Origin of the sequence: Streptomyces cyaneus, from assembly GCF_004028635.1 — a bacterium.
GTDB lineage: Bacteria > Actinomycetota > Actinomycetes > Streptomycetales > Streptomycetaceae > Streptomyces > Streptomyces cyaneus.
In genome coordinates this window covers 576716-807401 of record NZ_RQJW01000003.1, presented here as the reverse complement: position 1 = coordinate 807401, position 230686 = coordinate 576716, and the positions used below count along the sequence as shown (strand labels likewise).

General features: G+C 70.5%; 159 protein-coding genes and 8 pseudogenes (2 of these 167 cut by a window edge). 93 read left to right on the top strand and 74 right to left on the bottom strand.

The window, feature by feature from the left end; genetic code table 11:
• The 4 genes from lnt to EHO50_RS12520 form a co-directional block, all read left to right on the top strand.
• On the top strand, window positions 1–1272 hold the 3' portion of the coding sequence (gene lnt / locus EHO50_RS12535) for an apolipoprotein N-acyltransferase (protein ID WP_128429962.1). The gene continues 339 nt to the left of window position 1, outside the view; only the last 1272 of its 1611 coding nucleotides appear in the window; its start codon lies beyond the left edge, outside the window; it ends in the stop codon at window positions 1270–1272.
• Between the two features lie 67 nt (window positions 1273–1339).
• Window positions 1340–1819, top strand: coding sequence for an NUDIX hydrolase (locus tag EHO50_RS12530; protein WP_128429961.1), 480 nt, complete (start codon window positions 1340–1342; stop codon window positions 1817–1819).
• A gap of 54 nt (window positions 1820–1873) precedes the next feature.
• Window positions 1874–2683, top strand: coding sequence for a 3-hydroxybutyrate dehydrogenase (locus EHO50_RS12525; RefSeq protein ID WP_128429960.1), 810 nt, complete (start codon window positions 1874–1876; stop codon window positions 2681–2683).
• Window positions 2684–2758: 75 nt separating this feature from the next.
• On the top strand, window positions 2759–4702 hold the full coding sequence (locus EHO50_RS12520) for a helix-turn-helix domain-containing protein (protein ID WP_128429959.1): 1944 nt from the start codon (window positions 2759–2761) through the stop codon (window positions 4700–4702).
• Between the two features lie 58 nt (window positions 4703–4760).
• On the opposite strand, the gene EHO50_RS12515 is transcribed toward EHO50_RS12520, so the two are convergent.
• Window positions 4761–6164: an MFS transporter gene (locus EHO50_RS12515; RefSeq protein WP_128429958.1), complete on the bottom strand. Its 1404-nt coding sequence runs from the start codon at window positions 6162–6164 to the stop codon at window positions 4761–4763.
• 549 nt (window positions 6165–6713) lie between these two features.
• Here EHO50_RS12515 and EHO50_RS12510 point away from each other — a divergent pair.
• Window positions 6714–7385 (top strand): SMI1/KNR4 family protein, encoded by a 672-nt coding sequence (locus tag EHO50_RS12510; protein WP_246101124.1) that lies wholly within the window; start codon window positions 6714–6716, stop codon window positions 7383–7385.
• 60 nt (window positions 7386–7445) lie between these two features.
• Here the strand turns inward: EHO50_RS12510 and EHO50_RS12505 are convergent, their stop codons facing one another.
• Window positions 7446–7754 carry a hypothetical protein gene (locus EHO50_RS12505; RefSeq protein ID WP_246101123.1) on the bottom strand — a complete coding sequence of 103 codons (309 nt, stop codon included), beginning with the start codon at window positions 7752–7754 and terminating at the stop codon, window positions 7446–7448.
• A gap of 550 nt (window positions 7755–8304) precedes the next feature.
• Between EHO50_RS12505 and EHO50_RS12500 the strand changes: the two genes are divergently transcribed.
• The 11 genes from EHO50_RS12500 (at window position 8305) to EHO50_RS12450 (ending at window position 22117) form a co-directional block, all read left to right on the top strand.
• The gene (locus EHO50_RS12500) at window positions 8305–9417 is read left to right on the top strand and encodes a catalase family protein (protein ID WP_128429957.1); all 1113 of its coding nucleotides are present in this window, start codon (window positions 8305–8307) and stop codon (window positions 9415–9417) included.
• Window positions 9418–9553: 136 nt separating this feature from the next.
• Window positions 9554–10474: a LysR family transcriptional regulator gene (locus EHO50_RS12495; protein WP_246101122.1), complete on the top strand. Its 921-nt coding sequence runs from the start codon at window positions 9554–9556 to the stop codon at window positions 10472–10474.
• Between the two features lie 118 nt (window positions 10475–10592).
• Window positions 10593–11762 carry a CaiB/BaiF CoA transferase family protein gene (locus EHO50_RS12490; RefSeq protein ID WP_220096438.1) on the top strand — a complete coding sequence of 390 codons (1170 nt, stop codon included), beginning with the start codon at window positions 10593–10595 and terminating at the stop codon, window positions 11760–11762.
• A gap of 26 nt (window positions 11763–11788) precedes the next feature.
• Window positions 11789–12559: a crotonase/enoyl-CoA hydratase family protein gene (locus tag EHO50_RS12485; RefSeq protein WP_128429956.1), complete on the top strand. Its 771-nt coding sequence runs from the start codon at window positions 11789–11791 to the stop codon at window positions 12557–12559.
• A 45-nt stretch (window positions 12560–12604) separates the two neighbouring features.
• The gene (locus EHO50_RS12480) at window positions 12605–13369 is read left to right on the top strand and encodes an acetoacetate decarboxylase (protein WP_128429955.1); all 765 of its coding nucleotides are present in this window, start codon (window positions 12605–12607) and stop codon (window positions 13367–13369) included.
• 49 nt (window positions 13370–13418) lie between these two features.
• Window positions 13419–14375: a 3-hydroxyacyl-CoA dehydrogenase NAD-binding domain-containing protein gene (locus EHO50_RS12475; protein ID WP_128429954.1), complete on the top strand. Its 957-nt coding sequence runs from the start codon at window positions 13419–13421 to the stop codon at window positions 14373–14375.
• Complete coding sequence (locus EHO50_RS12470) at window positions 14372–15595, top strand: acyl-CoA dehydrogenase family protein (RefSeq protein WP_128429953.1); 1224 nt, start codon at window positions 14372–14374, stop codon at window positions 15593–15595. The genes EHO50_RS12475 and EHO50_RS12470 overlap by 4 nt, the downstream gene beginning before the upstream one ends.
• Before the next feature lie 620 nt (window positions 15596–16215).
• Window positions 16216–17682 (top strand): class I adenylate-forming enzyme family protein, encoded by a 1467-nt coding sequence (locus EHO50_RS12465; protein ID WP_128429952.1) that lies wholly within the window; start codon window positions 16216–16218, stop codon window positions 17680–17682.
• A gap of 19 nt (window positions 17683–17701) precedes the next feature.
• Window positions 17702–19441: a DUF3556 domain-containing protein gene (locus EHO50_RS12460; RefSeq protein WP_128429951.1), complete on the top strand. Its 1740-nt coding sequence runs from the start codon at window positions 17702–17704 to the stop codon at window positions 19439–19441.
• Window positions 19434–20849 (top strand): phytoene desaturase family protein, encoded by a 1416-nt coding sequence (locus tag EHO50_RS12455; protein ID WP_128429950.1) that lies wholly within the window; start codon window positions 19434–19436, stop codon window positions 20847–20849. The genes EHO50_RS12460 and EHO50_RS12455 overlap by 8 nt, the downstream gene beginning before the upstream one ends.
• Complete coding sequence (locus EHO50_RS12450; RefSeq protein ID WP_128429949.1) at window positions 20846–22117, top strand: RsbRD N-terminal domain-containing protein; 1272 nt, start codon at window positions 20846–20848, stop codon at window positions 22115–22117. The genes EHO50_RS12455 and EHO50_RS12450 overlap by 4 nt, the downstream gene beginning before the upstream one ends.
• Window positions 22118–22334: 217 nt before the next feature.
• Here EHO50_RS12450 and EHO50_RS44965 read toward each other — a convergent pair whose 3' ends face one another.
• Entirely contained in the window at window positions 22335–22523 is a 189-nt protein-coding gene (locus EHO50_RS44965; protein ID WP_246101121.1) for a peptidoglycan-binding domain-containing protein, read from the bottom strand.
• 1182 nt (window positions 22524–23705) lie between these two features.
• Here EHO50_RS44965 and EHO50_RS44960 point away from each other — a divergent pair.
• Together EHO50_RS44960 and EHO50_RS45820 are read left to right on the top strand one after the other, a co-directional pair.
• Window positions 23706–23948: an RICIN domain-containing protein gene (locus EHO50_RS44960; protein WP_246101170.1), complete on the top strand. Its 243-nt coding sequence runs from the start codon at window positions 23706–23708 to the stop codon at window positions 23946–23948.
• On the top strand, window positions 23942–24223 hold the full coding sequence (locus EHO50_RS45820) for an RICIN domain-containing protein (protein ID WP_342786918.1): 282 nt from the start codon (window positions 23942–23944) through the stop codon (window positions 24221–24223). Before EHO50_RS44960 ends, EHO50_RS45820 begins: the two co-directional genes overlap by 7 nt.
• 231 nt (window positions 24224–24454) lie before the next feature.
• Here the strand turns inward: EHO50_RS45820 and EHO50_RS12435 are convergent, their stop codons facing one another.
• Window positions 24455–24793 carry a thioredoxin family protein gene (locus EHO50_RS12435; RefSeq protein ID WP_128429948.1) on the bottom strand — a complete coding sequence of 113 codons (339 nt, stop codon included), beginning with the start codon at window positions 24791–24793 and terminating at the stop codon, window positions 24455–24457.
• 561 nt (window positions 24794–25354) lie between these two features.
• Window positions 25355–26494, bottom strand: a complete 1140-nt coding sequence (locus tag EHO50_RS12430; protein ID WP_128429947.1) for a PucR family transcriptional regulator — start codon at window positions 26492–26494, stop codon at window positions 25355–25357.
• Window positions 26495–26581: 87 nt separating this feature from the next.
• On the opposite strand from EHO50_RS12430, the gene EHO50_RS12425 reads away from it, so the two are divergent.
• Together EHO50_RS12425 and EHO50_RS12420 are read left to right on the top strand one after the other, a co-directional pair.
• Entirely contained in the window at window positions 26582–27637 is a 1056-nt protein-coding gene (locus tag EHO50_RS12425; RefSeq protein WP_128429946.1) for a ferredoxin reductase, read from the top strand.
• Window positions 27638–27644: 7 nt separating this feature from the next.
• On the top strand, window positions 27645–28763 hold the full coding sequence (locus EHO50_RS12420; RefSeq protein ID WP_128429945.1) for a fatty acid desaturase family protein: 1119 nt from the start codon (window positions 27645–27647) through the stop codon (window positions 28761–28763).
• 406 nt (window positions 28764–29169) lie between these two features.
• On the opposite strand, the gene EHO50_RS12415 is transcribed toward EHO50_RS12420, so the two are convergent.
• Window positions 29170–29364, bottom strand: coding sequence for a hypothetical protein (locus EHO50_RS12415; RefSeq protein ID WP_128429944.1), 195 nt, complete (start codon window positions 29362–29364; stop codon window positions 29170–29172).
• A gap of 984 nt (window positions 29365–30348) precedes the next feature.
• Between EHO50_RS12415 and EHO50_RS12410 the strand changes: the two genes are divergently transcribed.
• Entirely contained in the window at window positions 30349–33849 is a 3501-nt protein-coding gene (locus tag EHO50_RS12410; protein ID WP_128429943.1) for a SpoIIE family protein phosphatase, read from the top strand.
• Between the two features lie 264 nt (window positions 33850–34113).
• Here EHO50_RS12410 and EHO50_RS12405 read toward each other — a convergent pair whose 3' ends face one another.
• The 7 genes and pseudogenes from EHO50_RS12405 to EHO50_RS12375 all read right to left on the bottom strand — a co-directional run bounded on the left by EHO50_RS12405 (window position 34114) and on the right by EHO50_RS12375 (window position 41058).
• Entirely contained in the window at window positions 34114–35235 is a 1122-nt protein-coding gene (locus tag EHO50_RS12405) for a PP2C family protein-serine/threonine phosphatase (protein WP_128429942.1), read from the bottom strand.
• A 487-nt stretch (window positions 35236–35722) separates the two neighbouring features.
• Window positions 35723–36538: a YhjD/YihY/BrkB family envelope integrity protein gene (locus tag EHO50_RS12400; protein WP_246101120.1), complete on the bottom strand. Its 816-nt coding sequence runs from the start codon at window positions 36536–36538 to the stop codon at window positions 35723–35725.
• 857 nt (window positions 36539–37395) lie between these two features.
• Window positions 37396–37781, bottom strand: a pseudogene (locus tag EHO50_RS12395) (chloride channel protein); the annotation flags it as partial.
• Between the two features lie 45 nt (window positions 37782–37826).
• The gene (locus tag EHO50_RS12390) at window positions 37827–38147 is read right to left on the bottom strand and encodes an SHOCT domain-containing protein (protein WP_128429940.1); all 321 of its coding nucleotides are present in this window, start codon (window positions 38145–38147) and stop codon (window positions 37827–37829) included.
• A gap of 237 nt (window positions 38148–38384) precedes the next feature.
• Window positions 38385–38828, bottom strand: a complete 444-nt coding sequence (locus EHO50_RS12385; protein WP_181449607.1) for a DUF6325 family protein — start codon at window positions 38826–38828, stop codon at window positions 38385–38387.
• A 614-nt stretch (window positions 38829–39442) separates the two neighbouring features.
• Window positions 39443–40219 (bottom strand): calcium-binding protein, encoded by a 777-nt coding sequence (locus EHO50_RS12380; RefSeq protein ID WP_164904824.1) that lies wholly within the window; start codon window positions 40217–40219, stop codon window positions 39443–39445.
• Between the two features lie 65 nt (window positions 40220–40284).
• Window positions 40285–41058, bottom strand: a complete 774-nt coding sequence (locus EHO50_RS12375; RefSeq protein ID WP_128429938.1) for a calcium-binding protein — start codon at window positions 41056–41058, stop codon at window positions 40285–40287.
• A gap of 953 nt (window positions 41059–42011) precedes the next feature.
• Between EHO50_RS12375 and EHO50_RS12370 the strand changes: the two genes are divergently transcribed.
• The 3 genes from EHO50_RS12370 to EHO50_RS44520 all read left to right on the top strand — a co-directional run bounded on the left by EHO50_RS12370 (window position 42012) and on the right by EHO50_RS44520 (window position 47477).
• Complete coding sequence (locus EHO50_RS12370; RefSeq protein WP_220096437.1) at window positions 42012–43775, top strand: AMP-binding protein; 1764 nt, start codon at window positions 42012–42014, stop codon at window positions 43773–43775.
• A gap of 2 nt (window positions 43776–43777) precedes the next feature.
• Window positions 43778–47059, top strand: a complete 3282-nt coding sequence (locus tag EHO50_RS12365; protein WP_164904823.1) for an acetyl-CoA carboxylase family protein — start codon at window positions 43778–43780, stop codon at window positions 47057–47059.
• Window positions 47060–47222: 163 nt separating this feature from the next.
• Window positions 47223–47477: a hypothetical protein gene (locus tag EHO50_RS44520; RefSeq protein ID WP_181449606.1), complete on the top strand. Its 255-nt coding sequence runs from the start codon at window positions 47223–47225 to the stop codon at window positions 47475–47477.
• Here the strand turns inward: EHO50_RS44520 and EHO50_RS12355 are convergent.
• Window positions 47471–47935, bottom strand: a complete 465-nt coding sequence (locus tag EHO50_RS12355; protein ID WP_128429935.1) for a hypothetical protein — start codon at window positions 47933–47935, stop codon at window positions 47471–47473. The two genes, EHO50_RS44520 and EHO50_RS12355, sit on opposite strands and share 7 nt — an antisense overlap.
• 307 nt (window positions 47936–48242) lie before the next feature.
• Between EHO50_RS12355 and EHO50_RS44515 the strand changes: the two are divergent.
• Window positions 48243–48983: pseudogene (locus tag EHO50_RS44515) on the top strand (LuxR family transcriptional regulator); the annotation flags it as partial.
• A 63-nt stretch (window positions 48984–49046) separates the two neighbouring features.
• Here the strand turns inward: EHO50_RS44515 and EHO50_RS44955 are convergent.
• Window positions 49047–49208: pseudogene (locus EHO50_RS44955) on the bottom strand (VOC family protein); the annotation flags it as partial.
• 235 nt (window positions 49209–49443) lie between these two features.
• Here EHO50_RS44955 and EHO50_RS12345 point away from each other — a divergent pair.
• Window positions 49444–50592, top strand: a complete 1149-nt coding sequence (locus EHO50_RS12345) for a glutathione-independent formaldehyde dehydrogenase (RefSeq protein WP_128429933.1) — start codon at window positions 49444–49446, stop codon at window positions 50590–50592.
• 107 nt (window positions 50593–50699) lie between these two features.
• Window positions 50700–53021 (top strand): FdhF/YdeP family oxidoreductase, encoded by a 2322-nt coding sequence (locus tag EHO50_RS12340; RefSeq protein WP_128429932.1) that lies wholly within the window; start codon window positions 50700–50702, stop codon window positions 53019–53021.
• Window positions 53022–53042: 21 nt separating this feature from the next.
• Here EHO50_RS12340 and EHO50_RS12335 read toward each other — a convergent pair whose 3' ends face one another.
• Window positions 53043–53999 (bottom strand): AraC-like ligand-binding domain-containing protein, encoded by a 957-nt coding sequence (locus tag EHO50_RS12335; RefSeq protein WP_342786917.1) that lies wholly within the window; start codon window positions 53997–53999, stop codon window positions 53043–53045.
• Between the two features lie 284 nt (window positions 54000–54283).
• Here EHO50_RS12335 and EHO50_RS12330 point away from each other — a divergent pair, with 284 nt between their 5' ends.
• From EHO50_RS12330 to EHO50_RS12310, 5 genes are all read left to right on the top strand, one after another.
• Entirely contained in the window at window positions 54284–55669 is a 1386-nt protein-coding gene (locus EHO50_RS12330) for an ATP-binding protein (protein ID WP_128429931.1), read from the top strand.
• On the top strand, window positions 55666–56079 hold the full coding sequence (locus EHO50_RS12325; protein WP_128429930.1) for a roadblock/LC7 domain-containing protein: 414 nt from the start codon (window positions 55666–55668) through the stop codon (window positions 56077–56079). Before EHO50_RS12330 ends, EHO50_RS12325 begins: the two co-directional genes overlap by 4 nt.
• Window positions 56076–56435 carry a DUF742 domain-containing protein gene (locus EHO50_RS12320; RefSeq protein ID WP_128429929.1) on the top strand — a complete coding sequence of 120 codons (360 nt, stop codon included), beginning with the start codon at window positions 56076–56078 and terminating at the stop codon, window positions 56433–56435. The genes EHO50_RS12325 and EHO50_RS12320 overlap by 4 nt, the downstream gene beginning before the upstream one ends.
• Window positions 56413–57015, top strand: a complete 603-nt coding sequence (locus EHO50_RS12315) for a GTP-binding protein (RefSeq protein WP_128429928.1) — start codon at window positions 56413–56415, stop codon at window positions 57013–57015. The genes EHO50_RS12320 and EHO50_RS12315 overlap by 23 nt, the downstream gene beginning before the upstream one ends.
• A 65-nt stretch (window positions 57016–57080) precedes the next feature.
• Window positions 57081–58388 carry a cytochrome P450 family protein gene (locus EHO50_RS12310; RefSeq protein ID WP_128430674.1) on the top strand — a complete coding sequence of 436 codons (1308 nt, stop codon included), beginning with the start codon at window positions 57081–57083 and terminating at the stop codon, window positions 58386–58388.
• On the opposite strand, the gene EHO50_RS12305 is transcribed toward EHO50_RS12310, so the two are convergent.
• Window positions 58389–59654, bottom strand: a complete 1266-nt coding sequence (locus tag EHO50_RS12305) for a cytochrome P450 family protein (protein WP_181449605.1) — start codon at window positions 59652–59654, stop codon at window positions 58389–58391.
• Window positions 59655–59811: 157 nt separating this feature from the next.
• Between EHO50_RS12305 and EHO50_RS12300 the strand changes: the two genes are divergently transcribed.
• Complete coding sequence (locus tag EHO50_RS12300; RefSeq protein ID WP_128429926.1) at window positions 59812–60210, top strand: hypothetical protein; 399 nt, start codon at window positions 59812–59814, stop codon at window positions 60208–60210.
• Window positions 60211–60289: 79 nt separating this feature from the next.
• Here EHO50_RS12300 and EHO50_RS12295 read toward each other — a convergent pair.
• Window positions 60290–60454: pseudogene (locus EHO50_RS12295) on the bottom strand (IS5/IS1182 family transposase); the annotation flags it as partial.
• Window positions 60455–60708: 254 nt separating this feature from the next.
• On the opposite strand from EHO50_RS12295, the gene EHO50_RS12290 reads away from it, so the two are divergent.
• Window positions 60709–61977: an MFS transporter gene (locus EHO50_RS12290; protein ID WP_181449604.1), complete on the top strand. Its 1269-nt coding sequence runs from the start codon at window positions 60709–60711 to the stop codon at window positions 61975–61977.
• Window positions 61978–62313: 336 nt separating this feature from the next.
• Here EHO50_RS12290 and EHO50_RS44950 read toward each other — a convergent pair.
• Window positions 62314–62507: pseudogene (locus tag EHO50_RS44950) on the bottom strand (transcriptional regulator); the annotation flags it as partial.
• A gap of 466 nt (window positions 62508–62973) precedes the next feature.
• Here EHO50_RS44950 and EHO50_RS12280 point away from each other — a divergent pair.
• From EHO50_RS12280 to EHO50_RS12265, 4 genes are all read left to right on the top strand, one after another.
• Entirely contained in the window at window positions 62974–63723 is a 750-nt protein-coding gene (locus EHO50_RS12280; RefSeq protein ID WP_128429925.1) for an SDR family oxidoreductase, read from the top strand.
• Window positions 63724–64238: 515 nt separating this feature from the next.
• A complete protein-coding gene (locus EHO50_RS12275) occupies window positions 64239–65078 on the top strand; it encodes a helix-turn-helix transcriptional regulator (RefSeq protein ID WP_128429924.1) in 840 nt (279 codons plus the stop codon).
• Window positions 65079–65326: 248 nt separating this feature from the next.
• On the top strand, window positions 65327–65920 hold the full coding sequence (locus tag EHO50_RS12270) for a TetR/AcrR family transcriptional regulator (RefSeq protein WP_128429923.1): 594 nt from the start codon (window positions 65327–65329) through the stop codon (window positions 65918–65920).
• Between the two features lie 105 nt (window positions 65921–66025).
• The gene (locus EHO50_RS12265) at window positions 66026–66763 is read left to right on the top strand and encodes an NADPH-dependent F420 reductase (protein ID WP_128429922.1); all 738 of its coding nucleotides are present in this window, start codon (window positions 66026–66028) and stop codon (window positions 66761–66763) included.
• A gap of 119 nt (window positions 66764–66882) precedes the next feature.
• Here the strand turns inward: EHO50_RS12265 and EHO50_RS46015 are convergent, their stop codons facing one another.
• The 3 genes from EHO50_RS46015 to EHO50_RS12250 all read right to left on the bottom strand — a co-directional run bounded on the left by EHO50_RS46015 (window position 66883) and on the right by EHO50_RS12250 (window position 69082).
• Window positions 66883–67137 carry a transposase family protein gene (locus tag EHO50_RS46015; protein WP_164904822.1) on the bottom strand — a complete coding sequence of 85 codons (255 nt, stop codon included), beginning with the start codon at window positions 67135–67137 and terminating at the stop codon, window positions 66883–66885.
• Window positions 67138–67617: 480 nt separating this feature from the next.
• Window positions 67618–68460: an alpha/beta fold hydrolase gene (locus EHO50_RS12255; RefSeq protein ID WP_128429920.1), complete on the bottom strand. Its 843-nt coding sequence runs from the start codon at window positions 68458–68460 to the stop codon at window positions 67618–67620.
• 4 nt (window positions 68461–68464) lie between these two features.
• The gene (locus EHO50_RS12250) at window positions 68465–69082 is read right to left on the bottom strand and encodes a dihydrofolate reductase family protein (protein ID WP_128429919.1); all 618 of its coding nucleotides are present in this window, start codon (window positions 69080–69082) and stop codon (window positions 68465–68467) included.
• A gap of 223 nt (window positions 69083–69305) precedes the next feature.
• Between EHO50_RS12250 and EHO50_RS12245 the strand changes: the two genes are divergently transcribed.
• The gene (locus tag EHO50_RS12245; RefSeq protein ID WP_128429918.1) at window positions 69306–69908 is read left to right on the top strand and encodes a DUF6000 family protein; all 603 of its coding nucleotides are present in this window, start codon (window positions 69306–69308) and stop codon (window positions 69906–69908) included.
• A gap of 336 nt (window positions 69909–70244) precedes the next feature.
• Here EHO50_RS12245 and EHO50_RS12240 read toward each other — a convergent pair whose 3' ends face one another.
• Complete coding sequence (locus EHO50_RS12240) at window positions 70245–71045, bottom strand: aminoglycoside phosphotransferase family protein (protein WP_128430672.1); 801 nt, start codon at window positions 71043–71045, stop codon at window positions 70245–70247.
• A 310-nt stretch (window positions 71046–71355) separates the two neighbouring features.
• Window positions 71356–71533, bottom strand: a pseudogene (locus tag EHO50_RS12235) (transposase); the annotation flags it as partial.
• Window positions 71534–71713: 180 nt separating this feature from the next.
• Between EHO50_RS12235 and EHO50_RS12230 the strand changes: the two are divergent.
• The 8 genes from EHO50_RS12230 to EHO50_RS12185 all read left to right on the top strand — a co-directional run bounded on the left by EHO50_RS12230 (window position 71714) and on the right by EHO50_RS12185 (window position 87940).
• Entirely contained in the window at window positions 71714–72772 is a 1059-nt protein-coding gene (locus EHO50_RS12230) for a vWA domain-containing protein (protein ID WP_031479720.1), read from the top strand.
• Window positions 72773–73495: 723 nt separating this feature from the next.
• Window positions 73496–74098, top strand: a complete 603-nt coding sequence (locus tag EHO50_RS12220; RefSeq protein ID WP_128429917.1) for an iron transporter — start codon at window positions 73496–73498, stop codon at window positions 74096–74098.
• A gap of 2 nt (window positions 74099–74100) precedes the next feature.
• Entirely contained in the window at window positions 74101–74727 is a 627-nt protein-coding gene (locus EHO50_RS12215) for a hypothetical protein (protein ID WP_128429916.1), read from the top strand.
• A 23-nt stretch (window positions 74728–74750) separates the two neighbouring features.
• Window positions 74751–75578 carry an iron uptake transporter permease EfeU gene (efeU, locus tag EHO50_RS12210; RefSeq protein WP_128429915.1) on the top strand — a complete coding sequence of 276 codons (828 nt, stop codon included), beginning with the start codon at window positions 74751–74753 and terminating at the stop codon, window positions 75576–75578.
• A 233-nt stretch (window positions 75579–75811) separates the two neighbouring features.
• On the top strand, window positions 75812–76489 hold the full coding sequence (locus EHO50_RS12200) for an LLM class flavin-dependent oxidoreductase (protein WP_281288189.1): 678 nt from the start codon (window positions 75812–75814) through the stop codon (window positions 76487–76489).
• A 423-nt stretch (window positions 76490–76912) separates the two neighbouring features.
• Window positions 76913–78124 carry a S8 family peptidase gene (locus EHO50_RS12195; RefSeq protein WP_128429914.1) on the top strand — a complete coding sequence of 404 codons (1212 nt, stop codon included), beginning with the start codon at window positions 76913–76915 and terminating at the stop codon, window positions 78122–78124.
• Between the two features lie 211 nt (window positions 78125–78335).
• Window positions 78336–86408, top strand: coding sequence for a type I polyketide synthase (locus tag EHO50_RS12190; protein ID WP_128429913.1), 8073 nt, complete (start codon window positions 78336–78338; stop codon window positions 86406–86408).
• 14 nt (window positions 86409–86422) lie between these two features.
• A complete protein-coding gene (locus EHO50_RS12185) occupies window positions 86423–87940 on the top strand; it encodes a tryptophan 7-halogenase (protein WP_128429912.1) in 1518 nt (505 codons plus the stop codon).
• Window positions 87941–87960: 20 nt separating this feature from the next.
• Here EHO50_RS12185 and EHO50_RS12180 read toward each other — a convergent pair whose 3' ends face one another.
• Window positions 87961–90714, bottom strand: a complete 2754-nt coding sequence (locus EHO50_RS12180; protein ID WP_181449603.1) for a SpoIIE family protein phosphatase — start codon at window positions 90712–90714, stop codon at window positions 87961–87963.
• Between the two features lie 202 nt (window positions 90715–90916).
• Here EHO50_RS12180 and EHO50_RS12175 point away from each other — a divergent pair, with 202 nt between their 5' ends.
• Window positions 90917–92041 carry a PP2C family protein-serine/threonine phosphatase gene (locus EHO50_RS12175; RefSeq protein WP_164904821.1) on the top strand — a complete coding sequence of 375 codons (1125 nt, stop codon included), beginning with the start codon at window positions 90917–90919 and terminating at the stop codon, window positions 92039–92041.
• Window positions 92042–92267: 226 nt separating this feature from the next.
• Window positions 92268–93989, top strand: a complete 1722-nt coding sequence (locus EHO50_RS12170) for a hypothetical protein (RefSeq protein ID WP_181449602.1) — start codon at window positions 92268–92270, stop codon at window positions 93987–93989.
• Between the two features lie 64 nt (window positions 93990–94053).
• Here the strand turns inward: EHO50_RS12170 and EHO50_RS12165 are convergent, their stop codons facing one another.
• The 6 genes from EHO50_RS12165 to EHO50_RS12140 form a co-directional block, all read right to left on the bottom strand.
• The gene (locus EHO50_RS12165) at window positions 94054–94695 is read right to left on the bottom strand and encodes a cutinase family protein (RefSeq protein ID WP_128429911.1); all 642 of its coding nucleotides are present in this window, start codon (window positions 94693–94695) and stop codon (window positions 94054–94056) included.
• A gap of 136 nt (window positions 94696–94831) precedes the next feature.
• Window positions 94832–96052: a PucR family transcriptional regulator gene (locus EHO50_RS12160; protein ID WP_128429910.1), complete on the bottom strand. Its 1221-nt coding sequence runs from the start codon at window positions 96050–96052 to the stop codon at window positions 94832–94834.
• A gap of 122 nt (window positions 96053–96174) precedes the next feature.
• On the bottom strand, window positions 96175–97119 hold the full coding sequence (locus EHO50_RS12155) for an alpha/beta hydrolase (protein WP_128429909.1): 945 nt from the start codon (window positions 97117–97119) through the stop codon (window positions 96175–96177).
• Between the two features lie 21 nt (window positions 97120–97140).
• Window positions 97141–101235 carry a type I polyketide synthase gene (locus tag EHO50_RS12150; protein ID WP_128429908.1) on the bottom strand — a complete coding sequence of 1365 codons (4095 nt, stop codon included), beginning with the start codon at window positions 101233–101235 and terminating at the stop codon, window positions 97141–97143.
• A complete protein-coding gene (locus EHO50_RS12145) occupies window positions 101232–103061 on the bottom strand; it encodes a fatty acyl-AMP ligase (protein ID WP_128429907.1) in 1830 nt (609 codons plus the stop codon). The genes EHO50_RS12150 and EHO50_RS12145 overlap by 4 nt, the downstream gene beginning before the upstream one ends.
• A gap of 62 nt (window positions 103062–103123) precedes the next feature.
• Window positions 103124–104698, bottom strand: a complete 1575-nt coding sequence (locus EHO50_RS12140; protein ID WP_425472157.1) for an acyl-CoA carboxylase subunit beta — start codon at window positions 104696–104698, stop codon at window positions 103124–103126.
• A 229-nt stretch (window positions 104699–104927) separates the two neighbouring features.
• On the opposite strand from EHO50_RS12140, the gene EHO50_RS12135 reads away from it, so the two are divergent.
• The gene (locus EHO50_RS12135) at window positions 104928–106127 is read left to right on the top strand and encodes an NACHT domain-containing protein (protein ID WP_246101116.1); all 1200 of its coding nucleotides are present in this window, start codon (window positions 104928–104930) and stop codon (window positions 106125–106127) included.
• 581 nt (window positions 106128–106708) lie between these two features.
• On the opposite strand, the gene EHO50_RS12130 is transcribed toward EHO50_RS12135, so the two are convergent.
• Window positions 106709–108196: a long-chain-fatty-acid--CoA ligase gene (locus EHO50_RS12130; RefSeq protein ID WP_128429906.1), complete on the bottom strand. Its 1488-nt coding sequence runs from the start codon at window positions 108194–108196 to the stop codon at window positions 106709–106711.
• Window positions 108197–108360: 164 nt separating this feature from the next.
• Here EHO50_RS12130 and EHO50_RS12125 point away from each other — a divergent pair, with 164 nt between their 5' ends.
• Window positions 108361–109527: a PucR family transcriptional regulator gene (locus tag EHO50_RS12125; RefSeq protein ID WP_128430667.1), complete on the top strand. Its 1167-nt coding sequence runs from the start codon at window positions 108361–108363 to the stop codon at window positions 109525–109527.
• A gap of 54 nt (window positions 109528–109581) precedes the next feature.
• Here the strand turns inward: EHO50_RS12125 and EHO50_RS12120 are convergent, their stop codons facing one another.
• Complete coding sequence (locus tag EHO50_RS12120) at window positions 109582–110811, bottom strand: GNAT family N-acetyltransferase (RefSeq protein ID WP_128429905.1); 1230 nt, start codon at window positions 110809–110811, stop codon at window positions 109582–109584.
• A gap of 408 nt (window positions 110812–111219) precedes the next feature.
• On the opposite strand from EHO50_RS12120, the gene EHO50_RS12115 reads away from it, so the two are divergent.
• Window positions 111220–111786, top strand: coding sequence for a PadR family transcriptional regulator (locus tag EHO50_RS12115; RefSeq protein ID WP_128429904.1), 567 nt, complete (start codon window positions 111220–111222; stop codon window positions 111784–111786).
• 114 nt (window positions 111787–111900) lie between these two features.
• Window positions 111901–113619, top strand: a complete 1719-nt coding sequence (locus tag EHO50_RS12110) for an acyl-CoA dehydrogenase family protein (RefSeq protein WP_128429903.1) — start codon at window positions 111901–111903, stop codon at window positions 113617–113619.
• A gap of 132 nt (window positions 113620–113751) precedes the next feature.
• On the opposite strand, the gene EHO50_RS12105 is transcribed toward EHO50_RS12110, so the two are convergent.
• From EHO50_RS12105 to EHO50_RS12040, 13 genes and pseudogenes are all read right to left on the bottom strand, one after another.
• Complete coding sequence (locus EHO50_RS12105; protein WP_128429902.1) at window positions 113752–114423, bottom strand: pyridoxamine 5'-phosphate oxidase family protein; 672 nt, start codon at window positions 114421–114423, stop codon at window positions 113752–113754.
• Between the two features lie 265 nt (window positions 114424–114688).
• Complete coding sequence (locus EHO50_RS12100) at window positions 114689–116107, bottom strand: hypothetical protein (protein WP_128429901.1); 1419 nt, start codon at window positions 116105–116107, stop codon at window positions 114689–114691.
• 310 nt (window positions 116108–116417) lie between these two features.
• On the bottom strand, window positions 116418–116942 hold the full coding sequence (locus EHO50_RS12095; RefSeq protein ID WP_128429900.1) for a hypothetical protein: 525 nt from the start codon (window positions 116940–116942) through the stop codon (window positions 116418–116420).
• A 54-nt stretch (window positions 116943–116996) separates the two neighbouring features.
• A pseudogene (locus EHO50_RS12090) lies at window positions 116997–117230 on the bottom strand (ATP-binding protein); the annotation flags it as partial.
• Window positions 117231–117255: 25 nt separating this feature from the next.
• Complete coding sequence (locus tag EHO50_RS12085) at window positions 117256–118095, bottom strand: endonuclease/exonuclease/phosphatase family protein (protein ID WP_128429899.1); 840 nt, start codon at window positions 118093–118095, stop codon at window positions 117256–117258.
• Window positions 118096–118366: 271 nt separating this feature from the next.
• Complete coding sequence (locus EHO50_RS12080; RefSeq protein ID WP_128429898.1) at window positions 118367–119356, bottom strand: zinc-dependent alcohol dehydrogenase family protein; 990 nt, start codon at window positions 119354–119356, stop codon at window positions 118367–118369.
• On the bottom strand, window positions 119353–120240 hold the full coding sequence (locus EHO50_RS12075) for a carbohydrate ABC transporter permease (RefSeq protein ID WP_128429897.1): 888 nt from the start codon (window positions 120238–120240) through the stop codon (window positions 119353–119355). Before EHO50_RS12075 ends, EHO50_RS12080 begins: the two co-directional genes overlap by 4 nt.
• Entirely contained in the window at window positions 120237–121196 is a 960-nt protein-coding gene (locus tag EHO50_RS12070; protein WP_128429896.1) for a carbohydrate ABC transporter permease, read from the bottom strand. The genes EHO50_RS12075 and EHO50_RS12070 overlap by 4 nt, the downstream gene beginning before the upstream one ends.
• A gap of 80 nt (window positions 121197–121276) precedes the next feature.
• Entirely contained in the window at window positions 121277–122632 is a 1356-nt protein-coding gene (locus EHO50_RS12065) for an ABC transporter substrate-binding protein (RefSeq protein ID WP_128429895.1), read from the bottom strand.
• 86 nt (window positions 122633–122718) lie between these two features.
• On the bottom strand, window positions 122719–123480 hold the full coding sequence (locus EHO50_RS12060) for a DeoR/GlpR family DNA-binding transcription regulator (protein ID WP_128429894.1): 762 nt from the start codon (window positions 123478–123480) through the stop codon (window positions 122719–122721).
• Window positions 123481–124236: 756 nt separating this feature from the next.
• A complete protein-coding gene (locus tag EHO50_RS12050; RefSeq protein ID WP_246101115.1) occupies window positions 124237–124929 on the bottom strand; it encodes a DUF4328 domain-containing protein in 693 nt (230 codons plus the stop codon).
• Window positions 124930–125080: 151 nt separating this feature from the next.
• Entirely contained in the window at window positions 125081–125902 is an 822-nt protein-coding gene (locus EHO50_RS12045; RefSeq protein ID WP_128429893.1) for an SCO6745 family protein, read from the bottom strand.
• Window positions 125903–125948: 46 nt separating this feature from the next.
• A complete protein-coding gene (locus EHO50_RS12040) occupies window positions 125949–126785 on the bottom strand; it encodes an alpha/beta fold hydrolase (RefSeq protein ID WP_342786915.1) in 837 nt (278 codons plus the stop codon).
• Between the two features lie 166 nt (window positions 126786–126951).
• On the opposite strand from EHO50_RS12040, the gene EHO50_RS12035 reads away from it, so the two are divergent.
• From EHO50_RS12035 to EHO50_RS12005, 7 genes are all read left to right on the top strand, one after another.
• Window positions 126952–128151, top strand: coding sequence for an acetyl-CoA C-acyltransferase (locus EHO50_RS12035; protein WP_128429891.1), 1200 nt, complete (start codon window positions 126952–126954; stop codon window positions 128149–128151).
• The gene (locus tag EHO50_RS12030; RefSeq protein WP_128429890.1) at window positions 128151–128777 is read left to right on the top strand and encodes an HAD family hydrolase; all 627 of its coding nucleotides are present in this window, start codon (window positions 128151–128153) and stop codon (window positions 128775–128777) included. Before EHO50_RS12035 ends, EHO50_RS12030 begins: the two co-directional genes overlap by 1 nt.
• 75 nt (window positions 128778–128852) lie before the next feature.
• Complete coding sequence (locus EHO50_RS12025; RefSeq protein WP_128429889.1) at window positions 128853–129545, top strand: TetR/AcrR family transcriptional regulator; 693 nt, start codon at window positions 128853–128855, stop codon at window positions 129543–129545.
• Between the two features lie 198 nt (window positions 129546–129743).
• Window positions 129744–130562, top strand: a complete 819-nt coding sequence (locus tag EHO50_RS12020) for an SDR family oxidoreductase (protein WP_128429888.1) — start codon at window positions 129744–129746, stop codon at window positions 130560–130562.
• The gene (locus EHO50_RS12015; RefSeq protein WP_128429887.1) at window positions 130559–131383 is read left to right on the top strand and encodes an enoyl-CoA hydratase-related protein; all 825 of its coding nucleotides are present in this window, start codon (window positions 130559–130561) and stop codon (window positions 131381–131383) included. The genes EHO50_RS12020 and EHO50_RS12015 overlap by 4 nt, the downstream gene beginning before the upstream one ends.
• Window positions 131370–132593, top strand: coding sequence for an acyl-CoA dehydrogenase family protein (locus EHO50_RS12010; protein WP_128429886.1), 1224 nt, complete (start codon window positions 131370–131372; stop codon window positions 132591–132593). Before EHO50_RS12015 ends, EHO50_RS12010 begins: the two co-directional genes overlap by 14 nt.
• Window position 132594: 1 nt before the next feature.
• Entirely contained in the window at window positions 132595–133368 is a 774-nt protein-coding gene (locus tag EHO50_RS12005; protein ID WP_128429885.1) for an SDR family oxidoreductase, read from the top strand.
• Here EHO50_RS12005 and EHO50_RS12000 read toward each other — a convergent pair.
• The 4 genes and pseudogenes from EHO50_RS12000 to EHO50_RS46010 form a co-directional block, all read right to left on the bottom strand.
• Entirely contained in the window at window positions 133349–133996 is a 648-nt protein-coding gene (locus EHO50_RS12000; protein ID WP_128429884.1) for a dihydrofolate reductase family protein, read from the bottom strand. The genes EHO50_RS12005 and EHO50_RS12000 overlap by 20 nt on opposite strands.
• Before the next feature lie 27 nt (window positions 133997–134023).
• The gene (locus EHO50_RS11995) at window positions 134024–134692 is read right to left on the bottom strand and encodes a TetR/AcrR family transcriptional regulator (RefSeq protein WP_220096435.1); all 669 of its coding nucleotides are present in this window, start codon (window positions 134690–134692) and stop codon (window positions 134024–134026) included.
• A complete protein-coding gene (locus EHO50_RS11990; protein ID WP_164904819.1) occupies window positions 134689–135021 on the bottom strand; it encodes a helix-turn-helix domain-containing protein in 333 nt (110 codons plus the stop codon). The genes EHO50_RS11995 and EHO50_RS11990 overlap by 4 nt, the downstream gene beginning before the upstream one ends.
• An 80-nt stretch (window positions 135022–135101) precedes the next feature.
• Window positions 135102–135365 (bottom strand): annotated as a pseudogene (locus EHO50_RS46010) (PucR family transcriptional regulator); the annotation flags it as partial.
• Between EHO50_RS46010 and EHO50_RS11985 the strand changes: the two are divergent.
• From EHO50_RS11985 to EHO50_RS11975, 3 genes are all read left to right on the top strand, one after another.
• Window positions 135303–135896, top strand: coding sequence for an ABC transporter ATP-binding protein (locus EHO50_RS11985; RefSeq protein WP_220096433.1), 594 nt, complete (start codon window positions 135303–135305; stop codon window positions 135894–135896). The pseudogene EHO50_RS46010 and the gene EHO50_RS11985 sit on opposite strands and share 63 nt — an antisense overlap.
• Entirely contained in the window at window positions 135893–136066 is a 174-nt protein-coding gene (locus EHO50_RS11980; RefSeq protein WP_220096432.1) for a hypothetical protein, read from the top strand. The genes EHO50_RS11985 and EHO50_RS11980 overlap by 4 nt, the downstream gene beginning before the upstream one ends.
• A 173-nt stretch (window positions 136067–136239) precedes the next feature.
• Complete coding sequence (locus EHO50_RS11975; protein WP_181449601.1) at window positions 136240–138660, top strand: SpoIIE family protein phosphatase; 2421 nt, start codon at window positions 136240–136242, stop codon at window positions 138658–138660.
• Window positions 138661–138717: 57 nt separating this feature from the next.
• Here EHO50_RS11975 and EHO50_RS11970 read toward each other — a convergent pair whose 3' ends face one another.
• Both EHO50_RS11970 and EHO50_RS11965 read right to left on the bottom strand, forming a co-directional pair.
• On the bottom strand, window positions 138718–140334 hold the full coding sequence (locus EHO50_RS11970; protein WP_128429881.1) for a sodium/solute symporter: 1617 nt from the start codon (window positions 140332–140334) through the stop codon (window positions 138718–138720).
• Window positions 140331–140897, bottom strand: coding sequence for a DUF485 domain-containing protein (locus tag EHO50_RS11965; protein WP_128429880.1), 567 nt, complete (start codon window positions 140895–140897; stop codon window positions 140331–140333). The genes EHO50_RS11970 and EHO50_RS11965 overlap by 4 nt, the downstream gene beginning before the upstream one ends.
• A gap of 234 nt (window positions 140898–141131) precedes the next feature.
• Between EHO50_RS11965 and EHO50_RS11960 the strand changes: the two genes are divergently transcribed.
• Both EHO50_RS11960 and EHO50_RS11955 read left to right on the top strand, forming a co-directional pair.
• Window positions 141132–142139, top strand: a complete 1008-nt coding sequence (locus EHO50_RS11960; RefSeq protein ID WP_181449600.1) for an NADP-dependent oxidoreductase — start codon at window positions 141132–141134, stop codon at window positions 142137–142139.
• The gene (locus tag EHO50_RS11955; protein ID WP_128429879.1) at window positions 142136–142939 is read left to right on the top strand and encodes an SDR family NAD(P)-dependent oxidoreductase; all 804 of its coding nucleotides are present in this window, start codon (window positions 142136–142138) and stop codon (window positions 142937–142939) included. Before EHO50_RS11960 ends, EHO50_RS11955 begins: the two co-directional genes overlap by 4 nt.
• A 113-nt stretch (window positions 142940–143052) precedes the next feature.
• Here EHO50_RS11955 and EHO50_RS11950 read toward each other — a convergent pair whose 3' ends face one another.
• Window positions 143053–143490, bottom strand: a complete 438-nt coding sequence (locus EHO50_RS11950; RefSeq protein ID WP_128429878.1) for a MarR family winged helix-turn-helix transcriptional regulator — start codon at window positions 143488–143490, stop codon at window positions 143053–143055.
• Window positions 143491–143620: 130 nt separating this feature from the next.
• Here EHO50_RS11950 and EHO50_RS11945 point away from each other — a divergent pair, with 130 nt between their 5' ends.
• From EHO50_RS11945 to EHO50_RS11920, 6 genes are all read left to right on the top strand, one after another.
• Complete coding sequence (locus EHO50_RS11945) at window positions 143621–145129, top strand: MFS transporter (protein WP_246101114.1); 1509 nt, start codon at window positions 143621–143623, stop codon at window positions 145127–145129.
• Between the two features lie 95 nt (window positions 145130–145224).
• Complete coding sequence (locus EHO50_RS11940; RefSeq protein WP_128429876.1) at window positions 145225–146004, top strand: maleylpyruvate isomerase family mycothiol-dependent enzyme; 780 nt, start codon at window positions 145225–145227, stop codon at window positions 146002–146004.
• Between the two features lie 83 nt (window positions 146005–146087).
• On the top strand, window positions 146088–146717 hold the full coding sequence (locus EHO50_RS11935) for a hypothetical protein (RefSeq protein ID WP_128429875.1): 630 nt from the start codon (window positions 146088–146090) through the stop codon (window positions 146715–146717).
• Window positions 146718–146954: 237 nt separating this feature from the next.
• A complete protein-coding gene (locus tag EHO50_RS11930) occupies window positions 146955–147752 on the top strand; it encodes a hypothetical protein (RefSeq protein ID WP_128429874.1) in 798 nt (265 codons plus the stop codon).
• A gap of 105 nt (window positions 147753–147857) precedes the next feature.
• Entirely contained in the window at window positions 147858–151094 is a 3237-nt protein-coding gene (locus EHO50_RS11925) for a M36 family metallopeptidase (RefSeq protein WP_128429873.1), read from the top strand.
• Window positions 151095–151099: 5 nt separating this feature from the next.
• Window positions 151100–151534, top strand: a complete 435-nt coding sequence (locus EHO50_RS11920; protein WP_128429872.1) for a hypothetical protein — start codon at window positions 151100–151102, stop codon at window positions 151532–151534.
• Here the strand turns inward: EHO50_RS11920 and EHO50_RS11915 are convergent.
• The 5 genes from EHO50_RS11915 to EHO50_RS11895 form a co-directional block, all read right to left on the bottom strand.
• A complete protein-coding gene (locus EHO50_RS11915; RefSeq protein ID WP_128429871.1) occupies window positions 151515–152693 on the bottom strand; it encodes a hypothetical protein in 1179 nt (392 codons plus the stop codon). The genes EHO50_RS11920 and EHO50_RS11915 overlap by 20 nt on opposite strands.
• 441 nt (window positions 152694–153134) lie before the next feature.
• Window positions 153135–153443: a hypothetical protein gene (locus EHO50_RS11910; RefSeq protein ID WP_128429870.1), complete on the bottom strand. Its 309-nt coding sequence runs from the start codon at window positions 153441–153443 to the stop codon at window positions 153135–153137.
• Window positions 153444–153690: 247 nt separating this feature from the next.
• Window positions 153691–154551, bottom strand: coding sequence for an alpha/beta fold hydrolase (locus EHO50_RS11905; protein ID WP_128429869.1), 861 nt, complete (start codon window positions 154549–154551; stop codon window positions 153691–153693).
• Between the two features lie 121 nt (window positions 154552–154672).
• Entirely contained in the window at window positions 154673–156112 is a 1440-nt protein-coding gene (locus EHO50_RS11900) for a cysteine desulfurase (protein WP_128429868.1), read from the bottom strand.
• A complete protein-coding gene (locus EHO50_RS11895; RefSeq protein WP_246101113.1) occupies window positions 156099–157490 on the bottom strand; it encodes a family 2B encapsulin nanocompartment shell protein in 1392 nt (463 codons plus the stop codon). Before EHO50_RS11895 ends, EHO50_RS11900 begins: the two co-directional genes overlap by 14 nt.
• 559 nt (window positions 157491–158049) lie before the next feature.
• Between EHO50_RS11895 and EHO50_RS11890 the strand changes: the two genes are divergently transcribed.
• Both EHO50_RS11890 and EHO50_RS11885 read left to right on the top strand, forming a co-directional pair.
• Window positions 158050–160320 (top strand): FUSC family protein, encoded by a 2271-nt coding sequence (locus EHO50_RS11890; protein WP_128429867.1) that lies wholly within the window; start codon window positions 158050–158052, stop codon window positions 160318–160320.
• Window positions 160317–161450 carry a PP2C family protein-serine/threonine phosphatase gene (locus tag EHO50_RS11885; RefSeq protein ID WP_128429866.1) on the top strand — a complete coding sequence of 378 codons (1134 nt, stop codon included), beginning with the start codon at window positions 160317–160319 and terminating at the stop codon, window positions 161448–161450. The genes EHO50_RS11890 and EHO50_RS11885 overlap by 4 nt, the downstream gene beginning before the upstream one ends.
• 32 nt (window positions 161451–161482) lie before the next feature.
• On the opposite strand, the gene EHO50_RS11880 is transcribed toward EHO50_RS11885, so the two are convergent.
• A complete protein-coding gene (locus tag EHO50_RS11880) occupies window positions 161483–163930 on the bottom strand; it encodes a SpoIIE family protein phosphatase (protein ID WP_128429865.1) in 2448 nt (815 codons plus the stop codon).
• Window positions 163931–164111: 181 nt separating this feature from the next.
• Window positions 164112–166187 (bottom strand): SpoIIE family protein phosphatase, encoded by a 2076-nt coding sequence (locus EHO50_RS11875; RefSeq protein ID WP_164904818.1) that lies wholly within the window; start codon window positions 166185–166187, stop codon window positions 164112–164114.
• 141 nt (window positions 166188–166328) lie between these two features.
• On the opposite strand from EHO50_RS11875, the gene EHO50_RS11870 reads away from it, so the two are divergent.
• The 5 genes from EHO50_RS11870 to EHO50_RS11850 all read left to right on the top strand — a co-directional run bounded on the left by EHO50_RS11870 (window position 166329) and on the right by EHO50_RS11850 (window position 173621).
• Complete coding sequence (locus EHO50_RS11870; RefSeq protein WP_128429864.1) at window positions 166329–169703, top strand: pyruvate carboxylase; 3375 nt, start codon at window positions 166329–166331, stop codon at window positions 169701–169703.
• Between the two features lie 127 nt (window positions 169704–169830).
• On the top strand, window positions 169831–170637 hold the full coding sequence (locus EHO50_RS11865) for an aminoglycoside adenylyltransferase domain-containing protein (RefSeq protein ID WP_128429863.1): 807 nt from the start codon (window positions 169831–169833) through the stop codon (window positions 170635–170637).
• A 130-nt stretch (window positions 170638–170767) separates the two neighbouring features.
• Window positions 170768–171157 carry a BlaI/MecI/CopY family transcriptional regulator gene (locus EHO50_RS11860; protein ID WP_128429862.1) on the top strand — a complete coding sequence of 130 codons (390 nt, stop codon included), beginning with the start codon at window positions 170768–170770 and terminating at the stop codon, window positions 171155–171157.
• A gap of 6 nt (window positions 171158–171163) precedes the next feature.
• Entirely contained in the window at window positions 171164–172096 is a 933-nt protein-coding gene (locus EHO50_RS11855; protein WP_128429861.1) for a M56 family metallopeptidase, read from the top strand.
• Between the two features lie 139 nt (window positions 172097–172235).
• Entirely contained in the window at window positions 172236–173621 is a 1386-nt protein-coding gene (locus EHO50_RS11850; protein WP_181449599.1) for an LCP family protein, read from the top strand.
• A gap of 57 nt (window positions 173622–173678) precedes the next feature.
• On the opposite strand, the gene EHO50_RS11845 is transcribed toward EHO50_RS11850, so the two are convergent.
• Complete coding sequence (locus tag EHO50_RS11845; RefSeq protein ID WP_128429860.1) at window positions 173679–174134, bottom strand: tellurite resistance TerB family protein; 456 nt, start codon at window positions 174132–174134, stop codon at window positions 173679–173681.
• A 183-nt stretch (window positions 174135–174317) separates the two neighbouring features.
• On the opposite strand from EHO50_RS11845, the gene EHO50_RS11840 reads away from it, so the two are divergent.
• Window positions 174318–175442 carry an acyltransferase family protein gene (locus EHO50_RS11840; protein ID WP_128429859.1) on the top strand — a complete coding sequence of 375 codons (1125 nt, stop codon included), beginning with the start codon at window positions 174318–174320 and terminating at the stop codon, window positions 175440–175442.
• Here EHO50_RS11840 and EHO50_RS11835 read toward each other — a convergent pair.
• Window positions 175411–178035: a serine/threonine-protein kinase gene (locus EHO50_RS11835; protein ID WP_128429858.1), complete on the bottom strand. Its 2625-nt coding sequence runs from the start codon at window positions 178033–178035 to the stop codon at window positions 175411–175413. The genes EHO50_RS11840 and EHO50_RS11835 overlap by 32 nt on opposite strands.
• A 342-nt stretch (window positions 178036–178377) precedes the next feature.
• On the opposite strand from EHO50_RS11835, the gene EHO50_RS11830 reads away from it, so the two are divergent.
• The 3 genes from EHO50_RS11830 (at window position 178378) to EHO50_RS11820 (ending at window position 180722) form a co-directional block, all read left to right on the top strand.
• Complete coding sequence (locus EHO50_RS11830) at window positions 178378–179169, top strand: hypothetical protein (RefSeq protein ID WP_128429857.1); 792 nt, start codon at window positions 178378–178380, stop codon at window positions 179167–179169.
• A gap of 108 nt (window positions 179170–179277) precedes the next feature.
• Entirely contained in the window at window positions 179278–179670 is a 393-nt protein-coding gene (locus EHO50_RS11825; protein ID WP_128429856.1) for a VOC family protein, read from the top strand.
• Window positions 179671–179822: 152 nt separating this feature from the next.
• The gene (locus tag EHO50_RS11820) at window positions 179823–180722 is read left to right on the top strand and encodes a PhzF family phenazine biosynthesis protein (RefSeq protein WP_128429855.1); all 900 of its coding nucleotides are present in this window, start codon (window positions 179823–179825) and stop codon (window positions 180720–180722) included.
• Between the two features lie 124 nt (window positions 180723–180846).
• Here EHO50_RS11820 and EHO50_RS11815 read toward each other — a convergent pair whose 3' ends face one another.
• Both EHO50_RS11815 and EHO50_RS11810 read right to left on the bottom strand, forming a co-directional pair.
• Window positions 180847–181479, bottom strand: a complete 633-nt coding sequence (locus EHO50_RS11815; protein WP_128430659.1) for a hypothetical protein — start codon at window positions 181477–181479, stop codon at window positions 180847–180849.
• Window positions 181480–181562: 83 nt separating this feature from the next.
• The gene (locus tag EHO50_RS11810) at window positions 181563–182570 is read right to left on the bottom strand and encodes a pectate lyase family protein (protein WP_128429854.1); all 1008 of its coding nucleotides are present in this window, start codon (window positions 182568–182570) and stop codon (window positions 181563–181565) included.
• Between the two features lie 270 nt (window positions 182571–182840).
• Between EHO50_RS11810 and EHO50_RS11805 the strand changes: the two genes are divergently transcribed.
• From EHO50_RS11805 to EHO50_RS11785, 6 genes are all read left to right on the top strand, one after another.
• Window positions 182841–186032 (top strand): glycoside hydrolase, encoded by a 3192-nt coding sequence (locus tag EHO50_RS11805; RefSeq protein WP_181449598.1) that lies wholly within the window; start codon window positions 182841–182843, stop codon window positions 186030–186032.
• 68 nt (window positions 186033–186100) lie between these two features.
• Window positions 186101–186550: a DUF1152 domain-containing protein gene (locus EHO50_RS45610; protein ID WP_128429853.1), complete on the top strand. Its 450-nt coding sequence runs from the start codon at window positions 186101–186103 to the stop codon at window positions 186548–186550.
• 128 nt (window positions 186551–186678) lie between these two features.
• Complete coding sequence (locus tag EHO50_RS45815) at window positions 186679–186939, top strand: hypothetical protein (protein ID WP_167517972.1); 261 nt, start codon at window positions 186679–186681, stop codon at window positions 186937–186939.
• Window positions 186940–187278: 339 nt separating this feature from the next.
• Window positions 187279–188925 carry a sigma-70 family RNA polymerase sigma factor gene (locus EHO50_RS11790; RefSeq protein ID WP_128429851.1) on the top strand — a complete coding sequence of 549 codons (1647 nt, stop codon included), beginning with the start codon at window positions 187279–187281 and terminating at the stop codon, window positions 188923–188925.
• Window positions 188926–188967: 42 nt separating this feature from the next.
• Complete coding sequence (locus EHO50_RS45600; protein ID WP_281288186.1) at window positions 188968–189096, top strand: hypothetical protein; 129 nt, start codon at window positions 188968–188970, stop codon at window positions 189094–189096.
• Window positions 189097–189224: 128 nt separating this feature from the next.
• The gene (locus EHO50_RS11785) at window positions 189225–189899 is read left to right on the top strand and encodes a glycoside hydrolase family 88 protein (protein WP_246101112.1); all 675 of its coding nucleotides are present in this window, start codon (window positions 189225–189227) and stop codon (window positions 189897–189899) included.
• Window positions 189900–189925: 26 nt separating this feature from the next.
• Here the strand turns inward: EHO50_RS11785 and meaB are convergent, their stop codons facing one another.
• From meaB to EHO50_RS11760, 5 genes are all read right to left on the bottom strand, one after another.
• Entirely contained in the window at window positions 189926–190921 is a 996-nt protein-coding gene (meaB, locus tag EHO50_RS11780) for a methylmalonyl Co-A mutase-associated GTPase MeaB (RefSeq protein WP_128429850.1), read from the bottom strand.
• Window positions 190918–193092 carry a methylmalonyl-CoA mutase gene (gene scpA / locus EHO50_RS11775; protein WP_128429849.1) on the bottom strand — a complete coding sequence of 725 codons (2175 nt, stop codon included), beginning with the start codon at window positions 193090–193092 and terminating at the stop codon, window positions 190918–190920. Before scpA ends, meaB begins: the two co-directional genes overlap by 4 nt.
• Window positions 193092–194894: a methylmalonyl-CoA mutase subunit beta gene (locus tag EHO50_RS11770; protein WP_128429848.1), complete on the bottom strand. Its 1803-nt coding sequence runs from the start codon at window positions 194892–194894 to the stop codon at window positions 193092–193094. The genes scpA and EHO50_RS11770 overlap by 1 nt, the downstream gene beginning before the upstream one ends.
• 357 nt (window positions 194895–195251) lie before the next feature.
• Complete coding sequence (locus EHO50_RS11765; RefSeq protein WP_128429847.1) at window positions 195252–195506, bottom strand: EF-hand domain-containing protein; 255 nt, start codon at window positions 195504–195506, stop codon at window positions 195252–195254.
• Between the two features lie 159 nt (window positions 195507–195665).
• Window positions 195666–196418, bottom strand: coding sequence for a TetR/AcrR family transcriptional regulator (locus EHO50_RS11760; RefSeq protein ID WP_128429846.1), 753 nt, complete (start codon window positions 196416–196418; stop codon window positions 195666–195668).
• 123 nt (window positions 196419–196541) lie between these two features.
• On the opposite strand from EHO50_RS11760, the gene EHO50_RS11755 reads away from it, so the two are divergent.
• The gene (locus EHO50_RS11755) at window positions 196542–197285 is read left to right on the top strand and encodes an SDR family oxidoreductase (protein WP_128429845.1); all 744 of its coding nucleotides are present in this window, start codon (window positions 196542–196544) and stop codon (window positions 197283–197285) included.
• 81 nt (window positions 197286–197366) lie between these two features.
• Here the strand turns inward: EHO50_RS11755 and EHO50_RS11750 are convergent, their stop codons facing one another.
• Entirely contained in the window at window positions 197367–198998 is a 1632-nt protein-coding gene (locus EHO50_RS11750) for a cellulase family glycosylhydrolase (RefSeq protein ID WP_128429844.1), read from the bottom strand.
• 36 nt (window positions 198999–199034) lie between these two features.
• Window positions 199035–200159, bottom strand: a complete 1125-nt coding sequence (locus EHO50_RS11745; RefSeq protein WP_128429843.1) for a GDSL-type esterase/lipase family protein — start codon at window positions 200157–200159, stop codon at window positions 199035–199037.
• 132 nt (window positions 200160–200291) lie between these two features.
• Here EHO50_RS11745 and EHO50_RS11740 point away from each other — a divergent pair, with 132 nt between their 5' ends.
• Together EHO50_RS11740 and EHO50_RS11735 are read left to right on the top strand one after the other, a co-directional pair.
• Window positions 200292–201077 (top strand): cyclase family protein, encoded by a 786-nt coding sequence (locus EHO50_RS11740; RefSeq protein ID WP_128429842.1) that lies wholly within the window; start codon window positions 200292–200294, stop codon window positions 201075–201077.
• Window positions 201074–202717, top strand: a complete 1644-nt coding sequence (locus tag EHO50_RS11735) for a thiamine pyrophosphate-binding protein (RefSeq protein WP_128429841.1) — start codon at window positions 201074–201076, stop codon at window positions 202715–202717. Before EHO50_RS11740 ends, EHO50_RS11735 begins: the two co-directional genes overlap by 4 nt.
• Window positions 202718–202795: 78 nt before the next feature.
• Here EHO50_RS11735 and EHO50_RS11730 read toward each other — a convergent pair whose 3' ends face one another.
• On the bottom strand, window positions 202796–204241 hold the full coding sequence (locus EHO50_RS11730; protein ID WP_128429840.1) for a glyceraldehyde-3-phosphate dehydrogenase: 1446 nt from the start codon (window positions 204239–204241) through the stop codon (window positions 202796–202798).
• A 162-nt stretch (window positions 204242–204403) separates the two neighbouring features.
• Between EHO50_RS11730 and EHO50_RS11725 the strand changes: the two genes are divergently transcribed.
• Together EHO50_RS11725 and EHO50_RS11720 are read left to right on the top strand one after the other, a co-directional pair.
• On the top strand, window positions 204404–205363 hold the full coding sequence (locus EHO50_RS11725) for a LysR family transcriptional regulator (RefSeq protein WP_128429839.1): 960 nt from the start codon (window positions 204404–204406) through the stop codon (window positions 205361–205363).
• 184 nt (window positions 205364–205547) lie between these two features.
• On the top strand, window positions 205548–207521 hold the full coding sequence (locus EHO50_RS11720; RefSeq protein ID WP_128429838.1) for a collagenase: 1974 nt from the start codon (window positions 205548–205550) through the stop codon (window positions 207519–207521).
• Window positions 207522–207577: 56 nt separating this feature from the next.
• On the opposite strand, the gene EHO50_RS11715 is transcribed toward EHO50_RS11720, so the two are convergent.
• Together EHO50_RS11715 and EHO50_RS11710 are read right to left on the bottom strand one after the other, a co-directional pair.
• Window positions 207578–208768, bottom strand: a complete 1191-nt coding sequence (locus EHO50_RS11715; protein WP_128429837.1) for a hypothetical protein — start codon at window positions 208766–208768, stop codon at window positions 207578–207580.
• 19 nt (window positions 208769–208787) lie between these two features.
• Window positions 208788–230686 carry the 3' portion of a scabin-related ADP-ribosyltransferase gene (locus EHO50_RS11710; RefSeq protein WP_128429836.1) on the bottom strand. 10258 nt of this gene lie beyond the right edge of the window, so 21899 of the gene's 32157 nt are visible here — the last part of the coding sequence; its start codon lies beyond the right edge, outside the window; its stop codon occupies window positions 208788–208790.

The following is a 230686-nucleotide window of genomic DNA, read 5'->3' as shown; positions in this document are numbered from 1 at the left end:
GTCGCGCTGGTGGGTGCGGGAGTGGCCGCGGTGTCGAAGCTGCCGGGCTGGCCGGTGTGGGCGGCGGCGCTGTGGATCGCCGGAGAAGCGGCACGCGCGCGTGCGCCGTTCAACGGCTTCCCCTGGGGCAAGATCGCGTTCGGCCAGGCCGACGGCGTCTTCCTGCCGCTCGCCGCGGTGGGCGGCACCCCGGTGCTCGGCTTTGCGGTCGTTCTCTGCGGCTTCGGTCTGTACGAGGTGGTACGCCTGGCAGTCGAGGCGCGCCGCACGCGGGCCGTTCAGCGATCCGCTGCGGCGGTCGCTCTGCTGAGCGTGGCCGTACCGGTGGTGGGCGCCGTGGCCGCACGACCGCTGGTCAGCGACAAGGCCGAGAAGGGCACCGCGACCGTGGCGGTCATCCAGGGCAATGTGCCGCGCGCCGGACTGGACTTCAACTCCCAGCGACGAGCCGTACTGGACTACCACGCGCGCGAGACGGAGCGTCTGGCCGCGGAGGTCAAGGCGGGCAAGGTCCCACAGCCCGACTTCGTGCTGTGGCCGGAGAACTCCTCCGACATCGACCCCTTCGCCAACGCCGACGCGCGCGCCGTCATCGACACGGCCGCCAAGACGATCGGCGTGCCCATCTCCGTCGGCGGCGTCGTCGAACGGGACGGCAAGCTGCTCAACGAGCAGATTCTGTGGGACCCGGTCAAGGGCCCCGTCGACACCTACGACAAGCGGCAGATCCAGCCGTTCGGCGAGTACCTGCCGTTGCGCTCGCTCGTCGGCGCGATCAACGAGAACTGGACGTCGATGGTCCGCCAGGACTTCAGCCGGGGCAGCGAGCCGGGTGTGTTCACCATGGACGGCGCCAAGGTCGGCCTCGTCACCTGCTACGAAGCTGCCTTCGACTGGACCGTGCGCTCCGAGGTCACCGACGGCGCGCAGATGATCTCCGTGCCGAGCAACAACGCGACCTTCGACCGCAGCGAGATGACCTACCAGCAGCTCGCCATGTCCCGCGTCCGCGCCGTCGAGCACAGCCGAACCGTCACCGTCCCGGTGACCAGCGGCGTCAGCGCGATCATCATGCCGGACGGGACGATCACGCAGAAGACGGGCATGTTCGTGGCCGACTCGCTGGTCCAGAAGGTTCCGCTGCGCTCCAGCGAGACGCCCGCCACCCGGCTCGGCATCCTGCCGGAGATCGCCCTGGTGCTCGTCGCCGCGGGCGGCCTCGGCTGGGCGATCGGCGCCGGGACGCGCGCGCGACGTACCCGCGACGTGTAGCCGTACGCCCCTCGCACGCCCCCGGAACTCGCCGGGGGCGCCGCCCATGGCCCGCTAGGGTCGGGCCATGGCTACTCCTGACTTCATTCGTACGATCCGGGCCTCGGCCGGTCATCAACTGCTGTGGCTTCCCGGGGTCAGCGCCGTCGTCTTCGACGACGAGGGGCGGATCCTGCTGGGGCAGCGCGCGGACAACGGCAAGTGGACGGTGATCAACGGCATCCCGGAGCCGGGCGAGCAGCCCGCGGTCGCCGCCGTGCGGGAGGTGTACGAGGAGACGGGCGTCCGATGCGTCGCCGAGCGGGTGGTCCTCGTCCGAGCCGGGAACGAGGTCACCTATCCCAACGGCGACACCTGCCAGTTCATGGACATCACCTTCCGCTGCCGGGCCGTCGGCGGCGAGGCACGGGTGAACGACGACGAATCGCTGCAGGTCGGCTGGTTCGAGGTGGACGCGCTGCCCGTGATGGACGAACGTCAGCTGTTCCGGATCAAGCAGGCACTGTCCAATGAACCCACGTGGTTCGAACCTATGAGTTCGCACTGAAGTATGGGTCGTGACCATATGTGGGCTGGCGAGGGTGCTGCCTAGGGTCGAGCCATGACCCCGCCCAACACCCACCCGGCTCACGGCTCGTCCCTGGCCTCCCCGCTCGACCTCGGTGGCCGCACCGCTCTCGTCACCGGTGCGGCCGGTGGTATCGGCCGTGCCTGTGCGCTGCGGCTGGCGGCCGCAGGGGCCAAGGTGAGAGCGGTCGACCGGGACGCCGCGGGCTTGGAAGCGCTTGCCGAGCGGGCACGGGGCCTCGCCGGCGCCGTCGAACCGCACGTCCTCGACCTCACCGATCTGGACGCCGCCGAACTCGCCGCCGCAGGCACCGACATCCTCGTCAACAACGCCGGGCTGCAACTGGTGCGCCCCATCGAGGAGTTTCCGGCCGATGTCTTCCACACCGTGCTCACCGTGATGCTGGAGGCGCCGTTCCGGCTCATCCGTGGTGCCCTGCCCCATATGTATGGGCAGGGCTGGGGCCGGATCGTCAATGTGTCCTCGGTCCATGGGCTGCGCGCCTCGGCCTTCAAGTCTGCCTATGTGGCCGCCAAACATGGTCTGGAGGGACTCTCCAAGACTGCCGCCCTGGAGGGCGCACCCCATGGAGTCACCTCGAACTGTGTGAACCCTGCCTATGTGCGCACCCCACTGGTCGAGAAGCAGATCGCCGACCAGGCCCGGGCGCACGGTATCCCCGAGGAGCGGGTGCTGTCCGAGGTGCTGCTGCAGGACAGCGCGGTCAAGCGGCTCATCGAACCGGAGGAGGTCGCGGAGGCCGTGGCGTACCTGTGCAGCTCGCAGGCGTCCTTCGTGACCGGCACGTCGCTGGTGCTCGATGGTGGCTGGACCGCGCACTGAGCGGGGCGCGCGGACGGAATTCCGAGTTATCCACAGGGCTGACGGGGCGGCGGTGCGATGAGCAATCCTGTGGGCATGTCCCGCGATCACGTGAAGTCCGCCTCGCGTTCCGCCGCTGCCGGAGCGCCCCTGAGCAGCGCCGAGACGCCGTTTCTCGAGCTGCTGGCCAGGGGTGCGTCCGCCGATGCCTACGAGCAGCCGGTGCTGCTCGCCCGTGCCGAGGGCAGACCGACGGAGCGGATCGTCGCCCTCGAACAGGCCAAGCTGCTCGCGCTGCGCGTGCGCTCCGAGCTGGAGGGGCGGCGCAGGCGGGAGGCCGAGCTGTCGGCTCTCTTCGAGACCGCCCATGACCTGGCCGGTCTCCGGGACCTGGACGCGGTACTGCAGGCGATCGTGCAGCGCGCCCGGTCGCTGCTCGGCACGGACGTCGCCTATCTCAGCCTGAACGACCCGGCCAGGGGCGACACCTATATGAGGGTGACCGAAGGCTCGGTCGCCGCCCGGTTCCAGCAGCTGCGGCTCGGCATGGGCGAGGGCCTCGGCGGACTCGTCGCGCAGACCGCCCGCCCCTATGTCACCGACGACTACTTCAAGGACGACCGCTTCCAGCACACCCTCACCATCGACGCCGGCGTGCGCGACGAGGGGCTGGTGGCCATCCTCGGGGTGCCCCTGATGCTGGGGCACCACGTGATCGGCGTCCTCTTCGCGGCGGACCGGCGCGCCCGGGTCTTCGAGCGGGAGCAGATCGCGCTGCTCGGCTCCTTCGCCGCCCTCGCCGCGGCCGCCATCGACACCGCGAACCTGCTCACCGAGACCCGCTCGGCCCTCGCCGACCTGGAGCTGGCCAACGAGATCATCCGGGACCGCAGCGGAGTCATCGAACGGGCCTCGGACGTCCACGACCGGCTCGCCGAACTCGTGCTGCGCGGCGGCGGGGTGCACGACGTGGCCGCCGCGGTCTCCGAAGTCCTCGACGGCACGGTCGAGTTCGCAGAGGCCGCCGCCGCACCTGCCAGAGCGCTGGAGACATCCCGCGCCGAAGGCCACGCGGTACGGCACGACGCCGACTGGATCGCCGCGGTGACCGCAGGCGGCGAACTGCTCGGCGCACTCGTGCTGCACGGCCACCCCGGCCTCGACCCCGTCGACCAACGCACTCTGGAGCGGGCCGCGATGGTCACCTCCCTGCTGCTCCTCGCCCGGCGCTCCGCCGCCGAGGCCGAACAGCGCGTCCGGGGCGAGCTGTTGGACGACCTGCTCGACGCCCGCGACCGCGACCCGCGTCTGCTGCGCGAGCGCGCGGCGCGGTTGGACGCCGACCTCGACGCCGGGCATGTCGTGCTCGCCGCCCGCCTCGACGTCGTTGCCGCCGACGCCGACCAGGAGGCGGCCGCCCGCAGACGCCTGTGGTCCGCCGCGTCCCACCTCGCCGCGACCCGGCACGGCCTGGCCGCCGCCCGCGACGGCGGCACGGTGCTGCTCCTGCCCCTCGAAGCGGGGGACACCGCCAGCGCCCTGGCCCGCCGCACCGCCCGACAGCTCGGCACGGCCGTCCATGAGGCGGTCACTGTCGGCGCCTCCGCCCCGGTGGGGGAGTTGGCCGCCCACCCGGACGCCGTCGCCGCCGCCTATGAGGAGGGCCGGCGTTGCCTCGAAGCCCTGCGGCTGCTCGGGCGCTCCGGAGACGGTGCCGCCGCCGAGGACTTCGGGTTCCTGGGGCTGCTGCTGGCCGGGGACCGGGACATCGCGGGCTTCGTCGACCGTACGATCGGCCGGGTCGTCGCGTACGACGAACGGCGCGGCACCGACCTGCTGCGCACCCTCGACGCGTACTTTGCCTGCGGGATGAGCCCGGCGCGTACCAAGGACGAACTGCACGTCCATGTGAACACGGTCGCCCAGCGCCTGGAGCGTGTCGGCCGCCTCCTCGGCGACGACTGGCAGAGCCCGGCCCGCGCGCTGGAGATCCAACTGGCCCTGCGGCTGCACCGGTTGTCGTCGCCGGGACAGCACTGACCCCCGCACGCACGGCGTACGGGGGCTGGTTCCAGGGGTTTGGTCGTTCGGCCAGATGTCAGACAGTGCGCGCGTCCGCCGCCCGGGTCGTCGCGGGGTCCGCGTCCGCGGGGGACTCGACCTCGGCAAGGTCCCGGTGGCGGGTCTCCTTGGCGGCGCCCACCGCGATCACCGTCACAACGGCCGCGGCGATGACGTACAGGGCGATCGGGGTGGAGCTGCCGTAGTCGGACAGCAGCGCGGTGGCGATGAGCGGCGCGGGCGCGCCGGCCGCGACCGAGGCGAACTGGGCGCCGATGGAGGCACCGGAGTAGCGCATCCGGGTCGCGAACATCTCGGAGAAGAAGGCGGCCTGGGGCGCGTACATGGCGCCGTGCAGTACAAGGCCCACGGTCACGGCGAGGATCAGGTTGCCGAACCCACCGGTGTCGATGAGCGAGAAGAACGGGAACATCCACAGCCCGACACCGACAGCGCCGAGCAGGTAGACGGGACGGCGGCCGACGCGGTCGGACAACGCCCCCCAGCCCGGAATGACGGCGAAGTGCACGGCGGAGGCGATCAGTACGGCATTGAGGGCGGTCTGCTTGGAGACGCCGGCCGAGGTGGTGGCGTAGACGAGGATGAAGGCGGTGATCACGTAGTAGCTGATGTTCTCCGCCATGCGCGCGCCCATCGCGACCAGCACGTCCCGCCAGTGGTGCTGCAGCACGGAGACCAGCGGCAGCTTCTCGGCCGCGCCTGAGCTCGCAGTCGTGCCCGCCTGCGCGACCTTGCGTGCCTCCGCCTGTGCCAACGCCTGCTTGAAGACGGGTGATTCATCGACGGACAGACGAATCCACAAACCGACGATCACCAGTACGCCCGAGAGCAGGAACGGTATGCGCCAGCCCCATGTGTTGAAGGCGCTGTCCGACAGGACGGCCGTCAGCAGGGACAGCACGCCGGTCGCCAGGAGTTGCCCTGCAGGCGCGCCGGTCTGCGGCCACGAGGCCCAGAAGCCGCGCCGCCGCGCGTCCCCGTGCTCGGACACCAGCAGCACGGCCCCGCCCCACTCACCACCCAGCGCGAAGCCCTGCACCAGGCGCAGCATGGTCAGCAGCGCAGGTGCGGCGGACCCGATGGTCGCGTACGTCGGCAACAGCCCGATCGCGAAGGTCGCCCCACCCATCAGCAGCAGACTCAACACCAGCAGCTTCTTGCGGCCGAGCCGGTCGCCGTAATGCCCGAAGACGAGAGCACCCAGCGGCCGGGCCGCGAATCCGACGGCGTACGTCAGGAAGGACAGGAGTGTGCCGACGAGCGGGTCGGATTCCGGGAAGAACAGCCTGTTGAAGACGAGGGCGGCGGCGGAGCCGTAGAGGAAGAAGTCGTACCACTCGATGGTGGTGCCGATGAGGCTGGCGGCGACGATGCGACGGAGGTTCGCGGGTGGTGGGGGAGCGGTGGTTCCGGAGGCCATGTGCGCCACTTCCTCGTGTGCGGTGGGGACGGGTTCGTGTCGGAACACCGTAGGAATCCGCAGGCCAGGCGCACATGTGGTGGGACAACATAGTTCGCGGTCGGAGTGTGAGCGTGGCCTCTAGGTCAGGGGGGTCTCTATGCCCGAACGAGGAGCTCGATTGGCGGCGAACGAGGTCGGTCGGGTGTGCGTATTTTGGCGTAGTTTGACGGCAGGGTGCTGGCTCCGGTGCTGGTTTGGTGCTGACTAAAAGGCCACGTCATCACCAGCCTTCACCCCTCCCGTGATGACTTGGTGGTGACAACGCAGCGTTGAACTCCGGCCTTTGGGCTCGTCGGGCGAGGCTTCGTAGGCGACGGCCTTGTCCGGCGATCCCGAAGCCCACCGCTGACTAGCTCGCCAATGAGATCTCGCAGTGCCCGTATCTGTGGCGTCCTGGAGGGACTTCGCGGGACGCGAGTTCGTGCCAGCAGGTTCTTCGTCTGCTGGTGGTACATCGCTGACATGCCTGTGGCCGGAGAGCGGCATGAGACCCGTAGGGTCGCGGGTATGACGGGCGATCAGCAGCAGGAGCAGGCCGTGGCGGGCGCCTGGGCGAGGATCGAGGAGTGGCTGGAGCAGCACGCTCCGCGCTCCTACCGGATGCTTCCTCCGCCCGCCCCGGAGGCCGACATCCGTGAGGTCGAGCAGGAACTCGACCTCACCGTCCCGCCGGGCCTCAAGGCCTTCTACCGCCTCCGCAACGGCACGGGTCACCCCGGTGACTGCGGCTGGACACCCGAACCCGAGACCGGGCTCCCCCTGCAAGGACAGGAAACAGCCTGGCTGTTGCCGAGGAAGCATGGGATCCCTCCGGTGCAGCATCTGCCTTACTGGGATGAAGGCCCTCACACGATCGGCTTGCCGGACGACCCCATGGTGCGGTACCTGGCCTTCGCCGCGACCGACCGCAGCGGTCTGTACGGGCTGTTCACGGACTGCACCCCAGGCCCCGGCTACGGACGGATCGGAACCTTCGAAGAGGCCGGCATCCCCAAGCTGGGCGTGTGGCCGTCGTTTGCCGACTACCTCATCGAAGTCGCCGATGCCCTGTACGAGAACCGCGGCGTGGAGTACGCGGACGGACGCCAGGACACGAAGGTGCCCGGTCTCGTCGATCAGGCCCTGGTGTGGGAGGGTCCGGCACATCCGCGGGACCCGGCCTGGACACGCTTCGCATAGCACTGTGGCCGGAACACCACAGGGTGCTCCGGCCACAGGCTTGGTCAGTTAAGGGTCAGGTCAGCCGACCTTCTTCCATGCGCAGACCGTGTCGGCGTTCTTGCAGTGCTCGAAGCCGGGATCGCTGATGAGGAACCCCTCCTTGTCGAGCAGCCGCATCTGGGGAACGAACTCGATGCCGAGGTCGAGGAAGGCGCCGGTGTTCTGATCCGTGGGGACGGAGGCACGACCACACTTTTCGTTCCACTTCGGGCCGGTGTAGCCGTCGCGGTTTTCTGCAAGCAGTCCCCACGTTCCGCCTGTCATGGGTTTGGTGTAGAGCTGTGCGCATTCCTTCCCGGAGGCGACCTGGTTCGGACCGTTCGGCATGCCGCCACTCTGGTACGTGCTTGCGGGCGCGTACTCGTCGCACGATCCGTCGGGCGTAGCAGGGTTGGGCCTGAAACCGGTTACCGGAGGTGAAGAGCTGGGGCCATGCGCTGTTTCCCTGGTAGACGGCGATGGCCACTTCACTCGACGACGAGCGGACGCGACCCGATCGGCGACTATGCGGCCTTCCAGAAACGGGACCCCACAGCGGGGCCGTGGTGCTGGTCGGGTAGGCGTCGCTCAGCTGGTACACCCGATTCCGCGATACGCCTCGACGTGTCCCTTGACCAGCAGGTCGCACACTTCCCTTGGCTACCCCGGAGAACGCCTCGACACGGATCCGGTTGAGGTGGAACACCTGATCGGTTCCGACGCACACGGTCCGGCCCATCTTGTGCCGCGTGTCCCGGACGCTGGACGAACCGGCGAAGGCCAGCTGCCCTGTGGCTCCAGCGCGCGCGTGTGATTCATCACAGCAGGTTATGTTGTGCACAATTTAATTGCTGGCTAGCGTTTGGAGTCGACAGCACCATCACAGGGAGGCAGCACCATGGATCCCGTCCGCTACGCGGATTACCGCTCCGTTGAACGTCCGACCTATCAAGAGGAGTTGGACGCAGTGGTCGCGCAGGTGGCGCAGCGCACCGGCGCCTCGGTCGAGCGCGAGGCCGTCGGCCGCGCCGTCCGGACCGCCCACGGAAAGACGTACGGCCTCCTCAAGGCCACTGTTACTGTCGGTGACAACCGGGGCTTCCACGGGCAGGGCATCTTCGCCCGGCCCACCGTGTACGACGCCGTCGTCCGCTACTCCAACGGCCTGGGCCACCAGCGTCCCGACCACCAACTGGGCGCGGCGTGCGGGATGGGCATCAAGCTGTTCGGGGTCCCCGGCTCCACACTGCTGGCCGACGAACCGGACACCGGTACCTTCGACCTCAACCTGATCAACAACGAGGTCTTCTTCGCCAACACCGCCTACGACTACATGGTCATCGAGGAGCTCTTCGCGGAGCTGCCCGAGGCCCTGGTGAACCCCGCCCGCCGCAAGACCTGGATGGCGGAGTTCCTGACCCGCCGGGGCACGCTCACCGATCCCGACGGCTGGCTGTGGGACGAACTGTTCGCCATGCTCTCGTTCACCACCGTCCCTCGACGGAACCTGCTGTCGTACACCTACAACAGCATGGGCGCCTTCCGGTACGGCGACCACATCGCCAAGATCCGCACCGTGCCGACGGCCGAGTCCCTGGCCGCTCTCACGCACCAGATCGTGGACGTGCGCGCGGACAACGAGGCGTTCCGCCGCACTCTGGTTGCCGAGGTGGCGGAGCGCGACCACTCCTTCGAGCTCCAGGTGCAGCTCAACACCGATCTGGCCCGGATGCCGGTGGACAACACCTCCGTGAAGTGGCCCGAGGAGCTGTCCCCCTGGGTGACGGTCGCCCGGGTTGACCTGCCGCGCCAGGACATCGGCGGGGACGACAACCTCGTGGCCGCCGACGCCACGTCGGTCACACCGTGGCGCTCGCGAGAGGAGCACCGGCCCCTCGGCGAGATTCAGCGGGTGCGGCAGGAGGTCTACCGGCGCTCTTCCATCGAACGGCACCGCATCAACGGACAAGAGCGGCGCGAACCGGCCGGCAGCGCGGAACTGCTCGGCTGAGCCGCCTCGGCCGGAGCTCGCAAGCCGCGGCAAACGGGCAGTGGCGGAACGGCACGCGTTTCCGGAGTGGCTTTCCGGAGTGGCGCGGGCCACCCTCTTGACGCTCCGGCCGCCCGGCCCAGTTGACGTCGGTAGTGTGGCCGTCGTGGACATGCTGCACCTGCGTTACTTCGTCGCCGTCGCCGAGGAACTCAACTTCTCGCAGGCGGCACGCAGATTGCACATGGCAGCTTCTCCGCTGAGCCAGCGGATCAAGGATCTGGAACGCGAGCTCGGTCACGAGCTGTTCGAACGCACCACCCACCGGGTCGATCTGACGTCGGCGGGCGCCGCCCTGCTGCCGATGGCGCGCGACATCCTCGAGCGGGTCAACTCGATCCCGTGGCGGCTGAGCGAGGCGGTGCGGCCGCGGCTGGACCGGCTGTTCATCGGGATGCCCGCCGGGGTGCACCCGCTGCTGCGGGAACGGGTCCGGATGCTGGAGGAGGCATGCCAGGAGGTGTGCGAGCTCAAGCGCTGGCCCGGCACCTCGGCGGACCTGGCGGACGCGGTGCACGACGGGAAGCTGGCGATGGCGCTGGCCCGGCTGCCGGTCTCCGACCCGGCGCTGGAGATCATCGAGGTGATGAGGGAGCGGCTGGGAGCCGCGGTGCCGGCCGACCGGTTCGCGGGGCGGGAGTCGGTCACCCTCGAAGAGCTGGCCGATCTTTCCTATGTGGCGGTGCCGTACGACGCCACCCCGGCCTATTTCGAGGAAATCGACGCCCGACTGAATTCGGGGGGCGTGAAGAAAAGAATCCGCATCAACATGGCGGATTACTCGGGTACCTCGGAATTGATTTCCTCGGGTATCGCCTTCTCGATGACCATGCTCTCGCCGGAGAGCCCGATGCACCTGTACCGGCTGGACAACGTGGCCGTGCTGCCGGTCGACGGCTTCCAACCCGCCCTGCCCACAGGGCTGTTGTTTCGCAAGGACCGGGCGGGCGAGGGCGGCGACCTGAGCGGTGTCGCCGCCCTGGCGCGGCAGATATTCACTGAGGTCATGTCCGTCTGACCGCTGTGGTCACACCCGCGTTCGTCAATTGATCATTCCTTCTTAACTCGTTCACGCATAACGTCGTCGGTGGAAACATTCGCCATGAAATTACTGCGTGAACACGTGAACAGGAGTGATGATGGACATCACGGCCGTCGGCACCACAGGTCCACTGGACGGCGTACGGGTGATCGATCTGTCAACGGTGGTGATGGGGCCCTACGCGACGCAGATCCTCGGCGACCTCGGCGCCGACGTCATCAAGATCGAGTCGCCGTCCGACACGGTACGGGTGGGCCCCTACCGCACCACACCCGGCATGACCCCGCTCAACCTCAACGTCAACCGCAACAAGCGCAGCGTGGCGTTGAACCTGAAGGACGACACCGACCGGGCACGGGCCCTGGAACTGATCGACAGCGCCGACATACTGGTCACCAACATGCGCCCGGGCGCCCTCGCCCGCCTCGGCCTCGACCACGCCGCCATCGCCGCCCGCAACCCCGGCCTGGTCTACGCCCACGCCCAAGGCTTCCGCAGCGACTCCGACCGGGCCGGCAACGCCGCCTACGACGAGACGGTCCAGGCCGCTTCCGGCCTGGTCGACGTGGCCAACCGAGCCCTGGGGACCCCGGCGTACCTCCCGACGATCATCGGCGACAAGGTCTGCGCGCTGACCATCGTCTACACGGTGCTCGCCGCGCTCGTCCACCGCGCCCGCACCGGCACCGGCCAGTACATCGAGATCCCGATGACCGACACGCTCATCGCCTTCAACCTCGTCGAGCACCTGGCCGGCCATGTCTTCGAACCCGCGCAGGGCCCCACCGGGTTCCCGCTGTCGATGAAGCGGGGCCACCGAGCGGTACCCACCAAGGACGGCCTCGCCTGCGTCATCCCGTACAACCCGCAGAACTTCCGGGACTTCTTTATCGCAGCCGACCGCGCCGACCTTGCTGCTGACCCACGTGTCAACGGCGAGTCCATCGCCGATGACGACGTCGACGCGCTGATGGAGCTGGTGGGGGAGTGCTCGCCGAGCCTGACCACCGAGGAGTGGGCCTCGGTCTGCGCCAAGCACAGCATCCCGATGGCTCCCGTGCTCGAACTCGACCGGGCGGCCGAGGACCCCTATGTGCGGGGCGGCGGGCTGCTCGACGTGGTCGACCACCCCAGCGAAGGCACCATCCGCTCGATCGGCATCCCGGTGCGGTTCTCCGCCACGCCGGGATCGGTCCGCCGGCCCGCCCCGCTGCCCGGCCAGCACACCGACGAGGTCTTCCGGGAACTCGCCGTCGGCCGCTGACCCACCGTCAACCAAGGACACACACCATGCACAGCACCACCGAGGTGCGGACCGAGGCCAACGGTTCCACCCTGCTCATCACCATCGACCGGCCCAAGGCGCGCAACGCGGTCGATGCGGCCGTCGCCGCCGGACTGTCCGCGGCACTGGACCACCTGGAAACGGACCCCGCCCTGCGGGTCGGCGTACTCACCGGAGCCCAGGGCACGTTCAGCGCCGGGATGGACCTCAAGGCCGCGCTGGCCGGCGAATCGCCCGAGATACCGGGGCGCGGTTTCGGCGGTCTCACCCAGGCCCGCACGACCAAGCCACTCATCGCCGCCGTCGAGGGCTGGGCCATGGGAGGCGGATTCGAACTGGCCCTCGGCTGCGACCTGATCGTGGCCGCCGACGACGCCCGCTTCGGCCTCCCGGAAGTCAGCCGCGGACTGATCGCGGCGGGCGGCGGAGTGATCCGGCTGCCCAAGCGCATCCCCTACCACCTGGCGATGGAGCTGCTGCTGACCGGCGAGCCGATCTCCGGCGAACGCGCCGGACAACTGGGCATCGCCAACCATGTGGTCCCGGCCGGAGAGACGGTCGCCGCCGCACTGCGCCTGGCCGAGCGCATTGCGCAGAACGCCCCACTGGCCCTCGCCGCCGTCAAGGAACTCGTCCGCACCGCCGACGGAGCCCCGGAGGAGGCGGCGTTCGCCGCGCAGACGCAGGTGATGGCCTCGCTCGCGGCCTCCGCCGACGTACGCGAGGGCATGACCGCCTTCACCGAACGCCGTTCCCCGGTCTGGCAGGGCCGGTAGGGCCGGTAGGACCCCAGGACCCCAGGACCCGAGGGAGAACACACCATGAACCAGCAGGACGTGCCCCGGCACATCGCGACGCCGCTGGCCAACCCGGCCTATCCACCGGTCGTGCCGCGCTTCACCAACCGCGAGTACCTCAACATCGTCTACCGCACCGACCCCGAGGCGCTGCGCGCGGTGGTACCCGAACCACTGGAGATCGACGAGCCGCTGGTGCGCTTCGAGGTCATGCGCATGGGCGACGTCAGCGGGTACGGCCCGTACACCGAGTCCGGCCAGGCGATCCCCGTCCGCCACGAGGGGGAGCGCGGCGAGTATCTGCACGCCATGTACCTGGACAACCTCCCGGCCATCACGTCCGGCCGCGAGGCCAGTGCCTATCCCAAGACGGCAGGCTCGCCCGCCCTGTACGTCGACCACGGCGCGCTGGTCGGGGTCCTCGACGTCGGCACTCTCCGGGTGGCGACCGCGACGATGGGCTACAAGCACTACGAGTTGTCGGTCGAGGAGGCCGTGGCCCAGGTCGGTGTGCCGACGTACATGCTGAAGCTGGTCCCGGGATTCGACGGGGCGCCGCAGGTCGCCCAGCTGGTGCGCACCGAGATCACCGACATCACGGTGAAGGGTGCCTGGACCGGCCCCGCCCGGCTGGAGCTGTTCGCGCACGCGCTGGCACCGCTGGCCGACCTGCCGGTCCGCGAGATCGTCTCCGCCAGCCACATCCTGACCGATCTGACCCTGGCGCCGGTCAAGCCCGTCCACGACTACCTGGCCCACCCCGCCGCCCCCGCCCACTTCGCTCGGTGAGCACGGCCAGGCCACGGACGCAGAGAGAAGAGCAGAGAGAAGACATGTGATGACCAAGCCCTTCACCGCCGCCGCGGTCGTCGGCGCCGGGACGATCGGCCTGTCCTGGGCCGCGCTGTTCGCCGGCCACGGCATGCGGGTACGGATCACCGACCCGCGGCCGGACCTGGCCGAGGCCGTCGACCAGACACTCGACCAGGCCACCGGCCATCTGGCCGCGCAAGGCCTGGACGTGAGCGGCCTCACCGAGCGGGTGCACATCGCCGACGACCTCGCCGACGCGGTACGCGACGCCGACGTCGTGCAGGAGAACGGCCCGGAGAACGTCGCCTTCAAGCGGAAGCTGTTCAGCGACCTGGTCGCCGCCGCCCCCGCGCACGCGCTGCTGCTCAGCTCCTCCTCGGCGATTCCGTCGACGGCGTTCACCGACACCATCGAGGACGCCGGCCGCATCCTGATCGGCCACCCATTCAACCCACCGCACCTGGTACCGCTGGTGGAGGTGGTGCCCGGAGAGCGCACCTCGCCGGAGAGCGTGGCCCGGGCCGTGGAGTTCTACCGCTTCGTCGGCCGGGTCCCGGTCGTCGAACGCAAGGAGATCCCCGGCTTCGTCGGCAACCGCCTGCAGAACGCCCTCAGCCGGGAGGCCATCTACCTCGTCGAGCAGGGCGTCGTCAGCCCGGCGGAGCTGGACACCGTGATGGTGAACTCGCTCGGCCTGCGCTGGGCGACGGTGGGGCCGTTCCTCGGCGCGCACCTCGGCGGCGGCCCCGGTGGCTACCGGCACATGGCCGAGCACATCGGCGTGTCCATGCAGCAGATGTGGGACTCGCTCGGCCGCCCCGAGCAGAGCCCCGAACAGACCGAACGGCTCGTTGCAGCCGTCGAGGACGCCTACGGCTCCCGTTCCTACGCCGACCTCAGCCACGAACGCGACGCCAAGCAGATCGCCGTGCTGTCCGCCCGCGACAGCGCCACCAGCCCGGAGAAGGAGACCCGTTCATGACCGCCGTACTGCCCGAGAAGGCATCCGAGATCGCTTCCGTCGACGAGCGCCTGGCCGCGGACTTCTACGACGTCGAGTCGCTGCTGCCGCCGCACGAGCGCGAACTGCTGCTGCGCGCCCGGTCGTTCATGCGCTCCGAGGTCAAGCCGCTGGTCAACGAGTACTGGGCCAAGGGGGAGTTCCCCCGCGAACTCATCGGCAGGTTCCGCGAACTCGGACTCGCCGGTGTCCCCTACGAGGGCTACGGCGATCCCTCACCGGCCGGGAGCAATCTGCTGGTCGGCATGCTGTCGATGGAGTACACCCGCACCGACGCCTCCAGCGCCACCTTCTTCGGCGTGCACAACGGTCTGGCGATGTACAGCATCTACCGCGGTGGCGACCAGGAACAGCGGGACCGCTGGCTGCCCTCGATGGCCGCGCTGGACACCATCGGCGCCTTCGCGATGACCGAACCGCTCGGCGGCTCCGACGTGGCCGGCGGCATGCGCACCACCGCCCGCCGGGACGGCGAGAACTGGGTGCTCAACGGTGCCAAGCGGTGGATCGGCAACGCGACGTTCGCCGACCTGGTGGTGGTCTGGGCCCGCGACGAGGCCGACGACAAGGTCAAGGGCTTCGTGGTGGAGAAGGACACCCCGGGCTTCTCCCCGGTCAAGATCGAGAACAAGATCGCGTTCAGGATCGTGGAGAACGCCGAGATCACCCTGACCGACGTCAAGGTGCCTGAGGCCAACCGGCTGCAGCGGATCGACTCCTTCCGCGATGTGGCCGAGATCCTCCGCGCCACCCGCAGCGGTGTCGCCTGGCAGGCCCTCGGCGTGATGATCGGCGCCTACGAGCTGGCGCTGGACTACGCCAAGCAGCGCCGCCAGTTCGGCCGCCCGATCGCGCGGTTCCAGTTGGTGCAGGACCTGCTGGTCAAGAGCCTCGGCAACATCACCGCCTGTTGGGGCATGCTGGTCCAGCTCGCGCGACTGCAGGACGCCGGCGTCTTCCGGGACGAGCACTCCTCGCTGGCGAAGGCGTTCGTCACCTCGCGGATGCGCGAGGTGGTGGGATGGTGCCGGGAGATCTTCGGCGGCAACGGCATCGTCCTCGACTACGACATCGCCCGGTTCTTCGCCGACGCCGAGGCGATCTACTCCTTCGAAGGCACCCGCGAGATGAACACCCTCATCGTCGGCAAGGCGGTCACCGGCGAGAGCGCCTTCATCTGACCGTCAGCTCCCACAGGCCCCGCGCCGGCTCCGAGTGCAGTGTCCTCGGGGTCGGCGCGGACCAGTGCTCAGGCGCTGCCGTGGCTGTGAGGTGCGCTTGTGCCAGGCCACCGGGGGGTGCATGTGCCCCCGGTCGCGGGCTGTGCTGTGGTGCTTCGGCCAGGAGCCGCGCATGTGCGTATCCGGCCACGATCCCCTGCCCGCGCGGCCGGAAGTCGCGCTCGGGGCCATCCGGCCGGGAGGTGCTCTCTTGCCGTTCCAGCCGTGAAGTCGCGCCTTGCCGTTCCAGCCGTGAAGTCGCCGCTCGCGTTGCCGCGCCCCGGAGTGCGCTTGTGCTGCCGCGCCCAGGAGTTGCGCTTGTGCTGCGCGTCCCGGAGTCCCGCTCATGCTGCCGCATCCGGAGCAATGCGGCCCTCGGCGCGGTGCGCGACCGGCGCCGCCCGGCACCCGCCCTGTGCGCTGCGCACAAGTGCCGCCCCGAGCATCGTCGTCCGCGCCCATGGGCCGGGAGCACCGCCGATTCGTACCGTCTCTCCTCACGTACCGGACATCCGTCCCGCCTTCCCAGGGACGCGAACCCCGTCCGGCCGACGTCCGTCGACGTACTTCGAGGAGCCGACATGCACATCGCGGAACTGCCAGATCTGCGAGCCCGGCGGGAAGCGGACGGTCCCTGTATCGCTGACGATGTGTCAACTCTCGACAATGCAGCGTTCATTCGCCGCGTCCGGCGAGCCGCAGCGGCTCTGCGGGCGCGGGGCGCCGGACGCGGGGACGTGGTGGCGCTGCTGTTGCCCAACACAGCCGACTTCGTCGTCGCGCTGTTCGCCGCCTGGCGGCTCGGCGCGACGGTGACCCCGGTCAACCCGGAGCTGACCGAGACCGAGAGGCGCCACCAGCTCGATGACGCGGATGCCGTCGTGATCGTCACCGCCGAGCCGTCGCCGCTCACCGGGGCGGTCACGGTGGCCGAGCTGGCCACCGGGCCCGAGGACAGGGCCGCGCCGGAGACGGACGCGGATGCGCTCGCGCTGCTGATCTACACCAGCGGCAGCACCGGGCGCCCCAAGGGCGTGATGCTCGACCACGCCAACCTCGCCGCCATGGCGGGGATGATGATCGGCGCCGCCCGGCTGTCCGAGACCGACCACAGCCTGCTGATCCTGCCGCTGTTCCACGTCAACGGGATCGTGGTCGGCGTGCTGTCCCCGCTGCTGGCCGGCGGCCAGGTCACGGTGGCCGGACGGTTCCGGGCGGAGACCTTCTTCGATCTGGTCGCCTCGGTCCGCCCGACCTGCTTCTCCGCGGTTCCGGCGATCTACTCGATGCTCGCCGAACTGCCGGACCAGGCCGCGCCCGACACGTCCTCGGTGCGCTTCGCCGCCTGTGGTGCGGCCCCGATGCCGCCCGCGCTCATCGAGCGGTTCGAGCGGCGCTACGGCATCCCGATCCTGGAGGGCTACGGCCTGTCCGAGGGCACCTGCGCCTCCACCACCAACCCGCTGGACGGTCCGCGCAAGCCCGGCACGGTCGGATTGCCGTTGCCCGGCCAGCAGGTCGCCGTGATGGATGCGCAGGGCCGGATCATGCCGCCCGGAGCGACCGGCGAGGTGGTGGTGCGCGGGCCCAACGTGATGCGTGGCTACCTGGGCCGCCCGCTGGCGACCGCCCGTGCCGTGGTCGACGGCTGGCTGCACACGGGTGATGTCGGCCGCTTCGACGAGGACGGCTATCTGGTGCTGGTCGACCGCATCAAAGACATGATCATCCGGGGTGGGGAGAACATCTACCCCAAGGAGATCGAGACCGTCCTCGGCGACCACCCCGACGTGCTCGAAGCCGCCGTGGTGGGCGCCGCCGACGAGCGGCTCGGCGAAGTGCCGGTGGCCTTCGTGGCCCTGCGCCCGGGCGCGGCGGCAGACACCAGCGACCTGCTCGAACACTGCCGCGCCCGGCTGGCCAGGTTCAAGGTGCCCACCGAGATCACCCTCGTCGACCGCCTGCCGAGAAACCCCGTCGGCAAGACGGACAAACCCGCACTGCGGGCCAGGACCGCCGCCACCAGCGCCCTCACCACGGCCGGCTGAACGGGAACGGGAGGCAGTCATGGGATTCCTCGCACCGAACACGGCGGACATCGACGTACGGCAGTGGCGCACCCGCCCCTACCACCAGCGCATCAGGCCGCTGGCCCAGCACTGGGCCCTGCACGGCTTCGGCACTCCCGGCGTCGTCCACCTGCTGTACCTGGTGAAGATCACCGCGTACGCGCTCGGCGGCATCGCGGTCGTCTCCGCGACGCCCGGTATCGGCGGCATCGCGGACTTCGGTTCCTGGTGGGCGGAGCCGATCGTCTATCAGAAACTCGTCGTCTGGACGCTGTTGTACGAGATCCTGGGCCTCGGCTGCGGCTCGGGCCCGCTGAGCTCGCACTTCCTGCCGCCGGTCGGCGCCTTCCTGCACTGGCTGCGCCCGGGCACCGTACGGCTGCCTTCGTGGCCGGGCAGGATCCCGTTCACCTCCGGGACGCGGCGTACGGCCGCCGATGTGACGCTGTACGCCGCGGTGTTGGGCGCGGCGGTGTGGCTGCTGTTCACGCCGGGCGACGCCGGCGGTGGTGGCGTGTTGGCGCCGTGGCGCGTCGCCGTCCTCGCGACGCTGCTCGCGCTGCTCGGGCTGCGCGACAAGACCGTCTTCCTGGCCGCCCGCGCGGAGCACTACGGGCTGACGCTGCTGGTCTTCCTCTTCCCGGTGACCGACCAGACCGCCGCGCTGAAACTGGTCATGCTCGCCCTGTGGTGGGGCGCCGCCTCCTCCAAGCTCAACCGCCACTTCCCGTTCGTGGTGGCGGTGATGATCAGCAACAGTCCGCTGCGCCCGGCCTGGTTCAAGCGCCGGCTGTACCGGCACTACCCCGACGATCTCCGGCCGTCCGCTCTCGCCGCCGCGGCCGCGCACGGCGGCACGGTCATCGAGTACGTGGTGCCCCTGGTCCTGGTGCTGTCGCACGGAGGGCCCGTCACTACGATCGCCCTGACCGTGATGGTCGTCTTCCACCTCCACATCATGTCGACCTTCCCGATGGGCGTGCCGCTGGAGTGGAACGTCTTCTTCATCTACTCCGCGCTCGTCCTCTTCGGCCACGACGCCGCGGTCGGCGCCTTCGCCCTGCACTCCCCGCTGCTTGCCGCGGTGCTGGTGCTGAGCCTGGTGGCGGTCCCGGTGCTCGGCCATGTCCGCCCCGACCTGGTGTCGTTCCTGCCCTCGATGCGCTACTACGCCGGCAACTGGGCCACCAGCCTCTGGTGTTTCCGCAAGGGCACCGAGCACCGGCTCAACGAGCACATCGTCAAGGCGTCCGGTCTGCCCGTCGACCAGCTCACCCGCCTGTACGGCGCCGAGGCCGCCGAGCTGGTGCTGCACCAGGGGCTGGCCTGGCGGGCGATGCACAGCCACGGCCGGGCGCTGGTCGGACTGCTGCCGCGGGCCCTGGACGACGTGGAGGCCTACGATGTGCGGGACGGCGAGACGGTGGCGGGAGCGGTCCTCGGCTGGAACTTCGGCGACGGCCATCTGCACGACGAGCAGCTGATCGCCGCCGTACAGCAGCGGTGCGGCTTCGCGCCGGGCGACCTGCGCGTCGTCCTGCTCGAGTCACAGCCGACGCACCGCCAGAGCCAGCACTACCGCATCGTGGACGCGGCGACCGGCCTGATCGAGGAGGGCCATGTGAAGGTAGGGGAGATGGTGACCCGGCAACCCTGGCTCGACGAGACGTCGGCGTTTCCCGTCGAGCCCCTCGTCACACCGCGACCGGCGACCGAGGTGGCGGCCGCGCATGAGTGACGCGATCGTGGTGGGGGCCGGCCCGAACGGGCTGGCCGCCGCCGTAGCCCTGGCCCAGCGAGGCCTGAAGGTGACCGTCCTGGAGGCCGCCGACGAGATCGGCGGCGGCACCCGCAGCAGCGAGCTGACCCTGCCCGGACTGCTGCACGACCACTGCTCCGCGGTCCACCCGCTGGGCGTCGGCTCGCCCTTCCTGCGGACACTCGGCCTGGAGCGGTACGGCGTCGACTGGGCGTGGCCCGAGGTCGATCTGGCCCACCCGCTGGACGGCGGGCGGGCCGGGGTGCTGGTCCGCTCCCTGGAGGCGACCGTGCGCGGGCTCGGCGCGGACGGCCCTGCCTGGCAGCGGCTGTTCGCCCCGCTGGCCGCCGACTTCGACGCGCTCACCGAAGATGTGCTGCGCCCGGTGCCTCATCTGCCCGCCCACCCGGTGGCGCTGGCCCGCTTCGGGCTGCGGGCGCTCCAGCCGGCCACGGCGGTGGCCCGGCGCTGGCGCACCGAGGAAGCCAGGGCGCTGTTCGCGGGAGCGGCGGCGCACCTGATGTATCCGCTGACCGGGCCGGCCAGTTCCGCAGTCGGGCTGATGCTCGTCGGCGCCGCCCACCGCTTCGGCTGGCCGGTCGCCCGCGGCGGGTCACGGACCATCACCGATGCCCTGGCCGCACTCCTCGCCCAGCTCGGCGGGACCATCCAGACGAGCGTGCGGGTCGAGTCCCTGGCCGAACTCGCCCCGGCCCGGATCGTCATGCTCGACACCGCGCCCGGCGCCGCGGCCCGCATCTGCGGCGACCGGCTGCCCGGACGGGTGCGCCAGGCCTACCGCGGGTGGCGGCACGGCCCTGCGGCCTTCAAGGTGGACCTCGCCGTCCAGGACGGCATCCCCTGGACCCATGAGGCATGCCGCCGCGCCGGCACCGTGCACCTGGGCGGCACCCTGGAGGAGGTCGTCCGCACGGAGGCGCAGACCGCCGGCGGGCGGATGCCCGAGCGCCCGTTCGTCCTGGTCGGCCAGCAGTACCTGGCCGACCCCGGCCGCTCCCGCGACGACGTCCACCCCGTCTGGGCGTACGCCCATGTCCCGCATGGTTACTCCGGTGACGCCACCGAGGCCGTGCTGCGCCAGATCGAGCGGTTCGCGCCGGGCTTCAGAGAACGGGTCGTGGGGCTGGCGGTGCGCTCGACCGCCGAACTGGCCCAATACAACACGAACTTCGTCGGCGGTGACATCGTCGCCGGTGCCAACAGCGCACGGCAGGTAGTGCTGCGCCCCCGCCTGGCCGCCGACCCCTACAGCACCGGCATCCCCGGTGTCTACCTGTGCTCGGCGGCCACCCCGCCCGGCGCCGGAGTGCACGGCATGTGCGGTGCGAACGCCGCCCGCTCCGCGCTGCGGTACCTGGCCCGGTGAACGGCCCCGTGCAGCGGCCGGCGGACGGGGCACCCGATCCGGTCGTCCTCGCGGCCCAGGTGGTGCAGGCGCACCGGGACGAGTTCATCGCCAAGCTGGTCGCCACCACCGAGGCGGAGATATCCCAGCTGGAACACGACGAGCCGCTGCACGGACTCCTGGAAGCCAGCATCACCGAGAACATCGTCACCGCCCTGCACGTGATCATCAACCGGATCGATCCGCTGACCGTGGACGCCCCCGCCTCGGCCGTCTCGTACGCCCGCCGGCTCGCCCAGCGCGACGTTCCGCTCTCGGCCCTGCTGCGCGCCTACCGCCTGGGCCATGCGCAGAGCCTGGACCTGGTCCTCGGGGAGGCGGTCCGGCTCGGGCTGCCGGACCCGGCCGGCACCGTCATCGCCCTGGTCCACCTCACCTCCGCCTATCTGGACCGGGTCTGCGACCAGATCGGCCGCGCCTACGAGGAGGAGCGCGAACGCTGGGTGGACACCCGCGGTGTGCTGCGTCAGTACTGGGTGGGTCAGCTTCTGGACAACCCGCGGGTCGATCCGCGGCAGGCCGAGACCGCCCTCGACTACCCGCTGTCCGGCAGCCACCTGGCCATCGAGGTCTGGCGCCACGACACTGATGCAACCACCGACAACGCCGCCGTCTTCGACCGGCTGACCTCCCTGCTGCACACCGTGCTGCGCGCCCAGGGCCGCCCCCTGCTCGTTCACACCGACGAGGCCCACGCACGGATATGGCTGGCCGTCAGACCCGACTGCCGCGTGGACCCCGACACGGTCGCCGCCGAACTCGCCGCCGCCGCGCTCCCGGTGCGGGCCGCTCTCGGCATCGTCCGACCGGGACTCGACGGTTTCCGCCGCAGCACACGCGCCGCCGCCCGCGCCAAGACCCTCGCCCTCTCAGCGGGGCCCGGCGCCCCGCGGGTGGTCGCCTTCGCCCGCGTCGCCCCCGTCGCCCTGCTGGTCGACGAGCCTCGCGAACTGGCCGACTTCGTCTCCGACACCCTCGGCGACCTCGCCGTGGACGACGCCCGCTGCGAACTCATCCGCGAGACGCTGCGCGTCTTCCTCGCCACCAATCGCAGCTACGCCGCCACCGCGGACCAGCTGATGGTCCACCGCAACACCGTCCACTACCGTGTCCAGCGGGCCGTCGACCACCACCACCTCAACCTGGACGCCGACGCTTTCGACCTCCACTTCGCTCTCAACGTGTGCCACTGGCACGGGGCGAAGGTCCTGCGCCGCAAGCGGCGATGACGGGGCGCGGGCGGCAACACTCGCGGCCTGACCGGCCCGCACCTTCGGTCCCTGGTCGCGGGTCCGCTCGACGAACTCGCCGACGGCCGGGTGACCACGCGTCGGGGCGTATGCAGCCGGAGGGGGCGTCGGGCAGAAGCGCCCGGGCGTGTGTCCCGCAGTCGCGCGGCGGGTCCGCCCAGGACTTGCCTGGCGTGCGACGCAGGGCTGTCGGCGACTACTTCGTGCGCAGCATGAGAGCGTGCCGGGTGTTGTCGCCGTAGACGCCGGTCTCGTCCCCGCGAATGCCGTACCGCTCCTGGAACCGGGCCACAGCCTGTTGCACCTCGGTGTCGAAGCGGCCGTCGATGGCACCGCCCGGGTAGGCGTGCGGGATCTGGAGCAGACGTACCTGCAACTCGTACACCCCATGGCCACTGTCGCCGATGCGCAGTACCCCGGTGCCCGGGATCTCGGGGAGAGAGGTGTTGCCAGGCGTAGGCCGGCCCGGTTGCCCGGAAGGCGGGGACGGGACCGCGGGTGCGGGCGTCTCAGGCAGGGGCAGGTCCGGCTGTCCCAGTGAGGCGGGGGGCACTGCCGGTGCGGAATGCCCGTTGCCGAGCAGCGAAGAGGCAACGATCAATCCGCTCACGGCACCCAGTCCGAAGACTCCGGCCACGCGGGTGTGCCGCCGGTCGGTGATGCGCCGATGCCCTCGCCTTCCTTTCTGCTCATGCGTGCGAACGGGTTCGGGTCGCTGTGGCGCCAGGGAGGGCGGGGCGACGAGGCGGTCCGCTGACGAAGCCGAGCCTTGGCGGGCGGCCGAGTGGGGGGTGTCCGCAGGCGGGTGGGTCGTGCGGTGCGCGCCGTCCGGGGAAGTGGCCCAGGGCGGGAAGGCGGCCGGCGGCTCGGGGCGCGTCGGGCCTCCGTCGCTCGTGGCGGGAGGCCTTGCCGCCTCTGGTGGCGGGACTGCCTCCGGTCGCCTACCGCGTGACCACAGCGGCTCGACCGCGGCATCCTGCGGGGCCCGGTGCAGGCGACCGGGGTGCGGCGGGTCCGCGACCGACGGTAAGAGGCCTTGCGGGCCGACCGGAACCAGCTCAGGTCGAGGCCCCACCCCCTGTGTCCGTCGGTACGGGGGCGGCGACGGGGACGGGGTGGGATGAGCGGGGCCGCCGTTCCCGCCTGCTTCGCTTTGGTCATCGAAGGACGGCGGCCGGTTTGGCGGGTTTGCGGTCCGCCTGTACTCCTCCTCCATCGCGTACAGGTCGGCGCGTGCGGCATCCAGCGCGTCCAGGACCGTCTGAAAGGAGTCCTGGACTTCTTGCGCGGGGTCACGCCCCGACGTGCGGGCTCGGAGCGGTTCGGCCTCGTTGAATCCCATCGGCAGTCCTCCTCGACCAACCTCCGAGGATTCCGGGCCCGATCACACCAGCGATCTGTGAACTGGCCTGCGTGGCAGGAGCGTTGGGTCGTTGTCGCGTGTTGGGGGAGCCGTGCCGCCAGGGTGCTCACGGTTTCCTTGTGAAGCGATACGCAGTCCGTATGGCGTTGTCTCAATCCGCCGCCGGCTGACGGCCGCATCTCTGCGCTCGGAGTGGGCTTGGCGATGTGCTGTCAGGGCAGCGGCAAGGCGCTGGACGTCGCCAACGCCTCAACAGCGGACGGCGCCACGCTCATCCAGTGGCCCTACGGCGGCGGGACCAACCAGCAGTGGAGCCTCCTGCCGAGCATTGACGGATCGTTCCGGCTGGTCAACGGCAAGAGCGGCAAGCTCATGCAGAGCCCCAACAGCACCCAGGGCGCCCCCCTGACCCAGTTGCCCGACAACGGCGCCGACAACCAGTGGTGAAGCTGGCCCCCTCGGCCACCAGCGGCTACTACCGGCTCGTCGACGTCCGCACCGGCTGGTGCGCCGACGTCGCCAACGCCTCCGCCGCCGGCGGAGCCAACGTCATCCAGTGGCCCTCCACCGGCGGGTCCAAACAGGACTGCTGCCGTCAGGGGCAATGGAGCGCGCTGCGACGCAGGTCGGCCAGCACCGAGTCAGCACGCCGCCAACCCCGTGCTGGTTCCGTGCTGACTTCGGCGGCCGGGATGGGGAGGGTATGTGTTGGCACACCGTAGGAAGGTGCAGCTCAGGGGCACATGTGGTGGGGCGACATAGTTCGGGGCGCGGCTATGCCTCGCGCCACCATGCTCCCTCGTGGAGGGGCGGCTGCGAGGCTCGGGTAGGGGTGAAATGAGTGCTGTCCGGGAAGCGTAGTTGGGGGTGATTTGGTGGTGGCATGCTGACTCCCGGCGCAGCTCCCATAGACGAGACGTGACGGGCGTCGCGGCACGTTCCGCAGCGGCCGCTCAGAGGTGGCCGTCCAGGAACTTACGTACCTCGGTGATGGTCATAGGCCCCGTGCCGTGCGCCACCGCCTCTCCCTCCTTCAGCAGGACGTAGGACGGGGCTCCGGTGATCCCGTATCGCGCGGTTGCGGCCGGACAACGCGTGATGTCAGCGCGAACGGCCGTCAGGCGGCCCGTGTAGTCGTCGGCGATGCCACCCACGACGAGGTCCATCACCCGGCAGGGCTCGATTGCCTTGGGCCATGTCCCGGTGAAGTATGCGAGGACCGGAACTCCGCTCATCCCGAGGATGAAATTGAACTCCGCGTCCTCACGGGGTCGGTGAACCCGCTTCGTCATGGAAGCTCCTGACCTCACGTTCCGTCATTCCATCCCCATCATCCCTCGCGCGGTGTGCCAGGCCGGCCCGGTCGGTCGTCCGGTTGACCTGTCGGAAGGGAGGCACGGGGCCGTCGCAGAACCACGGTGGTCCCCGGCGCGAGCGGCCCGGCCCCCCGCCCCTGGTGACCCGGCCTGGCCGCCCCGCCGGACACCCAGCTGCAGCCCGCCGCGCGCCCATGGGTCAGCTCGTGCCAGGACAGCGCCCTCCACGACGACATGAAAGCCGATTTCCGGGGTGCAGCGGCCCAGCTCATCGACCAGATGCCCGATGAGCGCGTCGACGAGCGGGCCGGGGCGCATCGTCCACCGGATCCAGTCGAGCTGTATCAGTCGCCGCGCTTCTCAGAGACAGCGCCCCCGACGGGCTTCCCGAGGCCTTGTCCGGTCTTCACATCAACTCCCGGTCTCAGCTGGCCAATACCGCTCTTCCCCGGGCCGCATGAGCCAGCTGATGGCACCGAGAACGAGGCACGATTCCCGGACCGCTCGCGGACGCGGTCGTGGCGGTCGAAGTGCGCGTCAGCCGGCCCGAAGACCGACCGCCAGCGTCAGTTCAAGGACCCGGTGTGGCGATGCGAGATCCGGAAACAGCTCCCGCAGCTGCGACATCCGGTACCGGACGGTCTGGGGATGGACGAACAACGCCGCCGCCACCTCGTCCCGCCTGCCCTGGTGCAGCAGCCACTCCCGCAACGTCTCCTCCAGCCGCCGTGCGGTCGCGACAGGCAAGGTCCGCAACGGTGCGAGGGCTCGGGCACGCAGGTCTGCGAAGGCGTCCGCGTCGGCGCTCAGCACCAGCTCGGGCAGGTGGTCCTCGGTGTCGCGAATATCAGAGGAGAGGGAGCGCGCGTGTACGGCTCGTGCGTACGAGGCGGACGCACGAGTCCATGGCCGGGCCGGGCCGACCACGGCGCTGCGGTCGGTCAGCTGCCGCAAGAGATGTGATCGGTCGGCATCGGGGACGAGCAGCACACCGGTGGCGTCCGGCAGATCGTCCAGGACGAGGGTGCTCGGGTCGAGCGCGCGGTAGGCGGGCCGGGCCTGGGCGGCGGGCAGCAGGACCGCGGTCAGCGAAACCGGTGGCTGCCACCCGGCCCGTTGAGCAGAGGCCAGCAGCACGTCCGGGCTCGCACCGGCGAGGAGGTCGCGGGCCAGGTGCTCCAGGTGACGCTCCTGGTCCCTGCCCCGGGCGGCCAGTTCGTCGGCGTGGCCCGCGGCGCTCGCGGCGGAGAGCTCGTCGATGTAGGCGAAGGTCAGCTCAGCGAACTTGGCGACCTCGGCGGCGGGCAGACCCGCGGGTACGGCACCCGCTGCCAGGCATCGCCAGGCCACGCGGGCGCCGACACGGTAGGCGCTGAGCAGGGCGTCCATCGAACGGCCGTCGCGCACCTCGCCGCGGCCCAGCTCGTAGGCTGCGTCACCGCCGTCGCCGCCCGTGGCGTTCCCGCTCGCGAGGTCCAGGTAGTGCCCCAGGGCGGTGCGGACGGCTCGGCGGATGGTGGCGCCCATGTGGCCCGAGAGGGCGTTGGCGTAGGGAGGGACCTCGTCGATGATCGCCTGGACGACCTCGTCGGCGGTGCTCTTCAGTGCGGCCCGAAGTGCGGTGACCGTCGTCTCATCCAGGGTCAGTTCGCTGGCCCTCAGGATTGCATGGTTCACGTTTCTATTCCCTGCGAACAATTCAGCCGACCAGATTTACGTCCTCCGGTCAGGACTTTACGCCTTGAGGCGCAGCAAGCTGGAGTCATGACGAGTACAGCCCTCCGCGGCAGGGCGTGGAAACTGCTGGAGATGGTCACGACGCCGCTGCTGCCGTCGGACTACCTCGACCTGGTCAGCCCGCTGCGTGCGGGCGCTGACCTGCGTGGGCGCATCGAGGCCGTGCACCCCGAGACGAGTGACGCCGCGACTGTCGTGATCAGGCCGGGACGGGGCTGGCGCGGCCACACAGCCGGTCAGTACGTGCGGATCGGGGTCGACGTCGACGGGGTGCGCCTGTGGCGTGCCTACTCCATCACCTCGCCGACGAACCGCCAGGACGGCCGCGTCACGATCACCGTGAAGGCGATCCCGGACGGCAAGGTCAGCAACCACCTGGTCCGCAGGGCGAAACCGGGCACGCTGATCCAGCTCGACCAGCCGACCGGTGACTTCGTGCTGCCGCAGGCCAAGCCCGCCAAGGTGCTCTACCTGACGGCCGGCAGCGGCATCACGCCCGTGATGGGCATGCTGCGCGACACCGAGTTCGACGACGTCGTCATGGTCCACTGCGCGCCACAGCCGCAAGACGTGATCTTCCGCAACGAACTGCACGACCTGGTCGCGGACAAGAAGCTGCGGCTCACCGAGGTGCACACCGACACAGACGGCATGCTCGACATCGCCCGTCTCGACGAACTCGTGCCCGACTGGGCCGAGCGCGAGACCTGGGCCTGCGGGCCCGCGGGCCTGCTCGACGCCGCCGAAAAGCACTGGAGCGAGCACGGCGTCCCAGAGCGCCTGCACACCGAACGCTTCCGCCCCAGCATCGTCGTCGCCGGCGACGGCGGCGAGGTCACGTTCAGCGCCACCGGCAAGACCGTCGACGCGGACGGCGCCACGCCGTTGCTGGACATCGGCGAGGAGGCCGGCGTGCTCATGCCCTCCGGGTGCCGCATGGGCATCTGCTTCGGCTGCATCACGCCGCTCAAGGCCGGCGCCGTCCGCGACCTGCGCACCGGCGAGATCACCGAGGCCGAGGCGGGCGTCCTCATCCAGACCTGCGTGTCCGCCGCGGCGGGCCCCTGCGACATCGACCGGTAGGAGCACCTTGACCGCCATCGACCCCACCGCCCACCTGACCGCCGAACAGATCGAGGAGCTCGGCCGAGAGCTGGACGCGATCCGCGACGAGGTGATCGCCGGCCGCGGCGAGAAAGACGCCGCCTACATCCGTAAGGTCATCTCGGCGCAGCGCAAGCTCGAGCTGGTCAGCAGGGGCGTGCTGCTGTTCTCGATCTTCCCGCCCGCGTGGCTGCTCGGCACCGCCGGGCTGTCCGTGGCGAAGATCATGGACAACATGGAGATCGGCCACAACATCCTGCACGGCCAGTGGGACTGGATGCGAGACCCGAAGATCCACTCCACCACCTGGGAATGGGATCACGTCTCGCCCGCCGACCAGTGGAAGCACTCGCACAACGAGCTGCACCACACGTACACCAACGTGATCGGCAAGGACAACGACCTCGGCTACGGCATCATGCGCGTCGACGAGGACCAGAAGTGGCACCCCTTCCACCTCGGCCAGCCGCTGTGGAACTTCATCAACGCCTGCTTCTTCGAGTACGGCATCGCAGCGTACGACCTGGAGCTCGGCAAGAACCTGCACAAGCGCCGCCGCAACAACCCGGAGTTCCGCGCGCGCGCCAAGGCCGTAGGCCGCAAGATCCGCAAGCAGGTGCTCAAGGACTACGTGATCCACCCGTTGCTGTCGGGCCCCTCGTTCCTCCCCACGCTCGCCGCCACATTCACCGCGAACCTGGTCCGCAACCTCTGGTCCCACTCGGTGATCATGTGCGGGCACTTCCCCGAAGGCGTGCAGGTCTTCGAGCGCCGGTCGATCAAGGGCGAGACGCGCGGCCAGTGGTACCTGCGCCAGATGATGGGCTCGGCGAACATCAGCGGTAGCAAGGCCATGCACTTCATGACGGGCAACCTGTCGCACCAGATCGAGCACCACCTGTTCCCGGACCTGCCGAGCAACCGGTACGCCGAGGTCGCGGTGAAGGTGCGCGCACTGTTCGAGAAGTACGAGCTGGAGTACGTCACCGGCCCGCTGCCCAAGCAGGTGTTCTCCGCGTGGCACAAGGTCTTCCGGCTCTCGCTGCCGAACAAGAAGCCCAAGGTCAAAACGCCGGACCGCGAGCAGGAGCTCGTCGCGGCCTGATTCCCGGTATTGGTTCAGATCTTTCGGCCGTACCTGCGGCACCGCCGGGTTCGGTGAGATCCGTTGCGGACGGTGGGCGGCCGAGACATCAGACCGTACGACACGGGATCCGGGCAGCCCGGCGTCCGGCTGCGCTGCCTGGACGTGGGCCAGGAGCTCAGCACACAGTCCCCGGCGAGGTGTTGTAGTGCGCTGACCTGCCGTGGTCGGGCCGGTAGTCGGGTGCGTACGCGCACTCGGTTTGCCGACGGGCGGGCTGGGTGGAAGGCGTGGGCTGTGACGATGACACTGCCGGAACCGATGCTCGCCGCCCCTGTGCCCGACCCTGCGCTGCTGCCGGGGTGGGCGGGTGAGCCGAAGTAGGACAGGTGGCAGGCCCTGGTTGCGGCAGTCCTTCCTGCAGCATTCAACGCGTCACAGGGAGGGAGGCCACGGTGCCGCCCTGGCCTAGAGCTTCGCGCAGGGTGGCGTTCTCCGCTTCGAGTTCGGCGTTCCGCAGGCTCAGCGTCTGGATGTGGTTCGCGTAGGCGGCGATGGTGGCGCGTGCCTCCCGCTGGTCTGCGGTCGGCGCGTTCCGGGGAAAGACACAGGTCAGACGCACATGTGGTGGGGCAACATAGTTCTGGTTCTGGCTATGCGTGTGGGCTCCATGCCTCGTCGTGCAGCGGTGGTTCAGAGGTCGGCGGAAGGCAGAATCGCCCGCTGTCTGAGAGGCGTAGTCAGTGATGATTTGACGGAGCAGTGCTGACTCCCGTGCTGACTTGGTGCTGGCTACGCAGCGTTGAACTCCGGCCTTGGGACTGATGGGGCGAGGCTCAGTAGGTCACTGCCCCCTCATGCTGCTCCGTGCTGCTCGGCCACATTGCCTCGCTCTGTTGGGTCGCTTTGCTGCCTTCTTCTCCAAGTGGCGTGTGCTGTGGTCACGGTGCGTTGTAGCCAGGGGCAGTGCGGATGCAGTGGCCCGGCCCACCGGCGGGTTGAGCGCGTCTGGATCGACGAGGCCGAAGACCGTGCTCTCGTCAGAGGTTCGTCTTCTTCGTTGCTTCGTCCCGCGGATGTTGTTTGGTCCCACGGGATCGGGTCGCGCCAGGTTGGGGTGGCTTCGCCGGTGCGGCGGCGAGGCACGATGACGAACCCCATGGCGGCATCGGTGCGTTTGACGATGGTGAGCGCGAGGCGGGGCCTGGTGTGGGCCCAGTCGACGAGTCGGCGTATCCGCCGTCGGCCCACACCAGGGTGACCCTGCGGTGGAGTTCACGCAGTCGCTGCAGCAGCGGTATCCCGGTCCTGGACGCTCGCGGCGGTGACCAGCGGCACCACCGCCAGCAGCAAGCCCGGCCCAGGCAGTCCAACGGCCTGCCCTTGCGGCCCGCCACCTTCCTCCCGCCGTTGGCGTGAGCCTGAAAGCGTACACTGCTGGGCAAATCACAGTATTTGATAATTTGATTCTTGTAATCCTGTCAGAGCGTAGCCGGAACCGTCGGATCTGGTGTCCGATCCGCCCGGAAGGTGCGCAGCGAGTGGCCGTCGGCAGCCTTGGGAGGGCGCGGGCGGATCACATAGGCGCCAGGAGGAAGATTTCTCGATGCCCCGGCCCGATGACCCGCGTACCGCGGCGGCCCGGATGTTCGCCGAGGCCGGTCCGTTCGGCGAGCTTCTGGCTGGGATCGAGTGGGCGGCGACGCCGCTCGGGCCCCCTGAGTCCTGGCCGGGGCCTCTGGTGGACACCCTGCGCCTCATGCTCACCTCTGAGCACGGGATGGCTCTGTACTGGGGCGCCGAATTCGCCACGCTGTACAACCTGGGTTCCACACCCATTGTCGGCGCCAAACACCCCTGGGCGCTCGGCAGGCCCTATAAGGAGATCTTCCCCGAGGTCTGGGCCCACCCCGTGAGCTCCCACTTCCACTACGTGACCGACACCCGCAAGTCTCTGCTGATCCCCGATGAGCCGCTCATCATGGAGCGCCACGGCTTTCCGGAGCAGTGCTACTTCGACTCCTCTTTCCAGCCTGTGCTGCTGGACGACGGCACCGCCGGCGGCGTGCTGCAGATCATCACGGAGACCACCGGCCGGGTACTGGGCGAGCGCCGGCTGCGCCTGCTGAGTGAGACCGGCGCCCGCACCGCCGGGCTGCCCACCCCGGACGAGGTCGCCCGTGTCGTCGCGGAGGTGCTGGGCTCCTATCCCGAGGAGATCCCGTTCCTGGGCCTGTACCTGGCCTCCGAGCCGGGGATGCTGCGGTCGGCGGCCTCCGCCGGGCTCCAGCCGTCGCCCGAGCCCGTCTCGCAGAGTGCGGCCGACGGATCGGAGGTCGCGGCACGGCTGGCGCAGGTGGTAGCCGACGGTGCCCCTGCCACGCTGCCGGCCGCCGCGCTCACCGGCGGCAACACGGCCGGGCAGCACGCTGCGGCCTCCTGGCTCCCAGTCGAGCAGGCGCTGGCTCTGCCGCTGGACTGTGCGGGCCAGGTGGCGGGCGTCCTGGTGGTGGGTGTCAATCCCTGCTTCCCGCCGGCCGGGGCCTACCGGGACTTTCTGGAGGTGCTCGCCGCCGCCGTGGCCGGGGCGCTGACGGCTGCGCTCGCCCACGACGAGCAGCGCCGGCGGGCGGAGGCGCTGGCCGAGCTGGACCGGGCCAAGACCACCTTCTTCGCCAACGTAAGCCATGAGTTGCGCACCCCGCTCACCCTTCTCCTGGGCCCTCTCCAGCAGGCCCTGGCCGACGAGGACCGGCCCGAGCGGCGCGAGCAGCTGGAGCTGGCCGAGCGCGGCGCCCTGCGCCTGCTGAAGCAGGTCAACACCCTCCTGGAGGTCGCCAAAGCCGAGGCCGGGCAGATACGCCCGGCCCTCGAGCCGGTCGACCTCGCCGGTGCCACGGCCGAGCTGGCCGGGGTGTTCCGCTCCGCCTTCGAGGCGGCCGGGCTGACGCTGGAGGTGGACTGTCCGCCGCTGCCCAAGCCGGTGTCCCTGGACCGGGAGATGTGGGAGAAGATAATCCTCAACCTGCTCAGCAACGCCCTGAAGTTCACCTTCACCGGCGGCGCCCGGGTGCAGGTGGCCGCGGCCGGCGACCGCGCCCGGCTGACCGTTACCGACACCGGCACCGGCATCCCCGCGGACGAGCTGCCGCGCCTGTTCGAGCGCTTCCACCGGGTCCGCGGCGCCCGCTCCCGCTCCCACGAGGGCAGCGGCCTCGGTCTGGTGCTGGTGAAGGACCTGGTGGAAGCGCACGGCGGCACCGTAGGTGTGGACAGCCGGCTCGGCCAGGGCACCAACGTCACCGTGGACCTCCCCTTCGCCACCGCCCACCGACCGCGCCCGGCCCCGCCCGCGGCCGGCGACGGAGCCCCCGGGGAAACCCCCAGGGAAGGCGGAGGCGGCCGGCCCGGCGGTGCTGCGGCCTATGTGGACGAGGCGCTGGGCTGGCTGGCGGCTGACCCCGTCCCCGCCGCAGCCACCCCCGCGGCACGCACGCCGCACGCTCCCGCGGCCCACGATGCCCCCCACGGCCCCGGCCCGCACGAAACCGACCACCCACACCGGGCCCGCCTGCTGGTCGTCGACGACAACGCCGACATGCGCGCCTATCTCACCCAGCTCCTGCAGCCCGACTACGACGTGCTGCTCGCCGCCGACGGCCGGGCCGCCCTGGAGATGGCCCTGGCGCAGCCGGTGCAGCTGGTGCTCAGCGACGTGATGATGCCCGGCATGGACGGCTTCGAGCTGGTCCGGGCGCTGCGCGCCGACTCGCGCACCGCCCGCCTGCCCATCGTCCTGCTCACCGCCCGCGCCGGCGAGGAGGAATCCGTGCAGGGCCGGCAGGCCGGCGCCGACGACTACCTCGCCAAACCCTTCTCCGCGCGCCAGCTGCTGGCGCGCGTCCGCACCGCGTTGGAGCTGTCCCGGCTGCGCGAACAGGCCCTGACCGAGACCCGCAACCAACTGGCCGTGCTGGCCTCCCTGGCCGACGCGGGCCTGCGGCTGTCCGCCACCCTCGACCCGGACCAGATACTGCAGACTGCCGGCCAGATCCTGCTGCCCGACTTCGCCGACCAGATCAGCATCCACCTCACCGCAGCAAAACCCGCCCCGGCCCAGTCACCCCCGGCATACATCGCCGGCACCCCCCTTCTTGCCCCCGAGGCCCTGGCCACCGCCGCCACCCACGCGATCAACGGCACCGTCCCGGCCCCAGCCGGCCCGCAGCCGCCGCCCGTCGCCGTGCTGGCCCTGCCGCTGCACACCCACGACCAGACACTGGGGGCCCTGGTGCTGGTCCGGCACACCAGCTACTCCGCGGTCGAACACAAGTATCTGGAGAACCTCGCCCACCGCCTGGCCCTGGCCTACGACAACGCCACCAGGTACCACAACGAGCGCCGCCTCGCCCTGACCCTGCAGCGCGCCCTGCTGCCCCACCGCCTGCCCCAGGTGCCCGGGGTGCGCCTGGCAACCCACTACCGGGCCAGCAACCGCGGCGCCGAGGTCGGCGGCGACTGGTACGACGTGCTCGCGCTGCCCGACGGTGCCGTGGGGCTGGCCATCGGCGATGTCATGGGCCACGACGTGGAAGCCGCCATCGTGATGGGCCAACTCCGCTCCGCCCTGCACAGCCTCGCGATGGAGGGCGCCGACCCGGCCCAGGTGCTGGCCAGGCTGGACGCCTACCTGCAGTCGCTCGCCACCGAACGCTTCGCCACGTGCCTGTACGCGGTCTACGACCCACAACGCCACAGCCTGCGCTACGCCGGCAGCGGGCACCTGCCGCCCCTGCTGGTAGCCACCGACACCGCCTATCTGGAGCTGCCCCCGGCGCTGCCGCTGGGACTGGGCAGCACCCCGGTCGACCGCGAGGTGGCGTTCCCGCCCGGCACCAGCCTGCTGCTGTACACCGACGGCCTGGTGGAAAACCGGTCACTGTCCCTGGACAGCTGCCTGGCGGCCCTGTGCCAGGCCTGCGGCGCGCTGCCCGCCGCCGCCCGCACCGATCCCCAGCAGATCACCGAACGGGCCCTGGAGCTGCTGAACACCCCCCACCGGGTCGACGACGACACCGCCCTGCTCGCCGCCACCGCCGAACCGTAGTGTCGAACCGGCGACCCGCACGCTGACGGAAGAGCCACACGACCGACCGCTACTGCTTTGCTAGCAGAGTCGCGGACCCTGGACGGATCCTGGAGGGCGAGAACCGTGCGCAGGCTGCGTCCGTATTTCCTCGCATGCTGTCGAGTGTGGAGCGGCGGAGCCGCATCGAACCGCGCAGGATTGCGGTTCACCGACTGCCTACTCGTCCTGACCACATGCGACGCGGACGCCGACATCACCGCCGCGATCGAGGCGGGGCGTTGCTCAGTGGAAGGGAGTGCGGCGGACGGTCAGGACGGCGACGTCGTCGTGCTGGTTGCCGCTGCCGGCGAAGGCGCGGGCGTCTGCGTACAGGGCCTGGGGCAGTTTGGTGGTGGAGAGGTCGAGGTGTTTCGTCAGCCGCTCGTCGACCGGGTAGAACGTGCCGTCGGCAGCGCGGGTCTCGGTGAGGCCGTCGGTGGTCAGCAGCAGTGTCGAACCGGCAGGGAACTCGAACCAGCCCACGGTGGTCGGTTCGGAGGCCAGTTCGGCGAGACCGAGCGGGACCCCCGACTCCAGCGGCGGTGTGGTGACGATGCCGTCGTGCACCAACCGCGGTGGGATGTGCCCGCAGTTGACGACCTGCGCCTCGGCACCGACGTCGATGGAGATGACGAGCGCGGTCACGAACCGCTCGTCGTCGCTGTTCTGTTCGGCGTATGCGTTGTGCCGGACGACCGAGGCGTCCAGGGCGTCGACGAGTGCGGTGAGCGTGGGCTCCCGGTGGGCCGCCTCGCGGAAGGCACCGATGACGGCGAACGCGGCCCCCACGGCGGCGAGTCCCTTGCCCTGGACGTCACCGATCAGCACCCGTGTCCCCCAGGGCGAGGCGACAACCTCGTAGATGTCACCGCCGACGAGCCGGTCCTCCTGTACGGGTTCGTAGACGCCGTTGACCATGACGTCGTCGGTGACCAGGGGCAGGGGGTGCAGGATGTGCCGCTGCATGGCGGCGGCGGTGGAGCGCAGGCGGAGCATCGCGTGCTCGCGCTTGACACGCCGGTGGCAGGCGTAGACGGAGGTCACTGCCAGGGCGAGGGTGAGCAGCACGAGCAGGGCCCGGTCGAGCCACCGGCCCACGTCGCCGCCCCGCAGCAGCACGGTGAGTGTGACGACGACCGTGGTCCAGGCGGCGACGAACTTCGTCTGCCGGACGGTGCACAGCGCCGACGCCGTACCCGGCAGGAAGACCAGGAGGCCGAGGAGCCACACCTTGGATCCGGACAGGACACCGAGGGCCTCCACCAAGGCCGTCACCGACACCACGCCGACGGCCAGCTCGGCGTTGCCCGGAGGCTCGATCGCATCGAGGGCGTCGGAGGGCCTCACTCGGCGGGGACCGATCATGGGTACTCCCGGGCAGGTGGTGATCTCTCTGTACGTTATGCAGGCTCCGCCGCCTGGGTGGGGCGCCCCGCCGAGCCCGTGTCAGTCCGATGGTTGGGCCGAGGCCGGCAGGCCGAGCGCGACGGCGAGAGAAGCGGGTTGGGAGGGCTTGCTTCGGGGTCCGTGAAGAGTGGATGCCGCGCAGGTGCGTAGAGAGGCGCCCCGAGGCGCGGCCGCCCGACGGGAGGAGGCAGAGGCGACGGGCAAAAGGATCACCGAAGAAGCTACGACCAGAGTGACGAAGATCCGGCCTTCGATGGTGCGGAGGTCCGCCGCTCTGCGCCGGTTACGGGACGCAGCGGTGGGCACCGCCGAACAGCGTCCGCCGACGCTGATCGACCAGCTCTCGCGCACCGACCCCGGACGCGTGGACACTCGCGTCGCGCCCATGGCGGGGGAGTCGGTTCCGGTCTCACGGCAGCCCCGCACCGGTAGCACGCGGGGGCAGTCACGCGTGTTCGGTCTCACCAGGTGGCGACGTAGGGGTTCCGAGGCGGCGCTTCAGATAGGGCTCCTGGGACAGTACTGCCCCCGCACTGAGGCCGATGGCGACGGCCACACACACGATGATCAGCCAGGACAGCAGGATGAAGACCGACCCCGCGGAACCGTAGTCGGCCAAGGCCCGGTTGAGTGCCCGTGGCATGTAGAAGTGCGCGGTCACGGACAGACCGCTGACCGCGATCGCCGTGATGACGGCCCCAGGCAGGAGGGGCGCCCAGCGGACGACGCCGGCCAGCAGAAGGTGCTGGGTCCACCACCACATGGCCGCGTGCATGACCAGGATGACCGGAAATCCCAGCACCACCCCTTGACCGAACCCGTTGTGCAGCAGCCCTTGCACGACCAGCGCGCCGAGCCACAGGACGATCCACGCCAGCCACCTCCACGGAGCGACTTTCGCCCCCGTCCGGGGCAGTAGCCAGGCCCGTCTGCACAGTCGCTGCACCGCGCGACTCACCGCGGTGGCCGACAGCAGCACCATGAGCAGGCCTACCAGGCCGGTCGCCTGGCGCAGATCGTCGGCAGGGGGCTGGAACGCCTGCTTCACCTCGTCCTTCGCCTGCCCGGTCAGACCGAAGACGGCACTGACTGATGCGGAGACCTGGTCCCGCACCGCCGCCGGCGCGTACGCACCCACCACGAACAGCAACGGAACGGCGGTCAGGAAGCACTGCGCCGCGATGCGAGTGGCGGAGTCGAAGATGTTCACCGACACCATGCGGTCCACGAGCCCTGTGACCACCGGGAAGCGGGTCTCCACCCGCGCATGGAAGCCTTTCTGCCAGGCAGTCAGTTCCCTGATACGGGCACGCCACCATGACACGCGCAGCAGGGAGCGGATCCGCCGCCGGTCGCCGCTTTCGCGCCGCATCCCGTCGGGCCGACCCGGCCGCTTGCCGGCGCCCCTGCGCCTACCCCCGCGCCGCATCAGTCGTCGACGCACATGGTGCCCGGCATGGTGTCCGGATCCCTGCTGCCGACGGCGCCCCTGCGCAAGTCTCCATCGACGCTCCTTTCCACCTCCAGAGTGCGCGACGAAGCGGGCTACGGCACTCCGCCGCACGAGGGGCTCACACGGGGGCGAACGGGTCACCCGTCAAGAGATGCGGCGGATCACGGCCGTGCACGGGCTCGACCCCTACGGTGCCTGATGGGATCGCCCATGGTCTTGGACCTGCTCAGCTCCCCGGCGACGAGTCCCTCGGCTGGAGAAGGACGGCCCACCGCGCGATGGCGAGGAGACGGGGCCGGACGGATCGGTTGGGGGTCGAGATGAAGGCGAGCGCTGTCCTTACGCCTCTGGCGGATGCCACCACCAGGACGCACTGTACGTGCTGCTCCATCCGGCGTCGGCCCAGCGCCGCTGCTGGGACTGCGCGGCGCACCTGGACGGGAGATCACGCGCAACAGGCGATGGTGCTCGGTGTGCTGATCGGCCGCCGGCTGACGGGACAGAGCGTCTGCGAGCCGGCAGGTGAGGTCCCGGCCCGCGCGTCGAGGGGCCTCAGAGGCGGTCGCGATGCTCCTCGGCGCTGTCCGTAGCGGGCCGTGGCTGGGCCGTTGTCCCGGCACCAGCATCCGACATGGTCGTCGCGGGTGCCTGGCGGTGTTCCGTACCGCAGCGGCATCGTCCGCTCCGAGGAGAGCGGTGCTCTGCTGGGTCACAGGGGCTCGGGCCAGCCATGCGAAGAGCAGGGCCGGACCGCCGCCGAGCGCGATCAACGGGGCTTCGGGGCCGAGGGTGGCGCCCAGCGGCAGGCCGGCCACGGCCGCAAGGACGACTCCGGCAGGGCGGCCAGGGACAGCCCCGGGGCGTGCAGACCGGCGGCGGGAACGTGGCCGCCGGCTCCCGGCAGGTGCCGGACCACGAGACCGACGGCGATGCCGGCGAGCGCCAGCAGCGGCAGCGGCCACCACCACGCAGGGGTGTCCCAACCCAGCTCCGCGGGCAGTTCGGCCCACAGCAGGTGCTCGAGTTCGTGCAAGACGAGCAGCGGGGGCAGTCGGAGGCCTCGGCCCGTGCACCCCCCGTTCCCGTTCCCTGCATGTCAGCCGAGGATCCGCCGCTTCTGGGTCTCGAATTCCTCGTCGGTGAGCACTCCCTGAGCCTTGAGGTCGCCAAGTTGCTTCAACTGGTCGATCTTGCTGGACATGTCGTCGGCGCCCGGCTGGGGCGCGGCGGGCGCAGGCGCGGCGGGCGCAGGCGCGGCGGGTGCGGGCGGCGGGACGTACTGCTGGTGAGCGAGCTGCTGTTCGCGGTCCTGCTCGGCCCACCGGCCCGCCTGCCGCCGTGAGACGCGGTTGGACACCGCTGTGGCCGTCCCCGAGATGACGGCCGTGCGGGCGACACCGCGAAGGAGTCCTGGCATGTCATTCATCTCCCCTGTGATCCGTGGGTGGTGCGGCGATGGGGGGCGTACGCCGCTCTCAGCGGGCTGCGGCCCCGCCGGCCGCCGTCGACGGAGATGCGCCCACTGGCACCGCCTCGGCCCCGCCGCGTCGCAGCGCACGGGCCACGGGCGCTGCCCAGAGGCCGACCTTGTCCCCACGTACGAGACCTTGCACGGCCTGCTTCCCAGCTGCCCTTGAACCGCCACGGTTGCTGTTCAGTGGGCGGCCTCGGTCGCGTCGAGGGCGGCGACGAGGTCGGGCACCGGGATCCGCCCGGACGCGACCATCCTTGCGCCTCCACGGCGCAGGGCCGCGGCGAAGGGCGCGGCCCAAAGGTTCTCGTAGATCAGGATGCCGGCGGAACTGCCGGGTTCCAGTGCGGTACCGGCCTCGTCGATGTCGTCCTGGTCCAGGAGACCGGATGACGCGCCCTCGAAGACGGCCAGGTCGAGGGCCCCGTCGCCGGTGAGATCGGCGATCTCCATGCCGGTCACGGATCCGTCTTCGTCCTTTCTGACGAACACCAGGTCCATGATCCGAATGAGGCCGCGGTCCACGAGATCGACCAGGAGGGGGAAGCCCTCGCCTGTCATCCGGTTGCCGGGGAACTCCACGACCAGGTAGTCGATCGGGCCCACTTCGTCGAATTCGTCGCTCACGGTGTCGCCTCTGGTGCTCGTGCTCGTGCTCGTGCTCGCGGCAGCCCCCTGTGACACACCCGCCTCAGCATCGGGGCGCGCACCTCAATTGCAGCATCGGGGCGTGGCCTTCGCACTTCCAAAAAACGCGGTTCACTCGCCTCGTCCGCCTACGTGACGCGTTGTGCGCCACTCACATCTGCTGGTGACCGAGCGACAGCGGTGACGGAGGTCTCTCGGGCCGGGAGCGCGGCGAGTTGGAGGAACTGCGGCGCCGGGTGGCTGCCCTGGAGGTCGCCGGGCCGCCGTGGCACCACCCGTTTCGGTCGCCAGGGCGGCGGTCTGCTGGTGTGTCTCTGGCCTGCATAGATTTGGCTGCGCGGTAGCGGTGCCTCTCGGGGCGACTCGGCCCCGAGAGGCACCGGATGGGGCGGTTTAGGAGATGTACGAGTAGGTGGTGCAGGCGCTCGCGCTCACCCAGTCGTGGGATGAGATCTTGTTGTGCATTTTCGTGGTGCGGGCGTTCTCGAACGTGTTGCGGGCGAGGCTGTCGACGTACAGCTCACAGCGCTTCCCGACGACAGAGTGCGGTGCAGTACCGGGGAACTGTCGCGGGCCGTACGAAGGGTCGTTGATCAGGGGCAGTTGAGGGCCGTGTCGCCGGTGTCGCGGTTGCAGGTGTCGAAGCCGAGGCCGCCGTCGAGGCTGTCGTTGGCGCTCACGTTGTCCACGGCGTTGAGGGTGTCGTTGCCCTCGCTGCCGATGTGCGTGTCGTTGCCGCTGCCCCCGGCGAGGGTGTCGTTGCCCTGGTCACCCCCGAGGGTGTCGTTGCCGCTGTCGCCGTTGAGGGTGTCGTTGCCGGCATTGCCATTGATGGTGTCGTTGCCGGCCAGCCCGGAGATCGTGTCGTGGCCGGGGCCGCCGTTGATGGTGTCGTTGCCCGGCGTCGCCCGCAGTCCGGTGGCAGCCGGATCGTCGCCGACGAGCCGGTCCGCCCGGGGGCCGCCGATGAGGCGGTCGTCACCCGCACCGCCGATCACCGTTCCGGCGGCCTCCAGGTTCGGCGAGATGGTGATGCTGTCATCGGCGTCGTCGGCGTTGACCCGTATCGACGTGACGGGCAGCGGACACTCTGCCGTGTGCGTCCCCGTCGACCGACACGGGGCGACGGCGGCCACGGTGTCCCCGGCGTCCGTCACTACGACAACGTTGCCCTGACGCCGGATGGTGATGTCGTTCGCCACCCCCTGGTCAGCTGTGACGACCAGGGTGTCACCCACCTCCTGCACGACCGTGGTGCCTGCCAGGCCCCCGCCGGGGGCCGCACCGGGCGCGGCGGAGGCGGCGGTCAGTGGGGCGCAGGTGAGTGCGCCGATCGCCACCACCGCGGTGCAGATACTCCGTGTTCTCATCGGTGCCCGCCTTTCGTGTTGTCTCGCTGTTGTACGGGTACTGGCGTGCTGCTCACTCGCGCTGGTCAGGGGCATCCGCTGACGTTGTCGCCCAAATCGGCGCGGCAGTCGTCCACGTCGGCGCCGCCTTCGATGTAGTCGTTGCCGCTGACGTTGTCCACGGCGTCGATGGTGTCCCGGCCGTTGCCGCCCTCGGCGTAGTCGTTGCCGGTGCCGGCGACGATCTGCTCGTTGCCGTTGCCGCCGTAGATCACGTCGTTGCCGGCGCCGCCGTCCACGATGTCCGAGCCGCCGCGTCCCTCGACGGAGTCATTGCCGGAGCCGCCGAAGATCCTGTCCGCCTCGGCTCCTCCGGTCAGCGTGTCGTTGCCTGCGCCGCCGGAGAGGAAGTCGGATCCCTCGTCGCCTTCGAGGGTGTCGTTGGCGGATCCGCCGTAGAGGCTGTCGTTGCCGGCCCCGCCGATGAGGGTGACGCCGAGGGCCGCCAGCGAGGAGGTGACGTTGTCGTCCTGGTCGCCGGCGTTGACCACGAGTTCGGTGGTGTCGGCGGCCCTGCACGCGACTTCGGTCGTGCTGATGGCGTAGCAGTCGCCGGACGGTGCGACCGTGTCTCCGGTGTCTCTGATTCTGATGCTGCTGCCTGACTGCCAGACACTGATCGTGTTGCCCCGTCCGACTCCGGCGGTGACCGTGATGGTGGTGGCGGTCTTGTTCACCAGCGTCGTGGCGAGAATGTGTGGCGTCGGTGTGCCGGCCGCGCGGGCCACGCCCGTGAGGCACAGAGTGAAACCGCACACCGTGGCCAGAAGTGCCACGGTGTGATGACGCGTTCTCTTCATGACCTGCTCCTGACGATAGGGCGCTGAATTTCGATGTCGCAGCCGTGCGCATTTCCTTTTGCTTCGATCACCGGGCCAATCGGAGGAGACAGGTATTGACGGCTCCGGCGCATGGTCTGCCGACCGCAGCCGGGACCCAATAGCCGGCCTTCACGGAGTGCGAGGAAAACGGGGGAAATGGTGTGGCCGCAAGCGCTGAACGTGCGGCTGCGGCCCATCCCGGCGCGACACCCGGATGTCCTTGCCGCTTTCAACAGTCCTCGGTCCTCGCAGACCCCTCCCATCGCGCCATGGCCGACGCCTGCTCAACCGGTGATCGGCCCTGGCGCCTGGGCACCCAGAGCATGCCGGGATGCGAAGCCGTGCTGAAGCCGAATTAGCGCCATTGCCGAATACACGGTCTCCGCGCGTGGATCGTCGCCCTGACCGGCGATGGATGAACTGCGCGCATGCCTGGGCTTGATTCGTATCGGCCCCTGCTGCGTCAATTCACGATTCACCCGTATCGAATTCAATTAGTCGCGGGGCGAGTCGATTCGGCCCGCACGGTCGATCCAAAAGGGTTCGTGAACAGGGCTTTCCGCCGGCATGTCCAAGCGGCTTCGGGCTCTGCGCCGGCGGCCCTGGGTGTCCCGGCCTGCCTCGGTGTGAAAGGTGGACGTCAAGGGGCGTCCAGTGGCGGCCGGGCCGCCACTGCGCCAGTGCACTTCGGGCGCGTGCACGAGCCTCCTGGCGCGGCTCTGGCTTGTTCGTAACCTGCCGGTGTGGGGATCATCGTCGGCGGGTCGGCAGTCACCGGCCCGGCCTCGCGCAGTTCAAGGAGACGGAAGCCCCCGGCTTGCTCCCGCTGCGTCCGGACCCTTGTCCCGGCTCGCGGGCTCCCTTTACGGTGATGCGGCACATGCCGACCAGTTGGTATGCAGTTGGTATGCCAGAGCCGGGTGGAGGCCGTCGTGGCGGACAACGCGCGCGTGGAGGAGTACTTGGCCGACGTACGGGCCCGCCAGCAGCGCGTATGGCCGGCCTCGATGCCGAGGGAGGTGGTGTACCCGCTCGGGCAGCGGCCGCTCACCGACCACCTGCGGCACTGGGCCCGGAGCCATCCCGACCGCGTCGCGATCACCTTCTACGGCGAGCAGATCACCTACGAGGCGCTGGAGGACCTGACCGCGCGGCTGTGCGGCTGGCTGCAGCGCAGCGGCGTACGCCCCGGAGACCGCGTCGGGGTGTTCCTGCCCAACTGCCCGCAGTTCATCGTCGCCATGCTCGGCATCCTGCGCGCCGGAGCCGTGCACGTCCCGGTGAACCCGATGTTCCGGGAGTACGAGCTGCGGCACGAGCTGGCCGACGCCGGGGTGGAGATCCTGATCACTCTCGACACCCTGCGGCCGCTGGTCGAGGCGGTGCGGTCCGACACAGCCGTACGGAGCGTGCTCGTCACCAGCCTCGCCGACATGCTCCCCTCTGATCCGGTGTTGCCGCTGCCGTCCGGCCTGGCGGGTGCCGGCCCGACCGGCACTGGGTGGGGACAGGCCGTCGGCGGCGCCCGCGGCCAGGACGAGCCGGCCGACCTGGATGCGCTCGCCGCCCTGAACTACACCGGAGGGACCACCGGCCTGCCCAAGGGGTGCGAACACTCCCAGCGGCACATGCTCTACACCGCGGCGACGGCGGCGGCCGCCAGCGGCATGGACCTCTCCGGCGACAAGCCCGACGTGCTGCTGATCTACGTGCCGGTCTTCTGGATCGCCGGCGAGGACTTCGGCATCCTGCTGCCGCTGCTCACCGGCAGCGGCATCGTGCTGCTCACCCGGTGGGACCCCGAGGCCGTGCTGCAGGCGATCGAGCGGTACCACGTGACGTTGATGCTGGGCACGGTCGACAACTACGTCGAGCTGATGGAGCACCCCGGTCTGCCCGGCACCGACCTGTCCAGCCTGGCGCAGCCGCGGGCCATGTCGTTCGTGCGCAAGCTGACGCCGGCGATCCGGGCCCGGTGGAGCTCCCTGGTCGGCGAGCACAGCGTGCTGCAGGAGGCGGCGTACGGCATGACCGAGACGCACACCGCGGACTCCTTCACCACCGGGTTCCAGCACGGGGATCACGACCTGCTGACCGAGCCGGTCTTCTGCGGACTGCCCGTGCCGGGAACCGAGTTCATGGTGGCCGACGAGGAGAGCGCCGAACCGCTGCCGCTGGGCGAACGCGGCGAGATCCTCGTACGCTCTCCCTCCCTGCTCACCGGATACTGGCAGCAGCCGGAGGCCACCAGCCGGGTGCTGCGCGACGGTTGGCTGCACACCGGCGACATCGGAATGATCGACCAGGACGGGTGCCTGCACTACCTCGGCCGCAACAAGGAGATGATCAAGGTCTCGGGTATGAGCGTGTTCCCGTCCGAGCTGGAGGCGCTGCTGGCCCGGCACCCGGATGTGCTGACCGCGGCGGTGGTACCGATGGACGATCCCCAACGGGGCCAGGTGCCGCTGGCGTTCGTCCAACCCCGCCCCGGCGCCGCGCTGGACGCCGAGGGCGTGCGAGCGTGGGCGCGGGCGAACATGGCCCCGTACAAGGTGCCCGTGGTGCGGTGCGTCGACGCCCTGCCCATGACCACCACCGGCAAGGTGAAGAAGGGCGAGCTGCTGGAGCGGGCCGGGCGCATCGCCGTCTCTCCGGCGTCCCCGGCCGCTGCCGATGCTGACGAAAAGGACCGGTGACGATGGGTCTGGCCAAGCTGCTGGTCGCCAACCGCGGCGAGATCGCGGTCCGGGTGATGCGCACCGCCCGCGAGCTGGACCTGCTGACGGTGGCACTGCACTCCCGCGACGAGGCGGACGCGCTGCACACCCGCATGGCGGACGAGGTCGTGGTGCTCGACGGCGAGGGGCCGGGGGCCTTCCTGGACGCGGCGGCCCTGGTCGGTGCGGCGGTGCGCACGGGCTGCGACGCGGTCCACCCCGGCTACGGACTGCTGGCCGAGAACGCCGACTTCGCACAGCGGTGCACCGACGCCGGACTCACCTGGGTCGGGCCACGCCCCGAGGTGCTGCGGACGCTCGGCGACAAGACCGCGGCCCGTGAACTCGCCGCGCGCCTCGGCGTGCCGGTGCTGCCGGCGACGTACGGCGACACCGGTATCGAGGAGGCGCGTGCGTTCATGGCCGGCCTCGGCGACGGTGCCGCGGTGATGGTCAAGGCGGTCGCCGGCGGCGGCGGTCGCGGCATGCGGGCGGTGTACGAGGCAGGGCAGTTGGAGGAGGCCGTCCGGCGCTGCCGTTCGGAGGCCTCGCACGCCTTCGGCGACGGCGCGGTCTACGTCGAGCAGTTGCTGCGGCGTGCCCGCCATGTCGAGGTGCAGGTGCTCGGCGACGGCACGGGCGCCGTCGTCGGCTACGGCGACCGCGACTGCAGCCTGCAGCGGCACCGGCAGAAGATCGTGGAGATCGCGCCGGCGCCCGGCCTCGACGAGGCGGTGCGGGCCGGGCTGCACGATGCGGCGCTCCGCATGGCCCGGGAGGTCGCCTATTCCGGTCTCGGCACGTTCGAGTTCCTCGTGGAAACCGGCGACGGCTCCCCGGGCTTCTACTTCCTAGAGGCCAACCCGCGCATCCAGGTCGAGCACACGGTCACCGAGGAGGTCACCGGCATCGACCTGGTCAAGGCCCAGCTGCGGGTGGCCTCCGGCGAGAGCCTCGACCGCATCGGGGCGGGGCAGGCTCCCGTTCCCCGCGGCTGCGCGGTGCAGGTGCGGGTCAACGCCGAAACGGTCCGCCCCGACGGGACGGTGCTGCCCTCCGCCGGCACGCTGGACGTCTTCTGGCCGCCGGCCGGGCCGGGTGTGCGCGTCGACACCGCCGCGTTTCCCGGCGGTCGGGTCAGCCCGCGCTTCGACTCGCTGCTGGCCAAGCTCGTCGCCCACGACGGTTCCGGCAGCCTGCCCGATGCGCTCGCCCGCGCCCGCCGCGCCCTGGCGGAGCTGAGGGTCGAGGGAGTCGCCACCAACACCGAGGTGCTGCGGCGGCTGTTGGAGGCACCCGAGGTCGTCGCCGGGCGGCTGTACACGGCGCTCTTCGACGAACTCCTGCCCGCACTGCTCCCGCAGGAGACAGACCCTGACAAGGACCCGGACAAGGACGCGGAGAAGGACGCGGGGGTCGCCGACGCGTTCGAGCCGCAGGGCACGCTCACCGTCACCGCCCCCATGACGGCCACCGTCGTCGACGTCGCCGTCGCCGAAGGAGAGCGCGTACGGGCCGGAAGCACCCTGGTGGTCCTGGAGTCCATGAAGATGGAGCATTTGCTCCAAGCGCCGGGCGACGGCGTGATCGTCGCCGTACGGGCGGAGCTGGGTGAACTGGCCGAGCACGGTCGGCCGCTGGTGGTGATGGAGGCCACCGGCGCCGCGGACGGTGAGCCGCGCCCCGAGGAGCGGCCGGATCCGGACGCCCCCCGCGCCGATCTGGAGGAGGTGCGGGCGCGCAAGCGGTTCGGCGACGACGCCGACCGCCCCGAGATGGTCGCCCGGCGGCACGCCGAGGGGCGGCGCACCGCCCGTGAGAACATCGCCGACCTGTGTGACCCGGGCAGTTTCGTCGAGTACGGCGGCCTGGCCATCGCCGCCCAGCGCAGCCGCCGGTCCCTGGACGACCTCATCCGCCGCACCCCCGCCGACGGCCTGGTCGGCGGGGTGGGCACGGTGGGGGCCGACCGGTTCGGCCCCCGGTCCGCCCGCGTGGTGGCGATGTCGTACGACTACAGCGTGATGGCCGGCACCCAGGGCATCATGGGCCACCGCAAGAAGGATCGGCTCTTCGCGTTGGCCGAACAGGCGCACCTGCCCGTCGTCCTGTTCGCCGAAGGGGGCGGCGGCCGGCCGGGCGATGTGGACGGCACGGTGGTCTCCGGCCTGGACTGCATGGCCTTCGCGCTGTTCGCGTCCCTGAGCGGGAAGGTGCCGCTGGTCGGCATCGGCTCGGGGCGCTGCTTCGCCGGCAACGCCGCGCTGCTCGGCTGCTGCGACGTCATCATCGCCACGCCCGAGGCCACCATCGGCATGGGCGGCCCGGCGATGATCGAGGGCGGGGGACTGGGCAGCTTCGCCCCGGAGGACGTCGGGCCGGTCGAGGTCCAGCGGGCGAACGGCGTCATCGACCTCGAGGCCGAGGACGACGCGGATGCCGTCCGGCTGGCGCGCACGTATCTGTCGTACTTCCAGGGCCCGGTGACGGAATGGGAGTGCCCCGACCAGCGCCGACTGCGCCACCTCATTCCGGAGAACCGGCGGCGGGCGTACGACGTGCGAGCCGTCATCGCCACCCTCGCCGACGCCGACTCCGTCCTGGAGCTGCGACGGCACTTCGGACGCGGCGTCGTCACCGCTCTGGCCCGGGTGGAGGGCCGCCCGTGCGGCATCCTCGCCAACGACCCGCGGCATCTGGGCGGCGCCATCGACTCCGACGCGGCCGACAAGGCGAGCCGCTTCCTGCAACTGTGTGACGCGTTCGGACTGCCGGTGGTCTCCCTGTGCGACACACCCGGGTTCATGGTCGGCCCCGAGGCGGAGAAGACCGCGACCGTCCGGCATGTCAGCCGCATGTTCGTACACGCCTCGGCGCTCACGGTGCCCTTCGGGGTGATCGTGCTGCGCAAGGGCTACGGGCTGGGCGCCCAGGCCATGGCCGGCGGCGGCTTCCGCATCCCCCGGTTCACGGTGGCGTGGCCCACGGGCGAGTTCGGGCCGATGGGCATCGAGGGTGCGGTGCGGCTGGGCTACCGCCGGGAGCTGGCGGCCATCGAGGACGTGGACGAGCGCGAGCGGGAGTTCGCCCGCAGGGTCGCGGCCGCCTACGAGCACGGCAAGGCCCTCAACGTCGCATCGGTCTTCGAGATCGACGACGTCATCGACCCGGCCGAGTCCCGACGCTGGATCACCGCACTGCTGCATGACCCTGACCCTGAGCCCGGGCAGCGCGGCTCGCGCCGCTGCGTCGACACCTGGTGAAGGCCCGCCGACGCCCGGGCACACGGCCCGTTCTTCCGTGGTCGCCACGTGTCTTCCGGCCGGCCGTGCGCGGGGACGCCAGGGCACCGCCACCCGTGCGGCGGGCCGGGCGTGGGCGGCGTGGCCCGGACGCCGGTGACCCGCCGCGCACGGTCTCGTCGGAGTGCGCCAGGAAGTAGGCGCCCTGCGGACGGAGTTCACCGGCTCGAACGACCTCACCGAGGCCGACCGCCGCCTCTACACCCACATACGCCGCACTCTGCGCTCCGCGACCCCCGCCGGCTGCGTCCCACCCCGCAACTCCTGGCTGACCGGCCACCGCGACACCCCGTCCCCTCACTGCCCCCGCTGCGTCGGGCCGCTACGCCGCTCCCGGCTGGGCGGCCGGACGGCGGTGTGGTGCGCGAAGTGTCAGTAGTAGAAGCAGAGGCCGTCCTCCGGGCAGAAGGTGACGTAAACAGGGTTGTAGCCGGGGTTCACGGTCAGGCGGCTCGGGTCGGGACCGGTGTTGAGGCGGGAACCCGGATCGGCCGTGGCGGTGAAGGTGACAGTCGTACCGACCGGGAAGCTCGCGGAGCACGTGCCGGTCTGGTCCGGTCGCGGTTCCTCGCTCTCGTACGGGTTCAAGAAAGCCACCACGTGACAGTTGATCCCGGCCGGCCGGCTGGTGACGGTTCCACCGCCAAAGCTGTCGCTGATCCACACGGCCACCTGGCCCTGCTGGGTCTGGGAACCGACCGGGGCGGCGGTGCCGAGCACGCCCACGGCGGCGAGCGCGGTCGCGACGATGCCCGCACGCCAGGCGGTGGCGGCTCCGCGCCGGCGCCGTGTTGTCACGTCAGGGTGGGCCGTCGGGGGGTTCGGGTTGTTGCTCATCGATGGCTCCTGGGTTCGATCCCACCATCCTCGACGGCGTTCTGGTCCGAGGCCCATCCCAGAAATGTGGGGAATTGCGACGTACGCTCGGAACATGGCGGTTCCCATCGCCTAAGAGCGGTCGTACGAGCGTGTCGTCCGCCTCTGCGAGGCCGGTGGCGACTCCCGGGACCTGCGTACCCGGCTCCTGGAGGAACTGCGCGCGACCACGGGTTTCGACGCATACGGGTTCCTGCTCACCGACCCCGAGACCGCGGTGGGCTACTCACCGGCCGCCGACGTCCCGTGCCTGCCGGAACTGCCCAAGATGATCCGCCTCAAATACCTGACCGACGTCGATCGCTGGACGGCGCTCGACGGCATCGCCCTGCTGAGCGAGCTCCCCGACCCTTCCCGCAGCCTGCTGTGGCGCGAGCTGCTGCAGGAATACGGCGTCCGGGACATCGCCTCCCTGGTGTTCAAGGACCGCTTCGGCTGCTGGGGCTTCCTCGACCTGTACCGCTACGACCGGAGCTTCAGCGCCGTGGAAGCCTCGTACCTGGCCCGCCTCACCGCACCGGTGACCACAGCGCTGCGCCGCAGGCAGGCGGCAACTTTCGTCGTGCGACCGTCCCACGCGCCGCGCCCGGGCCCCCTGGTGCTGCTGCTCTCTCCCGACCTGCGTGTCCTCGCCCAGACCCCGGAGACCTACGCCTGTCTGAGCCTGCTGGTGCCGCCCGACCACGGCCGCCCCGTGGTGCCCGCGAGCGCCTACAACGTCGCCGCCCAGCTGCTGGCCGTCAAGGCCGGAGTCGATGCCAACGCGCCACGTTCCCGGGTCCACCTCGCCGACGGCCTGTGGCTCACCCTGAGCGCCGCCCGGATCGGCGACGCGGCTTCACCGGCCCGGCGCCGGGCCATCGCCGTCACCATCGAGGAGACCTCACCGACCGAGCGGCTCGCGGTGTTCGCCAGGGCTTTCGCCCTGAGCCCTCGCGAGGGCGACCTGCTCGGTCACCTGGCGAGGGGCGGCGACAACCACACGGTGGCCTGCCGGATGTCCCTGTCCGAGCTCACCGTGCAGGACCACCTCAAATCGATCTTCGCCAAGACCTCGACCAACAACCGGGGACTGCTCTTCGCCCACGAGCCCGGTGCCGACCCGCACATCAAGATGCAGCCGGTTCTTGGCGGCCTTCCCTTCAGGGACGCGCTGAAAGTACAGTCGCGGGCCGACACCTGAGGGATCTATGCAGGCGAACCACGAACCCTGATCCTCGGGAGCCTGAGAGCGGTCCCCTCCGTGACGCGATGTTCGCAGTGTGTTACTCAACGCCGGGATTCCCGGCCGGCGGGGGTTGCAGCGCGTGCGTGACGGGCGTTTTCTGGAAGTGTCCAGAGGGGGAGCAAGGGCGCCTGGGGCTACGACACGGACCGAAGGCTCGGTCTCGTTACCTGTTCTCCGGGCCAGGGCCTCGATCAGGGCGGCCCGCCGTCGTCACCCGGCGCTCGACGCGGAGGTGATCCAGGTGAAAGCCGTTGTCTACGAGAAGCCCTTCAGCGTGGCCGTCAGAGATGTCGACGATCCTCAGATCCAGCACCCGAACGACGTGCTGGTACGGGTCACATCGACCGCCATCTGCGGATCCGACCTGCACATGTACGAGGGCCGCACGGCGGCCGAGTCGGGCATCGTCTTCGGACACGAGAACATGGGCATCGTCGAGGAAGCCGGCGCGGGTGTGACCTCTCTGTCCAAGGGTGACCGCGTCGTCATGCCATTCAACGTCGCCTGCGGATTCTGCAAGAACTGCCTTGCCGGGAAGACCGGCTTCTGCCTGACGGTAAATCCGGGCTTCGCTGGTGGGGCCTATGGCTACGTGGCCATGGGGCCGTACACGGGCGGGCAGGCAGAGCTGCTGCGGGTGCCCTTCGCCGATTTCAACTGCCTGAAGCTGCCGACGAACAACTTCGAGACCGACTTCGTGTTGCTCGCCGACATCTTCCCGACCGGCTACCACGGATGCGAGCTCGCCCAGGTGTCCCCCGGCGAGAGCGTGGCCGTCTTCGGTGCCGGTCCGGTCGGGCTGATGGCCGCGTATTCCGCGCTGTTGCGCGGTGCGTCGAAGGTGTTCTCCGTGGACCGGGTGCCCGAGCGGCTCGCCAAGGCAGAGGAGATCGGAGCCATACCGATCGACTTCACCAAGGGCGACCCGGCCACGCAGATCAAGGAACAGACCGGCGGCGAGGGAACCGACAAGGGCGTCGACGCCGTCGGCTACCAGGCCCAGGCGCACGACGCGAGCCACGAGGAACCCGCAGTCGTCCTCAACACCCTCGTCGAGACGGTGCGGCCGACAGGCTTGCTGGGCGTACCGGGCCTGTACGTGCCGTCCGACCCGGGCGGACCCGACGAGAACGCCAAGCACGGTCAACTGTTGGTCTCCATCGGCAGGATGTTCGAGAAGGGCCAGCGGATGGGCACCGGTCAGTGCAACGTCAAGCAGTACAACCGCCAGCTGCGTGACCTCATCATCGCGGGGCGCGCCAAGCCCAGCTTCGTGGTCTCCCACGAACTTCCGCTGGAGGAGGCGCCGAACGCGTACAAGAAGTTCGACCAGCGGATCGAGGGCTACACCAAGGTCGTCCTGCATCCCGGTCACGCGCTCGCGGCGTAGAGGGCCGGACGGGACGCCACACCGTCCGTCCAGGGCGGCGGGTCGGCTGCGGGAAGCCAAGCCCGGCAGCCGACCCGCCGTGAGCGGCCTTGGTAGAAGAGGCAGTCATGGCTGAGCAACCGATCGACCCGACGGGTACACACGCGTCGGCGGGCGGGTCTCCGTCCGCATCGGATCCGTCATCGTCCGGCCCCAGGAAGTCCAGCGTCGGAGTTCACGGCATCACCGAATCCGCGCGGTATTCCCTGGCCGAAATGGGGCCGAAGCGGAGTCTGCAGACGCTCTTGGCGCTGAACCAGGTCGACGGTTTCGACTGTCCGAGCTGCGCATGGGGCGACCCCGATCCCGACCACCGGAAGATCGCGGAGTTCTGCGAGAACGGCGCGAAGGCCGTCGCCTGGGAGGCCACGCGCAAACGCGTCGACGCGGCGTTCTTCGCCCGGTACTCCGTCGCCGCCCTGCGGGAGCGGGACGGTCACTGGCTGGAGTCGCAGGGCCGGCTGGCCCGGCCGATGCATCTCGCCCCCGGCGCGACGCACTACGAGCCCATCTCGTGGGAGGACGCGCTCGCGCTCACCGCCGACCGCCTGCGCGGCCTCGCCGATCCGAACCGTGCCGTCTTCTACACCAGCGGCCGTACGAGCAACGAGGCCGCCTTCCTCTACCAGCTGCTGGCGCGCAGACTCGGCACGAACAACCTGCCGGACTGCTCGAACATGTGCCACGAGTCGAGTGGCGCGGCCCTGACCGAGACCATCGGTGTCGGAAAGGGCCTCATCACCTATTCCGACATCACCGATCACGCGGACTTGATCATCGTCGTGGGGCAGAACCCCGGCACCTGCCACCCCCGTATGCTCACCGCGCTCGAACAAGCCAAGCGGCGCGGCGCCCGTATCATCGCCGTCAACCCGCTCCCCGAGGCCGGCTTCGGCCGCTTCCGCAACCCGCAGACCGCGCACGGCCTGATCGGTTCGGGTACGCAGCTCACCGACCGCTGGCTCCCGGTCCGCGTCAACGGTGATCTGGCCCTGTTCGCGGGCCTGAACCGGGCGCTGATCGACCGGGAGGACGCCCAGCCGGGCTCCGTCCTGGACCACGACTTCATCGACCGCTACTGCGACGGCTTCGAGGCGGCGGCAGCCGCATGGCGTGCCCTGGACCGCTCGCGGATCGAGGCGACGGCCGGTCTGTCCCGCCGCCTGATCGAGGACCTCGCGGCCGACGTGCTCGCCGCGGACAGTGTCGTCGTCTGCTGGGCGATGGGGCTCACCCAGCACCGCAACGCGGTGGCCACCATCCGAGAGATCGTCAACTTCCTTCTGCTGCGCGGAAACATCGGACGCCCCGGTGCCGGGCCCGCCCCGATCCGCGGGCACAGCAACGTCCAGGGCGACCGCACCATGGGCATCTGGGAGAAGATGCCCGACACGTTCCTGGACAAGCTCCGCGACGAGTTCGGGTTCGAACCGTCCCGTGCCCACGGTCTGGACACCGTCGACTCGATCAAGGCCATGCGCGACGGCAAGGTCGACGTGTTCATCGGCCTCGGCGGCAACTTCGCCTCGGCCACGCCCGACACGGAGGTCACCGAGGCCGCACTGGCCAACTGCGCCCTCACCGTCCATGTCGCGACCAAACTGAACCGGACCCATCTGTGCCACGGAACCGAGGCACTCGTCCTGCCCTGTCTCGGCCGCACCGAACGCGACCTGCAGGCCTCCGGCGAGCAGCTCGTCACCGTCGAGGACACGATGGCCATGGTGCACGTGTCACGCGGACGGCTGCTTCCCGGATCACCGCACCTGCGCAGCGAGGTCGCGATCATCGCCGACCTCGCGCACGCGCTCTTCGGCGCCGACCTCGGCTGGCGCGAGATGCGTGACGACTACGCCGCGATCCGCCGCCACATCGAGCACGTCGTCCCCGGATTCCACGCCTTCGAGCAGCGCCTGAGGCAGCCCGGCGGCTTCATGCTCCCCCGGGCACCGCGCGACTCCCGCACCTTCCCCACACCGGCCGGCAAGGCACGCTTCACCGTCAACCCACCGACCGCGCCTGAAGTCCCGCCGGGACACCTGCTGCTGACGACGGTACGGTCGCACGACCAGTTCAACACCACCGTCTACGGCCTCGACGACCGCTACCGCGGCATCAAGGGCGGACGGCGGGTCGTCCTCCTCAACCGGGACGACCTCCGCGACCTCCACCTGAACGATGGCGATCTGGTGGATCTGATCAGCGTCAACCCGGACGGCGAACGCCGCGCCCCCGGCTTCCGCGCCGTCCGCTATCCGACACCACGTGGCTGCGCCGCCGCCTACTACCCGGAGACGAACGTGCTGGTCGCACTGGACTCCACGGCCGAGACCAGCAACACCCCCGCGACCAAATCCATCGTGATCCGCATCGAACCTTCCAACGGCTGAGCCGACATTTGGTGCAACGGATCAGCGGGCCTTGGAACGCATCTCCCGGGGGCTCACCCCGAAGCGCCGACGGAAGGCCGTGCTCATCGCACTCGCCGAGGAGAAGCCCGAGGCGTACGTCAGGTCCGTGATCGTCATGTGCGCGCAGTCGGCGCGCAGGAGACGCTCGCGGACCAGACGCAGGCGCTCCTCGCGGATCAGGTCGCGAGGCGTGGTGCCCACCTGTTGGAGCGCGAGCTGGATCTGGCGGAGGGACCAGCCGAGGGCACGGGCCATGGAGGCGCCGGACAGGCCGGGGTCGGCCGCGTGCTCGCGCACATGGCGACGGACCACCGCCTCCACCTCGGTCAGCTGCCCCGGGACGTCGGGACGGTCGTCCCCGCAGGCGAGCATGCACAGCAGCTCGACGACGCGGTCGCAGACGGCGTCGAACTGCGGGGTGGTGAGATGGCCACGCTCGTCGTTCAGGCCGCGCACCATGGAGTGCACCACACGGCCCAGCCCCTTGGTCAGATCGAGCCCGGTGGCCAGCGGCGCATTCCGGTTCAGCGGGCCGTCGATCTCCTGGGCCGGGATCGACATGATGACACCGCGCAGGGACGCGCCGTGCAGGATCTCGAAGGGCGCATCAAGTGTGATCAGGCTGCCCGTGCCCGGCGTCAGCCGCACCTCCTGGTCGTCCTGTCGCAGGAGCAGTTCGCCTGCGAGGGGGAAGAGGAGCCGGTAGTCGGGTTCGGGCATCTGACGGATCAGGCCCGGTGTGCGGGCGTACTCGATCTGGTCGCTGTACCAGGTGACGAGCTGGTAGCTGTCGCTGCCCTGCCGGATCATCTCGCCGCGGAAACCCTCGGCGCGGGCGTACTTGTAGTCCATCCTGGTCTGGTACGCCGCGACGCGCTCACTCCACAGATCGGTCTGCTCGCGGGCTCCGACCTCGGCGGTCCTCGTCGTCTCCACGACGTAGCTTCCCGTGGGCAACGCATCCCCTTTGCTGCGCCGTCTCCCGACGGCCTCGAGAGCGGCCCCGAACGCCCCTGTGTTCGAGGACAGTTGTTCGGGGCGCAGCCTAGGGACCAGCAATCGGTTTCCGGAACTCGTATCGGCCTGATTGGCCTACGCCGGAGCCGAGCCGGTCGCGATCGGCACGTCCCACGAACGCTCGTGCGTCCCGCGGCAACTTCCATGCGCGCACGGACAAGTGCGGATGCGGACGCGCAACTACCGTCGTGCGCTCGTCGACCGCCACCCGCTGTGAGGACTTGATGACGGAACAGATACCGGAGGCGGTGTTCTGGTGCCTGACCGTGGGCCTGTTCGCCGTCGCCGTGCTGCTGGTGCGCGAACGCGGCATCACCGCACGGCAGCGCAGACGGAACGCCGAACTGGGGGACGGCCTTCGGGCACGGGACGAGGAACTGCGCCACCTCGTCTCGGCCCGGCTGCCGGCCCTGGAGGACGCGCCCCACCAGCAGGTACCGGCCGTCGGTCTGCTCGACACCCGGCTCGCCGACACGGAGTTCGCGAAATACCTCGACGGTGTCGTGGAGCGATTCGCCGGTGCGGTCGAGCACGCCCGGACGAGCGCCGACCAGTCGGCGAAGGCCGCCTTGAAGGCGTCGATGCGCTCCCTCCAGGCCTTGGCCAACGAACAACAGGTGTCCATCTCCGAGATGCAGGATCGGCACGACAACCCCGGCGTGCTGAGCGATCTGCTCGAAATCGACCACGCCAACGCCCAGTTCGGCCGCCGTGCCCAGGTCATCGCCGTGCTGTGCGGCTCGTGGCCGGGCCGTCAGCGTGCCACCTCCGCGCTCGTGGAGGTCGTACGCGGCGCCACCTCCCGTATCCGCGACTACCGGCGCATCCGTATCAACGGCGAGGTCGACATCGCCGTGCGCAGCCGAGCCGTCGAACCGGTGGTACTGGCGGTCGCCGAACTGCTCGACAACGCGGCGCGCCACTCGCAGCCGGGCACGACCGTCGAGGTCACCGTCCAGACGGTGCACAACGGCGCCTGCGTGGTGATCGACGACGCCGGGGTCGGCATGGACGGCCAGGCGGCCGAGCACGCCGCCGAACTGCTCGCCCGCACACACGACGTGGACATCGTCCGGCTCGGCGACCCGCCCCGCTTCGGCTTCGCCGTCATCGGGGCGCTCACCGAGCGCTACGGATTCAGCGTCTCCGTGGACACGCTCTCCCCGTACGGCGGTGTACGCGCGGTGGTGTTCCTGCCGGCCGCCCTGCTCACGCACCTGGACGCCGACGTCCAGGCGCCCGTGCCACCTGCCGAACGGCCCGCGCCCACGCCCGCCGTCGCGCCCGCGCACCCCCCTGCGCATACGCACTCGACCGACACGGCCCCCACCGCCGATCCGGCCGCCCCCGCCCCCGATCCCCATGCCTCACCCGCCCCCGATCCCGCACCCGCACCCGAACCCGCGGAGGCGACGACGCCGGGCGGCCTGCCCAGGCGCCGTCGCCGCTCCCCACGGCAACCGGCCCCGCAGCCCGCACCGGCCGAAGAGGTCGGGGGCCGCTCGGCCGAGGAGAACGCCCGGCGCATGGGCGCCTTCGCACGCGGCACCCGCTCCGGCAGGGACGCCCGGCACACGCTCCACGACGACGAAGGGAACAGCCACGAATGACCGGGCCCACCAACAACACCTTGGGCTGGATGCTGGACGAGGTGCTGAAGGTTCCGCATGCGCGGCACGCGATCCTGCTCTCCGCCGACGGCATGCTCCGCGCCTTCTCCAAGGACATCGACCGCGACGACGCCGAACGGCTGGCCGCGGGTCTGTCCGGCGTCCAGTCGATCAGCCGCAGCACGGCCGAGTTCTGCGGCTCCGCGCACACCCCGTGGCGGCAGACCATGATCGAGTTTGCGCACGGCTACGTCTTTCTGGTCGCCGCCGGCGAGGGCGCCTACCTCGCCGTCTCCACCGGCGGGGACATCGACATGGAGGCGGTCACCTACCGCATGCACAAACTCGTCGACCGGCTCGGCAAGGAGCTGACCAGCCCCGCCCGGCAGGACACCGGCAGCCCGGCATGACACCCCGGCGCCGCCCCGCAGACAGGCTGGTGCGGTCGTACGTCGTCACGGACGGCCGCGCCCACCCGACCCGCAACACCCTGGACCTGGTCACGCTGCTGATCGCCACCGACGATCTGCCGCTGACCGGACTCAATCCGGAAAAGCGCAGGCTCATGGAGCTGTGCCGGCCCGGAGCCCTGTCGGTCGCCGAGGTGGCCGGCCACCTGTCGCTGCCGGTCGGCGTGGCCAAAGTGCTGATCGCCGATCTCATGGACAGCGGCCACATCGTCACCCGCGCCCCGATCCCCGCCGCCCGGCCGACCGACGCCAAAATCCTCCAGGAGGTGCTCGATGGACTCCGCGCCCGCCTCTGACGACGTCTACCTGCGGCCCAGCGTGCAGACGGCGGTCAAGCTGCTGATCGTGGGCCACTTCGCGGTCGGCAAGACCACGTTCGTCGGCACGCTCTCCGAGATCCGGCCCCTGTGCACAGAGGAGGTCATGACCGAGGCCGGCGCCCTCGTCGACGACCTGGCGGGCATGCGGGACAAGACGACCACCACGGTCGCCCTCGACTTCGGCCGGCTCACCCTCAACGACCGCCTGGTGCTCTACCTCTTCGGCACCCCGGGTCAGCAGCGCTTCACCCGGCTGTGGCAGGACATGACCCGGGGCGCGCTCGGCGCGCTCGTCCTCGCCGACAGCCGCCGCCTCAGCCAGTCGTTCGAGGTCATGGGCGTACTGGAGGAGCACGGACTGCCGTACGCGGTCGCCCTGAACCAGTTCCACGACGCCCCCGCGTACGAGCTCGACGAGGTGCGCGAGGCCCTCGACCTGCTGCCTGAAACTCCCCTCGTCCGCTGCGACGCCCGCGACCGTGTCTCGGCCACGCGGGCACTCATCCGTCTCGTCGAGTACCTCCTCACCCGCACCGGCCACCTGGAGCATGCGTGACCTCCGTACCGCCCTACCCGCCGCCGGGCTGCCCTGCGCACACCGCGCACCCTGCGCACGAGTCCCTGCACGGGCCCGAGTTCGCCACCGACCCGGCAGCCGTCTATCGGCGGCTGCGCGAGGTCGGCCCGATCGCACCGGTCGAACTGGCGCCCGGCGTGCGCGCCTCGCTCGTCGTCGGATACGACGCCGCCCTGCATGTGCTGCGCAGCACCGAGACGTTCTCCAAGGACGCCCGCCGCTGGAAGGACCTCGCGGACGGCACCGTCCCCCCGGACAGCCCGGTCGTGCCGATGATGATGTACCGGCCGAACGCGCTGTGGGCCGACGGCGCGGGACACCGCAGGCTGCGCGGCGCGATCACCGACAGCGTGGCCAGGGTGGCCCCTGCCACCCTGCGCTCCTACGTCGAGGCGAGCGCGGACACACTCATCGACCGCATCGCCCCGGCCGGGCGGGCCGATCTGCTCGACGAGTACGCCCAGGTGCTTCCCCTGCTGGTGTTCAACCGCCTGTTCGGCTGCCCGGCCGACTCCGGAGAGCGGCTGGTGCAGGGGATGTCCGGGATCTTCGACGGAGTGGACGCCGAGAAGGCGAACGAACTGCTCGCGACGACGCTGCTGGACCTCGTCACGCTGAAGCGCCGGCGGCCCGGGCCGGATGTGACGTCCTGGCTCATGGCCCATCCCGCCGAGCTCACGGACGAGGAGATGGTGCACACCCTCGTCCTGCTCATGGGCGCGGGTACCGAGCCCCAGCAGAACCTGATCGCCAACGGCCTGCGGCTGCTGCTGTCCGACGACCGGTTCGCGGGCAGTCTCTCGGGCGGCAGCCTGCCGGTGGAGGACGCCCTCGACGAGGTGTTGTGGACCGACCCGCCCATCGCCAACTACGCCGTGCACTACCCGATCCATGACGTCGTGTACGAAGGGGTGCTGCTGCGGGCGGGGCATCCGCTCGTGGTCAGTCTCGCCGCGGCGAACACCGACCCGTCCCTGACGTCGGATCAGCGCGCGGGCAACCGCGCCCACCTGGCGTGGAGCGCGGGTCCGCACAACTGCCCGGCGCAGGGTCCGGCCCGGCTGATCGCGGCGGTCGCGGTGGAGAAGCTGCTCGACCGCCTTCCGGACGTCGAACTCGCCGTACCCGTGGAGGAATTGGCCTGGCGGCCGGGCCCCTTCCACCGCGCGCTGGCCGCGCTGCCGGTGACGTTCCCGCCGACCGCCGTCACATCCTCTACCCCCTCCACCGTCGGCGACGAGTCGCCGGTGCAGCGCACCGAGCCGACGCCCCGGCCGTCCGCGGTGCCCGAGGCCGGCCGCGGGCGGCGAGGATGGGGCGCCCGGCTGCTGGCGTGGTGGCGGGGCGAGTGATCAGGACAGGCGCACCGGAAGGGAGCGGTGGCCGTTGGAGATGAACGAGTCGACCGGCTCCAACTCGTCCTGAGGAACGGCGAGTCGGAGTCCGGGGAAGCGGTCGAAGAGCGCTTGGAGCGCGATGCGGGCCTCCAGCCGTCCCAGCGGGGCGCCCAGGCAGAAGTGCACGCCGTGGCCGAAGGCGAGGTGCTCCTTGTCGGCGCGGGCGACGTCGAAGCGGTCGGCGTCCTCGCCGTACTTTCCGGGGTGACGTCCGGCGGCCGCGTAGGCGGCGAGGATGGCCTCACCCTTGCCGATCACCACCCCGTCCGGGCCGCCGAACTCGCTCATCACGAGGTCCTCGACGGCATACCGCAGCGGCAGGCTGGCCACGGGCGCCTCCACGCGTAGCGCCTCCTCGACGACGTCCTCCCAGGAGACGCGGCCGGAGCGGACGTGGGCGAGCTGGTCCGGATGGGTCAGCAGGAGGTGGATGGCGTTGTCGATCAGGTTGACCGTGGTCTCGTGGCCGGCGCTGACCATGAGCACCAGGGTGTCGAGCAGCTCCTGCTCGCTCAGCCCGGTGTCGCCGTCGTCGCGGGCCGCGATGAGCGCCGAGGTCAGGTCGTCGCCCGGCGACCGCCGCTTGAGGGCGACGAGTTCGCCCATCGCCGCGTAGAACCGTACGTAGATGTCGGTGACTTCCTCCGGGGTGGCGGAGGTGTGGAAGACGCCGTCCACGACGGCTCGAAGCTCCGCGCCCTGTTCCTCGGGCAGGCCGAAGAGTTCGCTGATCACCTGGATCGGCAGCGGATAGCAGAACGCCTCGCGCAGGTCGACGACTTGGCGGTTACGTCCGGCCATCTCGACCCGCTCCAGCAGGGCGGTGGTGATCTCCTCGACACGGGGTCGGAGCGCCATGGTGCGGCGTGCGGTGAACGCCTTGGAGACCAGGGCACGCAGCCGTTTGTGCTCGCCTCCGTAGGCGGTGAACATGTTCTGCACCGCGACCCAGGTGAACAGCGGCCATTCCGGGGAGATCTCGCCGTTGATCCACCGGGGCCAGTGCCGGCGAGGGTCCTTGGAGACGCGTGGGTCGGTGAGCAGGCGCTTGAGGAGGTCGGGACTGCTGACGGCCCAGGCCCGCACACCGTCGGGCAGTTCGACGAGGGTCACCGGTCCGCGTTCGCGTAACCGGGCGGCCTCGCCGTGGATGTCGCGGCCGGTCGGGTCGATCACTAAGGGGTGGGGGTGTCCCACGGCAGCCTCCTGACGCTCGCACATCAATACGACCCGTAAAGCTACTTGAACGTAGCGTGCCCGGGTGAGAGCGGTCCCCGCGTACTGCGCACCGGGACAACTTCCTTGCGCGTGGACGCAAGTGGGCGGTCTGTCTTCGCCCTACGGTCCGGGGTGTCGGATGGGAGAGCCGGGGAGTGCGATGACAGTCTTCAGGACCCCGTGGTGGCTGCAACCGGGCAGTGTCGAGGTGCGGATCGTGGCCGCGGGTGGCTGGTGGGACGCCGTACGCGTACCGCACGATCTGGGGATCGACGCACTCCGCAACCTTGGGGACGAGACGGGAGCCGTGATCGGGGACGGTTTCGGCGGACGCCTGTACTGGCTGATCCCTCCTGGCTCCGCCGCCGACTGGGAGCTCCCGCAGGTGCGTGTTCTGGGCCGGGGCTGCCACGTGGCGATCCCCCCGCTCCACCGCGTCACGCGCCCCGGTCTGTACTGGCGGGTCTCCCCGTCGCGCGACCACGAGTGGACGAACACACCCCGCCTGCACTCCGCCCTCCGCACGGCCCTCCTCCGCGGGAAGTCGCCCACCATCTGACACCCGCCCCGGCCGAACCTGAGCCCGGCCGGGGTGGGATCCGCGAGGGGGGCATGCCGTCGCTCGACGATGCCTCCTCGCGGCAGCGGTCCAACTCCTCGTGCAGATCGGGTGCTTGGGCGGCAAGGACGTCGATGCCCTCGTGCAGATAGTGATAGCTGGTGGCCTGGGAGATGCCGGCGTCCCTGGCCAGGCAGTGCACGCAGCCCCGCCCACGGAACCAGCGCAGCACGAGGACCGCCTGGCAGCATAGGTGACCAACCTGAAGCCTCTGGTTCAGCGGACGATCTTGTGCCACCCGTCCCGAATCGAGCGGTTCACATCGCTTCACGAAGATCATTTCTCGGTGACGAGGTCTGGGATTTCCCTGACCTCACGCCGACGCTGGCTCCAAGATGTACGCAACCGTTTTCAGGAGATGCACGCTACTGGAGGTTCCGGTCGGCGGCGGAGACCCAACACTAATGATCACCGGAGTCACCAGGGGGAGACCGCAGCATGACCGGCACCACGGAGGCCTTTGGCGGGTCGGCTGCGGTCGACGATGCAGCACGAAGTGTCACGCGCCCGTTCTACGTATACGCCGTGCTCGCCAACACGCTGTTCCAGCGCGGCGTATTCGTCCTCTTCCTTTATCAGCGCGGCTTCTCCGCCGGGCAAGTGGCCCTACTGCAGACACTGCTCTACCTGGTCAGTGGACTTGCGGAGTTGCCGACGGGAGTCATCGCCGACCGAATCGGCAGGCGTGCCAGCATCGTGATCGGCCAGGTGCTGATAGCTGGATGTCTGCTCGGTCAGGTGGCGTTCTCCAACTACTGGGTGTTCCTGGCGCTGTTCATCGGGCAGGGCGTGGGCATGGCATGTGTGTCCGGTTCGGACACCGCCCTGCTGTACGACCTGCTCGTGCGTCGTGGTGCAACGGCCGGCTACGTCAAGATCAAGTCCCGGTTCACCATGCTCGGGACGGTCACCTCGGGAGCCGCCATCGTCCTCGGCGGCCAACTGCAGCAGATTTCCTGGGGAGTTGTCTACGTCGGTTCGGCGGCGTGCCTCGTCCTGGCCATGGTGGTGCTGATGTCAGGGGTGCCCGAGATCCGCGGCGCGGACGCGGTGGACGAGCAGGACGGAGCCGAGGAGCACGGCGACGCCACAGCATGGCGGGCGATGCTTCGGGTCGCCACGCCGGCGCTCGTGACGCTTGTCGTGGTGTCCGGATTGATGCATGCGACTTTGACGCCGTACATCATTTTTACGCAGAAGACCCTCTCCGATCAGGGAGCGGGCACCGCATTGGTCAGCGTGGTAATAGCGGCGGGATTCTTCGTCGGCGGGCTCACTCCCTTGCTGTCGGACCGCGCGGACCGGCGCATCGGGTATCGGGTCATCGTCCCGGTGTCTCTCCTGACGCTCGCCGTGGCGCTTAGCCTGAGCGGCCTCGGCGATGTCTGGGTCACCATCGCCGCGTTCCTGGTCCTGGCCGGGATTCCCGAGATCGCCGCCGTGATCGTGGACAACGTGTTCAACGAGGCAGTGCCGTCGCGCCACCGGGCGAGCCTGTTGTCGATGATCGCATTCGTGGAGTCGGCGCTCATCGGCATCGGCTATCTCGTCCTCGGCGCGCTCATGGACGGGTTGGGCTCCGGTGTGGGCATGGCCACCTACGCCGCGGTCCCCCTGCTGGCATGTCTCCTGTGGCTCCCGGTGCTCTTCCGAGGGGCACGGGTGACCACCGAGATCGAGAAGCCCGCCGACCAAAAGGCATCCTGAAACAGACCATCTCGCGCAACGTCCTGCCCGATGGCAGGGGCGCTGCTCGTTGACATGTCGCTCCCAGTCAGCGACGGAGCTGTCATCGCGACGATCAGCGCCAAACGGGATGGGAAGAATCTCGCCACTGAGAAAGCCTCAGTGTCCACCGCATGGCTCTCATGAAGCGGCACGCCGACCTGAAGAACGAGTTCTACGAAAGTGTCCGCGAAGAGACGCAGCGATCCCTGAGACCGCGAAGGACACGATCCTCTGAACCAGAAAGGAGCCGCGGACCGATAGGTGAGGCTGCTGGGGCCGGCGGTCGGGGGATGCGTGCGGCTGTGGCGCGGTCCGTCAGCGCGCGGCAGGCCCAGCTGTGACCGGCTCCGGGGCGGGGGCGGCCGCCGGGGTGTCCCGGCTGCCCAGCCGCAGGTGTTCGACGTGGTCAAGGGCCTGGTCGAGTCGGCGACGTGGTTGTCGTAGAGGGCGTAGACGATTGAGTGTCCGCGGCGTTCCCCCGTGACCAGTCCGAGGTTGCGCAGCAGGCGCCGTCGCCTCGCTGATTCCCACCGTGATGGCCGAGGCGGGTACGTCTGGCCCCCGCAGGCGTCGTTGCCGCGACCTCGGCGGCCCGATGAGACCACCGCGATGCCAGGTACCTATCGCGCTCTGGCCGAGCAGACCGGCAACGGATGGCCATCGACCAATTCTTCCAGTGCTGAAGGTGACATGCGGCACATCAGTCCCCCTTGCATCAGGGATGCGCCGGGCGGCTCGGTCACTGCCCTCGACGTCGCCTCATCCGACGCCGCCCGCCTCGGCATCGACGTCACCATCGCCGCCACCTCCACCTCCACCCCCCCCACGACACCGGATCCGCTGCGCATGGCCGCTTCCCGAGGCAGAGACCGCCGATCCATGGACAAACCTTCCCCTCCCGCCCCTGCGCGGGCGCCCCTACGTTCGAGGCCGCGGGCGCTCACCGCCCCACCGCTACGAAGGAGCGAGACCCCCATGAAGATGACCGGCAACACGATCCTGATCACCGGCGGCACCTCAGGCATCGGCCTCGGTCTGGCCCTGCGCCTGCACGAGGCCGGCAACAAGGTGATCGTCGCCGGCCGGCGCAAGGAACTCCTCGACGAGATCACGGCCGAGCACCCGGGCATCGACGCGCTCGTCCTCGATGTCGCGGACCCCGACTCGATCGCCCGGGCCCGTGAGACCGTGGCGGCGAGCCACCCGGGGCTGAACGTCCTGGTCAACAACGCGGGCATCATGCTGCTGGAGAATCTCCTCGACCCGGCCGGACTCCCGGTCGCCGAGGATCACGTCGCGACCAATCTGCTCGGCACGATCCGGATGACGTATGCCTTCCTGCCGCTGCTGGTGGGCAAGGACGACGCGGTCGTCATGAATGTCACCTCCGCGCTGGCGTTCGTACCGTTCCCGATCACGCCGACCTACAGCGCGACGAAGGCCGCGCTGCACTCCTTCTCCGAGAGCCTGCGCATCCAGCTCGCCGGTGCCGGCGCCGGGGTCCAGGTGATCGAGGTGGTCCCGCCGGGCGTGCGCACGACGCTGCTGGGTCAGCAGGACAGCGACCAGTCCATGCCGTTGGACGACTTCCTCACCGAGACCCTCGACCTGCTGCGCGAGAAGCCCGATGGGAAGGAGCTTGTCGTCGAGCGCGCCAGGTTCATCCGCGACGCGGTGGCCAACGGCTCCTACGACGACGTCCTCGCCATGATCAGCGGCAGCTGACCGACCTGAAATGCCCGACGCGGAACAACAGCACGCAGGCGGGTCCCGTTGGGCCACATCATGGACGAACGCGAGCTCGACCCGCCTCGGGGAGGTCCTGGCCAAAGACGCGGAACGGTCAGGAAGCGCCTTCGGCTTCGCCCCGGTCGTCGCACTGGGGGCGACTGGCTCCGTCCTGAGCGCCAACGGGCACGCGAGCGCCCATCACACGACGAACATCGCTGTGTCCGCCGGGCCGGGAGACGAGGCCCGGGGCCGGTCCGAGGCGTCGGGCGTCCTCGACGGAGGACCGTCGCCGCAGGCCGTCTTCCAGACCGGCGGCCTGCGGCGCATCGTCGGCAGCCGGCCAATTTCCCAGCGATCATGCAGGTCAAGTGACCATGGGGTCGTCTCGCTGCGAGGGCCCGGGCCCTCGGCGTCGGACGTGCGGGCGGCTTCGCGCGTGTGAGGGAGGGGGCTCAGCCATGGATCGGCGGTCTCTGGATAGCCGGGCGGGATGCGGCGAGGATGAGGCCATGGACAAGAAGGAACTGGCGGAATTTCTGCGTCACCGGCGTGAGATGTTGCGCCCCCGCGACGTCGGGCTGGTTGAGGGGCCGCGCAGGCGTACGCAGGGGTTGCGCCGCGAGGAGGTCGCGCAGCTCGCCGGCATGTCCACCGACTACTACGCCCGGCTGGAGCAGCAGCGTGCTCCGCAGCCCTCCGTCCAGATCACCGAAGCTCTCTCCCGGGCGCTGCGGCTGACCCTGGACGAACGCGACCATCTCTTCGTCCTCATCGGCCACAACGCCCCGGCCCGCTTCCAGCGCTCCGAACATGTCAGCCCGACGCTGCTGCGGGTCCTGGACCGCCTGGACGACTCGCCGGCCCTGGTGCAGACCGATCTGGTCGACACCCTCGCGATGAACCCCTTGGCCGTCGCGCTGCTCGGCGACCAGACCCGCCACACCGGCCTGGCCCGCAGCGCCTACTACCGCTGGTTCATGGACCCGGCCGAACGTCTGATGGTTCCCGAGGAGAGCCGCGAGCGCCACGGCCGCGCCCAGGCAGCACGTCTGCGTGCCGCGCTGACAGCCGGCAGCGACACCCCACGAGCGGCCCGGATCCTCGCCGAACTCCAAGAGCACAGCCCTGAGTTCGTCCGCATGTGGGAACTTCAGGAGGTCGCCCGACGCTACGACGACTGCAAGACCATCCTCCATCCCGAACTCGGCCGCATCGACGTCGACGCCCAGCTCCTGTACACCGAGAACCGCGCCCAGACCCTGGTGGTCCTGACCACTCGCCCCGGCACGGAGAGCCACAGCAAGCTGGAACTGCTCTCCGTCATCGGGCACCAGCAGCTCACCCCCTGACGTCCTGGACCGGGGACCGGGCCGGGCTCGGCGCGGGAAGGGCCGGACAAGGGCACCCTGCAACGGTGCGGCCCGCACGGCTCCTGCCCTGCGCTCTACGGCCAAAATATGTCGGCCCCTCTGCTCTGTCCTGGCTCCGCGCTCGGGCCGCCCATTTGACCGGATGCAGCCTCCGTTTTACTCTCGAATACATACGGAGGCAGCATCCGTTTGATGCGGCCGCACGATCACGGCAGGCAGGAGGGCGCATGAGCGCCGGCGAACAGCGCGAACGCAAGCCCCGCGCGGACGTCCAGCGCAACCGCGCGGCCCTCCTGGAGACCGCGCAGCGTCACTTCCTGCAGCACGGGGTCGGCACCTCCCTCGAGGCGGTGGCCAAGGAGGCAGGAGTCGGGCCCGCCACCCTGTACCGGCACTTCCCCACCCGTGAAGCGCTGCTGGCGGCCGTGCTGCAGACGCGCTCCGAAGAACTGGTGGCCCGCCAGGCGGACATCGATCAGCTCGGCGACCCGGCCGAGGCGCTGGAACAGTGGCTGCGGGCGATGGAGGAGTACTTCAGCGCCTTCAGCGGGCTGCCGGACCCGCTCATGGCCGCGGCCCGGGCGCAGGAGCCGGACAACCCGCTCACGATTCCCTGCGACATCCTCATCTCCGCCACCGATCAGTACGTGCGCGCCGCACAGCTCGCGGGGCGCGTGCGCGCGTCGGTGCGCGGGCACGACCTGTTCCTCGCGGCCTGTTCCGTCGCCTGGATCAAGGGCACCGGTACCGAGGAGGAGTCGCTCGACCGGCTCCGCACGCTCATCGCGAGCGGCTACCGCCAGCGGGACACCCAGGCGTAACACGCCAGACACCGCGGCTCGCCCCAGCAACGCCAGGCGGCACCACCACACGGCCATCACATCGCGCTGCCCTCAGGAGCGGCACAACCTCTCAAGGAACAAATCATGGAAATTACTGTCATAGGCGCCGGTGCCATCGGCGGCAACCTCGCTGCCAAGCTCAGCGCGGCCGGTCACGACGTCCAGGTGGCCGACGCCCGCGGCCCCGAGGCTGTCCGGGCGGAGGTGCTGGAGTCCGGGGCCCGCGCGGCGGACCTCGCCGACGCCGTCCAGGGCCGGGACGTCATCGTCCTGTCGATCCCGTTCGGGGTGGCGGGCCAGCTGGCGGACCTGTTCGCGTCGGTGCCCGACGAGACGGTGGTCATCGACACCTCGAACTACTACCCCGGCATGCTCAGCGAGCCGATCGAGGCGGTGGACAACGGCCAGGTGGAGAGCGTGTACACCGCCGAGCTGCTCGGCCGCCCCGTGGTCAAGGCGTGGAACGCCGCGCTGGCCGAAACCCAGCGGACCAAGGGCGTCCCGGCCGGAACGCCTGGGCGCCTCGCCATCCCCGTCGCCGGCGACTCCGAGGAGGCCCGGAAGGTGGCCATGAGCCTGGTGGACGACACCGGCTTCGACCCCTACGACGCCGGCACCCTGGCCGACTCCTGGCGCCAGCAGCCGAACAGCCCCGCCTACTGCACCGAACTGACCCTCGACGAGCTGCCGGCGGCCCTGGCCGCGGCCGACCGCGCCAAGGACGTGGCCATCCGCGACAGCCTCCCGGAACGTTTCGCCGCCCTCGGTGCCAATCCCACCGTCGACGACGTCGTCGAGATGAACCGCGCCGCCCACCGCTGAGACACCAGACGCGGCTCTCGTGCACGCAACGACACGAGAGCGGCAGCGTCGGCACGCCGCGAACACACACCACGAACACGAAGAACGGCGCTCACTTCGGCAAGGCCGCCCTCACCCACCTACACCACCGCGTCCGCGGTCCCCGCAGCCCCGGTCGCGCCGCAGGGACCAAGCCCCGGAAGCCCGGTCACCGAACCCGGGGCTCCGTTCCGGACAAGGATGCGGACGATCAACCTCCGCCCGCCGACGGGTAACTCGGATATCTGACGCCAATACCGGCTGTGCACCCGCGTGGCAGAATGCTCGCACTGCGGACACCTGCCCGGCGGCCCGCATCCCGCCGCATCGACCACCAGGTTGCCATCGGCGGTCATGAGCTGCCGCACCATGAGGTTCAGGCCCGGCAAGAAAACGTCTCAAGCGTTTCCACTCGCATGACAGAGGGATCCCCTGGCGGAACGGGCCTGCAGTCCGGGCGCTGCTGGCCCGGGCCCCCTGTGGTCAGTGCGACACCTAGGGTCTGAGCGATCAGTTCGACTGCACGGCGCCACTCGTCTTCATCCGTTGAGCCAGAACGTCGCTTGCGAGCCAGGTCACACCGTCACAGCGCCGGCTGAGCAGCCGCAGAGGGACGATCTCGAAGCCCAGGTCTGACAGCGTGGCCTCGATCCGCTGACGATCCCGGACCACTGCCCGGTCTGACGGCCTCATCCAGGTCGGCGTGGCGTCAGGCCGGGGCGTGGGAACCGCGGCTGTCGGAACCGCCTTCGAGAGTTCCGCGGGCGCGCGGGCGGGTCGAGCCTCCGACGCCCGCTGCTGCGCGGATGCCATACCCGCGCGGCACGCGCGGTCCTCTATCCGAGCGTGAGCATCGCCTCGGTGACCTCGCCGACCGCCGCATCGGGGATCGCGGTGGCGGCCGTCTTGAGGACGAGCAGCCGTGCCCCGGGGATCTCGCGCGCGATCGCCTCGCCGTTGCCGACGGGGAAGAACGGGTCGCGGCGGCCGTGGACGACGAGCGTGGGAACCTCGATCTCGGGCAGGCGCTCGCGCCAGCGGGGTTTGCAGTCGAGCCTGGAGAACACCATGCCCATCTGGTTGGCCATCTGGACCGGGGGTGCGGTGCCGGGCGTGCGGTCCCAGATGCGCGCAGCGATTGCGCGCGCGGCGACGGGGTCGTCGCCGCGGATCTCCGCACCGGCGGCGGCGAACTCCGCAACCGCCTCGCGGTCGGTCCAGTCGGGCATCGGACGCGCGAAGAGCCGGCTCATCGTCGCCTGGTCATGGTCGGGGAGGTCATCGTCGGGCGGGCCGGGTGCAACCGCGCGGGTGCCCACCAGGGTGAGCGCCGAGAACGCGCCCGGATGGTCGAGCACGGCCACCTGGGCGACCATTCCACCGACGCCGATCCCCGCGAGGTGCGCGGGCCCGCCGCCGAGTGCGTCGGCAAGGGCCGCCGCGTCGGCGGCGAGGTCGCGCAGGGTGTAGGCGGGCGCTTCCGGATCCGTGGTCGTCGACTCCCCGCTGTCGCGCAGGTCGTAGCGCACCACGCGGCGTCCGCCGGCGGCGAGGCGCTCGCACAGCGCGTCGGGCCAGGAGAGCATCGTCGTCCCGCCCGCGAGCAGGACGAGTGGTGCGTCGTCGTCACCGAACGACTCGATGCCCAAGGCGATCTCATTGGCGTTGACAGTGGTCATCGGATCACCGGAGGACGTCGTAGGTCAGGTGCGTCGCGGTCGATGTCGAGATCACGCTCCGCTGCACCAGCGTGCGCGGTGCTCCGCCGGTGAACAGTGGTGTCCCGGCGCCCAGCACGATGGGCGCGAGGTGCAGCGTCAGCGCGTCGACCAGTCCGGCGTCGAGCGCCGAGCCGACCGTGGCGCCGCCGCCCATGAGGATGACGTCGAGGTCCTTGCCGCTGTCCGACGACGCCGCCTCTGCTCGCTCGCGCGCCGCGGTGACGGCGTCGGGCAGACCGGTGGTGACGAACGTCCAGTCGAGGTTGGCCAGCCGCACCGACTCCGGCGGCGAGCTCGTCACGACGACGAACGCGGGCTTGCCGACCTCGCCGGCGCCGTAGCCGGTCGTGTCGTCCCACCCTTTCGGCCCGTCGACAACGTCGAAGAGGTGGCGGCCGAGGACGACGGCGCCCGAGCGGGCGGTCGCCTCGCGCAGGACCCGGCGGTCGTCGGGGTCGTCGGAGAACGCCCACGTGTGCAGGGCCTCGCCGCCGGTACCCAGACCGTTGTCCGGGCTGGGGTCGGGCCCGGTGACGAAGCCGTCGAGAGAGACCGAGATGTCAGCGATGGTTCGAGTCATGCCAGGGCAGACTCGATCCGCCGTCCAAACTCATCGCTCACGCATGAAGCGTGTGGCGGAAGCGAACCCGATGGCACGACGCCCGAAAGCGGCACGTCGGACGTACAGCGGACGATCGCCCCTGGGTACCTCAGAGGCGCATATGTACAGGTCCAAGGGTATGGCCACTTGGTGCTTTGGTGCTCGGAATGGCCAGGTGTGCTTGATACGAGAGGATGGGGTGGTGATTCGCCACGACCCTGAGATACAGGATCTGTTCCGCCGCTATTGCGCCCCCGCGCGGCGCTATCTGAAGCTCGGCGGAGCGGTACTTCGTATGCCACGCGAGGAGTACGAGCCGTTCGTTCAGGCCCTGGCCGCTGATGCGAAGGCTGTTTCCGACGCCGAGCTCACAACTCTCTTCGAAGGCAGCTGGCGAGAGCGGCGCACTGCGGCATGGCTCGCCGCCGTCTCGCGCCGTGACCACTTCCGCGAGCGTCTGGGAGCGCTGCTGCTGGAGAGCGAGGTCTGCTGCGCGGGTGGGGCCTACTGCGTGGCGCTGGCGAGTTTCGGCACCGCACGGGACGCCGACCTGCTCGCCGCTTACCTGGATCGCTACCTGCGTCGGCCCGACCTCGCCTACGACCAGCCGACGGCCATGGGCGCCCTGGCGTACACCGACTCCGTCCTGCACGGTGACCGGGCCAGCCGCCTCCTCCAGGAGGGCGGCTTGTGGCGGCAGTGGTTCCAGGACGCGCCCCACATGCACGGCGATGACGGCATCTCCAACTACCTGGGCGGCATCCGCCTCGCCTGCGCCGTCATCGACGAATGCGCCGACACCTGACCCCATTGGCTTTGTCCACTCCAAAGGCTCTGGCTCAACGTCTGTGACGCGGCCGCTCTCCGTCACGCCAGGCGCGGACCCGCAGCTTCACCCAGCACGACTGGAGCGAGGGCTGATGCCCTTGCCCCAGTCCAAGATGCGTTCCCGGAAACACCGCCCTGCGCAGTCTGTTCGGATCCTGCCCGAAGGACGCAGCAGGCCACAGCGCCGGACGTGCTCCCAGCGTTGTCGCACGCTGATCCAGACCGGAACCGACTCGTACCGGTTCCAGGCCACCGAGGACGAACGCGGCACCAAGAACGCCCGGTGAGTTTGTCCCTCGAACCTCCGGGCCGGTCAGTTCAGCAGGGCAGCCGTGAACGTCTTGCGGTGGTCCACCAGCCAGGTCTGCATTCGGTCCCAGCGTTCCCATCCACCACGCTCGGCCAACGCCTGGAGATAGACGGGGTTTCCGCCGGCCACGCGGCGGGCGACGAAGGCCCGGCAGACCTCCGTGGCCTGCTCGATGACGCCGGGCAACTCGGCGCGGTCCCCCGCTGAGAGGCCGTAGCTGTCGGCAAGGATCCGCAGCCGTGCGGCCGCATCCAGCCCGGGGGGATGGAGAGCGGCCGCGGACCCGGGATCGAGCATGGGCACCCAATAGCGGGCGGTCATGGCGATGTCCCAGAGGGCACGGCCCGGGGCCGCCAAGTCGAAATCGATCAGGGCCGCGGCACGACCGTCGCGGAAGACGACATTTTCCGGGCACACATCGTTGTGGCACAACATCGTTCCCCCCTCCGGGTCGGCAAGGTCCGGGGGCCACTCGGCACGGGTGTCGACCGCGACGGCCGCGCTGGTCTCATGCAGACGCCGCAGCAGGCTCCCCACCGATTCGAGGGCAGAGCTCGTCATCGCCCAGTCCGGGAACGGCGGCAGAGCCACGTCGCCAGGGATGAATGTCAACTGCTCACGGCCATCCGCGGTGAGACCGACAGGGGCCGGCGCCGCGTCGAAGCCGTGCTCCTTCAGCGCAAGGAGATAGGCGTGCAGGGCGCGCGCGTTGCGCGGTGCCGGTCGCTCCACCAACTCCCCCCGGCGGAAGACGGCCCCCGCGTTCACCATCCCGCCGACCAGGGCCTCGTCTTCAGCCGTCATGAGGATCACGCTATCGCCAGATCGACCCGGCGCGGGCCGGGCCGCAAACGTCGGCGGACGGTGAACCCGTTCTGCGGTGTACGCGTAGACCACCTGGGCTGGGTCGGTGAGCAGTTCCATGGGCGCGTGGTGCAGTTCCAGCTCGCCGACCAATGGATTGCGGATCAGTTTGCGGCATGCCCTGGGTGACCGCCGCCGAGCAGAGCGACCACGCCACCGGACTGCGGTGCCCCGGCGGGACCGGACCGTCGATATGCCCTTCACGAGCGGGATCAGGGCCTGGCTGTCATGGAGGACCGAACGATGCAGCAGGCAGCTGCTGCCAGGTACAGCCGGACGTCGCAACGAACACGATCGCAGCCAGAACCTCACGGTCACCGTGCCTGCGCCGGCGACCGCCCCGAGGGCCGCGTGGGCGCCTCCGGCGCCACACGCTGGAACAGCTCCCACAACTCCTCCGGCACCAGCCGCTCAACGATCCCGCAGATTGCTTGGAAGCAGCACGACGGTCCGCTTCCAGTGCGCTGCGATGGGCGATCGCCGAGCGTCTCCTGGGTGCCGGACACAGCGCTGGCTGCAGGCAGGTGATTGAGCGTCAAAGGCCGTTGTCAGTGCCTCCCCATAGAGTGGAGACATCACTCGGGGAGCCTCGAAGGGGGAGCACAAACATGCCCGCAAACAAGATCCAGCACAAGGTGAATCACGTCGCGCTGGTGGTGGACTGTTCGGGTTCAATGCGTCCGCACCAGAGCCAACTCATTCGAGTTGTGGACGAGTTCGTGGCAGGGTTGAAGGCCGAGTCGGACAGCCTCGGCCACGAGACGCGGATCAGCCTCTATTCCTTTGACCACAGGGTGGAGAATCTGGTCTGGGACATGGATGTGAAGCATCTGCCGTCCATGCGCGGGCTGTACCAGGTCAACAATGGCGCCACGGCCCTCATCGAGGCTTCTCTGAAGTCCCTGGACGACCTGGGCCATATCTGGGAGGAATACGGCGAGCACAGCTTCCTCCAGATCGTTGTGACGGACGGCGAGGAGAACGCCTCCGGCGGCGACAGGCGGCACGACGGCGACATGGCCATCCTCGGCCCCTGGCTCGACAGGATCACGGCGAAGATGGGCGGGCTGCCGGGTCATTGGACTTCCGCGATCCTCGTTCCGAACTCCCTGGCCAAGCGGACCGCCCAGAACTACGGCTTCCCGGCCGGGAACATCGCCATCTGGGATGCCGATTCCCAGAAGGGTGTCGAGGAGGCGATCGGCACCGTGCGCGCTGCCGCCACCAGCTTCCTGCGCGGGCGCGAGCAGGGGGTGCGCGGCACGAAGAACCTGTTCGCCGTCGGTCAGGACATATCGGTTGACGAGGTGCGGGCGAATCTCGAACCGATTCCGGCCGACAAGTACCGGCTCCTGAAAGTCGACAAGGAGGTCGAGATTCGTCCCTTCGTCAACTCGCATCCTGGCGTGACGTACGAACGTGGTTCGTGTTACTACCAGCTGGGCGCCCGGGCTCAGGTTCAGCAGAACAAGGAAGTTATCGTGGTCGAAAAGGACACCGACCGAGCCTATACGGGCGACGCGGCACGCAGCCTTCTTTTCGGTACGGACGTCCAGGGGACCGTCTCCGTGAAAGCGGGGAACAACCCCAAGCTGGAGGTATACGTACAGAGTCGTTCGGTGAACAGGAAGCTCAAGCCGAATACACGTCTGCTCATCATGCTCTGAAATCAATCTCTGAAATCAATGAGTGAGCCCTTTCCAACCTCGCACTGAGGCGTGATCAAGGAATACGGCGGCCTGCGTGCCGCCCCTGACCGGTGAGCTCGCCTTGACCGCCTATGGGCTTGCCCGGCATACGTGGCCGCGGTGTGACCGAGGAGGTTCGCCTGGGTGGCGCTCGCGGTCCTTGCGGTCATCCCTTCTTGTCCGTCACGGTGAACTCGCCGCGGATGCCGTCGCCGACCATGCCCGGCTTGCAGGCTGTGGTGTATGCGCCAGCCTGGGTGACCTTCACCGTCATGGCTCTGGGAGAACTTGCAGGCGTCGTCGGCCGCCCGGACCGTGATTGACCCCGACGGTCCGGTGCCGCCGCCGCTTTGGGTGCAGGCGGTCAGGAAGGCGAGGGGGGCGACGGCGAGCAGGGTCAGGTGGGCGGGGCGGGGCGGGGCAGGGCAGAGGTCACGACAGGCTTCTGGGGGAGATGCGGGGAGGGGGCGGCGCGCAGTTTAGGTGAGGCGTCTCATCGACTGTCCAGATGTTGAACCTCACACCGCCGCACGCCCGGATCGAACCGCGAGTGACACCCCCCTCAACTGCCCTGCGCCGTAAGAAAATCCCCCACGGCGCGCCCGGTATGGCCACAGATGCCTGCATTGCGAGATGGCTTGACGGGCACACAGCCAATACTTAGGTTCGCCTCACCTTACCTACGACCGAAGGAATTCGGCCATGTCCAAGTCCCCGCTGCCCTCGCTCCTTCTGGCCGCCCCGCTCGCTCTGGCTCTGACGGCCTGCGGTGGCGCCGATGCCGACAAGGCGCCCGCCAAGGCTCAGGCGAAGGAGACCGCTCCGGCCGGTGTGGCGCACCAGCACACCGTGCTCGAAGCGGAGATCGCTGCCCGGGGCGGGGAGACCAAGGCCGGGGAGTACCGCATCGGCTACATCGTCGAAGCTGCCGAGCCGTGGTTCCAGGCCGAGCACGGCGCCCACGGGACGCTGGTCAACCGTGAGCCCGCCAGGAACGAGACCCACCACATCGAGATCATTCCGATGGAGGCCGAAACCGGCCGCATCGTGCCGAACGTTCCGATCAAGCTCGAAGTCGTCGACGCCAAGGGCAAGGTCGTCCAGGCCCAGGACCTGAACTTCTACCACGCCGAGTTCTTCCACTACGCCAACAACTTCTCCATCCCCACGGCCGGCACGTACACCCTGCGCGCCACGCTGCAGCCGCCGACCTTCCTGCGGCACGGCGCCAGCGGCGAGAAGCCCGCGCTGAGCGAGACCGTCACCGCCACGTTCGCAGGCGTCGAACTGAAGCCCGAGAGCTGACCGTGACCGTGATCTCCGACAGACCCATGGCCGCTGCGATCTCCCCGCAGACCGGGGAGCCGGAGCCATCGGCGGCCGCCGGCAAGCAAGCCCCGGAGCGCGCCGAGGCCGCACACACGCCACTGGGGGTTCTCGTCGCGGCGGGGCTACTGAGCTGCGCCGCCCTGGCCGCCGTCTGCTGGATGTCCGGTCACGTCCACGCCGATCCGATGTTGCAGACCGTAGCCCGCTTTCTGCATGTCGCGGCCCTCGTCGTCGGACTGGGCGCCGTACTCGCCGTGGACTGGTTTGCGCTCCTGTGGCTGCTGAGATGCCGCCGCCTGGCAGACATCCTGAACACGGCCTGCACGCTCCAGGTCCCGATCTGGCTCGGGCTGGCCGGCCTGGTGGCCACCGGTTTGTTCCTCCACCCGGACCTGTCCTCGACGCTGACCCGGATAAAGCTCGGACTCGTCCTGGCCATCACCCTCAACGGCCTGTACGCACACCGACTCGGCCAGTGCCTCGACCGGTACCGGGACCAGCCGGTGCCTCGCAGCCTCCTCCTCCAAGCGGGTGCCGCCGCCACTGTCAGCCAGCTCGGCTGGTGGGGCGCCAGCCTCATCGGATTCATCAACAGCCATTCCTGAGCCCGCCGCAACAAGGAGACCGTGTGTTCGCCAACTACCTCATCGGCCTGCGTGAGGGCCTTGAGGCCAGCCTCGTCGTCTGCATCCTCGTCGCCTACCTGGTCAAGACCGGCAACCGGAGCAAGCTGCCGCCGATCTGGCTCGGCGTGGGCATCGCGGTCGCCCTCAGCCTGAGCGTGGGTGCGGTGCTGCAGTTCGGCTCCACCCAACTGACCTTCGAGGCTCAGGAGATGCTGGGCGGCACTCTGTCCATCGTTGCCGTCGCCCTGGTGACCTGGATGGTCTTCTGGATGCGCAGCACCGCCCGGCACCTGAAGGCCGAATTGCACGGAAAGCTGGACCAGGCCCTGGCCATCGGCACCGGCGCCCTGGTAGCGACCGCCTTCCTCGCCGTCGGCCGCGAAGGCTTGGAGACCGCCCTCTTCGTCTGGTCCGCCGTCCAGGCCACCAACGACGGAGCCCGCCCACTCGTCGGCGCCCTCCTCGGACTGCTCACCGCCGTCATCCTCGGCTGGCTGTTCTACCGCGGCGCCCTGCGGATCAACCTCGCGAAGTTCTTCACCTGGACCGGCGCCCTCCTCGTCGTGGTCGCGGCAGGAGTACTCGCCTACGGCATCCACGACCTGCAGGAGGCGAGCATCCTGCCCGGCCTGGACAACCGCCTGTTCGACATCAGCGCGACGATCCCCCCGGACAGCTGGTACGGGACCCTCCTCAAGGGCATCTTCAACTTCCAGCCGAACCCCAGCGTTCTACAAGCCGCGTTCTGGGCGCTCTACCTCGCACCGGTCCTCACACTCTTCCTCCGCCCAACCCGCACCGCCGCGCCGGCGACGACACAACCCAGCTGAACCTTCCCGGCCAGGCACTGCATGGCGAGACGAGGCGCCCGGCGACGACCGGATGCGGGGCCGCCCGCGCCATGCATGGCTGCGGAGATTCGCACACTCTCCCGCTTGCCGCCCTCCGGGCCGACCTCGACGCGCGAGTCGGCACAGGATGTCCGTTACGGGCGGCGGGCCAGGCCAGCTGAGCACTGATCCTGTTCAACTTGGTTGTGTGCAAGTCGTTTTAGGGTGCGGGGTTGTGTGCGCAGGTCGACCGGATGAGCGGGGGGCGGGTCGAGCTGGGCCTCGGCGCGGGATGGTACGAACGGGAACACACCTCGTACGGCATCCCGTTCCCGCCCGCCCCGGAGCGCTTCGATCGGCTGGAGGAACAGCTGGCGGTGATCACCGGCCTGTGGCGGACACCGGTCGGCGAGAGCTTCAGCTATCGCGGCGACCACTACCAACTGGTCGACGCCCCTGCCCTGCCGAAGCCCGTGCAGCTGCCGGCGCCGCCGATCATCGTCGGGGGCCGCGGCCCCAAGCGCACCCCGGAGCTGGCCGCTCGGTACGCCGACGAATTCAACATGCCGTTCAAGTCGGTGGCGGAGACTGCCCGGGCGTACCAGCGGGTTGCCGAGGCGTGCGACCGGACCGGGCGGGTCGGCGCCGGTGAGCCACCGCTGCTGCTCTCGGCCGGGGTCGTGGTCGCCCTCGGCCGTACCGACGCGGAGGCGCAACGGCGGGCCGCCCCGCTGCATGTCAAGAGCGCGCTGCCGCCGGAGGATCCGGTGGTCGGATCACCGGCCCAGCTCGTGGAGCGGCTCGGCGAGTTCGCCGCGATCGGCGCAAGCCGTATCCATCTGCGACTGATCGACTTTCACGACCTCGACCACCTGGAACTCATCGCCGGTGAAGTGCTTCCGCAGCTGTAGGGCGTGCTGTTGTGGATCCGCGTCCACGCGGCTGCTGAATACCCGCAGGTCAGGCGCACATGTTGGGGGGCAACATAGTTCGGCGACCGTCTGTGCGTGCGACAACCATGCCGCCTCTGCTCTTGCCCGCGACACTGCGCGCACCGTGCAAGGTGACGCTCAACCCCACCGAACGTGCGCAGACGGTGAAGAAATCGGCACAGATAATCCTGGACTGTTCCTTGGTGATTCAACCAGCGTTCAGTGCTGCACATTTGCGCTCGGGTTGCTTCGAATGTGCGTGAATCCCGTGGAGGTCGGCCACTCGCCGGGCGTCGGGGTCGCATCGAGAGATTGATCTGCTCGCGACAAGTCGGCACTCTCCTCAGCACGCGCAGCGCTGCGTTCGAACGTAAATCCCCCCACTTCACGAGGAGACCCCTCTTGACGGCGCATCACAAACGCTCAGGCAAGGCCAAGATCGTCACCGCGATCGCGGCCGTCGCAACCGTCGTCGGCACCGGCCTTTACGTGTCCCCCATCGCTCAGGCGGGACAGCCCGCGGAGGGCACGGTCTACGGTCTGAATGCCGAAGGAACCGTGGCCGGCAGCTACATCGTCCTTCTGGACCAGAAGGCGTCCAAGGCCGAGAAGCGGGATCTGGCCGCCGAGTACGGTGGCAAGATCAGCCGGACCTACGGCTCGGCGGTCAACGGCTTCTCCGCCGGCAGTCTGACCGAGACGGAGGCCAAGCGCCTCGCGGCCGACCCCGCGGTGTCCAAGGTGGTCCAGAACAAGAAGTTCCACATCAGTGCCACCCAGGACAACCCACCGTCCTGGGGCCTGGACCGCATAGACCAGAAGGACACGGCCGCCGACGGCAAGTACACCTACCCGGACAAGGCCGGGGAAGGAGTGACCGCGTACGTCATCGACACCGGCGTACGCATCAGCCACAAGGACTTCGAGGGCCGCGCCGCCTCCGGCTTCGACGCCGTCGACAACGACGACACGGCCGACGACGGCAACGGCCACGGCACCCATGTGGCGGGAACCATCGCCGGTGCCTCCCATGGTGTGGCCAAGAAGGCCAAGATCGTCGCGGTTCGCGTGCTCGACGACAACGGCTCGGGCACCACCGAGCAGGTCGTTGCCGGCATCGACTGGGTGACCCAGAACCACCAGGGCCCCTCGGTTGCCAACATGAGCCTCGGCGGCGGCGCGGACCCCGCACTCGACGAGGCGGTCAAGAAGGCCATCGCCTCCGGCGTCACCTTCGCGGTCGCCGCCGGCAACGAGTCGGCGGACGCGGGGCAGAATTCACCGGCCCGGGTCCCCGAGGCCATCACGGTCGCGTCCAGCACCAAGGACGACGCCCAGTCGGACTTCTCCAACTTCGGCTCGATCGTGGACCTGTACGCGCCGGGCTCGGACATCACCTCCGACTGGAACGACAGCGACCAGGGGACCAAGACGATCTCCGGCACCTCCATGGCCGCCCCCCACGTCACGGGAGCCGCCGCCGTCTACCTGGCCGGTCACCCGGACGCCGCTCCCGCCGACGTCGCCACCGCGCTCACCGGCGGGGCAACCGGCGACAAGATCACCAACCCGAGCAGCGGAACGCCCAACAAGCTGCTGAAGGTGACCGAGTAGATCCACAGTAGATCTACACAGGACACCGGGCCCGGCGGTGCCGCCAGCGCGTGCGCAGCGGCATCGCCGGGCCGCGTCGTGGCAAGGGGCGGTCGGCCGAGGGCATCCGGCGTTGTGGCCTTGTGAGGCCCGGCGTCGTCCGGAGCATCGTTGCTGCCGGTCCACGTAGGCTCAACATCGTTGAACCGCGAGGGACTTGGAAGGCAGGACCATGTGGCGTGAGGAGCTGATCCGGCCGCTGCCGGAGCTGTTGAAGGAGCACGCCGAGCTGGCGGCGCAGCGGGTCGCCTACGCCGACTCCTCGCGCAGCGTCACGTACGCCGAGCTGGAGCGTCGCACCCGCGCACTGGGGGCGTATCTCACCCGGACGGGACTGCGCCGCGGGGACCGCATTGCGATCTGTCTCGGCAACTGCGTGGAGATGGTGGAGAGTTGCCTCGCCGTCCTGCGGGCCGGCATGGTCGGCGTCCCGCTCAATCCGCGGTCCTCCGACGCCGAGCTGGCCCACTTCCTCCAGGACAGTGGCGCCGGCTTCGTCATCACCGACGCCGCGCACCTCGCACAACTGCGGCGCCTTGGACAGCCGTACGACGGCTTGGGCGTCCTGGTCACCGGCACCGGCACCGGTCCGATACCGGACGGGGCCCAGTCGTTCCAGAGCGCGGCCGAGAGTGACGGGTCCGCGGAGATCGACATGCTCGGGCTCGACGATCCGGCCTGGATGCTGTACACGTCCGGCACCACCCACCGGCCCAAAGGAGTGCTGTCCACGCAGCGGGCCGCGCTGTGGTCCGTGGCCGCCTGCTACGCCCCGATCTTCGGCCTCTCGCCCGACGACCGCCTGCTCTGGCCGCTTCCGCTGTTCCACAGCTTCAGCCACTCACTGGCGATCCTGGGCGTGACGGCCGTGGGCGCCAGCGCCCGGATCGCCGGTGAGCTGCTGCCGCCGGGCGGCCTGCGGCAGGAACTGCTCACCGCCTACGAGGGGTTCGGCGGCCCCTTCACCATGCTGGCCGGCGTGCCCGCGACGTATCACCGGCTGGTCGACTCGGCCGGCGAGGCCCCGAGGGCGCTGCGGATGTGCGTCGTGGCCGGTGCGCCGAGTGGTCCCGCTCTGCGCGCGGCCGTGGAGGACACCCTCGGGGCGCCCCTGCTCGACGCGTACGGCAGCACCGAGACCTGCGGCATGATCGCGGTGAACCGTCCGGAAGGGCCCCGGGTCGACGGTTCCTGCGGGCCTCCCGTGCCGGGCGTCGACGTACGAGTCGTCGACCCGGGCAGCGGCGAGGACGTCCGGGACGGGGCCGAGGGCGAGGTCTGGGTGCGTGGGCCGGGCCTGATGACCGGATACCACGAGCAGCCCGAGGCGACGGCCGCCGCGCTGCGGGACGGCTGGTACCGCACCGGCGATCTCGGCCGCCGTGTCGAGTACGGCCATCTCAGGCTCACCGGCCGGGTCAGCGAGCTGATCATCCGCGGCGGCGAGAACATTCACCCGACGGAGATCGAACAGGTCCTGTCGCAGTGTCCCGGCGTGTCCGACGCCGTGGTCGTGGGTGTGCCGCACGACGTGCTGGGCGAGGTGCCGGTCGGCTTCGTCGTACCGGGTCCGGACGTGATCGACGCGCGGCGGGTGCTCGCCGAGTGCCGGGCCCGACTGGCCGACTACAAGGTGCCGGCCGAGATCCGCGAGATCGCCGCCGTCCCCCGTACCGCGTCCGGCAAGATCGCCCGACACGAGCTGGTCGTCCCCGCTCCGGCCGCCCCGGCCGCGGTCGAGGCCGGCCTGAGCGAACGGCTGCGCGCGCTCTCGCTCGACGAGCGGGAACGCGCGCTGCGCGAGACGGTCCTCATCGAGACGGCCGAGGTCTGCCGGCGAGCGCCGGGCGAGCTGCCTGACGCGGACAGTCCGTTCGCCGATCTCGGCATGACGTCCGTCGGTGCGGTCGAGCTGGTGGACCGGCTCGGTGCCCTGACCCGCCTGAACCTGCCGTCGACGCTGGTCTTCGACCATCCGACACCGGCCGAGGTGGCCCGGTACCTGCGCGCCGCGCTCTTCGAGGCCGAGCCCGTGCGGAACCCGCAGTCGTACGGCGGACAGGACCGGTCCCTTCAGGACGACCCCATCGCGATCGTCGCCATGGGCTGCCGGTATCCCGGTGACGTCAACTCACCCGAGGACCTGTGGGAGTTGGTGTCGCAGGGCCGGGACGCCATCTCGGAGTTCCCGACCGACCGCGGCTGGGACCTGGACGCCCTGTACGACCCCGATCCCGACCGGATTGGCACCTCGTACACGCGACACGGCGGATTCCTGCACCGGGCCGCGGAGTTCGACGCCGGGCTGTTCGGGATCTCGCCGCGCGAGGCACTCGCGATGGATCCGCAGCAGCGGCTGCTCCTGGAGACGTCCTGGGAGGTGTGGGAGCGGGCCGGGATCGACCCGGCGTCGCTGCGCGAGAGCGACACCGGCGTGTTCGTCGGCGTGATGCACGGCGACTACTCCGCCCGCTTCACCCGCTACCACGAGTTGGAGGCGCACCTGGGCCTGGGCTCGGCGGGCAGCGTGGCTTCCGGACGGATCTCCTATATGTACGGCCTGCGCGGTCCCGCGATCACGGTCGACACCGCGTGCTCGTCCTCGCTCGTGGCGCTGCACTGGGCCGCGCGGGCGCTGCGCTCGGGCGAGTGCTCGCTGGCGCTGGCCGGAGGGGTCACGGTGATGGCGACGCCCAAACCGTTCCTCGCCTTCAGCCGGCAGCGCGGGCTGTCGCCGGACGGGCGCTGCAAGTCGTTCTCGGCGGCGGCCGACGGTACGGCCTGGGGCGAGGGCGTGGGGCTCGTCCTGCTGGAGCGGCTGTCCGACGCGCGGCGGGCCGGCCATCCGGTCCTGGCCCTGCTCTGCGGCTCAGCCGTCAACTCCGACGGCGCGTCCAACGGACTCACCGCGCCCCACGGGCCGGCTCAGCAGCAGCTGATCACACAGGCGCTGGCGGACGCGGGGCTGCGCGGCGGTGACGTGGACGTGGCGGAGGCCCACGGCACGGGCACCCGGCTGGGCGACCCCATCGAGGCGCAGGCCCTCCTGGCCACGTACGGACAGGGCCGCGAGCAGCCGCTGTGGCTCGGGTCGGTCAAGTCCAACCTGGGGCACACGCAGGCAGCGGCCGGAGTCGCCGGAGTCATCAAAATGGTGCAGGCCATGCGGCACGGCGAACTGCCCCGGACCTTGTACGCCGACTCGCCCACACCGCACGTCGACTGGTCCTCGGGCCGGGTGGAACTGCTGACCGAGTCCCGGCCCTGGCCGGCCTCGGACCGCCCGCGGCGTGCGGGGGTCTCGGCCTTCGGGATCGGCGGGACCAACGCACATGTGATCCTGCAGGAGGCACCGGAGGCAGAGGGACCGGAGGCAGCGTCAGGGCCCCGGGCCGGGCTTTCGGAGGTCTCCCAGGAGACAGGCGCGTCGCCGCCCGTTCCGTGGCTGCTCTCCGCCGCCGACGAAACAGCCCTGCGCGCCCAGGCCCGACGGCTCGCGGCCGAAGCGGCGAACCGGCCGAGCCTGTCGCCCGCCGACATCGCCCACACCCTCGCGGTGTCACGCTCCGCCCTCACCCATCGTGCGTTCGTGCCGGCCGGTGACCGGACCCGGATGCTGGACGCGCTGAACGCGTTCGCGCAGGGCCGGGACGCACCCGGAGTCGTACGAGGACTGGCGGCCCCGGAGATCCGTACGGCCTTCCTGTTCACCGGGCAAGGTGCCCAGCGCCCTCGGATGGGCGCCGAACTGCGCGCCGCCTTCCCCGTCTTCGCCGAAGCCTTCGACGAGGTGTGCCGGTGCCTGGACGACGGTCTCCCACAGCCACTGAGCGAGGTACTGTCCGCCGAGCCGGGCACACCGGAAGCTGCTCTTGTCGACCGTACGGACTTCACGCAGGCCGCACTGTTCGCCTTCGAGGTGGCGCTGTTCCGGCTGCTGGAGTCCTGGGGCGTTCGAGCCGACCGGCTTGCGGGCCACTCCGTCGGCGAGTTGGCGGCCGCGCATGTCGCCGGTGTACTCGATCTGCCCGACGCGGCAACGCTTGTCGCCGCGCGCGGCCGGCTGATGCAGGCGTTGCCCGACGGGGGCGCGATGGTGGCGCTGGACGCGACCGAGGAGGAAGTACTCCCAGCGCTGGCGGAGTTGGGGGCGCGGGTGGCGATCGCATCCGTCAACGGGCCCCGTTCGGTGGTGATCTCGGGCGCGCAGGACGCCGTGCTCGCGGTCGCGGCCGGCTTCGAGGCCCGCGGTCGCAGGGCCGTACGGCTGCGGGTGAGTCATGCCTTCCACTCGCCCCTGGTGGAGCCGATGCTCGACGAATTCCTGGGTGTGGCCCGGGAGTTGACCTTCCGGCCGCCGTGCATCCCGATCGTCTCCACCGTGACGGGCAGACTCGCCGAGCCTGCGGAACTGTGCTCGCCCGAGTACTGGGCGCGGCACGCCCGGCAGCCCGTGCGCTTCGCCGACGCCGTGCGCCGGCTCGCGGACGACGGGGTCTCGGCCTACCTGGAACTCGGCCCCGGGCCCGTACTCACCGCGGCGGCCACCGACTGTCTGACCGACGCGTCCACGAGCGGCGCCGTTCTCGCCGTGGCCACGCGAGGCGGTGCGCACGAACCGGAGACGCTCCTGTCGGCCGTGGCCCGGCTGCATGTGGCGGGGGCCGCTGTCGACTGGACTGCGGTGTACGAGGGTTCCGGCGCGCGGCGCGTGGGTCTGCCGACGTACGCCTTCCAGCGGCAGCGGTACTGGCTGGACGCACCGCGCCCGGCGGCGGCCGGGGCAGGGGCGCTGCTGAGCCCGGCCTTCCCGGTGCCGGACACCGAGCGGACGGTGCTGACCGGGCTGTTGTCCCTGGCGGCCCACCCGTGGCTCGCGGACCATGTCGTCGCCGGGAGGGTGATCGTGCCGGCGACGGTGTTCGTGGAGATGGCCGTGCGGGCGGCCGACGAGACGGGCTGCGGAGCGGTCGACGACCTCGTGATGCTGTCGCCGCTCGCTCTGCCCGGTTCCGCGCGGGTGCGCGTGCAGGTCGTGGTGGGTGCGCAGGACGACTCGGGCCGGCGGCCGGTCGACATCTACTCCCGGCCGGAGGACTCGGCCGAGGATTCCGCCGAGGACGCCCCGTGGACCCGGAACGTCTCCGGTCAACTGGGCCGCGAGCGTGCGGCGGAGGGCGAGCCGACTCCGTGGCCGCCCCAGGACGCCGAGGCGGTGGATCTCACCGACGCCTACGCTGCCCTCGCCGATGCCGGGCTCGCGTACGGGCCTGCCTTCCAGGGCGTCGGCGCGGTCTGGCGGCGCGGCGACGACGTCTTCGCGGAGGTCCGGCTGCCCGCGTCACACACCTCGGAAGCGGGCCGCTTCGGAATCCACCCGGCGCTGTTCGACGCCGCGTTGCACGCGCCGCTGCTGGCCGCGCCCGGCGACGCGGGCACGGTGCGGGTGCCGTTCGCGTGGAGCGGAGTGAGCCTGCACGCCTCGGGAGCCACAGAGTTGCGGGTCAGGGTGACGTCGAAGGGCCCGGACACGGTCTCGCTGACCCTGGCCGACCCGTCCGGCCGGCTCGTGGCGCGCGTGGACTCGCTGGCCATCCGGGAACTCCCGGCCGACGGGGCTGACCGGGCCGACCGGGCCGACGTGACGGGCGACATTGCGGACGACATCGTACGAAGGTCTCTGCTGCGCCCTGAATGGGTCACCCTCGAACTCCCCGGCGACGCCGATACGCGTGCCTGGGCGGTGCGCGGGCCGGACGAGCTGAACCTCGCCGAGTTCCTGCCCGACGCCGTGCACCCCGAGTTCGTCGCCGTCACGGCTGTCGCCGCCGGTGGGTCCGGTTCCGATCCGCTGCCCGCCGTGCACGAGTTGACCGGCAGGGTGCTCAGGGCGCTCCAGGACTGGCAGGACGATCCGGGCGCGGCCGCCTCACGACTGGTCGTGGTGACGCGGGACGCCACCGGGCCGATGCCGGACCTGGCGGGTGCGGCGGTCTGGGGACTGGTGCGTACGGCGCAGTCGGAGCTGCCCGGTCGTGTCGTCCTGGTGGATGTGGACGGACGGCCCGAGTCGCTGCGGATGCTGCGGTCGGCTGTCGCCACCGGTGAGCCGCAACTCCGTGTGCGGGACGGGCAGCTGACGGTTCCACGACTGGCGGCGGTCGGTGATGGTGACGCCTCAGGCACGGGGTCCGCGTTCGGCGCGGGCGGCACGGTGCTCATCACCGGAGGCACCGGCGCGCTGGGCGCGGAACTGGCACGTCACCTGGTCGCCGAACACGGCGTACGGCATCTGCTGCTGACCGGACGCCGCGGGCCGCAGGCACCCGGAGCCAAGGAACTGCGCGACGACCTGGAGGAGTTGGGGGCGGAGCAGGTCGGCGTCGTCGCCTGTGACGCGGCCGACCGAGCCGCGCTGGCCGAGGTGATCAAGCGCTGCGAGCCGCCGCTGACCGCCGTGGTGCATGCCGCCGGGGTCGTCGACGACGGCGTGCTGGACTCCCTGACCCCCGAGCGGATGGCGACCGTACTGCGGCCGAAGGCCGACGCGGCCTGGAATCTGCACGAGCTGACCCGGGACATGGGTCTTTCGGCGTTCGTCGTGTTCTCGTCCGTCTCCGGTCTGCTGGGCCGGGCGGGCCAGGGCAACTACGCGGCCGCGAACTCCTTCCTCGACGCCCTCGCCCAGCGCCGCGCCGCCGAAGGACTGCCGACGCTCTCGCTGGCGTGGGGCCCGTGGGAGCACGCCGGCGGCATGGCGGGGGAGCAGCCCCGACAGCGCCCACAGCGCCCGGATCCACGTGACGTGCTCGTGCCGCTGTCCACACACCAGGGCCTGGCCCTGTTCGACGCCGCGCTGCGCTCGACGGAGCCGGTGCTGGCGCCGATCCTGCTGGACCGGGCGGCGCTGCGGTCCGGTGCGGGGCACCTGCCACCGCCGCTGCGCGGACTCGTCCGTCAGCACCGGCCGACCGCCGCGGCGTCGGCCTCCGGCTCCGCCGGCTCTCCTGGGCAGATGCTGGAGCCGGGAGCCTGGCGGAAGCGGCTGTCCCGCATATCCCCGGGAGAGCGGGAAGCGGCGCTCGTGGAGCTGCTGCGGGCCGACGTGGCCGCGGTGCTCGGATACTCGAACGCCGACGCGCTACCGGTCGGCAAGAGCCTCGCCGACCTGGGGTTCGACTCCCTCACTGCCGTGCAGGTCCGCAACCGGTTGAGCATGGCGCTGGTTCTCCGGCTGTCGGCGGCCGTGGTGTTCGAGCACCGCACGGCCGAGGAGCTGGCACGCCACCTGCTCGGCCTGCTGGACGAAGAACCGGCGCCCGCCGCAGCCGCCCCCGAGGCCACGGGGGCGCCGAAGGCCCCTGGGGCTGAGCGGCCCGCCTACACCCTCTCCTCGCTGTTCCGCACGGTCAGCGCCGGCGGACAACCGGTGGCGGCGGTGCACCTGCTCGTCACCGCGTCCTGGGCGCTGCCCACCTTCACGGCCGCCCGAGGCCGCGAGCACGCTCTGCCCCCGATCCGCCGCTCCCACGGCCGCCCCGGCTCCGGAAGGCCGACGGTCCTCTACTTCCCGGCCTACCATCCCTCGCTCGTATCGGGCGGAGGAGACTTCCCTCGCTTCCACCGCGCTTTCCAGGACGACCTGGACGTCCTGGAGTTCCCGCACCCCGGTATCGGCGCCGGTGCCGCCGTGCCCGAGGACCGCGCAGCGCTGGCGCGTACGCAGGCCGAGAGCGTGCTGCGGCACGTCGGGGACGGACCCTTCGTGGTCGTAGGACGGTCGGCGGGCGGCAACGTGGCGCAACTGGTGGCCCACGAGCTGGAGAACAAGGGCCGGGCACCGACCGGCCTGGTGCTGCTGGACACCTACCACATCACGCCGGACAACAGCGGCAAGGACTGGCTGCTGTCCCTGGCCGCCCCGCCGCCGCAGGACACCGGAGAGCCCGTCCTCACCGGGGACGACGACAGCGCCCTGGCCGCGATGGGGGCCTACAACCGGATCTTTCTCGACTGGGATCCCGAGCCGGTCGCCACACCCACGCTCCTGGTGCGCGCCCTGCGGCCCACGCCCGCCATGGCGGCCTCCGCGGACGCGGACGACTGGCGGACCTCCTGGCCCACGGCGCACGACGTCGTGGAGGTCCCCGGCGACCATCTGACGATGATGCAGGAACACGCGGAGACAACCGTGTCGGCGATCCGCACCTGGATCGACGCACGAACGGCGAAGGGGGACCAGTGAGTTCCGTGAATCCCGTGGGTTCTGAGAGTTCTGCGAGTTCTGCCAAGCCCACGCAGGACTTCGACGTCATCGTGGTCGGCGGCGGTCCGGCCGGGGCCACCGTCTCGGCGGCCGTCGCCCTGCACGGCCATCGTGTCCTCCTCGTCGAGAAGGAGACCTTCCCCCGGTACCAGATCGGCGAGTCCCTGCTCCCGTCCACCGTGCACGGTGTGTGCCGGATCCTCGGCGTCGAGGGCGAGATGGCCGCCGCGGGCTTCAAGCCGAAGCGCGGCGGCACCTTCCGCTGGGGCCGCAACCGCGACCCCTGGCAGTTCTCCTTCGCACTGTCGCCCCGGCTGGCCGACCCGACCTCCTTCGCCTACCAGGTCGAGCGGTCCCGGTTCGACGCGATCCTCCTCGACAACGCCCGCCGGGTCGGCGTCGACGTCCGGGAGGGCTGTCGCGTGACCGGAGTGCTCGCCGACGAGGGCGAGCAGGGGCGGGTCCGCGGGGTGCGCTGGACCGGCCCCGACGGCGAGATCCGCGAGGCCGCCGCCCGGTACGTCGTGGACGCCTCCGGCAACGGCAGCAGGATCCACCCGCACGTCGGCGGCAAACGGACCTACTCCGACTTCTTCCGCAACATCGCGGTGTTCGGCTACTTCGCCGGCGGCGCGCGACTCCCGGCACCGAACGACGGCAACATCTTCTGCGCCGCCTTCGACGAGGGCTGGATCTGGTACATCCCGCTGCGGGACGACCTGACCAGCGTCGGAGCCGTGGTCGCCCGCGAGAACGCCGAGGCGATCCAGCGGGACCCGGCGACCGCCTGGCGCCGTCTGATCGACGCCTGCCCGGAGGTACGCGGCTTCCTCGACGGCGTCCCCCAGGCCATCGAGCCGCCTTACGACCAGGTCCGCGTCCGCAAGGACTGGTCGTACTGGAAGTCACGGCTGTGGCGGCCCGGCATGGTGCTCGTCGGAGACGCGGCGTGCTTCGTCGATCCGGTGCTGTCGAGCGGGGTCCATCTCGCGACGTACGGCGGGCTGCTCGCCGCCCGGTCCATCAACGGCTACCTCTCCGCAGCCCTGGACGAGGACCGGCTGTTCGCCGAGTTCGAGGCCCGCTACCGGCACGAGTACGGCCTGTTCCACGACTTCCTGATCTCCTTCTACGACATGCACCAGGACGAACGGTCGTACTTCTGGAAGGCGCGCAAGGTCACCAACGGCTCGACGGAACTCGAGGCGTTCGTCGAGCTGGTGGGCGGTCTGGCGTCCGGCGACGCGTCGCTCACCGGGGCCGGGCCGGTGGGCGCACGGCTGACGACCGTCGCCGACGACTTCGAGCGGGCCGTGCGCCGCCTTCCCGACGCCGACGACCTGCGCAATCCGCTTTACGAGTCCAAGAGCTTCCGACAGGTGTTCCAGGAGGGGACCGCCCTCCAGGAACGCGGGCTGTTCGGCGGGCCGCTGGAGGAGGAGGCGCCGCTGCGGCCCGGCGGTCTGGTGGCGTCGGCGGACGGGCTGGCCTGGGTCGAACCTGAGGCGTAGTTGTCGTACCACTCGATGCCTCACGTCGGGGTTGTCGGGCCGGCTGCCCCGTCGTCCGGGGGCGTGTCCACGTCGGCCGGTGTCGGGGCGGGCTGCTGGATGGCCTCGGGCAGGGTCTGTTCGGCCCAGATCACCTTGCCCTGTGGGGTGTACCGGGTGCCCCAGCGCTCGGCCATCTGCGACACCAGGAACAGGCCCCGGCCTCCCTCGTCCGTCGTCGCGGCGTACCGCAGATGCGGTGAGGTGCTGCTGCCGTCGGCGACCTCGCAGATCAGCGTACGGTCGCGGATCAGCCGCACGTGGATCGGCCCGGCGCCGTAGCGGATGGCGTTGGTGATGAGCTCGCTCAGGATGAGCTCCATGGTGAAGCCGAGCTCTGACAGGCCCCACGCCTCGAGCTTTTCGGACACGGCGTCGCGCATACCCGCGACGGCGGCCGGGTCCGGTGGTACGTCCCAGTCGGCGATCCGGTCGGGCGGCAGTTCCCGCGTGCGGGCGACGAGCAGGGCGACGTCGTCCTTGGGGCGCTCGGGGAGCAGACTGTCCAGCACGTCCCGACAGGTCTCCTCGGGCGGTCGTCCGGGGTGGCCGCTCAGCGCGTCGCGCAGCAGCTCCATGCCCACATCCAGGTCGCGCCTGCGGTCCTCGATCAGGCCGTCGGTGTAGAGGACGAGCTGGGTTCCCTCCGCGAGGCACAGATCCGCGGTCTTGAACGGCATGCCACCGAGGCCCAGGGGCGGACCGGCCGGCACGTCCGGGAAGGTGACGGTTCCGTCAGGCTGGACCAGTGCGGGCGCCAGATGCCCCGCACGCGCCATGACGCAGCGGCGCGTCACGGGGTCGTAGATCCCGTACAGGCAGGTGGCGCCCACTACGCCCGCGGCGCTCTCGGCGGTCTCGTTCTGGTCGATGCGGCCGACCAGTTCGTCCAGATGGCTCAGCAGCTCGTCCGGCGGCAGATCGAGGGTCGAGAAGTTGTGCACCGCGGTCCGCAGCCGTCCCATCGTGGCCGCGGCGTGCAGGCCGTGGCCGACCACATCGCCGACGGCCAGTGCCACCCGGCTCCCCGGCAGGGGAATCACGTCGAACCAGTCTCCGCCCACGCCCGACTGGGCGGGGAGGTAGCGGTAGGCGATGTCGAGGGCGTTCTGCTCCGGCATGGCCTGGGGCAGCAGGCTGCGCTGGAGGGTGACTGCCAGGGCGTGCTCGCGGGTGTAGCGGCGGGCGTTGTCGATGCTGATCGCGGCACGGGCCACCAGCTCCTCCGCCAGCGAAAGGTCCTCCTCGTCGAAGCGCTCATGCGGCTGCGCGCGCCAGAAGTTGGCCATGCCCATCACGACGCCACGGGCCTGGATGGGGGCGGTGATGAGGGTGTGGATGCCGTAGTCGATGATCGCCTGGGCGCGCTCCGGGTCCTGCACGCGCCAGCCCGTGGCGGCCGGCAGGTCGCTCACCAACTGGGAGCGGCCGCTGCCGTAGCCGCGCGCCTGGGGTGTGGAGGGAAGATAGTCGAAGAGCCGGCCCAGTTCGGAGAGCGGATGGTCGTCGCGGACGCCGCACACGGCCGCGCGTCGCATGTCGGTCGCCGTGAGGGCCGGCTCCTCGCCGTGCAGGACGGCGTCGGCCAGGTCCACGGTGACGAAGTCCGCGAAGCGAGGAACGGGGACCCGCGCCAGCTCGTCGGCGGTGCGCAGCACGTCCAGGGTGGTACCGATGCGCAGTCCGGCGTCGTACAGCAGCCTGAGCCGCTCCCGTGCCACCTCCGCCCTGCCGGTCACCGCCTGCAGCTCGGTGGAGTCGCGCAGTGTCACCACCGTTCCCTTGGGGCCTCCCTTGCGATCCGTGGGACGCTTGTTGACGGCGAGCAGCCGTTCTCCGGCGAGGTGCACCTCGTCAGTGGCCTCGTGCCCGGAGGCGAGCAGCGCCTTCGTCTCGGGATCGAGGCCCGGCAGCTCCGAGACGAGCCGTCCCTCGACGTCCGGGGGCAGCCCCAGCAGTCGTCTGGCCTCGTCGTTCGCCAGCATCAGCCGCCCGTCGGCGGCCACGATCAGTACGCCTTCCCGAACGGAGTGGAGCACCGTGTCGTGGTGCTCGTACATCAGGGTCATCTCGTCCGGGGCCAGGCTGTGTGTCTGCCGCCGCAGCCGCCTGACCATCAGCGCCGTCACACCGGTGGACAACGCGAGCGCTCCGGCTCCGGCGCCCAGGATGATCGGTAGTTGCCTGTCCAGCTGACTTTCGACGCTCTTGACCTTCATCCCGGCCGAGACGAGGGCCACCACCTCGCCGTCGGCGTTCTTGATGGGGACCGTGGCCTGCACCTCGCGACCGAGCGGGCCGTTGACGCTCTCCACGTAGAGCCTCCCCGCCAGCGACGGCGCGATCTCGCCCACGAACCGCTTTCCGATCCGGTCCGGCAAGGGGTGCGTGTACCGGATGCCCTTGGTGTCCATGACCACGATGAAGTCGACGTCGGCGGCCCGTCGTGCCGCCTCGGTGAGTGGCTGGAGAATCTTGCTCGGGTCCGGGGTCTGCAATGCCGCCACAACGCCTGGTGAGTGCGCGAAGGTCTGTGCCACGGCCGTGGAGCGGCGCCTGGCCTCGGCGCTGGTGTCCCGCTCCGACTGCAGGACGAGAGCGAAGACGCAGCAGGCCACGAGCGCCACTACCAGAGCCACCTGGAAAACCAGCACCTGCCCGGCCACGCTCCGCGTGCTCTTGCCGATCAGGCGCTTGACCGAGAGGTGCTGAAAACGGGCGAAACGATTCGCCATGCGACCTTTCTAACACCGGTGATCCCAAGCGGCCAGACCCAGGCCCGATCCTCGCCCGGCCGGCCTCGGGCGTCTTTACGGCGGTGCGCCGTACGGCCTCGGTCCCTCCGGACGCGGGCCGTCCGCCGCAAACTCTCGCGTGCGGCGCATGATCCCTCCGTGCTCGATGTCCGCTTAGGCCGATATGATGCATTTTGTGATCATGTCTGCACGGCTGTGGCGCCGTCGCGCCGCCTACAGCGGCCGATGGGAAGCTGCCCGGCTGTCACCCGTGGTCCTGACCGTTCTCATCGCCGGTCTGGCGTTCTCCACACCCAGGGAGATCGCGGTCAGCCGCCTTCTGCCTGCCGCACCCGCCCTCGCCGCCGCGATGTGGCCCGTGCTCCCCACGATCCTGCTGGGGGCGTTCTGCCTGCTGATCATGATCGTCCTCAGTTTCTTCTACACCGACCTGGGGACGCAGTACACCTCGGCCGCGATCGTCGCGGTCACCTTGGCGGCCGCATACGCGAGTCATGTCCGACATCAGCGAGAGGAGATACTCTTCCAGGTCCGGCTCGTCGCCGACGCGGCCCAGAAGGTGCTGCTGCGCCCACTGCCGCGCCGCATCGAGGACATCGACATCGAGTCGCTGTATCTGGCGGCCCAGGAACAGGCTCGGATCGGCGGCGACTTCTATGAGGCGATCGGGACACCGTACGGGGTCCGGCTGCTCATAGGGGACGTACGAGGCAAGGGTCTGTCCGCGGTGGGGGCGGCCTCGGCGGTGATCGGCTGCTTCAGGGAGGCCGCGTACGACGAACCCGACCTGCGGGGCATCATCCACCGCCTGGAGACCACCGTCACGCGCCACAGCGCGGCGTTTCCCGTCCCGGACCAGCCCGAGCACTTCGCCACCGTTCTCCTCGCCGAGATCCCGTACGGCGGCGGCCACGTACGACTTCTCAATTGCGGGCATCCCCCGCCGCTGATCGCGCATTGCGGGAAGGTCCGGGTCCTGGAGCCCGCCGTCCCCTCCCCGCCCCTCAACCTGGCGGCGCTCATCGGTGACCGCTACTGGGTCGACATGGTCGCCTTCGTCCCGGGTGACCAGTTGCTGCTCTACACGGACGGAGTATCGGAGACCCGGGATCACGCAGGACAGTTCTTCCCGCTGTCGGACTGGATGCGACGGCAGGGCCAGGAGCAGCCCCGCGAGCTGCTCGACCAGCTGCACCGGGATCTGCTCCAGCACAGCGGCGGAAGGCTCGACGACGACATCGCCGCCCTCGCGCTGAGGTGCTCGACGCGCAGGATCGCGGAGGCGTCGACAGAGAATCGAGGCTGAGGGCCGTTCGGCGGCCTGGTGCACGCCATGGGCTCCGTCGAGACCGGGACTGGGACCGGGACCGGGACCGGGACTGGGACCGGGACCGGCGAGCCTGTCGTGTGCATCCACGGAATGTCGCATTCGTCGGCACGCTCTGTGCGGCGGTGACAAGGCGGCGCCGGAAACCTGTGTTCCTGTCAGCACTCCCTGAGGTCGGCTCGACCGAGTCCCTAGCGTCCGTGCCATGGACATGATTCGCAGCAGCAGAAGGACATGGCGCAGCGCCGCGCTGGCGGTGCTGTTGACCGTGGGGACGCTCACCGCGGCAGCCCCCGGAACCCGGGCGGCCGGTGCGCGGACGGAGATTCCGGTGTCGTCGACGTCTCCGGTCGCCGGGGTGCTCGAGTCGGCGGTGCGGGTGAAGGTGCCGTTGCCGGAGTCGGCCGGCCCTCGTCCGGCCGCGTGCGACTGGCTGTCGTACCTGCGCTACCGCGCTGCCGACGGGCCGGACGCCGCGGCCGACGCGGACCGGATCCTCGTCGCCCAGCCGGGCATCCTGGAGGGGGCCGGGGCGTTCGACAGCGTCGCCCGCAACACCGTGGCGGCCGCCGCCGCGCAGGGCCTGCACATCGAGTTCTGGGCCCTGGACCGGCGCTCCAACTGCCTGGAGGACCGCACCGGCATCGCCTCCGGCGACCAGCACACGGCCGTCGACTACTACTACCGCGGCAAGCAGGTCGACGGCCGGACCTTCGACGGCTTCGCCGGCAACGAGAAGCTGGGGTGGATGGCGCGGCTCGGCATCGAACAGACCGTCCGCGACCAGTACGACCTCCTCGCCGCCGAACTGCCCGACCAGGGGCTGCGGAAGCGGAAGGTGCTGTGCGGCGGTCACTCGCTGGGCGGCGTCATCACCGGGTACTTCGCCACCGCCGACTTCGACGGGAACGCGGCCACCGCGACCGACGCCGGACACAACCAGTGCGCCGGCCACTTCGCTCTCGACACCACCGTCTCCACCTCGCTGGCCGACCTCAGCGGCAGCATCCCGGACGACACCGACCTCCCCGATGTCGGGCTCGGTCATGGCGTCGTGCAGGCCGGCCTCGACAGCGGGGCGCTGCCGCGCTCGCTGTCCGCGCCGGTGCTGCTCAACCCCGAGACCATGACACTGCTCGCCATCGCAGGCCTCGGCGCCCTGAACGCCCCCGCAGCCGAGGCCGACCTGCCCCGCTACCTGCCCTCCAACCTAAACATCGAGGCCACCAACCGCTTCCTCTTCTCCAAGGACACCGCCGCCTTCCTCACCGGCTCACCCGGCGTGAAGGACTTCCGGCTCACCAACGCCGCAGTGCTCGGCGCGCTGCTCGACGACAACTCCGTACCGCTGGCGTTTTTGCAGAGCAGCGTCGGATTCCTCGACGGCGGTCCGGTCGCCGACAAGAACTTCCCCGTCGCCAACGGAAGCGCGCAGCAGCCCGGCCTGTACGGCACCGACTACAAGGCGATCCCGGACCGGCCGCACGGGCCGCTCTACACATGGCGCAATTACGACCGTGTCGGCGACCCCGACGACCCCGGGTACCGGTCGGCCGACGGCACGCCCTTCACCGCCGCCGGCAAGGAGGTCACCGACATCCAGGAGCTGGCCCGCAGTCTCGCGGAGCAGCCGCTGGACTTCACCGAGCAGTACTTCCCCACCAAGCTGGTCACCGACCTCCAGCTGGCGACCTCGCCGCAGGTGAAGAGGCTCGTCGTGCATCCGGACGGGCTCACCGCCAACCCCACCCTCACGGTCCTCGCGGGCGACGGACTTCTCACGGGCCGTGTCCCGGCCGACCTGCACCCGCTGATCGCCGACGGCTACCAGCACCTCGATGTGCTGACCGCCGCGCCCGTGCAGAACAACGGGCGGCCCGAACCCGTCTCCACCAACCTCGCACGGTTCGCCAGGACCCCGCAGTAGCCGTACAGGGAAAGGGCCCGGGAGGAATCCTCCCGGGCCCTTGGCACGGGCGATGGCCTACGGCTCAGACCTTGCCCGCGGCGAACGTGGCCGCCGCGTCCGCGTCGGCCGTGTAGCCGAGGTGGGCCCCCACGTCGGTCCCGCCGTTCTCACAGATGGGGTCGCCCTTGGCGCAGAAGTCGATCGTGCGGCTCTGGTAGGTACCGGTGACGCTCTTGCCGAGGGCCCGGATGGGGTTGCCGAACAGCAGCACCGCGGCGACCTTCGGTTCGACCGCGGTCGGCAGGGCCGCCACGATGGGGGAGCCGACCACCGCGCCCTCGCTGCTGATACCGATGGAGTTGTCGACGACGTTCGCACCCTGCGAATAGCCGACGAGGACGAAACGCTGGTTCGGACAGGCGGCGGCCTGCTGATTGACATGATTCACCAGATCCGCGTTGCCCTGTGCGGCCGACGTCAGGGAAAGATCCGCGGGGTAGTTCACCTTGTAGCTGGAGAGGGATTTTCCGGTGATTTTCTTCTGCAGGGCGGAATACACGGGGTCGCCGACGATGAAGCCGAGCGTGCCCGGTTCGAACGTGCCGCGGGCCGCGACGACGTCGATGTCCGTGCAGGCCGCGGCCGAGGCCGTGGGCGTCGAGAGGGTGACGATTCCGGCTCCGCCGAGCAGCGAGAGCGCGGCCGAGAACAAACGGATACGCATGGGATCCTCCGCGATGGGGGCGCGGGATGCGCCTGCGAAAAAGGACTGCCCGAACGTATTCGCTGTACTTGGCCAGGTGTTATGGACGGGATTATGGAAGTGCCGCGATTTTTTGTCGCCGGATGAGTACGGGAAATCAGTCCTGCCGGTTGTGCATGGATTCCGCGCGCAGCGCCAGGATCAGTTCGAGGCGGGTGTCCGGATCGTGCAGGGCGTCGCCGAACAGCTTCTCCAGCTGGCGCAGCCGGTAGCGGACCGTCTGCGGATGGATGTGCAGCCGGGCGGCGACGTCCGGGACGTTGCTGCCGCTGAGCAGCCAGGCCAGCAGCGTCTCGGCGAGCCGGGGGCGCTGCCCCGCCGACACCGCGTCGAGCGGGGTGAGGGCGCTGGTCCGCAGCCGGCCGAGCAGCGGTTCGTCGGCGTGCAGCAGCAGCGTCGACAGATGGTCGGCGCAGCGCACCACGTCCTGCCGGGGCAGGACTCCGCGCCCCATCAGCCCCAGCGCGCGGGCGGCCCAGCGCAACGACTGCGCGGCCTCGGTGAGCGGCACCGTCGGGCCGATCGCGGCCGGACGTCCCCGCAGGGCGAGCGCGAAACTGCGGCCGGCCCACCGCCCCGAGCCGTCGGGATCGGGCACCAGCATGCGGGGCGGCCGCGACTCCATGTCCACCAGCGCCCCCGCCGAGGCCAGCGGCCGGTTCTCCTCGCGCCGGTCGGGGGCGGCCGCGAGCGCGACGACGGCGACCTGCCGCGGCACCGTCCACCGTGCGCTGTGCGCCAGCTTCTGCACCGCTTCCGGGACCACCGGGCCCTCGCCCAGCAGCAGGTCGAGCAGTCGCCGGCGGCGCCGCTCCAGCTCGTCCGAGCTGCGCAGCTGCCCCTCCGCGAACCCGGCCGCGGCCGCCTCCGCGACCTCGTGCACCGTCTGGAACGCCAGCTCGCCCAGCGCGGCCACGACCGTCGAGTCCAGCCCGAGGGTCTCCGCTGTGCGCCCCATGCAGCGCCAGGCGTGCATCCCGCCCACGCGCAGTGCGCACTGCAGCACGTCCAGGCTCCGGCCCTCCTGGGCCACACCACGCCCCAGGGCGTAGTACGTCGCGGCGATCGCTTCCCCGTCGTCGCGCGGATCGGCGATGTGGTCCACGAACAGGGTCAGCGCCTGCACCACCCCGTCCCGCAGGTTCCTGCCGTACGGGCCGTCGGGCGGCTGCGCGTACTCGGGAACCTGACGGCGGACCTCCGCCTCCACCTCATCGGCGACGGCGGCGAGTTGGGCACGCAGCAGCTCGGCCAGCTCAGCCGGTACCGGCGTGGCCCCGGAACCGTTCGTCAGGTCGTGCGGGGTGGGGAACGCCATCGCGGAGACTCCTTTCGCCCGGAATCTGCTCGCCCGCGCGGTGTTGCCCGTGGGGCGAGTGGGGCGTCCTTGGTCGGACGGATGCCCCCTCCGGTCCGTTCCGTGCCCCCACGGCACCGACATCACTCCGGTACGCCCAGGGCGCGGGCGAGCATCGGCCACGACGCGGTGAACTCTCTTTTCCAATAAGCCCAGTTGTGTCCTCCTCCCGCGTAGAAATGACGGCCCACCGGGATGCCGAGACGGGCCAGCGCGTCGGTGAAGCTGTGCGCCGAGGGCCACAGCGCGCTCTCCAGCGCCTCGGGCAGCGGATCGCCGCCGCCCCCGAACAGACCACTGCCCTGCGAGACGTACAGGGCGGTACCGCGCAGCCCTTCGGCTCGTGTGCGGGGATTGAAGTCCCGCCAGGTCAGGAGGTTCAGGATCGGATGCCCCCACAGGGAGGCGGCCGGCAGTTTCTCCCGGGCCACGATCGCGTCCACGATGGGGGGCACTCCGGGCGCGGTGGTGTCCAGGACACCGCTGTAGGAGGCCGCGGCGGCGAACACGCCCGGATGCCGGGCCGCGTGCGCCATCGCCCCGTACCCTCCGGTCGAGACACCGGCGACGGCCCGCACGCCGGAGGCCCGGTAGTCGCCGGCGAGCAGCGCGGGAACCTCCTTCACCTGGAAGGTCTCGTAGTCGGAGCCGTCACGCCAGACGCTGGGAATGCCCGTCGGGCCGGCGTCGGGCATCGCCACGATCAGGTCGCGGCCCTCGGTGAAGGCCTCGATGTCCGTCTCCCGGGTCCAGGACGTGTGGTCGTCGTGGGCGCCGTGCAGCAGATACAGGACCGGATAGGTCCGCGCCGGCTCCGTGTCGAAGCCCGACGGCAGGATCAGCCGCACCGGTGCGTTGCGGCCCAGGGCGGCGGAGGACACGGACAGCTCGAAGGTGCGGGGTCCCAGCCGGGTCGCAGCCCGGGCGCGACCGGTGCCGGTCGTGGTGCCGAACACAGCGGCCAGACCGGCGGCGGTCGCCGCCTTGGCGACAGTGCGCCGGGACACTCCGATGGTGCGGTCGGGCATGGCGGCTCCTCGGATTCCAATTCAGGGGGAGAGGGTGCGCTCGGCGAGCGCCCGGTTCAGATGGGCGGCGATCTCGTCGACGTACGGCGGGTCGAGCAGCGCCAGATGGTGTCCGGTCACCCGTACGACCTCCAGACCCGGGCACACCTCGTCCCAGCCCAGCGCCTCGTCGTCGCGCTCGTACGCCGGGTCGCGCACCGTGTGCGGCGCCGGCTCGGTGGCGCGGTAGAGCAGTACTCGGCCGTCGTACCGTCCCGGCCGGTGCGCCTCGCCGATCCTCAGGTCGAGGTAGGAGGCGCGCTGGTGCTCCAACGCGGCGCGCGGCACGTCGACGGCCTCCCGCACGGCCCGGAGCACGGCGTCGACACGGTCCCTGTCGTCGTCCATCGCCACCAGGTCGTCGTACGGCAACTCCAGCCGCACACCGTAGGTTTCGGCGACGTGCCCCGCGAACCCCTCGAAGTGGGCCCGGAGCCGGTCGGCCGGCGTCAACTCAGGCCGGGGAAGGGGCCGTACCGAGTCGATGAGCACCACCAGCGGCACGTCCCGTCCGGCGGCGGCCAGCTGCCGTGCGGTCTCCTGGGCGACGAAGCCGCCGAAGGACCAACCGCCCAGCAGCACGGGCCCGTCGGGGTGTGCGGCACTGATCGCCTCGGCGTAGCGGCGCGCCTTGTCCGCCACCGTGCGGGCCTCGTCGATCCGGTCGAGCCCGAACACCGGCTGCTCGGCGCCCAGCCCTTCGGTGAGCGCCTGATACACGGTGGTCGGACCGCCGGCCGCGTGCACGAGGAACAGCGGGGGCCGGGAGCCGGTGGCGCGCAAGGGACGAGGGGACACGCCACCGGCCGACTGGGGGAGGGCCTGCTCGACACGGACAGCCGCCTCGGCGACGGTGACGGCACCGAGCAGGTCTCGCAGGGGCAGTTCGACGCCGAACTCACGCTCGACGGCCGTACGGACACGGACCGCCATGAGGGAGTCCAGGCCGAGGTCGGAGAGCGCGGCGGTGGGGGTGATACGGGTCGACGGGTGGCCGGTCACGGCGGCGATGTGATGCATCAGGCGGGCCAGTAGCGGGGAGTGCTCCGCCAGGTTCGCGTGAGTGTCGTACCCGTCCACGGGCGAGGCCGCGCCGACCTGCGCGTGGCTACCGCCACGTTCCGCCGTGCCCGAGTCGCCGCCCGTGTGCCGTTCGACCGACGCCGGCTCACCCGCCGGCCGCGACACCACCGGCCCGCTCACCGCCCCCGCCCTCCCGTCCGTCCACCAGTGGCGCACATGCCGCCAGCGCGGACCGGGCAGGTCGATGACCCGGCCGGGTGGCAGCGGCAGCCGCTGCCCCGCCGCGTACAGGGCGCCCAACTGCCCGGCGAACGCCGCCGATCCGTCCGCGTCACGGCGCAGCGTGGCCAGCGCGAGCGCGCCGGGCACCGTGGCGGTGAGGGCGCCCGTGAGCACCGGATGGGGCGAGATCTCGACGAACGCGGTGTGTCCGTCGGCGGCCGCTGCCGCGACGGCCCGGTCCAGGTGTACGGGCCGTCGCAGGTTGGCGGCCCAGTGGTCGGCGTCGAACGCGCTCTCGCCGCGGGGGTCGTCGAGGACGGTGGAGTACACGGGGACGCGCGCCCGGCGCCCCCGCACACCGGCCAGCGCATCGGTCAGCTCCGGCAGCAGCGCGTCGACCTGCGGGGAGTGCCCGGCGCCCACGACCCGCATCGCCCGGACGCCTCGGCCCTCCTGTTGGAGACGGCTCACCAGACGCTCCACCGCTGCCTCAGCTCCTGCCACGACCTTCTGCCGCGGCGAGGAGTGAACGGCGACATGGACCCCGGGGAAGTCCCGTTCCAGGTGGTCGAGTTCGGAGTCGTCCAGGTCGACGACGGCCATCGCACCGCCCCGCAGCCCGCTCAGCAAGCGAGCGCGTACGGCGATGACCCGCGCCCCGTCGGTCACATCCAGGGCACCCGCGCACACACTTGCCGCCACCTCGCCCATGGAGTGGCCGATCACGGCCGTGGGCTCGACACCGTACGAGCGCCACAGTTCGGCGAGTGCCAACTGCAAGCCGAACAGCAGGGGCTGGGCGGTCTCCAGGCGGTCCAGGCCGGTACCGGACGCCAGGTGGTCGTACAGTGACACGCCGCCGCACTCCCCGGCGAGCTGCGGGTCGAGCTTCTCCACGGCGGCGGCGAACGCGGGTTCCTCGGCGAGCAGCCGGCGTGCCATGCCGGGCCACTGGGTGCCGTACCCGGAGAAGACCCACACCGTGCCGGGGCCCACAAGGTCCCGGTCACCGGTCGCGATCCGCCCGTCCGGGCGGCCGGCTGCCAACTCGTCCAGGGCGATGGCGAGTTCGTCACGGTCACGCGCCACGACCGCGGCACGTACGGGTCCGCGGCCGGTGCGCCCGGCGAGTGTGCGCGCCACGTCGGCGGGGTGCGCGACGCTCCCCTCGGGCGTTCGAAGCCATGCGGCGAGCCGGCCCGCGGTGTCGCGGACCCGCTCGATGTCGGCGCCGGAGAAGAGGTGCAGACGGGCGGCGGGCTCGTCAGCAGAGGGAGAGGGCGGGCTGACGGGTCGCCATTCCTCCAGCACGACATGGGCGTTGGTGCCGCCGAAACCGAAACCGGAGACTCCGGCGGTGGCGGTGCCGCCGTAGCGGGGCCACGGTTCGGGCTCATTCACGACGCGCAGCCGGTCGTCGCGCAGGGCGCTGCCGTCCGCGCTGTGCAGGGAGGGCGGGATGAGGTCGTGGTGCAGGGCGAGCACGGTCTTCACCAGGCCGGCCACTCCGGCGGCGGACTCCAGGTGACCGAGGTTGCCCTTGACCGAGCCCAGCAGCAGCGGCTGATCGGGGTCGCGGCCGGGCGCGAGGACCGCGCCGAGTGCGCCCGCCTCGATCGGGTCGCCCAGCGGGGTGCCGGTACCGTGCGCCTCGACATGGTCGACGTGCGCCGGGTTGAGCCCGGCCCGCGCGTAGGCCGTCTCCAACAGGGCGCGCTGGGCTGCCGGGTTGGGGGCCATGAGACCGTTCGACCGGCCGTCGGAGTTGACGGCCGTCGTACGGATCACGGCCAGCACCCGGTCGCCGTCGCGCTCGGCGTGGGACAGCCGCTTGAGGACCACGGCCGCACAGCCCTCGCCGCGCCCGATGCCGTCGGCCGCCGCCGAGAACGGCTTGCACCGGCCGTCCGGTGCGAGGGCGCCCGCCCTCCGGAAGGCGACCGTGACGGCGGGCGACAGCAGCAGATTGACCCCGGCGGCGATCGCCGTGTCGCTCTCACCCGCCCGCAGGCTGACGCAGGCGTGGTGCACCGCGACCAGCGAGGACGAGCAGGCGGTGTCCACAGCCAGACAAGGCCCGCGCGTGTCCAGGACGTACGCCAGCCGCCCCGCGGTGACGCTCAGGGCCGCACCGGCGGGCGCCCACGGGTCGACGGCGGCCGGATCCGCGCCCGTGAGCTGTCCGTACTCCGGGGCGGAGACCCCGACGAAGACGCCGGTGGCGGTCCCCGCCAGGGACGCGGCCGGAACGGCGGCGTGGTCGAGCGCCTCGTGGACGACCTCCAGCAGGATCCGCTGCTGGGGGTCCATCACGGCGGCCTCGCGCGGGGTGATGCGGAAGAAGTCCGCGTCGAACCCGGCGATGTCGTCCAGGTAACCGCCGTAGGGATGCGCATCTGCGGGCGGGAAGGCGGTGAAGTCCCGCCAGCGGTCCTCGGGCACGCGCCGGATCGCGTCCACGCCCTCGCACAGCAGCCGCCAGTAGTCGCCGGGCCCGTGCACCCCGCCGGGCAGCCGGCAGCCGACGCCGATGACCGCGACGGGCTCGGCGGGCGATCCGGGCGCCATGACGAGCGGCGCGGGCCCCGGGGCCGTACCGCACAGCCGCGCCACCAGCGCCTCCCCGGTCGGCGCCTCCCACAGCAAGGTCGGCGGCAGTTCGCAGCCCGTGGCGCGGGACAACTCCCCGGCCAGGGCGACCGCGTCCCGCGAGGACATGCCGAGGTCCGCGAGCTGCTGGTCCATCGGGACGTCCTCGGGCGCCGTGCCGTGCCAGGAAGCCACCCGCTCGGCGATCAGCCGACGCAGCGCCGCCGCGTCGACGCGCCTCATCGTGCGGCCCTCGACGTGGCACCCGCTGCGGTGTCGGTTGGTGGCGTGCCGCCCGCCTTCGCGTCGCCGCCCTGCGTGTACGCACCCTCCACGTATCGCGCCCGCGTCAGAGCCCGCGACACCTTCCCACTGGAGGTCCGCGCCACCGTGCCCGGCGGCACGAGCACGACGTCGGCGAGCCGCAGCCCGTGCCGCGCGGAGACGGCGCCGCGCACGGCCCGCACCACGGCCCGCACATCGAGCTCGGCCAGGGACACGGTCCGTACGTGCTCGGCCACCACGACCGCCCGCTCACCCGCGGCACCGGGCACGGCGAAGGCGGCGAGACGGTCGCGGCGCACAGCCGGATGCGCTTCCTGGGCCGTGGCCTCCAGGTCCTGCGGGTAGTGGTTGCGACCGTCGACGATGACGAGGTCCTTCAGCCGCCCGGTGACGATCAACTGCCCGTCCAGCACCGCGCCCAGGTCGCCGGTACGCAGCCACCGCCCACCCGGCGCGTCCGAGCCGCCGGCGAACTCCGCCCCGAAGACCCGCTCGCTCTCCTCCTCCCGATTCCAGTAACCGCGGCCGACGTTGGGCCCCTGCACCCAGATCTCCCCGACCTCCCCCTCGGACAGGACGGCACGGGTGACGGGGTCGGCGATCCGGACCCGCTGGCCGGCCGGGGTGCCGCAGCCCGCCAGCAGCACGGCCCTGGGGTCGTCGGGCCGTGCGGGCAGGGCCTTCCCGGAAGCCAGGGCGTCCCGGTCGAGAGCGAACCGGCCGAGCGGCTCACCGGGCCGGGCGGCACTGACGAAGACGGTGGCCTCGGCGAGCCCGTACGAGGGACAGTGGGCCGTGGCGGGCAGGCCCCGGTCGGCGAAGGTGGCGTGGAAGCGGTCGGCCGTGCCCGGGCGGACCGGCTCGCTGCCGTTGATCAGCGCGGTGACACTGTCGAGACGCAGATCCGTCTTCTGGTCGTCGGTGACGGCGCCGACGCAGTAGTCGTAGGCGAAGTTGGGCGCTGCGCTCACGGTTCGCGGGTGCGCGCCGAGCAGCCGGAGCCAGCGCACGGGCTCGTTCAGGAAGGCGGCCGGGTCCATCAGCACCGACAGCACACCGCGCACCACGGGTGCGGCGACGCTGAGCACCAGCCCCATGTCGTGGTAGAGCGGCAACCAGCCCACGCAGGTCACCGGATGGGCGTCGGCGCCGTAGGCGGTCAGCGCCTGCCGGGCGTTGGCGACGACGTTGGCGTGGGTGATCTCCACGCCCGCCGGTGCACGCGTCGAACCGGAGGTGTACTGGAGATAGGCGATCGCCCCGGCATCCGCGTCGACCGGCCGCCACCCCTGGGCGTCGTCGTCAGGCACCTCGTCGGCACAGACGATCCGCATCGGCTTGTCGGCGCCGTTCACCGCCCGCTCACAGAGATCCCGCACCTCCTGCCGTACGCGACTCGTCGTCACGACGGCCGCCGGACGTGCGTCGGCCAGGACACCCGAGAGCCGGTCCGAGTGCCCGGGCAGGCCGGGCGGATACAGCGGTACGGCGACCAGCCCGGCGGTGAGCGCCGCCAGGAACCCGGTGACGTACTCCGTGCCCTGCGGACACAGCAACGCGACACGCGCGCCCGGTTCGGCCTGCTCGGCGAGGCGGGCGGCGAGGGCGCGCACGCGCAGGTCCAGGCGTCGCCAGGTCAGGGTGCGGTGGACGCCGCGTGAGTGCGGTGCCGGGTACTCGACGAAGGTGAACGCCCGGCGGTCGGGGGTGGTTTCGGCCCAGTGACGTACGTACTGGGGCAGGGTCCGGCACGCGGGCGCGAGTGGGGGGCGGCGGCTGTCCATCTGGTGTGGCTCCTGACGTCGCGGGATCGGCGGGAGGCCTGTTGAGGGCTCGGATGGGGGGCTCAGAGCGGGATGTTGCCGTGCCGCCGCTGCGGCAGCGGCGCGCGTTTGCCGTGCAGGGCGTTCAGGGCGCGGCAGATGTGGTCGCGGGTGTCGCGAGGGGCGATCACGGCGTCGACGTATCCGCGTTCGGCGGCGAGGTAGGGCGTGCCGTGGGTGCGCTCGTACGAGGCGACCAGGCGGGCGCGCAGCGCCTCGGGATCGTCGGCGGCGGCCAGCTCGCGCCGGTGCAGGACACCCACCGCCCCCTCGGCGCCCATGACGGCGATGCGGGCGGTGGGCCAGGCGAGGTTGATGTCGGCCCCGAGGTGCTTGGAACCCATCACCGCGTACCCGCCGCCGTACGCCTTGCGCACCACGACCGTGACCTTGGGAACGGTGGCCTCGGCATAGGCGTACAGCAGCTTGGCGCCGCGCCGGATGATGCCGCCGCGCTCCTGTCGTACGCCGGACAGATAGCCCGGGACGTCGGCGAAGGTCAGCAGCGGAATGCCGAACGCGTCGCAGAATCGTACGAAACGCGCGGCCTTCTCGGAGGCGTCGATGTCGAGGACCCCGGCGGCGTGCAGCGGCTGGTTGGCGACGACGCCGACCGACCGGCCCTCGACCCGCGCCAGGGCGCAGATGATGTTCGGCGCGAACAGCTCCTGCACCTCCAGCAGTTCACCGTCGTCGACCACCGCCCGCAGGATCTCCCGCATGTCGTAGGCCTGCCCGAGCCGGTCCGGGACGACGGAGTCGAGCAGGTCTGTTTCGGGGGCGTCGCCAGGCGCGTACTCCGGGGGCCGCTCCAGGTTGTTGGCCGGCAGATACGACAGCAGATCGCGTACGACGTCCAGGGCGTCCTCCTCGTCGGCCGCGAGGAAGTGCGCGTTGCCGTTGACGGCGTTACTGGTGCGGGCGCCGCCCAGTTCCTCGGCGGTGGCGCGCTCGCCGGTGACCGCCTCGATGACGTCGGGGCCGGTGACGAACATGTGCGAGGCGCCGTCGACCATCACGGTGAAGTCGGTGATGGAAGGTGAGTAGGCCGCCCCGCCCGCACACGGCCCCAGCACGACCGAGATCTGCGGAATCACGCCGGACGCCTGCACGTTGCGTCGCACCAGCTCGGCATAGAGGGCGAGCGAGGCGACGCCCTCCTGGATACGGGCGCCGCCGCCGTCGTTGAGCCCGACGACCGGGCAGCCGGTCTTCAGGGCGAGGTCCATGAGGGCGAGGGTCTTCTCGCCGAACGCCTCGCCCATGCTGCCGCCGAAGACCGCGGAGTCCTGGGCGAACACGCACACCCGGCGCCCGTCGACCGTGCCGTACCCGGTGACCACCCCGTCGCCGTAGGGCCGTCGGCCGCCGTCCCCGGTGGGCCGTGCCCGCACGAACAGGCCGGTCTCGCTGAAGGATCCCTTGTCCACCAGCCGCTCGATCCGCTCCCGGGCCCCGAACTCCTCGCGCCGCCTCGCCCCGCCCGGCACCAGGGCCTGCTGGTGGCGGCGGGCCAGGTCAGTGATGCGTTCCACGGTGCTCTGGGGCGCGTGCGCAACCACCTGCGCCGGACCGGATGTCGTCGCCTCTTGGGTCACAACCACCTCCGAAGTGGTTGTCGAATATGGCAGCGCGAGGGCGAATGTCTGAGCGAATCACTGTTGGCTGTGGGGGAGTTGAGTCCTCCGGAACGGAATTTCATCCCCGTGTGACAAGGGACTGTCTCCCGCAGCGTTTCCGGCTGCCGACCGCGGTCGCCCTGGGCGTTGTCGCGTCTGATTCATGGCGCAGGGTGTGTCGCGGTTGCGATGATCTGTAGTCATGGACATGCCTAGGTCGGCCGCGTGGTTCTGGGGGTTCGTATGCGCGGCGACACTGGTGGCACTAGTCGCCCTGGTGGCGTGGTTCTTACCGGGGTTGAAGCCCGGTGATGTCGACTTGGTCAGCGCGGCGATCGGCTTGGCGGGGCTTGCGATGGCGGGCTGGTCGGCGTGGATGTCCTGGCGGGCGCAGCGTCACCAGGAGGACGATCCGGTGGTCATGGCGGGTCGGCTGGCGCGGGTGGTGCTGCGAGTGGAGACCGGCGCGCGGGTGCAGTTGCTCGGCGGGGACGGCGTGGCGATCAACGTGCCTTTCGTGTTCCGTCCGGCTGCAGCACGTAACGCTGCTGGTGCTGCCGCGGAGGGACGATTGAGCGATGTGGTGAGCTACTACAAGCAGCTGCGGCCAGGACGCTTGGTGATCACCGGGGCGCCGGGGGCGGGCAAGACCGTGCTTGCCCTCGAACTCCTCCTCGCCCTGCTGGAGGAGCGCAAGCCTGAGGACCCGGTCCCGATACGGCTGCCTCTGGCCTCTTGGGACACCCTCTCCGTCACTCAACCCGGGGCTGGGTGGGACGAGGGTGCGAGGACCGTCCTTGATCCGGACAAGGCAGTGCAGCTGGTTCGGGCGTGGGTGTGCCGGCACCTGGTGAGCACCTATCGGCTCTCCCGAACCGGCGCCGCGGCGTTGATGGACGCGGGGCTCATCCTCCCCGTACTGGACGGGCTGGACGAGATGGACGCCGGGAACGACACGCCAGGATACGGCTCTCGAGCCCGGCAGGCGTTGGAGGTGCTCAACATCTACCAACGCGGTCGGGCGAAAGCGAGCCTGGTGCTCACCTGCCGCACCGGGCAGTACGAGGCGTTGGAAGCCTTGGAGGTCTGGGCCCAGGATGCCGCGCGAGTGGAGATCGGTCAGGTCAGTCCCGCCCAGGCCCGCCTGTTCATCGAGAGGCGCGTTGGGAGCTCGCCGCGCTGGCAGGGCGTGCTGGACACCCTCGACCGGACCCCGTCCTCGCCGCTGGCGCGGGCGTTGTCCACCCCGTGGCGGCTGACCGTGGCCGTGACCGTACATGAGCAGCGCGATCTCACCGGCGCTTACCTGCACTTGCCCCAAGACCTGCTCCGCCCCGCACTCCGTGGGGCGGCACCTACACCCCCGCTCAAGTCCGAGCCTGGATGGGAGCGCTGGCCGGTTATCTGAACACCAATGCCGCCACCAGCCGTACCGTGGCCGGCCGGACCCTGTCCAGCACCGATCTGGTCCTGTACGAACTGTGGCCTTTGGCAGGCAGTCGTCCCCGCATCGTCCACGGCGCCCTCTACGCGGTGCTGCCCCTGGGGGTTGCCGCCCTGTCCCTGTGGGCGGACGGCGCCACCTTCTTGCCGGCCCTGTGCATCGTATTGGCCCTTGCCGTAGTTGGGGCGTCATGGACACTTCCGTGGCCAGAGCCTTCGTGGGCTGCCCGGGTATGGCTGCAAACCCCTCAGGATCAGCGTCCCGGGCTCTGGCCTGGCGGCTGCGCAGGTTCCTGGAGTGGGCAACCGATGCCGGCCTGCTTCGACGTGTCGGCATCGCCTACCAGTTCCGCCACCTGGAACTGCAGGACTGGCTCGCCGACGCCTCACACCAACCCTGAGGCTGCCGTCTCCGGCTTGGTCCGCCGTCCGGATCACCCTGACGCCCTGAGGGAGAACGAGGCCCCCAGGGCTCGGGCCGCTCGAGCGCCCGGGAACGCGTCAGGCGTTGCTACGCGTCACCCGGCTGACTCGGCCACATCGACCTCACCTCGCCGGCGCGCTGATCTCCCTCTTGAGGATCTTGCCGCTGGGGCCGGTCGGGAGTGCGTCCACGAGCCACACCTCGCGCGGGTACTTGTACGCCGCCACCCGCTCCTTGACGAACAGTTGGAGCTCGTCGGGCGTGGCCTGCGCGTTCGGGCGCAGCACCACCGCGGCCGCGATCTCCTCGCCCAGATGCGCGTCGGCCACGCCCACCACCGCGGCCAGCGCGACGGCCGGGTGCTCGTGGAGCACCTCCTCGATCTCGCGCGGGTAGACGTTGTAGCCACCGCGGATGATCATGTCCTTCTTGCGGTCGACGATGTACAGGTAGCCGTCCTCGTCCTGCCGCGCGAGGTCGCCGCTGCGCAGCCAGCCGTCCGGGATGGTGGCCGCCGTCTCCTCCGGGCGCTTCCAGTACCCCTTCATCACGTTCGGCCCGCGCACGGCCAGTTCACCGATCTCGCCGGGAGCCACGTCCTGGCCCTTGTCGTCGAGGAGCCGCACCTCCACGTCCTTGATCGGGGTGCCGATGGAGCCGGCCTTGCGCGGCCGGTCGGGGTGGTTGAACGTGACCACCGGACTGGTCTCGGACATGCCGAAGCCCTCCAGCACCACGCAGCCGAAGCGACGCTCGAAGCCGTGCAGGATCTCCACCGGCAGCGAGGCCCCGCCGGAGACGCACATCCGCAGCGTGGACACGTCGGCGTCCGACGGATGCTGGAGCAGCGCCGCGTACATGGTCGGTACGCCCTCGAAGACCGTTGCCCGGTCGCGGGCGATGGCCTCCAGCACGGTCTGCGGGTCGAAGCGGGGGATCAGGATGAGCGAGGCACCGGCGCGGACGGTCACGCTCATCGTGCAGATCTGCCCGAAGATGTGGAAGAGCGGCAGGCAGCCCACGACCACGTCATCCGCCGTCATCCGCTGCACATGCACCGCGTTGACCTCGGTGTTGTGCCGCAGCCCGGTGTGAGTGAGAGTGGCGCCCTTGGGGCGGCCGGTGGTGCCCGAGGTGTACAGCAGCACGGCCACGTCCTCGCTGTCCGGCTCGCTCACCTCCGGCAGCGGCTCGTGACCGGCCAGCATGCCCGCGAAGGCAGCAGGCTCGACGGCCATGTGCCGTACTCCGGCGGCGGCCGCGCCCTGCGCGCCCTCGCCCGGCGCCTGGTGCCAATCGAAGAGCAGCTCCGCGCCCGAGTCGCGCAGGTGGTAGTCGGTCTCCCGGGCCTTCAGCAGCGGGTTCATCGGCACGACGACCGCTCCGGCGCGCAGCACGCCGTAGTACAGGACGACGAACTCGGGAACGTTGGGCAGCATCAGAGCGACCCGGTCTCCGGGCCGTACGCCCTCGGCCCGCAACAGCGCGGCGGCGCGGGCGCTGCGCTCGTCGAGTTCCGCGTAGCTGGTGACCTGGCCTCCCAGTCGCAGCGCGGGGCGTTCCGGCTGTCGCCGTGCCGTCTCCACCAGGAACTGAGCCAGATTGGCCATGACCGCCTCCACGAAAGTCGCCGTCGAAATCCGCTGTTCACGTTGACGACATCGTGCAGATGTCCGCGGCGACGGCCTATGTGCGGTGTGACAGCGTCTGCCCTCCGGGATTGTTCCCGAGAACAAAACATGGGCGTTACGCTGCGGGAATGAACCTCACAGGGGTGGTCTCGGCGCTTCATGCGAGGCTGCCGGAACTGGGCGAGCGGATGGCGCAGCGCATCCGCTCGGACGTCGACGCCTACAAGGACGAGTCACTGATCCCCTTCGACTCGCTGCGCCGCTCGTGCACCGCCAACGCGGACCTGCTCCTGAAGCAGCTCGGCCGCGCGGGCGCGAAGGACCCGAGCCCGGCCCGGGAGACCGGCCAGCTCCGCGCCGAGCAGGGCGTGCCGCTGGCGGACACCCTGCACGCGTACCGGATCGGTTTCGAACTCCTGTGGACGGACATCCTCGCCGAGGCACGCACCCATCCCGAGGTCACCGACGCCCAACTGGTCTCCCAGTCCGCGGAGATCTGGGCCCTGTTCGGCCGCTACGCGGAGGCGGTGGCGGCGGCCTACCGGGAGACGACCGCCGAGCTGACCTCGCGGCGTCAGGCGCGCCGCTCGGCACTGGTGGAGGCGCTGTTCACCGGCGTCATCGCCGACCGCACGCTGTGGGAGGCCGCCCGCGAGCTGGGTCTGCCCGACCGTGGGCCGTACGTGGTCGTCGCGGCGGCGGCCGACGCTCCCGGCGAGGAGCCGCTGGCGGGGACGGAAGCGGCGCTGCGTCAGGCCCAGGTCCACTTCGCCTGGCGGCTGCTGCCCGACCAGCAGATCGGTCTGGCCGCCCTGCCCACGGCGACGGCGGAGAACACCTGCCTGCGCATCCTGCGTCGCGCGGGCGCCCGCGTAGGCGTCAGCCCGTGCTTCCACTCGCTGCGGGACACCCCCCAGGCTCTGCGCTTCGCCCGACTGGCTCTGGCCGGCCTCCAGGGCACCGGCCCCGGCGTCGCGCGGTTCGACGACAACCCGCTGGCCATGGTCGTCGCCGCCGCTCCGGCCGAGGCGGCGCACCTCGTGGAGGTGGTCCTCCAGCCCCTGCTCGATCTCCCGGTCGCGGAGCGCTCCCGTCTCCTGGAGACCCTGGAGCACTGGTACGCCGCTGCCGGCTCCGCCACGGACGCGGCGCGGAGTCTGTTCGTCCACCCCAACACCGTCCGCTACCGGCTGCGCCGCGTCGAGGAAGTGACGGGCCGCTCCCTGTCCGATCCGCGAGCGGCGGCGGACATCGGCGCGGCGCTCCTGGCGGTCGGCCGGGCGGGCGCGTCATTCAGTGACGTCCAGTGACGGCATTCAGTGAGCCTTTGCAGGGTTGCTTTTGCGGGGTCTACGAGCGCGCGGTCAGAACCAGTGCAGGCAGTGCGGAGGGCGGTCGGTGCGGAAGAGGGCGTCGGCGAGGGTGGCCGCGCCCGGGTGGTGGGCCCGGATGTGTCCGGCGCGTACGAGCGTGCTGGGGGCGGTGCCGCCGAGGTAGACCGAGCCCAGGTCGCGGACGTCCAGGGACAGGTCGGGCTCCCGGTCCGTCGGGACGCAGTCGGCCTTGCCGTCCCGGACGATCAGCAGGTAGCGGCCGTGCTCGCCGAGGAACGGGTCGTCGACGTCGAGGACGAGCTCGCAGTCCGTGAACCAGCCGCGCGCGGTCAGCGCACGCGGGACGTCCAGCAGCCGCACCCAGAGCCAGTCCTTGTCGCCGCTCGCCTGGCCGGCGCGGAAGTCCGCGAGCTGCCAGCGCAGCGGGTGCCCGGGCGGGACGTGGGTGAACACGATCTGAGAGACCAGGTCGTGGCCGAGTACGAACCGGGCCAGGGCCGTGAAGACGGCGTCGTCGGTGGCGATGGTCTCGTCGACAGTCAGGGTGCCGGACTCGATCGAGTAGCTGGCGTACCCGTCCGGGACGCCGTCTGCGGCCCGGTGAACGGCGATGTAGCGCGGCGCCGGTGAGATCGGGGGCTGCCCCGCGCGCAAGGCCCACCAGCGGTGCGGCCGGGACAGCGCGCCGGGCTGGGCGCGGCGATACCGGTCGTAGACCTCTTCCAGGATCTCGCCGCACTCGGCACGACGCAGCACCTCGACCGAGCCGTTGTCCGAGCCGGTCGCTGGTGTGTCGGCCACTGCGCGCGCCCGGGGGAGGGCGAGGGCCGCCTCGTGGCGCGGCACGGTCAGCTGCTGTGTGTAGGTCGCCGGTCCGTAGCCGAACCTGCCGTAGATCGTGGCCTGAGAGGCCAGCAGCACGGAGAGGAACTCCCCCTGGGCCCGCAGCACGGTGAGCTGATGCCGCATCATGGCGCTGAGCACCCCCTGGCGCCGGTGCGAGGGCACGACGCCGACGGCGGTCACCCCGGGGGCCGGGACGAGGGTCTCACCGGGCAGGGTTAGCTCGAAGGAGTGCGTGGCGGCGGTGCCGACGGGTCGCGCGTCCGCCGTCAGGGCGAGCAGGCAGCGGTCCATTTCGAGCGCCGACCACCAGAGCCCGCCGCCCTCGATCGGGGTTTCCGGGAAGCGCCCGAAGGCGGCATGGACTGTGTCGACGAAGACGTCGAGATCCTTGTCGGTCGTGGGACGGATCTCCACCGCTGCTGCCTCCTCGGGACACCGGCACCACGACTCGTGGTGTCTGGCCACAGTGCAGCGTCGACCCGCGGCCCGGTCAAACGAATTACGGCCGTGCCCACGGCCGGTCACAGCACAACCCGGTCCCAGCCCGGCCCCGGGGGGAGTTGCGGTAGTCGGACGCGGACCAGGTCGGAGAAGAGCGCGCCCCAACCGCCGCCGATCAGGAGGTCGCTGCCGGCCGCGCGGCGATCGCCCCCTGGCCGGACTGGACCCTGAGGTCGGGTGCTTCGAGCCACGCGACGGTGTTGCGGGCGATGTGGGTCAGTTCATGCATCGGCCTGCCTCCCCGGCTGCGCCCGCGTGAGCCCCGTCTCACCTGGGCGGCGCCACTTGGCTATGCAACGAGTTGCATATAAAGATCGGGGTATGGCGCTCGAGCACGCGATCCTCGTCTCCCTGCTGGAGAAGCCGGGCTCCGGCTATGAGCTGGCCCGGCGGTTCGAACGGTCCATCGGATACTTCTGGACCGCCACGCACCAGCAGATCTACCGCGTTCTCAAGCGCATGGAGAGCGATGGCCTGCTCGCCGTGCGCGGGCTGCCGCAGCAGAGCCGGCCGGACAAGAAGGAGTACTCCGTCGTAGGGCCCGGCCGTGCCGCTCTCTCGCAGTGGCTGCACGAACCCATCGAACCCGAGAGCGTGCGGCACGACCTCGCCGTGAAGATCCGCGGCGCGGCCTTCGACGACCCGTCCGTGCTGATCCGTGAGGTCGAACGGCACCGCCAGGTGCACAGCGACCGGCTCGCGCACTATCTCGCCGGGGAGCTGCGCGACTTCACCGGCCCGGCGGCGCCCACCCCGCTCGACGCCGGTCAGGAGCTGCAGCATGTAGTGCTGCGCGGCGGCATCGCGTACGAGCGAATGACGATCGCCTGGCTCGACGACGTGCTCGCCACCCTCCGCCGGCTCGGCACGTCACACCCCCATGCCTGAACGGCCGGCCACCGCCGCCCGCGCTCCGCGACCTTCAGTCCTCACCACCTGCACCATCCGCGCCACCTGCACCACCCGCACCCTCCACCCTCAACTCTCGGAAGGCGGACCTCCATGGCCGACCCCCTCCTCTTCAACCCGCGCACGTACGACCCGGCGCAGTTCGACCCGGAGACCCGCAGGTTGCTGCGTGCCACCGTCGACTGGTTCGAGGACCGCGGCAAGCGCAGGCTCATCGAGGACTACCGTTCCCGCGCCTGGCTGGCCGATTTCCTCGCGTTCGCGGCCAAGGAGGGGCTGTTCGCCGCGTTCCTCACCCCGGCGTCCGCCGCCGGACACAAGGACCAGCGCTGGGACACGGCCCGGATCGCCGCCCTCAACGAGATCTTCGGGTTCTACGGCCTCGATTACTGGTACGCATGGCAGGTGACCATCCTCGGTCTCGGACCGGTCTGGCAGAGCGACAACACCGCAGCTCGCACCCGCGCGGCGGAACTCCTCGCCCAGGGCGAGGTGTTCGCCTTCGGCCTCTCCGAGAAGACCCACGGGGCCGACATCTACTCCACCGACATGCTGCTGACGCCGGACGGCAACGGCGGCTTCAGCGCGACGGGCTCCAAGTACTACATCGGCAACGGCAATGCCGCCGGACTCGTCTCGGTCTTCGGCCGACGCACCGACATCGAGGGACCGGACGGCTACGTCTTCTTCGCCGCCGACAGCCGCCACCCGGCCTATGACCTGGTGAAGAACGTCGTCGATTCGTCGAAGTACGTCAGCGAGTTCCGCCTTGAGGACTACCCCGTGGGCCCGGACGACGTCCTGCACACGGGCCGCGCCGCCTTCGACGCCGCCCTCAACACCGTCAACGTCGGCAAGTTCAATCTCTGCACCGCCTCGATCGGCATCTGTGAGCACGCGATGTACGAGGCGATCACCCACGCGCACAACCGCATCCTGTACGGCCGCCCCGTCACAGCCTTCCCGCACGTGCGCCGCGAGTTGGCCGACGCGTACGTACGCCTCGTCGGCATGAAGTTGTTCAGCGACCGCGCCGTCGACTACTTCCGCTCCGCCTCGCCGGACGACCGCCGCTACCTGCTCTTCAACCCGATGACGAAGATGAAGGTGACCACGGAGGGCGAGAAGGTCATCGACCTGATGTGGGACGTGATCGCCGCCAAGGGCTTCGAGAAGGACACCTACTTCGCCCAGGCCGCCGTCGAGATCCGGGGGCTGCCCAAGCTCGAGGGCACGGTGCACGTCAACCTGGCTCTGATCCTCAAGTTCATGCGCAACCACCTCCTGAACCCGGCCGAGTTCGCGCCCGTGCCGACCCGCCTCGACGCGGCTGACGACACATTCCTGTTCGAGCAGGGACCGGCCCGTGGCCTTGGCTCCGTGCGCTTCCACGACTGGCGCCCCGCCTACGACGCATACGCCGGTGTGCCGAACGTCGCCCGCTTCCGGGAACAGGCCGATGCCCTGTGCGAGTTCGTCGCCACCGCGGCGCCCGACGAGGAGCAGAGCCGCGACCTCGATCTCCTTCTCGCCGTCGGCCAGCTGTTCGCGCTGGTGGTGCACGGCCAGCTGATCCTGGAGCAGGCCCGCCTCATGGGCCTTGACGAGGACGTGCTCGACGAACTGTTCTCCGTCCTCGTCCGCGACTTCTCCGCGTTCGCCGTCGAGCTGCATGGCAAGGATTCCGCCACTGCGGATCAGCAGCGCTGGGCGCTCGGTGCCGTCCGGCGTCCCGTCGTCGACGAAGCGCGTTCGGGGCGGGTCTGGGAGCGCGTCGAGGCACTGTCCGGGGCGTACGAGATGGCGCCGTGACAGCGAGCGCGCCCAGGGGACTCGTCGACACCTGACGGTCAGGGGCCCCCGGGAGCAGTAACGCCCGTATCACCCGACTTCGTCACGTACTCGCCGTAACCGTGGCCACGGTTACGGCGAGTGCCGTCGGGGTCACGCGGTCAGTCCCCTGCCCGGCAGAGGTCCGGTGCGTGTTCCCGAAGTCTGCACGCCCTCGTACAGCGAGGGCTGGAGCTCGGCGAGGGGAACGAAGTAGTCGGCATCCTTTGGCCGATGGGCCCCCGGGCGCGGGCGCGGGGCCGGCTCGAGGTGGGGGATGTGCTTTGAGCAGTGCACATACGCCTCCTCCACCGTGATGTGCACCCAGAATTCGGGCCTGCGTCCAGGAGCGGTTTCCACCGGAAGGTGAGGGTAGGCCCGCCGCTGCTCCTCGTCCCGGTGGAGCCGAGCTGCGCCATTGACGTGCAGGCCGATGTGGTCATGGGTGAAGTCGACGAAGAGCAGGCCGATATGCGGGTTCTCGGTGATGTTTCCCGCGCTGGCGAGGACCCCGTTACCGCGGTACTCGGGGTAGGTGAGGGTGCCGTCGTCCAGCACGGTGACGAAGCCCGGGGGACCGGCACGGAATGTGACGTCGCAGGCTCCACCGGCGTCCGACGTGGACAGGAACGCCATGGTCTGCCGCCCTATGAAGTCCGCCATCTGCGGGGTGAGACGGGACTGCACCTGGCGGTCGTAGAAGGCGGCGGCCTGGTCGGCCGTGCCGAGAACGTGCTGCAGGCGGCGCTCGCCGACGGAGCCGGTGGACTCGTGGGTGTGGTTCACGGAACGCGCTGCCTTCCTGTGGCCTTCAGCTGGGCGTGGGGCGCGACCGCACTCTAACGCTGTATCGAGCACGGTGTCGTGATCCGTACAGACGAGCGACTCGCGACCCCTTCGCCGACCTGAGCGTGAACGTGTACGTGTACGTCACGTACTCGCCGTAACCGTGGCCGAGATCAGCTGGATGAACCGCCGGATGCAGGCCCGCATGTCCGGTGCTGTGGTGGGAGCACCGGGCGACCCGGCCCTCCCACCCGATTTCGCATGATCAGGCGGTGGGTGCCAGTGCGATCAGGACTGACTGGAGGTCGTAGTTACTGCCACTCGGGGCCTGCAGGTAGGCGCCGCCGTACTTCGTGACCGCCGTCGGAGACTTCAGCGTGCCGCTGTACAGCGACATGTCCGAACCGTTCGCGCTGCCCGGGTCATTGTCATGCGACGGTGGAGTCGGCGTGCTGGTCGGCACGTCCGAGCCGGTCGCCGCGTCCATCAGGACCGGCTGGGCGTCGGTCTGGGCGTAGACGATGCCGTGGAACGCCGCGGTGACCGTCGGGACGACCCGGCTCGCCGACTTGTCGGTGTATCCCCAGGTCTTCTTGCCGGTGGTGTCGTCGAAGCCGAAGATCTCCTTGCCGCCGTACGCGCCGGACGTGCAGACCACAGCCTTGGCCTGATCACCCCAGCAGGTGAAGCTGCTCACCTGCTCGTCCACGACCTGTGACTTGGTCTGTACGACGGAACCGCTGGCGATGTCGACCGAGTACAGGGCGTTGTTGTACTTGTCGTTGCCCTCGTACGAGTTGGAGGCGAGGTAGGCGCGCTTGGAGCCGCTGCCTGCCGGGTTGAGATAGTCCTGCTTGGTCGGGGTCTGCTTGGTGATCTTGCCGGTCGTACCATCGGCGATCACGATCGTGCCGTCGGCCGCGCCCTCCTGGTTTCTGCCCTTTGCTCCGGCGACGACACCGTTCAGTACGCCCGCTGGGGTGACGAACGGGATGACGGTCGACTTCTGGGTCTTCGGGTCGGCATAGACCGTGAACGCCTCGCCGCCCTTTTTGGCGGCCTCCTGGCCGTCGGCTCCGACACCGACGACGATCTGCCCGGTGGCGGCGTCGTACGCCTGGCTCACCACGGTGTCTCCGCCTCGGCCCGCGCCGAGGGTCGGGGTGAGGTCGGCGGTGACTTCGGCAACCTTCTTGCCGTCGGTCGCATTGAGCCACTGGAACACCACCTGGCCTTTGGCCTTCTGGGTGCCGTTGCCCTTGTCGTTCTGAACATAAGCGATCGCTACGACGTCCTTGCCGTCCACCTGGACGCCCATCGGTGCGGTCACGTCCAGCGTCTCGGTGGTGGACGCCGCAGCGGACGGGACGGTCCACGGCTGGCCGTGCGCGGCGATGTTGCGGCCCGTGACACCGGTGAGTCCCGCGATCAGAGAGGTCTGGCCCACCATGCCGGCCTGGAGCGTGTACTCATTGTCCTTGGCCGTGCGCTCGACCCCGAACGCCGACATCGCGACGAATGCCTTGGGCGGGTCGAAGGAGGCGACTGTCGGCGCCGACGGCGCGGTGGCTGTGCTGCTGCCGTCGCTCTCGGATTTCGAGTTGGACTTGTCGTCGTTGCCGCTGCAACCTGCCAGCAGAACGACGGCGGTGGCGATGCTGAGAACGGCCATCGGACGCTGCATCGTTGGTTACTCCCCCCGTTGACCCGGTAATGATCGGCTCGAACGCTAGCAGTTTGAGGTGACCGGGCTGCTCGCCGCATCGGCAACGGTCGTTGCTGCCGGGGGGGCTCGCCCTCTGGTCACGGCCCTCATTGCCGCCATCACGTTGCTCGTCACCGGATTCAGACAGCTATTCACTCCCTCAGAACGTTGGGAACTCGCGGCCAGCGGATGGCTAGCCCGGCGACGGGCCATCGATCGGTACCTCCTGCTCCCTGAAGACAAGCGAGAGGCCGCGAGATCGCAGCTACAGGCCCGAATCGAAGAGGCATCAGTCGCCTGAGCGAGGTGCGGGGGCGTAAGGCTCGATCTCTCGCCATGGCGGCGGTCCTCCGAGCTGTCGGTCGATGGACTGCTGGGTGCCGTCGAGGGAACGACGGGCCGTGTTGACGAAGGCGAGCTGTCCGGATGCGAGTTCTGCCATGATCCGCTGGAGGTCGTCGCGGTTCTTCGGGTCGCGGTCGGCGACCAGGAGCGCGAAGCGGCCGATCGCATCGGCCAGGTCGCCGGCTGCGTTCGCGACGTCGCGGGTGGCGACCAGGCTGAGTGAGGTCAAGGCGGCGTTGAACGGCGGCCAGTTGGCGTTGTTGGGCCGGTCGTCGAGGTATGCCTCACGCAGCTCGATCTCGACGGCGGTGAACTCCCGGAGAAAGGCTCCGTAGGCTGCTGTTTGGGTGTCGCGCAGCCATTGCTGGTTCTGGCTGCGGCGGCCGACGAAGCCGCCCACCACGATGCCGAGGATGGTTGCGACGGCACCGACGCTCGTGGACGCCAGAGCATCCCAGGGGGCGGCCAAATCGGATTCCTCCTTCAGCACGGTGGCTGTGATCCGTGGTCAGCGTGGCAAACGACTGGTCCATGCGACGCTGTTCTTCTCCTCGCGTTCGGTCAGGCCCTGGAAGAGCAGTTCGGCGCCGCGGCGGTCGAGTTCCATGGAGCCGAGTTCGTCGATGCAGAGCAGGTCGCCCCGGCCGTAGCGGGCGATGGTCTGGGTCAGCTGCTTGTCGTCCGCCGCCTCGATGAGTTCGTTGACGAGTTTGGCGGCCAGCACGTAGCGGACGCCGAAGCCGGCCATGGCCGCCTCGGGGCGCCGCCGCCCTGCGGCCGCACTAAGCCAAGTCCAGGTCGGTGTACACCAGATGGTGATCCGAGTACGGGGTGGGATGCACACGGTGCTTGAGCGGGGCGATGCCTCGCAGGAAGACGTAGTCGAACTTGCTCTGCCAGTCGGTCGTCGGCTTGCAGGTGCCGGTGGACGAGGGACGGCACTGGGAGTCTGTATCCGCGGCCAGTGCCCATATCCCGGTGAGTTCGGGGGCGTCCGGCACGGCGTTGAAGTCGCCGAGAACGATCGCACGGTCGTGCCGGGCGACCTCTCTGGCGAGTACGCCGGTCTGGCCTGCTCTGACCGCCTCTTGATGCCGGTGGGCGAGGTGTGTGTTGAAGACCCGGACAGGCTGGCCGCCCACCATGGTGGTGACTGCCATGTAGCCACGGTCTTCGGATCCGCCGTCGGGATATTCCACGTTGACACGGTCTGTCATCGGTGCCGCTGAGAGGACTGCCTGGCCGTAGGCCCCCGGACTCCACGGCGCTCCCCCGCAGCGGCCCCAACTCTCAAGAACCGTCCCGTACTCGACGTGGTAAGCCAGCCCGTGCAGGTTCTCCAGATACTCCCGGATCCTCTCGACGTCACGCACGCACGCTTCTTGCATGCCGATGACCTGGGGCGCATACCTGGCGATCTCCGCCGCCCGGTCAAGGTTGCCTACTTCGCAGGGGTTGCAGATGTTCCACGTCATGACCCGGTTCGGTACGACATCCCTGACGGCGTCGACGGGCAGTGACCTGCCGAAGGGCGCACCACTTGGTGCACTGCGGCCGATGAGCACCATGCAGGCCACGATCACGGCGCCCCCGAGTAACCGCGTGCCCCTTCCGAACACCATCGCCTCCTCAGAGTGGATACATATGGCATCTGACGTCTCTATGCATGAGGTTATGCGACGGGGCTGTCAGCAACACATGCACTGTGCCGGATCTCATTGCGCTCGGACGAAGCCGCCGCATCGAACAAATCGCCCGTCGGAGGCTCCACGAGCGTGCCCACGCACACGACCCGGGACCCAACAATGGATGCGGCGCTGCGGACATGCTTTACACCGTGTTGCCGGCCGCCCGTGCGGTTCCCACCGCACGGGCGTGATCCTCGCGTGGAGGTCAGGGCAGTACGACGATCTTCCGTCCCTGGCCGGCTGCGAACCGGTCCAGTGCCTGCGGGTACTCCGTCAGCGGCAGCCGGTGGCTGATGAACACCTGTGGATCGAGCACCCCGGTGGCGAACAGTTCCGCGGCGCGCTCGTAGCTGTGCAGGACGGCCATGGAGCCGGTGATGGTGATCTCCTGGTTGTAGATGCGGTACGGCGAGATGGTGGCCGTCGTGGCGTAGTCGGAGACTCCGAACTGCAGGAACGTGCCGGCTTTGGCGACCCGGTCCAGGCCGTCCTGGATGGCGGCGGCGTTGCCGGTCGCGTCGATCACCACGTCCCAGCCGGCCGGCCGCCCCAACTCGTCGGCGGAGAGGGCTGCTTGGGAGCAGCCCAGCTTCTCGGCCGTCGTCAGCCGTTCCGGGTTGACGTCGACGACATCGACCGAGGCGGCGCCGGTGCGCTTGGCCAGCTCCAGCATCATCAGGCCCATCGTCCCGCTGCCGTAGATGAGGACGTGGGAGCCGAGTCTGCTGTTGAGGACGTCGTAGCCGCGCACGGCGCAGGACAGCGGTTCGATCAGGGCGGCGTCCTGGACGTCCACGTGGTCCGGCAGCCGTACGCAGTTGGCGACGGGCGCCACGGCGTACTCGGCGGCGCCACCGGCCACGGTCACGCCGATCGCCCGCCACCGGTCGCAGAGGTTGTTGCGGCCGGCCCGGCAGTAGCGGCACTCGTTGCAGTAGAGGGAGGGGTCGACGGCGACGCGGTCGCCGATGGCGAGTTCGGTGACCTCGCTGCCGAGGCCCACCACCTCCCCGGCGAACTCGTGGCCCGGCACCACCGGCAGGGTCGGTGCGAACTCGCCCTGCAGGATGTGCAGATCGGTCCCGCACAGCCCGCAGGCCGCCACGTCGACCACGACCTCGCGCGGCCCGGGAGTGGGGTCGGGCACCGTGGTGACGGTGACATTGCCGGGGGCTTCGATGACAGCGGCTTTCACTTGACTGCTCCTAGGGACAGGCCGCGGACCAGTTTGTCCTGGGCGGCGAAGCCGGCGATGAGGACCGGCAGGGAGACCAGCGTGGCGGCGGCGCAGAGCCGGGCGAGGAAGAGGCCTTCGCTGGTGATGAAGCCGACGAGGAAGACCGGCGCCGTCGAGGCGTTGGTCGCGGTGAGGTTGACGGCGAACATGAACTCGTTCCAGCTGAAGATGAAGCAGATCAGCGAGGTGGCGGCGAGTCCGGGCATGGCGACCGGCGCGACCACCCGCCACAGCACGGTCAGCAGGCCCGCGCCGTCGACTTCGGCGGCCTCCAGGATCTCCTTGGGCACCTCGGCGAGGAACGAGCGCATCATCCACACCGCGATCGGCAGGTTCATGGCGGTGTAGAGGATGATCAACGTCCACACGTTGTCCAGCATCCCGGCGTCCTTGACGATCAGGTACACGGGCAGCAGTGCCGCGATGGCCGGCAGGAACTTCGTGGACAGGAAGAAGAACATCACGTCGGTCCACTTCTTGACCGGCTTGATGGACAGCGCGTAGGCCGCCGGCACCGCCAGGGCGAGCACCAGCACCGTCGAAATCACGCTCGCCATGGCCGAGTTGAGGAGGAACGGGGTGATGTCCCGGCTGAACAGCAGCTTGTACTGATCGAAGGTGACGGGGGCGAAGGGGGTCGGCGGATTGGTCGCCGCGTCCGCCTCCTGGTGGAAGGAGGTGAGCACCATCCACGCCACCGGCGCGAAGAACGCCAGGGTGGCGAGCCAGGCGACGAACGTCCACAGCGGCGACAGCCGGGGCGCACCGCCTTGGTCGTCGTGGCGCCGGAGGAGCTTCTTGAGCCTCGCGCCGGGAGCGGCGACTGCTGTGTGAGCGGTCATCGGGATACCTCCTCGCGGAACAGCGACGCGATGGTGCGCAGCGCGAAGGTCGCGATCACGATCGAGCCGAGGACGACGACCACACCGGCGGCGGCTGCCTGGCCGTACTCGTACTTGCGGAACATGGTCAGGTAGATCTCGTACGGCAGGTTGGTCGTCTGCGAGCCCGGCCCGCCCTGGGTGATGGTGTAGACCGCGTCGAAGGTCTGCACGACGTAGATCGTGCCGAGCAGGACGCCCAGCTCGATGTACTGGCGCAGGTGCGGCAGGGTGATGAAGCGGAAGGTCGCCAGGGCCGACGCCCCGTCCATGCGGGCAGCCTCCAGAACGTCACCGGGCTGTGCCTGCAGACCGGCCAGCAGGATCAGCATCATGAACGGCGTCCACTGCCAGACCAGCGACACTACGACCGCGGGCATGGGGTAGGAGGACACCCAGTCGATCGTGGGGCCGTTGTCCGCGCCGAAGAAGCGGTATACGGCGTTCAGGGTGCCGTTGAGCAGGCCGTAGTCGGGGTTGTAGATGGCGTGCTTCCACAGCAGCGCCGCGGCGACAGGCATGACGAGGAACGGCGCGATGAGCATCGTCCGCGCCAGACCACGGCCGATGAACCGGCGGTCGAGCAGCATCGCCAGGCCGAGGCCGAGGACCACGCTGATGAGCACCACCGAGGCGGTGAGTACGACGGTGTTGAGCACCGCCGTGCGCAGCCGCTCGTCGGTGAAGACGAACGTGAAGTTGGACAGACCGACGAAGTGCCGTTCGCCCGGCCTGAGGATGTTCCACTGGAAGGTGGAGATGACGAGCGTTGCCACGAAGGGCAGTTGAGTGACGACGATGGTGAAGACCAGCGCCGGCAGCAGCGGGATGCGGCGGCGCCACTTGCCGGCGCCGGTGGACGCGCGTCGGTGACTGGGCGGTGATGCTGTCTTGGGTTCAGCGGTGAGCGTGGTCATGGACTTTCCTCTGCCGGTGACGGCGGGGGTGGGGGAGGGGTGCCCGGCCGGGGGGAGGCCGGCCGGGCGGTTCGGGAGGGTCACTGGTAGTTCTTGGCGACGTCCTCGGCGAGCTTCTGGCCGTCGTTCAGTGCCTTGTCCACGCTGGTCTTGCCGGCGATGGCGGCGGAGATCTCCTGGGTGACCTTGGTGCCGAGGTCCTGGAACTCGGGGATGGCCACGTACTGGACGCCCACGGTCGGCCGGGGCTGGACGCCCGGGTTGGCCGGGTCGGCTCCCTCGATGGACTTCAGGGTGATGTCACCGAACGAGGCGGCGGCCTTCTTGTACTCCGGGATCTCGTACGTGCTGGCCCGCTTGCCGGCCGGGACGCGCGACCAACCGAGCTTCTCGCCGACCAGTTGCTCGTACTTCTTGCTCGAGGCCCACAGCATGAACTTCGAGGCGGCGTCGGCCTTCTTCGTGGTCTTGGGCATCGCCCACGCCCAACTCCACAGCCAGCCGCTGCTCTTGGTCTGCACGGTCGGCGCGTAGGCGTAGCCGACATGGCCGGCGACCTTGCTGGCGTTGGCATCCTCCAGCGACCCGGCCGCGCTGGTCGCGTCGTACCACATGGCGACCTTCTTCTGGCTCATCGCGTTCAGGCACTCGGTGAAGCCGGCTTGCGCCGCTCCCGCCTCCCCGTGTTCCCGGACCAGATCGACGTAGAAGTTCGTCGCCTTCTTGAACTCCGGGCTGCTGACCTGGGCCTTCCAGTCCTTGGTGAACCAGGTGCCGCCGAAGGTGTTGACCACGGTCGACAGTGACGCCCCGAGCTCACCCCAGCCGGCCAGACCGCGCAGACAGATGCCCCGCATCCCCGGCTCCGCACCGTCGACCTTGGCCGCGATGTCGGCTATCTGCTGCCAGGTCGGGCGCTCGGGCACCGTGATGCCCTTCGCCTTCATGACGTCCTTGTTGTACATGAGGAAGGACGACTCGCCGTAGAACGGCAGGGCGTAGAGCTTGCCGTCCGAGCCGGACAGCGACGTGACCATCGGCTTGAGCAGGTCGGCCTTGTCGAAGCTCGCGTCCTTGTCGGCGTAGGAGCTCAGTTCGTGCAGCCAGCCGTTCTTCTCCCAGATGGGGACCTCGTAGGCGCCGATGGTGGCCACGTCGTACTGGCCGGCCTGGGTGGCGACGTCCTGGGTGACCTTGTCGCGCAGCTCGTTCTCGGGAAGGATCGTGAAGTTCACCTTGATACCGGTGTCCTTGGTGAAGCTGTCCTTGGTGAGCTTCGCGATGTCCTCCATCTGCGGGTTGCCGACCATCAGCACATTGATGCTCTCGCCCCCGCCGCCGGAACTCGTGGAGCCGCCCGCCCCGCTACAGGCGACCAGCAGCGAGCTCGCCGCCGTGGCGGTGACAAGGACTTGGGTCATTCTTCGTGTGCGCATGACTGACTCCAGGGAAGGTTTCGAGGGCGTGGGGAACCAGGCCCCCGTGCTTGCGGGGGTTTTGGGATACGGGGATGAACTGCGGCTCAGACCCGGATGACTTCGGGGCCCAGCAGTGAGTAGCGGTGTGCTTCGGAGGCGGGCAGCCCGGCATCGGTGACGATCGCCTCGAATTCCGCGACGTCCGCGAAGCGGCAGAAGCTGACGGCACCGAATTTCGTATGGACTCCGGAAAAGACCCGACGCCTGGCGGCCTTGAGCACCTGAGCCTTGACCTCACTGACGGCGGGATCGGGGGTGGTGAGCCCATACTCGCGGGAGATGCCGTTCGCGCCGACGTACGCCAGGTCGATGACAAAGCCGGACAGCATGCGGGTGGCCCAGTGGTCGACCGTGGCCAGTGTTCCGCCGCGCACCCGGCCGCCGAGCAGCAGCACGGCGATGTTCTGGGCGGAAGCCAGGTCACCTGCGGTGGCCAGCGAGGAGGTGACCACGGTCAGTGGCCGGTCGCGGGGGAGGGCGCCGGCGATGAGCTGCGGGGTGTAGCCCTCGTCGATGAAGACGGTCTCGGCGTCCCCGAGCAGCTCGGCCGCGGCGGCCGCGATCCGGGACTTCTCGGGGACGTGCATGGTGGTGCGGAAGGCGAGCGTGGTCTCGAAACCCGCGCTCTCCACGGGATGGGCACCGCCGTGCGTACGCCGCACCAGCCCGTGCCTCTCCAGCAGGTTCAGATCGCGCCTCACGGTCTCCTTGGAGACCCCGAGGTCGTCGGCAAGCTCCCCGACGTCCACGGATCCGGAACGGCGCGCCGTTTCCAGGATTCCGCGTCTTCGTTCCTCGGCATCCACGGCGACACCTCCGATTTGCGGCTCTGCGCGTTGTGCCCGCGCCGACTGTTTCCCGGAGCCCGGCCCGTTCGGGCTTCGGTGGCCAAATTTCTACAAGGGGATTGCCCGTACTGACCAGGTTCGTCGTAGAGCAGTTCACGACCGAATGTGCCCGGTTTCCGGAGTGCGGATCCCTTGGTCGATGCGGTGAAGGGGTCAGCGAAGTGGGAGCCTGCTGCCCGCTCGTCGGCTGAAATGTGACCGTTCACTGCCCGTTTTTGCGGATGCATCCGGACATCCGGCCGGGATTCCGGCGCGGAAATCCGGCCATCTGCCGAGGGGAGGCGTAATCCGGCGGATCATGTGACTACTAGGCTGCGACGATTTCGTCGTCGAGGCACCGTCGTCGGCTGTGGGCTCGGACGAATAAAGCCTGAAGATCACCCAGTTTGTGCCGCGCGCCCGCCCGCACGACTTCCGTCAGCATGATCCGCTCCACGGAGTCCGCCTGGTCGCAGAGGGCGAACGACGCATCGGTGAGACCGCATGTCCGCAGCAAGATCGCGATCTTGGCCAACGCCTCCGACGACGGCTGGCGGGCAGCGACCGCCTCGATGGCTTGGAACCAGGCCGAACCGTTCCCGCATGCTTTCGGTGCCCAGATCGTGGCCGTACTCCGTCGTCCGCATTGCGGCCTCGGCCAACGGATGACGGCGCCGTGGAAGACGTAGGCGCGTTCGTCGAACCTCCGACGTCTCCTTGACGAATCGCCGGCCGCTACGGCCCCTCAATCGCCTTGAGCCGCTGCATGGTGGTCAGCCGGACGGCGAAGTACATGGCGGCAGCGGCGGCGGCGATGTGCACCGCGTCGGCGGTCATGTACTGCACCACCGCGTCCCTGATCTCCATCAACGTCTCGGCGTCCCGGTATTTCGTCATCTCGTACCGATCGAACAGAACGCTGAAGACGAACAGACCCCACCACAGGTTCACCGGCCAGGTCCGCGCCCGGAACCGCTCGCCCTCGGCCGGCAGCGGAGTGGCGGCCCCCCACATGTCGAGGGCGATGCGATACGGCAGCCAGAGGTTCACCAGCGGAATGAGCCAGGCTCCGATGGCCCACCCGGGTCCGTTGCGGAACCGGTCCGGCGCCAGCAACCCGGTGTTGCGGCGCATACGGAAAAACCAGACGACGAATACGATCGCGGCGGGTACGTACACGATGGCCTGGTATCTCCCGGCCGTCTCGTACAGCGCGGCAGCGGCATCCAGCTCCTGCTGGGGAGCCGTGAAGAAGCCGCCGTCCCCGTCGATCACCGCCAGGAAGCGAAAGCCGGCGAACAGGCTGAACAGGTCGCAGAAGGCGACCAGAGCGAGCCCCGCGACGGCCGCGACCAGGAGACCGAGGGACGATACGGGCGCCCCGGCGGGCAGCAGGGGACGCGGACGTAGATCACTGGATTCGGACATGACGATGAGGCCCCCCACGGGCGAGAAATGACACGGTCCGCGGAATGAGGCGCGGCCGAGGCACAGTACGCCGATCTCATATATCCCGTCCATGACAATCCTGCAGGTGGACGCCCAGACATGACAGGCCAACCTGAAGAGAAAGGCCGGGTCAGCCGAGCTTGAGGAGGCCGGCTTCGAGCACGGCGCGGCCGAAGGGGCTCGCGAGTTCGGCGAGGCGCTCGCAGTCGGCGTCACCGAGGGCGGCGTAGGCGGGGAGGGCCAGGCGGTCGGTCCGGTCCTCGATGTGCCGGCGCAGGGTGACACCTTCCGAACTGAGCGAGTCGCCGTCCAGGAGGCCACGCTTGCGCAGGCGCTCCTGGGTGTCGGCCCATTCCTCCTCGGGCCATGCGCGGCTCGCCTTGAGGAAGTCGACGGGAACCTCACCGGTGGCCGCGTGCAGAACCAGGGCTTCCAAGGCCCCGACGCCCTCGCTCAGCAGGCACGCGATGTGCCCGTCTCCACGGAACTCCCGGAGCAGCGTCTGGAAGTGCCACAGTTGCAGCACCGGCTCCTCCGGCCAGGGCAGCGCGGCATGCGCGGCGAACAGTGGGCGCCCCTGGGTGTGTTCGCAGGCCGCCTCGGCGGCCCGGCGGGTCAGCGCCAGGACCTCGTCCAGGGCGGGCAGTTCATGGATTCCCGCCCGCCGCAGGGCCTCGCCCGCCGCGGCGTACCGAGCGTCCAGCACCTGCTGCGGTGTCGTTGCGTCCCATGCCCCGTCGAGCGCCTGCCGTACGAGATCGGGGTTGAAGTTGTAGAAGGTCGAGATGACCAACTCGGCGGAGGCTCGGCCGAACGCGGCGCTGCGGGAGGCGAAGTAGCCGGCGCGTCCGCTCAGTCCGAGGTCCGCGTACCGTCGCCTTGCCTCGGGGACGAAATAGATCATGCCGTGTACGGGCTCGAGTCCGCGCCAGGCCGCACGAGCTGCCTTCATGGTCACCTCTTCGTGGAGTCGGGGGAGGGGTGTGCGCTGCCGTTCCTCACTCGCCGTGCGTTCGCAGGTGTTCGAGCAGCAGGCGGTTCAGGGTTTCGGGCGCCTCCTCGGGGATCCAGTGACTGACGTCCTGGAGGGCCTCGAAGCGGTACGGCCCGTTGACCCACCGCTCGGTCTCCTGTGCCGCCGCCGGGCCGAACGCGCTGTCCTTCGTGCTCCAGACGTATAGCGTGGGCACGTCGACGATTCCGATCTTGCCGTCGGGGCGGCCGGCCCGGTACCAGTTCAGCGCGGCGGTGAGAGCACCTGGCCGGGACAGGTGCCGTACATAGGCGTCGGCACTGTCCTGCGGCACCTTCCCGGCGTAGAGGGCGCGCAGCAGCTGGGCATCGTGGGCCAGCATGCGCTCCTCGGTCGCGGGCGTTTCGCGCCAGTCGATCATGTACTGCGAGCGGCTGCGCTGGTCCTCGTCGGTGCGCAGGGCGGTGGCCAGAGCGCCGGGATGAGGTGTCGAGACGACCGTCAGGGTGCGTACGCGGTCGGGGTGGGCGTCAGCGGTCCACCAGGCCACCGCGCCGCCCCAGTCGTGGCCGACCAGGTCGAACGCCGTCCAGCCCAGTTCCTCCGTGATCGCGACCACGTCGTCGACGAGAAGGCTCATGCAATAGTCCTCGGGCCGCTGGGGGCGGGCGCCGGGGGAGTAGCCACGCTGGTCGGGCGCCACCACCCGGTAGCCGTGCGCGGCCAACGCCGTGATCTGCCGTTGCCACACCAGTCCCGTCTGCGGGAAACCGTGCAGCAGCAGCACCGGGCGGCCCTCGGGCGGGCCCGCCTCGACCGCGTCGAAGACGCCCGCACTGGTGGAGATGCTCAGCTCGGTCACGACGCGCCCCTTCATACCAACTGGTCGGTAGCCTTCAGGCGGAGAGGTGGACTGTCAAGGCCACGGATGCGCCTGCTTCCCGGCGGCCGGAAGATGGCTCGGTATTGAACTTGACGCCGGGTTCAACTATAACGTGGCGTGGGACCACCAGAGACAGTGAGGCGACATGAGGGAAGCAGTCATCGTTTCGACGGCACGGACGCCGATCGGAAAGGCGTACCGCGGCGCGTTCAACGACACTCAGGCGCAGGAACTTGCCGCCCATGCCCTGTCCCACGCCGTACAGCGTGCCGGGATCGAGGGAGGCGAGGTCGAGGACGTGGTCTTCGGCTGCGCCGTGCAGCAGGGGTCAGCCGGTTTCAACGTCGCGCGTCAGGCCGCTCTTCGTGCCGGACTTCCGGACACCGTGTCGGGGATGACGGTCGACCGGCAGTGCTCGTCGGGCCTGATGGCCATCGCGACGGCCGCCAAGCAGATCGTCGCCGACGGTATGCAGATCGCCGTGGGCGGCGGCGTCGAGTCGATCTCCCTGGTGCAGAACGAGCACATGAACACCCACCGGATGACGGATCCCTGGCTGGTCGAGCACAAGCCGAGCATCTACCTGCCGATGCTGCAGACGGCGGAGATCGTCGCCGAGCGCTACGGCGTGAGCCGGGAACGCCAGGACGAGTTCGCGCTGCTGTCACAGCAGCGCACCGCCGCGGCGCAGGAGGCCGGCCGGTTCGACCAGGAGATCGTCGCCCTCGGCAGCGTCAAGAAGGTGCTCGACAAGCAGTCCGGGGAGGTGCGGGACGAGAAGGTCACCCTGGGCCAGGACGAGGGCAACCGTGCGTCGACGACGCTCGAAGGGCTGGCCGGGTTGGCGCCGGTGCTGCCCGACGGTCAGGTGAGCGCGCGTTCCAGCGTGACGGCGGGCAACTCCTCGCAGTTGTCGGACGGGGCTTCGGCGTCGGTGTTGATGGAGTCGAGGGAAGCCGAGCGCCGCGGACTGGAACCGCTGGGCGTCTACCGGGGCATGGCGGTCGCCGGCTGCGGCCCGGACGAGATGGGCATCGGGCCGGTGTTCGCCATTCCGAAGCTGCTGAAGCAGCACAACCTCACCATCGACGACATCGGCCTGTGGGAGCTGAACGAGGCGTTCGCATCCCAGGCGTTGTACTGCCGCGACGAACTGCACATCGACCCCGAGCGGTTCAACGTCAATGGCGGCGCGATCTCGGTCGGCCATCCGTACGGGATGACCGGTGCCCGGCTGGTGGGGCATGCCCTCATCGAAGGCAAGCGCCGCGGTGCCCGGTACGTGGTGATCTCGATGTGTGTCGGCGGCGGAATGGGCGCGGCCGGACTGTTCGAGGTCGCCTGATGGGAAAGGGCCGAACTGCGGTTCTGGTGGACTTCGGCGGCGTCATCACCTCCAGTGTGCTGCAGGCGTTCACCGACTTCGGCGCCTCACTCGGCGGCGACCCGCGCCTGCCGTTGGACCTCCTCAGCCGGGACCAGCCGTCACGCACCCTGCTGGCCGACCACGAGTGCGGCCGTATCGACGCCGAAGCCTTCGAGCGCGGATTCGCCGAACGTCTCCGCGTCCACGGCGCCGACGTACCGGCCGCGGGGCTCACGGCCCGGATGCAAGCGGGCATGTCGATCGACCAGGACATGCTCGCGCTGCTCGGCGAGCTTCGAGCCGCCGGGCATCCCGTCGCGCTGGTGTCCAATTCGTTCGGTACCGGCACCTACGACGGTGTCGATCTGGCCGCCCTCGCCGACGTGGTCGTCATCTCCGCCGTGGTCGGGATCCGCAAACCCTCCCGACGGATCTACGCGATCGCATGTGAACGTCTCTGCGTCGGCCCCGAGGAAGCAGTCATGATCGACGATCTGCAGCAGAACCTCGACGGGGCGGCACGGATCGGCATCGGCGGCGTACTCCACACCAGCGCCGCCGACACCCGCCGCCAACTCGCCGAACGCTTCGGGATCGGCGCCTGACCGATCGAGAAACATCCCTTCTTCGGCAGAGGCAGTTTTGTGACCATGGCGTCGGGTTCAAGTACAGTTTCCGCGATGGACACCACCGCGGCCGAGGAGATCGACGGCGAGAAGGCGCCCCCCATGGCGCCCCTCTCGCACCTTCGCGAGCCCCCCACGACAAAGCGCGGAGCGCGGACACGGGCCGCTCTGGTGAAGGCCGCGCGGAAGGTGTTCGAACGGGACGGCTACCTCGACACCCGCCTGACCGACATCACCAAAGAGGCGCAGTGCGCGGCGGGATCGTTCTACACCTACTTCGCCAACAAGGAAGAGGTGCTGGCCGCCGTCCTCCTGGAGGCGCAGGAGGACATGTTGCACCCCGGCATGGCCCGGGTGGAGGGCGCCGACGATCCCTATGCGGTACTCGAGGCGAGCAATCGCGCGTATCTCGAGGCGTACAAGCGGAACGCGAAGCTGATGGCCCTGCTCGAGCAGGTCGCGCAGGTGGAGCCGGAGTTCCGTACGTTCCGGAGTCGGCGCGCCGACGCGTTCATCCGCCGCAATGCCCGCGGCATCGCCGACCTGCAGGCGCGGGGTGTCGCAGACCGTGAGGTCGATCCGATGATGGCCTCCCGTGCGCTGTCGGGCATGGTCAGTGTCATGGCCTACAACGCCTTCGTGCTCGGCGAACGGCAAGATGAAGGCGCGCCGGTGGACTTCGAGGAGCTCGTGTCCACGGTCACCCGACTCTGGGCGAACGCCCTGCGGTTCCCTGACCATCGCTGATCCGGCAGCCTGAGCCGGGGCGAAGCCCGCCGCTCACGGCCGTACAGCCGGTTGTTTCTCTCTTTGCGCGTCCCCTGATTCAGTGGGCCATGCGGCCTTCTCCGGGGGTGTCGTGCGCCCAACTGTTGAACTTGACGTCGGATTCAACTATACATTCGGGGACGGAGCACGGTCCCGCCATCCAGGAGAGGGTTCGCTGTGAACGTTGCACAAAGGGTCGCCATCGTCACCGGTGGTGGTGGCGGTATCGGCAGCGCGCTGGTCGCGCGGCTCGCTCGTGAGGGTGCCCGGGTCGTCGTCGCGGACCTGGACGGGGACAGCGCACGGGCGGTGTCGGAGTCGGTCAACGCCGACCATCCGGGAAGCACCGTCAGCGTCGGCGCGGACGTGTCGGACACCGCCCAGATCGAGCAGCTGATCGCCCTGGCGGAGAGCACGTTCGGGCCGGTCGATCTCTACTTCGCCAACGCGGGCATCGCGGGTGCGCTCGGCCTCGACGCGAGCGAGCAGGACTGGGACCTCTCGATCGACGTCAACCTGCGAGCCCACATCCGTGCGGCGAGACTGCTGCTGCCGCGGTGGCTCGAGCGCGGGGAGGGCTACTTCGTCAGCACCGCCTCGGCCGCCGGGCTGCTCACACAGATCGGCTCCGCCACCTACGCCGTCACCAAGCACGCGGCCGTCGCCTTCGCGGAATGGCTGAGTGTCACGTACGGCGAGCGCGGGGTCCGGGTCAGCTGTCTGTGCCCGATGGGGGTGAACACCCCGATGCTGTCCGCCGGGAAGGACTCCGAGGACACGCTGGGGCGAGCGGCGACGCAGGCCGTCGTGGCCGCGGGCGACGTCCTGGAGCCGGCCGATGTCGCCGACGCCGTCCTCGCCGCGATCGCGGACGAGCGCTTCCTGATCCTGCCGCACGAAGAGGTGCTGGACATGTACCGGCAGAAGGGCGCGGACTACGACCGGTGGCTGCGCGGGATGCGCCGCTACCAGAGCTCCCTGCTGGAGCAGGAATGACCGGCGCGAACGGCGAACTCGTCCTCGCCGAACACCGCGGGCCGGTGCTCGTGCTGACCTTCAACAGGCCCGCCAAGCTGAACGCTTGGACCGACGAACTCGAAGACCGCTACTTCGCCCTCCTCGACACAGCCGAGAACGACCCGGACGTACGTGCCGTCGTGGTCACCGGCGCGGGGCGCGGATTCTGCGCCGGTGCCGACCTCCAACTCCTGCAGTCCGTCGGTGAGATCGACGAGGTCTCCGCGGCGGACAGGGCACGGAGTCGGCCGCGCGACGTGCCGCTGACCCTGCGCAAGCCGCTGATCGGCGCGATCAACGGGGTGGCGGCGGGCCTGGGCATGGTGGAGGCGCTCTACTGCGACATCCGCTTCGGCTCCCCCTCGGCCCGGTTCACGACAGCGTTCGCGCAACGCGGGCTGATCGCCGAGTACGGGATCTCCTGGCTGTTGCCCCGGCTGGTGGGGCACAGCCGGGCCACGGACCTGCTGCTGTCGAGTCGCATGGTGGACGCCGAGGAGGCACTGCGAATCGGACTCCTCGACCACCTGGCCCCCACACGCAGCGTGATCGATGCCGCTGTCGAGTACGCCACCGATCTGGCGACGCGCTGCTCACCGGCTTCCATGGCCACCATCAAGAGCCAACTGCACCACGACGCGGACGGCACCTACGCCGACTCCGTGACCCGCGCGCAGAGCCTCATGCTCCAGGCCTTCCGTGGGGCCGATGTCGTCGAGGGCGTGGCCAGCCATCTCGAAAAGCGCCCACCGAGTTTTCCTTCCCTACCCCCCGTCAGGAGTACAGATGTCCCTGTTTGAGACGTCGGATCGCGCCAAGAAGTACCAGGCGGATCTGCTGGAGTTCATGGACTCGCACATCTACCCCGCCGAGGCGGTGTACCACGAGCAGATGCGCGCGTCGGGTGACCCGCACTTCCAGCCGCCGGTCATCGAGGAGCTCAAGGCGGAGGCGCGGCGGCGCGGGCTGTGGAACCTCTTCCACCCGCACCCGGAGTGGGGGCCGGGCCTGACGAACCTCGAGTACGCGCCGCTGGCGGAGATCATGGGGCGCAGCCACATCGCGTCCGAAGCGTGCAACTGCAACGCTCCCGACACCGGCAACATGGAGGTGCTCACGCTGTTCGGCAGCGACGAGCACAAGGAGAAGTACCTGGGGCCGCTGCTCGACGGGACGATGGCCTCGGCCTTCGCGATGACCGAGCCGCGTGTCGCCAGTTCCGACGCCACCAACATCGAGTTGCGGATGGTGCGGGACGGCGACGAGTACGTGCTCAACGGCCGTAAGTGGTTCGCCTCGAACGCGATGCACAAGAACTGCAAAGTGCTCATCGTGATGGGGAAGACCGACCCCACCGCTGCCGTGCACCGGCAGCAGTCGATGATGGTCGTTCCGATCGACGCCCCCGGGATCACGGTGATGCGCAACCTGCCGGTGTTCGGCTACCAGGACCGTGAGGGACACGCCGAGATCGACTTCACCGACGTACGGGTGCCGGCCAAGGACGTCCTCAAGGGTGAGGGCGAGGGCTTCGCGATCAGCCAGGCCCGGCTCGGGCCCGGTCGTATCCACCACTGCATGCGGGCCATCGGCGCGGCCGAGCGGGCGCTGGAGCTGATGTGCCGGCGCGCGCAGGAACGGGTGACCTTCGGTGCTCCGGTTGCCGACCGGTCAAACATCCAGGACTGGATCGCGGAAGCGCGGATCGACATCGAGATGATCCGCCTGCTCACACTCAAGGCCGCGTACCTGATGGACACCGTCGGCAACAAGGAAGCGCGCACCGAGATCGCGGCCATCAAGGTGGCCGCACCGGACATCGCGCTGAAGATCATCGACCGCGCGATTCAGGTGCACGGGGGAGCGGGCGTGACCGACGACTTCCCCTTGGCCATGATGTACGCGCATCTGCGGACGTTGAGGCTGGCTGACGGCCCCGACGAGGTCCACAAGCGGGCCATCGCCAAGCAGGAACTGCGCCAGTACCGCGACGCGGCAGTGGTGAGCTGAGATGGCAGGACTCGATCTCACCGGCCGCACAGCCGTCGTCACGGGTGCCTCACGCGGTATCGGCCTGGCGATCGCCCAGGCCCTCGCCACCGCCGGCGCACACGTCGTCCTCACCTCCCGGTCCCAGGAAGCCGCGGACGCCGCGGCGGCCCAGGTCGGCGGCACCGCGGTCGGCGTCGGTGCGCACGCGGTCGACGAGGAGGCGGCCCGGCGCTGTGTCGAGCTGACGCTCGAACGGTTCGGCAGCCTGGACATCCTCGTCAACAACGCCGGGACCAACCCGGCCTTCGGGCCGGTCATCGACCAGGACCACGGCCGGTTCGCCAAGACCTTTGACGTGAACCTGTGGGCTCCTGTCCTGTGGACGGGACTCGCCACCCGGGCCTGGATGGGCGAGCACGGCGGCGCGGTCGTCAACACCGCGTCGGTCGGCGGCATGGCCTTCGAGGCGAACATCGGTCTGTACAACGCCTCGAAGGCCGCACTGATCCACCTCACCAAGCAACTGGCCCTGGAACTCTCGCCGAAGGTCCGCGTCAACGCGGTGGCACCGGGTGTGGTGCGCACCAAGCTGGCCGAGGCCCTGTGGAAGGAGCACGAGCAGGCCGTTTCCGCCTCGACGGCACTCGGGCGCATCGGGGAGCCTGCCGACATCGCGTCGGCGGTCGCCTTTCTCGTCTCGGACGCGGCGAGCTGGATCACCGGCGAGACGATGGTGATCGACGGCGGCCAACTCCTCGGCGACGCCGTCCCGTTCAGAGGCCCGAACGGGTGAACGTCACATGCGTGACTCCGCTGGGCGAGGAGGTGGCCTCGACCTGGTAGTCCTGCTCCAGGCTCTCCAGTCCGTCCCAGAGGCGTACGCCCCGGCCGAGCAGGACCGGGGTCACCACGACGTGCAGATGGTCGATGAGCCCGGCGGCGAGGAAGTCGCGGATCACGGTGGGGCCCCCGCCGATGCGTACGTCCTGGCCGCCCGCGGCCTGGCGGGCCCTCTCCAGCGCCTCGGCGGGCGAAGTGTCGAGGAAGTGGAACGTCGTGCCGCCCTCCATCTCGATCGACGGGCGTGTATGGCGCGTGAGGACGAAGGTCGGGGTATGGAAGGGCGGGTTGGGCCCCCACCACCCCTTCCACTCCTTGTCGTCGTGCCACCCGGGATAGCCGAACTTCCCGGCACCCATGATCTCGGCGCCGATCCCGGGCGCGAACTGCCGCGCGAAGGCGTCGTCGAGGCCGCCGGACCCGCCGGACCCGCCGGTCATCTCGTGCCACCACCGGGTGGCGAACATCCACTCGTGCAGCCTTTCCCCGGCGTGGCCGAACGGCTCTTCACGGCTCAGGCCCTCACCGGTGCCGAAGCCGTCGAGCGAGATGGAGAAGTTGTGGACGCGGGCGAGGGACATGGCTGGCGACTCCTCTTCTTCTGCTGGTCACGGGCCGGGCGGTGCCGACAGATGGATGAGGATGCCGCACACCTCGTCCACTATCTCCCTGGCCTCCGTCTCATCCTGGCAATCGCCCAGCTCGCGTGCCGCCCCTCCGATGACGGTGGTCAGTACGCTCACCCGGACCCGGCCGGCGCGTCGCCGCTCGTCCACCTCCAGTAGGCGGGCGTTGCGCCGTACCCAGGCGCGATCCCACTGGCGGCGCAGCGCGTCGAAGCCCGCGGGGCCGTCGTCCTCGACGAGGAGCATGCCGAGCCTGCGATTGTCCCAGACACCCTCCAGATATGCCCTGGTTCCCGCCACGAACAGAGCGATCGGGTCGTCCACACCACGGCCGCGCTCGTCGGCCAGCGTGGCCGCGGTCCGGCGCTCCTGCTCCTCCCGGAACTCCTCCCACAGGGCGAGGTAGAGCCCTCGTTTTCCGCCGTAGTGCTGGAAGAGGGTGCCCACCGGGATGCCGGAGCGCGCCGCGATCTCGGTAAGGCCGGCGTCGGTGTAGCCGCGCTCGGTGAACACGTCCAGCGCCGCGTCCAGCAGCGTACGCCGGACCGTTCGGCTCTGTTCCGCGTGCTCCTCCGGCAGGCCCATGTCCCCCTGCCCGTCGGGCAGTTGACGTGTCGCGTCGGTCCCGGCGGACTCCACGATGCCGCTCACGGGCAATCCTCACCTTCCCCGGCGCCGTCGCGGATGGCGAGGGCGACCAGTAGTTCCAGGAGGTCGGCGATCCGGCGCGGATTGCGGCCGGTGCGTTCCTCGATCCGGCGCAACCGGTAGTGCGCCGTGTTGTGGTGCACCCGCAGCCGGTCGGCGGCCAGCCGCAGATTGAGGTCGGCCTCCGCGAAGGCCCGTATGGTGGCGGCCAGCGTGTCGCCGCGCCTGCGGTCCTCCTCCAGCAGCGCCCGCACCCGGGGATCGACCAGCTGGCGGGCGAGGTCGCGCAGCGCCAGGTAGTCGAACGGGGACAGCCGCGGCAGCGCCGCCACACCCCGCCCCCGCTGGGCACCAGGTCGAGGGCGGCCCGCGCCTCCTCGTACGCGCCCGGCAGTTCGCACGCTCCCCGGGCGACGGTGCTGATGCCCATGGACAGCATGGTTCCGTCCCGTGCGAGTCGCCGCTGCACGGCCTCGAAGTGGGCGCATATGTCGTCCGCGTTCATGCCGGCCCGCACCACGGGCACGGCCACCACCTCTTCGTGGCGCACCACGACCAGGGTCCTGCCGGCCCAGGGCCCGGCGACGCTGATCGACGCGCTGGTGGCATACCCGTGCTCGGCCGACGTGAGGTCCCCGGTGCGGGTGCCGCCGACGCACACCGCCACGACCGCCATCATCGGCGAGCGCGGCCCGATGCCGTACGCCTGACCTTCAACGAGCTGACCGCCGAGGAGAACCTGCGCATCGGCGCCCACCTGCGCACCGGTCGCCGATGGCGCGGCCGTGCCGAGCGCGCGGCCGTGGCGGCCGACCTGGAACGGATCTACGGCCACTTCCCCAAACTGCGCCAGCGCTCGCGTCAGGCCGCCGGCAGCCTCAGCGGCGGTGAGCAGCAGATGCTCCCCATCGGCAGGGCACGGATGCTGCGGCCCTCGCTGCTGCTCCTGGACGAGCCGTCCCTGGGTCTCGCCCCGCTGGTCACGCGCGAGCTGTTCGAGATCGTCCGTGCCGTCAACGAGGAGGAACGCACCACCGTGATCGTCGTCGAGCAGAACGCCCAGCTCGCGCTGGACGTCGCGCACCGGGCGCACGTACTGGAGGCCGGCCGCCTGGTGCTGTCCGGACCGGCTCAGCAGATACGGGAGGACGGGCAGGTCGCCGAGGTGTACCTCGGCGTCTCGGTCCACTCCCGGAAGGCCCGGTGAGCGCCGTCGTGAAGGTGGGCCTGCTGCTGCCCGGGGTCACCCTGTCCACGGGCCACGACGACGCCTTCCCGCTCGAGACGATGCAGCTGATGCGGTTCAAGGGCGAGCGGTGGCAGCTGTTCGGCAAGCCGGTGGACACCCGCGAGGAGTTCGGCCCGCTGGCCAAGTGAGCCGGCGGCACCGTGCGACAGCCCATGGGCGTCGAACGTGTCCGCCACGCCGTGCCGTGCGACGGTCGAGGCCCTGGCCCGCTCCGGGTTTCAATGGACTTAGATGGCATCAGCAGGTCAGCGTTCCTTGGGGAATGCCGAGCCACTGTCCCGGCACAGCGGTGGAGAAGCGGATGACGGAGTTCAGCGAAAGCCACGACGATCCGTTTGCCCTGCATCTCGTCGCCCTGGCGGCGCTCGACGACCAGGGAGTCGTGGTCGGATGGAACCGGCGGGCGCAGGAACTGCTCGGGTATCCGGACACGGCCGTGATCGGTCGTCGGGCCTTCGAGGTCCTTGTCGGCCCTCGCGAGCTGCCGGCTGCCAAGGAGGCCGCGGCGAAGTGCAGGAGAGCCGGCGGCTGGTTCGGAGTGCTGAAGGTGCGGCACCGCGACGGACGGCTCGTGGAGATGGGGCTCAGGGCCCATGCGTTCTCACGCGACGGCCAGGTCCGTGAGTGGCTTCTGGCCGGGGCACTCGCGGCGGACGTCCTGGAGTGGCAGAGGGACCGCGCGGTTCTCGACGGGTTGTACCGCCAGTGCCCGATCGGCCTGGTCGTGCACGGCACCGACCTGAGGCTTCTCAAGGTCAACCGGGCCATCGAACGCTTCAGCGGCGTCCCGGCGGCGCTCTTCGAGGGGATGCCCAGCGGGCAGATGCTCATCCCCGCCGACGCACGCAAGGCCGTGGACCGGGTGCGCCAGGTGATGGAGACCGGGAGACCGCTCGTCTACTCCGAGCAGTTCGTCCGCCTGCAGCAGGATCCGGGACGGGAACGGGTCGCCCTCGTCTCGTCCTTCCGGATGGAGGATCCCGCCGGCCGCATCTTGGGTGTGGCCGAGATGATCGAGGACATCACCGACCGTCATCGGGCCCAGCGCCGGCTCGCGCTCCTCGACCAGGCCGGCAGCCGTATCGGAACCACCCTCGACGTGGCGGAGACCGCCCGGGAGCTCGCCGAGGTGATGGTGCCCCACCTCGCCGACCACGCGTCGGTCGACCTGCTCCAGCCGGTGACGCGCGGCGAGGAACTGGCACCGGCCCTGGCGGGGCCCGTCGTACGGCTGGGGGCCAGCAGCGTCGGTGCCCAGCAACCCGGCCCGCCCCACCCCCATGGCGCGCCGGTGGAGTTCGCGCCCGACTCACCCCAGGCCAGGTGCCTGTCCGAAGGGCGGCCCGTCCTGGAACCGGTGCTCCCGCCCGACCGGCTCTCGACGGAAGGCCATCAGGGAGCCCACGCTCCGGACCCGGGCGTCCATTCACTGATCGTCGTACCCATTGCCGCACGCGGCATGGTGCTCGGCGTGATGACCTTGTGGCGTTCGCGCCGCCCCGAACCCTTCGAGGCGGACGATCTCACCCTCGCCCAGGAACTCGCCTCGCGTGCCGCCGTCGCCATCGACAACGCCCGGCGCTTCACCCAGCAGCAGCAGACCGCGTTCACTTTGCAGAGCAGCCTTCTGCCCCGGGGGGTCCCGGACCAGTCGGCCGTCGAGGTGGCCCTGCGGTACCTGCCGGCCAGCGCGGCCCCGGGCCTGGGCGGCGACTGGTTCGACGTGATTCCGCTCTCAGGGGCGCGGGTCGCCCTCGTTGTCGGCGACGTAGTGGGACGCGGCATCCACGCCGCCGCCACCATGGGCCGACTGCGTACCGCGGTGCATACGCTCGCCAGCCTCGACCTGGAAGCGGACGAGGTCCTCTCCCGCCTGGACGACCTGGTCCTCCTGCTGGCGGCCGAGCAGGAAGCAGCCGGCGAGCGGCCCGTGGGTGAGCAGGTCGTCGGCGCCACCTGCCTGTACGCCGTGTACGACCCGGTCTCCCGGCGGTGCTCCATGGCCCGCGCCGGCCATCCGCCGCCGGTGGTCACCGCGCCGGACGGACAGGTGGCTCCACTCGACCTGCCCGCCGGCCCACCACTCGGCCTGGGCGGCCTGCCCTTCGAGGCCCGGGAGATGGAACTGGCCGAGGGAAGCCTGCTGTGCCTGTACACCAACGGACTCATCTGCGAACGCCACATCGATGCCGACATCGGGCTGGCCAAGCTGTGTGCGGCACTCACCCGCCCGGCGGACGCCCTGGAACGAACATGCCAAGCGGTCGTCGACTCGCTCGTGCCGTCGCGCCCCAGCGACGACGTCGCACTGCTGATCGCCCGGACGCGCATGCTGCCACCGGAGGATGTGGCCTCCTGGCAGCTGGCGCTGGAGCCCGCCAGCGCAGCCCGCGCCCGGGCGCTGACCTCGGCGAAACTGACCGAATGGGGTCTGGAGCACCTGGCGTTCACCACCGAGTTGATCGCCAGCGAACTGGTCACCAACGTCTATCGGTACGCCGGCGGCCCAGCGACCCTGCGGCTGATCCGGGAACGGACTCTGGTGTGCGAGGTCAGCGACACCAGCCACACCTCACCCCACCTGCGCCGCGCCCGCACCACCGACGAGGGCGGGCGCGGCCTGTTCCTGGTGGCCCAGATGGCCGAACGCTGGGGTACCCGCTACAGCCGCGAGGGCAAGACCGTGTGGACCGAACAACCACTCACCGGCACCCCGGCTTGACCGTCTCAGGCCGTGCCGGGGTTCCGGCGTGGGGTGGGGCGCCTTCCGTCGACGCCGTCACTTGGCTGCCGCGAGCAGCCGGGCCTCGCTCTCCTCGTACAGCCGACGGTTCTCGTGGCTTTCGGAGGGGCGGCGCAGGTGGTCCAGACGGCTGCCCAGCCACCCCGCCAGGTAGCCGAACGGGATGGAGACCAGCCCGGTGGACTGCATGGGGAACAGCGCGAAGTCGGCGTTGGGGAAGACCGCGGAGGGCGTGCCCGAAACGGCCTTGGAGAACACCATGAGCAGCAACGCGCAGGCCGCGCCGCCGTAGAGGGTGGCGAGCAGGCCGGTGCGCGTGAACCCCCGCCAGAACAGTGAGTAGGTGAGCGCGGGTGCCACCGCCGATGCCCCTGTGCAGACGGCCAGGGTGGTCAGCACGCCGACGTCCCAGTTCTGGACCAGGGTGGAGAGGCAGATGGCAACGCAACCGACAGCCACGCTTGTCCACGCCGCCACCGTCATCTCCGTCTGCGGCTTGGCCTGTCCCCGCCGCGCCGCATGGGCGAACAGGTCGTGGGCGAGGGACGACGCCGCGGCCAGGGTCATCCCTGCGACCGACGACAGCAGGGTGATGAACACCATGCCCGCCACGGCCGAGTAGAGAATGGTCATGCCTGCGGAGTTGGGGGCTCCGCCGAGCACCTGCGACAGCATGAGCACCGACGTCCTGCCGTGCGGATCGGCCGCGGTGATGTACTGCGATCCCACCAGTGCTGCCGCGCCCGTACCCATGATGATCACAAGCAGGCAGAACGTGGTGACCGTGCCCACCGCCCACGACATGGAGCGGCGCACGGCCGGCACGTCCTGCGCGGAATACAGGCGCATCGTGATGTGCGGCAGGCAGGCCACGCCGAGGACCACGGTGATCTGGAGACTGACGAAGTCCAGCCGGTCCACGCCCGAGGTGCCCAGCTGCAGGCCCTGCTGGAGGAAGGCGGGGCCCGCGCCGCTGCCCTGCTGAGCCGCCCTGAGGACGTCTCCGGGGCTCCAGTCGAAGCGGTTCAGCACCAGAGCGGCGACGACGAGGCTGGTGCCGAGCAGGAGCACGATCTTGATCATCTGGATGAGTGCGGTGCCCCGCATGCCGCCGAGCGCCGCGTAAATGATCATCAAGCTGCCGACGATGACGATGCATGCCGTCCTGGCACCCGCCCCGTGCGGGATGTCCAGGATGAAGGTGAGTAGCGACCCGGCCCCGGAGAGCTGGACGACCAGGAAGGGCAAGGTCGCCGTAAGCGTCACCACGCAGGCCGCGACGCGTACGGCACGTCCGGGCATGTTGCGGGCCAGGACGTCGCCCATGGTGAACTTGCCCGCGTTGCGCAGGGGTTCGGCCAGCAGGAACATCAGCAGCACCAGGGACAGGGCCGTGCTGACCGCGAGGACATAGCCGTCGTATCCGGCGAGCGCGATGATGCCGGTGGTGCTCAGCACCGTGGCCGCCGAGATGTAGTCGCCCGCGATCGCCAGGCCGTTCTTGAGCGGGGTGAGCGAGCGGTAGCCGGTGTAGAAGTTCGTCAGGTCGTCGCGGTCCGGTCCCGCCATCACGCACATCAGCAGCGTGACGGTGACCAGCGTGGTGAACAGGACGAGGACGACGGCCTGCGTCCCGGAGCTGAAGTCGTTCATCTCGCCATCCCCGCGTTCCGGCCGGTGGGGACCGCTCGGTCTCGGACGGCGTGGGCCAACGGATCCACCGAGCGCTGTGCGCTGCGTCCGTACCAGAAGACCGCCGCGAAAGTGACGACGAGCTGGAGGATCCCCAGGGCCATTCCCAGGCTCAGCTCACCGGCGATCTCGGCCCCCATCAGGCCGGGCGCATAGCAGGACAGCACGACGTACACCACGAAGGAGCCGAGCGCGGTGAGCGTGGAGACGCGGCGGAGCAGACGGTAGGCCGAGCGCAGTGCGGCGAGGTCTTCAGCGCGCCCGTGGGTCTCGGGCCGGTACGGCTCGTCCCAGGCGGCTTGCCCGTACGGCTCGTCCCAAGCGGCTTGCCCGTACGGCTCGTCCCAAGCAGCTTGCCCGTACGGCTCGTCCCAAGCAGCTTGCCCGTACGGCTCGCCCCAAGCGGCTTGCCCATACCGGCCGTATCCGGGGGCGTGGTGTCCGTACGACCGCGGCTCGGTCCGGGGCGGCAGCCATCCCGTGGGTCCTGAGGGTGGGTACTGGTTGTCGTCGGCGTATGTCATCTCCTGGCCTTCCACTGCGGCTCGGATAGGGCTCGGATTCGTGGAGGCGAACGAGGAGGAACGCTCCAGGCGGCGTACCATACCGACTGGTTGGAATGGCTGTAAGTCTGCAGGCGATCACGTTTCGGGGTCGAGGCGGTTGCCCCCCGGGGCGGGGGTGTGGTGAACGTCGCACACCTCGACATACCTACTGGTCGGTACCCTGTCGCGAAGCCGTGAACGACAGGAGGCGCGATGTCTGCGACCAACCGCCAGATCCGTCTGGCAGCCCGCCCTGTGGGCGAGGTCAAGCCCGATGACTGGGAGCACTTTGCAGGGCCCGTCGACGAACCCGGGCCGGGCCGATTCGCGGGCCGGACGCGGGTCATCTCCCTGGACCCGGCGATGCGGGGCTGGCTGGACGACCGTCCCTCCTACCTGCCGCCGGTGGGCATCGGCGAGGTGATGCGCGCCGGATCGGTCATCGAGGTCACCGCATCGAACCACCCCGACTTCCAGCCGGGCGATCACGTGGTCGGCACGTTCGGCGTCCAGGAGTACGTGGTCTCCGACGGCAAGGGGGCCCTGAAGATCGACACCTCTCTCGCCCCGCCCTCGACCTACCTCGGGGCGCTGGGCATGCCCGGCATGACCGCCTACTTCGGCCTGCTGGACGTCGGGGCACTGAAGGACGGCGAGACCGTCGTGGTGTCGGGTGCGGCCGGGGCGGTCGGCACCATCGCCGGCCAGATCGCCAAGGCCAAGGGCTGCCGGGTCGTGGGCATCGCCGGAGGGCCGGAGAAGTGCGCCATGCTCATCGACGAACTGGGATTCGACGCGGCGATCGACTACCGCGCGGAGGACGTCAGGAAGGCGCTGCGCCGCGAGGCCCCCGACGGCATCGACGTCTACTTCGACAACGTCGGAGGGGACATCCTCGACGCGGCCCTGACGCGGTTGGCGATGCATGCGCGGGTCGTGGTCTGCGGTGCGATCAGCCAGTACAACAACGCCACACCGGTCAAGGGCCCGTCCAACTACCTCTCGCTGCTGGTGCGCCGCGCCCGCATGGAGGGCTTCGTCGTCTTCGACTACGCCAAGCGCTACGCGGCGGCAGCCCAGGAGATCTCCGCCTGGATCGGTGCCGGCCGCATCAAGGTCAAGGAGCATGTGGTGAGGGGGAGCGTGGACGACTTCCCCGAGACGTTGGGGATGCTCTTCCGCGGGGAGAACGTCGGCAAGCTCGTCCTGGAGCTGGCATGAGCGCCGCCGAGAGCCACGCCGCCGCCCGGCCGGGACAGGTGGACGGCGCTGCGCTCCAGGGCAAGGTGGCGATCGTCACCGGCGGTGCCAGTGGACTGGGCCGGGCCACGGCGCTGACGCTGGCGGGGGCTGGGGCGCGCGTGGTCGTCGCGGACCTCGACGCGCGGGGCGGCCGCGAGGTGGCCGACCTGGTCGGCGGCCATTTCCGCGCCTGTGACGTCTCCGACCCCGACGCCAACCGCGCGCTGGTGGACTTCACTCAGGAGCAGTGCGGCGGCGTCGACATCGCGCTGCTCAACGCCGGAGTGGCGACCGGATGCGGCCTCGGCGAGGACTTCGACCTGGCACGCTACCGCCGCGCGATGGGAGCCAACCTCGACGGCGTGGTCTTCGGCACCCATGCGGTGCTGCCGGCGCTGCGGGCCCGCGGGGGAGGGGCGATCGTGGCGACCGCGTCGCTGGCGGGCCTGGCCGCCGTACCGCTCGATCCCCTGTACGCCGCCAACAAGCACGCGGTCGTAGGACTCGCCCGCTCCCTCGGACCGGCTCTTGCGCCGGAGAACGTGCGCTTCAATGCCGTCTGCCCCGGCTTCGCGGAGTCGCGGATCATCGATCCGCTGCGCGACATGCTCTCCGCGCAGGGACTGCCCGTCATCCCGGCTCAGGTCGTGGCGGACACGGTGCTGCGGATCGTCACCGGCGACGGCACGGGGGAGTGCTGGTTCATCCAGCCCGGCCGCGACCCGGAGCCGTTCCGTTTCCGTACCGTCCCCGGTCCGGGCAAGCCTGTCGGCGCCTGAGAAGGGGAGGGGGCCGGCCCGTACGCCCGTAGGTCGCGACGCGCCCTGTGGATCGGGGCGCCCTGCGGATCGGGGCGTACGGCCGGCCCTCCGTGCCGGAAGTGACCTGAGGGTCAGGCAGCAGCGGGCTGCGCGGTGAAGGCGCGCTCCAGCAGCCCGTACAGGGTGTCCTGCTCCTGCTCGCTGAGCCTGCTCAGGCCGGCCAGCGTGTTGTGCATCTTCCCGCGGATCACGTCGATGACCCGCTCGCCCTCCTCGGTGAGCAGGACGTTCTTGACGCGCCGATCCGAGGGGCTGGGCTCGCGGCGCACCAAGCCGCGCTTCTCCAGCCGGTCAATGATCCCGGTCATGTTGGAGGCGTCGCAGGTCAGCGTGGTGGCCAGCACGCTCATGGAGGCGGGGCCCCGGCGCAGCACGTTCAGTGTCTTGCCCTGGCTGGCCGTGAGGTTCTCGCTCGCGGCGGCGACCGTGAAGTCGCCGTAGTAGGCGGCCAGGGATACCGAGAGCAGCTCCATGAGCCGGGCGGTGTCGACGCGGGAAGGTGCTGTCATGCACGCCACCCTACGCCCGAAAACTTGACGATCTCAAATATCGGTGGCTACGGTCTCGCCTATTGCTTGAAGTTCTCAAGCTTCGATGTTCTCAAGTAGTTCGTCGAGCTCTCACGTAGGGAAGAGATTCGTGCCTCACGCGCAGCACACGGCGCCCCGGCGACAGTCAGCGGACGCCGCGGTCGTCCTCGTGCTCGGCCTTGCCGCGATGGTCGTCTCGATGATGCAGACGCTGGTGGTCCCGATCCTGGGAATCATCCAGAGCGAGCTGCGGGCCACCACGGCAAGCGTCAGCTGGGTGACCACCGCCACGCTTCTGTCGGCCGCGGTCTTCACCCCGCTGCTCGGCCGCTTCGGCGACCAGCACGGCAAGAAGCCCACCCTCGTCGGCGTTCTGCTCGTGATGATCGCGGGCTCGGTGCTCGCCGCCACCACCACCTCGCTGACATGGCTGATCGTCGGCCGAGTGATGCAGGGTGCGGCAACCGCGATCTTTCCGCTGGCCCTCTCCATCCTCCGCGAAGAGATCAGGCCGGAGAAGCTGCATGGCGCCATGGCCCTGGTCAGCGGCACGCTCGCGTTCGGCAGCGGGCTCGCGCTGGTCGGCGCGGGACTCCTCACCCGCGGCTCCGACCCCGACTACCACCGGGTCTTCTGGCTCGCGGTGGTGCTCGCGGTGGTGGCGCTGGCAGGTGTGTTGTTCGTAGTGCCCGCTTCCCGGACTACGACGGGCGGCCGGACGGACTGGCTGGGCGCGGTCACCTTGGCGATGCTGCTGATGCTGCTGCTTCTGCCCGTCTCGCAGGGACACGAGTGGGGGTGGACGTCCGGCCGTACGCTCGGCTCCTTCGCGGGGGCGGTCGTGATGGCGGCGGTGTGGGTCGTCGCCGAGAACCGGGTCAAGGAACCCATGGTGGACATGAAGATGTTCGTCCACCGGCCCGTTCTCTTCACCAACCTGGCCGGGCTGTTGCTGGGTTTTGCGATGTTCGCGCAGTTCATCGGCGTCTCGTACCTCGTCCAGATGCCCGAGGACGTCGCAGGCTACGGCTTCGGCGCTTCCGTGCTCGAAGCGTCCGTGGTGTACCTGCTTCCGACCACACTCGTCTCGCTCGTGGGCGCCCAGTTCGGCGGCGTACTGGTGCGTCGACTCGGCGCGCGCTTCACCCTGGCCGCCGGGGCCGCCTTCGGAGTGCTCGGCTTCACGTGGCTGAGCGTCGCGCACGATGCGACGGCCTCGGTGATCGGTGCGGGCATGGTCATCGGCCTGGCGATCAGCTTCGGCTACGCCGCCATGCCCGCGCTCATCGTCGCCGGCGTCCCCGCCCACCAGTCCGGCATCGCCAACGGCATCAACTCCATCTCCCGCTCGGTGGGCAGCGCCGTCGCGAGCGCGGTGATCACCTCGCTGCTGGCGTCGAAGACCATTGCGCTTCCGGACGGAGCGCCCGCGCTGCCCCAGGAGAGCCAGTTCACGATGAGCTTCGTGATCGCCGGAGTGGCCTTCGGTCTGGTGGTCGCCGTGGCCCTCGTCGGCATCAAGTCGGCGCACGCGCCTCGTACGCCCGTGCCGAGGAAGGTCGCGGACTCCGGGACGGTGGGGTCGTCGGAGGCGGAAGCCGGTGCCGAGCTCGTGTGACCGTGCTCCTCGCCAGGCGTAACCAGCCAAACCAGCCGAACGAGCCGAACCAGCCGTCCGGTTGAACCCGCAGTTTCTCCGAAAGGCATGTCACGATGAAGAAGTCCGACCACCCCCACCACGTCGATCACCGCACGGCGGTCGCGGTGGAGACTGCCCGGTTCGTCGCAGCGGTCAAGGACGCCGACCTGGTCACAGCGGTGCCCAGTTGTCCCGACTGGACGCTGGCCGACCTGGTCAAGCACACCGGCAGCGTCCAGCGCTGGTTCTCGGTCCTGTTGCGGGCGCGCATCCAGGAACCCCCGCGCAAGCGTGAAGTGGACCTTCGGCTCCCGGACCAGCAGGACGGATACGCCGACTGGCTGGCGGAGAGCGCGACCGTGGCCGCGGACGCCTTCGCGGCAACCGACCCGAACCTGCCGATGTGGGCATGGGGCGCCGACCAGTACGCCCGATTCTGGGCACGCCGGATGCTCTTCGAGACCCTGTTGCACCGGGTTGACGCCGAGCTCGCACTCGGCCTGCGGCCCGCGATCGACCGCCCGCTCGCGGTCGACGGGATCGACGAGTTCCTCGTCAATCTGCCCTCCGCCACCTTCTTCGCCCCCGACGTGGCCAACCTGCGCGGCCCCGACAAGACCATCCGCTTCCGTGCGACCGACGGGGACGAGAGCTGGGTCGTCCGCCTGCGGCCCGACAGCTTCGGGCTCGACACGGCCCACCCGACCACGGCCGCCACCGACGCGACGGTCCAGGGAACCGCGGCCGACCTGCTCCTCCTCGTTTACGGCCGACTGCCGCACGAGGCAGAGGCCTTTGCCCACGAGGGGGACGAGCACCTGCTGGCCCACTGGTTCGCCAACTCCGCGTTCTGAGAGGGCGGTTCGCGGGCTGATATCCAATGGATTGAGTACGGGTACTCATGTGGGCGGTGGTCAGCAGCCTGCACGGTACGGACATGCGATCGAATTTCCTTCCGAAGTCCTTGCTGGCGGCCACGCTCGGCGGTGTCGTCGTCCTGGCCGGCTTCGGCACGCAGAACGCCACCGCCGATGAGACCTCCCAGGTCAGCACCGTCAGCACCGTCGCGACGAGCGACGACGACGCGGAGGCGCGGTTCCTCGAGATGGCGGATCTCATCTCGCAGAGCTGTGCCCCGGACGTCTCCAGCGGCGTCGATGACGTGGCGTCGGCCTCCGTGGCCGACACCACGGCAGCGGAGCCGACCCCGGACACCACCCTGCCCGTCCTGGTCGACCCGGTGCCGCTGACCGCGTCGGAGGAGTGCGCCGCCCAGAGGCACCAACTGCGCATCAGCAGGGCATTCTCGGGGACGGACACGGACACCTACGCGGAGTTGCTGGACAAGCTGACGAGCCTGCGCTACCCGGCGGCGCGGATCCACCGCATGCCGGACTTCTCGGGCGAGCCCGTGGCAAGGCTCGACCTGCGCGTGGGGGCCGAGCACTTGGCTCTGGAAGTCACCGACATCAACAGCGGCGTGATGGTTGAGGCGTTCGGCGCTCCGGAAGGTGTGAGCGTGACCGAAGTGCGGCTGGAGCCGCAGCTGGCCGAGCCCACATCCTGAGGCCCCTGCGGCACGGCCCCGCCGGGGCCGTGCCCCGGGGTCACTCCGAGCGCGTCGAGCCTCAGCGGCTGCTCAGCGTCGGGCAGTGGGCAGCCGGGGTTGTGTCCTCGCACGGTTCGAATGGGAACGCCCTGGCGGTACAACCGGGACGCTCCCTGACGGGTCTAGCCAGCGTGACACCTCATCAGGCTTCGCCGTGAGGAGCGGGGAGCCCGACGAATCCCTAAGGGGGACTCCATGCGCATCCGCCCTGCCGTCGCTGTCGTATCCCTTGCGACCGCCCTTTCCGCATCGGTGATTCCGGCAGCAGCCCAAGCGGCGGGTCGCACCGCGGCCGCGTCCAGTGACACGACGTTCTCGAACGTCGTCGTCAACGGCGGTAAGGACATCGTGCTCGGCCTGACCACCAGAAAGACCGTCACCATTACGTGGACGGCCACGGACCCGGACGGTGTTGCCGCGTCCTGGGCCTATCTGTGGCACGGCCCCAACACCGATGACGCCGACGGGATCCTGCCGACCTACCCGCCCGCGGGCACGTGCACCGTGTCGCCCACCGAACACACCACTTCCACCTGCAAGATGAGCTTCGGTGTGGACGCCGCGCGGGACTTCGACCACAACGGGCTGGCCGGCACCTGGAATGTGCTCGCCGAAGCGCAGGACGCCAACGACGACTGGACAGCCGTCGACGTCGCGGGCACGGCACAGTTCAAGCGGTACGCCAAGGTGACGGTCAACGCCTCGCCCGAGCCGGTGAAGAGGGGCAGGACCATCACGGTCACCGGCAAGCTGACCCGCGCCAACTGGGAGAGCGGCACCTACACCGGCTACCAGGGCCGGTCGGTCCAGCTGCAGTTCCGCAAGAAGGGCAGCACCACCTACACCACCCTGAAGACCATCACCACTGGCAGCAACGGCACTCTGCAGACCACCACCAAGGCCACAACCGACGGCTACTTCCGCTACCTCTTCACCGGCACCGCTACCACCGGCCCGTCCACGGCAGTCGGCGACTTCGTCGACGTCAGGTGATCGTGCCCGCCTGAGCGGGGCAGCACGCACTCTTCCCCGACTTGTCATGCGCACGTACCGTGTCCTCGGTCCGAAGTCAGGAAGCCAACGGACGGGGGAGAGGGCATGCCACCCAGACGCTTATCGAGACGCGCACGATCACTGCTCATCGGAGCGGTCCTGCTCGCACTGCCGGCGGTCACGGTCACACCGTCGTCGGCCGCCGACGCCGGCGAGGATCCAAGGACGCAGAAGACACCGGCCGCCCAGGAACATCGGGATCTGCCGTACCGGAACATCGACGTACGCGGTGACAAGCGCGTCCCGCCCACGGCCGGGCAGTTGCGCGCCGCACAGGAACTCGACGGCACGGCGATCCGCTGGAGCCGGTTCGGTACGCCGAAGCGGATCACTCCGCAGGGCCGCAACGCCCTCACGGGCACGAGTACCGCCGACCCGCGCACCCTCGCACTGGACCACATACGCGACCACGCGGACCTCTACGGCCTCTCCGCCGCAGAGTTGGACGCCCTCGAGGTCGTCAAGTCGTACCGCACAGAGCACAACGGCGTACGGCACGTCTTCATCGGCCAGAGGGACCGGGGTGTCCCCGTCCACGGCGCCCGCCTCTCGGTCGCCGTCGACAAGGCCGGCCGTATCCTCACCGTCACCGGCAGCCTCGTCCCGGAGGCCCGTGCCACCGGGACGGTCGCCCTCGACAAGGGTGACGCGCTGGACCGGGCCGCGGCCTCCGTCGGCACCGCCACCCCGCCCGGTACCGCCACCGCCACGCGGGTCACCTTCCCGCTGGCCGACGGCACCGCCCGACCGGCCTGGCGGACCACACTCACCGCCGACAACAAGCACCTGTACGACACCGTCGTCGACGCCGGGAACGGCACCGTCCTCCTGCGCACCGACCTGACCAGCAACGAAGGCCCTGAGGGCCGTGTCTTCACCGGTCAGAACCCGACCCTCGGCAGCGCGACGATCGTCCCCTTCAGCGGCCTGGGCCGTTCCTGGGTCACCGGCCGGGTCACCACCGGCAACAACGCCGAGGTCTCCCAGGACCTCGACGGCGACGGGACGCTCGGCTACCAGCCCCAGACACCGGCCGCCGGAGACCCGGCGTACCAGCACTTCAACTACACATTCACGGACGCCTTCCGCACCAGCGGCGGCACCGACCTCACCACCGACCGGGACGCGGTCGTCACCCAGGCCTTCTACTACACCAACCGCATGCACGACCACCTCTACGGACTCGGCTTCGACGAGGCGTCGGGCAACTTCCAGGAGGACAACCTCGGCAACGGTGGCGCCGGCGGCGACCGCGTCCAGGTGTACGTCGACTTCGACGCCAGTGGGAGCTCTGCCTGCAACGCCAACTTCGGCACCCCCGCCGACGGCCAGAACGCGACCATGCGCCTCTTCGTCGGACGTACCTCCTGCGGCAACCACAACATGCACCGGGCCATGAACGGCGACACCATCGCCCATGAGTACAGCCACGGCCTGTCCCACCGGCTCGTCGGCGGCGGCGACATGGGCGACGGCGAGCAGACCGGCGCGCTCGGCGAGGGCTGGAGCGACGCGGTGGCGACGTCGATGTGGAACGACCCGGTGTACGGCGAGTACAACAACGGCTCGGCCACCGGCGTACGCAGCGTCGCGTACAACGACAGCGACCTCACCTACGCGGACCTCTGCTCCGGCGGCTGCCAAGTGCACTCCGACGGCGAGATCTGGGCCACGGCCATGTGGGACATGCGCACCGCCCTCGTCGGCGCGCACGGATACGCCACCGGAAAGCAGCGGCACGAGCAGCTGATGGTCGACGGCATGAAGCTCACGCCGTCCTCACCCGACTTCCTCGACGCCCGCGACGGTATCCTCGCCGCCGACCGAGCCAATTACGGCGGCGCCAACCAGTGCCTGCTGTGGGGCGTTTTCGCCGGCCGGGGCATGGGCGCGAGTGCCACCTCCCCGAGCCAGGACCAGGCCAATCCGGCGACCGACTACCCCGCGAGCTGCCGGCCCACCGCCGACGCGGGCGGGCCGTACGCCACCGAGGAGGGCGCCGACGTAAGGCTCGACGCGAGCGGCTCCACCGTCCCCGGTGGCGGCGGCAGTTACAGCTGGGACTTCGACGGCGACGGCGCCTACGACGACGCGACCGGCGTCAGCCCGCTCTTCGACCGGGTCGGCCAGGACGGCACGTACACCGTCGGCCTGCGCGTCGGCAACGCCGCCGGGGCCGACACCGACACGGCGACCGTGTCCGTCACCAACGTGGCGCCCACGGTGACCTTCACCGTCCAGGGCCCGCGTGAGGAGGGCGGCAAGCTCACCGTCGCCGGCACGATCACCGACCCGGGCTGGCTCGACCCGCTCACCGCCACCATCGACCCCGGCGACGGCAAACCCGTCGCCCTGCCCGGACAGCTGGAGAACAGCCGCCCCGACGCCACCCTCACCTTCAGCCGTGAGCTCGTCTTCGGCGACAACGGCACCTTCACCGTGAAGGTCTGCGGCAGCGACGACGACACCACCACCTGCCGCGAGGCCGAGATCACCGTCGCCAACGTCGACCCGACCGCCGCCATCGACAAAACCGGTGCCGTGCAGCTCGCGGGCGGGCGGACACTCGTCGTCCACGCGGGCGAGGAGAAGCGGTACACCGCCAGGGTCACCGACCCCGGCAGCGATGACGAGACCATGAGCTGGGCGTGGGGCGACGGCACACCGGCCGCCACGACCACCTCGCTCGTCAACCCGCCGGACCCCGACCCCGCCCGAAGCCCCAGCGTCCAGCCGCGCGACCTGACGGACACCCGGGCCCACACCTACGCCAAGCCCTGCCTGTACGACCTGTCCTTCACGGCACGCGACGACGACGGCGGTACGGGGACCGACGGGATGCCCGTCATCGTCCAGGGCAATGCCCCGCTGTCGCTGCTCGCCGACGTCTGGTACGTCAAATACCTGACCGGTGACCTCACCGGGCTCGGCAAGAAGACGCTGGACTGCTATCTGAAGATCGTCCAGCACTCGAGCGCGGTGTTCTCCGAGAAGGTCGACGTGTCCACCCAGGACAAGGCCGCGGACGTCCTCTTCCTCAACCTGCTCCTGGATCCGAAGCGTTCCCTCGACCGCCAACTGCTCGCCGCCTGGCTCAACTTCGCCAACGGCGCCTTCGAGCCGAATGAACTCGTCGACACCGACAGCGACCTGAAGGCGGACACCCCCTTCCTGGAGGCCGTCCAGAACGCCGAGAAGGTACGCCTCGACCCCAACGCCACCAGTCAGCAGCTCAACGCCCAGGCAGCCATCCTCACCTGCATCAACATCCCGCTCGTATGACACGGATGACGCTTCTGCCGCGCGCCGCCGCCACCCTGCTCCTCGGGGTGGCGGCGGCCGCCTGCACCGACAACTCCCCACCGCACAGCTCCCCCGCGCCCACCCATACCGCCACTTCCCGTCCCACTCCCACTCCCACCCCCGCGGCGACGACCGGCACCCCCGTGCCGACCGCCCCGGCCGTCCTCACCCAGGACGACACGGGCCGCACCGTCACCCTCTCACTGGGCGACACCACCCAGCTGCGTCTCTCCGGCCGTTGGCGAGAGACCACCCCCACCGTCGACGGCACGGCGATCGTCCTCGTACCGGTCGACTACGAGACCGATCCGGGCTTCCGCGCCTGGGACATCCGCGCTGCGGCACCGGGCGAGGCGGTACTGGACACCACCGGACGGCCGGGCCTGCGGCCGCTGCGGATCACTTTTCGGATTCGGTGAGTACCCAGCCGACAGCCGGCCGCTGTCCGCGCTGCTCGTAGCGCCGCCACTTGTGGCCGCCGTCGCGAGAGATCCACAGCCCTTCGCCCTTCACCAGGTCGTACGTCGCCGTCGTCGTGTCCGCGATGCCGTAGAGCGTCGTGCCGTCGACGGTGAACGACGTGAATCTCGCCGGCGTCTTGAGCTCGTGGAAGGCGCTGTTGGTGCGGTCGTCGGCGAGCCAGTAGCGGCCGCCTTCCTCGCCGACGAGGAGCCGCCCGTCCGCAAGCAGCTCCAGGACCAGTGACTCCGGGCCACGCTTCAGGTCCTTCCAGGGGATGCCGCCGCCGAGGGCCGTCCGCCAGTGCCCGCCGCCGTCCGTCGTCACCAACAGGCCGCGCACGCCCTCGCCCCGGATGAGGGACAACGCCGCGGTGCCACCCTGCGCCGCGAGGATGCCTCCCGCGTACGGCTTCGGGACGACCGTGGAGCCAAGGGGGCGGCCGTCGCGCTGCCGTACGACGCGGTCGGGGTCTTCGGTCAGCGGCTGGGTCAGGCTCCAGGCTGTGCCCCGCTCGTCGACGGCGAGGCTGATGGCGTCGTCCGGCACGCCGGCCGGGGGCGCCGCGGTGCGCGTGGCGGGGCGGTAGATGAGGGCCGGCTCCACTTCGGCGAGCAGGATGTCGCCGGGACGGGTGGGCAGCGGGGTCTGGGTGACGGTGACCTTGTGGCGCTTGCCGCGTGTGTCGAGGGCGTACACCCCCTCGGCCCCCTCTCCCGGCGGCACACGCACGAAGCCCCCGCGCACCCCCTTGAACTTGGCCGGCGCCGCCTCCGCGTCCGTGTGTTCCGCGTGCTCGGCGACCGTACGGCCGTCGGGGTCCACGATGCGCCAGGCGAAGGCGGCCGGCCCCTCGTCGTCCTCGACATTGCCTGCGTCGTACGTCAGGAGCAGCGAGCCGTCGTCCGAGCGGACCACGCCGGCAGGTGCGCCGGCCGCCTCGATGACGTCGGCGGGGCGGGGGTGAGGGTCTTCGATGACGCGCTTGTACTTCGCCTCGCGGTCCCCGGAGTCCCCGTCGTCGGATGCGTCCGGGCTGCAGGCGGTCAGCGCCAGCGCCGCACTCGCCGCCGCCACGAGCCCGAACGTCCGCCTGCCGCGTTTCCTCAGCCACGCCATCGACACATCCTCACATGAGGCGGCGGCCCCCTCGGTGGGAGGCAAGTGACCTCGTGTCACCGACGGTTGACCCAGTCTGACCGGCGGCTCGGATTCTGGTCACCTTTGGTTGGGCGATGTCAGGTTGTCCACCAGCGTGGACAAGGCCGACCTCGGGTCGGACACGCTGTCCCCGCTGCTTGTCGGCGGCCAGGTCCGGCTCGAGTCTGTGGATTCTGAGCCTGACGTGTCGTTGACACCCTGGAAGATGCCGAAGTCAAGGGGCCCGTCGTCTGCTGAGGCGGGGATGGCGGACGTGAGGACAGCCGCAGCGGCAAGGGCGGCGGCAGCGATGATCTTCATGACTGGCTCCACGATGGTGTTCCACGGCATGGGAAAGTCCCCCGCCCCGCACCGCGAGCATCACGGTGGGGGGCAGGGAATGAAACAGCGGCCCAGCGGTCAGTGGCCGATGGCCCGGTCGAACCCGGAGGCGTCCTGATCGAAGCCAGATGCGTCCTGGTCCATGCCGGACGCTCCCTGACCGAGGCCGGATGCTCCCTGACCGAGGCCGGACGCGTCCTGGCCGAAGTCGGACGGGCCTTGGTCGGAGCCAGATGCGCCCTGGCCGAAATCGGATGTGGCCGGGGAGTTGCTGCCGACTCCGGCGTTACTCATGTCGTCGCTGTCGTAGGCAAGGGCCTGGCCCGCGCCTCCGAGCAGAATGGTCCCGGCGAGAACGGTGGCGGCCAACAGGGTGGGTGCACGCACGAGCGTCTCCTTCGGTAGGTGTGTGCTCGCCAGAGGTATGCCGCCGGCCCACATGCGAGATGCGCTGACGTGCACACAGGCACCCGAATAGGCGGCGCACATGGCGGTATCCGCACCGACGGCGTCGGCGTCCCCGGCCAGGCGAATGACCTGCTCGACCACCCAACCGCGCCGGGCAGCAGGGAAGTTGAGCAGGTGGCGCTTGATGCGGGCGAAAAGACGGGGTTCGTCAGCAGTGCCGGATTCCTCAGTCCGGCAGTCCTCGAACGAACCCCGAGACCAGTGTCGCCACCGCTTCCGGAGTCTCCATGGTCATGAGGTGGGTGGCGTCGATCCGGTTGACGCTGATCGTCGGCCGGGTGCGGGAGAGCGCGGCCAGCTCCTCGGAGACGCCTCGTGCGAACCGGGCGTTGAATTCGTCGAACCATTCCAAGCCAGGCACGGTCGGCAGCCGCCGGCCGGCCTGTACCAGCAGCAGCGGGCAGTCGACCCCGTCCAGCCAGGTGGCGACACCGGGCGCACCGAGCCTGTGGAGTTCGTCGAGGATCCCGAGCGTCGCGGCCCGTTCCGGCAGTGTCTGCCACTTGCCGTCGGGCAACGGGTGTGCGGCTGCGCGGGCAGCGGCCTCCGCGTGGTCGGCGGGAATCCCGAAGCGGGCGGACTTGGTGACCTGCTCCTCGAGGTACTCGGGTGGCGCGATGGCCCCGGCCGACGCCAGCAGCCCCGCACTCACCCGTTCGGCGTCGGGGTACTCGCGTCCCCACCAGAAGCCGTCGAGATTCACGGCGGCGCGGGCACGGGCTTGGTCCGGGTTCGCCCTGGCGTACTCGACCGCGACCAGTCCGCCGAGGGAATGGCCCACCACTACGGCTTCCGGCACGCCGTGCGCGTCGAGCGTGTCGGCGATGTGCCGCACCACGGTGGGGATGGTCCAGGGGGAGATGCCGGGAGAGCGGCCGTGTCCGGGAAGGTCGACGGCGAGGACGCGGTGCCCGGCGGTGAGCAGGGCGGCCGAGGCGGCCCAGTCGGTGAGCGACCGTCCGTAGCCGTGCAGGAGAACGAGTTGCGGGCCATCGCCCCCATAGTCATGAGCATGTAGGAGTGTCATATGGGCTTCACTGTAGGGGGCACGCAGCAAGTCGGCTGTCCAAGCGCCCAAGATCTCAGAAACGGGGTCCGTGCGACCGTCTCCGGCCGCACGGACCCCGATGAGCACTCAACTCCCGTGGTCAGGCGCTCTGTTGCAGTCTGCGGAGCGACGCCACGAGTTGATCCACCTCCTCGGACGTGTTGTAGAGCGCGAGGGACGCGCGCGCTGCCGAGTTCAACCCGTAGTGGGCGAGGGCTGGTTGGGCGCAGTGGTGACCGGCGCGGACGGCGATTCCGTCGCGGTCGAGCCAGTCGGCGACCGTGGCCGGGTCCTGTCCCGCGAGCGTGAAGGTGAGCACCGCGATCCGGTCGGCCGCCGATCCGATCAGCTCGAGTCCGGGCACCGTGGCAAGGGCTTGGAGCGCATACGACATGAGACCTTCCTCGTATGCGGCGACGGCCTCACGGTCGAGGGACGTCAGCCAGTTCACGGCGGCGAGCAGTCCCATGACTCCGGAGATGTGTCCGGTGCCGGCCTCCATCTTGTGCGGGGCGGCCGCGAACGTGGTGTTCCCGAAGGCCACGGACTCGATCATGTTGCCGCCGCCCTGCCACGGCGCCATGTCGGCGAGGAGTTCCGGCTTCGCGTACAGGACACCGATGCCGGTCGGCGCGAACAGCTTGTGACCGGAGAACGCGTAGAAGTCCGCGTCCAAGTCCTGTACGTCGACCGGGAAATGAGCGACGGCCTGAGCACCGTCCACCAGGACCTTGGCGCCGTAGCGGTGGGCGAGCGCCGTCATCTCCTTGACGGGCGGAACGGTTCCCAGGACGTTCGACGCGTGGCTGATCGCGACGAGCTGGGTGCGCGAGGACAGCAGATCGGCGTACGCGTTCTGGTCGATCTCCCCGTCCGGTGTGAGCGGGACCGGCACGAGCCGGGCCCGGGTCTCCTTGGCGATCATCTGCCACGGCACGATGTCCGAGTGGTGCTCGAGGACCGGCACGAGGATGTCGTCCCCGGGCCCGAGGTTGGCCCGGCCCCAGGTCTGCGCGACGAGGTTGACCGCTTCCGTGGTGCCGCGCACGAAGACGACGCCGTCCGGGCTCGGGGCGCCGAGGAAGTCGGCGACGGCCGCCCGGCCCGCCTCGTAAGCCTCGGTGGCCTCGCGCGCCATGGTGTGGGCCCCGCGGTGGATGTTGGAGTTGGTGGCGCCGTAGTAGGCGACGAGCGCCTCGATGACCTGGCGCGGCTTCTGGGTGGTGGCCGCGTTGTCGAGCCAGATGAGGGGGTGGCCGTTGACGGTCCGGTGCAGGACAGGGAAGTCCTGCCGTACCAACTCGGCGGTGAATCCCGTCAGTTGGTCCGGTTGGCCCGGTTGGCCCGGTGGGCGCCGAAGCGCTGGGGGACCAGTGGGCGGCATGGCCGACGGCGGCGCGGGCGGGGTGAGACCGGGGACGGCCGGGGGTGCCCCGGGCCATGGAGTCGCCGTACCTGGAAGAGCCGTACCGGACTCGGCGACAGCCCTCTGTTCCACTGATGTCGGCGTCAGCCACGCCATGACGTCAGGCGTAGTCATGGTACTTGGACACCTCGACGTTCTGGAGTACGGCGATGGCGTCGTCGACCAGCACGGCGGTGTTGAAGTAGGCCGTCATCAGGTAGGACGTGATGCCCTTCTGGTCCATGCCCATGTTCCGCATGGACAGGCCGGGTTCGACCTCGTCGGGCACGGCCGCGGGGCGCAGTCCCACCACGCCCTGCTCGGCCTCGCCAACCCGTATCAGCAGGATCTCGGTGGTGCCGGCGGCCTCGCCCGAGACGCCCGGGCAGGGCACCTTGTCGGACGGCAGCAGCGGCACACCCCGCCAGGTCAGCAGCGGACTGCCGAACCGGCTGTCCGTCACCGGGGGCACCCCCCGCCGCGTACACTCGCGCCCGAACGCGGCGATGGCCCGCGGGTGCGCGACGAAGTAGGCGGGCTGCTTCCACACCTTCGCGAGCAGCTCGTCGAGGTCGTCGGGGGTGGGAGCGCCGGTGCGCGCCTGCACGCGCTGAGCGGCCGGGACACTGTGGAAGAGCCCGAAGTCGGGGTGGTTGAGCATCAGGTTCTCCTGCCGCTCGCGCAGGGCCTGGACGGTCAGGTTGGCCTGGGTCCGCGTCTGGTCCATCGGCCCGTTGTAGAGGTCGGCGACACGGGAGTGCACCATCATCCGCGTCTGGGCGAGCGTCATGTGGTACTCGCGCGGCACGTCCTCGTAGTCGACGTAGGTGCTCGGCAGGTCGACCTCACCCACATGCCCGCCGCTCAGGTCGATGGGTGCCTCGCTGCCGGGTGCGGGCATGCCGCTCGCCGTGTACGACTCCACCGCCCCGTGCAGCGCCTCGTCGCGCTCCATGAGCCCGGCGAGGGCGGAACGCTCCGCGCGCAGGGCGACGCCGGGAGTGACGGCCTTGACGGCGTAGGGCATGGGCTCGCCCCTGGTCCACGCCTCCAGGTCGAAATACTGCCCGTCACCTATGACTTGGATCAGCGCCTCGTCGCCGTACCGCCCGGCGGCGCGCTTCTCGGCGCGGCCCCGGACGATCACCCACAGGTGCTCGGCGGTGTCGCCCTCCTGGACGAGCACTTGCCCGGCGTCGAAGCTCGTCTCGGTGAAGGCGTCGGCCAGTTGACCGAGGAGCGCGTCATCGCTCTCGCGCAGGTACGGGATCTCGCGTAAGTCGCCCGGAACCACACGCGGACTTCCCTCGTCGGTGTGCGTGCTGATGCGGTCGTCGCCGAGGACGTAGGTGCGGCGCCGGTTGACGCGGTAGACACCCGATTCGACGTCGACCCAAGGAAGGGCGCGCAGGAGATAACGCGGGGTGATCCCGCGCATCTGCGGTGTCGTCTTCGTGGTTGTCGCGAGTTGCCGGGCGGCCTCGGGGCTGAGGCTGAGGCGGTCGGTCGTCACAGGGGCCTCCTTGAGTGAACTGCTCCGGGAACGGACTTCTGTGCGAGCGAGCCCGATCGTGCAGCCGGCCACCGGGCCTCACAAGATGCGCAGGACACCGCTCGGCAGAGTCGGGGCCGAAAACGCTCTGCTCGGCGTGGGACGGGCGCGCCGCAGCGGGCACGTCGGCAGGCGGCGCCACCAAGGGCGCGGGCCGGCGGACGACGCCCCCGGCGCAGCGACGACGAGTTGCCCGACGTTCCGCCCATCGCCCATGGACGGCTTGATTCGGCCCCGTATCACTACTTTTGGCATCTTAAAGGAGCGCTTATGCGACCCCTCTCCGGGCCGTATTTACCTGAATCCCGAATCAAGCGTCGGGCCGTGTGCCGTCGCGTCCGGACCCGTCAGGCTGCGCTGCCCATGGCGTCGGCCGACAATGGGCGGTGGATCGCATGTCCGGCCGGCCCACGACGCCGCGGCGGTGTCGGCCCGAGAGGAACGTGCTCATGGGGGCTGAACCTTCGCCGGCCGCGCGGACGGATCTCGGCTCGCGGGCACCACGTGGCGGGCGCCTGCCGTGACCGGCGGGGCGGAGCGGGCGCGGATCCTGCATCGGTCGGTGCGGGTGACCCTCGCCGCGTCCGCGGGCTTCTACACCTTCGTCTATGGGCTCGAAGAACCGGTGCTGGCGCTGTACGCCCTGTTCGCGCCGATCTCCCTCGGCCTGCTGTCCCCGATCCCCGGGTCCGGGCGGCAGCGGGCCGAGGTGATGCTCAAGGCACTGCCTGTCGGCCTGCTGCTGGTCGCGCTGGGGACCGTACTGGCCGTGGACACCTGGGCAGCGGTGCTCGGCATGCTCGTCGTCGGCTTCCTGCTCGCCTTCGCGGCGATCGCGGGGCCGCGCCCGGCCGGGGCGGCGCCGGGACTCCAGCTCTTCTACATCCTGGCCTGCTTCCCGCCGTACGAACCCGAGACCCTCGGGCTACGGCTGGCGGGGCTCACCTTCGGCGTGGTGGTGCTGGCGCTGTGCGAGGTGTTTCTGCTGCCGCAGCCGCCGGACCCGACGTATCGGACGGCCCTCGCGGACGCTCTGGGGACGGCGGGCGCCGCCATCGCCGGGCGTACGGTCCTGTCTCCCGAGGCCCTGAGGGAGGCCGGTGCTCGGCTGCGGCTGTCCAACATCCCGCCCGCGGAACGCCCCGCGGGCCCGGGTCGCGCGGTTCGGGGTCTCTCCCAGGCGGGGGCCGCCGTCCGCCGACTGCTCGAACAACTGGCCCATCTGACCGAGACCGGGGAGTTTCGCGCGCTCGTCCGGGAGGGCGCCGAGGCCGGCGAACGGGACGGGGGCCGTACCGCCACGGCGCCCGGGGTGCCGCTGCTGCCACAGGTGGTGTCCCTGTGCGAGGAGACCGCCGCCGCCCTGCGCACGGGCCGGGCGGCACCCGGCCCGCAGCGGATGGACAAGGCTATCGACGACTTCCAGCAGATGCGCGTACGGCAGGTGACGGGGGCCGCCGACGACGTACCGACGGTGCCAGTGCCAGTGCCAGTGCCAGTGCCAGTGCCGGTGCCCGTGCTGCGGCGGCAGGCGGCGCTGCTGGCCGTCGCCGAGTCGGTGCGCATCCTGGAGATCTCCGTGCGGGTCGGCCTCGACGGACGGCGCACCCCGCCGATCGAGCCGCGGGAGCTCTTCTGGTACACGCAGGCCGCCACGCCCCGGCTGTGGGCGCGCCGGATCACCGGCAACATGACGATGCGTTCGGTGCAGTTCCAGAACGCCGTACGGATCGCCGTGGCCCTCGCCGCCGCACGGCTCGTCGCAGGTTCGCTCGACCTGACCCACGGCTTCTGGGTGCTGCTGGCCGTGCTGACGCTGAGCCGGACCACCGTGGGGGAGACCTGGACGGCCATCCGCCAGGCCGTCACCGGCAACCTGGTCGGCGCCGTGGCGGCGGGTGCCCTGCTCATCGGCCTCGGCCGGCACACCGGCGCCTACGCCGCGATCCTCGCCCCGGCCATGCTGATCGCCTTCGCACTCGGGCCGCTGCTCGGCATCGCCTGGGCGCAGGGCCTGTTCACGCTGGTGGTGGCCACCGCGTTCGCTCAGATCGCCCCGGCCTCCTGGCAACTGGCCGAGGCACGGATCGTGGACGTCGTCACCGGCAGCACCATCGGTCTGCTGTGCGCGATGCTCGCCTGGCCGGCCGGCGCGCGCAGAGAGGTGCGCAGAACCATGGCGGGGCTGCTGCAGGAGTGCGGCCCGCTGATCAAGGGCACCGTCGACACCCTGACCGCGGTGCCGGCGGGGTCGGTCCCGGCCCCGTCGACGCGCCCCGCCCTGCACCGGCTGCGCCTGGCCGAGTCCGCCTACGCCCAGTTCCGCAGCGAACCGGGGGTCGACGCGCCCGTCCGCGCCGACTGGCACGCCGTGCTGATCACGGCCAACCACATCGTGCTCGGCGCCCAGTGGCTGCCCCGTTTCGACCTGCCCACGGCCGAGCTGTCCACGACCGCCCCGTCCAGGGTTGCCCTGCCCCAGGACGCCGCCGACCGGGTACGGGCCGGCGCCCGCGCGCTCGCACAGACCACCGACCGGCTCGCCGCCCTGTGCGTCGGCCGGCCACCGCAGCCGCCCGAGACCGGGCCGACGCCCTCGGAGCCGACCGGGCCACCGCTGCCCGCGCTGGTCGACCTCGATGTGTGGCTGCGCAGCCTGGCCGCCCAGCTCACCTGTATCGAGGCCGGACTACCCGAGGCGGTCCGCCGGCCGGCGCGCGGTACGACGTCCGCCGGCACCGCGGGCTCCGTGCCCGGCCCCGGCGGACGCGGAAGCCGGGGCGCGCCGTGACCGGCCATAACCTCCGCTCCGAGCTGCGGCCCCCCTCCGCGCGCGGGTGGGTGTGGTGGCTGCCGCTGGCCGCGGTGCTCCTCGACGTGGCAGCCGAACTGATCGTCAGGGGCCGCGAACCGGTGAGCTTCATGCTCATCGCGGTACCGCCGCTGGCCGCCGCGACACGCGGCCCGCGCGGCACGGCACTGTCCGCGGTGGTGTGCCTGGCCCTCCAGATGTGGATGGCCGCCCGGCGCCCCGGTCACTTCGACGAGCAGCACCATGTCGCCGTCTACCTCGCCACCACTCTCATCGGCATCGCCGCCATCGCGCTGGCCCGGCAGCGGGAGCGGACCCGGCAGCATCTCGTCCGGGCCAACTCGGTCGCCGAGGCCGTGCAGCGCACCCTGCTGCGTCCGGTACCGCGCAGGCTCGGCCAGGTACGCGCCGCCGGGTTCTACGAGGCCGGGGAGGGCGGCACGCTCGTCGGCGGGGATCTGTACGACGTGTGCGAGACGCCGTTCGGGGTGCGGGCCATCATCGGCGACGTCCGCGGCAAAGGGCTGGACGCGGTCCAGACCGTCGCGGCGGTGCTGGGCAGCTTCCGGGTTTCGGCCCATGAGTGGCAGAGCCTGAGCAGGCTGGCCGAGCGGCTGGAACTCAGCATCGTCCGCAACAGCCCGGCCGGCGGCGACGCCGACGGCGACCCCGAGCTGTTCGTGACCGCGCTGGTGCTGGAGTTCCCGCCGGGCGGCGGCGAGGTGCGGATCGTCGACCGCGGTCACCCCTCGCCCGTGGTGGTCGGCCCCCAGGGCGCCCGACGACTGGTCACGGCACCCGGACTGCCCCTGGGGCTGGGCGCCCTGGCGCCGGACGGGGACGCGACGACGGTGCACGTGCTCAACGCCTCGGAGGTCCTCGTCCTCCACACGGACGGGGTGAGCGAGGCCCGCAACGCGGACGGCGTCTTCTACCCGGTCCTGGAGCGGCTCGATGAACGGTTCTCCGGCGAGCGCTCACCCGATCCGGAGACGGTCGTGTCGTTCGTACGGACCGACGCGGAACGCTGGTCGGCGCGGTCGGCCGAGTCCGACAACGACGACCGGGCGGTCCTGGCCCTCACCTTGGGGGCCGTGGCACGCCGGTGACCGGTCTTCGCCGTGGCCTCGACGCCGAAGAGTCAGGCACCTGACTCCGCTCCGGGCGCGGACAGCGGTTGCTCGGCCCAGATGGTCTTCCGGTTACGGCCGTAGCGTGTGCCCCACCGGTCGGCCAGCTGGGCCACCAGGAACAGGCCACGTCCGCCCTCGTCGGTGCCGCGGGCCTGGCGCAGGTGGGGGGAGGTGCTGCTGGTGTCGGAGACCTCGCAGATGAGATGGCCGTCCCTGATCAGCCGTAGCAGCACCGGGCCGCCGGCGTACCGGTAGGCGTTCGTGACCAGTTCGCTCACGATCAGCTCGGTGGTGAACGCGAACTCCTCCAGCCCCCACTCGGTCAGCCGGTCCCGCACCAGCGTCCGGGCCCGGCCGGCCGCGGTGGGCTCGGCCGACAGCTGCCAGGTGGCCACGTTCTCCGCCGCCAGCACCCGGGTCCGGCCCAGCAGCAGCGTGACGTCATCGGCGGGCCGGTCGGGCAGCATCGCGTCCTCCACCGCCTTGCAGGTGTGCTCCAGCGAGGGGAACGGACCGGCCAGTGTGGAGCGCAGCAGGCTCAGTCCCTGGTCGACGTCGCGGTCGTCGGCCAGCAGGAGACCGTCGCTGTACAGGGCGATCAGGCTGCCCTCGTCCAGTTCGAGCTCGGCCGTCTCGAACGGCAGCCCGCCCAGGCCGAGGGGTGGCCCGGCGGGGAGGTCGATCGGGCGTACCCGGCCGTCCGGGCCCAGCACGGTCGGTGGGGGGTGTCCCGCGCGGGCCATGGCGCAGTGCCGGGAGACCGGGTCGTAGATCGCGTACAGGCAGGTGGCACCCACGAGCTGGGGGGCGTTGGCATCGGCCTGCCGCTGTTCGGTGGCCAACTGGTCCACCAGGTCGTCGAGCCGGGCGAGGACCTCGTCCGGGGCCAGGTCGAGGTGCGCCAGCGTGTGCACGGCGGCGCGCAGCCGGCCCATGGTCGCCGAGGCGTGCATGCCGTGGCCGACGACGTCGCCGACGACCAGGGCGACGCGCAGTCCCGACAGCGGGATGACGTCGAACCAGTCGCCGCCGACACCGGTGGAGGCGTGCGCTGGCAGGTAGCGGTGGGCCGTCTCGACCGCCGGGTGCTCGGGCACCTCACTCGGCAGCAGGCTGCGCTGGAGGGCCTCGGCGGCGTTGTGCTGCTGGGTGTAGCGGCGGGCGTTGTCGATGCAGACCGCGGCCCTGGCGGCGAACTCCTCCGCCAGGGTGAGGTCGTCCTCCTCGAACGGCTCCGGCCGCTGCGAGCGCCACAGGCAGACCAGGCCGAGGACCACACCGCGCGCGGCCAGCGGCACCACCATCAGCGAGTGGACACCCAGCGCGAGCGCCTTCTCCGTGCGTTCCGGCTCGGCCTGGAACCATCCGCGGTTGCCCTCCACGAGGGGGTCCAGGACCGGACGCCGCTCGGCCAGGCAGCGGGCCGGCGCGGTGTCCTCGGGGAAGGAGAACAGATGACCCTCGGGATACATCACCGTCAGCGCCTCGGGCCGGATGCTGCGCACCGCCATCCTGCGCAGCGGGCCTTTGGCGTCGGGGGCCGGCTCCTCGCCCCGGGGCACGGGTTCCAGCAGATCCACCGAGAGGGCGTCGGCGAGCGCGGGAACCGCCGCCTCGGCCAGCTCGCGCGCGGTCCTGGCCACATCCAGGGTGCTCCCGATCCTGGCACCGGCCTCGTTGATCAGCGCGAGTCGCCGACGGGCCCGATGGCGGTCGGTGACGTCCTCGACGATCTCGGTGACGCCCAGCACCCTGCCGGAGGGGTCCTGCATCCGGAACGCGGACACGGAGACGATCAGCTCCTTCTGGGGGTCCCGCAGCAAACGGCAGGTCTGCTCGGCGAAGATCATCGGCTGGCCCGTCTCCAGAACCTGGCGGAGCCTGTCCTCGATCAGTTCCGCGTCCGGGCCGAGCAGGAAGTCGGAGGTGCGATGCCCGCCGTACGCCTCGGTCGGCAGTCCGCCGAACCGCGCGATGGCCCGGTTCACCCGCACCACGCGCAGGTCCGGGCCGAGCACCGCCACGCCCACCGGGGACCGGATGAAGAAGCCGTCCAGCACCGCCCGGTCGATCTCCCACTGGGCGATGTCCTCGGCCAGTGAGCCGACGAGGAGCCACTCGACGGTGGAGTCCAGTCGTTGCACCCGCCGGGCTCTGAAGCCCACGTACACACGGTGGCCCGCGCGATTGCGGACGGGCAGCAGCCCGAACCAACCGTGCTCCCGCACACACTCGGCGGTCGCCTCGGCGATCACGGCCGCGTCCGCGCTGTCGACGAGGACCTCGCGCACCGGCCGGCCCAGCACCTCGTCGGCCCGGTACCCGAGGAGCGCGGTGGCCTGTTCGCTCCATGCGACGACCAGTCCGCGGCCGTCCAGCACGGCCGACGCGGATCGGTGGACCGAGAACGGATCGTCCGGGCTCTCGCTGAGCGACGTAGGTGATGTGTTGTGCATCGCCCACCCATCTCGCGCCGTTCGCGGGGCCCGTGGTGCGGCGCCCCGGGCGCTCCTGCCGTTCCGCATGCCTGTCTTTGCAGTGGCTCACTCCAGTATCGGCCGTGTCGGCACGGAGTGCTTCGTCGTCGCGGCCGGGACGGTCGGTCGAGTGATGCTCGTGACGATCCGGGGTCCCGGTTCACCGCGGCAGTGCGCGGGCGAGGAGTACCGCCACGTCGTCGTCCGCCGCCTCGGGCATCACGTGGGCCAGGAGGTCGTCGCAGATCTCTTCCAGCGGATGCCGGGTGTGCCGCAGTGCTTGTGCCAGGCGGCGCATGCCCTGGTCGAGGTCCGTGCCGCGGGTCTCGATCAGACCGTCGGTGTAGGCCACCAGGAGGCTGTGCGGCGGCAGCAGCACCTGCTGGACCTCACGGTCCTGCCTGCCCACACCGAGCGGCGGGCCCGCGGGCCCGTCCAGGAAGGCGACCGCTCCTCGCTCGTCGGCGATCAGCGGCGGCGGGTGGCCCGCCCTGGCGATCAGGCAGTGGCCGGTGACCGGATCGTGAACGGCGTACAGGCAAGTGGCCATTTCGTTGTCGCCCAGGTCCGCCACGGCGGCGTCCAGGGAGCGCAGCACCTGGTCGGGCGCGGTGTCCCGGCGTGCCAGGGTCCGTACCGCCGTGCGCAGCTGGCCCATGACCGCGGCGGCGTGGATGCCGTGCCCCATCACGTCTCCGATCACCAGGGCGGTCCGGTCGTCCGACAGGGCGATGGCGTCGAACCAGTCGCCGCCGACCTCCTGGTCGCCGGCCGGCAGATAGCGCCCGGTGAGTTCCAGTCCAGTGACGGTGGGCAGGGAAGTGTTCATCAGGCTGCGCTGGAGCGTGAGTGCCGCGTCGCGTTCGCGGCTGTACATGCGGGCGTTGTCGATGTTCAGCGCGGCTCGGGCGACCAGCTCGTCGATCAGCAGCGTGTCCTGGTCGTCGAACGGCTCCCGCTCACGGGTCCGGGTCACCACCACCGCGCCGAGCGCCGTGCCCCGGGCCACCAGCGGGACCAGGCGCGCCGCGCCCACGCGCTCCCGCAGGTACTCGCGCAGCCGGTCGACACCGGGGGTGGTGATCAGCGGGCCGATGTCGCTCAGGTACAGGTTCATGGGACGCCCGGCGGTGATGATCTGCTCGTACACCGAGCCGGGCGGGACCTGAAGGGTCATACCGACCGCGAGGAGATCGGCCGGCGCCGCCGGATCGGTGAAGACCGCCGCAATACGGCGGACCACGCCGTGCGCGGATGCGGCGGTCTCGTCCGGGGCCACCGCCTCCTCCAGCAACTGGACGTCGGCGGAGTCGGCCAGCCGGGGCACCAGGACGCGGACCACCTCCTGAGCCGTCTGCGTCAGATCCAGGGTGGAACCCATCTGCGTACCCGCCTCCGCCAGCAGCGCCAGGCGCCTCCGTGCCCGCTCCGCCTCCAGGTGGGCCCGCTGCCCCGCCGTGACGTCGATCAGCGAGGCGATCACTCCCACCCGCTGGCCGGCCCCGCCGAGCAAGGGGGCGTAGGAGCAGGACCACGTCCGCTGCTGTTCCGGGTTCGCCGAGCCGGAGGTGTGGCGGAAGTCCACCACCGCCTCGCCCCGGTCGAGGGCCCGCCGCATCGCCGACTCCAGCGCGCGGGCGCCGGGGGCGACCTCGGTCACGGTTCTGCCCACGTGCTCCGCCACCGGGACGCCGTCCATCCTGGCCAGAGCCTCGTTGACCCGGAGGAAACGCAGGTCGGGGCCGAGCATGGCCAGGCCGATCGGGGACTGGGTGAAGAGCCCCTCCAGCGCGGCCAGCGCATCCCGCATCCGCTCCACGGCGGAGGTCTCCGCCGCGATGGCCAGCACACCCGCACGCCCCCGCGCATCCGCGATCGGACAGTGCCACATCTCCATGTCGACGAGGGTCCCGTCGCGATGCCGGACGGGCAGCCGTGCGACCACCGCAGCACCCGACTGCACCGCCCGGCCCAGCTGGTCGGCCAGCTCCACGTTCTCGTCGGGTACCAGTACGCGCCTGGCGTCCTGCCCCACCACCTGCTCCGCTGTGTGACCGAGCAGTTCCTGCGCGGCCAGCGACCACTGCACCAGGCGCCCGTCGGCGTCGACCACCCACAGGGCGAGCGGGAGCAGATCCTGGAACACCCCCGCGTGCCCCGCCGTGGACGTGCGTCGATCCGGCGTTTCACCGATCGCATCGGGGGCACGTGCACCGCGGTGACTCGCGCTGGTCATGGGGGCACCTCGCTCACATCGCCCTTGACCACAGGAGGCTCAAGGACAGCGTAGGCCGCGAGTGGCCCGGCTCACATGGCGTGAAAGAGGTACCGCCGACACCATGGGTGCTCCGTCACCGGCAGGCTGAAGGGATCAAGGATGTTCCGCAAGGTGCTGGTAGCCAACCGCGGCGAGATCGCGATTCGTGCGTTCCGCGCAGGCTACGAGCTGGGAGCGCGCACCGTCGCCGTCTTCCCGCACGAGGACCGCAACTCCCTGCACCGGCTGAAGGCCGACGAGGCGTACGAGATCGGCCAGCCGGGGCATCCGGTGCGGGCCTATCTCTCCGTGGAGGAGATCGTCCGTGCGGCGCGTCGCGCGGGAGCTGACGCCGTCTACCCGGGGTACGGATTCCTGTCCGAGAACCCCGATCTGGCCCGGGCGTGCGAAGAGGCCGGCATCACGTTCGTCGGACCGAGCGCGGAGATCCTGGAACTGACCGGGAACAAGGCGCGCGCGGTGGCGGCGGCCCGCGCGGCCGGCGTGCCGGTGCTGGGCTCCTCGGAGCCGTCCACCGACGTGGACGCCCTCGTCGCCGCCGCCGAGGACATCGGTTTTCCCATCTTCGTCAAGGCGGTCGCAGGCGGCGGAGGGCGCGGCATGCGCCGCGTCGAGGAGCCCGCCCAGCTGCGGGAGGCCATCGAGGCGGCATCCCGTGAGGCGGCGTCCGCGTTCGGCGATTCCACGGTCTTCCTGGAGAAGGCCGTCGTCGAGCCCCGCCACATCGAGGTGCAGATCCTCGCCGACGGGCAGGGCAACGTCATCCACCTGTTCGAGCGGGACTGTTCGGTGCAGCGTCGCCACCAGAAGGTGATCGAGCTGGCGCCCGCACCCAATCTCGACCCGGCGCTGCGCGAGCGGATCTGCGCCGACGCCGTGAGGTTCGCCCGCCAGATCGGCTATCGCAACGCCGGCACCGTGGAGTTCCTCCTCGACCGCGAAGGCAACCACGTCTTCATCGAGATGAACCCGCGCATCCAGGTCGAACACACGGTGACCGAAGAGGTCACGGACGTCGACCTGGTGCAGGCGCAGCTGCGCATCGCCGCCGGCGAGACACTGGCCGAACTCGGCCTCGCCCAGGAGACCGTCACCCTGCGCGGCGCCGCGCTGCAGTGCCGGATCACCACGGAGGACCCGGCCAACGGCTTCCGCCCGGACACCGGCCGGATCAGCGCCTACCGCTCACCGGGCGGCTCGGGCATCCGCCTGGACGGCGGCACCACCCACGCCGGTACGGAGATCAGCGCGCACTTCGACTCCATGCTGGTCAAGCTCACCTGCCGGGGCCGGGACTTCACCACCGCGGTGGGCCGAGCCCGGCGCGCCGTGGCCGAGTTCCGCATCCGCGGCGTGGCCACCAACATCCCCTTCCTGCAGGCCGTGCTGGACGACCCCGACTTCCGGGCCGGCCAGGTCACCACGTCGTTCATCGAGCAGCGCCCGCACCTGCTCACCGCCCGCCACTCCGCCGACCGCGGCACGAAGCTGCTCACCTACCTCGCCGACGTCACGGTCAACAAGCCGCACGGCGAACGGCCCGACCTGATCGACCCGTTGACCAAGCTGCCCGCGCTGCCGGCCGGCGAGCCACCGGCCGGATCCCGGCAGCGCCTCGCCGAACTCGGCCCCGAGGGCTTCGCCCGCTGGCTGCGCGCCTCACCGACCATCGGCGTCACCGACACCACGTTCCGCGACGCCCACCAGTCGCTGCTCGCCACCCGGGTGCGCACCAAGGACATGCTCGCCGTCGCCCCGGTGGTGGCGCGCACCCTGCCCCAGCTGCTCTCCCTGGAGTGCTGGGGCGGCGCGACCTACGACGTCGCCCTGCGCTTCCTCGCCGAGGACCCGTGGGAGCGCCTGGCCGCCCTCAGGGAAGCGGCACCGAACATCTGCCTCCAGATGCTCCTGCGGGGCCGCAACACCGTGGGCTACACGCCGTATCCCACCGAGGTGACCGACGCTTTCGTGCAGGAGGCGGCCGCCACCGGCATCGACATCTTCCGTATCTTCGACGCCCTCAACGACGTCGAGCAGATGCGGCCCGCCATCGAGGCCGTACGGGAGACGGGAACGGCCGTCGCGGAGGTGGCCCTGTGCTACACCTCCGACCTGTCCGACCCGTCCGAGCGCCTGTACACCCTGGACTACTACCTGCGGCTGGCCGAGCAGATCGTGAACGCGGGCGCCCATGTGCTGGCCGTCAAGGACATGGCCGGCCTGCTGCGGGCACCGGCCGCGGCAACTCTCGTTTCGGCCCTGCGCCGGGAGTTCGACCTGCCGGTCCACATCCACACCCACGACACCGCGGGCGGTCAGCTCGCCACCTACCTCGCCGCGATCCAGGCCGGCGCGGACGCGGTGGACGGGGCGGTGGCGTCCATGGCCGGTACGACCTCGCAGCCGTCGCTGTCCGCGATCGTGGCCGCGACCGACCACTCCGAGCGGCCCACCGGCCTGGACCTCCAGGCCGTCGGCGACCTGGAGCCGTACTGGGAGAGCGTCCGCAAGGTTTACGCCCCGTTCGAGGCGGGCCTGGCCTCGCCGACCGGCCGCGTCTACCACCACGAGATCCCCGGCGGGCAACTGTCCAACCTGCGCACCCAGGCGGTCGCGCTGGGCCTGGGCGACCGCTTCGAGGAGATCGAGGCGATGTACGCCGCCGCCGACCGGATGCTCGGCCGCCTGGTGAAGGTCACCCCTTCGTCGAAGGTGGTCGGCGACCTGGCGCTGCACCTCGTAGGCGCCGGCGTGTCCCCGAAGGACTTCGAGGCGGAGCCGGACAGGTTCGACATCCCCGACTCCGTCATCGGCTTCCTGCGCGGCGAGCTGGGCACCCCGCCCGGCGGCTGGCCCGAGCCGTTCCGCAGCAAGGCGTTGCAGGGCCGCGCCGAGGCCAAGCCGGTGCAGGAACTGAACGCCGACGACCGTGAAGGGCTCGCGAAGGACCGGCGGGCGACACTCAACCGGCTGCTGTTCCCGGCACCGACGCGCGAGTTCGACACGCACCGTGACACCTACGGCGACACCAGCGTGCTGGACAGCAAGGACTTCTTCTACGGGCTGCGCCCGGGCAAGGAGTACGCCGTCGACCTCGAGCGCGGCGTGCGGCTGCTGATCGAGCTGCAGGCCGTCGGCGACGCGGACGAGCGCGGCATGCGCACCGTGATGTCGTCCCTGAACGGCCAGTTGCGGCCGATCCAGGTCCGCGACAGGGCGGCCGCCTCGGACGTCCCGGTGACGGAGAAGGCCGACCGGGCCAACCCCGGGCATGTCGCGGCGCCGTTCGCCGGCGTGGTGACGCTCACGGTCGCCGAGGGCGACGAGGTGGCGGCCGGTGCCACGGTGGCCACCATCGAGGCGATGAAGATGGAAGCCTCGATCACCGCCGCGAAGTCGGGCAGGGTGACGCGGCTGGCCATCAACCGCATCCAGCAGGTCGAGGGCGGCGATCTCCTGGTCGAACTCGCCTGAGCCCGTTGTCTGTTGCGTGTTGCCCCGCGCAGGGGAGCCACCTGCGCGGGGCGCCCGTCTCGGCGCCGGATCCGCCGCGCTCGCGCCGGAGGCGTGCTCGGCCGGACAAGGGGCCGACACTGACCGTATGACCAGGACTCTCGTGGACCCGCACTCGGTCCCCGCCGAACTCCGCCCCTATCTCCAGGAGCTCGTCCACCGCACCCACGCCGTATGCGGATCTCACCTGGTGAGCGTCATCGCCGTCGGCTCCGTCGCGCTCGGCGACTACCGGCACGGGCGCAGCGACACCGACGTGACCGTGGTCGTGGACGGGCCACTCACCGGGCAAGCGTCGGCCGACCTCGCCACCGCCCTCGCGCACCCCGCCCTTCCCTGCCCCGCCGCGGGACTGGAACTGGTGGTCTACGACGAGGACTTCGCGGCCCGGCCGTCCGGCGAGGCCGGGTATCTGCTGGACCTCAACACCGGACCGCTGCTGCCCGACCGGGTCAGCCTCCACCCGACGGAGTCTTCGTCGTTCTGGTACGTCATCGACCGTTCCGTCGCCCACCAAGCCGGGCGCGTGCTGTACGGCAGGCCGGCGCGGGAAGTGATCGCCGAACCCGCCCGCGCCGATGTGCTCACCGCGATCCGTGCCTCGGTCCGTGAGCACAGCGCCGGCGAAGGGCATCTCGCGGACAACCGAGTCCTCAACGGCTGCCGCTCCGTGCAGTTCTGCCGTACGGGCCGCTGGCAGCCCAAGCGCCGGGCGGCGCATGCGGTCGCGGCGTCCGAGGAACGCTTCCGACCTCTCCTGAACGCCGCACTGCGCAGCTACGAACGCCCCTCGCGCACCGCCGCGACCGCACTGCCCACCGCCGAGGTACAGGCCTTCCTGGCTTGGGTGGCCGAACGGGTCGACGAGACGACCGACGCGGAGCGGACGGGGTAGGCCGGCCGGTGCCGTTCGGCAGGTGGGAGTAGGTGGGAGAAGGTGGGCGGCCTCTGCTTTCCTTTCTCCTTACGATGTACCGCTCGATGCATCGCACGTGACGCGCAGGTCAGCGGAAGGGAGACAGGGCATGGCGGACGACCGGCAGCATTCCCGGCGCCGGGGGCAGGGTGAGCTGGAGGCGCTGGTCCTGTCGGCGTTGCGGGAGGCGGACGGCCCGGCGACGGCCGGCTGGGTGCAGGAGCGGCTCGGCGGGGACCTCGCCTACACGACGGTGGTCACGATCCTGACCCGGTTGCTGGCCAAGGGCGCGGTCACCCGGGAGCGAGCGGGCCGGTCCTTCGCGTGGACGTCCGCCTCGGACCAGGCGGGCCTCGCGGCGCACAGGATGCGCAAGGTGCTGGACGCCGAGAGCGACCGGGAAGCCGTACTGGCCAGCTTTGTCACGGGCCTGGGGCCGGACGACGAGCGGCTGCTGCGCGACCTGCTGGGCCAGTCCCGAAACGAAGGGCAAGACTGACGCCGCATGGGGGTTTTCGTCTTTCTGCCGCTGGTCCTGCCGCTCACGGCATGGCCGGTCGCGCGCCTGGCCGAGCAGCACCTGCATCCCCGCACCGCGACGCGGCTGCTGACCGGCGTGGCCGCGGTGATGGCGGTGTGCAGCACGGTGTGTCTGGGCCTGGTGATGGTGGTGGGCACCGCCCAACTGCCCGGCAATCCGCTGCCGGACGGCTGGTCCGACCCCGAGGTGCGTGCGGCGGTGCCGTACGACGAGGTCGTCGGCAAGGCGGCGATTTTGGCGCTGTGCGCGGTGGTCGTGGCCTGCGGCCGGACCCTGTGGCGGCACGGCCGGGTGCGCCGCCGTGCCCACCGGGCGCTGGCCGGGCTGCCGGGGACGGGAGTTGCCGTACTCCCCGACGACGCGCCGTACGCATACGCGCTGCCGGGCCGGCGTCGTGACCGCGTGGTGGTGACCACGGCCCTGCTGGGCTGCCTCGAACCCGCCGAACGCCGCGCGCTGTTCGCGCATGAGCGGGCCCATCTGGCCGCGCGGCACCACCGCTTCCTGCTCGCCGTCCAACTGGCCGCGCGGGCCAATCCGTTCCTGCGCCCGCTGCGTACGGCGGTGTCCTACACCGCGGAGCGCTGGGCGGACGAGGAGGCGGCCCGGGCGGTCGGCAGCCGCCGAACGGTGGCGTGCGCGATCGGCAAGGCGGCACTCGTGTCCCGAGGCACTCCGGTCGCGACGCTCGCCGGCTTCGCGGCGCCCGGACCGGTGCCGCGCCGGGTGGCCGCGCTGCTCGGTCCCGCTCCGCCGGTACGCCGATGGCCGTCGCTGTTCACATCGGTGGGTCTGGCACTGTGGTGCGCGGCCGCCGGGACAGCCGTATCGGCGATGTCGTCCGCCAACTCGGCGGTGACGATGGTCCTCGTCCTGCGCGCGGCTACGCCCCTCTGAGCGAGGGCCCCCGTCCCTCCCCCCCCCCGGGAATTTCGCGTGTTCGTTCGGTTCAGGCAACCGATACTGCCAAGATCGTGGTCTGGTCATGGTGAGGGGGCCGGGGCCTTGCGGCCGTACATCTACAGAGGGGGCGCGGATGAGTGGAACGGGGAAGCGCCGACGTGCGTCGGCCGGTGCGGGGAAGGCCAGGCTGACGCGGCGAGGGCGGATCCTGGCCTGGGGTGCGGGGGTGACGTCGGTCGTCGTGCTCGGCATCGCCGGGGTGGGCGCCTGGGTCTACCAGGACCTCAACGACAACATCAAGTCCGCCGACGTCGACGACAAGATCGGCGGCGAACGTCCCGTCAACCTCAGCCCGGGGTCGAAGAACATCCTGGTCGTCGGCTCCGACAGCCGCGACGGCGCCAACGCCGAGTACGGCAAGGACCTGACCACCATGCAGTCGGACACGCTGATGGTGCTGCACGTCCCCGCGAACCGGAAGTGGGCCGCGGTCGTGTCGTTCCCACGTGACTCCTGGGTGGAGATACCGGCCTGCGACAAGGGCGACGGAAGCAACTCCGCCCCGCACCACGCCAAGATCAACGAAGCGTTCGCGCTCGGCGGCATCAGTGGCGAGGTCGCCGGCGCCGCCGCCTGCTCCATCAAGACGGTCGAGGCCAACACGGGCCTGCGTATCGACCACTTCATGTCCGTCGACTTCCAGGGCTTCAAGGGCATGGTCGACGCCTTGGACGGCATCGAGGTCTGCCCGAAGGAGGCAATCCACTCCAAGAAGGCCCGCCTGGACATCGAGCCCGGCTGTCAGACCGTCGAGGGCGAGAAGGCGCTCGGCTATGTGCGGGTCCGCTACGGCGTCGGCAACGGCTCCGACATCGGGCGCATCGGACGCCAGCAGGAGTTCATGAACGCTCTCGTCGAGAAGGCGAAGTCCAGGCTGACCAGCCCGAAGTCGCTCTACGGCTTCCTGCAGTCCGGCACCAAGTCCCTGACCACGGACCCCGATCTGGCCGGCATCAAGCCGCTGTACGGACTCGCGTCGGAGCTCAAGGCAATCCCGAGCGATCGCCTGTCCTTCCTCACGGTCCCCAACTACCCGCGCGAGGCCGACTTCGCCACCGACAAGGCCAACGTCGCCTGGCAGTACCCGCAGGCCGCCGACCTGTTCACCTCCCTGGCCAAGGACAAGGAGATCGACAAGAAACAACTGGAGGCGGCCACGAAGGACCCCCTGTACGCCTCCTCCGTGCGCGTCCAGGTCCTCAACGGCACCGGCATCTCGGGTCGGGCCGCCACCGTCGGCGAGAAGCTCGGCGACGCCGGCCTCACCGTCGTCGGCACGGGCAACGCCCCGCAGGAGAGCCGCACCACGACCGTCACCTACCCGCCGGGCCTGGAGAAGTCGGCCGAGGCGCTGGCCGCCCGACTGCCCGGAGTCCGGGCAACGCAGGCCTCGGATGCCGCGGCGGACGTGGTGACCCTGGTCGTCGGGACGGACCTCGACCCCGACGACATCCGCTGACCGGCCGCGCCGGGCGGACGCCGCTCGCGCCCGCCCGGCACACGGGAGGTCGATCGGTCAGAGGTCGAACTCGTGCGGCGGAAGGTCGAGGGCGTAGCACGCCTCGCGGACCACGGCCCGCTCGTCCTTGTCGAAGTCGCCGTCGGCGCCGCCGATGACGATGCCGATCTGGATCACAGCACGCGCCTCGGCGGGCTTCTTCCTCGCCTTGGCGATCTCCTGCATCACGCTCACCTTGCCGAAGTCGAAGTCGGTGGTGAGCCGGTTCAGGTTCTCCTCGAAGCGGCGGCGCAGGTCGTCGGCGGGAAAGTTCTGCAACACCTCGTTGCCGACGATGAGTTGGGCGACGCGCTGCCGCTCGGCGGGGTCGACGGTGCCGTCGGCGGCGGCCACGAGCGCGCACATGGCCATGCTCGCGTCGCGAAAGGCGCCGCTCTTGAGGTCGTTCTTCTTCGCCACCAGCTGGGTCTGCATCGTCGATGCGGATTCCTTGATGCGGTCCCACAGGGCCATGAGAACTCCAAACGGGATAGGGGGCTTTGCGGCCGCCCGAACCGGACGGCCGTTACTTCTACAGTAATGTAGAAGTTAACAGCACGGTTCGCGAGTGCACCCCCGCACCGAGTGGCTCATACATGTGCGTTCGCACACAGCGCGGTTGAAGCGGCGTGCGCAGGTGTGCTTAGGGTGCTGGCGATGTCCGCCGACGCCACACCCGTACCCACCGTCACACGCGCACCGCAGCGACAGCAGCGGCCGCTGCCGTCCGCAGGAGCGGGGGCGAGACGGGTCGATCAGCGTGACCCCTTCTTCGACAACGCCAAGTACCTGGCGATCGTGCTGGTGGCGGTCGGCCACGCGTGGGAGCCGTTGCGGGAGGGAAGCCGGGCCGTCACCGCGCTGTACCTGCTCGTGTACGCCTTCCACATGCCGGCGTTCGCCATGATCTCGGGCTATTTCTCGCGCGGCTTCGAGGCGCGGCCGCGGAAGGTCGGACGGCTGCTGACCGGTGTGGCCGTCCCCTATGTGGTCTTCGAGGTGGCGTACACCCTCTTCACCCGGTGGACCAGCCAGGATCCCGACCGGCCGATCAGCCTGCTGGACCCCCTGTACCTGACCTGGTTCCTGGCGGCGCTGTTCATCTGGCGGCTGACGGCACCGGTCTGGCGGCTCGCGCGGTGGCCGCTGCCGCTCGCTCTCGCCATCGCGATGCTCGCCACCCTCTCGCCTTCCATCGGCGACGACCTCGGCCTCCAGCGTGTCCTTCAGTTCCTGCCGTACTTCGTGCTCGGTCTGCTGCTGAAGCCGGAGCATTTCCGGCTGGTCCGCCGCCGTGCGGTGCGCATCCTGGCCCTGCCGGTCCTCGTCTGCGCCCTCGCCGTCGCGTACTGGGCGGTCCCGAGGATGAACTACGCCTGGTTCTTCCACAGCGAGAGCGCCGAGGAACTCGCCGCGCCCGCCTGGTACGGACCCCTGATGACCCTGGCTGGCTTCGGCTGCTCGGTCGTCCTGGTCGCCTGCTTCCTCGCCTGGGTGCCCGGGCGCCGGACGTGGTTCACCGCACTGGGCGCCGGCACCCTGTGCGGCTTCCTGTTGCACGGCTTCGTCGCCCAGGGAGCCAAGCACTGGGGCTGGTACGACTCCGCCTGGATCCGCCAACCCGTCGGCGAGATCACCGTCACACTGATCGCGGCAGCGGTCATGACCGCGCTGTGCGCCCCCGGCGTCCAGCGGGTCTTCCACCGCATGACGGAACCACGGATGGTGTATGCCCTGCGGGCTCGGGAACTCATCGGGGACGATCCTCGACGCTGTCGGTGATGACCTGTCGGGGGTGGCACTGTTGCGCGACTCCCACGGCGATCTGCCGTAGAGCGGCGTTCCTGACCTCGTCGTCCGTGAAGGACTCGGCGATCCGCAGCGCGCGGTCGGGGTGCTCGGGTGTGAATCCCGTGACGAAGCGGGCGAGCATGCCGTCCCGGTCCCGGCCGTGGTACTCGGCGATCAGCCGCTCGGCGAGCTGCGGGTCGAGCTCGGCGAGCCTGGCGGCGGAGTCGTCCCACAGGAGGGTCGTGTCCGCCCACTGGTCCACCTTCTGGAGGTGACCGATCAGGTTCGCGGTGTCTTGCGGAACGTCCTCGTTCACAGCAGCCATGACGGTGACGAGCGCTCTGACGAGGGCCCGTCCCATGGCCGACCGGTCCGTGCGGCCGAGCCCCGTCACCGAGGTCGCGCCGCGGGCCGCGTGGTCGACGAGGCGGCGCGCCAGTGCGGCATCGACCTCGGCGACGTTCTCAGCCAGTTCCGCGAGCGTGTACGGCTGCAGCTGCTGCACATCGGCCATGCGGGCAAGGCGCTCGGCCGCGCGCCGGGCGAGTTGCTGATCGATGGAGGCCGCCGCCTGGACAACCTTCCCCAGCAATCGTGCGGCCCGCACTGCGAACATGGGGCCCTCGTCGTCCAGCGCTGCCCGATACGCCCTGCCCAGCCATGTCCGGGCCTGCTCAAGGTCGGCCCCGGACACCCGACCGGCCATGGCGACGAGTGTCTCCGCGCGGTCGCCCGGGCCGAGGTGCCAGGTGAGGGCCTCGGCGCGGGGCGGGTCGAACACGGCGATGGCGGGCGCTGTGCGCTGCGCGAGGTCGCGGCCGTGACCGGGGCCCAGCGTGGGACGGCTCCCGAACACCCTCCCACGGCGTCGCCGAGCGCGGGCCAGCTGTCGCTCGACGTCGTCGATCAGCCGTGGCAGCTCGCCCGGTTCGGCGACGTAGGCATGGTCCAGGATGTGTGCCCACGCGGCGGCCCGGTCGGGTTCATCGGCGATGGCGCGGGCGATCCGCTCCGCCCACCGCAGATCGGCCGTCACCGCGATGTCGGCGATCCCGAGCAGGGCCCGATCGCGGCCGCCGGCCCAGGTGAACTCGGCGGTGGACTGTTCGGCGAGCCCGATCAGCCGCTCGGCGCACCGGCGGTCCGCCGGGTACACGGCGGCGGCGATCCGTGCCAGTGCGTCGTGGACGCTCTCGGAGCGCAGCGGCAGGGTGCGGGCGCGCCGTTCGAGACGGTCGACGATCCGCTCGACCCGTGCCGAGTCGATCCCCTTCGCGCTGCCGGCCAGCTCGGCCACCGTGACCAGACGCCACACCTCCAAATCCGCTTCCTCGAGAACGAGTTGTTCGATGTCGCCGAGCCGGGACACCGCCCGGGGAGGATCCAGCCGGGCCAGGAGCAGGGCGATGTCCTCGGGATGCCCCCAAGGACCGTGCGGGTGGCCGATGGCCTGCGCGAGCCGAGGTTCGGCGTCCGCGACGAGGCGCCGCACCCGGGCGGGCTCGGTCACCTTCTCGGCCACCTGCAACAGTGCGACGCCCTGCCAAGGCGCCGGGACATGCTGCCGGACGATGCGCTCGGCAGCCTCGGCGTCGGCCCCGGCGGCCGCTGCCGCAACGTGGGCCAATGCCACGGCCCGGTCCACGGGAGGCTGGATGCCGCAGGCGATCGACACGGCACGCTCGACGGAGCCGGTCGGAGCGGTCCCGGCAGGCGGGCGCTCCACGGCGGCGGCGGGGACCGGATCGCGGTCCGAGCCCGCCCGCAGCTGCCGCAGCCGCTCGAACACTTCCTGCGCGGATCGAGGACGCCTGGCCGGGTCGCGGTCCAGCAGTTCGGCGACGAGGACGCTCATCGCTGGCGGGAGATCCGGGCGGACGGAATCGAGCCGGGGCGCGTCCTCCGTCGCCTTGCGCGCGATGATCGCCCAGGCGTTGTGGCCGGAGAAGGGCGGCTCACCCGTGAGCAGCGCGAACAGCACACCGCCGAGCGCGTACAAGTCCGAACGCGCGTCGCCCCGTTCGGTGCGGAACTGCTCCGGCGCGGCGTACTCGGGGGTGCCGGCGGGCGTCAGCAAAGCCGAGGGCGCGACGGAGAAGGCGGACCGGACGAACCCCGCGATACCGAAGTCGACGACCTTGACCGTCCCGTTCGCGGCGAGCATGACGTTGTGCGGCTTGATGTCGTAGTGGATGACGCCGGCCCGGTGCGCGGCGGCCAGCGCCGCACAGATCTCCTCCGCGATCACGAGCGCCCTGGAGGTCGTCAGTCCGCCCGGCGACCGCAGGACCCGGGACAGGGGAGGGCCGTCGACCTTCTCCATGACGAGGAAGAGCAGGTCCTCGTGCACGCCGCGGTCGTACAGCGCGGCCACGTTCGGGTGGTTGACCTGGGCTGCCGCAACGCCCTCCCGGTCGAACCGCATGGGCAGATCGGGATCGATGCCGTCGTCGACGAAGAGCAGCTTGAGCGCGACGTCGCGGCGCAGGTCGCGGTCCCACCCGGCCCACACCTCACCCATGCCACCGCGCCCCAACCGCTCGACCAGCTCGTAGCGGCCCGCGATCCTCTCCCTGCGCTCCACCCGCCTCGTCCTCCGCGTCGCCACCAGCCTGCCCGAACGGAACACGAACGACGGGGCCGGAGCGGTTGCTCCGCGCCGCAGGAATACCGCATCCGCTGTGTCCAGGGCTTCGTGTGCAGGGCTTCGTGTGCAGGGCCGGCCCCCCCCAGTCACGATCTCGGTTTACTGACCACGTTCAAGACCAACCAAACGCGAGACCTCTCGGCCGTCCCGGCGATAGAGTCCACCCGTGCGTTGATCTTCCGGGCGGTGGCCGTGCGCCGCCGCAGACGGTGCCGGCGACCCCTTCGGACGGGGCCGTCCGGCCGGCACACCCGTCATCACTCCACCGGAGATCACGCAATGACTGCTCAGCAGCCCCTCACCTACGACGCGTTCATCGAACTCGCCACCGCCGATCCCGCTGTCGTCGGCTTGGTCCTCAAGGGTTCCCGGGCGCACGACGGCATGACGACCGACCACTCCGACCACGATTTGTACGTCGTCCTCGCCGACGGCGCGACAACGACTCTCACCCGGTTCGCGGGGTACCGCACAGCAGAACTCGACCTGGTCATCGTCTCCCTCGACGAGCTCCGTGCCGCCGGAATGCCGGGCTTCGAGCGGTACGCCCTCGCCCGCGCCCGGATCGTGCTCGACCGGCTCGACGGAGGAATCGCCGAGATCCTGGCCGACAAGGCACGGCTCGACGCCGATGAAGCCTTCCGGGACGCGGATGCGTGGCTCGACGCCTACGCCAACTCCCTGTACCGCTCGATCAAGAACGACCGCGACGGGCATGCCCTCGCGGCCCGGCTCGACGCCGCCGACAGCATCCGGTTCCTCCTGGAACTGCTCTTCGCTCTCGACCGTCGCCCCCGCCCCTACAACAAGTACCTGGAGTGGGAGCTTGCCCGGTTCCCGCTGCCCGACTGGGACACCGGCACACTCCTCGACACTGTGGACCGCATCTCAGGAACAGGCGACGCATCCACGCAGCGCCGTCTCTTCGACTACGTCGAGGCATTGGCCTGGCGGGCCGGACACGGCGCGGTGCTGGACGCCTGGGGCGAGGACCTGGCCTTGATGCGTCACCAGCCGCAACGCGAAGGCGGGCGAACTCCTTCAGGCGCGGCCATCGCTTCGTCCGGGTGAAGGACGCACGACCATCCGGACGCCGCCCGCGCGGCGTGCGTCCGGCTTCGGTGTGCGTGGTGTGCCCTGAGAGGTCAGGACGGCTCACCCGCGAAGGAGACACACGGCATGCTCGGACAATCGCAGGCGTTCAGCGGCTTCTCGGTCGACGACCTCGGCGAGGCCCGCCGGTTCTACGGTGAGATTCTCGGCCTTGAGGTGGAGGAGACCGGGCAGGGGGACATGCGGATGCTGCTCGTCAAGCTCGGCAGCGGCGCACAGGTATTCGTCTACCCCAAGGAACAGCACACCCCTGCGACGTTCACGATTCTCAACTTCCCCGTGGATGACATCGAGGCCGCGGTCGCCGAACTGGAGCGGCGCGGCGTGACCCTTGAGCGCTACGCCGGATTCGACCATGACGAGAAGGGCATCGTCCGGGTCGGCAACGGCGGCCCCGCTGCGATCGCGTGGTTCACGGACCCCGCAGGGAACGTTCTCGCGGTGCTCCAGGAGAACTGACCGAAGTTGATGACCTGTCCGTCGGTCTGGATGGTGGCGCCGCTGATGTCGAGCGTGCCCGACGGTGAAGCCGCTGTCGCAGTTGCGGCGGGAACCGGTGCCGTGATCCGCGGCCGGGAATTGCTGCGCCGGCGCGCTGGTTGTCGTACGGCATGGAGATCAACGAGCGGGCCGTCGGCGCCCCCGATGTGCTGCACTACACCGCGTTCTCGTCCCACCCGGAAGGCGGCAACCCGGCGGGCGTGGTCCTGGACGCCTCCGGACTGGACGACGCCGAGATGCTGGCGATCGCCGCCCGGTTGGGCTACAGCGAGTCCGCGTTCCTGACCGGTCCGCCTGAGGAACTGAAGGAACTGGTCGGGGAACCTGGACGGGCCTTCACCATTCGTTACTTCAGCCCTCAGGCGGAGGTGCCCTTCTGCGGCCACGCGACCGTCGCCGCCTCGGTGGCCCTGGCCGAGCGGATCGGTCCGGGCGATCTGGTCTTCGCCACCCGTGCGGGCACGGTGCCGGTGACCGTCACCGGCGAGGCGGACGGCACGCTCCGGGCGACGTTGACGAGCGTGGAGCCCCGTGTCGAAGAGATCGCCTCGGAGGAACTGGCCGAGGCGCTGGCGGCGTTGGGCTGGCCGTCGGCCGACCTCGACCCGCTGCTGCCGCCCCGCATCGCCTTCGCCGGCGCCCGGCATCTGGTGCTGGCGGCCGGTAGCCGGGAACGGCTCGCTGACCTCTCGTACGACTTCGATCGGCTCGCCGCCCTGATGCGGAAGCTGGACCTGACGACCGTGCAGTTGGTGTGGCGCGCCGCCGACACCGTCTTCCACGTCCGCGACCCCTTCCCGATCGGCGGCGTCGTGGAGGACCCGGCCACCGGCGCCGCGGCCGCCGCCTTCGGGGCCTATGCGCGTGAACTCGCCCTGGTGCCCGCGGAGTCGGTGCTCACCCTGCACCAGGGCGAGGACATGGGCAGGCCGGGTGTGCTGACCGTGACCCTGCACGCCGGTGACCCGAAGGTGTGGGTCAGTGGTGCGGGTACGCGCATGCCCCGGTAACGCTGGGAGGGGCGGAGCTCCTCGACGTCGTAGGGATCTGCCGGTTGGGTTGGTGCCCGGGAGCGCGTCTCCGCGCCCGGGCCGGCCTGGGCACTCCCAGGATCCCGGGCACCAACCCCTTGGATCACAGGCCGTCGCGCACCATCGCCGCGACGATCTGGACGTGGCGGTCGGCCGCCGTGTTCGAGAACTCGTTGTCGTAGTTCAGGCCGTACGGCCAGAAGTGGCCACCGCCGGTGGAGATTTTGGCGCCGGCCCCGTCGAACTGCCTGACCAGTGCCGTGGCCTGCGCACCGGTCCAGGTGCCGCTGCCGCCGAGGCGGGACCAGCCCGAGCTCGTGCCCACGCCGATGGTGTGGGCGATCTCGTGCAGCGCGGTCCGCTCGTTCATGTAGCTGCGGTTGCCGAAGCGGATGGTGCCGTTGATGTTGCCGTCGGCGGTGGGCACGCCCGGGTCGTAGCGGACGGTGATGGTCTTGCCGAGGTCGCTGAGGTTGTTGTAGCGGGCCACCGCGGCGTTCATGGCCTTGGTGATGAGGTCATACGCCGTGCGCTGGTCCTCGGTGGGGTTGCCGGCCCGTTCGAGGGTCCAGGTGATGGTGGCCGCCGCCGACACCTGTGCCTGGGCGGCCGGTGGGGTCTGCGGCGTGGCCTGCGGTGTTGCCTGCGCGATGCCCGGGCCCGCCAGCAGGGCGGCTGCCAGCGCGGCCACGACCGCCTTGCTGCGCCAGGGTATGTGCGTGCGCGGAGTCGACATCGGGGCTCGTCGTGAACTCATGGGGAGGTCCTCCTGTGTGGGGGGAGAGAACCGTCGCGCTTTCTTTGGGGGGCGACGGAAGTTCAGGTGCCGATCTTCCCGACTCCCGCCCCGGCCCGTACGAGGGAGGGCACGTCGGCCGGCCGGTCCAGCGTGTACGCGTAGTAGGTGCGCGGCTCGGTCACCGTCCCGTTGGTCTCGCAGGCACCGGTCCCGGCGCCGGCGAAGACGTTGTCGCGCTGGACCAGTCGGCCCGGTCCCGACTCGTCGTAGCCGCCGGCCGAGTAGCAAGGGTGGGGGACTGCGTCGAAGTAGTTGCCCTCGACCAGGACGCCGGCGTTCATGGTCGACGCGACGCCGTAGACGGCGTTGCCCCTGTAGTAGTTGTTGTAGACGTGCACCGGCTCACCGAACCGCACCCGCGGATGCCGCTGTCGCGACCCGTCGAAGAAGTTGTGGTGGATGGAGACCTTCAACTTGCCGGTGTCCTGGCCGCTGTTGGCGTCGGAGTGACCGAGCAGCATGCTTTTGTCGGTCTTGTTGAACCAGTTCCACGACACGGTGACGTACTGGGAGCCGCGCACGATGTCGACGGCCCCGTCGACCGGTGCGACGAACTCGTTGTGGTCGATCCAGATGTGGTGCGACTCCTGGCCGACGTTGACGGCGTCGTCCTCTGCGCCGGTGAACCTGATGTTCCGCACGATGACGTTGTAGGAGCGGTAGAAGTCCAGGCCACCACCGTTGATGACGGCCGAGGAGCCGACGCCGACGATGGTCTTGTTCGGCCGTACGCCCTGCTTGCTGGTGATGTCGATGGTGCCCTGGACCCGGATGACCAGCGGGCCGGTCGTGTCGATGTACTCCAGGAACTGCTCGGTGGTCGTGGCGGTCACTGTGGGGCCGCCGGCTCCACCGGTGGTGCCGCGCTGGCCGAGCGCGTCGACGGAGGCGAAGCCGCTGGGGGACGTCTCCGCCAGCGGTGCCGGCGTCTTCTCGGCGGTGGCGCCGGACGGCGTGGCCATCGCGCCGAGCAGCAGCGCGAGCGTGAGAGCGGGGACGCCGCGTGCGGCGCGTGACGACGACCTCATGCTGTTCCTCCCGGGGCGAGGGGCGGATCTTGTTCGGTCGTGCGAAAACACGGAAACGGGCACGGCAGTCGGGCGTGGACGGAAAGCGCTTTCTCAGGTTTCCCGGAGATTAATCAGATGCTTTGAGCATGTCAATGGCGTCGCCGAAGCCCCACGTGCACCCCCAACTCGCCCGCCATCTTGACGAGTTCATTACCGTCCCCGAGCATGCCCTGAGCGCGATCACTTCTGTTCGGTTCTGTTCAGCTCTGTGTTGTGGAAGGGAGTGCCGTGCCCCAACGGCATCGCATCGTCCAGGCCCTGGCGTCGACGGTTCCTCTGGTGCTCGGCGCGAGTCTCGTTGCCGCCGCGCCTGTGGCGAGTGCGGCGGACGCGGCACCGCGGAGCGCGGTCACCGTGCGGATCGACCCCTCCTACCAACAGCAGGAGTTCGAGGGCTGGGGCACCAGCCTCGTCTGGTTCGCCAACGCGACGGGCGGCTACCCGGAGCCCATCCGAAGACGGCTCGTGGACATGCTGTTCGGTGCGGACGGTCTCCGCCTCAACATCGCCCGGTACAACATCGGCGGCGGCAACGCCCCCGATGTCCGCAAGGACTACATGAAGCCCGGCGCCACCATGGACGGCTTCTGGAAGGCCCCCGAGGGCACCACCCAGAAGGACATGGACTGGTGGGACCCGAACAACCCGGACCACTGGAACTGGGACGCCGACGCCGGCCAGCGCTGGTGGGTGGACCAGATCAAGGACAAGGTCAGCCGCTGGGAGGCGTTCAGCAACTCGCCGCCCTGGTTCCAGACCGTCAGCGGCTACGTCTCCGGCGGCTTCGACGCGAGCGCCGACCAGATCCGCGCCGACCGCGTCGACGACTTCGCCACCTATCTGGTGCGGGTGAGTGAGCGTCTGGAGCAGGCGCACGGCATCGAGTTCGACACCATCGACCCGCTCAACGAGCCCAACACGCCCTACTGGGGCACCCAGCTCGGGGCCGACGGCCGGCCCACGGGCGGGCGTCAGGAGGGCGCGCACGCGGGCCCGGAACTCCAGCAGAAGGTCGTCCTCGCGCTGGACAAGGCGCTCGACGGCGCCCGGACCGGCGCGGAGATCTCCGCGATGGACGAGACCAACCCCGGCATCTTCACCCAGAACTGGAACGCCTACGGCACCCCCGCCCGCGCCGCCGTCGACCAGCTCAACGTGCACACCTACGGCACAGGTCAGCGCACCAGCGCACGCGACATCGCCAAGGGGGCGGACAAGAAGCTGTGGATGAGCGAGGTCGAGGGCACCTGGGGCACCGGCACCGACTTCACCAGCATGGAACCGGGGCTCGGCATCGCCACCCGGATGGTCGACGACATGCGTGAACTGGAGCCCGCGGCCTGGGTGTTCTGGCAGCCGATCGAGGACGCGATCCCGCAGGCCGCAGCCGGCAAGAACTGGGGCAGCATCCACGTCCCGTTCAACTGCACGGCCGAGGACACCCTGGAGACCTGTCCGATCCGGGCCAACTCCAAGTTCCACACCATCCGGAACTTCACCCACTTCATCCGCCCCGGCGACCACTTCGTGAAGGTCGACGATCCGTCGAGCGTCGCCGCGGTGCAGCAGAACGGCCGTACGGCGTCCGTGGTGCACGTGAACGGCGGTGCCTCCGCGCGCTCGGTGACCCTCGACCTCTCGCGCTTCGGCAAGGTCGCGCCGCGAGCCACCGTCACTCCCGTGGTCACGAGCAGCGACGGCGCCCTGGTGCGCGGCACACCGGTCCGGGTGACCGACCGGTCCGCCACGCTCACCGTCCCCGCCAAGTCGGTCACCACCTTCCTGGTCGAGGGGGTCGGTGGCGTGGCGCGCGATGCCGCTCTCGTGCAGCCCGGGCATGTCTACCGGCTCCAGGGCGCGCAGAGCGGCAAGTCGGTCGCACCGTCCGACGACGGCAGCGGCGTCGTCATCCGTACGACCGACGCAGGCAGCGCGGAACAGCTGTGGTCCGTCCGGAAGTTGACGCACCGCACCGACAACCGCGAGCGCTACGCCCTCACCAGCGCCAAGACCGGCAAGCGGCTCGCCGTACGCGACAATCAGGCCGTCCTGGAGGAGCCGGAAAACGGGCAGGTCCCCGAGGCCGCGCAGTGGATCATGTCGACGACCGGTGACGGCACATGGACGTTCGTCAACGCCGCCACCGGCCGCCTGGTCGACGTCACCGGGCAGTCGACCGCGGACGGCGCCAAGGTGTCCACGTACACCCCGACTTCGGCGGCGAACCAGCGCTGGACCGTGACCGACGAGACCGTCCTGCGCACCGCTGAGGCCGAGGCGTTCACCGTCCCCGGCCTGCGGCCCGAGCTGCCGACGACGGTGACGCCGGTGTTCCGGGACGGCGCCCGGGGCGCGCTCCCCGTCGTGTGGAACCTGCCGCCGGACCGCACGTGGCGCGATCCGGGCACGGTGCGGGTCAGGGGTGAGGCGACCGACCCCCTCGGGCGAAAGATCCCCGCGCTCGCGGTCGTCACCGTGGACACGATCGCCTCGACCCTTCCGGGACGCGCCAAGACCTACGTGGGCGGCACGCCGGACCTTCCGGCCACGGTCGTCGGCATCGGCCGGAACGGTGGCCGCGCCGACCTCCCGGTGGCCTGGGACCCGGTCCCCGACGGGGCGTTCGACGCGACCGGCGTCGTGACACTGCGCGGCGTCGCGCAGGTGGTCGGCGGCGACACCGTCGACGCGGCCGTTCGCGTGCAGGTGACGGAACCGGTGGAGACCGACATCGCCGCGGACGACGGCGTCTCGGTCGACGCCACCTTCACCGAGAGCGGGTACTCCGCGGAGCGCCTGCGCAACGGCGAGCTGTCCGAGAAGGCCTGGTCCAACTGGAAGCCGGGAAACACCAAGAACCCCTCCGACACCGTGACCTTCACCCTGCCGAAGGCACGTGACCTGAACAGGATCGTCGCGCACTTCTACCGGGACGGGAGCAGCGCCTCCTTCCCCGAGAGCCTGAAGGTGCAGGTACGGGCATCCGGCACCGGTACGTGGGTCGACGCGAGCGCCCCCGTCACGGTCGGGAGCGAGGGCACGCCGGTGGTGGACGTCCCGTTGTCGGCGGGACCGGCGTCCGAGGTGCGCGTCGTCATGACCGCACGTCAGGGCGGCTACATCACCATGAGCGAGATCGAGGTGTACGCCAAGAGCCCCGGGGCCTCCTCGGATGCCGCCGCCGAGTCCGTCGAGGTGTCCGGGAAGGCGATCCCGTCGTTCGACCCGGACACGACCACCTACCGGGTCGTCACCGACGCCCCGAGCCGAAGCCGCGTCACGGCGACGGCACGCGATCCCTACGCCACGGTCGCCGTCGACCGTCTCGACGAGCCCGGCGGGGCGGTGGCCGTCGTCTCCGTGACCAGTGAGGACGGGGCACGGACACGGACGTACCGGATCCATCTCGTACGACGCTGAGCTTGCCGTCACGGGGGCCGGGCCCGGGCGCGTGCCATGCGGTGCGCGGGTCATGCGGTGCGCGTGTCATGCAACGCGTACAGCCCGCTGACCCGCGCACCGCGCAGGCGCTTGGCCTGCCGGGGCGAAGGAAGCGGCCGGTGGTGGCGGCGCCGGTGGTGGCTCGGCCGAGGCCGGCGCTCACTCCCACCACACAGCCGATCGCCCCCGCCGGCTCCACGCTGCCCGACCTGGCCGCGGATCTCTCGGCACGCCTGGTCCTGCTCGACCCATGGCAGGGGCTCGCCGCGATGGCCGAGCAGATCCGACGCCTCGCTGACACCGGACACGACCACGTCCGCATCGTCGACGTCGGCGGCGACATCCTCACGCACGGCGACGAGGACGCCCTGTGCAGCCCCCTGGTGGACGCGCTGGTCCTCGTCGCCTGCAGGATCGCCCAGGTGCCCGCCACCGTGTACGTCGCCGGTCCGGGAACCGATGGGGAGATCCCCCAGGACGACTCCTGGACCGCCTGAACGGCGACGCTCTCACCCCACACGCGCAGGACATCGCCGCCATCCGTACGGCCCTGTCCTGGCACCCCTCGGAAGCGTCCGCCCTGTTCGCGGCGGCCGTCGACGGTGTACGCGGACCGGTCCGTACGGTGAACCACCTCATCCCCCTCACGGACGAGTCCGCCCGCATCCACTCCACCGGCCTGGACGACGCCCTCGCCCACAACACCGTCGCGGCCCACCTGCTCGGCGTACTGCCGCCGACCTTGGAAGCCGCCGCCGACCTCTCGGCCGGGCTCACGCAGATCCATGAGCTCGACCCGGGAGCGCGTCGGGGCAGGGCAGCTGACGGCGGCTCCTCGGGGCGCCCTGCCCTGGAGCGCACAGGCCGCATGGGAGGCGATACATGACGCAGCGCAGGGCGCCCCACATGTCACCCTTCGCTTCGCCGCCCGCACGCTCGGACTGACCTGGCGTCAGATTCCTTCCCTCCGTGCTCTGTTGGGCGTCGAGGGGCCGGTGCTCGCCCTGGCCTGAAGCTGAGCTCGGGCGGGACGGTCGCGACCGCGTTCCCTGCCCGTGCTCCGAAACTCTCCCTCCCTCGATGTGACGTCCCCCATTGCGCCGCCGGGCCGACGCCGTGAGTCTCTCGTGGAACACACGTCCGAAGAATTGTTATCCCGGGCTCACCGATCGATCTCCCAGGTATCGGACAGCATCGTTCGGCGTCGAGGACAGGGAAGTTTTTGATGAGTACAGAGCGCACGAGGGAGTCGGCGGCACTGGTGATCGCTGCCCGAAACGGCGACCCGGAGGCTCAGGACGCCCTGGTCAGCGCGTACCTCCCGCTGGTCTACAACGTCGTGGGCCGGGCTCTGAACGGCTCGGTCGACGTCGACGACGTGGTGCAGGACACCATGCTCCGTGCCCTTGACGCGCTCGGTGGTCTCCGTGCCCCTGAGAGCTTCCGCTCCTGGCTCGTGGCCATCGCGATGAACCAGGTACGGGCGCACTGGCACGATCGGCAGTCGGCACCGGGCCCCGTCGAGGAGGCCCAGGACCTCGCGGACCCGGGCGCCGACTTCGTGGACCTGACCATCGTCCAGCTTCAGCTGTCCGGCCAGCGCCAGGAGACCGCACGGGCGACCCGCTGGCTGGAGCCCGACGACCGAGGGCTGTTGTCGTTGTGGTGGCTGGAGTGCGCCGGTGAGCTGACCCGGACCGAGGTCGCCGCGGCCCTGGAGCTGTCGCCGCAGCACGCGGCGGTGCGGGTGCAACGGATGAAGGCGCAGCTGGAGGCGGCCCGCGTGGTGGTGCGGGCGCTCGACGCACGGCCGCGATGCGAGGAACTGCGGGGCGTGCTGGCGTCCTGGGACGGCCGGCCTTCGGCGCTGTGGCGCAAGCGAATAGCCCGGCATGCCCGGGGTTGCGGGCATTGTTCTGGATTGTGGAGCGGGTTGATGCCCGCGGAGGGGCTGCTGGCGGGTCTGGCTCTGGTCGCCGCGGCGCCCGCCCTGTTGGAGAGCGTGCTCTCGGCCTCCGGCGGCGGGATGGCCATGGTCGGCTCGGCGTCCAGGCTGTCCGCGTCCGGCGGCCGTGGCGGATCGGGCCGGGGGGCCGGACACCGTGGCGGGCACGGCCGGGCCGCCTCCCGCACCGAGGCCCGTCGACGCCGGCGCATCCGCCGCAGGGCTGTCGGAGGCGCCGTAGTGGCGGCCTGCGTGGCGGGCGGCGGCCTGTGGTACTTCGACACGGATCCCGGGACGGGGAACGAGGAGGCGACCGCCGCGCGGACCGCCGGCGCTCCCTCCGTGGAACTCGCGGAACCCAGCCCCGTCGAGACTTCCCCGTCCGCCTCGAAGTCTCCGTCTCCGTCACCGTCCTCGTCGCCGTCGAAGAAGGCGAGCCCTTCCAAGTCCCCGCGCCCGACCAAGAAGAGCGTGCCGACTCCCCGGCCGTCCACGCGACCGGCGCGGAGCGCGTCCAGCACCCCACCGGCGCAGCCGACCCCGACGGGCGCCGTCGCGCAGGTGGTCGCCCTGGTGAACAAGGAGCGGGCGGACGCCGGCTGCGGTCCCCTCACGGAGGACCCGCAGCTGAACCAGGCCGCACTGGGCCACTCCGAGGACATGGACGCCCGCGACTTCTTCGACCACACCAACCCCGACGGCGCCGACCCCGGGCAGCGCATCACCGCCGCGGGCTACACCTGGTCCACGTACGGGGAGAACATCGCCCAGGGCCAGCAGACCCCTCAGGCGGTCATGGACTCCTGGATGAACAGCCCCGGCCATCGCGCCAACATCCTCAACTGCTCGTTCAAGGACATCGGCGTCGGCATCCACGATGGTGCGGGCGGCCCGTGGTGGACCCAGAACTTCGGCGCCAAGCAGTGAGGCCGGGCGCCGTGTGCGCGGCACCGGCGGTCACAGCATGACGTGCTTGACCTGCGTGTAGTCGAGCAGCCCGGTGACGACCGGCCCGAAGACCTCGCTCTGCACGATCTCGTCCTCGAGTTCATGCCGACCGACGTGGACGCCCTGAGCGCGCTCGACCGCGCGACCTGACGGTCACGCTCGACGCGGCGCCGGCCGCCATCCCCCTGATCCAGCGGTACAACCCGCGCGGGCGCTTCATCAGAGCCTGGGGCGCGCTGACCGATCCGAAGAACGCGGGCCGCGTCATCATCGACACGATGATGAACCTCGACCTGCTGGCATTCGCGAGCCGACAGACCGGCGACCCGAAGTACCTGGACATCGCCGTGGAGCACGCGAAGACCGCTCAGCGGGTGTTCCCGCGCCCCGACGGATCGACCCCGCACGTGTACGACTTCGACCCGGACAGCGGCGCGCCGATCGGCCCGAACACCGTGCAGGGGTACAGCCCCGCGTCGTGCTGGTCGCGCGGACAGGCGTGGGGACTGTACGGATTCACCACGATGTACCGGCGCACCGGAAACCCGCAGTTCCTGGCCACCGCACGCAAACTCGCGGACTTCGCGGTGGCGTCGCTGACCCCGGACCACGTTCCGGTGTGGGACTACCGTGCCCCGCAACAACCCCACGACATCAAGGATGCGTCAGCCGGCGCGATCATGGCCTGCGGCCTCCTCGACCTGGCCCAGGCCACTGGCAGGCCCGCCTACCGCGAGGTGGCGCTACGGCTGCTCACCGCACTGTCGGAGACCTGCCTGACGAAGACCTCGACCCGCGCCGAGGCGGTCGTGGCCCGCTGTACGCGCCACCGGCCGGCCGAGGACGGGATCGAGATCTCCCTTCCGTACGCCGACTACTACTTGCTGGAGGGCATCCTGCGTGTGCTGCAGCCGCAGGACGTCGACCGGGCGATCGACCTGTCCATGCCGTAGACCTCGGCAGGCAGGGGCTCGGTCTGTCACGACGGGCTCGTGTTGCTCTCCCCGCCGAACGCCCCCAGAATTCGCTCCGCCGCCAGCGTCGCCGTCAACTCGCCCTCCCTGACCTGCCGTTCGAGGTCGGGGGCCAGTGCCCGTACCGCGGTGTCGGCGTGCAGCCGGCCCAGCAGTTCGTCGCGGACCATGGTCCAGGTCCAGTCGACCTGCTGGTCCCGGCGCCGGGCGGCGAGCCGTCCGGTGGAGTCCAGCAGGGTGCGGTGCTGCTCCAGCCGCTCCCAGAGCACGTCGAGGCCGGCCGACTCCCGCGCGCTGCAACTGAGCACCGGCGGCGTCCAGAACGCGTCCTTGCCGTGCATCAGCCGCAGCGCGCCCGCCAGTTCGCGCGCGGCGGCGCGGGCGTCGCGCTCGTGCGGACCGTCCGCCTTGTTCACGGCGATCACGTCGGCCAGCTCCAGGACACCCTTCTTGATGCCCTGCAGCTGGTCGCCGGTGCGGGCCAGCGTGAGCAGCAGGAACGTGTCGACCATGTTGGCCACGGCCGTCTCCGACTGTCCCACGCCGACCGTCTCGACCAGTACCACGTCGTAACCGGCGGCCTCCATCACGACGATGGACTCACGCGTGGCCTTGGCGACCCCGCCGAGCGTTCCCGCGGTGGGGGAGGGCCGTACGAAGGCCGCCGGGTCGACGGCCAGCCGTTCCATGCGCGTCTTGTCGCCGAGGATCGAACCGCCCGTACGGCTCGACGACGGATCGACGGCCAGCACGGCCACCCGGTGCCCGAGCCCGGTCAGCATCGTGCCGAACGCGTCGATGAACGTCGACTTGCCCACGCCCGGCACTCCGCTGACGCCGATCCGCCGAGCCCTGCCGCTGTGCGGCAGCAGCTCGGTCAGCAACTCCTGTGCCAGGGCGCGGTGTTGCGGACGGGTCGACTCCACGAGCGTGATCGCGCGGGCCACGATCGCGCGCTTGCCGTCCAGCACGCCCTTCACATAGGTGTCAAGATCGATCACAGCTCATGCCCGAGGTCGGCCGACAGCCGCTTGACCAGGTCGTACGCCGCATCCGGGATCACCGTCCCCGGCGGGAACACGGCAGCCGCGCCCATCTCCAGGAGCGTGGGGACGTCCTGGGGCGGGATCACCCCGCCGACCACGATCATGATGTCCTCGCGGCCCTCCGCCGCCAGTTCCTCCCGCAGCGCCGGCACGAGCGTGAGGTGACCGGCGGCCAGTGAGGACACACCCACGATGTGCACGTCCGCCTCGACCGCCTGGCGGGCCACCTCGGCGGGCGTCTGGAACAGCGGGCCGACGTCCACGTCGAAGCCGAGGTCGGCGAAGGCGGTGGCGATCACCTTCTGGCCGCGGTCGTGGCCGTCCTGGCCCATCTTGGCGACCAGGATGCGCGGGCGGCGGCCCTCGGCGTCCGCGAAGGCGTCGACCAGGGTGCGGGTGCGGTCCACGTTCGGGGACTCGCCTGCTTCGTTGCGGTACACGCCGGAGATCGTACGGATCTGGCTCGCGTGCCGGCCGTACACCTTCTCCAGGGCGTCGGAGATCTCCCCGACCGTCGCCTTCGCGCGGGCCGCGTTCACCGCCAGCTCCAGCAGGTTGCCCTCGCCCCCGGCGGCCCGGGTGAGCGCGTCCAGCGAGTCCTGGCACGCCCGCTCGTCGCGCTCCTCGCGCAGCCGGCGCAGCTTCTCGATCTGCTGGGCGCGCACGGAGGAGTTGTCGACCTTGAGGACGTCGATCGCCTCGTCGTTCTCCACCCGGTACTTGTTGACGCCGATGACCGGCTGCCGCCCGGAGTCGATCCGGGCCTGGGTGCGGGCCGCGGCCTCCTCGATGCGCAGCTTGGGGATGCCGGCGTCGATGGCCTTGGCCATGCCGCCGGCGGCCTCGACCTCCTGGATGTGCTGCCAGGCCCGGCGCGCGAGGTCGTACGTCAGCTTCTCCACGTACGCGCTGCCGCCCCACGGGTCGATCACCCGGGTCGTGCCGGACTCCTGCTGGATCAGCAGCTGCGTGTTGCGGGCGATCCGCGCGGAGAAGTCGGTGGGCAGCGCGAGGGCCTCGTCGAGGGCGTTGGTGTGCAGCGACTGGGTGTGGCCCTGGGTCGCCGCCATCGCCTCGACGCAGGTGCGTGTGACGTTGTTGAACACGTCCTGCGCGGTGAGCGACCAGCCGGAGGTCTGCGAATGGGTGCGCAGGGAGAGGGACTTGCTGTTCTTCGGATCGAACTGCTTGACCAGCTTGGCCCACAGCAGACGGGCCGCGCGCAGCTTGGCGATCTCCATGAAGAAGTTCATGCCGATCGCCCAGAAGAAGGAGAGGCGAGGCGCGAACGCGTCCACGTCCAGGCCCGCTTCACGGCCCGCGCGGATGTACTCCACGCCGTCCGCGAGGGTGTACGCCAGCTCCAGGTCGGCCGTCGCGCCCGCCTCCTGGATGTGATACCCGGAGATGGAGATGGAGTTGTAGCGGGGCATCCGCTGCGAGGTGAAGGCGAAGATGTCGGAGATGATCCGCATCGACGGCTTCGGCGGATAGATGTAGGTGTTGCGGACCATGAACTCCTTGAGGATGTCGTTCTGGATGGTCCCGGCCAACTTCTCGGGCGGTACGCCCTGTTCCTCGGCGGCGACGATGTAGAGCGCCAGCACCGGCAGCACGGCGCCGTTCATCGTCATCGACACGGTCATCTTGTCCAGCGGGATGCCGTCGAAGAGCTGCCGCATGTCGTAGATCGAGTCGATCGCCACGCCCGCCATGCCGACATCACCGGTCACCCGCGGGTGGTCGCTGTCGTAGCCGCGGTGCGTGGGCAGGTCGAAGGCGACCGACAGGCCCTTCTGACCGGCCGCCAGATTGCGCCGGTAGAAGGCGTTGGACTCCTCGGCGGTGGAGAAGCCCGCGTACTGGCGAATCGTCCAGGGCTGGTTGACGTACATCGTCGGGTACGGGCCGCGCAGATACGGGGCCATGCCCGGGTACGTGCCCAGGAAGTCCAGGCCCTCCAGGTCCTGCCCGGTGTACAGCGGCTTGACCGTGATGCCCTCCGGGGTCTCCCAGAGCAGGTCGCCGCCGTCGGCGGCATTCTTCACGGCCGTACGCCACTCGTCGGGGCCGCCGTCGGCGGTCGGCACCCCGAGGTCGATCCCGGAGAAGTCGGGGACGGACATCACGACACTCCCATGCGGTCGAGGGCGGCGGTGAGCACGGCGACTGCGTCGCAGCCCGCGAAGACGTAAGCGTCGACACCGGAGTACTGTCCGGGGCGACCGGCGAGGAACACGTGCGAGGCGCCGGAGGCCTTGAGCTCTGCGGCCACGGTCTCCGCCTGCTCCTCGTAGAGCGCATCGCTGGAGCACAGGCAGACCTCGCGCGCCCCGCTGTCCGCGAAGGCGCCCTCGGTGACGGGCTCGATGCCGCCCGCCTGGAAGAGGTTGGCGGCGAAGGTGAGCCGGGCGGTGTGCGCGGCGGCCGGGCCCAGCGCGGCCAGATACACCCGCGGCCGGGATCCGGTCGCCGCGAGGTGGGCGTCGGAGCGGGCGCGCAGTGCCTCGAACGCTTCGTCGCGTCGCACCCGCGGCAGCCCGCCGGACGGCGGCTCGGGCGCGGGCTCGCGCACCACCGGCTTCTCGGCCAGGTGCGGGAACTCGCTGACGCCGGTGACGGGTTCGCGGCGCTTCGCGAGCTTCGCGCTGCGCACGGACCAGGTCTCGGCCAGCCGCTCGCCGACCATGCCCGAACGCAGTGCGGCGGCGTGACCGCCGGCCTTCTCGATGCTCTGGAAGAACTCCCAGCCCGCGTGGGCGAGTTCGTCGGTGAGCCGTTCCACGTACCAGGAGCCGCCGGCCGGGTCGATCACCCGGGACAGGTGCGACTCCTCGATGAGGATCGTGGAGGTGTTGCGGGCGATCCGGCGCGCGAACGCGTCCGGCAGGCCCAGCGCGTGGTCGAACGGCAGCACGGTCACCGCGTCGGCGCCGCCCACCCCGGCGGCGAGCGTGGCCACCGTCGCGCGCAGCATGTTCACCCACGGGTCGCGCGGCGTCATCATCACCGTGGAGGTGACGGCGTGCTGCACCTGCTGTCCCGGAGCCCCGCACACCTCGGCGACCCGCGCCCACAGCCGGCGGGCCGCGCGCAGCTTGGCCACGGTCAGGAACTGGTCGGCGGTCGCCGCGTACCGGAACTCCAGTTGGGCACACGCCTCAGCGACGCTCAGCCCGGCCCCGGTCAGCTCCCGCAGATACGCCACGCCGGTCGCCAGCGAGCAGCCCAGCTCCTGCGCGGCCGAACCGCCCGCCTCGTGGTACGGCAGCGCGTCCACGGTCAGCGCGCGCAGGCCCGGGTACGCGTCCGTGCACTGCCGGGCGAGCCGGATCACCTGCGCCATGTCGTACGACTGCCCGGTGCGGGCCTCGTGGCCCAGCGGATCGGCGCCCAGGTTGCCGCGCACCGCCTCAGGCGCCACGCCCCGCTCCTCGACGACGCGCAGCAACTCCCGTGCGGCGGGCTCCACTTCGGCGCCCGCTTCGAGGACCACCGGCGCCAGGTCGAGGTACACGCCGTCGAGCACCGAGGCGAGCGAGGAGACCGGGATGCCGAAGTCGCCGACGGCCAGCCACAGCGAGGTGACGCCGTTCTCCAGGTCGGTCAGGACGGCGCTGCCGTCGGCCGCCGCGTGTCGCTGGCGTACGTCCCAGCCGCCCGTGGTGTTGCCCTCGGGCCTGCCACCGCGTACGAACGGGGCGAAGCCGGGCAGGCCGGGGTCGGGCGCGGCGTCGCGCGCGGTGTACAGAGGGCGGGTGGTGAGCCCGTCCTCCAGCAGCGTGGACAGAGCGTCCTCCGCGGCGTCACCCGAGACTTCCTTGCCCGACTTGCGCAGGACGCCCTCGACGAGGTGCTGCCACTGCTCATGTGTCGCTTCCGGGAACTCGGCGGCCAGGGAGAGCCCGTCGTCAGGCAGGACCGTCATGCTCGGATGCTAGGTCAGATCGACAAAGGAGCAGCAGAGGGCACGGCTGTGACCTTGCCCTCCCCGTGCCTGTGATCGCGACCTCGCCGTGTTGCCCTTGAAGCTCCGCAGGTCACCTGCTACGGCAGCACGCGGCCCGTCGGCGAGGGCCGGATACCGCGGGGCAAGGGAGACGCCCGGGCGGGCCGTGCCCCGGCGCTGGGAACATGGTCCGACGTCGGCCCCGGGTCCGGAAGAGGTTCAGCGCCGCGATTTCCTGATGGCCGGTCACCGCCCAGGCTCGGTCGTCGAGGGCGGGCGGCATCATGGTTGTCGAGGGGGTTCTGGTGCCGTTCTGCGCGCCGAACTGGCGGATGCTCAGGCCCAGCCGAAACGCCGGTCCACGACTGCCGCGAACTCCTCCAGGGTGAGTACCTCGTCGCCGTTCTGGTCGGCGGCGTCGAACAGGGCGGAGGAGGCGTTCTCGTCTCCCACGGCCCAGACGGGCAGATCTCCCGAAGCGGCCAGGGACGGGCCCTTCGTCCGCAGGGCGATGATCACCTCTGCGCGGGTCAGGGTTCCGTTCGCGTCGAGGTCGAGCGCCTCGAACAGCTTGCGGGCCTTGTCGCTCATCGCGTCACCCTCGTTCCTGTCGTCAGCACGCGGGCCGGCCCCTCGCGTTCCCACACGAAAGACGCTTCCGCTCTCGTCCAGGTTGCCTCCTCCGGCAATCCCGCGGCCAGCCGCTTTTCGGTAGGGATCTGGCCGTCGGGTATCGCGTCGCGACCCCGTTCACCCCTCGGCCGGATCGAGACCCGCACGGTCGAGCAGTTCCTCGAGGAGCATGCGCTCGCCGGGGGTGTACGTGGCCGGCATGTCGTCCAGAATCGAACGGAGGGCCAGCACTCGGCGGCGTGCCTCACGCGCGCTGTCCGAAGCGCGGGGGAGGTCGTCGTCCGTGTCCGCGTCCGTCGTGATGGCCGCGATGACGGCCTCGCGCGTCTGGGCCGAAACTCCCAGGTCACGCTCTTCGGGCCGGAGCGCCAGAAGGGCGAAGGTGACCCCCATGCCTGCCCCGTGGACCATCTGAGCCGCCCGTTCGACGGGGACGGTCAGACGTCCCGCTCTGGCGACGCGCTCCAGGATCTCGCGCAGCAGACGATGCGCTTCCCTGGCGGCGTCGGACTCACCGCCCGGCTGTGGCTGCCCGTACATGAGCAGGTAGTGCGCTGGATTGTCGAGGCCGAACTCGATGTGCATGTCCCAGCCCGCGCGCAGGTCGTCGACGGGATCCGCGGACGGTGCCCGGGAGCTCTTCCGCGTCAGGTACCGGGTGAAGCCGTCGGCGGCGGTTGCCGCCAACAAGCCGTTCATGTCGCCGAAGAGGCGGTAGATGGTCGGCGGCTGGACGCCCGCCGCGGTGCTCACCGCGCGGGTGGTCACCGCGTCCCTGCCTTCTGCGACCAACAGGTCCGCGGCGGCCGCGACGAGTCTCTTCCTGAGGTCCGCTCGGGACTCTGCTCGATCTGCCACTCGATCTGCCATGAATCGATGATAACGAATTCTCGATATCGCTGGTTGCGTATCGATGGAATCGGTGTATCGTTATCGATGGAAACAGTGATGGCGGGTGGCGAGCCGTGAGGCCGCGGACATGGGGAGCACAGCATGAGCACCACACCGGAGCAGCGCGTCGCGATCGTCACCGGCGGCTCGCGCGGGATCGGCCGTGCGGTCGCCGAGCGGCTGGCGGCGGACGGCCAGATCGTGGCGGTCGTCTACGCGGGCAACAAGACGGAGGCCGACAACACGGTCGCCGCGATCCGCGAGGCCGGAGGCCGTGCCGCCGCTTATCAGGCGGACGTCGCTGACGAACAGGCGGTGGCGGCGGTGTTCGACAGTGTGATCGCCGAGTTCGGCGGCGTGGACGTCGTCGTCAACTCCGCGGGCATGATGGCGCTGGCTCCGCTGGCCTCCTTCGACCTCGACGTCCTGGACCGCATGCACCGCACCAACATCCGCGGCACCTTCGTCGTCAACCAGCAGGCGGCCCGCCATGTCCGCTCCGGCGGCGCCGTCATCAACCTGTCCACGTCCGTCACCAAGCTCGCACTGCCGACCTACGCCGCCTACGCGGCCAGCAAGGGCGCTGTCGACGCCATCAGCCTCGTCCTGGCGAAGGAACTGCGCGGACGGGACATCACCGTCAACGCGGTGGCCCCCGGCCCCACCGCCACGGCACTGTTCCTGGACGGCAAGGACGAGGAGACCATCGACACCATGGCGAAGATGAACCCGCTCGAGCGGCTCGGCACCCCCGAGGACATAGCCGAGGTCATCTCCCTCATCGCCGGCCGCGGCCGGTGGATCAACGGCCAGACCCTCTACGTCAACGGCGGCATGGTCGCCTGATCACCCGACCGCCCGACCCCCCGACCGCCTCGACGTCCTGTGTCGACACAGGACGCCAAGGAGGTTCAGCACCGGCGCGGGTCAGCCGAGCGAGCAGGCGGAGCTGTTGAGCGTGTAGGCCGTGGGCTTGGGGTTCGTGCTCCCCTTCGTGGCCGTGAAGCCAAGGGTGACCGAGCCCGCCGGGGCGATCGTCGCCGTGTACGACGCGGCGGCGACGCTCACCTCGGCGCCGCTCTGCGTCGCGGTGCCGCCCCACAGGTTGCTGATGCGCTGGCTGTCGGGGAAGGTCCAGCGCAGCGTCCAGCCGTTGATCGCCGAGCTGCCGGTGTTGCGGATGACGATCTCGCCCTGGAAGCCGCCGGGCCACTCGTTCGTCACCCGGTAGGCGACACCGCACGTTGCCGGTGCACCGCCGGAGGACGTGGTGACCGTCACCGTGCCGGAGCGCTGCGAGCGGTTGCCGGCCGCATCGCGGGCGTAGACGGCGAAGGTGTAGGAGGTAGCCGGGGCGAGGCCGGTGACGGTGGCGGAGGTGCCGGTCGTGGTGGTGGCCGCGGTCTCGGTCGTGCCGTTGACGCGGACCACGTCATAGCCTGTGACGCCGTTCGCGTCGGTGGCGGCGGTCCAGGTCAAGGCGACGGACGAGGACGTGACGGCGGAGGCGGTGGGCGTTCCGGGAGTGGTCGGGGGAGTGGTGTCACCGCCGCCGGCGGAGTAGATGGCGGCTTCCTCGGACGTGGCGGCGATGCCGTTCGCGCCGTTGAAGATCCGCTGGCCCCAGGAGCTGAGCCGCGCGGGGTCGAAGTCGATCGCCAGGTCGAGGATCGGGTCGGTGTTGCCGCTCCAGGACCAGGCCAGGTAACCGAGCCGGAGCTGCTGGGCGGCGGCCATCATGGTGTCCTCGTCCGGGTCGCCGTACTGGTCGGGCGGGCCTCCGAACTCGCCGATGAGGATGGGCAGTCGGGCGTTGACGAAGGCGTTCAGGTAGTCCGTGATCTCCTGCGCGGTGTCGTAGACGCTGTACATGTGGATCGAGAAGATCAGGTTGCCGGTGGGGTCGGCGTCGTACACGGACTGGGCGTTGGCGCGCATGACGCCCTGCCAGTCCTGGCCCCAGTTGGGCGCGTCCACCATGATCGTGTGGGCGAATCCGGCGTTGCGCAGCTTCTTGACGGCCGCGATCGTGGGCTCGGTCCAGCCGGCGGGATTGGTGTTGCCCCAGGGCTCGTTGCCGATGTTGATGATGACGTAGTTCTCCTGGCCGGTGAGCACGTCCTTCAGGCCGATCCAGTAGTCGGCCGCGTGGTCGAGGGTCCCGGCCGCGGCCTCCTCCCCGTAGCCGGTGGTGTCGTGCACCTCCAGCACGCAGATGAGCCGGTTGGCCTTGCACCGGGCGATGACACTTGCCACGTCCTCGGCGCTGTTCTTGGTCCAGCGGTGGCCGTCGGAGAGGACGACGCGGACGGTGTTGGCACCCAGCGCCTTGACGTCGGCCAGCGACTGCGTCTCGCCCGGGTACCAGGTGTGGGCGTGGTTGACGCCACGCATCACGAAGTCGTTCCCGGACGCCTCCAGCAGTCGGCCGTTCTGGATGTGCAGACCGGTGGCCGCTGCCTGGGCAGGCGTGGCGAAGGAGAGCAAGGGGACGAGCAGGCCCAGGAGCGCGGCTATGACGCCGGCCACTCGTGGGGCGATGCTGGTGCGGGATCTCATGGCGGGCTCCGAAAGGTGAGATGGGGTGACGGTGCGTCAGGATGACGCGGCGCGCGCCGTGCAAGTGACAGTCGCCGACGGGGTGCCGGCCGTTGCCGGGGCACTGGCGATGAAGCCGAAGCTCGCGCTGGTGCCGGGTGCCAACGTGCCGTTCCACGACGTGTTGGTGACGGTCGCGGTGCCGTCGGCGGCCGTGCCGAGGGTGCCGTTCCAGACCTGGGTGAGTCGGGCGCCGTCGACCGGTACGACCGTCGCGGTCCAGCCCGAGACGGCTGAGGCGGACGTGTTGGTCACTGTCACCTCACCCTGGTAGCCGCCCTGCCAGACGGAGACGGCACGGAAGGCCGCGGTGCAGGCGGGCGGGTCACCGGGATCACCAGGGTCACCGGGGTCTCCCGGATCCCCAGGATCTCCGGGACCCCCAGGGCTCGTGTCGAGGAGCGCCGCCAGGGCCGGGTGCCAGCGGGCGGCGATCTTCTCGTCGCCGGAGGCGCTGGGGTGCACGCCGTCATAGGTGTCGGTGGCCGTGTCGAACCCCGTCCACTGGTCGACCACGGTGACCGGGGAGCGGCTGGTGGACGTCGTCCGGGCCCATTCGGGGATCCGTGCGTTGAAGTCGACGACGCGTTGCGCGCAGCCCGTGCAACTGCTCGGGTTCATCGGAATGATCTGCGCGACCAGGATCCTCATGTCCGGGTTGGAGGCCCGCATCTGCTCCACCAGCTTGTTGTATGCGGCGAGGATGCGTTCGGGGGCGATGCTGCTCCACACGTCGTTCGTGCCGAAGTGCATGACAACGATGTCCGGCAGGGTGGCCGCCAGCCGGGCCGGCAGCAGGTTCTGGTCGGCCACGTTGGTGACCAACTCGCCGCCATGGCCCTCGTTGTCCCCGTCGTACGGCTGTCCGCAGCCCTGCGGGCCGAGGGTGCCGACAAAGTCGATGTCCGTGTATCCGGCGCTCTGCAGCCGGTTCCACAGCACCGCCCGCCAGCAGCCCGGCGAGCCGGTGATGGAGTCGCCCAGCGGCATGATGCGCACGGGCTCCGCGGCCTGAGCGGCAGCGGCCGGCGGTGCGAGGGTCACTCCGAGGGGCAGGAGCAGGGCGGCCAACAGGCCCAAGAGCGGCAGGAGTTGTAAGCATGATCGGCGGGCGTCGCGCATGGTGTTCCCTTCCCCGAGTCAGGTGGGAGCGCTCCCATGGGGACATGAAGCCACTGTTGTCATTGACGCGTCAAGGGGTGGGAAGTACGGCTGCGATGCTGTCCGTCGAGAGCCCCGACCGAGGAGGCGCCCATGCCCGAGCCGTCCGTCCTTGCCGCGCTGGTGTCCGCTCTGCGCGCTGGATCGATCGAAGTCGTCGACCTCACCTCACCCTTGTCGTCGTCGACACCCGTGATCCAACTGCCACCCGAGTTCGGGCAGACCGCCGTCTTCGAGCTGGCGGAGATCAGCAGGTACGACGACCGGGGCCCCGCCTGGTACTGGAACAACTTCCGCAGTGGGGAGCACACCGGCACTCACTTCGACGCCCCGAACCACTGGGTCACCGGCAAGGATCTCGCCGACGTGGCCTCGGTGCCGGCCCGCCGGCTCGTCGCGCCCGCTGCCGTGCTGGACTTCACCGCCGAGGTCGCCAAGAATCCCGACTTCCTGGTCGAGGTCGATCACGTGCAGGCTTGGGAAGCCGAGAACGGCCCCCTGCCCGAAGGCGGTTGGCTGCTGCTGCGCACCGGCTGGGCCGCCCGCGCACATTCCCAGGAGGCGTTCCTCAACGCCGACGAGAACGGCCCGCACACCCCCGGTCTGTCGGCGGAGTGCGCCCGCTGGGTCGCCGAGGAGGCGCCGGTGATCGGCCTCGGCGTCGAGACGGTGGGCACGGATGCCGGGCGCGCGTTGTCGTTCGACCCCGCGTTTCCCTGCCACTCCTACCTCATGGGCAGCGACAAGTACGGCCTGACGCAGTTGCAGAACCTCGCCGCACTGCCGCCGACCGGCTCCGTCGTCATCGCGGGACCGTTGCCCATCGTCACGGGCTCCGGGGCTCCCGCACGGGTCCTCGCCCTGGTGGAGCGCTCATGAACGTCGCGGAAGCGGTCGGCCGGGCGCTGTGCGCGGCCGGGGTCGGCCAGGTCTTCGGGGTGGTCGGCTCGGGCAACTTCCATGTGACGAACGCGATGATCGCGGCAGGGGCGCGGTTCGTCGCCGCACGCCATGAGGGCGGCGCGGCGACGATGGCCGACGCCTACGCCCGGACCAGCGGCACGGTCGCGGTGGTGAGCGTGCATCAGGGGCCGGGCCTGACGAACGCGATGACCGGAATCGCGGAGGCGGCCAAGAGCCGTACGCCGCTCGTCGTGCTCGCGGCCGAGGTGACCGAGCCCAGGTCCAACTTCTATGTCGACCAAGAGGCGTTGGCGCGCGCGGTGGGCGCCGTCACGGTCCGGGTCAGCTCGGCGGAGGAAGCGGTCGAGCAGGCGTGTGCGGCGGTTCAGCTCGCGGTGCGGGAGCGGCGTACCGTCCTGCTCAACCTCCCCCTGCCGGTGCAGGCCCTGGAGGTACCCGGCGGCGCCCTCGCGGCAGCGGCACCGCCTCAGCAACGGGCCGCGGTCGAGCCGGACCCGACCGACGTGACGGCCCTGGCCGAACTCCTCGGGCGGTCCCGACGGCCGCTCTTCGTGGCCGGCCGGGGCGCGCGGGGCCCCGGCAGCCGGGAGGCCCTGGAGGCGCTCGGCGAGCGCTACGGCGCGCTGCTGGCGACCTCGGCGGTCGCCCGCGGGCTCTTCCGAGGCAACCCATGGTCACTGGACGTCTCCGGCGGCTTCGCCTCGCCCTTGGCCGCCGAGCTGATCCAGGGCGCGGACCTGATCGTCGGCTGGGGCTGCGCCCTCAACATGTGGACGATGCGGCACGGCCGTCTGATCGGCGCCGACGCGACCGTCGTACAGGTCGACGACGAGTCGTCCGCACTCGGCGCGCACCGGCCGGTGCACCTCGGTGTCACCGGCGACGTCCGACTCACCGCGCGCGAGGTGGTCGAGGCGGGCGAGCGCGGGCAGCGGGAGGGCTACCGAACCAGGGAGGTCGGTGCGGCCCTCGGGGCACGCCTGCGCCGGCGTGACGTGCCGCACGAGGACACGAGCACGCGGGAGCGGATCGACCCGCGGACACTGACCGCCGCGCTCGACGACATCCTGCCCGCGGAGCGGGTGGTCGGCGTGGACTCCGGCAACTTCATGGGCTACCCGAGCGCGTACCTGTCGGTGCCGGACGAGAAGGGCTTCTGCTTCACGCAGGCGTTCCAGTCGATCGGGCTGGGGCTGGCGACCACGATCGGGGCGGCGCTGGCACAGCCGGACCGGCTGCCCGTGGCAGCGCTCGGGGACGGCGGTGCGCTGATGAGCGCCGTCGAGCTGGACACCGTCCGTCGGCTCGGGCTGCCCATGGTGGTCGTGGTGTACGACGACGAGGCCTACGGCGCCGAGGTGCACCACTTCGGACCCGACGGGCACCCGCTGGACACGGTCCGCTTCCCGCCGACGGACATCGCCGCCATCGGGCGGGGCTACGGCTTCGAGGCGGTGACCGTTCGGACGACCGCCGACCTGAAGGCCGTGGCGGACTGGGTCGCCGGCCCGCGATCCGCGCCGCTGCTCGTCGACGCCAAGGTGGTCGCCGATCACGGGTCCTGGTGGCTGGAGGAGGCGTTCCGCGGCCACTGAGCGGGGGAGAAGGCCGAACGCCGACCCGCCTGTCGGCACCGCATTGCCGGCAGACGGGTCAGCGACGGCTGGGCGGGATCAGACCGCCGGCGCCGGGAAGGTCGGGTACTCCACCCCGGAGACGTGCTGGACGACGCGGATGACCTGGCAGGAGTAGCCGAACTCGTTGTCGTACCAGAGGTAGAGGATCGCGTTGTCGCCCTCGACCTTGAGCGCGCCCGCGTCCACGATCGAGGCGTGCCGCGAACCGATGAAGTCGCTGGAGACCGCGTCGGGGGCCGTGATGAAGTCGATCTGGCGCCGCAGCGGCGAGGTCAGCGACACGTCGCGCAGGTAGTCGAGGACCTCCTGGCGGTCGGTCGCACGCGCGAGCTGGAGGTTGAGGATCGCGATCGAGACGTCCGGTACCGGGACGCGGATCGAGCTGCCGGTGATCTTCGCCTTGAGGTCGGGCAGCGCCTTGGCGACGGCCGAGGCGGCGCCGGTCTCGGTGATGACCATGTTCAGCGGCGCGCTGCGGCCGCGGCGCTCGGACTTGTGGTAGTTGTCCAGCAGGTTCTGGTCGTTGGTGAACGAGTGGACGGTCTCCACATGGCCGCGCAGCACACCGAACTCGTCCTCCATCGCCTTCAGCGGGGGGACTATGGCGTTGGTGGTGCAGGAGGCGCAGGACAGGATCTGCTCGTCCGGCTTGATCGTGTCGTGGTTGACGCCGTGCACGATGTTGGGGACGTCGCCCTTGCCCGGCGCGGTCAGGACGACCTTGTCGATGCCGGGGCGCAGGTGCTTGGACAGGCCCTCGCGGTCGCGCCACTTGCCCGTATTGTCGATCAGGATGGCGTTCTTGATGCCGTACGCCGTGTAGTCGACCTCGCTCGGGTCGTTGGCGTAGATCACCTTGATCTCGTTGCCGTTGGCGATGATCGTGCTGTTCGCCTCGTCGACGGTGATCGTGCCCTGGAACTGGCCGTGGATGGAGTCACGGCGCAGCAGCGAGGCCCGCTTGACGATGTCCTGGTCGCCACCGCCACGGACGACGATGGCGCGCAGCCGCAGGCCGTTGCCCGAGCCGGACTTCTCGATGAGCAGCCGGGCGACCAGGCGGCCGATGCGGCCGAAGCCGTAGAGGACGGCGTCGCGCCCCTCGCCGCGCTCGATCTTGTTGGCGCCGGTGGCACCGGCGACGGCCTCGGCGGTGAACGCCTCCACCGACAGACCGCGGTCGTCGGACTTGTACGTCGCGGCCAGCATGCCGATGTCGATCTGGGACGGACCGAGGTCGAGCGCGGCGAGCGCCTGCAGGAAGGGCAGGGTCTCGGTGACCGAGAGCTCCTCACCGGCGATCTGCCGGGCGAACCGGTGCGTCTTCAGGATGCTGACCACCGACTTGTTCACCAAGGAGCGGCTGTGCAGCAGGACGGTGACGTCCCGCTCGCGGTGCAGCTTCCCGATGATCGGGATCATCGACTCCGCGATCTCCTCGCGGTTCTTCCAGTTGGTGAACGAGTCGTCGTTGACAGTCACGGGCGCCTATCTTTCGAGCTAGGTAGCGCTCATATGCTAACCACCCGGTGCGACGGTCGTTCAAAGGGGGGTCTGCGTACGCAGAAATGCCCGATATGGAGATGATTTGTACGACTCGCGACTTTGATGGTGTCTTCTATGTGCGACGGGGAGGGTGACCGTATGGAGCTGGAACTTCGGCATCTGCGGGTGCTGTGCGCGATCGCCGACGCGGGGAGCGTGGGCCGGGCAGCCGCGGAACTGGGGTACTCGCAGCCCGGGATCAGCACCCAACTCCGGCGGATCGAGCGGCACTTCGGTGAGCCGCTGTTCGAGCGCGGGCCGACGGGGGTTCGCCCGACCGGGTACGGCGTGGAAGTGGTGGCTCAGGCTCGCGACGTCCTGACCCGCGCCGACGCGATCGGGCGCCGTCCGGCCGCCAGAGCCGCGACCGCGCACCGGACCCTGCGCGTCGCATCGACCAACTCCCCGATGCTGGCCGGCATGGTCTCCGGGGTCCGTGCCCGGCTCCCCGATGTCCCCCTCTCCGTGAGCAGTGTGTACGCCTCCTCGCGGATCGTCGAACTCCTGGAGGACGGCACGGTCGACGCGGCCATCGCCGCGGACTACCCCGGCAGGGAGCTGGAGCACTCCGACGCGGTGGTCCATCGCGGCATCGTCACCGAGCCGACGTTCGTGGCCCTGCCGTCCCGCCATCCGCTCCGGCACCGCCCGCAGATCGCGCTCGCCGACCTGGCCGAGGAGGCGTGGTTCGTGACGCCCGACGACGGGGCCGGCTGGCCCGGCGTCTTCCATGCCGCGTGTGCGGCGGCCGGCTTCACACCCGCCACGGTGCACGAATTCCTCGGCGACCAGCTGCAGTTGCAGGGAATGATCGCCGACGGGCTCGGCGTGTCCCTCGTACAGGCCACGCTGCGGCCGATTCCGCACGTCGTCGTCAAACCGCTGATCGGTACGCCGCTGTGGTGCCGTTACGTCCTGGCCTGGCGGCGTGCCGCGGTCGCCGAAGAACTCGCCGAGACGCTGTTCCAGTCCGCCACCGCCTCCTACCGCGAACTCGCCGCACAGTCCCCGCACTTGCGGGCCTGGGCCGCACGCACCTGGAGCGTGCCCGGGGCGTAGCGGCTGCGGCCGTGGCAGTGATGGCGGCACGGGTGGCGTAAGGGGCGGTGGGCGCCGGGCGTTATGGCCCACCGGTGCCATGTGCTATGTCACACGCCATTGTTGGGGCAGGCCGGCACTGGGACAGTGCCTCACACGCCTCAGCACCCGTATCGAGGCGCATCACATCCGTGGAGGAACCCAGATGCGCTACCGCTTCGTGCTGCCCAGACGCCTGGCCGGCACACTCGCCGTCTGCGCCACACTCTCCGGCCTGCTGTCGACACCCGCGTTCGCGGCACCCCCGGCCGACACCGGCCCCACCGCCTCAGTGCCCTCGCCCCTGAAGCCGGCGAAGGCGCCGAAGGCGACGCAACCCCCACCGCCGACCGGCGCCCACCTCAACCCCGCCGACCGCCCTGCCGTACAGCGACAGCCGCTCACCCCGGCCCAACTCCCGCCCCTGGCACCGACGTCCGTACCGACCCCTCCGCGTACGGGCGCCGCTGCGAAGGCGGCCTCGTGCAGCCCGGACGACTTCGGCCGCCGGACCGGCGCCGAGCTCGTCGCGTTCGTCAAGGCCTCGACCACGGACTGCGTCAACAGCCTGTTCGCCGTGACCGGTTCGGACGCCCGCACCATCTTCCGTGAGCCGCAGATGGTCACCGTCGCGAAGGCCTTCACGAGCACGGCGCGGACCTATCGCGGCGACAACTCCTCCCGGGTGTGGCAGCTCGTGCTGTTCCTGCGCGCCGGCTACTACGTCCAGTTCAACCACCCGGCCGAAGTCGGCCCGTACGGCACCGCTCTGGCCCGCAGCACCACCAGCGGCCTGGACACCTTCTTCGCGCGCCCCCGCTCCAGGGACGTCACCGCGGCCAACGGCGACGTGCTCGGCGAGGTCGTCATCCTCACCGACAGCGCCGACCAGCAGGCCCGCTATCTGAAGGTCTACCGGCGGATGCTGAACGCGTACGACAGCTCCTACGACGCCATCCGCAGCATGCTGGCCGCCGTCAACGCCGTGTACACCCCGCTCTGGCGCGGCAATTGGAACGCGGACTACGTCAAGGCGGTCACCGCCGACCCGTTCATCGCCCGGACCCTGCACGCGTTCGCACTGAACCACCTGGACCTGCTCGCCGGCGACAACGCCTATCTGGCCTCCAACGCGGGCATGAACCTCGCCCGTTACGTCGAACACCCGGCGCTGCACGCCACGGTCCGGCCGCTGGCCAGGGACCTGCTGGAGAAATCGCGGATCACCGGCCCGACGGCCGGGCTGTGGGTGGCGGTGGCGACCCAGGCCGAGTACTACGACGGCCCCAACTGCTCGTACTACGGCGTCTGTGACCTCGCCGGGCAGCTGACCAGGGCGGTCCTGCCGATCTCCCACTCCTGCGACGCGGCGCACACCATCCGGGCCCAGTCCCTCACTTCGGCCGATCTCGACGCGGCGTGCGCCAGTGTGCTGGGGCAGGACCGGTACTTCCACGATCTCGTGCGGGACGACGGCCCCATACCCGGGCAGTACCTGTCGACCCTCGACCTCGTCGTCTTCGCCGGCAGCGCCGACTACCGGACCTACGCCGGGGCGATCTTCGGGATCAGCACGGACAACGGCGGCATGACCCTGATCGGAGATCCGACCGACCCCGCCAACGAACCGTTCGCGGTGATATACCAGAAGAGCCGGGACGACGGGCACGCGGCCAGGATCTGGAACCTCAACCACGAGTACACGCACTACCTGGACGCCCGGTACGACATGAAGGGCGACTTCGCCGAGCAGACGTCGGTGCCGGACGTGTGGTGGATCGAGGGCGTGGCCGAGTACGTCTCCTACGGCTACCGCGGGATCACCGACGAGCAGGCGGTCGCGGAGGCGGGCAAGCACACGTACCGGCTGAGCACGCTGTTCCAGAACACCTACGCCAACAGCGACGTGACCCGCACCTACCCGTGGGGCTACCTCGCGGTCCGCTACATGTTCGAGCGCCACCCGGCCGACGTCCACCGCATGCTCGCCCGCTTCCGCGTCGGCGACTACGCGGGCGGACACGCCGTCTACGCCTCAGACATCGGCACCCGCTACGACGCCGACTTCGACCAGTGGCTGACGGAGTGCGCCGCCGGCGCCTGCGCGAGGCCGTCGGCCGCCGTCGGCCGAGCGTTGTAACGGGCGGCATCCGCACTGTTCGGTCCAGGCCTGGGCAGGCCTGGACCGAAGTGACGTCAGTAACGTCCGTTCTTGTACACCTCGTTGCTGTCACCTGCGGCCGTGGTCACCACGCCCCATATGTCATGGACCGTCTCACGGGCGCCCTTGTCGTGGTTGTACCCGAACTGGAAGACGTACGTTCCCGCGTCGAGCGTGATGCCCTCGTTGAGCACCACGACGTAGTCAGCTCCTCCGTCCGAGGCCCTTCCGGTGTGCACCGTGACCTTGTCACCGAGCGACGTCCAGACACCGGTGTTCGCCACGCCACCGGTCTGCGCCACATGCAGCACGACCTTGAGCGCGGTGAGCTTCTTGGCGGTCGTGACGGTGACGGAGCTCTGGCTCCAGTAGTCGTTGGGGGACTTCAGGGCGGTCTGGACGGCGACATAGCTGCTCTGCCCGGCCACCGAGGACTTGACGCCCGACTGCTGGGACGCGACCTCGGGCGTGTGCGTCGGTGTGGGGGTGGGAACGCCGGGGACGTGGGCCGCGGCAGGCGCGGCCGCCGCGGCAGCCTTCCCGGCCCCCGCCGCGGCGCGCTTCTTCTCAGGCGTCGTCGGAGTCGAAGTCGGCGTCGGGCTGCCGCCCTCGTCGAGGCCCGGGCCGGGAGCCAGGATCGGCTCCGGCTTCTCCTTGGCCGTCGCGGCGGGTGGCGAACTCATGCCCTTGACCGCTCCTGCGGCCGCGACCAGACCGCCGACCGCGACGGCCGCGCCGAGCAGCCACTTGGAGACGGCGTGGCCGGCAACGCCGGTGGCCCCCAAGGGAGTCGGCGCCGCGTGCGCACCGCGCTGCTGGTCGGCGGCAGCGGCCTGCCACAGTGCGACAGAGGAGTCGTTGTCGGCGGCGTCCGCACCGTCCGCGCTCTCCGCACCCTGCTCCGCGTCGCCCGCTGCCTCGGCCTCCGCCCCGTCTCCGCCCTCCTCACGGGCGGCGGCCGCCTGCGCTGCCGGGTCCGCCTCGGCTGCCGGCGACTCGGCCTGTGAGGACGTGGGCTCCTCGGAGCTCTGGTCCTCGCCCTCGGCCTGCGGCGTGGCCCAAGGCAGGGGTTGGTCCCACACGGCGCCGGTCGGCCGGCCGGCCTTCCCGTCGGCATCGGTCCCCGGCGCGGCAGGCGCCGGCGCGACCGCGACCTGTGCTCCGACCTGCCCGGCGGCGGCTTCCGCCCCGCCGGGTTCGTCGGAGGCGTGTTCTCCTGGTCTCATCTGGGCCTCGGTCCCTTCTTCATTCCTCGTCGGTATCGGTACGGCTGCCGGTATCGGCTGCGCGTCGGTCATCGTTGATCAGCGTGAGGAACCTTTCCGCACTGGCCTCGGCGGTCTCCGCGCCGTCCGACTGGTGCACCACCGTGTCGGCCTCGTGCTCGGGCGCCGACTCAGGGGGCGGCGCGGGCGAAACGGGAGGTTCTGATCGGCGGCTGTCCGACGCGGCATCACCGCTGATGCGGGTCAGAAACGCCTCGACCAGGGGGTCGACCGGGCGCTCGGCATGGGAGGCCGGGTCGGAGTTGTCCGCCTGCCGGGGCTCCGGCTCGGTGACGAGGATGTCCCGCAGGGCGGGGGAGTCCTCGACGGCGGTGGGGAGCATGAGGTACAGGCCGCCGGGGGCGTCGACGAGCAGCTTCCCGTGCGGGCCGGAGAGGACGAGCTCGACGTCCGCCTTGTAGTAGCGGAACTGCCGGGTGGAGGCCGTGTTGCGCTCCAGGATCTCCTCGGACTCCCCGGCCTGTTCCCCGGAGCCATGGCTTTCGTAGCGCAGCGGCAGCGAGTCCCGCAGCGAGTGGCCGTCGACCTCCCCGCCGACGGCCGGGCCGATGCCGGCGAACCACGCACTGGCCGCGCCGCTGACGTGCTCCTCGGTGTCCCGGCCCTGGTTGAAGTGGCGCGAGAGGATCTTCACTTCGGATCCGGGCAGCGCGGTGGCGCGGGTGATCCGCATGCCCACGGTCACCTTCTCGCCGCCGACCAGCACTTGGTACTTGTGCCGCAGCAGCTGCTCCAGGCTGAGCCGCATGTGCACCTCGTTGGTGAGGTGGTCGTACACCATGCCGAAGAGCGTGCTGCCGTCCGGCCGCCAGGACTCCGGCGTCGTCGGCTCGGGACGCGAGGTGGTCGGGGCCGCGGGCAGCACGGCCCAGCGGTTCACGGCGGTGGCGGCGGGGAGCGCCCAGGGATGCCCGTGCTCGGCCAGCAGGTCCACCAGTGCGTCGTTCGACGGCCGTCCCTCGGACTCCCACCGCGCGACGGTGTTCTGAGCGGGGGGTGCGATCGGCTGTGGCGCCGGGCCCGGCTGGACGGTGTGCTTGGGGATGACGACCCGTACCCAGCCGTCGACGGAGCCCTCCCCGGGCCGTTGCGGGAAGCGGGCGACGAACGACGGATGCTGCTGGACGCGTCCCGCCGCGTGCCGGCGGTGGCCCATCAGGCTCGAAGTGGCGAGCGTGACGCCGTGGTAGGCGCGCACGGGTACGGCGAGGATCTCGGGCAGCTGCTGAGTGATGGCCATCTCGATGTCGAACCGCTGGCGCAGCTGGAACTCGACCGACGGGTTGCTGGTCTGGCCCCAGTAGACGCCCACGCCCTGAGCGTGCTGCTCGTGCGCCGTGCTCGCCTCGCGGGACCAGCCGCCCGCGACCTGGAGCGCGCCGGTGGTCGAGGTGCCGACCCTGCCGTGCACTTCGATGTGGCCCTCGAACTCGGTCGAGCGGGAGGTACTGGTCGTGTTCTCGGTGATCGCCTTGCCGCGCAGCAGCATCGTCATCTCGGGCCGGTCGTGCTGCGACATCGGCTCCAGGGTCTCGGCGGTGACCTTGGTCCACAGGTAGCGGGTGGCACCGAAGGCCGACGGAATCGGCCACCACCGCTTGACCCCGGTCGTGTTGAGCAGGGTGAACTGGTCGAGCAGGGCCGCGGGCGAATAGGAAGCCTCGATTTCGCTCAGCAGCCGGCCAGGCAGGTGGCCGACGCCGTCGGGGCCTGGCCGCAGCAGCCGCTGTTCGGTCAGCCACCGCTTCATCGTGTCCAGCACGCCGTCGGACTCGAGGACCTCCGGGTGGCTCCCTCCGGCCAGCAGTGCCGGGTCGAAGTGGTCGGTCGGCGGGTGCGGTTCGACGTGGTCCACGCCGTCCGGTACCGGCAGGCCCAGGTCGAAGATCCGGCGCTCGGGGACCACGAAGTCCAGGCCGTGCCTGACCTCCAGGGTCAGCTCGTCGCTGGTCGTGCCGGAGGTGCCGCGGGTCACGGGATCGGTCAGATGGCGCCCCCGCCACCGGTCGAGGGTGATCTGGAACACCGCGTCGGCCCGGTAGGTGTGCTTGGGGCCGCCGTATGTGCCGCGCGTGATACCGACCGGCCCGACGGCGGTGCTGTCGCCGGTCTCCCAGCCCCACTGATACCCGACGCCGAGGGTGCCGCCGACCTCGGCGGTCAGGGCGTTGCGCTGTCCGGCCGCGGCCCCTTCCTCGCCGGCCGAATCCGCCCCCTCGCCCTCATCCGCACCGTGGCCGAGGTGCACCACCGGACCCAGCCGGCCCGCCAGGCCCAGGGCACGGGTGCGGTCGTCGGCGTGCTCGTACTTGGCGGAGGCGCTGCTGTTCTGCCACAGCTTGAAGTCGGAGCCGTCGTGGGCCCGCACATGGTGCGGGTCGACGGCGACGATCCGCAGCCGCAGAGCCTGGTGCCACCCGTCGGGACCGTCGGGCAGTTCCGTCCGCCGTCCCTGAGCGCCGGTCAACGTCGGGAAACGCCCCACCAGTTCATTCGGGGAGAACAGCTCCTTGATCTCCGCGGGCCAGTTCGCCGGGTCCGCCAGCCACGTGTCCGGATGGCTGTTGGCCTTCCGATACATCTCCGCCGCCGCACGCACCACCTCGGGCGGGGCCGTCACCGACCGGAACACGGCGGTGGCGCCATGGCCGGCGAAGTCCACCTGCCGGTCCACGGCCGGCAGCGCCGGAAGCGGCCGCGTCTCGTAGGCCTCGCGCAGCACTTCCCGCGAGATCCTCTCCTCCGGCACGTGCAGGTGCGGCACGGCCACCTGGGCCACCACCTGGCCCGGCTTGTCGATCCACCACCTCTGCTCCGGGTGACCCTCCGTGCGCACGGACAGCTTGTAGATCACGTTGTAGACGTGCTCGTCGACCTTGCCGCTCATGTCCGCGCGCTGGCCGGACGCCGCCCCACCGGAGAACGCCTGCTTGGTTCCGCTCCCGAACCCGCCGGTCACACCCGCCTGCCCGAGCTGCAGTCGCACCTCCTCGGCCAGCTTGACCTGGCCGCGCGCACCGAGGAAGCCCCGCACGCTCCAGCTGTTCTTCCGCTCGCCCGTGACGGTGGCACCCTGATTGGTGCGAACGTTGAGCGACATCGGCCGCGCCTCGTCACCGGTGATACCGCCGACGCGCTCCAGCAGCCGGGCCGCCATCGACACGCGGTACGTCCGGCCGCCCAGCCGCACCGAGTGCTCGATGCCCGACATCAGCTGCGCCAGGTCGGTCTCCAGGGACGCCCGCCCGAACGAGGTGAGCAGGTCCGCGTCCGCGCCCGCCCAGTTCACCCGGGGACGGCGCAGCTCGACGAAGGGCGGCTCGAACGTCAACTTCGGTCGGCGACCGGTCAGCTGCTGGTGCGTCAGCTCGATGACGGTCCGGATCTGGTCGTGGACCAGTTCGGCGCCGGGCAGCCCGAAGAGGATGCCGAAGCCCGGGCCCTTACGCGCCGCCAGGGCCAGGGGCTCGCGCTCGTGCGGCTCGGGCAGCTCCGCGTCCAGCCGCTCCGGGCGCCGGAGCGCCGTCTCCGGCAGGCCCACGCCCAGCTCGGCGGCCTCGGCTAGCAGTGCTCGCACGTACGGGTGGGCCTCCACCGGCCCGTCCGGCTCCGGTTGCGGCTGCCGTAGCAGTGTGGCGTCCGGACCGAGCATGCGGTGCTCGAAGTCGGCGGCCTCATGGCTGGGGACGGCGAGTTCGGCCGGCACGGTCAGGGTGACCGGCTCGATCCGGTGGGTGGTGGAACGCACCTCGATGGTGAGGTTCAGGGAGGCGCGGTAGCGCGCATGGTCCGCGGTGGTCTGGACGATGGTGTGGGTGTCGGTCGCGAGGGCCAGGCCGTGACCGGTGGCTCGCTTGAACTCGCCGGTGAACGAGAAGAACTCCGCCGGCCCCGCGGTGACCCGCGCGCCCAGCGAGAAGCCGGTGCGTGCGCCCTCCTTCCGGTGCACGGCCAGCGTGTTCGCGGCGTCCTCACGTACGGGGACCTTGCTCGTGTCGCCCAGATAGCGCAGGCCCTCGACCGTCGCGTGGATCGCCACATGGCCCTTGAAGGAGCTGCCGATGCCCAGGGAGCCGGACACCTGCCCCGTCACCAGCCCGTTGGTCAGCAGGTTCTTGCTCTGGTTGATGGCGGACCGCTCGTTCAACTGGGTGAGAGTCCGGTCCATCAGGGCTCGTACGACATCGGCGGACAGCCCCGCCGAGTGCAGCCGGCGCTCGAACTCGACGGCCGACGGGATCAGATCGATCGCGTTGATGATGGTCCGGGCCCGCTGGTACCCGGTGTCCGAGGGCTCGCCGTCGCGCGACGGTTCGTGGGCGACGTGCCGCAGAGCACCCGGCACGGTCAGCGATTTGGGGAGCTGCACGGTGAGGCGGGCGGGCGTGACGACGTCGTGGGGACGCTCCTCGCCGTCGACGAAGATCCGCAGCTTCAGGCCCGCACTGAACGGGGTGCTCTGCTGCATGAAGACCTTGCGGTCGAAGGCCACCGTGCGGTTGGTCTGAGTCTCGCCGGTGCGGTGTGCCTCCAAGGTGAGTACCGGCGCCGGTGTGACCGACGACGCGACCTTCGCGCCCGTGGAGATCGCCGTCAGCACGGACGTCCCGCCGCCCCAGCCCCGCTCCCACGCCGACTTGTGCGTGGTGGCCTGCTTGTTCCAGTTGAGGACGTACTGCTCGACAGCGGGCGTCGTCGTCGGCAACGGCTCGACATCGCGCAGCACCGGCCGCAGCCACACCACACGACCGCCCGCCGTGAGCCGCAGCCCGCGCTGGAGGGCCGCCTCCCAGAAGTCCAGCCGCCGCTCCTTGTCCTTGTCCGCGGCGGATGTGCCAGCGGTGTCCCGGCCGGCTGACAACGCCTCGGGTACGGTCCCGTCCCGGAGCAGGGTGCGCAGGCCCTCGCGGATGCCCGTCGCCAGCCCGGCAGTGTCGCCGTCGCTGCGCACCGCGTACGCGATGTTGTTGGCCCACTGCCGGATCAGCGCCTCGTCCCAGGGGTCGACGGCGATGACGTTCAGCTCACCGTGCGCGTCCATGTCTTCCTGGCCCATGTACCAGGGGGCTTCGGCGTGTGGGGGCTGTGGTTGGGGCTGTGGTTCCAGCTGGGCTTCCGGCTCTGGGTGAGCTTGCGCGTGCGGCTCGGGAGAGGCCGTGGGGGTGTCCGGCTGCTGCTCGTGCTGATGCTCGTGCGGCTGTGCGGTGTCGGTGGCGTCGGCGTCGGTGTCAGCAGATATTTGGGACTGCTCGTTCTCGGACGACTCCACGGCGATCTCGGGTGCCTCGGACGCCCGCTGGGGCTGCTCGATCTCGGCCGCCCGTGGCGACAAGACCTCCGGCTCGCCGACAGCCTCGGTTTGCGTGCCGTCCGCGCTGAAGAAGTACTTCGCCCCGGTACGCCTGTTCCGGATGAGGAACTGACGGGGGTCGTCTGCGCTCGCCCCGTGCTCGTCGCCCGCCCAGGCCACGGTGAGGTGCTCCGCGCTCTCGGGCACGTCCGCCCACTCGAACACGAACTCCCCGCCAGGGCCGTGGGTGACCAGCATCCGCCGTCCCACCAGCTCCTCGGTGACCTCGTGCAAGTAGACCTGGTGCGAAACCACTTGGCCTGAGCGCGCGAACATGGTCTCCAGCCCCGTGGCCTCGTGGACCACCGGGCGCAGTCCGTTCGGGTGGGCGGGCAGCACCGTGAATCCGTTCACGGAACGCCCGGCCGCGTCCGTGACAGGCCCGGCCTCGTCCAGGGCGCGCCGGGCGTCCGTCCACAGCGCCTCATGGACCGATGCCCGCAGCTCGACGAGCTCCTCCCGGTCCGCCACCGGGTCGAGTCCGGCACGCCGCAGGAAGTCCGTGGCATCGCCGGCGATCAACGACGTCAGCAACGGAGGTGTCTCACCGTGTGTGCCGCTCTGCCGCGCCTTGGGCAGTGTCTCGTCGAAGATCCGGGCCAGCTCGGGGTCGTACTCCAGGCCGATGGTGCCCAGGTGGTTCTGTGGCTCCACCCGGGGCGGACGCTTCGCGAACAGCCCCTCGTTCAGCCGGCGCAGCAACGTCCGCCAAGGCGCCTCACGGTGCTCGCGGGCCGGTACCAGGACCCCGTCCGCGTCGAAGCGGAGCGCCTCGTCGGTCACCCGGTCCTTGAGGACGTATGCGTCCGAGGTCGTCTCCAGGACGTGGGAGGCCACGACCCACGGGTCGTCGGCGACGAGTTCGGCGACCCAGCCCGACGGGGCGGTCTCGGAGACCGGGACCCGGAGCTTGCGGATCTGCGCACCCGCCAGGTGTTCGGGCAGCCCCGCGCCGGTCAGCGGCACCTCGACGTCGCGGGGTACGCCGGTTCCGTCGAAACGCCACCCCAGGTCGTCGCCGGGAGTGCTGACCCATGCCTCGGTCAGCACTCCCGCCGCGTCGCGGACCTCGCCGATCTCGTACTGGCTCGTGTCCTCCGTGCCCACCACGGACAGCTCGGGACCGTCGGCACCGGCGGTGAACCGCACGAAGTCCTCCGTCCCCGCCAACCGCACGTCCAGAGCCTGCGGTACCCGGTCCGCACCGAACTGCCAGCGGGTCTCGCCCGACGCGTCGGACGCGGTGTATCCGCCGTCCGCACGCGACGTCACCGTCCAGCCCGGCACTGCCTTCCCTCGCGCGTCCACGACCTCCGGAACCATCGGCAGTCCCAGCAGCTCGTACCGGGCGAGCACCTCCGGCGACGGCACCAGCAGCCGGAACGGGGGAGTCGCGGGCAGCTGTTCGGGGACGGTCGACAGCCCCGGCTGCCAGCGTGCCCGCCGCTCCCTGCCACGACTTGCCGTCTGCTCGGGCTCCTCGTCCAGCTCCGCCGGGGCGTGTGCCGACGGTGGCTCCACCACATCCGCCGTCTCCGCGGTATCCAGTGGTGCCTTGCCGCGGCCGGTGACCGTGCTGGCGGACGACTGGCCGGTCTGGGGCAGGACCTGACGGACCAGTGCGCCACGGTTGTCGAAGTGCCACTCGGCCGTGGTGCCCTGGTGCTGGCCCGTCAGCGGGACGGTGACGGTGAGGCGGTCCGGGAAGCGGGCGAGGCGTGCGCCCTCGACCGGGTCGCCCTGGCGGTCCAGGAGCTGAAGTGGGCCTTCGATACCGGCCGGTTGCCGCAGCCGGACCACGTGGTCGAGGCCCGGCAGCTCCAGTTCGCGGTACTCGAAGCGGTTGGCGGAGTCCAGGTACAGGTTGCCCTCGGGGCCCTGGATGACGAACCCGCCGCCCTCACGCGGCAGCACTGTCCGGTCCGGGACGACCTCACCGGCGGTATCCACCAGCTGCAGGCGCGAGGACGCCGGGGATGTCTCGGTCGCCGGGGTGTCGGTCCGCCGCACCCGGTATCCGGCAAGCGGCCCGGCGTCGCGCAGCGGCTCCTCCACCACCCGCACCCGCACCGCCGGATCGGCGGCAGGTCGCGGCGACCGCTCCTCGGACACCGTCAGCAGCGACGTCCGGGTGTCGCCGTCACCGGGCTCGTGCAGGCCCAGTCGGGCCAGTCCCTCCTGGTCGACCACCACCAGGATGGGCTCGTCCGGCTCGGTGGTGATCGGCGTCTGCCACTCCGCGAGGGTGGGACGGCTTCGCGTAGGAATCTTCTTCTCGCGGTAGGCGGGCGTGACCGTCCACTTCGGAGTCAGCCGCACCAGGTAGTGGGGGCCTGCTTCGGCTTCCTCCGCCTGCTTCGGAACCTCGGGGGTCGTCTCCGCTGCGACGGACTTCGGTTCCCCGTACGTCAGCCAGGTGCTGTACGGATCGGCGAGCAGCACGTTGGGCCGGTTGGCCGCGGTCTGGTCCTCGACCTGGATCGTCGGCTGGCGGAAGTCGGCGATCCACTCCGGGCCCAGCTCACCCGCGCTCGTCCAGGTCGTCTCTGCCTTCGAGGTGTCGGTGGCGGTCCTGGTCAGGGAGCCGCCCTGGATCACCCGGACGACCTCTCGATCCACCACGTCGGCCTTGACCACCACCCGTGCCAGCGCGTCCCCGGCGACGTCGATCACCTGGCCCTGCTCGGAGAGCGCCTCCGGCAGCCTCGACCGCAGCAGCTCGGAACCCGTCTGCGACAGCAGCTTGAAGCCCGCGCTCGGGCGCAGCACCGGCCGTCCGTCCCGGCCCTCGAAGGCCAGGTCGTTCAGCACCTCGTGGAGCTGCGGCGCGTCGAAGGGACGTACCAGCGTCTTCGTGGGCAGGCCCACCGGCAGTCCGGCATCCTGCTGCCACTGCGACAGCGAACCCTGGACCTGCGCCCCGGTCGAGGGACCCGCCTCGTCCGCAGGGAGCACCTCCTCCGCGGGCACCGTGGAGCGAGCCGCACCGGGCAGCGTGAACTGCTCGGTCCATGAGCCGTCGTACGAGCGGCCGCCGGGCTTGGGCATCCAGTCCGGCAGATGCTTGCTGTAGGTGCCCGGACTCGCGTGCGGATGCACCTCCATCGTCACCCGCAGATCGTGGAGGAACTGCACACTCACCCCGGACTCGGAGCCGGTGAGCGAGTCGGTGTGCTCGTTCGACACCTCGTCCTTCGTGTTCCAGGAGTGGGAACCGCCGACTCCGGCCGTGAACATCGCGCCCGGCTTTCCCGTCGCACCCGGATTGGCGACGACGTACGCGCCCCACAGAGCGGACCAGCCGGACTGGGTCGTGTCGGCCGTGCGCTCGGTCGTGTCCAGGCCGCCGCGCGAGGTGTGGTGGGAGCGCGTGGCGTGGTACGTCCCCTCGCCCAGCTGTGCCTTCAGCACCACCAGCTGTTCCACCTTGCCGAAGGCCGTGTCGCCCTCCAGGAACACCGGCCGCCCGCCGTTCAGCATCTGCTCGATCGCCGTACCGGAGGTGGGCCCAGACAGCACCGGGCCCAGCACGTCGTGCACCAGCCGCTCGTTGATCCGGTCGAACCTCGTCGGCCGCCCGTTCGCCACCGACCACTCGTCCAGCCGGCGCGCGATCTGCTGGACCAGCTCGCCGCCGGCCTCCAGCCGGTACAGGTCGACGCTGCCGCTGCCCCGGCCGACGTTGGCGGGCGCCCGCACCGCCGGCATATCCGGCGTCTCGGTCGGCGCCGGTGACTCCGCCACTGCCGTGTCGGGATCCTGCCGCGTTTCGGTGTCCATGCCGGCCTCGGCCTCGGCCTCGGCCAGCGTCGCGCGGTAGCGCTCCGCGTCGGCGGCCACCAGCTTGGCTATGTCCGACTCGGTCAGTTCGCCGACTCGGTGGATCTCGGCGGCCGGCACCCACACGGTGACGGCGTCGGGCACCTGCACCCAGGACGACCGTTCCTGGGCCGGGTCCCGATGGAGCCGCTTCGCAAGGTCCTGCCAGGCCTGGTCCTTGGTGGTGTGAGCCTGGTAGGTCGCGTCGAAGCTCACCAGGTAGCCGCGCTCGACCCACTCGTCGGTGGACACGTCCTTCGCCGTACGCCCGGCGGACGTGCCCTGCGTCGCGACATAGCTCAGCGAGCCGCCGACCTCGCCGCCGACGTTGATGTGCGCGTCGGGGATCGGCGTCAGGATGCCGCCGGCGAGCTTGGCCTTGACGGCCCAGCCCTGCTGGGCGTCCGTAGCCCGCTCGACCTGCCCGTGGCGTGTGCCGCCGAAGCGGTGCTGCTCGTCGACCGCCACGATCCGCGGGTCACCGAGCCGGGCCGACAGGCCCACGCGCGCGAACAGTTCGCGGTTGCCCGCGAGTCCCGCCCGATTGTGGCTCTTCAGGGGGACCGTGTCCGCGAGTCCCACCGCCCGCTCGAAACCGGCGATCCGGGCCGTCGGACCGGTGAAACTCTCCAGGACGTCCAGCGCGGCGTTGCGCTCGCTGATCTCGTCCCGCTTCCGCTCCAGCCAGTTCTTGCCCTGGTGCTGGTCGAACTCGGCCGGGGCGCTGCCCGTCAGCGGCCGGCGGTAGAACTCCCGCCAGCTCGTTCCGGGCGGTGCGGCCAGCATCTCGGCCATGGTGCTCTGCAGCCCCGGTACCGGCTTCAGCGAGTCCAGCTGGTAGTCGGCCGGCAGGCGTCCCACGCGCTGGTCGGACTCCGGCGCGTTCCCTTCCTGCCACACCGGGGTGGACGCTTCGGCCGTATCCCGCGACGGCTCCGCCAGCGGCACCGCGGCACGCTCGGGCACCGCCACCTCGACCCGGCCGCGAATCCTCGGGGACCCGTCGCCCGAGGTGTCCCGCCACCGCTCGACTTCGCCCGGCATCGACCAGCGGCCGCCCACCCGGACCTCGAAGTCGACCGGGAAGTCGAAGCGGTGGACGCCCGTGCCGCCGCCCAGCGGCCGCTCGGACCCCAGCCGCTGCGTCATCTTGTGGGTGTCGAGCTGGTTGGACTTGTACGCCAGCCCGGTCGCGGCGTACTCGACCTCATCGCCGTCGACGATGTACCCGGCCGCCGCCACGCCGACGGAGCTGTCCCGGCGCCGGGTGAGCGAGGTGCTCTGGGCGTGGCTCGCAGAGGTGGAACCGGTCAGCGTCACATCCGCCGTACCGCCGGGCACGTATCGGCCGTCCGCGGGGCGCAGCACACCGCGGACGAACACATCCGGGGCGCCGCTGGACCACGCGCTCAACGGGAACCGCACCCCGTCCCCGCCGTTCGCCAGCTCCCGCGCGTGCTCCCGCAGGAAGGCGCGCAGCCTCGTCCTCGTCCTGTCCAGCCGGGCGGCGTCCAGCAGACCCTCCGCGTGGAGACGGTGCAGCACCCGGCCGGCGATGTCCTCCACCGTCTCGTCCGCGAGCCGGTACACGGAGTCCAGCCGGTCCGCCACGGTGAACCGGCTCACGCCCGCCGGCTCCTCGACGGCGGCCCGCGGCGTGGCGGACTCCTCCGTCTCGGCGGGGTCATCGGTGGACACCGCGTCCTGGGCGTCGTTCGCCGGCGCCGCCGCGTCGCGCTCGCGCGTCCACAGCGTCGCCACACCGCCGTCGACCCGCTGCGCCTGGCCGTCCGGGCCGCCCACCCGGACGACGAGGCTGAACTCCGCCCGGCGCTTGTGGACCGGCCCGCTGTACTTCTCCGCCTCGGTGCGCTCGCGCTTGTCGGTGACGTCGGTGGTGTTCTTGGTCAGTCCGTAGCCCAGGACGACCGGGCCGACAGTGCCGGTCGCGTGGGTCGTGTTGCCCACACCCACCGTGACGCCGGCACCCCAGCGCTGGGTCACGCCCTGCCCCGAGGTGTTCTCCTCGCTGATCTCATGGGTGCGGGTGACGGTGCCCTCCGCGTCCGGGAGGTCCTGGACGACGACGTCCTTGGCGATGGCCAGCATGACCTGGGTGCGTCCCCAACGGCCCTTGAACGGGAAGGACTTGCGGACGGGCTCACCGCCGAACAGTTCCGTCGCGTGCTCGGGCAGCCGCTTCAGCCAGGTGCGCAGGTCCCGCGCCACGGGGTCGTTCACGTCGAACTCGCGGCCCAGCGCCTTCTCGACCTCGCGGACGACACCGGAGTCGACACTTGTGAACTCGGCGTGCACCACTTCCTCGGTGCGCAGCCGCTCGATGCCCTGCCGGCCGTCGCTCCGCGTGGCGGTGTCCTCGGCCGGCTTGGGCCAGGTGAGCTGCACCGGTACGTGGACGATGTCCTCCTGGACCCTGGCCTTGCTCCAGGGCCAGCGGCCCGGCTTGCGCACCGAGACGCGGTACGTCACGTCGTGCCCGGCCTTCGTGACCGGCACCCCCGTCTCGACGACCTTCGTCTTCATGCTGCGCTTGACGTTCGCGGACTGCTTCGAGTCCCGCGCGTTGAAGATCCCCGCGATCTTTGCCTGGACCTGCACCCACGGCATGGGGACGCGGCCCGCCGCCGGTTCGAGGGACGGCGGCTGGCGGGTTGCCGACGAACTGCGGTCCTCCACCGCCTGGGTCCGGTCGAAGGTGAAGTCGGCGGTGCCGGACGTCACGCCGTGCGGTGTGCCGAGGCCCACGGCCTCCACGACCACCTGCGGCCCGCCTTTCGCCCGGCCACTGAAGTCGACGATGTGACCGCCGTCCAGGGCGCGGTGGAAGTTCGCCTTGAGCTGCTCGTCCGAGAAGGCGTTGTCGATCAGCGCGTACGTACCGTGCTCGGCGGCGGCCTGCCCGACCATCCGGACGATCGCGGTGCGCAACTCGAAGCCGTCGACCTCACCGGTCATCCTGGGTTGCTCGGTCCGCGCCCGGTGTACCAACTCGGCAGGGTCGAGCGGGGTGTCGCTGTGGCCGAGCACGTCCGCCAGGTCGGCTGCGGCGAACAGATCGTTAAGCGTCGGCCGGCCGGCTTCGGCCGTGGGCTGCTCCGCGGGCTCGGGGACAGTGTCGGGAACGGACGCCTGGGTGTCGGACTCGGTCAGTTGGTCGTCGGCCTGATTGTCGGCAGACTCGTCCGCAGCCCGTTCTGCCGCCCGCTCCGCCGTCTCCGCGGTATCCAGTGGTGCCTTGCCGCGGCCGGTGACCGTGCTGCCGGACGACTGGCCGGTCTGGGGCAGGACCTGACGGACCAGTGCGCCACGGTTGTCGAAGTGCCACTCGGCCGTGGTGCCCTGGTGCTGGCCCGTCAGCGGGACGGTGACGGTGAGGCGGTCCGGGAAGCGGGCGAGGCGTGCGCCCTCGACCGGGTCGCCCTGGCGGTCCAGGAGCTGAAGTGGGCCTTCGATACCGGCCGGTTGCCGCAGCCGGACCACGTGGTCGAGGCCCGGCAGCTCCAGTTCGCGGTACTCGAAGCGGTTGGCGGAGTCCAGGTACAGGTTGCCCTCGGGGCCCTGGATGACGAACCCGCCGCCCTCACGCGGCAGCACTGTCCGGTCCGGGACGACCTCACCGGCGGTATCCACCAGCTCCAGTCGCGAGGACGCCGGGGACGTCTCGGTCGCCGGGGTGTCGGTCCGCCGCAGCCGGTATCCGGCAAGCGGCCCGGCGTCGCGCAGCGGCTCCTCCACCACCCGCACCCGCGTCGCCGGATCGGCGGCGGTGAGAGCCTCGCGCGCGTCGTCCACCGGGTCGTAAGCGTCTTCGTCACCGTCCTCCGTGTGGGGCGAAGCGTCCTCGTGTTCCGCGACCGGAGTCGCGGTCGCGGTCGCGTGCCCGGACTCGACCCGCACGGACTCCGGCTGCCGCGCACCGAGCCGCTCGAACAGCACCCGGGGCGCCACGCCGTCCTGCCCCGGGAGTACGACCCGCACGCCGCCCTCGGTGGTCTCCAACAGCGCGTGGTCGAACCGTCCGCCGGTGAAGGCGACCGTCCTGCCGTCGTCGCCGACACGGACGGCGATTCCGGAGCGGTGGTCGAACTTCCAGTAGCTGCCGGGGAGTTCGCCGTGGGCGTCCGGTGCGGCGACGATCTCCTCCAGGTGGCGCCCGGTCTCTGCGTCGACCACGATCCGCTCCAGCGGCGCGGCGCCGGCCCTGGTGGGCACGAGGGCCACCCGCTCGCCGCCCAGGTCCTCCACCCGGTACAGCGCCGACAGCTCGCCCGCCGCGTCCAGCAGTTGCGGTGCCCCGCCCGGCCGGAACATGTCGAACCGCAGAGACCCGAGCCCGTCCGCGAGCGGCAGGTCCTTGGCGATCACCCTGCCGTCGGCGAGGTAGTGCAGCCACCGGCCGGTGTCCTTCTCCAGGACGCTGAACTCCGCCTGCCGGCCCTCCCGCAGGTCATCGGGGGCCTGACGGATCTCGAATCGATCCGTCGCCGCGTCGTCGCCGAGGAGGCGGTAGCGCGTGGCGGTCCGGCCGTCCTCCTGCCGGACGTGCTCGACGGCCACCTTCAGCCCGCGCAACTCCCTGGATCCGAAGCCCGGGACGGCCTCGTGGTACCCGACCTCGTGCCGCTCACCACGGAACCGTGTCACCAGGCCCGTGGGTCGGTGCACGACCTGATGGCCGCCGCCGTCCATCGCCGTGATCGTGAAGTCCGGGTTCGAGCGGCCGCGTCGCCGGGCGCCCAAGTGGTCGGTGAGGGCCTGACGCGCGTCGTCCACCGGGTCGTAGGCCGCGACTCCCGGGCCGCGCACCAGCTCGTCCGGGAAAAGACCGTCCGGCGTGATGTGGTCGCGCAGCTCCTGCTCGGTCAGCGGGGCCAGGTGACGGTATCGCTCCCAGTTGTCCTGGTACCGGAAGCCGAGCGCACGGTGCCCCGCCCGGCGCGCCCACTTGTCCGCCCCCATGAGGATCTCGTGCAGCGTGTGGTGACCGGCCGAGAGCATGTCGCCGACGATGGCGAGCCGAATCCATCGCAGGTCCAGGTCCGCGCCCCAGACACGGTTGGCCGCCTCGGCCTCCTTCAGGAAGATCTGGGTCGTACCGGAGACCCCGGTGGCGATGAGTCCACCACTGCGCTGGGCCACCGCGTGCAGCCCCTCCCCGAACACCTTGTCGTCGAACGGCGCCCGATCGCCGTCCTCGCCCAGCGGCAGGAACCGTATGCCGGTCTTCTCGGCGCCGCTCTTCCACGAAGTCCCGCCGCTCGACCAGGCGTCTTCCAGTTCGCTCAGCGGGACGGTCTCCCGGTACGCGGTGTGGGCCGGATCGGGCACCGTGGGGTTCTTGTCCTCCCAAAGCGCCTCGGCTTCCTTCCCGCCCCGGATGTCCTCGAAGTCGATGCCGAGGCTGTGCGGGATGGCGCCGTTGTAGCTGCCGTTCATCAGGAAGCCCATGTGCTCACGGACATTGCCGTGCAGCACGACCTGCTCCGCGAGTTCCGCACCCGGGCCCACGGCACCGACCGATGTCCGGCGGTTGGTGGCGAACTGGAACCGCTCTGCGGGATCCGCGTGCTCCCAGGCCAGACGGACGAACTCCGCGACCTGCTCCCGCACCTCGGGGTGCTGCACCAGATAGTCGCCCAGCCTGCGTTCGAAGCGCTCGGCCTCCCTCTGGTAGGCCAGTCGCTCCCGGTCGGCCCGGTTCGGCGGGACGTGCGCGACCGCCTCGTCGCCGGCCTGCGCACCGACGTGCTCGGAGTGCAGCCAGGCGACAGAACCGTCGCCGGTACCGGGCCGCTCGAACAGGACCACGGGCGCCTCACCGTCAGCACCCGGCCGCACCACGCGCAGCCTGCCGTCGTCGGAGACCTCCAGCAGGCCGTGGTCGAGTGCGCCGCCGACAGGGCTTCCGTCCTCGCCCAGGCGCACGGCCGTCCCCGAGATGTAGTCGAACTCCCAGGCCCGGTAGCTGAGGAGTTCGCCGCGCTCGCGCGGCGCCGCGACGGTCTCGGCCAGCACGCGCTGACTCCCGGTGTCGACCGTGAGCCGGGCCTCCTCACGCCCCGAGTGATCCGTGCGGATCAGCGCCATCCGGCCGTCGTCCAGGGTCTCGGTGCTCAGCCGCAGGTCCAGCGGCCCTTGCGAGCCGAAGAGGTTCACCTGCCCGTTCTCACCGAGCCTCGCGAACAGCGGGTCCCCTTCGTTCGGCACGCGCTCGTCGGCCGCCCCCAGCCGCAAGGGCATGTCCCGCGCCACCAGTCGGGCACCACGGCTGTAGTGATGGCGCATGCCCGTTCGCGAGTCGGAGACGGTGACAGCGGCCTCCGCATCACCTTCCATGTCCGCGGGCACCGGCCCGATGGTGAACCGCTCCAGCGCGGCGGGGGAGCCGTCCAGTTCGGGCCGGTTCGATGAGGTGCCGCCGCCCACGACGAGCCGCAGATCGCCGATCTCGCCAGCGTCCCCGATGCCCGCCAGCGGCAGGCTCTCCCGGACCGGCTTGCCGTTCGGCTGGAATGTGTACAGCGCCGTCGCGTCACTGCGCGATCCGGGCACGGCGACCTCGACGGTCACGCTGAGCTCCCGTCGGATCGTCACCGGCAGGTCGATCCGCTCACCGCTGTCCTGGTCCACCAGGCGCAGCGCCTCCGGCTCGCCCAGGGGCGCGTCGATCCGCACCATCCGGTCGCCGCCCGGGAGCCCGAGCGGGAAGCCGAACGATCCGGGACCGACAGACAGTCCACGGCCTGTCGTCGCGACGTCTCCCAGCGGAGCGCGTTCGAAGACGAGGGACTGATCCGGTCCACCCAGCAGCCTGAGGCCGCCCTCCCGGTCCGTGACCACCGAAACGTTCGAGGAGCCGTCCTCGGTGACCGGATGCCCCGTCCGGTCCCGGCGCACGGCCGAGGCGCGCTGGTGGTCGATCTCCCAGAAGCCGGTGATCCTCCCGCGCTTGTCGCGGATCGCGACGGTCTCCCTCAGCAACTCGCCGGTGAGCCCGTCGACTTCCAGGTGCTCGGCAGAGTCGGCCGGTGCACCCGAACGCACCAGGCCCACTGTGCCGCCGTCCAGGAGAGTCGCGCTCCAGTTCTGCGACGGCGAACCGTACTCGTCCTGCACCTCGGGTGTTTCGCCGGGGCGCGTCGCGTCGTGGACAAGACGGCCCAGTCCGCCTCGCACACTGATCTGACGATCCATCACAACAGCGGTGTGGTCGAGCGTGTAGCGGTGGCCGTACGCATCGTCGACGATCTCGAGCCAGCCCTCCGGGAGCCCGCTCTCCTGGTGCTCTCGGGCGAAGAACCGGGCGTTCGCCCCTTCTCCGGGCTCACCCGCCAGGTCGTTGCGCAGTGCTTCCTCGCCGTCCTCGTCCAACTCCCGTTGCACGACGACCTTCAGGGCGGCCATCTCCGGCGGCGCGTCCACCAGCCGGAACTCGCGCGACGTCCATTCGAGCCTGCCGTCGATCAGGTCGAACGTGGTGCGCAGCCCCGCATGCACCGCGGCGACACCGCCGCCCTCCAGCGCGGAGACGGTGACGCCGTCGACATCCGTACCCCGCGACTCCTCGGGCGTGTCGAGCCACTTCCGCGCCGCGGCGGACGCGTCCTGGAGCAGTTGGTCGTAGACGGCGTCCCGCTGTTCGAGCGCCCTGTCCTGATCGCCGGAATCCACGCCCGCCCCGCCCGACCGCGTGTCCACGACCAGTCGCTCGACCGCGTCGAGGCTCTCGCCGGCCCGGTCGAAGTCCGCGTAAGCCGTTTCAGCGTGCGCCGTTTCAGCGTGCGCCGCTTCCTCCTGCGCCGTTTCCTCGTGCCCCGTTTCCTCGTCCGGAGTCAGTACGACATCGACCGCCCCCTCGGACGGCACGTCGGTCACCAACTCCCGCACGGTGTCCGGCTGTTCGGTCGGCGCCAGCCACTCACTCAGGTCCGCGTCCGACGGGAGCATGAAGTACAGGCCGTCGGGGACGGTCACCCGCAGCTGTCCGTTGCGTCCGGTCAGGATCAGGCCGACCGTGGCCTTGTAGTAGTGATACGGCTGCTTCGCCCGCTCCCGGTTGGTCTCGTCGACATCCTCGGCCTCACCCGAAGCCTCCTGGCTCCGTTGCCACCCGTAGGTGTACGGGGCACGGTTGATGAACCTGGGGCCCTCCTCCGGGTCCTTGCCGCCCTCCAGACCGGCCCCGAAGAACCACCCGGAGGACTCCTTGACGGGATCCTTCTCCGCCTCGTGACTCTGCACGTAGTGACGGGCCTTGAAGACGGCGGGGTCGGCCGGGCCGATGCGCGCGACGCCTCGCACGTCCATGCCGATGGTGACGCCGTGCTTGCCCACCCGCATCACGTACTCGTGCTTCAGCAGCTTCTCGAAGCTCGCCCGCAGCATGTTCTCGCCCGTGTAATGGGCGTACACCGCGCCGGCCGCGATCTGCGGCCCGGGGACGTTCCAGGTCGCCGGGGCCAGGGCCGCCAGGTTCTCGCGCTGCACCCGCGAGGGGGCCGCGGCCAGCGCCGCCCACTGGTGCACCGCCGCGTGCGCGGGCAGCGCCCACGGGTGGCCGTCCTCCAGCAGCCGGTCCAGCAGGGGCGTGGGCGTCGTACTGGCGGACGGCTGCTGATCGCCGACGGCCGGTACCCACTCCGGGTCGGTGCCAAGGGCGCGGGCCGGTGCGGGCGGAAGCTCGCCGGGGGTGACCAGGTGACCCGGGACCAGCAGGCGCACCTCGCCGGACACGGTGCCGGCATCGGCATCGGCGTTGGCGTTCTCCGGCTCCGGGAAGCTCTTGACGAACGTCTGCTGCGCCTGCCACCACGCGGCAGCGTCCTGCTGGTGCCCGGTCCAGCCGGCCACCGCCAGCGCGGTGCCGCGCACCAGGCCGAGGGGAGCGCGCAGTACGTCGGGCAGCTCGTGCGCGAGACCCATCCGTACGTGGAACGTCAGCTCGTGGGCGAACTCGACGGAGCCCTCCCGGGTCTGCGCCCGGTAGATCTCCATCTCCTTCTCGGACTTCTCGTGCCCGGTCTCCGTGCCCCGCTGGTAGCCGGCCTCGATCTCCGGGCCGACATGGATCCCCTCGCCGAACAGGGCACGCCCCACGAAGGCGGCCTGCCAGCCGAAGGACGTCGACGTCGACGTGCCGGTCGCCCGCACCGCCTGGTTGCGCAGCGTCAGCCGTACGTCCGGCCGGTCGAGCTGTTCCCGCGGCGGTCCCGCCTCGGCGGTGGCGTGCACCCACAGGTAGCGGGCGCCGAAGGCGGACGGGACGGCGAGCCAGCGCGACACGCCGCCGCCCGTCAGCAACGCGTACTGGCTGAGCAGGGCCTCGGAGGAGAAGGACTTCTCCAGTTCGCGCAGCAGCAGGTTCGGCCGGTACCCGTCGCCGCGGTCCCGTATCAGGCCCTGCTCGCCGAGCCACCCCTTCATCAGGTCCAGCACACCGTCGGCACGCAGCACCTCGGCGTGCGCCACCCCCGGCAGGAGTACGGGGTCCACGTGGCCCGTCGGCTCCTGCGGCACCGCCACGGTCATGTCCGCCGGCATCGGCAGGCCCAGATCTGCGATCCGCCGCTCGGGTACCAGGAACTCCATTCCGTCCGCGACGTGGACGACCTGCGTCGTGCTGGACATGTGGCGGCCGGCGCCGGTCACCCGGTCTACCAGGCCGGGGCTCTTCCACCGGAACACGGTGAGTTCGAACACCGGATCCGCGCGGTAGGTGTGGGTGGTACCGCCGTAGGTGGCACGGGTGATGCCCACCGGGCCCGCGCTCGTGCTCCGCTCACTGCCGCGACCCCACTCCCAGCCCGCCTTGGCGGTGGTCGTGACCTTGGCGTGCCCCCACGTCGCTTCCTTGTCACCGGCCTCGATACGCAGACCGGTACCGGCGTTCAGGCCGACCGAGCGCTCCTGTCCGCTGCCGCTCTCGTGCTGTGCCTGCCCCTGCGAGTACTGCTCGATCTCCACCTCCTCGCCCTGCTCGGCATGGGCGGTGAGGTGCCTCGGCTCGGCGACGACCATCCGGACGCGGAGCATGTGGTGCCAGCCGCCGGCGGTGCTGGGCAGGTCGACCCGCAGGCCGCTCGGTCCGACCAGATCCGCGAGGCGGGCTGCCAGTTCCGTGGACGAGAAGGTCCGGTGCAGCTCCGCGGGCCAGTTCCCCCAGTCCTCCAGCCAGCTCTCGGGAAGCCCGTCGGCCCGCTGGAACAGCCGTGCCGCGGCGAGCGGCAGGTCGCGGGGGGTGAGGAAGGCCGGGAAGACGCCGGCGACGTTGCCGGGACGGAAGCCGGTCGTCGGCTGCGGCAACGCGTCCAGCTCTCGCACCTGACCCACCGCGCCAAGGGTGTCCGCGGTGACCGGCTGCGCCGGGACGTGCTGGTGCGGCACGACGATCCGCGCCACCACGTCGCCGGGCCGGTCGATCCACCACCGCTGCGGCGAGTGGCCGGCCGAGCGCACCGACAGCTCGTAGACGACGTTGTAGTCGTGCTCGTCGACGGAGCCGACGGTCTCCGTACGCCGGTACGACTTGGCGCCACCGGCGAACTGGCTGCTCCGGCTGGACCCACCGCCGATCGAGAAGCCGAAGTTGCCCAGTTGCAGGCGAAGGATCTTCTTCAGCTGCACGGACACCCGGCCGCCCAGCTGGAAGTCGACGCTCCAGGAGGTCGCCCGGCTGCCCGTCGTCGCGGCGCTCTCCAGCGCCCGGGCGTTGACGATCATCGGGTAGGCGTCCACGTCGGTCCGGCCGTGGATCCGCTCCAGCAGCCGTGCTCCCACCGACACGGTGTACGTACGGCCGCCCAGGGTGATGTCGTGCGTCACGCCCGCCAGCAGCCGCGGCAGGTCGCCCTCCAACGCCGGGCGGTCGAACCACGCGACCAGTTCGTCCTGCGCCTTCGACCAGTCGGGCGAACGGCCGCCCGTCAGCTGTCGGTGCAGCGTCGCCAGCGCGGTGCGGACCTGGGGGAGCACCAGCTCCGAGCCGGGCAGGGCGATGGCCATGCCGAAGCCCTGACCGAGCCGGGACGCCAGCGCGAGCGGCTCGCGCGGATGCGGCGGCGGCGCGTTGTCCCGCCAGGTGTCCAGCCTGGCCGGCCTCTGGTACGCGGACTCCGGCAGTCCGACCCCGTGGTCCGCGGCCAGGACCAGCAGCCGCACCACGTTCGGCTGCGCGTCGACGGGACCGTCCAGGGCGGGCGCCTGCGTTCGCAGCGGCGGTGCGTCCTCGCCCAGCAGCCGCTGCTCGAAGTCGGCGGCCTCCCTGCCGGGGACGCCGAGCTCCGCGTCGACGACGTGCTCCACGGGGGCGATGCGGTGGCTGCCGGACTCGACCTCCGCCTCCACCGTCACCCGCAGCCCTGCCCGGTAACGGGCCTGCTCGCTGGTCGCGTTCAGGACGGTGTGGCTCATCGCCACCTCGGCCAGACCATGCCCGGCGTCGCGGCTTCGGTCGTACGTCAGCGCGGCGGAGGGCATGAAACGGACCTCGCCCTTGGTTCCGCCGCCGCTGGCCACGCCGAGCGACAACCGCCCCTTGTCCATCCGCGAACGGGCGGTGGTGATGCCGATACCGGAGTCCTCGCGCACCGCGACCCCGGGGGCGTCACCGAGGTACTGCAGGTCGTGGATCCGCGCCCGGATGGTGAAGCGGCCACGGAACCGGGCCCCGCCCGCGCGGACGTCCACCCGGCTGGTCAGCACGCCGTTGCCGAGCAGGTACCGGCTGCGGTTGCGGGCCGACTTCTCGTTGAGGCGGGACAGCACCGTCTCCGCGATCTGCCGCACCGCCTCGGCGGGCAGCCCCGCGGAGCGCAGGTTGCGTCGCAGCCGGGCCGCCACCGGCTCCAGGTCGATGGCGTTGAGCACCTCGCGGGCGTGGTGCGGGTGGGCCACACCGGTGCCCTGTCGGGTGGGCTCGTCCGCCGTCTCCAGGCGCGGCCCGCCCGGCCGGGTGAAGTCCGAGGGCAGGTCCACCGTCACCGCGGCCGGTACGACCAGCGACTCGTCCCCGGAGAGGTACGGGCGCCGCTCGCCGTCCACGTAGACGCGCAGGTGTGCCCCGCCGGCCAGGAACCGGAGCATGTCCCGCACGAAGACCTTGCGGCCCGCCACCACGCTGCGTTCGAGTTCCGTGGCCTGCTGGCGGCTCCACTGGCCGCCGACCAGCGGGATCGCGGGCAGCAGGGAGCCGGCGCCCTGGGCGAGCGACACGGCCGTGAGCGGGACGATGTCGGCGCCGTGCGGCCGTTCGACCGCGGTCTTGGTAGTGGCCGACTGCCCGGCGAACGACACCTTGTACTCGCGCACCGCCGTATCCGCCCCGGGATCAGCCGGTGCGGGCGTGAGCTGCTTCAACACCGGCCGCACCCACACCAGTTGATCCCCGGCCGCCACCAGCAGGCCCTGTTGCAGCGCCCGGTCCCAGACGGCGGCGGGGGTGGCGGAGTGCGCGCCCTCGCCGGCCAGCAGCTTGCGTATCGCGTCGTGGATGCCGTCGATCAGCTCGGTACTGTCCCCGGGCCGCGTCACCTCATAGGTGATCCGCTCCGCCCACTGCCGCGCCGTGTCCTCGTCGAACGCCTGGGCGTCATGGACGGTCACCTCACCCAGAGCGCCCCGCTCCACGTACCACGGCACTTCGGCGGCGGGCACGTCTTGCGCGGCTTCCT

Bases quoted from the DNA above. Each gene is read 5' to 3' on its own strand.
- EHO50_RS11960 (WP_181449600.1), top strand. From the start codon at position 141,132: ATGTCTGCGACCAACCGCCAGATCCGTCTGGCAGCCCGCCCTGTGGGC.
- EHO50_RS11770 (WP_128429848.1), bottom strand. From the start codon at position 194,894: ATGACGGTCCTGCCTGACGACGGGCTCTCCCTGGCCGCCGAGTTCCCG.
- EHO50_RS11725 (WP_128429839.1), top strand. From the start codon at position 204,404: ATGGAGCTGGAACTTCGGCATCTGCGGGTGCTGTGCGCGATCGCCGAC.
- EHO50_RS11920 (WP_128429872.1), top strand. From the start codon at position 151,100: ATGACGCTTCTGCCGCGCGCCGCCGCCACCCTGCTCCTCGGGGTGGCG.
- EHO50_RS11965 (WP_128429880.1), bottom strand. From the start codon at position 140,897: ATGACATACGCCGACGACAACCAGTACCCACCCTCAGGACCCACGGGA.
- EHO50_RS11940 (WP_128429876.1), top strand. From the start codon at position 145,225: ATGAAGAAGTCCGACCACCCCCACCACGTCGATCACCGCACGGCGGTC.
- EHO50_RS12530 (WP_128429961.1), top strand. From the start codon at position 1,340: ATGGCTACTCCTGACTTCATTCGTACGATCCGGGCCTCGGCCGGTCAT.
- EHO50_RS11900 (WP_128429868.1), bottom strand. From the start codon at position 156,112: ATGACTACGCCTGACGTCATGGCGTGGCTGACGCCGACATCAGTGGAA.
- EHO50_RS12255 (WP_128429920.1), bottom strand. From the start codon at position 68,460: ATGACCACTGTCAACGCCAATGAGATCGCCTTGGGCATCGAGTCGTTC.
- EHO50_RS45610 (WP_128429853.1), top strand. From the start codon at position 186,101: ATGCAACGCGTACAGCCCGCTGACCCGCGCACCGCGCAGGCGCTTGGC.
- EHO50_RS12525 (WP_128429960.1), top strand. From the start codon at position 1,874: ATGACCCCGCCCAACACCCACCCGGCTCACGGCTCGTCCCTGGCCTCC.
- EHO50_RS12500 (WP_128429957.1), top strand. From the start codon at position 8,305: ATGGATCCCGTCCGCTACGCGGATTACCGCTCCGTTGAACGTCCGACC.
- EHO50_RS11810 (WP_128429854.1), bottom strand. From the start codon at position 182,570: ATGAGGTCGTCGTCACGCGCCGCACGCGGCGTCCCCGCTCTCACGCTC.
- EHO50_RS12435 (WP_128429948.1), bottom strand. From the start codon at position 24,793: ATGACGAAGCGGGTTCACCGACCCCGTGAGGACGCGGAGTTCAATTTC.
- EHO50_RS12150 (WP_128429908.1), bottom strand. From the start codon at position 101,235: ATGAGGCGCGTCGACGCGGCGGCGCTGCGTCGGCTGATCGCCGAGCGG.
- EHO50_RS12405 (WP_128429942.1), bottom strand. From the start codon at position 35,235: ATGATCGGTCCCCGCCGAGTGAGGCCCTCCGACGCCCTCGATGCGATC.
- EHO50_RS12375 (WP_128429938.1), bottom strand. From the start codon at position 41,058: ATGAAGAGAACGCGTCATCACACCGTGGCACTTCTGGCCACGGTGTGC.
- EHO50_RS11950 (WP_128429878.1), bottom strand. From the start codon at position 143,490: ATGACAGCACCTTCCCGCGTCGACACCGCCCGGCTCATGGAGCTGCTC.
- EHO50_RS12340 (WP_128429932.1), top strand. From the start codon at position 50,700: ATGGCTGAGCAACCGATCGACCCGACGGGTACACACGCGTCGGCGGGC.
- EHO50_RS11815 (WP_128430659.1), bottom strand. From the start codon at position 181,479: ATGTCGACTCCGCGCACGCACATACCCTGGCGCAGCAAGGCGGTCGTG.
- EHO50_RS12290 (WP_181449604.1), top strand. From the start codon at position 60,709: ATGACCGGCACCACGGAGGCCTTTGGCGGGTCGGCTGCGGTCGACGAT.
- EHO50_RS12075 (WP_128429897.1), bottom strand. From the start codon at position 120,240: ATGACCGCTCACACAGCAGTCGCCGCTCCCGGCGCGAGGCTCAAGAAG.
- EHO50_RS12520 (WP_128429959.1), top strand. From the start codon at position 2,759: ATGTCCCGCGATCACGTGAAGTCCGCCTCGCGTTCCGCCGCTGCCGGA.
- EHO50_RS12515 (WP_128429958.1), bottom strand. From the start codon at position 6,164: ATGGCCTCCGGAACCACCGCTCCCCCACCACCCGCGAACCTCCGTCGC.
- EHO50_RS12250 (WP_128429919.1), bottom strand. From the start codon at position 69,082: ATGACTCGAACCATCGCTGACATCTCGGTCTCTCTCGACGGCTTCGTC.
- EHO50_RS12165 (WP_128429911.1), bottom strand. From the start codon at position 94,695: ATGCGTATCCGTTTGTTCTCGGCCGCGCTCTCGCTGCTCGGCGGAGCC.
- EHO50_RS11720 (WP_128429838.1), top strand. From the start codon at position 205,548: ATGCGCTACCGCTTCGTGCTGCCCAGACGCCTGGCCGGCACACTCGCC.
- EHO50_RS12145 (WP_128429907.1), bottom strand. From the start codon at position 103,061: ATGGACAGCCGCCGCCCCCCACTCGCGCCCGCGTGCCGGACCCTGCCC.
- EHO50_RS11850 (WP_181449599.1), top strand. From the start codon at position 172,236: ATGAGTGGAACGGGGAAGCGCCGACGTGCGTCGGCCGGTGCGGGGAAG.
- EHO50_RS12030 (WP_128429890.1), top strand. From the start codon at position 128,151: ATGGGAAAGGGCCGAACTGCGGTTCTGGTGGACTTCGGCGGCGTCATC.
- EHO50_RS11905 (WP_128429869.1), bottom strand. From the start codon at position 154,551: ATGACACTCCTACATGCTCATGACTATGGGGGCGATGGCCCGCAACTC.
- EHO50_RS12175 (WP_164904821.1), top strand. From the start codon at position 90,917: ATGTCTGCACGGCTGTGGCGCCGTCGCGCCGCCTACAGCGGCCGATGG.
- EHO50_RS11830 (WP_128429857.1), top strand. From the start codon at position 178,378: ATGACTGCTCAGCAGCCCCTCACCTACGACGCGTTCATCGAACTCGCC.
- EHO50_RS12070 (WP_128429896.1), bottom strand. From the start codon at position 121,196: ATGACCACGCTCACCGCTGAACCCAAGACAGCATCACCGCCCAGTCAC.
- EHO50_RS12465 (WP_128429952.1), top strand. From the start codon at position 16,216: ATGCACATCGCGGAACTGCCAGATCTGCGAGCCCGGCGGGAAGCGGAC.
- EHO50_RS11875 (WP_164904818.1), bottom strand. From the start codon at position 166,187: ATGACCAGCGCGAGTCACCGCGGTGCACGTGCCCCCGATGCGATCGGT.
- EHO50_RS11845 (WP_128429860.1), bottom strand. From the start codon at position 174,134: ATGGCCCTGTGGGACCGCATCAAGGAATCCGCATCGACGATGCAGACC.
- EHO50_RS11790 (WP_128429851.1), top strand. From the start codon at position 187,279: ATGAGTACAGAGCGCACGAGGGAGTCGGCGGCACTGGTGATCGCTGCC.
- EHO50_RS12135 (WP_246101116.1), top strand. From the start codon at position 104,928: ATGCCTAGGTCGGCCGCGTGGTTCTGGGGGTTCGTATGCGCGGCGACA.
- EHO50_RS12490 (WP_220096438.1), top strand. From the start codon at position 10,593: ATGATGGACATCACGGCCGTCGGCACCACAGGTCCACTGGACGGCGTA.
- EHO50_RS11925 (WP_128429873.1), top strand. From the start codon at position 147,858: ATGCCACCCAGACGCTTATCGAGACGCGCACGATCACTGCTCATCGGA.
- EHO50_RS12330 (WP_128429931.1), top strand. From the start codon at position 54,284: ATGACGGAACAGATACCGGAGGCGGTGTTCTGGTGCCTGACCGTGGGC.
- EHO50_RS12170 (WP_181449602.1), top strand. From the start codon at position 92,268: ATGGACATGATTCGCAGCAGCAGAAGGACATGGCGCAGCGCCGCGCTG.
- scpA (WP_128429849.1), bottom strand. From the start codon at position 193,092: ATGTCCGTCCCCGACTTCTCCGGGATCGACCTCGGGGTGCCGACCGCC.
- EHO50_RS12270 (WP_128429923.1), top strand. From the start codon at position 65,327: ATGAGCGCCGGCGAACAGCGCGAACGCAAGCCCCGCGCGGACGTCCAG.
- EHO50_RS12410 (WP_128429943.1), top strand. From the start codon at position 30,349: ATGCCCCGGCCCGATGACCCGCGTACCGCGGCGGCCCGGATGTTCGCC.
- EHO50_RS11930 (WP_128429874.1), top strand. From the start codon at position 146,955: ATGCGCATCCGCCCTGCCGTCGCTGTCGTATCCCTTGCGACCGCCCTT.
- EHO50_RS12320 (WP_128429929.1), top strand. From the start codon at position 56,076: ATGACACCCCGGCGCCGCCCCGCAGACAGGCTGGTGCGGTCGTACGTC.
- EHO50_RS12240 (WP_128430672.1), bottom strand. From the start codon at position 71,045: ATGACGGCTGAAGACGAGGCCCTGGTCGGCGGGATGGTGAACGCGGGG.
- EHO50_RS11860 (WP_128429862.1), top strand. From the start codon at position 170,768: ATGGCGGACGACCGGCAGCATTCCCGGCGCCGGGGGCAGGGTGAGCTG.
- EHO50_RS12365 (WP_164904823.1), top strand. From the start codon at position 43,778: ATGGGTCTGGCCAAGCTGCTGGTCGCCAACCGCGGCGAGATCGCGGTC.
- EHO50_RS12325 (WP_128429930.1), top strand. From the start codon at position 55,666: ATGACCGGGCCCACCAACAACACCTTGGGCTGGATGCTGGACGAGGTG.
- EHO50_RS12470 (WP_128429953.1), top strand. From the start codon at position 14,372: ATGACCGCCGTACTGCCCGAGAAGGCATCCGAGATCGCTTCCGTCGAC.
- EHO50_RS12315 (WP_128429928.1), top strand. From the start codon at position 56,413: ATGGACTCCGCGCCCGCCTCTGACGACGTCTACCTGCGGCCCAGCGTG.
- EHO50_RS11735 (WP_128429841.1), top strand. From the start codon at position 201,074: ATGAACGTCGCGGAAGCGGTCGGCCGGGCGCTGTGCGCGGCCGGGGTC.
- EHO50_RS46015 (WP_164904822.1), bottom strand. From the start codon at position 67,137: ATGACCGCCGATGGCAACCTGGTGGTCGATGCGGCGGGATGCGGGCCG.
- EHO50_RS12160 (WP_128429910.1), bottom strand. From the start codon at position 96,052: ATGGCGTTCCCCACCCCGCACGACCTGACGAACGGTTCCGGGGCCACG.
- EHO50_RS11855 (WP_128429861.1), top strand. From the start codon at position 171,164: ATGGGGGTTTTCGTCTTTCTGCCGCTGGTCCTGCCGCTCACGGCATGG.
- EHO50_RS12275 (WP_128429924.1), top strand. From the start codon at position 64,239: ATGGACAAGAAGGAACTGGCGGAATTTCTGCGTCACCGGCGTGAGATG.
- EHO50_RS12085 (WP_128429899.1), bottom strand. From the start codon at position 118,095: ATGGTGTTCGGAAGGGGCACGCGGTTACTCGGGGGCGCCGTGATCGTG.
- EHO50_RS12355 (WP_128429935.1), bottom strand. From the start codon at position 47,935: ATGAGCAACAACCCGAACCCCCCGACGGCCCACCCTGACGTGACAACA.
- EHO50_RS11915 (WP_128429871.1), bottom strand. From the start codon at position 152,693: ATGGCGTGGCTGAGGAAACGCGGCAGGCGGACGTTCGGGCTCGTGGCG.
- EHO50_RS11955 (WP_128429879.1), top strand. From the start codon at position 142,136: ATGAGCGCCGCCGAGAGCCACGCCGCCGCCCGGCCGGGACAGGTGGAC.
- EHO50_RS12045 (WP_128429893.1), bottom strand. From the start codon at position 125,902: ATGAAGGCAGCTCGTGCGGCCTGGCGCGGACTCGAGCCCGTACACGGC.
- EHO50_RS11820 (WP_128429855.1), top strand. From the start codon at position 179,823: ATGGAGATCAACGAGCGGGCCGTCGGCGCCCCCGATGTGCTGCACTAC.
- EHO50_RS12180 (WP_181449603.1), bottom strand. From the start codon at position 90,714: ATGGCGAATCGTTTCGCCCGTTTTCAGCACCTCTCGGTCAAGCGCCTG.
- EHO50_RS11935 (WP_128429875.1), top strand. From the start codon at position 146,088: ATGCGATCGAATTTCCTTCCGAAGTCCTTGCTGGCGGCCACGCTCGGC.
- EHO50_RS11760 (WP_128429846.1), bottom strand. From the start codon at position 196,418: ATGGCAGATCGAGTGGCAGATCGAGCAGAGTCCCGAGCGGACCTCAGG.
- EHO50_RS11740 (WP_128429842.1), top strand. From the start codon at position 200,292: ATGCCCGAGCCGTCCGTCCTTGCCGCGCTGGTGTCCGCTCTGCGCGCT.
- EHO50_RS12475 (WP_128429954.1), top strand. From the start codon at position 13,419: ATGACCAAGCCCTTCACCGCCGCCGCGGTCGTCGGCGCCGGGACGATC.
- EHO50_RS11785 (WP_246101112.1), top strand. From the start codon at position 189,225: ATGATGAACCTCGACCTGCTGGCATTCGCGAGCCGACAGACCGGCGAC.
- EHO50_RS12380 (WP_164904824.1), bottom strand. From the start codon at position 40,219: ATGAGAACACGGAGTATCTGCACCGCGGTGGTGGCGATCGGCGCACTC.
- EHO50_RS12480 (WP_128429955.1), top strand. From the start codon at position 12,605: ATGAACCAGCAGGACGTGCCCCGGCACATCGCGACGCCGCTGGCCAAC.
- EHO50_RS12455 (WP_128429950.1), top strand. From the start codon at position 19,434: ATGAGTGACGCGATCGTGGTGGGGGCCGGCCCGAACGGGCTGGCCGCC.
- EHO50_RS12300 (WP_128429926.1), top strand. From the start codon at position 59,812: ATGACAGTCTTCAGGACCCCGTGGTGGCTGCAACCGGGCAGTGTCGAG.
- EHO50_RS11880 (WP_128429865.1), bottom strand. From the start codon at position 163,930: ATGCACAACACATCACCTACGTCGCTCAGCGAGAGCCCGGACGATCCG.
- EHO50_RS12505 (WP_246101123.1), bottom strand. From the start codon at position 7,754: ATGCCGAACGGTCCGAACCAGGTCGCCTCCGGGAAGGAATGCGCACAG.
- EHO50_RS12155 (WP_128429909.1), bottom strand. From the start codon at position 97,119: ATGCCCGACCGCACCATCGGAGTGTCCCGGCGCACTGTCGCCAAGGCG.
- EHO50_RS12485 (WP_128429956.1), top strand. From the start codon at position 11,789: ATGCACAGCACCACCGAGGTGCGGACCGAGGCCAACGGTTCCACCCTG.
- EHO50_RS11825 (WP_128429856.1), top strand. From the start codon at position 179,278: ATGCTCGGACAATCGCAGGCGTTCAGCGGCTTCTCGGTCGACGACCTC.
- EHO50_RS12220 (WP_128429917.1), top strand. From the start codon at position 73,496: ATGTCCAAGTCCCCGCTGCCCTCGCTCCTTCTGGCCGCCCCGCTCGCT.
- EHO50_RS12130 (WP_128429906.1), bottom strand. From the start codon at position 108,196: ATGGCCAATCTGGCTCAGTTCCTGGTGGAGACGGCACGGCGACAGCCG.
- EHO50_RS12460 (WP_128429951.1), top strand. From the start codon at position 17,702: ATGGGATTCCTCGCACCGAACACGGCGGACATCGACGTACGGCAGTGG.
- EHO50_RS11750 (WP_128429844.1), bottom strand. From the start codon at position 198,998: ATGAGATCCCGCACCAGCATCGCCCCACGAGTGGCCGGCGTCATAGCC.
- EHO50_RS11840 (WP_128429859.1), top strand. From the start codon at position 174,318: ATGTCCGCCGACGCCACACCCGTACCCACCGTCACACGCGCACCGCAG.
- EHO50_RS11975 (WP_181449601.1), top strand. From the start codon at position 136,240: ATGACGGAGTTCAGCGAAAGCCACGACGATCCGTTTGCCCTGCATCTC.
- EHO50_RS11865 (WP_128429863.1), top strand. From the start codon at position 169,831: ATGACCAGGACTCTCGTGGACCCGCACTCGGTCCCCGCCGAACTCCGC.
- EHO50_RS11765 (WP_128429847.1), bottom strand. From the start codon at position 195,506: ATGAGCGACAAGGCCCGCAAGCTGTTCGAGGCGCTCGACCTCGACGCG.
- EHO50_RS11745 (WP_128429843.1), bottom strand. From the start codon at position 200,159: ATGCGCGACGCCCGCCGATCATGCTTACAACTCCTGCCGCTCTTGGGC.
- EHO50_RS12035 (WP_128429891.1), top strand. From the start codon at position 126,952: ATGAGGGAAGCAGTCATCGTTTCGACGGCACGGACGCCGATCGGAAAG.
- EHO50_RS12065 (WP_128429895.1), bottom strand. From the start codon at position 122,632: ATGCGCACACGAAGAATGACCCAAGTCCTTGTCACCGCCACGGCGGCG.
- EHO50_RS12190 (WP_128429913.1), top strand. From the start codon at position 78,336: ATGTGGCGTGAGGAGCTGATCCGGCCGCTGCCGGAGCTGTTGAAGGAG.
- EHO50_RS12050 (WP_246101115.1), bottom strand. From the start codon at position 124,929: ATGTCCGAATCCAGTGATCTACGTCCGCGTCCCCTGCTGCCCGCCGGG.
- EHO50_RS12015 (WP_128429887.1), top strand. From the start codon at position 130,559: ATGACCGGCGCGAACGGCGAACTCGTCCTCGCCGAACACCGCGGGCCG.
- EHO50_RS12305 (WP_181449605.1), bottom strand. From the start codon at position 59,654: ATGTGCGAGCGTCAGGAGGCTGCCGTGGGACACCCCCACCCCTTAGTG.
- EHO50_RS11970 (WP_128429881.1), bottom strand. From the start codon at position 140,334: ATGAACGACTTCAGCTCCGGGACGCAGGCCGTCGTCCTCGTCCTGTTC.
- EHO50_RS12000 (WP_128429884.1), bottom strand. From the start codon at position 133,996: ATGTCCCTCGCCCGCGTCCACAACTTCTCCATCTCGCTCGACGGCTTC.
- EHO50_RS12110 (WP_128429903.1), top strand. From the start codon at position 111,901: ATGGCCGACCCCCTCCTCTTCAACCCGCGCACGTACGACCCGGCGCAG.
- EHO50_RS12100 (WP_128429901.1), bottom strand. From the start codon at position 116,107: ATGCAGCGTCCGATGGCCGTTCTCAGCATCGCCACCGCCGTCGTTCTG.
- EHO50_RS12265 (WP_128429922.1), top strand. From the start codon at position 66,026: ATGGAAATTACTGTCATAGGCGCCGGTGCCATCGGCGGCAACCTCGCT.
- EHO50_RS12230 (WP_031479720.1), top strand. From the start codon at position 71,714: ATGCCCGCAAACAAGATCCAGCACAAGGTGAATCACGTCGCGCTGGTG.
- EHO50_RS12115 (WP_128429904.1), top strand. From the start codon at position 111,220: ATGGCGCTCGAGCACGCGATCCTCGTCTCCCTGCTGGAGAAGCCGGGC.
- EHO50_RS11755 (WP_128429845.1), top strand. From the start codon at position 196,542: ATGAGCACCACACCGGAGCAGCGCGTCGCGATCGTCACCGGCGGCTCG.
- EHO50_RS44960 (WP_246101170.1), top strand. From the start codon at position 23,706: ATGTGCTGTCAGGGCAGCGGCAAGGCGCTGGACGTCGCCAACGCCTCA.
- EHO50_RS11870 (WP_128429864.1), top strand. From the start codon at position 166,329: ATGTTCCGCAAGGTGCTGGTAGCCAACCGCGGCGAGATCGCGATTCGT.
- EHO50_RS12005 (WP_128429885.1), top strand. From the start codon at position 132,595: ATGGCAGGACTCGATCTCACCGGCCGCACAGCCGTCGTCACGGGTGCC.
- EHO50_RS12510 (WP_246101124.1), top strand. From the start codon at position 6,714: ATGACGGGCGATCAGCAGCAGGAGCAGGCCGTGGCGGGCGCCTGGGCG.
- EHO50_RS11715 (WP_128429837.1), bottom strand. From the start codon at position 208,768: ATGAGACCAGGAGAACACGCCTCCGACGAACCCGGCGGGGCGGAAGCC.
- EHO50_RS12010 (WP_128429886.1), top strand. From the start codon at position 131,370: ATGTCCCTGTTTGAGACGTCGGATCGCGCCAAGAAGTACCAGGCGGAT.
- EHO50_RS12280 (WP_128429925.1), top strand. From the start codon at position 62,974: ATGAAGATGACCGGCAACACGATCCTGATCACCGGCGGCACCTCAGGC.
- EHO50_RS12390 (WP_128429940.1), bottom strand. From the start codon at position 38,147: ATGCCAGGACTCCTTCGCGGTGTCGCCCGCACGGCCGTCATCTCGGGG.
- EHO50_RS12025 (WP_128429889.1), top strand. From the start codon at position 128,853: ATGGACACCACCGCGGCCGAGGAGATCGACGGCGAGAAGGCGCCCCCC.
- EHO50_RS12425 (WP_128429946.1), top strand. From the start codon at position 26,582: ATGACGAGTACAGCCCTCCGCGGCAGGGCGTGGAAACTGCTGGAGATG.